167 protein-coding genes, 1 tRNA gene, 6 pseudogenes and 1 riboswitch (1 of these 175 cut by a window edge) are annotated in these 175905 nt (G+C 72.5%); of the genes and pseudogenes, 82 read left to right on the plus strand and 92 right to left on the minus strand.

The window, feature by feature from the left end; genetic code table 11:
• Together WIS52_RS25710 and WIS52_RS25715 are read right to left on the minus strand one after the other, a co-directional pair.
• On the minus strand, window positions 1–967 hold the 5' portion of the coding sequence (locus tag WIS52_RS25710; RefSeq protein WP_349300959.1) for an AAA family ATPase. The gene continues 188 nt to the left of window position 1, outside the view; the window shows 967 of its 1155 coding nt (coding positions 1–967); it begins with the start codon at window positions 965–967; its stop codon lies beyond the left edge, outside the window.
• Window positions 964–2304: a type IV secretory system conjugative DNA transfer family protein gene (locus WIS52_RS25715; protein WP_349300960.1), complete on the minus strand. Its 1341-nt coding sequence runs from the start codon at window positions 2302–2304 to the stop codon at window positions 964–966. The genes WIS52_RS25710 and WIS52_RS25715 overlap by 4 nt, the downstream gene beginning before the upstream one ends.
• Before the next feature lie 588 nt (window positions 2305–2892).
• On the opposite strand from WIS52_RS25715, the pseudogene WIS52_RS25720 reads away from it, so the two are divergent.
• From WIS52_RS25720 to WIS52_RS25730, 3 genes and pseudogenes are all read left to right on the plus strand, one after another.
• Window positions 2893–4092 (plus strand): annotated as a pseudogene (locus WIS52_RS25720) (IS701 family transposase).
• A gap of 5 nt (window positions 4093–4097) precedes the next feature.
• Window positions 4098–4256, plus strand: coding sequence for a hypothetical protein (locus tag WIS52_RS25725; RefSeq protein ID WP_349300961.1), 159 nt, complete (start codon window positions 4098–4100; stop codon window positions 4254–4256).
• A gap of 359 nt (window positions 4257–4615) precedes the next feature.
• Entirely contained in the window at window positions 4616–5467 is an 852-nt protein-coding gene (locus WIS52_RS25730; protein WP_349300962.1) for a DNA-3-methyladenine glycosylase family protein, read from the plus strand.
• 16 nt (window positions 5468–5483) lie between these two features.
• Here the strand turns inward: WIS52_RS25730 and WIS52_RS25735 are convergent, their stop codons facing one another.
• Window positions 5484–6434 carry an acyl-CoA desaturase gene (locus WIS52_RS25735; protein WP_349300963.1) on the minus strand — a complete coding sequence of 317 codons (951 nt, stop codon included), beginning with the start codon at window positions 6432–6434 and terminating at the stop codon, window positions 5484–5486.
• 18 nt (window positions 6435–6452) lie between these two features.
• Window positions 6453–7679 carry an AI-2E family transporter gene (locus WIS52_RS25740; RefSeq protein WP_349300964.1) on the minus strand — a complete coding sequence of 409 codons (1227 nt, stop codon included), beginning with the start codon at window positions 7677–7679 and terminating at the stop codon, window positions 6453–6455.
• A gap of 326 nt (window positions 7680–8005) precedes the next feature.
• On the opposite strand from WIS52_RS25740, the gene WIS52_RS25745 reads away from it, so the two are divergent.
• Window positions 8006–8206 (plus strand): cold-shock protein, encoded by a 201-nt coding sequence (locus WIS52_RS25745; protein ID WP_349300965.1) that lies wholly within the window; start codon window positions 8006–8008, stop codon window positions 8204–8206.
• A 69-nt stretch (window positions 8207–8275) separates the two neighbouring features.
• Here WIS52_RS25745 and WIS52_RS25750 read toward each other — a convergent pair whose 3' ends face one another.
• Entirely contained in the window at window positions 8276–9490 is a 1215-nt protein-coding gene (locus WIS52_RS25750) for a sensor histidine kinase (protein WP_349300966.1), read from the minus strand.
• A 145-nt stretch (window positions 9491–9635) separates the two neighbouring features.
• Here WIS52_RS25750 and WIS52_RS25755 point away from each other — a divergent pair, with 145 nt between their 5' ends.
• From WIS52_RS25755 to WIS52_RS25790, 8 genes are all read left to right on the plus strand, one after another.
• Window positions 9636–10277: a response regulator transcription factor gene (locus WIS52_RS25755; RefSeq protein WP_349300967.1), complete on the plus strand. Its 642-nt coding sequence runs from the start codon at window positions 9636–9638 to the stop codon at window positions 10275–10277.
• A gap of 35 nt (window positions 10278–10312) precedes the next feature.
• Window positions 10313–10427, plus strand: a riboswitch (SAM riboswitch).
• Between the two features lie 16 nt (window positions 10428–10443).
• Window positions 10444–11817, plus strand: a complete 1374-nt coding sequence (locus WIS52_RS25760; RefSeq protein ID WP_349300968.1) for an aminotransferase class V-fold PLP-dependent enzyme — start codon at window positions 10444–10446, stop codon at window positions 11815–11817.
• 279 nt (window positions 11818–12096) lie between these two features.
• A complete protein-coding gene (locus WIS52_RS25765) occupies window positions 12097–12810 on the plus strand; it encodes a 2OG-Fe(II) oxygenase (RefSeq protein WP_349300969.1) in 714 nt (237 codons plus the stop codon).
• Window positions 12776–13414 carry an RNA polymerase sigma factor gene (locus tag WIS52_RS25770; protein ID WP_349300970.1) on the plus strand — a complete coding sequence of 213 codons (639 nt, stop codon included), beginning with the start codon at window positions 12776–12778 and terminating at the stop codon, window positions 13412–13414. The genes WIS52_RS25765 and WIS52_RS25770 overlap by 35 nt, the downstream gene beginning before the upstream one ends.
• Window positions 13411–14163: a methylated-DNA--[protein]-cysteine S-methyltransferase gene (locus WIS52_RS25775; RefSeq protein ID WP_349300971.1), complete on the plus strand. Its 753-nt coding sequence runs from the start codon at window positions 13411–13413 to the stop codon at window positions 14161–14163. The genes WIS52_RS25770 and WIS52_RS25775 overlap by 4 nt, the downstream gene beginning before the upstream one ends.
• 10 nt (window positions 14164–14173) lie before the next feature.
• Entirely contained in the window at window positions 14174–14830 is a 657-nt protein-coding gene (locus WIS52_RS25780; protein WP_349300972.1) for an alpha-ketoglutarate-dependent dioxygenase AlkB, read from the plus strand.
• 37 nt (window positions 14831–14867) lie between these two features.
• Window positions 14868–15416 (plus strand): methylated-DNA--[protein]-cysteine S-methyltransferase, encoded by a 549-nt coding sequence (locus tag WIS52_RS25785; protein WP_349300973.1) that lies wholly within the window; start codon window positions 14868–14870, stop codon window positions 15414–15416.
• A complete protein-coding gene (locus tag WIS52_RS25790; protein WP_349300974.1) occupies window positions 15413–15700 on the plus strand; it encodes a hypothetical protein in 288 nt (95 codons plus the stop codon). Before WIS52_RS25785 ends, WIS52_RS25790 begins: the two co-directional genes overlap by 4 nt.
• A 25-nt stretch (window positions 15701–15725) precedes the next feature.
• Here the strand turns inward: WIS52_RS25790 and WIS52_RS25795 are convergent, their stop codons facing one another.
• The 7 genes from WIS52_RS25795 to WIS52_RS25825 form a co-directional block, all read right to left on the minus strand.
• Window positions 15726–16967, minus strand: a complete 1242-nt coding sequence (locus WIS52_RS25795) for a glutaminase (RefSeq protein ID WP_349300975.1) — start codon at window positions 16965–16967, stop codon at window positions 15726–15728.
• Window positions 16968–17025: 58 nt separating this feature from the next.
• Complete coding sequence (locus WIS52_RS25800) at window positions 17026–17526, minus strand: hypothetical protein (protein ID WP_349300976.1); 501 nt, start codon at window positions 17524–17526, stop codon at window positions 17026–17028.
• Entirely contained in the window at window positions 17527–18234 is a 708-nt protein-coding gene (locus WIS52_RS25805) for a hypothetical protein (RefSeq protein WP_349300977.1), read from the minus strand. It abuts the gene before it with no gap.
• Window positions 18235–18350: 116 nt separating this feature from the next.
• Window positions 18351–19460 (minus strand): hypothetical protein, encoded by a 1110-nt coding sequence (locus tag WIS52_RS25810; RefSeq protein ID WP_349300978.1) that lies wholly within the window; start codon window positions 19458–19460, stop codon window positions 18351–18353.
• A gap of 84 nt (window positions 19461–19544) precedes the next feature.
• The gene (locus tag WIS52_RS25815) at window positions 19545–21548 is read right to left on the minus strand and encodes an ATP-binding domain-containing protein (protein WP_349300979.1); all 2004 of its coding nucleotides are present in this window, start codon (window positions 21546–21548) and stop codon (window positions 19545–19547) included.
• A complete protein-coding gene (locus tag WIS52_RS25820; RefSeq protein ID WP_349300980.1) occupies window positions 21545–23653 on the minus strand; it encodes a helicase-related protein in 2109 nt (702 codons plus the stop codon). The genes WIS52_RS25815 and WIS52_RS25820 overlap by 4 nt, the downstream gene beginning before the upstream one ends.
• A gap of 1 nt (window position 23654) precedes the next feature.
• Window positions 23655–24899 carry a DEAD/DEAH box helicase gene (locus WIS52_RS25825; RefSeq protein ID WP_349300981.1) on the minus strand — a complete coding sequence of 415 codons (1245 nt, stop codon included), beginning with the start codon at window positions 24897–24899 and terminating at the stop codon, window positions 23655–23657.
• Between the two features lie 349 nt (window positions 24900–25248).
• Here WIS52_RS25825 and WIS52_RS25830 point away from each other — a divergent pair, with 349 nt between their 5' ends.
• The 4 genes from WIS52_RS25830 to WIS52_RS25845 are packed head-to-tail and all read left to right on the plus strand — an operon-like array spanning window position 25249 to window position 27815.
• Window positions 25249–26079 carry an 8-oxoguanine DNA glycosylase OGG fold protein gene (locus WIS52_RS25830; RefSeq protein WP_349300982.1) on the plus strand — a complete coding sequence of 277 codons (831 nt, stop codon included), beginning with the start codon at window positions 25249–25251 and terminating at the stop codon, window positions 26077–26079.
• Between the two features lie 11 nt (window positions 26080–26090).
• Window positions 26091–26624: a hypothetical protein gene (locus WIS52_RS25835; RefSeq protein ID WP_349300983.1), complete on the plus strand. Its 534-nt coding sequence runs from the start codon at window positions 26091–26093 to the stop codon at window positions 26622–26624.
• Between the two features lie 10 nt (window positions 26625–26634).
• The gene (locus WIS52_RS25840) at window positions 26635–27414 is read left to right on the plus strand and encodes an AraC family transcriptional regulator (RefSeq protein WP_349300984.1); all 780 of its coding nucleotides are present in this window, start codon (window positions 26635–26637) and stop codon (window positions 27412–27414) included.
• 53 nt (window positions 27415–27467) lie between these two features.
• A complete protein-coding gene (locus tag WIS52_RS25845; protein ID WP_349300985.1) occupies window positions 27468–27815 on the plus strand; it encodes a VOC family protein in 348 nt (115 codons plus the stop codon).
• Here WIS52_RS25845 and WIS52_RS25850 read toward each other — a convergent pair.
• The 5 genes from WIS52_RS25850 to WIS52_RS25870 form a co-directional block, all read right to left on the minus strand.
• Window positions 27799–28062 carry a PIN domain-containing protein gene (locus tag WIS52_RS25850; protein ID WP_349300986.1) on the minus strand — a complete coding sequence of 88 codons (264 nt, stop codon included), beginning with the start codon at window positions 28060–28062 and terminating at the stop codon, window positions 27799–27801. The two genes, WIS52_RS25845 and WIS52_RS25850, sit on opposite strands and share 17 nt — an antisense overlap.
• Entirely contained in the window at window positions 28059–28313 is a 255-nt protein-coding gene (locus WIS52_RS25855; RefSeq protein WP_349300987.1) for a FitA-like ribbon-helix-helix domain-containing protein, read from the minus strand. The genes WIS52_RS25850 and WIS52_RS25855 overlap by 4 nt, the downstream gene beginning before the upstream one ends.
• 46 nt (window positions 28314–28359) lie before the next feature.
• Entirely contained in the window at window positions 28360–29061 is a 702-nt protein-coding gene (locus WIS52_RS25860; protein ID WP_349300988.1) for a class I SAM-dependent methyltransferase, read from the minus strand.
• Complete coding sequence (locus WIS52_RS25865; protein WP_349300989.1) at window positions 29054–29728, minus strand: uracil-DNA glycosylase; 675 nt, start codon at window positions 29726–29728, stop codon at window positions 29054–29056. Before WIS52_RS25865 ends, WIS52_RS25860 begins: the two co-directional genes overlap by 8 nt.
• Before the next feature lie 62 nt (window positions 29729–29790).
• Window positions 29791–31029 (minus strand): hypothetical protein, encoded by a 1239-nt coding sequence (locus WIS52_RS25870; RefSeq protein WP_349300990.1) that lies wholly within the window; start codon window positions 31027–31029, stop codon window positions 29791–29793.
• 221 nt (window positions 31030–31250) lie between these two features.
• On the opposite strand from WIS52_RS25870, the gene WIS52_RS25875 reads away from it, so the two are divergent.
• Complete coding sequence (locus tag WIS52_RS25875; protein ID WP_349300991.1) at window positions 31251–31577, plus strand: aminotransferase class III-fold pyridoxal phosphate-dependent enzyme; 327 nt, start codon at window positions 31251–31253, stop codon at window positions 31575–31577.
• 14 nt (window positions 31578–31591) lie between these two features.
• Here the strand turns inward: WIS52_RS25875 and WIS52_RS25880 are convergent.
• Both WIS52_RS25880 and WIS52_RS25885 read right to left on the minus strand, forming a co-directional pair.
• A pseudogene (locus WIS52_RS25880) lies at window positions 31592–31723 on the minus strand (Lrp/AsnC family transcriptional regulator); the annotation flags it as partial.
• Window positions 31724–31742: 19 nt separating this feature from the next.
• Window positions 31743–32324: a TetR/AcrR family transcriptional regulator gene (locus tag WIS52_RS25885; RefSeq protein WP_349300992.1), complete on the minus strand. Its 582-nt coding sequence runs from the start codon at window positions 32322–32324 to the stop codon at window positions 31743–31745.
• Between the two features lie 95 nt (window positions 32325–32419).
• Here WIS52_RS25885 and WIS52_RS25890 point away from each other — a divergent pair, with 95 nt between their 5' ends.
• Together WIS52_RS25890 and WIS52_RS25895 are read left to right on the plus strand one after the other, a co-directional pair.
• The gene (locus tag WIS52_RS25890) at window positions 32420–32824 is read left to right on the plus strand and encodes a nuclear transport factor 2 family protein (protein ID WP_349300993.1); all 405 of its coding nucleotides are present in this window, start codon (window positions 32420–32422) and stop codon (window positions 32822–32824) included.
• On the plus strand, window positions 32821–33636 hold the full coding sequence (locus WIS52_RS25895; protein ID WP_349300994.1) for an NAD-dependent epimerase/dehydratase family protein: 816 nt from the start codon (window positions 32821–32823) through the stop codon (window positions 33634–33636). The genes WIS52_RS25890 and WIS52_RS25895 overlap by 4 nt, the downstream gene beginning before the upstream one ends.
• Window positions 33637–33760: 124 nt before the next feature.
• Here WIS52_RS25895 and WIS52_RS25900 read toward each other — a convergent pair whose 3' ends face one another.
• On the minus strand, window positions 33761–35149 hold the full coding sequence (locus tag WIS52_RS25900; protein ID WP_349300995.1) for an MmpS family transport accessory protein: 1389 nt from the start codon (window positions 35147–35149) through the stop codon (window positions 33761–33763).
• A gap of 316 nt (window positions 35150–35465) precedes the next feature.
• Here WIS52_RS25900 and WIS52_RS25910 point away from each other — a divergent pair, with 316 nt between their 5' ends.
• Window positions 35466–35591 carry a hypothetical protein gene (locus WIS52_RS25910; protein WP_349300996.1) on the plus strand — a complete coding sequence of 42 codons (126 nt, stop codon included), beginning with the start codon at window positions 35466–35468 and terminating at the stop codon, window positions 35589–35591.
• A 141-nt stretch (window positions 35592–35732) separates the two neighbouring features.
• The gene (locus WIS52_RS25915; RefSeq protein WP_349300997.1) at window positions 35733–36839 is read left to right on the plus strand and encodes an NAD(P)-dependent alcohol dehydrogenase; all 1107 of its coding nucleotides are present in this window, start codon (window positions 35733–35735) and stop codon (window positions 36837–36839) included.
• A gap of 128 nt (window positions 36840–36967) precedes the next feature.
• On the opposite strand, the gene WIS52_RS25920 is transcribed toward WIS52_RS25915, so the two are convergent.
• From WIS52_RS25920 to WIS52_RS25930, 3 genes are read right to left on the minus strand one after another with little or no spacing between them, the layout of a single operon-like run.
• The gene (locus tag WIS52_RS25920; protein WP_349300998.1) at window positions 36968–37723 is read right to left on the minus strand and encodes an SDR family oxidoreductase; all 756 of its coding nucleotides are present in this window, start codon (window positions 37721–37723) and stop codon (window positions 36968–36970) included.
• Between the two features lie 37 nt (window positions 37724–37760).
• A complete protein-coding gene (locus WIS52_RS25925) occupies window positions 37761–38582 on the minus strand; it encodes an SDR family oxidoreductase (RefSeq protein WP_349300999.1) in 822 nt (273 codons plus the stop codon).
• On the minus strand, window positions 38579–38923 hold the full coding sequence (locus WIS52_RS25930; protein WP_349301000.1) for a putative quinol monooxygenase: 345 nt from the start codon (window positions 38921–38923) through the stop codon (window positions 38579–38581). The genes WIS52_RS25925 and WIS52_RS25930 overlap by 4 nt, the downstream gene beginning before the upstream one ends.
• 361 nt (window positions 38924–39284) lie before the next feature.
• Here WIS52_RS25930 and WIS52_RS25935 point away from each other — a divergent pair, with 361 nt between their 5' ends.
• Window positions 39285–40259, plus strand: a complete 975-nt coding sequence (locus WIS52_RS25935) for an AraC family transcriptional regulator (protein ID WP_349301001.1) — start codon at window positions 39285–39287, stop codon at window positions 40257–40259.
• Window positions 40260–40315: 56 nt separating this feature from the next.
• On the opposite strand, the gene WIS52_RS25940 is transcribed toward WIS52_RS25935, so the two are convergent.
• Window positions 40316–41116 carry a transposase family protein gene (locus WIS52_RS25940; protein WP_349301002.1) on the minus strand — a complete coding sequence of 267 codons (801 nt, stop codon included), beginning with the start codon at window positions 41114–41116 and terminating at the stop codon, window positions 40316–40318.
• A gap of 482 nt (window positions 41117–41598) precedes the next feature.
• Here WIS52_RS25940 and WIS52_RS25945 point away from each other — a divergent pair, with 482 nt between their 5' ends.
• Genes WIS52_RS25945 through WIS52_RS25955 form a run of 3 tightly spaced genes read left to right on the plus strand, consistent with a single transcriptional unit; the run spans window position 41599 to window position 46000 of the window.
• On the plus strand, window positions 41599–43134 hold the full coding sequence (locus tag WIS52_RS25945; protein WP_349301003.1) for an AbgT family transporter: 1536 nt from the start codon (window positions 41599–41601) through the stop codon (window positions 43132–43134).
• 41 nt (window positions 43135–43175) lie between these two features.
• Window positions 43176–44588: a M20 family metallopeptidase gene (locus WIS52_RS25950; RefSeq protein WP_349301117.1), complete on the plus strand. Its 1413-nt coding sequence runs from the start codon at window positions 43176–43178 to the stop codon at window positions 44586–44588.
• Window positions 44585–46000 carry an amidase gene (locus WIS52_RS25955; RefSeq protein ID WP_349301004.1) on the plus strand — a complete coding sequence of 472 codons (1416 nt, stop codon included), beginning with the start codon at window positions 44585–44587 and terminating at the stop codon, window positions 45998–46000. The genes WIS52_RS25950 and WIS52_RS25955 overlap by 4 nt, the downstream gene beginning before the upstream one ends.
• Window positions 46001–46045: 45 nt before the next feature.
• On the opposite strand, the gene WIS52_RS25960 is transcribed toward WIS52_RS25955, so the two are convergent.
• Entirely contained in the window at window positions 46046–46981 is a 936-nt protein-coding gene (locus tag WIS52_RS25960) for a LysR family transcriptional regulator (RefSeq protein ID WP_349301118.1), read from the minus strand.
• Between the two features lie 83 nt (window positions 46982–47064).
• Entirely contained in the window at window positions 47065–50034 is a 2970-nt protein-coding gene (locus WIS52_RS25965; RefSeq protein WP_349301005.1) for a bifunctional cytochrome P450/NADPH--P450 reductase, read from the minus strand.
• Window positions 50035–50105: 71 nt separating this feature from the next.
• On the opposite strand from WIS52_RS25965, the gene WIS52_RS25970 reads away from it, so the two are divergent.
• The 5 genes from WIS52_RS25970 to WIS52_RS25990 all read left to right on the plus strand — a co-directional run bounded on the left by WIS52_RS25970 (window position 50106) and on the right by WIS52_RS25990 (window position 55166).
• On the plus strand, window positions 50106–51044 hold the full coding sequence (locus tag WIS52_RS25970; protein ID WP_349301006.1) for an AraC family transcriptional regulator: 939 nt from the start codon (window positions 50106–50108) through the stop codon (window positions 51042–51044).
• 236 nt (window positions 51045–51280) lie between these two features.
• Window positions 51281–52627 carry an MFS transporter gene (locus WIS52_RS25975; RefSeq protein ID WP_349301007.1) on the plus strand — a complete coding sequence of 449 codons (1347 nt, stop codon included), beginning with the start codon at window positions 51281–51283 and terminating at the stop codon, window positions 52625–52627.
• Between the two features lie 87 nt (window positions 52628–52714).
• Window positions 52715–54181 (plus strand): aldehyde dehydrogenase, encoded by a 1467-nt coding sequence (locus tag WIS52_RS25980; RefSeq protein ID WP_349301008.1) that lies wholly within the window; start codon window positions 52715–52717, stop codon window positions 54179–54181.
• Window positions 54178–54939 carry a 2-keto-4-pentenoate hydratase gene (locus tag WIS52_RS25985; protein WP_349301009.1) on the plus strand — a complete coding sequence of 254 codons (762 nt, stop codon included), beginning with the start codon at window positions 54178–54180 and terminating at the stop codon, window positions 54937–54939. Before WIS52_RS25980 ends, WIS52_RS25985 begins: the two co-directional genes overlap by 4 nt.
• 23 nt (window positions 54940–54962) lie before the next feature.
• Window positions 54963–55166, plus strand: a complete 204-nt coding sequence (locus WIS52_RS25990; RefSeq protein WP_349301010.1) for a tautomerase family protein — start codon at window positions 54963–54965, stop codon at window positions 55164–55166.
• 39 nt (window positions 55167–55205) lie between these two features.
• Here WIS52_RS25990 and WIS52_RS25995 read toward each other — a convergent pair whose 3' ends face one another.
• Window positions 55206–55940: a GntR family transcriptional regulator gene (locus WIS52_RS25995; protein WP_349301011.1), complete on the minus strand. Its 735-nt coding sequence runs from the start codon at window positions 55938–55940 to the stop codon at window positions 55206–55208.
• A gap of 245 nt (window positions 55941–56185) precedes the next feature.
• Between WIS52_RS25995 and WIS52_RS26000 the strand changes: the two genes are divergently transcribed.
• The 9 genes and pseudogenes from WIS52_RS26000 (at window position 56186) to WIS52_RS26040 (ending at window position 67064) form a co-directional block, all read left to right on the plus strand.
• Complete coding sequence (locus tag WIS52_RS26000; RefSeq protein ID WP_349301012.1) at window positions 56186–57325, plus strand: alcohol dehydrogenase catalytic domain-containing protein; 1140 nt, start codon at window positions 56186–56188, stop codon at window positions 57323–57325.
• Between the two features lie 11 nt (window positions 57326–57336).
• Window positions 57337–58266, plus strand: a complete 930-nt coding sequence (locus WIS52_RS26005; protein ID WP_349301013.1) for a fumarylacetoacetate hydrolase family protein — start codon at window positions 57337–57339, stop codon at window positions 58264–58266.
• Window positions 58267–58298: 32 nt separating this feature from the next.
• Window positions 58299–59216: a VOC family protein gene (locus tag WIS52_RS26010; protein ID WP_349301014.1), complete on the plus strand. Its 918-nt coding sequence runs from the start codon at window positions 58299–58301 to the stop codon at window positions 59214–59216.
• Window positions 59217–60392 carry an FAD-dependent oxidoreductase gene (locus WIS52_RS26015; RefSeq protein WP_349301015.1) on the plus strand — a complete coding sequence of 392 codons (1176 nt, stop codon included), beginning with the start codon at window positions 59217–59219 and terminating at the stop codon, window positions 60390–60392.
• Window positions 60389–61426: a VOC family protein gene (locus tag WIS52_RS26020; protein ID WP_349301016.1), complete on the plus strand. Its 1038-nt coding sequence runs from the start codon at window positions 60389–60391 to the stop codon at window positions 61424–61426. Before WIS52_RS26015 ends, WIS52_RS26020 begins: the two co-directional genes overlap by 4 nt.
• 52 nt (window positions 61427–61478) lie before the next feature.
• A complete protein-coding gene (locus WIS52_RS26025; RefSeq protein WP_349301017.1) occupies window positions 61479–62255 on the plus strand; it encodes an IclR family transcriptional regulator in 777 nt (258 codons plus the stop codon).
• Between the two features lie 106 nt (window positions 62256–62361).
• A complete protein-coding gene (locus tag WIS52_RS26030; protein ID WP_349301018.1) occupies window positions 62362–63714 on the plus strand; it encodes an MFS transporter in 1353 nt (450 codons plus the stop codon).
• 796 nt (window positions 63715–64510) lie between these two features.
• A pseudogene (locus WIS52_RS26035) lies at window positions 64511–65827 on the plus strand (DEAD/DEAH box helicase); the annotation flags it as partial.
• 940 nt (window positions 65828–66767) lie between these two features.
• A complete protein-coding gene (locus WIS52_RS26040) occupies window positions 66768–67064 on the plus strand; it encodes a DUF3427 domain-containing protein (RefSeq protein ID WP_349301019.1) in 297 nt (98 codons plus the stop codon).
• A 310-nt stretch (window positions 67065–67374) separates the two neighbouring features.
• Here WIS52_RS26040 and WIS52_RS26045 read toward each other — a convergent pair whose 3' ends face one another.
• The 5 genes from WIS52_RS26045 to WIS52_RS26065 all read right to left on the minus strand — a co-directional run bounded on the left by WIS52_RS26045 (window position 67375) and on the right by WIS52_RS26065 (window position 69983).
• Window positions 67375–67782, minus strand: a complete 408-nt coding sequence (locus tag WIS52_RS26045; RefSeq protein ID WP_349301020.1) for a type II toxin-antitoxin system VapC family toxin — start codon at window positions 67780–67782, stop codon at window positions 67375–67377.
• Window positions 67779–68033 (minus strand): FitA-like ribbon-helix-helix domain-containing protein, encoded by a 255-nt coding sequence (locus tag WIS52_RS26050; RefSeq protein WP_349301021.1) that lies wholly within the window; start codon window positions 68031–68033, stop codon window positions 67779–67781. Before WIS52_RS26050 ends, WIS52_RS26045 begins: the two co-directional genes overlap by 4 nt.
• A 955-nt stretch (window positions 68034–68988) precedes the next feature.
• Window positions 68989–69060: transfer RNA gene (locus WIS52_RS26055), tRNA-Val, on the minus strand.
• A gap of 39 nt (window positions 69061–69099) precedes the next feature.
• A complete protein-coding gene (locus tag WIS52_RS26060; protein ID WP_349301119.1) occupies window positions 69100–69561 on the minus strand; it encodes a peroxiredoxin in 462 nt (153 codons plus the stop codon).
• Window positions 69558–69983, minus strand: coding sequence for a DUF3052 domain-containing protein (locus tag WIS52_RS26065; protein WP_349301120.1), 426 nt, complete (start codon window positions 69981–69983; stop codon window positions 69558–69560). The genes WIS52_RS26060 and WIS52_RS26065 overlap by 4 nt, the downstream gene beginning before the upstream one ends.
• A gap of 409 nt (window positions 69984–70392) precedes the next feature.
• Here WIS52_RS26065 and aceE point away from each other — a divergent pair, with 409 nt between their 5' ends.
• Window positions 70393–73173, plus strand: a complete 2781-nt coding sequence (aceE, locus tag WIS52_RS26070; RefSeq protein WP_349301022.1) for a pyruvate dehydrogenase (acetyl-transferring), homodimeric type — start codon at window positions 70393–70395, stop codon at window positions 73171–73173.
• A 250-nt stretch (window positions 73174–73423) separates the two neighbouring features.
• Complete coding sequence (locus WIS52_RS26075; protein ID WP_349301023.1) at window positions 73424–73630, plus strand: cold-shock protein; 207 nt, start codon at window positions 73424–73426, stop codon at window positions 73628–73630.
• A 77-nt stretch (window positions 73631–73707) separates the two neighbouring features.
• Here the strand turns inward: WIS52_RS26075 and WIS52_RS26080 are convergent, their stop codons facing one another.
• On the minus strand, window positions 73708–74469 hold the full coding sequence (locus tag WIS52_RS26080; RefSeq protein ID WP_349301024.1) for a pirin family protein: 762 nt from the start codon (window positions 74467–74469) through the stop codon (window positions 73708–73710).
• A 9-nt stretch (window positions 74470–74478) separates the two neighbouring features.
• On the opposite strand from WIS52_RS26080, the gene WIS52_RS26085 reads away from it, so the two are divergent.
• The 5 genes from WIS52_RS26085 (at window position 74479) to WIS52_RS26105 (ending at window position 79496) form a co-directional block, all read left to right on the plus strand.
• A complete protein-coding gene (locus WIS52_RS26085; RefSeq protein WP_349301025.1) occupies window positions 74479–75843 on the plus strand; it encodes a PucR family transcriptional regulator in 1365 nt (454 codons plus the stop codon).
• Window positions 75844–76004: 161 nt separating this feature from the next.
• Window positions 76005–76928: an ACP S-malonyltransferase gene (locus WIS52_RS26090; protein ID WP_349301026.1), complete on the plus strand. Its 924-nt coding sequence runs from the start codon at window positions 76005–76007 to the stop codon at window positions 76926–76928.
• Window positions 76929–76933: 5 nt separating this feature from the next.
• On the plus strand, window positions 76934–77914 hold the full coding sequence (locus WIS52_RS26095) for a beta-ketoacyl-ACP synthase III (RefSeq protein WP_349301121.1): 981 nt from the start codon (window positions 76934–76936) through the stop codon (window positions 77912–77914).
• 48 nt (window positions 77915–77962) lie between these two features.
• Window positions 77963–78205, plus strand: a complete 243-nt coding sequence (locus WIS52_RS26100; RefSeq protein ID WP_068798712.1) for an acyl carrier protein — start codon at window positions 77963–77965, stop codon at window positions 78203–78205.
• 43 nt (window positions 78206–78248) lie between these two features.
• Window positions 78249–79496 (plus strand): beta-ketoacyl-[acyl-carrier-protein] synthase family protein, encoded by a 1248-nt coding sequence (locus WIS52_RS26105; RefSeq protein ID WP_349301027.1) that lies wholly within the window; start codon window positions 78249–78251, stop codon window positions 79494–79496.
• A 97-nt stretch (window positions 79497–79593) separates the two neighbouring features.
• Here WIS52_RS26105 and WIS52_RS26110 read toward each other — a convergent pair whose 3' ends face one another.
• Window positions 79594–80085, minus strand: a complete 492-nt coding sequence (locus tag WIS52_RS26110) for a DUF3145 domain-containing protein (protein ID WP_349301028.1) — start codon at window positions 80083–80085, stop codon at window positions 79594–79596.
• A 234-nt stretch (window positions 80086–80319) separates the two neighbouring features.
• Complete coding sequence (locus tag WIS52_RS26115) at window positions 80320–81378, minus strand: MBL fold metallo-hydrolase (RefSeq protein ID WP_349301029.1); 1059 nt, start codon at window positions 81376–81378, stop codon at window positions 80320–80322.
• A 292-nt stretch (window positions 81379–81670) separates the two neighbouring features.
• Between WIS52_RS26115 and WIS52_RS26120 the strand changes: the two genes are divergently transcribed.
• The 3 genes from WIS52_RS26120 to WIS52_RS26130 all read left to right on the plus strand — a co-directional run bounded on the left by WIS52_RS26120 (window position 81671) and on the right by WIS52_RS26130 (window position 82960).
• Window positions 81671–81883 (plus strand): helix-turn-helix domain-containing protein, encoded by a 213-nt coding sequence (locus WIS52_RS26120; RefSeq protein WP_349301030.1) that lies wholly within the window; start codon window positions 81671–81673, stop codon window positions 81881–81883.
• Between the two features lie 21 nt (window positions 81884–81904).
• Entirely contained in the window at window positions 81905–82654 is a 750-nt protein-coding gene (locus tag WIS52_RS26125; RefSeq protein WP_349301031.1) for a methyltransferase domain-containing protein, read from the plus strand.
• Between the two features lie 66 nt (window positions 82655–82720).
• A complete protein-coding gene (locus WIS52_RS26130) occupies window positions 82721–82960 on the plus strand; it encodes a hypothetical protein (protein WP_349301032.1) in 240 nt (79 codons plus the stop codon).
• Between the two features lie 78 nt (window positions 82961–83038).
• Here WIS52_RS26130 and WIS52_RS26135 read toward each other — a convergent pair whose 3' ends face one another.
• Window positions 83039–83509 (minus strand): NUDIX hydrolase, encoded by a 471-nt coding sequence (locus WIS52_RS26135; protein WP_349301033.1) that lies wholly within the window; start codon window positions 83507–83509, stop codon window positions 83039–83041.
• A gap of 93 nt (window positions 83510–83602) precedes the next feature.
• Here WIS52_RS26135 and WIS52_RS26140 point away from each other — a divergent pair, with 93 nt between their 5' ends.
• Complete coding sequence (locus WIS52_RS26140; protein ID WP_349301034.1) at window positions 83603–84598, plus strand: alpha/beta fold hydrolase; 996 nt, start codon at window positions 83603–83605, stop codon at window positions 84596–84598.
• A 208-nt stretch (window positions 84599–84806) separates the two neighbouring features.
• Here WIS52_RS26140 and WIS52_RS26145 read toward each other — a convergent pair whose 3' ends face one another.
• The 5 genes from WIS52_RS26145 to WIS52_RS26165 all read right to left on the minus strand — a co-directional run bounded on the left by WIS52_RS26145 (window position 84807) and on the right by WIS52_RS26165 (window position 90921).
• Window positions 84807–85484 (minus strand): hypothetical protein, encoded by a 678-nt coding sequence (locus WIS52_RS26145; RefSeq protein ID WP_349301035.1) that lies wholly within the window; start codon window positions 85482–85484, stop codon window positions 84807–84809.
• A gap of 393 nt (window positions 85485–85877) precedes the next feature.
• Window positions 85878–88766: a vitamin B12-dependent ribonucleotide reductase gene (locus WIS52_RS26150; RefSeq protein WP_349301036.1), complete on the minus strand. Its 2889-nt coding sequence runs from the start codon at window positions 88764–88766 to the stop codon at window positions 85878–85880.
• Between the two features lie 185 nt (window positions 88767–88951).
• Window positions 88952–89440, minus strand: a complete 489-nt coding sequence (nrdR, locus tag WIS52_RS26155) for a transcriptional regulator NrdR (RefSeq protein WP_349301122.1) — start codon at window positions 89438–89440, stop codon at window positions 88952–88954.
• 539 nt (window positions 89441–89979) lie between these two features.
• Window positions 89980–90186, minus strand: coding sequence for a hypothetical protein (locus WIS52_RS26160; RefSeq protein ID WP_349301037.1), 207 nt, complete (start codon window positions 90184–90186; stop codon window positions 89980–89982).
• 546 nt (window positions 90187–90732) lie between these two features.
• A complete protein-coding gene (locus WIS52_RS26165; protein WP_349301038.1) occupies window positions 90733–90921 on the minus strand; it encodes a hypothetical protein in 189 nt (62 codons plus the stop codon).
• A gap of 469 nt (window positions 90922–91390) precedes the next feature.
• Here WIS52_RS26165 and lexA point away from each other — a divergent pair, with 469 nt between their 5' ends.
• Entirely contained in the window at window positions 91391–92122 is a 732-nt protein-coding gene (lexA, locus tag WIS52_RS26170) for a transcriptional repressor LexA (protein WP_349301039.1), read from the plus strand.
• An 84-nt stretch (window positions 92123–92206) separates the two neighbouring features.
• Here lexA and WIS52_RS26175 read toward each other — a convergent pair whose 3' ends face one another.
• The 5 genes from WIS52_RS26175 to WIS52_RS26195 all read right to left on the minus strand — a co-directional run bounded on the left by WIS52_RS26175 (window position 92207) and on the right by WIS52_RS26195 (window position 97403).
• Window positions 92207–93271, minus strand: a complete 1065-nt coding sequence (locus WIS52_RS26175) for a hypothetical protein (protein ID WP_349301040.1) — start codon at window positions 93269–93271, stop codon at window positions 92207–92209.
• Between the two features lie 113 nt (window positions 93272–93384).
• Entirely contained in the window at window positions 93385–94848 is a 1464-nt protein-coding gene (gene hflX / locus WIS52_RS26180; RefSeq protein WP_349301041.1) for a GTPase HflX, read from the minus strand.
• A 55-nt stretch (window positions 94849–94903) separates the two neighbouring features.
• Window positions 94904–95764: a diaminopimelate epimerase gene (dapF, locus tag WIS52_RS26185; RefSeq protein WP_349301042.1), complete on the minus strand. Its 861-nt coding sequence runs from the start codon at window positions 95762–95764 to the stop codon at window positions 94904–94906.
• Window positions 95761–96699 carry a tRNA (adenosine(37)-N6)-dimethylallyltransferase MiaA gene (gene miaA / locus WIS52_RS26190; RefSeq protein WP_349301043.1) on the minus strand — a complete coding sequence of 313 codons (939 nt, stop codon included), beginning with the start codon at window positions 96697–96699 and terminating at the stop codon, window positions 95761–95763. Before miaA ends, dapF begins: the two co-directional genes overlap by 4 nt.
• Window positions 96696–97403, minus strand: a complete 708-nt coding sequence (locus WIS52_RS26195; RefSeq protein WP_349301044.1) for a class III extradiol ring-cleavage dioxygenase family protein — start codon at window positions 97401–97403, stop codon at window positions 96696–96698. The genes miaA and WIS52_RS26195 overlap by 4 nt, the downstream gene beginning before the upstream one ends.
• Before the next feature lie 212 nt (window positions 97404–97615).
• Between WIS52_RS26195 and WIS52_RS26200 the strand changes: the two genes are divergently transcribed.
• Window positions 97616–99043, plus strand: coding sequence for a DUF349 domain-containing protein (locus tag WIS52_RS26200; RefSeq protein WP_349301045.1), 1428 nt, complete (start codon window positions 97616–97618; stop codon window positions 99041–99043).
• A 47-nt stretch (window positions 99044–99090) separates the two neighbouring features.
• Here the strand turns inward: WIS52_RS26200 and WIS52_RS26205 are convergent, their stop codons facing one another.
• The 5 genes from WIS52_RS26205 to WIS52_RS26225 are packed head-to-tail and all read right to left on the minus strand — an operon-like array spanning window position 99091 to window position 105275.
• Window positions 99091–99987 carry an HpcH/HpaI aldolase/citrate lyase family protein gene (locus WIS52_RS26205; RefSeq protein ID WP_349301046.1) on the minus strand — a complete coding sequence of 299 codons (897 nt, stop codon included), beginning with the start codon at window positions 99985–99987 and terminating at the stop codon, window positions 99091–99093.
• Complete coding sequence (locus tag WIS52_RS26210; RefSeq protein WP_349301047.1) at window positions 99987–101219, minus strand: CaiB/BaiF CoA transferase family protein; 1233 nt, start codon at window positions 101217–101219, stop codon at window positions 99987–99989. Before WIS52_RS26210 ends, WIS52_RS26205 begins: the two co-directional genes overlap by 1 nt.
• Window positions 101216–102328: an ABC transporter substrate-binding protein gene (locus tag WIS52_RS26215; RefSeq protein WP_349301048.1), complete on the minus strand. Its 1113-nt coding sequence runs from the start codon at window positions 102326–102328 to the stop codon at window positions 101216–101218. Before WIS52_RS26215 ends, WIS52_RS26210 begins: the two co-directional genes overlap by 4 nt.
• 2 nt (window positions 102329–102330) lie before the next feature.
• Window positions 102331–104097, minus strand: coding sequence for an ABC transporter permease (locus tag WIS52_RS26220; RefSeq protein ID WP_349301049.1), 1767 nt, complete (start codon window positions 104095–104097; stop codon window positions 102331–102333).
• The gene (locus WIS52_RS26225; protein ID WP_349301050.1) at window positions 104094–105275 is read right to left on the minus strand and encodes an ABC transporter ATP-binding protein; all 1182 of its coding nucleotides are present in this window, start codon (window positions 105273–105275) and stop codon (window positions 104094–104096) included. Before WIS52_RS26225 ends, WIS52_RS26220 begins: the two co-directional genes overlap by 4 nt.
• A 175-nt stretch (window positions 105276–105450) precedes the next feature.
• On the opposite strand from WIS52_RS26225, the gene WIS52_RS26230 reads away from it, so the two are divergent.
• From WIS52_RS26230 to WIS52_RS26240, 3 genes are read left to right on the plus strand one after another with little or no spacing between them, the layout of a single operon-like run.
• Window positions 105451–106407, plus strand: a complete 957-nt coding sequence (locus WIS52_RS26230; RefSeq protein ID WP_349301051.1) for a beta/alpha barrel domain-containing protein — start codon at window positions 105451–105453, stop codon at window positions 106405–106407.
• Window positions 106404–107576, plus strand: coding sequence for a CaiB/BaiF CoA transferase family protein (locus tag WIS52_RS26235; RefSeq protein WP_349301052.1), 1173 nt, complete (start codon window positions 106404–106406; stop codon window positions 107574–107576). Before WIS52_RS26230 ends, WIS52_RS26235 begins: the two co-directional genes overlap by 4 nt.
• Before the next feature lie 6 nt (window positions 107577–107582).
• Window positions 107583–108518, plus strand: coding sequence for an LLM class flavin-dependent oxidoreductase (locus WIS52_RS26240; protein ID WP_349301053.1), 936 nt, complete (start codon window positions 107583–107585; stop codon window positions 108516–108518).
• Window positions 108519–108528: 10 nt separating this feature from the next.
• On the opposite strand, the gene WIS52_RS26245 is transcribed toward WIS52_RS26240, so the two are convergent.
• The 3 genes from WIS52_RS26245 to miaB form a co-directional block, all read right to left on the minus strand.
• Window positions 108529–109266 (minus strand): GntR family transcriptional regulator, encoded by a 738-nt coding sequence (locus tag WIS52_RS26245; protein ID WP_349301054.1) that lies wholly within the window; start codon window positions 109264–109266, stop codon window positions 108529–108531.
• Window positions 109267–109331: 65 nt separating this feature from the next.
• Window positions 109332–109787 carry an Rv2732c family membrane protein gene (locus tag WIS52_RS26250; RefSeq protein WP_349301055.1) on the minus strand — a complete coding sequence of 152 codons (456 nt, stop codon included), beginning with the start codon at window positions 109785–109787 and terminating at the stop codon, window positions 109332–109334.
• A 6-nt stretch (window positions 109788–109793) separates the two neighbouring features.
• Window positions 109794–111290 carry a tRNA (N6-isopentenyl adenosine(37)-C2)-methylthiotransferase MiaB gene (gene miaB / locus WIS52_RS26255; RefSeq protein ID WP_349301056.1) on the minus strand — a complete coding sequence of 499 codons (1497 nt, stop codon included), beginning with the start codon at window positions 111288–111290 and terminating at the stop codon, window positions 109794–109796.
• A gap of 93 nt (window positions 111291–111383) precedes the next feature.
• Between miaB and WIS52_RS26260 the strand changes: the two genes are divergently transcribed.
• Entirely contained in the window at window positions 111384–112355 is a 972-nt protein-coding gene (locus WIS52_RS26260) for a TAXI family TRAP transporter solute-binding subunit (RefSeq protein ID WP_349301057.1), read from the plus strand.
• Here the strand turns inward: WIS52_RS26260 and WIS52_RS26265 are convergent.
• Window positions 112349–113806: a sensor histidine kinase gene (locus WIS52_RS26265; RefSeq protein WP_349301058.1), complete on the minus strand. Its 1458-nt coding sequence runs from the start codon at window positions 113804–113806 to the stop codon at window positions 112349–112351. The genes WIS52_RS26260 and WIS52_RS26265 overlap by 7 nt on opposite strands.
• Before the next feature lie 11 nt (window positions 113807–113817).
• The gene (locus tag WIS52_RS26270; RefSeq protein ID WP_349301059.1) at window positions 113818–114501 is read right to left on the minus strand and encodes a response regulator transcription factor; all 684 of its coding nucleotides are present in this window, start codon (window positions 114499–114501) and stop codon (window positions 113818–113820) included.
• Between the two features lie 134 nt (window positions 114502–114635).
• Between WIS52_RS26270 and WIS52_RS26275 the strand changes: the two genes are divergently transcribed.
• From WIS52_RS26275 to WIS52_RS26290, 4 genes are all read left to right on the plus strand, one after another.
• Window positions 114636–115364 (plus strand): amino acid ABC transporter ATP-binding protein, encoded by a 729-nt coding sequence (locus tag WIS52_RS26275; protein ID WP_349301123.1) that lies wholly within the window; start codon window positions 114636–114638, stop codon window positions 115362–115364.
• Between the two features lie 109 nt (window positions 115365–115473).
• Complete coding sequence (locus tag WIS52_RS26280) at window positions 115474–116361, plus strand: glutamate ABC transporter substrate-binding protein (protein WP_349301060.1); 888 nt, start codon at window positions 115474–115476, stop codon at window positions 116359–116361.
• An 80-nt stretch (window positions 116362–116441) separates the two neighbouring features.
• A complete protein-coding gene (locus WIS52_RS26285) occupies window positions 116442–117089 on the plus strand; it encodes an amino acid ABC transporter permease (protein ID WP_349301061.1) in 648 nt (215 codons plus the stop codon).
• Between the two features lie 46 nt (window positions 117090–117135).
• Entirely contained in the window at window positions 117136–118002 is an 867-nt protein-coding gene (locus WIS52_RS26290) for an amino acid ABC transporter permease (RefSeq protein ID WP_349301062.1), read from the plus strand.
• 83 nt (window positions 118003–118085) lie between these two features.
• Here WIS52_RS26290 and WIS52_RS26295 read toward each other — a convergent pair whose 3' ends face one another.
• A complete protein-coding gene (locus tag WIS52_RS26295) occupies window positions 118086–118829 on the minus strand; it encodes an AAA family ATPase (protein WP_349301063.1) in 744 nt (247 codons plus the stop codon).
• A 100-nt stretch (window positions 118830–118929) separates the two neighbouring features.
• On the opposite strand from WIS52_RS26295, the gene WIS52_RS26300 reads away from it, so the two are divergent.
• The gene (locus WIS52_RS26300) at window positions 118930–119448 is read left to right on the plus strand and encodes a pyridoxamine 5'-phosphate oxidase family protein (protein ID WP_349301064.1); all 519 of its coding nucleotides are present in this window, start codon (window positions 118930–118932) and stop codon (window positions 119446–119448) included.
• Window position 119449: 1 nt separating this feature from the next.
• Here the strand turns inward: WIS52_RS26300 and WIS52_RS26305 are convergent, their stop codons facing one another.
• Window positions 119450–121456 (minus strand): S9 family peptidase, encoded by a 2007-nt coding sequence (locus tag WIS52_RS26305; RefSeq protein WP_349301065.1) that lies wholly within the window; start codon window positions 121454–121456, stop codon window positions 119450–119452.
• A gap of 95 nt (window positions 121457–121551) precedes the next feature.
• Entirely contained in the window at window positions 121552–122391 is an 840-nt protein-coding gene (locus WIS52_RS26310) for an HpcH/HpaI aldolase/citrate lyase family protein (RefSeq protein WP_349301066.1), read from the minus strand.
• A gap of 122 nt (window positions 122392–122513) precedes the next feature.
• Here WIS52_RS26310 and WIS52_RS26315 point away from each other — a divergent pair, with 122 nt between their 5' ends.
• The 3 genes from WIS52_RS26315 to WIS52_RS26325 all read left to right on the plus strand — a co-directional run bounded on the left by WIS52_RS26315 (window position 122514) and on the right by WIS52_RS26325 (window position 125880).
• Window positions 122514–123857, plus strand: a complete 1344-nt coding sequence (locus WIS52_RS26315) for a 2-hydroxycarboxylate transporter family protein (RefSeq protein ID WP_349301067.1) — start codon at window positions 122514–122516, stop codon at window positions 123855–123857.
• A 26-nt stretch (window positions 123858–123883) separates the two neighbouring features.
• Window positions 123884–125143, plus strand: a complete 1260-nt coding sequence (locus WIS52_RS26320; protein ID WP_349301068.1) for a CaiB/BaiF CoA transferase family protein — start codon at window positions 123884–123886, stop codon at window positions 125141–125143.
• A gap of 62 nt (window positions 125144–125205) precedes the next feature.
• Complete coding sequence (locus WIS52_RS26325) at window positions 125206–125880, plus strand: GntR family transcriptional regulator (protein WP_349301069.1); 675 nt, start codon at window positions 125206–125208, stop codon at window positions 125878–125880.
• 7 nt (window positions 125881–125887) lie between these two features.
• On the opposite strand, the gene WIS52_RS26330 is transcribed toward WIS52_RS26325, so the two are convergent.
• Together WIS52_RS26330 and WIS52_RS26335 are read right to left on the minus strand one after the other, a co-directional pair.
• Window positions 125888–126211 (minus strand): hypothetical protein, encoded by a 324-nt coding sequence (locus WIS52_RS26330; RefSeq protein WP_349301070.1) that lies wholly within the window; start codon window positions 126209–126211, stop codon window positions 125888–125890.
• A gap of 50 nt (window positions 126212–126261) precedes the next feature.
• Window positions 126262–126981 (minus strand): alpha/beta fold hydrolase, encoded by a 720-nt coding sequence (locus tag WIS52_RS26335; protein ID WP_349301071.1) that lies wholly within the window; start codon window positions 126979–126981, stop codon window positions 126262–126264.
• A gap of 99 nt (window positions 126982–127080) precedes the next feature.
• Between WIS52_RS26335 and WIS52_RS26340 the strand changes: the two genes are divergently transcribed.
• Window positions 127081–127407, plus strand: coding sequence for a PspA/IM30 family protein (locus WIS52_RS26340; RefSeq protein WP_349301072.1), 327 nt, complete (start codon window positions 127081–127083; stop codon window positions 127405–127407).
• A 30-nt stretch (window positions 127408–127437) separates the two neighbouring features.
• Here WIS52_RS26340 and WIS52_RS26345 read toward each other — a convergent pair whose 3' ends face one another.
• Genes WIS52_RS26345 through WIS52_RS26355 form a run of 3 tightly spaced genes read right to left on the minus strand, consistent with a single transcriptional unit; the run spans window position 127438 to window position 130942 of the window.
• Window positions 127438–128214, minus strand: a complete 777-nt coding sequence (locus WIS52_RS26345) for a succinate dehydrogenase/fumarate reductase iron-sulfur subunit (RefSeq protein WP_349301073.1) — start codon at window positions 128212–128214, stop codon at window positions 127438–127440.
• Window positions 128211–130124, minus strand: a complete 1914-nt coding sequence (locus WIS52_RS26350; RefSeq protein ID WP_349301074.1) for a fumarate reductase/succinate dehydrogenase flavoprotein subunit — start codon at window positions 130122–130124, stop codon at window positions 128211–128213. Before WIS52_RS26350 ends, WIS52_RS26345 begins: the two co-directional genes overlap by 4 nt.
• Window positions 130125–130132: 8 nt before the next feature.
• A complete protein-coding gene (locus WIS52_RS26355; RefSeq protein ID WP_349301075.1) occupies window positions 130133–130942 on the minus strand; it encodes a hypothetical protein in 810 nt (269 codons plus the stop codon).
• A gap of 522 nt (window positions 130943–131464) precedes the next feature.
• On the opposite strand from WIS52_RS26355, the gene WIS52_RS26360 reads away from it, so the two are divergent.
• The 3 genes and pseudogenes from WIS52_RS26360 (at window position 131465) to WIS52_RS26370 (ending at window position 132897) form a co-directional block, all read left to right on the plus strand.
• Window positions 131465–131860 carry a twin-arginine translocation signal domain-containing protein gene (locus tag WIS52_RS26360; RefSeq protein WP_349301076.1) on the plus strand — a complete coding sequence of 132 codons (396 nt, stop codon included), beginning with the start codon at window positions 131465–131467 and terminating at the stop codon, window positions 131858–131860.
• Window positions 131861–131872: 12 nt separating this feature from the next.
• Window positions 131873–132289, plus strand: a pseudogene (locus tag WIS52_RS26365) (carbonic anhydrase family protein); the annotation flags it as partial.
• Window positions 132290–132453: 164 nt separating this feature from the next.
• A complete protein-coding gene (locus WIS52_RS26370) occupies window positions 132454–132897 on the plus strand; it encodes a BLUF domain-containing protein (RefSeq protein ID WP_349301077.1) in 444 nt (147 codons plus the stop codon).
• A 99-nt stretch (window positions 132898–132996) separates the two neighbouring features.
• On the opposite strand, the gene WIS52_RS26375 is transcribed toward WIS52_RS26370, so the two are convergent.
• The 3 genes from WIS52_RS26375 to WIS52_RS26385 are packed head-to-tail and all read right to left on the minus strand — an operon-like array spanning window position 132997 to window position 136448.
• Window positions 132997–133749, minus strand: coding sequence for a succinate dehydrogenase/fumarate reductase iron-sulfur subunit (locus WIS52_RS26375; protein ID WP_349301078.1), 753 nt, complete (start codon window positions 133747–133749; stop codon window positions 132997–132999).
• Window positions 133750–133760: 11 nt separating this feature from the next.
• Window positions 133761–135731 (minus strand): fumarate reductase/succinate dehydrogenase flavoprotein subunit, encoded by a 1971-nt coding sequence (locus WIS52_RS26380; RefSeq protein ID WP_349301079.1) that lies wholly within the window; start codon window positions 135729–135731, stop codon window positions 133761–133763.
• 3 nt (window positions 135732–135734) lie between these two features.
• Window positions 135735–136448, minus strand: coding sequence for a succinate dehydrogenase cytochrome b subunit (locus tag WIS52_RS26385; protein ID WP_349301124.1), 714 nt, complete (start codon window positions 136446–136448; stop codon window positions 135735–135737).
• Between the two features lie 86 nt (window positions 136449–136534).
• Between WIS52_RS26385 and WIS52_RS26390 the strand changes: the two genes are divergently transcribed.
• A complete protein-coding gene (locus WIS52_RS26390; protein ID WP_349301080.1) occupies window positions 136535–137494 on the plus strand; it encodes a LysR family transcriptional regulator in 960 nt (319 codons plus the stop codon).
• Between the two features lie 6 nt (window positions 137495–137500).
• Here WIS52_RS26390 and WIS52_RS26395 read toward each other — a convergent pair whose 3' ends face one another.
• The 4 genes from WIS52_RS26395 to WIS52_RS26410 form a co-directional block, all read right to left on the minus strand.
• Window positions 137501–137710, minus strand: coding sequence for a hypothetical protein (locus WIS52_RS26395; protein ID WP_349301081.1), 210 nt, complete (start codon window positions 137708–137710; stop codon window positions 137501–137503).
• A gap of 105 nt (window positions 137711–137815) precedes the next feature.
• A complete protein-coding gene (locus tag WIS52_RS26400) occupies window positions 137816–139228 on the minus strand; it encodes a RecX family transcriptional regulator (RefSeq protein ID WP_349301082.1) in 1413 nt (470 codons plus the stop codon).
• A 2-nt stretch (window positions 139229–139230) separates the two neighbouring features.
• Window positions 139231–140283, minus strand: coding sequence for a recombinase RecA (gene recA / locus WIS52_RS26405; RefSeq protein WP_349301083.1), 1053 nt, complete (start codon window positions 140281–140283; stop codon window positions 139231–139233).
• A gap of 219 nt (window positions 140284–140502) precedes the next feature.
• Window positions 140503–140697, minus strand: a complete 195-nt coding sequence (locus WIS52_RS26410; protein WP_349301084.1) for a DUF3046 domain-containing protein — start codon at window positions 140695–140697, stop codon at window positions 140503–140505.
• Window positions 140698–140773: 76 nt separating this feature from the next.
• Between WIS52_RS26410 and WIS52_RS26415 the strand changes: the two genes are divergently transcribed.
• On the plus strand, window positions 140774–140935 hold the full coding sequence (locus WIS52_RS26415) for a hypothetical protein (protein ID WP_349301085.1): 162 nt from the start codon (window positions 140774–140776) through the stop codon (window positions 140933–140935).
• A 1-nt stretch (window position 140936) separates the two neighbouring features.
• On the opposite strand, the gene WIS52_RS26420 is transcribed toward WIS52_RS26415, so the two are convergent.
• Window positions 140937–142196 (minus strand): MFS transporter, encoded by a 1260-nt coding sequence (locus WIS52_RS26420; RefSeq protein ID WP_349301086.1) that lies wholly within the window; start codon window positions 142194–142196, stop codon window positions 140937–140939.
• A gap of 81 nt (window positions 142197–142277) precedes the next feature.
• Between WIS52_RS26420 and WIS52_RS26425 the strand changes: the two genes are divergently transcribed.
• From WIS52_RS26425 to WIS52_RS26445, 6 genes and pseudogenes are all read left to right on the plus strand, one after another.
• Window positions 142278–142787 carry a hypothetical protein gene (locus WIS52_RS26425; RefSeq protein ID WP_349301087.1) on the plus strand — a complete coding sequence of 170 codons (510 nt, stop codon included), beginning with the start codon at window positions 142278–142280 and terminating at the stop codon, window positions 142785–142787.
• Window positions 142788–142823: 36 nt separating this feature from the next.
• A pseudogene (locus tag WIS52_RS26430) lies at window positions 142824–147275 on the plus strand (ATP-dependent helicase); the annotation flags it as partial.
• Window positions 147276–147479: 204 nt separating this feature from the next.
• Window positions 147480–147662: pseudogene (locus WIS52_RS31795) on the plus strand (hypothetical protein); the annotation flags it as partial.
• Window positions 147663–147946: 284 nt separating this feature from the next.
• Window positions 147947–148330 (plus strand): DoxX family protein, encoded by a 384-nt coding sequence (locus WIS52_RS26435; protein WP_349301088.1) that lies wholly within the window; start codon window positions 147947–147949, stop codon window positions 148328–148330.
• Between the two features lie 277 nt (window positions 148331–148607).
• Window positions 148608–149792, plus strand: coding sequence for a glycosyltransferase family 39 protein (locus WIS52_RS26440; protein ID WP_349301089.1), 1185 nt, complete (start codon window positions 148608–148610; stop codon window positions 149790–149792).
• A 288-nt stretch (window positions 149793–150080) separates the two neighbouring features.
• Window positions 150081–150953 (plus strand): DNA-formamidopyrimidine glycosylase family protein, encoded by an 873-nt coding sequence (locus WIS52_RS26445; RefSeq protein ID WP_349301090.1) that lies wholly within the window; start codon window positions 150081–150083, stop codon window positions 150951–150953.
• A 292-nt stretch (window positions 150954–151245) separates the two neighbouring features.
• Here the strand turns inward: WIS52_RS26445 and WIS52_RS26450 are convergent, their stop codons facing one another.
• From WIS52_RS26450 to rimO, 4 genes are all read right to left on the minus strand, one after another.
• Window positions 151246–152100, minus strand: coding sequence for a PspA/IM30 family protein (locus WIS52_RS26450; RefSeq protein ID WP_349301091.1), 855 nt, complete (start codon window positions 152098–152100; stop codon window positions 151246–151248).
• 187 nt (window positions 152101–152287) lie between these two features.
• Window positions 152288–152659 carry a helix-turn-helix domain-containing protein gene (locus tag WIS52_RS26455; protein WP_349301092.1) on the minus strand — a complete coding sequence of 124 codons (372 nt, stop codon included), beginning with the start codon at window positions 152657–152659 and terminating at the stop codon, window positions 152288–152290.
• A 120-nt stretch (window positions 152660–152779) separates the two neighbouring features.
• Window positions 152780–153427: a CDP-diacylglycerol--glycerol-3-phosphate 3-phosphatidyltransferase gene (gene pgsA, locus WIS52_RS26460; RefSeq protein WP_349301093.1), complete on the minus strand. Its 648-nt coding sequence runs from the start codon at window positions 153425–153427 to the stop codon at window positions 152780–152782.
• Window positions 153424–154929: a 30S ribosomal protein S12 methylthiotransferase RimO gene (gene rimO / locus WIS52_RS26465; RefSeq protein WP_349301094.1), complete on the minus strand. Its 1506-nt coding sequence runs from the start codon at window positions 154927–154929 to the stop codon at window positions 153424–153426. Before rimO ends, pgsA begins: the two co-directional genes overlap by 4 nt.
• Window positions 154930–154988: 59 nt before the next feature.
• On the opposite strand from rimO, the gene WIS52_RS26470 reads away from it, so the two are divergent.
• Window positions 154989–155516, plus strand: a complete 528-nt coding sequence (locus WIS52_RS26470; protein WP_349301095.1) for an amino-acid N-acetyltransferase — start codon at window positions 154989–154991, stop codon at window positions 155514–155516.
• Between the two features lie 17 nt (window positions 155517–155533).
• Entirely contained in the window at window positions 155534–156340 is an 807-nt protein-coding gene (locus WIS52_RS26475) for an AraC family transcriptional regulator (RefSeq protein WP_349301096.1), read from the plus strand.
• 16 nt (window positions 156341–156356) lie between these two features.
• Here the strand turns inward: WIS52_RS26475 and WIS52_RS26480 are convergent, their stop codons facing one another.
• Window positions 156357–156881: a hypothetical protein gene (locus WIS52_RS26480; protein WP_349301097.1), complete on the minus strand. Its 525-nt coding sequence runs from the start codon at window positions 156879–156881 to the stop codon at window positions 156357–156359.
• Window positions 156882–157103: 222 nt separating this feature from the next.
• Here WIS52_RS26480 and WIS52_RS26485 point away from each other — a divergent pair, with 222 nt between their 5' ends.
• Window positions 157104–157487: a PadR family transcriptional regulator gene (locus WIS52_RS26485; RefSeq protein ID WP_349301098.1), complete on the plus strand. Its 384-nt coding sequence runs from the start codon at window positions 157104–157106 to the stop codon at window positions 157485–157487.
• Here WIS52_RS26485 and WIS52_RS26490 read toward each other — a convergent pair.
• The 10 genes from WIS52_RS26490 to WIS52_RS26535 form a co-directional block, all read right to left on the minus strand.
• Window positions 157402–157635: a gas vesicle protein K gene (locus WIS52_RS26490; protein ID WP_349301126.1), complete on the minus strand. Its 234-nt coding sequence runs from the start codon at window positions 157633–157635 to the stop codon at window positions 157402–157404. The two genes, WIS52_RS26485 and WIS52_RS26490, sit on opposite strands and share 86 nt — an antisense overlap.
• 98 nt (window positions 157636–157733) lie before the next feature.
• On the minus strand, window positions 157734–157985 hold the full coding sequence (locus WIS52_RS26495; RefSeq protein WP_349301099.1) for a gas vesicle protein: 252 nt from the start codon (window positions 157983–157985) through the stop codon (window positions 157734–157736).
• The gene (locus WIS52_RS26500) at window positions 157982–158761 is read right to left on the minus strand and encodes a GvpL/GvpF family gas vesicle protein (protein ID WP_349301100.1); all 780 of its coding nucleotides are present in this window, start codon (window positions 158759–158761) and stop codon (window positions 157982–157984) included. Before WIS52_RS26500 ends, WIS52_RS26495 begins: the two co-directional genes overlap by 4 nt.
• Window positions 158762–158765: 4 nt before the next feature.
• Window positions 158766–159539 carry a gas vesicle protein gene (locus WIS52_RS31800; protein WP_379610963.1) on the minus strand — a complete coding sequence of 258 codons (774 nt, stop codon included), beginning with the start codon at window positions 159537–159539 and terminating at the stop codon, window positions 158766–158768.
• A 70-nt stretch (window positions 159540–159609) separates the two neighbouring features.
• Complete coding sequence (gene gvpO, locus WIS52_RS26510) at window positions 159610–160653, minus strand: gas vesicle protein GvpO (protein WP_349301101.1); 1044 nt, start codon at window positions 160651–160653, stop codon at window positions 159610–159612.
• Between the two features lie 397 nt (window positions 160654–161050).
• A complete protein-coding gene (locus WIS52_RS26515) occupies window positions 161051–161296 on the minus strand; it encodes a gas vesicle protein GvpG (protein ID WP_349301102.1) in 246 nt (81 codons plus the stop codon).
• Between the two features lie 4 nt (window positions 161297–161300).
• Complete coding sequence (locus WIS52_RS26520) at window positions 161301–162086, minus strand: GvpL/GvpF family gas vesicle protein (RefSeq protein WP_349301103.1); 786 nt, start codon at window positions 162084–162086, stop codon at window positions 161301–161303.
• A complete protein-coding gene (gvpJ, locus tag WIS52_RS26525) occupies window positions 162083–162469 on the minus strand; it encodes a gas vesicle protein GvpJ (RefSeq protein WP_349301104.1) in 387 nt (128 codons plus the stop codon). The genes WIS52_RS26520 and gvpJ overlap by 4 nt, the downstream gene beginning before the upstream one ends.
• Before the next feature lie 36 nt (window positions 162470–162505).
• Window positions 162506–163807 carry an SRPBCC family protein gene (locus WIS52_RS26530; RefSeq protein ID WP_349301105.1) on the minus strand — a complete coding sequence of 434 codons (1302 nt, stop codon included), beginning with the start codon at window positions 163805–163807 and terminating at the stop codon, window positions 162506–162508.
• Entirely contained in the window at window positions 163800–164867 is a 1068-nt protein-coding gene (locus WIS52_RS26535) for a hypothetical protein (protein WP_349301106.1), read from the minus strand. The genes WIS52_RS26530 and WIS52_RS26535 overlap by 8 nt, the downstream gene beginning before the upstream one ends.
• 434 nt (window positions 164868–165301) lie before the next feature.
• Between WIS52_RS26535 and WIS52_RS26540 the strand changes: the two genes are divergently transcribed.
• The gene (locus WIS52_RS26540; protein WP_349301107.1) at window positions 165302–165775 is read left to right on the plus strand and encodes a tRNA (cytidine(34)-2'-O)-methyltransferase; all 474 of its coding nucleotides are present in this window, start codon (window positions 165302–165304) and stop codon (window positions 165773–165775) included.
• Window positions 165776–165789: 14 nt separating this feature from the next.
• On the opposite strand, the gene WIS52_RS26545 is transcribed toward WIS52_RS26540, so the two are convergent.
• From WIS52_RS26545 to WIS52_RS26565, 5 genes are all read right to left on the minus strand, one after another.
• Entirely contained in the window at window positions 165790–166662 is an 873-nt protein-coding gene (locus tag WIS52_RS26545; protein ID WP_349301108.1) for a YceI family protein, read from the minus strand.
• A 164-nt stretch (window positions 166663–166826) separates the two neighbouring features.
• Window positions 166827–169403 carry an FtsK/SpoIIIE family DNA translocase gene (locus WIS52_RS26550; protein WP_349301109.1) on the minus strand — a complete coding sequence of 859 codons (2577 nt, stop codon included), beginning with the start codon at window positions 169401–169403 and terminating at the stop codon, window positions 166827–166829.
• 409 nt (window positions 169404–169812) lie between these two features.
• Window positions 169813–171522, minus strand: a complete 1710-nt coding sequence (locus WIS52_RS26555) for a ribonuclease J (RefSeq protein WP_349301127.1) — start codon at window positions 171520–171522, stop codon at window positions 169813–169815.
• Between the two features lie 189 nt (window positions 171523–171711).
• The gene (gene dapA / locus WIS52_RS26560) at window positions 171712–172740 is read right to left on the minus strand and encodes a 4-hydroxy-tetrahydrodipicolinate synthase (protein ID WP_349301110.1); all 1029 of its coding nucleotides are present in this window, start codon (window positions 172738–172740) and stop codon (window positions 171712–171714) included.
• 46 nt (window positions 172741–172786) lie between these two features.
• On the minus strand, window positions 172787–173413 hold the full coding sequence (locus WIS52_RS26565) for a TIGR03085 family metal-binding protein (RefSeq protein WP_349301111.1): 627 nt from the start codon (window positions 173411–173413) through the stop codon (window positions 172787–172789).
• A gap of 171 nt (window positions 173414–173584) precedes the next feature.
• Here WIS52_RS26565 and WIS52_RS26570 point away from each other — a divergent pair, with 171 nt between their 5' ends.
• Window positions 173585–174901 carry an MFS transporter gene (locus WIS52_RS26570; RefSeq protein WP_349301112.1) on the plus strand — a complete coding sequence of 439 codons (1317 nt, stop codon included), beginning with the start codon at window positions 173585–173587 and terminating at the stop codon, window positions 174899–174901.
• 170 nt (window positions 174902–175071) lie between these two features.
• A complete protein-coding gene (locus WIS52_RS26575; RefSeq protein WP_349301113.1) occupies window positions 175072–175818 on the plus strand; it encodes a Crp/Fnr family transcriptional regulator in 747 nt (248 codons plus the stop codon).
• The last annotated feature ends 87 nt before the right edge of the window (window positions 175819–175905 follow it).

Here is a 175905-nt window from a genome sequence, read left to right on the forward strand (position 1 = left end):
GAAGGTCTTTGCCAATACTTCGAAAATAACTACTCCACAATTGAGTGGGATCAACACGAGGATTATCTAGAACGCCAACCAGGTCTCGGCTACTAAGTGAGTCGAATGCCACCAGAACTGGCAATCTTGCTATAAGCTCTGGGAGGAAGCCGTAGTTGACCAAATCAACAGAGACCACTTTCTCCTGCTCACGTAGGGTGCTATTTAGATGTGCCGGACGCTGGGAAACGACGATTGGATCTCGGACCCCCTCAAAGGTCCCACTAGCAAGAAAGCTGATCTTCGACGTATCGATCGTTTCGCCGCGTGCTTCAGGAATAGCGGTGAACGAGCCTTCCATCAGACGGAGGAGACGGCGCTGGAGTCGAAGATTCCAGTCACTCTCTCGGTCTACACGAAGCTTATCGAACTCATCCAAGAAGATGAGGCCTCTACTTGCAAGTTCGACGGCGGAGATTTCGGCGAACATATTTCGTTCGGCGAGAATCGTCTCTGCGGAGATGAGCAGCTCTACGAGCACTTTCTCAATCGTCATTCCGTCTTGTGCGCTAGATGGAACCAGAGCGGTGCTGTCCACATTCACGTAAGGAAGGCCAAGAAAATCAGCGGCCGTGTGCACAGTATGAGTCTTGCCAACTCCTGTCGGCCCGATAAGAAGTGCGTTAGGTGAACCAACGTTTCCCACCCTGTCATCAACACTGAGATGAGCCGATAACAGGACACTGATGGCGTTCTTAGCATCTGCCTGGCCGACGACCACTGCATCGAGCGCCTGCCGGATAGACCGGGCGTCTGTAGGGCTGTCAATCGCGGTCATGATTTCACTAAGCCGGCCAACGCCCCCTTCCGATCCTGCTTCTGCTCCTGCTTCACTGTCGCCTGAGCGTGATCGCTGGTCTACCAGATCGGCAACCGTCATTTTCTCAGCTTCCTTATGGCTATTCTCGAACCCTCGACGCCACTTCATGCCGACTCGTTACTCGTGACAGTTCGACTTGCGGCCGATAGACGGCGCAGATCATTATCATGCGACGAGGAGCGAAGGGTGAGGATCAGGGGACTGAGGTGTTCGTAAATGCACAGCGCGGTCCCGGGAGTGAGTCGACGAAACGGGCTACCTGTTGTTGGGCCAGGCCGTCCTGTCACTGGATCACGCCATCCCTGAGCGGCTTCTGTCCCAATCAGACTTGTCAGCATCTCGCTAGTTAACGTGTCGCGATTTCCTGGGAGCAGTAAGAGCGCGGAGTGATTATTGGCGATCGTTCGAGCTTTTGTCTCGCCATAGATAGTGGACATTTGGGATATATCGTGAAATACTGATACGAGCTGAATCCCCGTTCCTGCAGCTGTTGTGGCGAGTGTGTCGAGATTCGCGAGCGGTGCAATGTTGCCGGCCTCATCGAGCAGAACAAGAAGAGGACTTCTGGTATTCGTCAGACCCTGGGCGTCCCGCCGGTAGGCTTCGCGAAGAACCCTTCTCACCAGCGACGTGAATAATGGCGCGAACTCTTCCTGCTCATCAGGGGGAGCGCACATGTAGAGCGTGTTGTTTCGGCCATTAAAGAACCGCTCGATGTCGAAGTCTCCAGTGACCGTCTTCTTCATCACATTGGAGTAGTCGTAAACAGCTGTGATTTGATTCAGAACTGCGTATATGCTGTCCCGCACTCGGTACTCACTTTCAGCTACCGACCTTAGGCTGTCTACCGCTTGGGGAGCGTCCAAGCCTTCCAGGATGCTGTACACGTCCTCCGTATTCTGAGTGCGAATCCAAGATATGACCGACCGCATATCGCGGTTCCCAAGCGCAGCCGAGTACAATAGCGGCGCCAGTAGGCTTACTGCTTTACTGGCCCAGAAATCTCCACTCACTATGCCGTCGCCAGCGAATGACGCCTCCGTCAGCCACCGCGCCGTTCGGAGTGCGTCATCCCACGTGCGGCAATCGCCCAAAGGGTCCCAGCCGGTAGTGCGACGGTCGTGGATTAGACCGCCCGACGGCTCAAACACAGTAATATCGCCGAATCGACCGCGATGCTTAGCGCTCGCATCGATAACATCTGTCCGAACTGAGGTAACGATGGCTGGCCCTGGCCAGTCCAATAGCGTCGGGATCACCACGCCGGTCGTCTTTCGGCTTCTCTGTGGCCCCAAGACGAGTACAGGTCGTAGCGCCTGAGCCGCAAATCGTGTTTCACGGAGCCGCCCGAGAGTGACTCGCGGCTCGCCGTATCCAAGGTACCTGAGTGAATTCCACTCATCTAACGCCACGATGCCACCTAACCGGATACTCAACTGAGCCATATTCCTAGGGCAAGAACGAGAGCTACAGTTGCGTTCGATCAATTACCCAAGGGGATTAACGTTGTCTGCAAAAATGGGCTGTGAAGCAGCCTCACCTTCTCGCTTTAGATGCCAACGCGTATGCCTACACATGCCGCTCGAGCGCTAGTGTTCCGCGTCACGCAGGGTCGATTCATCCCACTCCTCCATCAAACTCATCAATCAGTCGTCAACGACTGTTAGCTCGTACTCGCTGCTGCGCGGGTAGTCGTTACATGACTCTGAGTTTCAGACACACGAATCCGCGACCGGATGGGTTCCCCCGAGACCGCCCCAGGCCCCCAGAGCTGCTCGGCCTGCGGCAATCGACAATGCACACATCGACAACTGACGATGCCCGCGTCGACAACTGTCAGGAGACGCCTGCACGATACGGAAGGTGCACGCGATGACGGTGCCGCTGTGAGTCGATAACCTGGAACTGCTCGCGATCGACATGACCGCGCCTCTGCTGGCAGAGGCTTGCAGCGCGGTTGCCTGCCTAGTACTGCAACGGCAGTTCGGCGTGTCGTGAGAGGCTGACGGGCGTTCGGCGGTGATGATCACCGCGTGGTTGATCTTGCCGGGTGGGTGGCCTCGTTGGACGCGGTGGTGGAGCTGATCGCTGGCCGTTTCCGCAGGGTCGAGCCGCGTCGGCGGGTCGGTACCTACCTGCGGGGCCTGCTCGCGGGCCTGGAGCGCAAGAACGGGTGGACGTTGGCCGAGCATGCCGGGGCGGTGTCGCCGGACGGGATGCAGCGGCTGCTGCGCACCGCGGACTGGGTTGTCGACGGCGTCCGTGACGATCTGCGTGGCTAGGTGATCGACAAGCTCGGCGACACCGCATCCGGGGTGTTCATCGTGGACGAGACCGGGTTCATCAAGAAGGGCGTGGGCTCGGCCGGGGTGCAACGCCAGTACACCGGCACCAGCGGGAAGATCGACAACTGTCAGCTCGGAGTGTTCCTCGCCTACGCCTCGACCAAGGGGCGAGCACTGATCGACAGGGAACTCTAACTGCCGACCTCGTAGACCGAGGACCGCGAACGCTGCACCCGTGCCGATGTCCCCGACGACATCGAGTTCGCGACGAAACCCCAGCTGGGGACGGCGATGCTGGCCCGCGCCCACACTGCCGGGGCGCTCACGCGCGACTCGTGGGTAACCGCGGACGAGGCCTACGGGCAGAATCCCGGTTTCCGTGACCAGCTGGCTGAGTGGGAGATCCCCTACGTGCTCGCCACCCGCAACGACGACATACTGACCAGCCTCGACCGCACCCGCCGCCCCGCGAAGATCCTCGCCACGATCGCCGGAGCACGCGACCCCGACACCGGGAACGACGGTGGGGAACGACGCGCGATCGGTCCCGGCGCGCACGGCGAACGGATCTATGACTGGACCGCCGTCACTGTCGACACCGCAGGACTGCCGGCCGGGTGGGGGCACTGGCTGCTGGTCCGCCGCCAGACCGAGCCCGCTGAGGGCAAGACCGTCCGTGATCTGGCGTTCTACCGCTGCGCCGCCCCCGCGAACACCCCGCTGCGGGAGCTGGTCCAGGTGGCCGGGGCGCGGTGGGCGATCGAGGAGTGCTTCCAGACCGCGAAGAACGAAGCCGGGCTCGACCAGTACCAGGTCCGCGCCTTTCGCGCCTGGCACGCCCACATCACCCTCGCGATGCTCGCCGCCGCCTACCTCGCCGTCACCCGCGCCACCGAACACCGCCGCGAGGCCGAAAAGGGGGATCCACAACCGGCCGCCGCACGCTGATCCGGTTGTCGACCAACGAGATCCGCCGCCTCCTCGCCGCGCTCGCCTTCACCCCGCTCGTCTGCATCGACCACGTCATGCACTGGTCGCACTGGCGCCGCGAACGCCAGCAACAGGCCCGCGACTGCCACTACCGCAGACGCGGCGAACGACCACCGGACTGATCAACTGCCGTTGCAGTACTAAGCGCCCCCTCCGCGAGCGTGATCGCCTCGGCCCGCCCGATGCCGCGGCCGCCGCCGGTCACGACGGCGCGCACGCCGCCCAGGGTCGTGGTCATCCCGCTTCTCCTCTCGTGGACCGTCGCGGGGTGCGACGACTCCGGACTTGACTCCGGCGGGCCGTCCGACACGGGCTGCGCGGGGAACTGCCCGGATGGAGGAACGCGCCGGTGCCGGGTCGAGAAGGTGGACGCGCCCTCACGTCCGGAGCACGCTGAGCCCGGGCCGGCCACCCGCGCCGGCAGGAACGCGGAGGCGGCCATGGTCGTGCGCTGTGCCGGTCCGGCCGCCCTGTGCGCGCGGTGACCCCCGAACACCGGGTCGAGCACCGCGTCGCCGGCCCGTGGTCGCTGGCCACCAGCCGTCATTTCTGGGAGGGGTTCTCGCCCGCCGCACTCCCGGCCGCGCCCGGGACCGACGAGCTGCGCACCGTGTTCCGGTCCGAGCACGACTGGACCGTCGCCGAGGCCCGGGTCGCCCAGGACGGCGACCGCGCCGCCGTCGAGGTGCGCGGCGACGGTGACCTGGACCGTGCCGTGGAGCAGGTCGCCCGGTTCCTCGCCCTCGACGTCGACGGGCGGGAGTGGCCCGGCGTCGCCCGGCGGGATCCGGTGATGGCCGACGCCCAGCGGCGGCTGCCCGGACTACGCCCCTGTGGCTTCCACTCCCCCTACGAGGCCGCCGCGTGGTCCGTCCTGTCCCAGCGGACCAGGATCACCCACGCCGCGGCGCTGCGCGCGTCGTTGGCCGAGCGGTACGGCGAGGACGGGGCGTTCCCGACCCCGGACGTCCTGCGGGGCGCCGACCTGAACCTCCCGGGGCGCAAGCCGGAGTACCTGCGCGCGGTCGCCGACGCCGCGCTGGACGGCGTCCTCGACGGGGCCGCGCTGCGCGCGATCGGTCCCGACGAGGCGATCGGGCGCGTCCGGGAGATCCTCGGACTCGGGCCGTTCGCCGCGGAGCTCGTCGTGCTGCGCGGGGCCAACGCCCCGGACGTCCTGCCCCGGCACGAGCGTCGGCTCACGGCCGAGATCGCCGAACGGTACGGGCCGGATGCCGACCCCGTCGACGTCGCCGAGGGGTGGCGGCCGTTGCGGACCTGGGCGGCAGTGCACCTGCGGGCCCTGGGTGAGGAGCGGACGCGCGAGACCTGACCGCCGCGGATCAGGGCTATCCGCGCGGCGCGGCCAGCTTCTCCAGGCGCCGGGTGGTGGGCCAGCGGACGTTCGTCGCCCAGCCCAGCTTCTCGAAGCCACGGATGACCACGGCCGAGATGTCGATCTGGCCCTTCTTCACACCGTGCCGGGCGCAGGTCGGGTCGGCGTGGTGCAGGTTGTGCCACGACTCGCCGCACGACAGCACCGCCAGCCACCACACGTTCGCGGACCGGTCCCGGGCGGCGAACGGGCGCTCGCCCCAGATGTGGCAGATCGAGTTGATCGACCAGGTGACGTGGTGCAGCACCGCGACCCGGACGAACCCGGCCCAGAAGAACGCGGTGAACGCGCCCCAGAGGGACATCGTGACCAGGCCGCCGATCAGCGCCGGACCGAGCAGGCTGACGACGACGATCAGCGGGAACGCCCGGTCGACCCGGCGGATGTCGGCGTCGTCGAGCAGGTCCGGGGCGAACCGGTTCATGTTGGTCATGTCGCGCCCGAACATCCAGCCGAGGTGGGCGTGCCAGAAGCCCTTGACCAGAGCCTTGGGCCCGGTGCCGTAGAGCCACGGCGAGTGCGGGTCACCCTCCTTGTCGGAGAAGGCGTGGTGCCGGCGGTGCTCCCCGACCCAGTTCACGACGCTGCCCTGCAGCGCCAGGCTGCCCGCGACCGCCAGCGCGATCCGCAGCGGGCGCGTGGCCTTGAACGAACCGTGGGTGAAGTAGCGGTGGAAGCCCACCGTGACACCGAGGCAGCTCACGTAGTAGAAGGCGACCGCCAGCGCGATGTCGAGCCAGCCCAGGCCCCATCCCCATGCCAGCGGTACCGCCGCGACCAGCGCGAGCGTCGGCAGGACCACGAACAACCCGAGCACGAAGGACGCGCCGGCGGGGCGCTTGCCGTCGGTGAGGGGAGCGGGCCCGCTCCGCGCAGGCGGCGGGACGGCGTCGAGCGTGGTCATGGGCCCCAGCACAGCGGGTCAGTGCGGCCGTGGCAGTCCGGCAGACCCCCCTGTCCGACGTGGGGTTGCACCGTTGCGCTCCTCGACGGCGGCGGGTTCGCCCTCGTCCGGAGCCTGCTCGTCGACGACGGCGGGATCCTCCTCCGGGTCCGCCACGGTGGCGTCGACGAACCCGGTCCTGCGGTCGATGTCCTCCCCGATGTAGCGCAGCACGTCGGCCACGACCGCCACCACCGGCACGGCGAGGAACGCGCCGGCCACGCCGAACAGGCTCGCTCCGGCGGTGACGGCGAGGATGACGATCGCCGAGTTCAGCCCCAGTCCCTTGCCCTGGATCATCGGGCTGAGCACGTTGCCCTCGAGCTGCTGCACGACGAGGATCAGCGCGAGCACGATGAGCGCCGTCGTGAGGTTCTGCGCGACCAGCGCGACGAGCACGGCGAGCGCACCGGTGACCAGCGCCCCCACGATGGGCACGAACGCGCCGAAGAAGATCAGCACCGCGAGCGGCAGGGCGAGCGGCACGCCGAGCACCGCGAGGCCGATGCCGATGAGGACCGCGTCCATGAACCCGATCAGGGCCTGGAAGCGGATGAACCCACCGAGCCGGGACCAGGCACGGCCACCGACGGCAATGAGGTGCTCCCCGGCCGACGGACCCGACGCCCGGGACAGCCACGGCAGGAACCGGGGACCGTCCTTGACGAACAGGAACGCGATGACGACCGCGACGACGAGCGTGACCATCCCCGAGGTCACCGCGGACAGGCCGGTGACCACGCCGTCGACGATCGAGGCCGCGTTCTGCTCCAACCGCTCGGTCGCCTGCTGCACCGCCTGACCGATCTGGGTCGCCCCGAGGTTGAACGGCGGGCCCGCCAGCCAGGCCTGGATCTGCTGGATGCCCCCGGTCGCGCCGCTCGCGAGTTGCGGACCCTGGGTCGCGACGGCCGGCACGATCCCGGCGATGACCCCGGCCAGGACGACCAGCGCGAGGAGGAACACCGCCGTCGTCGCCAGGATGCTCGGCCAGCGGTGGGCACGCAGCCACGTCACCAGCGGCTCGAACACGCTGGCGATCAGCAGCCCGAGCAGCACGGGCAGGATGATCGACCAGAGCTGCCCGACCACCAGCCCGATGACCGCGAGTGCCGCGGCGATCAGCAGGAAGCGGGCGCTCCACCGCGCGAGGCCGGACGCGCCCTGTTCGATGACCTGTTCACGGGTCGGTTTCGGGACCGGCATGGCTGCTCCTCCGTCGGTCCGTGCCGGGCCCGGTGCGAGCAGCGCCGGTCCCACGGTCCGATCGGTGCAGAGTTCCCCGACAGGCCCCGATCACACCGGGAAACAGGGGCGGTGTGCCAGGGTTGCCGGTCGACGTGTAGCGTGACTGTCGGTCACCGTAGTTCTGACTTTCGTGTGTGACACACGCTCGCCGGATGAACGATGCGGGCGGATTCGCTTTCCTTTGGTTCAGCCGGAGATGGCTGCCCGTCTGGGTCCCACACCGTGACCCGGGCCGCCACACCACGTGGCCATCCCGTTCAGTGCTCGACCATCAGGAGACATGCATGACGACTGGCACCGTGAAGTGGTTCAACTCCGAGAAGGGCTTCGGCTTCATCGCGCCCGACGACGGCAGCGCCGACGTCTTCGTCCACTACTCGGCCATCGAGAGCAGCGGCTACCGCGAGCTCACCGAGAACCAGAAGGTGTCGTTCGAGGTCACGCAGGGCCCGAAGGGCCCGCAGGCCTCGACCGTCCAGGTCTGATCACGCTTCACCGCTGATCCGCGACGGCTCCCCCGCAACTCTGCGGGGGAGCCGTCGTGTTTCCGGGACTCACGCCCTGCCGGTCGGGACGTACGCAGGCAGGGTCGCCTCGACCGCGAATCCACCCCCGTCGACGGACCGGTGCGCGATCGTCCCGCCGATCAGCGCCACCCGCTGCTCCAGCCCGCGCAGTCCGCGCCCCGACCCGCTCGCGACGAGCGCCGGCTCCGGCGGCCGCTGCCCGGCCGAGCTCCCGACGCCGACCCGGACCGCGCCGGTTCCGTAGTGGACGGTGACCGTGACGTCGGCACCCGGCGCGTGCTTGCCGACGTTGGTCAGCGACTCCTGGACGATCCGGTAGGCGGTCCGGGCGACCGTCGGGCTGATCCCGGCCGGGTCGCCGTCGACGTCGAGCCGTACCGCGCCGAGGCCGGTCGTGTCCCGGACCAGGTCGGCGATCTCGCCGGGCGGGCCGACGGAGTCCCGCGCCGCCGGGCGCGGGCTGCCGTCGGAGTGCAGCACCCCGATCAGGTCGCGGAGCTCCTGCAGCGCCCGCGTACCGGACTCCCGCACGCCCTCGGCGGCTCGTCGCACCGCCTCGTCGCGCGTGCTCGCGCTCAGCGCCGAGGCCTGCAGCACCATGCCGCTGATCCGGTGGGTGACGACGTCGTGCATCTCGGCCGCCAGCCGTCGTCGCTCCTCGGCGCGGACCTTGCCGGCGATCAGCACCTGCTCGCGCTCGGCGCGCTCCGCCCGGTCGCGCAACGACCGCTCCAGGCGGGCGCGCGAGTCGAGCCACAGGGCGGCGACCGCGGGCAGCAGCGTGCCGAGCAGTCCGAACGGGGTCACGTCCCAGGCCGGGGCCCAGAGCCGCGCGGCGAGCACGGTCAGCAGCGCGACGACGGGGTAGGCGATCCGTGGCCGCCACGCCAGCACCAGGTAGATGACCACCGCGGGAGCCGCCCGGGGGAACGACATCGGGCTGGCCGGATCGACCGGCACGAGCAGGCCGGGTGCGAAGGCCTCCGACCAGGCGATGGCCAGCGACGCGGCGACCGTGAGGGCGACGACCGCGGCCGGGACGACCCGCAGCAGCGGCAACGACAGGCTGACCAGCAGCGGCAGGACCAGTCCGGCCCAGGGGCCCAGCACCCCGTCGGTGGGCGGACCGGCCAGGTACACCCCGATGTCCGAGACGGCGAACACGACGCTCCCGGCCACGAGGACCCACAGCCGTGGCTCGCGCCGCGACGATACGGCGTCGTCGGTCGTTCCGGTCGTCACGAACACCAGCCTCCCCTCGGACCGATCGGACCGCTCCGGCCCGCGTCACCTGCACCCTCGCCGCCCGGCGGGCTCCGGGGGGATCACCGTAAGTCGACAGGGAACGTCGCCATCGGTCGCGGGCCTCGCTGCGATACTGCGTCACATGATCCGGCTGGTGCTGGTCGACGACGAGCCGATGGTCTGCGCCCACCTCACGACCATCCTCGAACAGGCCGACGACATCACCGTGGTCGGCAGCGCGCACGACGGCGCCGAGGCCGTCGAGGTGGTGCTGCGCGAGCGGCCCGATCTCGTCCTCACGGACCTGCGCATGCCCGGCGTCGACGGGCTCACCGCGATCGAACGGATCGCGGCGATGGTGAGCGCGCCCCCGGTCGTCGCCCTGACCACCTTCGACGCCGACGAGTACGTGCTGCGCGCGCTGCAGCTCGGCGCGGCCGGGTTCCTGGTCAAGACCACACCGCCGCAGGACCTGGTCGGGCTCGTCCGGGTGGCCGCCGACGGGCACACGGTGCTCTCCCCCGAGGCCGCCCGCCGCCTGGTGCACGCCTCCACCGGGCACCTCGACCGGTCGGCGAGGGCGCGGGAGCGGATCACCGGGCTCACCGATCGGGAGGTCGAGGTCCTGCGGTGCCTCGGCCGTGGCATGAGCAACGCCGACGTCGGCACGGCGCTGCACCTGTCCGAGGCGACGGTGAAGACCTACGTCTCCCGGATGCTGGTCAAGCTGGACTGCACCAACCGCACCCAGGCCGGCCTGCTCGCCGTCGAAGCGGGGTTGTGAGTCTCCGGCAGGTCCGTGCTAGCGTCCCGCCCGAAGGTCATGAGTGCCAGCGCGTAGCCCCGGCTTGCTGGCCGGCAACCCTCCACCACGGTGGGGTGCCCCGGGTGAGGACCTGACCGGCGCGACACCCGCGACCGGTAAGCGTGGACTCCCCGGAGGCCGGTTCATGACCGCTGCACTGCTGCCCGTTCCTTCCCTCGTCACCGCGACCGACACCCTGCCGCGCGTCGTCGGCGACGAGCTGCGCGTCCCGCTGGTCGACGGCCGGTCGGTCCGGTACTGCGACCTCGACTCGGCCGCCTCCACCCCCGCGCTCGACGCGGTCGCCGCGCACGTCGCCGAGGTGCTGCCCTATCTCGGCAGCGTGCACCGCGGCGCCGGCTACACCTCGCGGGTCTGCACGTCGTTGCTGGAGAACGCCCGCGCCGACGTCGGCCGGTTCGTCCGGGCCCGCGCGGACGACTGCGTGGTGTTCACCCGCAACACCACCGACGCGCTCGGCGTGCTGGCCCGCGCCGTGCCCGGCCCGGTCGTCACCCTCGACCTCGAGCACCACGCGACGCTGCTGGCCTGGCGGCACGGCGGGCACCGGGTCGTGCGGGCCGGACGGACCGTCGCCGACACCCTCGACGCGCTGCGCGCCGAACTCGCCGCCCGCCCCGACGCGGCGCTGGTCGCGGTCACCGGGGCGTCCAACGTGACTGGCGAGATCCTCCCCGTGGCCGAGATCGTCGCGATCTCGCACGCCGCCGGCGCCCGGGTCTGCGTGGACGCCGCCCAGCTCGCCCCGCACCGCCGCCTCGACCTGGCCGGCTGGGGCGCGGACTACCTGGTGCTGTCCGGGCACAAGATCTACGCGCCCTACGGCGCCGGCGTACTCGTCGGGCGCCGGGACTGGCTGGACGCGGCCACCCCGCACCAGGCCGGCGGCGGCGCCGTCCGGTCGGTCACCGTCGACGGCGACTCGACCTCGGCCGAGTGGCTGCCCGCACCGCAGCGGCACGAGGGCGGCACCCCGAACGTCCTGGGCGCGGCTGCGCTCGCCGCGGCCTGCCGCGCGTTGGAGCCGATCATCGATGACGCGGTGCCGGCGCACGAGCGGGACCTCGGCGACCGGCTGCGCGACGAGCTCGCCGGGGTGCCCGGTCTGCGGGTGCTGTCGCTGTTCGACTCCCCCGTCGACCGCACCGCGACCGTCAGCTTCACCCTCGGCGACCTGCCGCCCGGGCTGGTCGCGGCCGCGCTGTCGGCCGAGCACGGGATCGGCGTGCGCGACGGCCGGTTCTGCGCCCACCCGCTGCTGGAGCGGCTCAACGGCGGCGCCGACGCGGTCCGGGCCTCGCTCGGGCTGCGCACCCGCGAGTCCGACGTGGACCGGTTGGTGAGCGCGCTGCACGCGCTGGCACGGCGGGGTCCGCAGTGGACGTACGCGATCGTCGACGGGCGGTGGGCGCCGACGCCGGACCCGCGGCCGCTCGACCCGTTCGCGGGGACGCGGAGCGGCTCGGACGCACCGCTCCCGCCCGGCTGCGGGGGCTGAGCGGGCTCACTCCCCTTGCAGGCGCGGGATGCGGTGGACACGGCTACCGCGGACCCGCCCACACCGGACGAATCTCCGCCGAGATACGTCTCAGCGGGCCTCAGAGATCAACAAATCCCGCTGAGGCGTATCTCGTCGGGGATCTCCGCCCGGAACGCGTCGCCGGCGCGGCGCAGTTCTCGGGGCGCCTCGATGGTGCAGGGGCCGATCGAGCCGCAACCGGATCGTCGGACGTGGGGTTGGGGTGGGCACAGCACGTCGTGAGCTCGGAGGTACCCGATGACCACCACCACCGCCGCCCTTGATCTGGACACACTCGACTGGCCCCGGCTGTCCGACCGCCTGAACACCGACGGCGTCGCCCTCACCCCGCCGCTGCTCGAACCGCACAGGTGCGACGAGATCACCGCGATGTTCGACGAGCACGACCGCTTCCGCTCCACCGTCCAGATGGCCCGGCACTCGTTCGGCGAGGGCAGCTACCGGTACTTCACCGACCCGCTGCCCGAGCTGGTCCAGACCCTGCGCACCGAGCTGTACCCACCGCTCGCCCGGATCGCGAACGACTGGGCGACCCGTCTCGGCGAGGACACCTGGCCCGACACGCTCGACGGCCTGCTGGCCGCCTGCGCCGAGCAGGGACAGACGAAACCGACGCCGCTGGTGCTGCGCTACGGCGAGTCCGGCTACAACTGCCTGCACCAGGACGTCTACGGGGACCTGACGTTCCCGCTGCAGTTCCTGGTGATGCTGTCCCGCCCGGACGTCGACTTCACCGGCGGCGAGAGCGTGTTCGTCGAGCAGCGGCCGCGCCAGCAGTCCCGCCCGATCGTGCTGCGCCCCGGGCAGGGCCAGGCCGTGATCTTCCCGGTGCGCAACCGCCCGCGTCGCGGCACCCGGGGTGACCACCGCGTCCAGATGCGGCACGGGGTCAGCGCCGTACACAGCGGGAACCGGCATGTTCTCGGCATCATCTTCCACAACGCGCGCTGAATCCTCTCCGACGGCGCTGAGGAGGCCGGTCCCGCTGAGTACGAGCGACGACGAGCTCGCCGGCCTGCTCGCGGCGGACCTCGACGCCGGGTTCGCCGAGCTCGTCGGCACCCACCGGGACCTGCTGTTCTCGGTGGCACGTAGCTCCGTCCGCACCCCGGCCGACGCCGAGGACCTCGCCGCGGACGCCCTGCTGCGCGCCTACCGGGCGCTGTGCGGCTACCCGGTCACGCGGATCGAGGCGTTGCGGGTGCGGCCGTGGCTGCTCGCGATCCTGCGCAACACCGCGCGCAACCGGGCCCGCGACGCCGGCCGACGCCCCGCCCCGCCACCGGGTCTCGACCCCGCGGTGTCCGACGACCCGAGCGCCGACCCCGGTCCGGCGGAGCAGGCCGAGCGCTCCGAGCTGCGACGCGCGCTCGGCACCGCGCTCGCCGAGCTCTCGGAGGTGCAGCGGACCGCCGTCGTGCTGCGGCACGTCGAGGGACTGCCCACCTCCGAGGTCGCGCACGTCCTCGGCTGCCGGGAGGGCACCGCGAAGTCCCACATCTCCCGCGGCCTCGCCCGGCTGCGGTCCGTCGTCGACGAAGGGAGAACCCGATGACCACCACCTCGTCCGACCCGCTGCTGACCGCACTGGCCGGTCTCGGCACGACGGCCCCGGCCGGGCTCGACGACCGGGTGTTCACCCGGTGGACGACCGCGTCCAGCCGGCTCGGCGACGTCCGCGTCGCCGTCACCGCCGACGGCGTCCAGTTCGTCCGCGCGGACGTGGACGACGACGCGTTCACCGCCGAGTACCGGCGCCGGTTCGCCCGGCCGCTGCGCCACGCCGGACGGCTGCCCGCCGGCGTCGCGCCGTCGTTGCTGGGACGCGCCGGAGCCCGTCCCGACCTCGACCTCGGGGCCGGGTCCGCGTTCGCGCGCGACGTGCTGGCCGCGACCGGGCGGATCCCGGCCGGGCAGGTCCGCCCGTACGCCTGGGTCGCCCGCGAGGCCGGGCACCCGGCCGCGGTCCGCGCCGTCGGCACGGTGCTGGCGCGCAATCCGCTGCCGCTGCTCGTGCCCTGCCACCGGGTGATCCGCTCGGACGGGGCGCTCGGTGCCTACATGTACGGGCCCGACCGCAAGGCGGAGCTGCTCGCCGGCGAGGGCGCCGACCTCGCCGAGCTCGGCTCGCTCGCCCGGGCGGGGGTGCACTATCTCGCCAGCGACACCACCGGGATCGTCTGCTTCCCGACCTGCCGCGACGCCCGCCGCATCACGCGCGCGCACCGGCACGGCTTCACCACCCTCGACGACGCCCGTCGCGCCGGCTACCGGCCCTGCCGCACCTGCCGGCCCGCGGCCTGAGGAGGACGGCATGACCTTCGAGCTGATCCCGCGGGACCGCCGCGAGCTCGGTCCCGGCGCCGTGCACGTACCCGGCTGGCTCGACGTCGGGCGGCAGAAGTCTCTCGTGGAACGCTGCCGGGAGTGGGCGTCCGAGGGACCCGGGATCCGGGCCGCCGCGCTGCCGAACGGCGCACGGATGAGCGTGCGCACCGTGTGCCTGGGCTGGCACTGGATCCCCTACCGCTACTCCCGCACCCGCGACGACCAGGACGGCTCCCCCGTCGCGGAGTTCCCGGCCTGGCTGGGCGACCTCGGTAGGGACGCGGTCGCCGACGCCTACGGCCGCCCGGTCGACTACTCCCCCGACGTCGCGCTGATCAACCACTACGGCGACGACGCGCGAATGGGCCTGCACCGCGACGCCGACGAACGCGCGCCCGACCCCGTCGTCTCACTCTCCCTCGGCGCGCCGTGCGTGTTCCGGTTCGGCAACAGCGAGCACCGCGGCCGGCCGTGGACCGACGTCGAGCTGCGCTCGGGCGACCTGCTGGTGTTCGGCGGGGAGAGCCGGCTGGCCTACCACGGCGTGCCGCGGGTGCTCCCCGACACCGACGACGACGCCGCGGTCATCGGGCTGGGTTCCGGGCGGCTGAACATCACGCTTCGGGTCTCGGGACTCGCGTGACCGCAACCGGCCCGGCCGGCGCGGTGTTCTGCACCGCATGAGCACCAGTTCCCACGACCGCCCGACCGTCGTCCACGACACGACCCTGGGCCCGGTCACGCTCTCGGCCTCACCGTCCGGGCTCACCCGGCTGCGGTTCGGCCGGTCCACCCGGGCCGCGCAGAGCCCGTCGCCGGAGCCCGGCTCCGCCGAGGACGCGGTACTGACACAGGCCGTCGCGGAGCTCGACGAGTACCTGGACGGCCGGCGCACGACCTTCGAGGTTCCGGTCGACCTGTCCACGGTCGATCCCGAGCAGCGCCGGGTGCTCGACGAGCTCGGCAGGATCGGCTACGGGCGGACCCGCAGCTACGGCGAGGTGGCCCGGGCCGCGGGGCTGGCCGAGGACGGGCCGCGGCGGGCCGGGGGTGCGTGTGCGCGCAATCCGGTGGGGGTGGTCGTGCCGTGCCACCGCGTCGTGGCGGCCGACGGGGCACTCACCGGGTACGCGGGTGGGCTCGCGATCAAGAAGGCGTTGCTGGCCCTCGAGAGCGGCCAGCTCACGCTCGACGCAGGAGCCGACCGGCCGGTTACCCTCGCCCCATGAGCGCGAAGTCCGACTCTCGGCTCGCCGAGTTCCTGCGGCGGGTGCTGAACGGCGACAACGACGTCGCACCGGCGGACGTGGTCTTCGGACCGGGCGCCGTCACCGAGATGCAGGAGTCGATCGCCCTCCAGTTCGCGGCCTCGGTCCGCGAACTCGGATACATCGAGCCGGCGGGCGGAGCGGCCGGCGACCTGGGCCGGGTGCGGGTGACGTCGCAGGGACGGGAGTGGCTGGAGGGCTACGACGGTCGATCCCGGACGCTGCACCCACGGTTCTCGTCGTAGGCCGATTCCACGACGGCGGCGCCGGTCAGGTCCGTACGCGCGGCCGCGTCCCGTCCCCGAGCTCGGGGTCCGGGAGCACCCCGTCCGGATCGACGACGGCGACCGTGTGCCCGTCGTCGGCGAGCCGCCGGAGACCCTCCAGCAGCATCCGCCGTCCGACATCGGACAGCCGGTCGACCCGGGTCAGGTCGAGCACCACCTCCGTGGTGCCGATGGGCTCCACGGCCAGATGATCCAGCACTGCCTCGGCCCCGGAGAACTGCACCACTCCCTGCAGCGTGACGACGGTCGCGTCGCCATCCACAGTGGATCCGCGCAGCACGGTCGAGCCGTACGGTTCCGCATCCATCAGGTGCATGCCGGTGTCGCGGGAGAGCCGCTCGCAGACCTGAACGCCGCGCACGCTGTTGCCGTGCGCGTCCAGCCGCGGGGACACGACGGCGAGCCCGACTTGGCCCGGCAGCGCGCCGAGCAGCCCGCCCGCGACGCCGCTCTTCGCCGGGATCCCGACCCTGACCAGCCAGTCCCCGGCGCCGTCGTACATACCGCAGCCGGCCATCACCGACAGCGTCCGGCGGGCCACGGCGGCGGGCAGCATCCGCCGCCCGGTGACCGGGTGGACGCCCGCGTTGGCCAGCGTCGCACCCATCAGCGCCAGGTCCCGCACGGTCACCAGCACCGCGCACTGGCGGGTGTAGCCGTCGACGACCTCGGCCGCCGGGCGATCGAGCACGCGGTAGTTGCGCAGCATGTGCGCGATCGCCAGGTTCCGGTCGGCGGTGTCCAGTTCGGACCGGTAGACCGACTCGTCGATCGTGAGCCGCCGCCCGGCCAGCTCGGAGAGCAGCCCCACGATCCGCTCGACCCGGTCGGCGCCGGTCGCGTCCGGCCCCACCAGCAGGTGGTGCACGGCGATCGCCCCGGCGTTGATCATCGGGTTCTTCGGCCGGCGCGTCCCGGCCTCGAGGGACAGCTCGTCGAAGGCTTCGCCCGACGGTTCGACGCCCACTGTCGCGTCCACCGTCTCGACGCCGCGGTCGGCCAGCGCCGCGGCGTAGGCGAACGGCTTGGAGATCGACTGGATGGAGAACTCGACGTCGGCGTCCCCGGCGACGTGGGTGCGCCCGGCGACGGTCGTCACCGCGACGCCGAGCACCTCGGGGTCGGCGGCGGCGAGGTCCGGGATGTAGTCGGCGACGGCGCCGGAGCGGTCACCGGCGACGTCGTCGAGGACCTCGGCCAGGTAGTCGGGGACGGGGGTGCGCATCAGATGCCTCCGGAGCCGCCGGGCGTGCTGTCCTGTCCCCGCCGGCGCTGCGCCGGAGTCACGGGCGCCGCCGTGACTCGTCATCGGACGGCGCGGCCCGCCACCGGTCCGCCGTGGCCTGGACCGCACCACCGGCCCGGCTGACCCCGGCGAGGCCGGTGTCGAGCACAGTCCCACCGACACCGATCGCGACGGCCCTCGCGTGACGAAGCGCGTCGCGCACCGTCGGCGAGACGAGCGGCACCCACCCTTCGATCTGCACGCCACGGGCGGTGACGAAGTAGTCGAGATCGTGCCGGAGCGACTCGACCGACGAGCGGAGTCGTCGCCCGCTGCGTGAGCGGTGGAACTCCGTCGGCTTCAGGACACCGTAGGCGTCCAGTGCGGGACGCAGGTTGGCCACGAGTGCACCATCGGCCTCGAGGTGCTCGGCGAGAACGGCGTGGGCGTCGGCGACCGCGTCCTCGAGTACGTCCGGCTCCACGCTGCTGACGCGGGCGATGCGCAGCTGCTGCCACAGGTACAGCGACTGCTCGGCGACGACGAGGAGCCGGAGCACCTACCCCAGCCGCCCGTCCCGGACGACCTGTTCCAACCGGCGAGCTCGCTCCGGAGCGGCGAGTCCGGTGGGGAGCTCGCGAGCCAGCCGTGACGCGTGCTCCCGGAGTCTCTCGACGCTCGTTTCGAGCTCCGGGCCCAGATGGGCGACCGTCGACCAGTCCACATCGCCCAGCTGCCCGCCCTCGTCGACGCGGTCGACCCGTCGCCTGAGCAACCGATGATGGCCGACGACGTCACCCGTGCGCTCCGCGCCGGCGAGCCGGAGCAGCTCGTCGGTCTTGCCCTCGACCCTGTCGATAGCTTCGCCGATCCGCTCGGCCGCCGCCTTCACTGCCATCGCGAGCGCCATCGCACCGAGCGCGACCGGCGCAGGACCGACGGCCTTATTGGACACGATTCGTCCCGCTCCGTCGGTGACCCACAACCGCAGGGTCGCCGTTCCCCCCGCGGGAACCCTGCGGAGGGCCCACACGAACTGCGCCGTCGTCGCGCCGGTGGCACCGGCAGCCGCTGCATGAGCGATGGCCGATGCGCGGTCCGATCCGGACAGGCCAACGGTCCGCGCGGCTACTTCACTCTCGGACGCCCACCGTGCCACGAACTCGGCGACGGCAGAATCCTCGCCCACCAGCAGCGTCCCGGATGGGTGCTCGACCGCGAGCACCAGTGCATCGGTGCCACCGGTCTCATCCCCCGTGGCGGTCACGGCCGCTCCTCTCGTCGAACCATGGCTCTTCCCTGCCAACGTGTCTCGGTCGTTGTCAGGTACGACGCCAGCGTCGTGGACGCCGTCCGGCGTGCCCGCGGCACCGGCCAATACGGCTATACGGTCCCGTCGCGAACGGGCGACGGAAACCAGTCGGCGGCCCGCGACGAGCACTCCACCGCGAGGTCGACGATCTCGCCCACCGTGACTCGCTCAGGCAGAACGCGATAGCGGTAGAGGAAGTCCGGGTCGTACTTGTTGAACTCGCCGGCCCGGGCGCGGCTGGAACGCGGCAGCAACGCGGACTCCGGAACCCCCACGATCTCCGGCACCCGCGTGAAGTCGAAGAAGTCGTGATGTGCGAGAGCGAACTCGGCACGCGCCGGGTGCTTCCCGCGACCGAACAGATCCGGTGACGAGAGGATCATCGCCAGCCGCCACTGCCTGTCCTGGTACTGCCAGCCCACCCACACACCCGCGGCCGCCTCCCAGAACCCGGACAGCAACGGCCGGCCGCGGGTAAAACCCACCTCCAGCTCCCGCGCCGGTGCCCGGACGCCGCGCCGGAGCAGCGCGGCGTGGATGCGGCGCATGACCTGGTGCGCGCGCGCCTTCCCCACCGCGTCGGCCAGCCCTGCTCGGCGCAGCTCGTTGAGCAGGGATCCGCTGAGCGCGAACGGCTCGCTGTCGTCACGGATGGTCAACCGGGTCATGATGCGGTGCAGGAGCTGGAGGAACTCGGCCTCGTGGCGCGCGACCTGCTGGTCGAAGGCCTGATCGGCCTCGGCGAGCGCGGCGTCGAGCCGGGTTCCCAACTCCCCGTACGACACCCAGCGCCAGCTCCGCCCTCCGAGCTCCGCGCTTCCCGTTCCCCAGCCCGGGTCCTGCAAGCTGAGGAGGACGAGCGATGGGGCCGCTGCCCCCAGCCGGGCGACGGGCCCGCGCGCGTACGCGGCAAGCTGTGCCTCGTCCGGCAGCGCGAACGCCTTGTTCTCGATGACCAGGGGCGCGAATCCCGGTAGCTCGATCACGAGATCGAGGTTGAGGTGCTCGCGCCGGACCCGGACCTCGGAGCGACCGTCGCTCTCGACGAGCCACGGGCCGAAGACCTCGACGGCACACTGCGGCATCGTCCGGACGAACCACGCCAGGATGTCGGAGTGGAAGAGCTCCTTCGAACCGCGCGATGCGTGGTAGAGCGGCTCGGCGTCCAGCCTGGTCAACATCGATGTGAGATCGCCGGTTCCCGTCAGGTTTTTCAGAGCGGCATCCCTTCTCGCACCCGTGGTCCACTATGCACCACCCCCACCTCAGATAGCTGCGGCGGTCGCGCACGACCGTCGGGACAGCTCCGCTGGGAGAGCCTGCGAGTGCACGACCGCCAGCTCCCGGTTCGCCCGGGTGAGACTGGTGTAGAGCAGCCCGTGCCGGCCCATCCGGGTCGGGAACGACGCCGGCTCCACCACCACGACGGCGTCGAACTCGAGCCCGCGGGCCTGGTGCGGGTTCAGGACCCGGATCACCTTCCCTGCCCGCCGGACGACGTCCGGTCGCCGGCTGTCGACCACGAATCCCTTCGCCCGGAGCGCCGCGAGGATCTCGCCCGGCTTCATGGTGACCACTGCGACGGTCCACTCGGGATGGGTGTCCCGCAGGGCCACCGCCTCCCGCGCGGCGACGGGCCACAGCATCGGGCCCACGGCCCGGGTCCTCCGCGGCGGTGTACCTCCGGCCTGCAGCGACCGCACGGTGCGTTCGACCTGCGGGAGCAGCCGGGAGGCGTACTCCATGATCGCGCTGGAGGTGCGGTAGCCGTGCTCCACGGACTCGATCCGGGCGTCCGGCCGCTCGATCGCCTCGCGGACGTCGGCCCAGGTCCGGCAGCTGTAGTCCGACCGCCGCTGCGCCCGGTCACCGAGCACGGTCCAGCCACCGGAGTTGAGGTAGCGCAGCAGCGCCCACTCCAGCCCGGTCACGTCCTGTGCCTCGTCCACGACGACGTGGTCGTACCGCAGGCCGGCCGGGCCCCGTAGGGCAAGCGCGCACGCCGCGAGCAGTGGCAGGAAGCGCCGGGCCGTCACCGCGGTCCGGAACGCCGGCAACCTCCGGAGGTAGAGCGACCACTCCGGCTCCGCGATCACCGGCTCGCCGGCGGCCTCGTTGGCGCGCAGGGCGGTGTAGACGCGCTCGACCGCGACGTCGTGCGTGAGGCCGGACGGGAGCTCGTCGGCGGTCTGCAGCATCTCGACGGCTCGCAGGACCAGGTCCATGAAGTCGGCGTCGACGTCGCGGTCCTCCTCGGCGATACCGTCGTCGACGGCCGGTGCGAGCCCCCGCAGGTGCCGCAGGACGGCGTCGAGGGACGCGGGCTGAACCGTCGACGCATCGTCGACCAGTTCGTGCACCGCTCCCCTGATGTGGTCGACGTAGTGCTCGGTCGGCCCCACCACCAGCACCCGCCGGCATGGCGGGTGTCCCTTGCCCGCGTCGTCGTCGACGAGGAACGCGGCACGGTGCGCAGCGATGATCGTCTTCCCGGAGCCGGGGGGTCCGTGGACGATCAACGGCTGGCCGGGGTCGGTGGTGACGAGGTGGTACTGGTCGGGCTGCAGCGTCCGGAGCACGTTGCCGAGCCGTTCCCGGCGGGGCGCGGAGATCGCGGCGCGGACGGCGTCGGCCGCCCGCAACGTCGTCGGCTCCGGCTTCCGGACGGTCTTACGGGCAGGCTTGCCAGGCTTTCGCGACGGTCGGCGAGCAGAGGTGCGCGGTGCGGGGACCGCGGCCGTCGCCGGGGCCTCGTGGGGTACGGGGACCGGCGCCGGAGTGGGTGTCGGAGCGGGCCCCTGAGCCGGCTGCGGCAGCGCCCGCCGACGGCTCGGCGATGCCACGGAGAGCGAGCGGCCGCCGAAGCTCCCGGCCGCCGGCCGGTCGTGCTCGTCGACGTACCCGACGACCGCACCGCCGCGGTACTGCAGGGTGCGGCGGGTCGCGACGTGCGGGCAGTGCTCGTGGTGGTGGGCTCCCTGGAAGAAGGTGCAGGCGATCGGGTTCGTCCAGCTGAAGACCTGCAGGCCGTCCTCCTCGACGTAGCGGAGTCCGATGTAGAACTCCGCGGCGTCGAAGATGTCGCTGGTCCGGTCGAGGAGGACGCGGCCGATGAGGCCGTCGCTGTCCGGCCGCCGGCCGCCGGCGGGAGTACCGCGGCGTCCACCCTGGGCGACCTTCGGCCGGGGGTCCTGCCGCCGGACCGCATCGCGGTAGCGGCGCTGGGCGGCCTGCTCGTCGGCGAGGACGACACTGTCACCGCGGCTCATCGGACGATCTCCAGGTAGCAGGTGGCGAGCGGGTTGAGGCGGAGGTCCGGCGGCCCGGTCCGGTCGAGCACACGCAGTGCTTCCTCGTGGCGTTCGCGAGCCCGGCGAGCCTGACCCTCGAACAGGTGCCGCCCGCCGCGGCCGCGCTGCGCGGCGGTCTGCATCCGCCGGTCGATCACGCCGAGCTTGCGGTCGAGTTGCTCACGCAGGCTGACCTTGCGGGCGTCGGCGAGCGCGACGCTCTCCTGGATCCGGCGTTCCCGCTCGGTCCCGTGTCGCTGTTCAAGCAGCTCCAGGGCGATCTCGGCGGGTCCCTCCAGATCGTCCGCGTCGACCGGGCGATGGGCCGCCTGCAGATCACCGCGAGCCAGCCCCGCGAGCAGGACGTCGACCACCCCTGCCGGCGCCTCCCGTCCGGTGAGTCCGACCGCGGCGCCCCAGATCTCGCGCGAACCCCGGTCGCCGGTGGCATCGGCCTGGGCCAGGACGACGGTGTAGGCGCCCTCGGGTGCGCTGCCCTCGGTGTCGCTGACCCGGACGGCGGCGAAGCGGGCCTGCCGGTGCTCGGGCATGTGCACGGCCGCCAGCACCAGCGGGTGCGTCGCGGTGAGCAGCGTGCCGCCGCCGGTACGGGCCTCCTCCTGGTCGAGGAGCAGCTCGACGTCGCCCTCCTCGCGCAGGTCGTGGACGAGCTGGCGCACTTCGTTGTGGCTGCGCAACCCGCGCTGCACCACCTGGTTGACCTGCTCGGCGAGCGCCCCGTTGCCGCGGAGCCGGATCCGGTCACGTCCGGCGGGACGCGCACCGGGCGACCCGGCGGTCGTCGCCCAGTCGTGCACGAGGTGGGCCAGCTCGTGCTGACCGACGTAGCGGCCGGCGCGGACCAGGTCCTGCTCGAGTCCTGACACGTCGACGTCGTTGCTGACCAGCAGGTCCGGCGCCGCGCCGGCCAGCCGCTCGGCCTCCGCCGTCTGGGCCTCGATCGCGGTGAGGCTCCGGTCGGTCTCCGCCTCCTTCTCCTCGGGCGTCAGGGTGAAGGAGAAGGCGACCTTCTCCAGCGTCGCCAGCTCCGCGCGGATGATCGGCTCCAGCGCCCCGATGGCCCGCTCGAAGACCCCGATGCGGTCCAGCACGCGTCGCAGGATCTTCTCGTCGATCGTCTCGTCGTTGTAGAAGTTGACGATCCGGATCTTCTCCTCGGGCTGGCCGATCCGGTCGATGCGCCCGATCCGCTGCTCGATCTCCATGGGGTTCCACGGCAGGTCGTAGTTGATGACCGCCGAGCAGAACTCGAAGTCCAGGCCCTCGCTGGCGACGCGGTTGGCGAGCACCAGGTCGTAGTCGCCGGCGCGGAACGCGGCCATGATCCGGTTCCGCTCGTCGTGCGGGACCCCGCCGTGCAGCACCGCGATCCGCGCCTCGCCGGCGAGCCGCTCGCGCAGGTAGGCCAGGGTCGGGCGGGAGAAGGTGAACAGCAGGGTGCGCTTCCCCTGCCCGACCAGGTCCGCGACGATCGTCCGGAGCTGGTCGAACTTGGAGTCGACCTCGACGCCGAGCCGCTCCGCGGCCTCGAGCAGCTCGCGGTGGGGTGGCAGGGTGGAGACCGGGCGCTCGGTGTCCGGGTCGTCCTCGTCGCGTGGGGTCCAGTCCTCGGCCGAGCCGAGCACGGCGGCGCGGGCAGCCTGCAGGCAGGCACTCGCCAGGCGCAGTGGCATCTGCATGCAGAAGTGGACGGGCATCCCGATCGCGTCCGCGCGCCGGACGCACCACTGGACGTACTCGTCGTAGAACACGCTCTCGGCATCGCTCCAGGTGACGTCGAGTGTGTCGGCCTGGCGGACGGCCTTGCCGTCGTCGATCTCCGCCTTGCGGGTCCGGGTGATCACCGAGGACAGCGCGTTGAGATCCGCGAGGTACCGCCGCGCCGCGACGACCTCGGCCGGCATCAGCACGTCGCGGGCAAGCAGCTCGCGCAGGGCCGGTACGTCCGGACGGCTGAGCAGCGAGGCCCCGAAGCGCATCGCCTTCAGCTCGTCGAGGATCTCCATCCGCTGTGCGCCGGTCACCTCGCGGTCGAGCAGGGTGCGCTCCAGCCGGTGCAGCACGTCATTGGGCTCGAGGCGCAGCGCGAGGACGTGCGGGGTCGTCGAAGTCCTCCGGAGCGAGCAGCTCGAGCATGCTCGACAGGTCGTCCTCGCCGAGGTTGACCGGCGTCGCGGTGAGGAACACCCGCGCGTCGGCCCACTCCCCCAGCAGCTCACCGAGCGCGTGGCTCCGGGTACCGGGGTTGCGCATCTGGTGCGCCTCGTCGACGACGACCAGGTCCAGCTGCGGCGGCGACTCGGCCAGCTCGGTGAGCCCGTCCCACTTGCGCAGCCGCTCCAGGCTCGTCACGTACTGGAACCGCCGCGGCAGCCGGTCCTGGGAGTGCTGCTCGAGAAACCTGCGCAGGCCCGCGGTGTCGAGCTCGGTCAGCTCGAAGCCGAAGCGCTCGTCCATCTCCCGCTGCCACTTCCCGACCAGGGACGACGGGGCGACGACAAGGACCCGGGCCGCGGCGTTCCGAGCCTCGAACTCCGTCCAGATGAGACCGGCCTCGATCGTCTTGCCGAGACCGACCTCGTCGGCGATCAGGACCCGGGTCGCGCCGGTCTGCAGCAACCGGAGCACGGGCTTGAACTGGTAGGGCCGGAAGAGCGTGCGAGTCGCCCGGAAGGAGAAGACGGTGTCGGTCAGCGCCGAGTGGAGCTTGGCCCGAGTGAGCGTCGCCCCGAACCGCTCGACGGTCGCTGGCTCGGACCGCACCCAGTCGATCGGACCGCCAGCGGTCGGTGCGTGCTCCAGCGCCGCCTCGACCACGTGCGTCGTACGGGCGTCGAGGCGTACCTCGTAACGCCAGCTCCCACCGAGGTACTTGCGGCCGCTGACCCGGGTGTCCTTGCCGTCTGCGCGGGTGACGACGCCGTCCCCGACCCGGAACGCCGGGGCAGGTACCCCGTCCGCAGCCTCCCAGAGGTCCTCGGCCCAGTCCCAGGCGTTCCGGACGGGGTCGTCGTCGCCGAGGTCCGCGAGCGGGACGGCGACACCGGTGGCGGTCTCGCCGCCGACGTGGACGACCATCGCGATCGGCACCTCGAGACCACCGAACCAGTACAGCCCGCGTGGCAGGTCGACATCGGACGACAACACCCGCACGCCCTCGGCGAGGTCGACGACGTCGGGCACGCTCCCGCCCACCACGAGCAGCCGCGGAAAGCGGACCGTGCCGAGCAATGCCGCGAGGTCCTTCGGGTTCGGGTGATAACCGAACGAGTTGCGCACCACGTCCGCCTCGCGGGCGAAGCTGCTCACGATTCCTCCTGCAGGATCATCACGTCGACGGACCGAGTGGCAGATCGATCCCGACCGGCCGATCTTGTGAACCTGATCGATGGCGTCGCGGGCGGTGCAACACCACGCCGGTCGATCTCGTCAGAAGTGACGAGACGGACACGCTTACTCCAGACGACGGTAGCGACGACGCTCCGTTCGTTGCAGTTCACACACCCGGGTGACGATTAGCGACACGCTGACGACATCGCCGTGCGAACCGCTACGGTCCGCCGCGCCGGAGTGGCGATCCAACCCCGTTCGGTCGCGCTCTCCCCGCACCCCGTCAGCCATTCGGTAGTCCGGACATCGAATCGAGGAGTCGGAAACGATGTGCACCGTGCCTGAGGTCCCCGCCGCCCTGCGCCAGACACATGCGCGATGGGAGGAGAACGGTCGCCCCCCACAGGAGCCGATGAGGTGGAACCTCGCGACGTGGTCGAAGTGGATGGACACCGATCTCCTGCCGTCGCAGACCCTTTCCATCGACCGCGCGGGAGCCACCTCGGTCGCCGCATCGGCGGTCGACGGCGAGGACGCCGCCCTGCGGGCGTTCGTCACCGCGATGATCTGGGGCTACGGTCCGATCGGCTACGGAGGCTGGCGTACCCAGCGAGTGCTGAACCTCGCCGGCCACCGCGCCGGAGCACTCTTCCGGGAGGTCGCCGAGGTGGCTGCCGAGAAGGGGCCGCGCGACGCCTACGCCGCGATGGCACAGGCCCCGCTCACCTACCTCGGCGAGGCCTTCGGCACCAAGTACATCTACTTCTGCACGGCCGCCGTCCGCGACCGGCACCGCGACCGCACGGCGCCCGTCCTCGACAACGTGGTCCGTCACTGGTTCGCCCGCCACACCGGCATCCGCATGTCCGGCGCCTGGTCGACCAGGGAGTACTTCGGCTACCTCGACTGCCTGGAGAGCTGGGGCGACGAGCTGGGCGTCCCGAGTGACACCGTCGAGGAGCTGATCTTCCGATCCCAGGTCTCCGACGACGGCAACCGCCTCTGGGCGGAGCCCGCGATGATCACCTCGGATCCGCAGGGCGAGGCCGTCGTCGCCCTGGACGAGCTCCGGGCCGCGATCGACGTCCTCGGCGAGGACACCGCAGCCCGAGCGTCGTCGGCGCTGACCGAGCTCTCGGAGATCATCAACGATCGGTAGCTCCAGCCACTGTGGACGCTGACTCGCCGGCGCGCTGGGCACGTCGGGCGGCCTACTTGGTGTCGCTGTGCACCCCGCCGTCCGGACTCTGGCGGATCGCCATGGGCCTGGGCATCCCCGTCGGCTACAGCGCGGAGCGCATGAGCGCGGAGGGCTACCCGGGCTGGGGCACCGTCTACACGATCGGCCTCGCCGTCCTGGTGCAGCTCCTCGCGTTCCTCACCGTCGGGCTCGTCCGGCCGTGGGGGGAGGTCGCGCCGCGCTGGATCCCGTTCATGGGCGGGCGGCGGATGCGTCCCCGAGTCGTCGTGGCCGTCGCCGGCACCGGCGCCGTGCTGCTCATCCTGATCACGCTGAGCCAGTTCGTCGTCTGGCAGATGATCGACGAGAGCACCCTCGGCCCCGGCGACCTCACCGGCACGGCCCGGACCGTGCTGGGTCTGTGCTACCTGCCGCTGCTCGCCTGGGGCCCGCTGCTCGCCGCCGTCACCTACGACTACCACCGGCGCCACCGGCTCCCGGGATCCCGTCAACGGGCGGGCTGAGAATGGAAGCGTGGAGTACCGCCGGTACGAGCCCGCATCGAGTGTGAGCGGGCTCGTCGAGCACTACTGGTCGGTGAGGTCTCCCGCACCGCCGGCGCCCGTGCGCGCCGTGTTGGTCCCGAACGGGCGCGCGACCATGCAGTTCTGTCTGGGCGTCCCGGGGCGCCGCCTCGCCCCCGGCGCGGGTGCCCGGCGGAACGCCGACGTGTACCTTCCGGTCGGCGTCGAGCCGCTGGTCATCGAGCAGGAGGACGCGTCCCACTACGTCGGCATCCAGTTCACGCCCTGGGGCGCCCGCGCGCTGTTCCCCGCGGCGACGGAGTCACCGGCGCAGATCGAGGAGGTGGCGGGCCCCCTCCCCGACAGCACCGCGCTCGCCGCCGATCCCGCGCGCGAGCTGGATCGCTGGCTCGTGCCCTTCCTCCCGGCACGATCAGGCGTAGCGCCGCTGCTCGCGGCGGTGACCGAGCGGATCGACAGCGATCCGTCCGGCATCGACGTCGGCGACCTCCCCGGGGTGTACGCCTGCTCGGCATCCACCCTCTATCGCGCGTTCCGGCACGGCGTCGGCCTGACCCCGAAGCAGTACATCCAGGTCATGCGCCATCGCGGGTTCACGGACCGCCTGCTGTCCGGATCCGGCGGTGAGCCGATGGCGTTGCTGGCGGCCCTGTCCGGCTATGCCGACCAGTCGCACGCCTCGCACGACTTCACGCGCTTCACCGGGATGACGGTGACTGCCTTCCGCGACACCTACGACGGCGTCGCCCGGCTCATGGCACAGCGCTGACGACTGACCGATTCCTGCAAGCCCGCCGGGTCCGCCGTGCCTAGCCTCGTCGCATGGGAACGATCGTCCACGTCGAGCTGACCAGTCCCGACCCGCAGGCGAGCGCCGACTTCTACGCCCGCGCCTTCGGGTGGGACAGCACCGCCTCCCCCTTCCTGCCGGACTACCTCACCTCCCGCACGGGCGACGGCAGCGGTATCGACGCGGCCATCATGAGCAGCCGCTACCAGGAGCAGAAGACCATCCTCTGGATCGAGGTGCCGGACATCGCGGATGCGGTCACCGCTGTCGAGGCCGCGGGAGGCACCGCGGGAGAGTTCCACGACCTGCCCGGGCAGGGCAGGGTCGGATACGTCACCGACCCTGCCGGGGTCGTGATCGGGCTCAAGCAGCCCGCATAGCGGGCGCTCGTCCGCGACGTCCTGGCCTCGTCCGCCTGACCTGCAGGCTGGACGGCCCGGTCGGGCATCGTCCGGCGAGCCGATCCTTGCGATGACCATCGGGCAACCGGGCGATGCCGTACTCGACCTCGGCGACCGCGATGGCCGTGGTGTGCAGCCGCGCCGCGCCATCCACCCAGGCGAGCACGGCCGGTTCCGGTCGGGCACGCATCATCTCCGACACGACGTTCGTGTCGATGACGATCACCGGCGGTCCGGCAACTCGGCGGCCCGAGGCAGTTCCGAACGGCCGGGTATCACCGTGTCCACGTCCTCGACCGCGTCGAAGCGCTCGCGGATCGCCTGGGCGAAGTTCAGCTGGTCCTCGGCGCGGGGGATCACCGCGTCGGTCAGGATGGCTCGTGCTTCGGCCTCCATCGACCGTCCGTGCCGGGCCGCCCGCACCTTCAACAGGGCAGCGACGTGGTCGTCGAGGTCGCGCACGCTGATCGCCGCCACCGGACCACCTTCAGCTATCAATGCCAGCAGTGCAATCGCGTAGAGCTCACGATCTCGCCGTTGCTGGAGGTGGCTCGGTCGACGGTGCAGGCACGGGTGTGCGTCCGATCAGGAACGCCTGCGGGACCGGCGCGGTGGCACTGCCCGGCTCCGGGAGCCGCACGAGCCGGGCGAACACCTCGAAGCCGCACACTTCCAGCAGGGAAGCGACGTCGTCGGGATCCAGGCGGTGGAAGTCCAGCGCGATGTCGCGGCCGAAGGCCTCGTCGAGGTGCCGCGTGTCCGTGCCGACCTGGAAGGCGAGCAGGAGGTAGCCGCCGGGCCGCAGCACACGGCGGAACTCGGCGACGACGGCGGGGCGCTCCGCCGCCGGGACGTGAATCAGCGAGTACCAGGCCACCACCGCGGCCACGCCGGCGTCGGGAACCGGGAGACGCCCCATCTCGCCGACAGCGAAGTCGAGGTCCGGGTAGGTCCGGCTCGCGTACTCGACCATGCCGGCGGACAGATCGATCCCGCTCACGGCCAGCCCCTGCGCCGCCAGGAACGACGTCACCACGCCGTGCCCACTTCCCACGTCGACGGCCCGTGGGTCGGGATGGTCCCGGCGCACCGTCTCGGCGAAGCCGGCGAGCATCGCGCGGTCGAGCGGGGCGCCGTCGAACTCGGACCGGAACATCTCCGCGGAGCTCTCGGCGATGGCGTCGTAGCCGTTCCGGGTGTTCGTCAGGTACTCCGGCTCACTCACGCGTCATCGCCTGTATCCGCGGATTCGCGTCCTCAGCCACCGGGCGCTCACCGGCCGTCATCATCGTGCAGGCCCGGCGCAAGGTCGACCGGATGTGTTCCTCGCGCCGCTCGCGCTCGACCGGGTCCGGGTGCTGCAACGCCTGCCGGCTCGGGTGATACGTCGCCACCGCCTCGATGCCGCGCGACCGGATCCAGGAACCGTGCCGGGAGAGGAACAGGGTCCATCCGGCCTTCGCGTCGTTCCCCTCGAGGATCACGACGCACAGCTCGGGCATGAGCTCGATCAGGCGCCGGAGCGGCTCGGTCCCCTGTATCAGCTGATCCCGGCTGGGCTTCCTGTTGATGTACCAGGGATAGGCGTTCCAGGGCACGACGTCGACCGGGTCGATCCCCGCTCCGCGGAAGAACTCGTCCTGACGCTGCGCGGTCTGGTCATCGTTCTCGACCGACAGGAAGCCCGACCCCTTGTCCCCGCCCGCTTTCGGGCCCGGATCACGCAGGATGACCAGCCCGCGAGCGTGGACACCCCGATACATCGGGGCGACGTACGGCGGGTGCCCGGCCTCGTCACGGGTGCCGAGCTCGTCGACCAGCTGGTTGATCGGCGCGACATGGGGCGCGTACCGATCGCGCCACTGCCGCTCGCGGTATCGAGCATCGCTCATCCGCCGAACCACACCGCCTCCTCGTGTCACGATCAGCCTGACGCCGGTCCTCCGGGGTCGTCCTAGAGCAGGGTCATCCCGCCGTCGACCCACTCGTAGGTCATGTGCTTCTCCGGGGTGAGGTTGCTGTTCACGGCCTCGCTCACGGCGTCGCGCGAGAGCGGGTACCGGGCGCCCTCGTACCGCGACGCCCAGGTCAGCGCGAACACCTTCGCCACACCGAGCTCCTGACGCATCGCGGACGACAGGTTCCCGGCCTCGATGTCGACGAGCGCGACGAGCGCCGCGGACTCCGTCTCGCCTTCTGCGGAGTAGCCCAGATCGACGCCCGGCTCCACCTCTTCGATCCCGGCGAGCACGCCGAGATGGAACGACCTGATCCCGGGGTCGCGGACCCAGTAGCGCCACTCGTCGACGTCGTCGCCGTCGAGGCGGGCCAGCAGCGTGCGCCGCAGCACGGCCAGGGCGACCAGCCGGACCTGGGCCCGGGCGAGGTCGAGCTCGGTACCGACCGTCGTCAGACCGGAGCCCGCCAGCCGGGACCACACGTGACGGACCCAGCCCATCGACGAGCCGTCGTCGAACAGGGTCTCGGCGGTGTCGGCGAGCCAGTCGTCCCACTCCGCGCCGACCGCCGGCAGCTCCTCGCCCTCGCCACCGGCGACGAGCCGCCTCAGCCGCTCCCCGTCGTCGATCCAGTAGTCGTCGTCTTCGTCGTCCTCGTCGTCGAGATCCGGGTGCAGGACATCGAGGTGTCCACACTGCTCGAACTCGCGGTCGGCGCGGTGGTAGACCTCCACGGCCGCGTCCAGCGCGGCGAAGCGGGCGTCGCTCTCGGCTCGGTCGGAAGCCGGGTCCGCGCTCACCGCGGCCAGTGCCCGGCAGACGGCGACGGCCGCGTGGACGGCCTCCGCCTGCAGGACCCGGTCGGAGGCGACGACGAGGCCGGCGAACACCTCGTCGAGCATGCCTGCCGGATCCGGCCCCAGGTCCTTCAGCTGGTCGACCGCCTTCTCGAGCGGTCCGTTCAGGACCGTCGCCGCGATCGGAGCCAGTTGTTCGTGCCGGCGGTCGAGCTCGCGCGCGGCGATCTCGCGTTCGAACGGGTCCATCTCCTCGGCGACGACCGGTGGCCACCAGGGCGGGAGCGGCCCGTCGATCCACTCGTGACCACAACCCGCACAGTAGAAGTCCGGCTCGTCGCCCCGTCCCGCGCGGCGGCCGACGTCGTCGCCGGGAAGGCCGTTCGTGACCGGCGTCCCCTCCGGCCGTGCGCAGCGGGGACAGGGAGCTCGCCTCATGCGAGGACTATGTCAGGCCGTGTCACGAACCCGGCCGCTCACACACCCTCCGGCGACCCAGCCGCCCCGATCAGTCCGTCACGCGACAGAAGAATGCGCACACCAGCCGCCGATTCCGAGAACAGTGCGTGCCACACGCCTGCCGAGCCGATTCTCGCAATCGCTCGCCGGGCCGGCCGCCACAGCGTTGCCTCATCCGGCCGAGGACGAGAGGCACCACCATGACGATGGTTTCGGATGGGCGGCGAGCCGAGAGCCGGTCGCCCGAGCAGTTCTGGGACACCGCACGACGGCACGTGATCCGCTACGGCCCGGCCGGCCTCGTCCCGTCGATCATCGAACGTGCCGAGGGCTCGGTGCTCTACGACGAGACCGGGCGCGCCATCCTCGACTTCACGTCGGGCCGGATGAGCTCCCTGCTCGGGCACGCGCACCCGGCCGTCGTCGAGACCGTGTCCCGGTCGATCGCCACGCTGGACCACCTGTTCAGCGGGATGCTCAGCCACCCCGTCCGGTCGACGGCCGACGGGGCGACGCTCGCGTGGTAGCCGGTGATGACGCCGTCGCTCTCCAGCCGTTTCACGCGGCGCAGGCAGGGCGACGGCGTCAGTCCGACGGAGTCGGCGAGGTCCTGGTTGGACTGTCGGCAGTTGCGACGGAGCTGGTCGACGATCGCGCGGTCGATGCGGTCCACGCGGGCGAGGCTACGACGGTCACGACGACCGCAGTGCCCGCGTCAACGCGTCGGCCAGCTCGTCGAGCTCCCCCGTCTCGACGGCCGCGTGCCGCACGGACAGCCGCCAGTAGAGTGGCGCGCCGATGAGGTCGAGCGCGATCTCGGGCGAGATCCCCAGCTCACCGCGCTCGGCCGCCCGGTCGAGCACGGCTCGCGCGGCGTCCCGGCGCGGAGTGCCGACGGCCGTGCGCATCGCCTCGGCCAGCTCCGGCTCGCGGACCCCTTCGGCGCTGACGTCGGGCAGGATCCGCGCGATCTGCGGGTGGGTCAGCCAGGCCAGCATGCCGTCCAGCAACGCCCGGACGTCACCCCGCAGCGTCCCGGTGTCCGGGGCGGGTTCGGACGGCACACTGAGCTCGCCGAGCGCGGACGCGACCATCTCGCGTTTGCCCGGCCAGCGCCGGTAGAGCGCGCTCTTGCCCACGCCGGCCCGGCGCGCGACCGCCTCCATCGACAGCCGCCCGTACCCGGACGCGACGAGCTCGGCCAGCACCGCGCCGGTGATCGACGCGGTCTTGTCCGGCTGCAGCACGGCGGCGCCGGTGGGTTCGCGCTTCATCTGCCCTCCAGGATCGGTTGGACGGAACGGTACCGTTCCGTCTACCGTGACGACGGGACGGTACCGTCTCGTCCTATTGAGCAGAAGGAGTGCACATGACGCCTCACGAGGTGTTCGACCGGGCGATCGCCCTGTTGCTGGACCACGACATGGTCGGCTTCGCCGGGCTCTGGGCCGTCGACGGCACGATGGAGTTCCCGTTCGCCGCACCCGGCGGGGTGCGGCGTCTCGACGGTCGGGCGGCCGTCGCGAACTACCTGCGCGACTACACGTCCCTCGTCGACGTCCGGTCCGTCCCGGAGTCGGTCGTGCACACGACCGGCGACCCCGAGGTGATCATCGCGGAGTTCGCGGCCGAGGGTGTGGCCGTGGCGACCGGGCAGCCGTACCGGATGCCCTACGTCGCGGTGATCCGCGTCCGGGACGGCGAGATCGTCTCCTACCGCGACTACTGGAACCTCGCCGTGGCCGGCGACGCGTTCACCGGGTTCGCGGCATGAGCGTCCTGGTCGTGGGCGGCACCGGGACCGTCGGGTCGCGGGTGGTGGCGGCGCTGCGTGAGCGCGGTACTCCGGTACGCGTCGGGGCGCGCCGGGACCGCGGCGACCCGGACCACGTCCGGTTCGACTGGTCGGACCCGGCGACGTTCGACGCGGCGCTGGACGGCGCGGACCGGGCGTTCCTCGTCGCGCCGGTCGGTGACCCCGAGCCGTCAGCGCTGGTCCGGCCGTTGCTGGAGCGAGCCGGCCTGGAGCGGGCGGCGCTGCTCGGCTCGTCGTCGGTCGAGGAGTCGGCCGACGGGTTCGGCGCGCTCTACGGGCTGCTCCGCGCGCACGTCCGGGTGCCGACCGTGCTGCGCCCGTCGTGGTTCCTGCAGAACTTCACCGGCGACCACCTGGTGGCCGACGGCATCCGCGACCGCGGCGAGATCGTCTCGGCGACCGGGCGCGGCCGGGTCGGGTTCGTCGACGCGGGCGACATCGCGGCCGTCGCCGCGCACGTCCTCCTCGACGATGTCGAGCGCCCCGGCGAACTCGTGCTCACCGGCCCGGAAGCCCTGTCCTACGACGACGCCGCCGAGCTGCTCACCGCGGCCGGACGCCCGACCGTCCACCGCTCCGTGCCGCCGGCCGAGTTCGCCGCGCTCGTCGCTGCGTCGGGCATCGATCCGGCATTCGCCGAGTTCCTCGCGGGGCTGGACACGGCCATCGCCGACGGCGCCGAGGACCGGGTCACCGACACCGTCGAGCTGGTCACCGGCCGGCGGCCGCGGGGGTTCCGCGAGGTCGTGTCGGCGGGTCCTCTTGCGTAGAGACCCCGGGTCACCGCGCTCGGCATAGTGGCGTAGGTCCACGCTGTTCCCGCACATGACGATGGGGATCACGGCGCCCACGCACCCGTCGGACGTCCGGGCCCGAAGTCGGTGGCGGTCCCCGTCAGCTGCCGCAGGCGACCGCCGAGAAGTCGCCCTCGGCCGACTCCTCGGAGACGACGGCACCGTCGACGAGGATCCGGCAGGTGATCTCGCCGGTCCCACCGGCGGCGGTGAGCGAGTACTCGGTCGGCCCGGAGGCCGCCTCGGCGGTGCGCTGCCAGGGCAGCTCCGCGTCGGTCACCTGAGCGACCGACGTCCCCCCGCCGAAGGTGATCGTGCCCGCCGTCCCTGATCCGGTCAGCTCGTAGGTGACCTCGGTCGCCGGGGGTGGTGCGGCGGGGTCGGCGGGCGGGGCGGCACCGCCCCCGTCCCCGTCGGTCGGCTCCCCACCGGTAGGCTCGCTGCCGGGTTGGCCGCCGCCGTTCGACGGTGCGAACGCGACCGTCCCCTCGGGGACCCCGGTCCCGGCGCCCGCGCCGTCGAGAACGACGAAGGCGATCGGCACCGCGGCCGCGACGGCCGCCGCGGCACCGACCGCCCACGGCCACCGCTGGCGGACCGGACTCGGCTCGTCGACGTCGCGGCCCTCGCCGTCCTCGTCCTCGCCGTCGCCGTCGCCGTCGGGAAGGTCGGATCCCGTCGCCGGGGCGTGTACCGGCACGTCGTCGTCGACGAGGACCCGGGTCGGCGCCTCGTCCGAGCCGTACGGGAACTCGTCGAGCTTCTCCTCCGGACCGTGTGTGGCGTGTGCGGCGCCGGAGAAGTCCTGGTCAGGGCACCAGCGGTCGAGCCCCGGGACGGCCGTGCCGGGCCGATCTTCCGGCCGGGCCGGCGCACCGCGGCGGTCGAACTCGGCCCCGGCGGGCCGGACACGCCGCGTCGGCGGGTCGTCGACGTCGCGGGGCGGACGCCGGTCGCCGATATCGTTCCGGTCGCGGAGGTGGCCCCGCGACGGGGCTCCCCCGCCGGCGCGGCGACGCCCGCCGCGGCGGGTGGCACGCAGCGGAGCGGTGTCGGCGTCGGTGTCAGTGTCAGTGTCGGTGTCGGTCGCCCGACGCTCCCCCGGAAACGGGTCCGACAGGTCCACGTCCGGTCGCGGCCGCTCCGGCGCCCGGCGACGGCCGCGCCGTGCCCCGGGACCGGCCCGGTTCGCTCCCGGCCGGTCCACGCCGTGCCGGCCGGTGACCGCGTCCGACGACGGCCCGGCGTCATCTGCGTGACTCCGTCGGCGTCCGCCGGCCCCGGGCCAGCGGGACGGGCGCACCCGGTCCGGCGGGAAGAGGATGCCGGCGGCGAGATCCTCGGGTGACAGGCTGCGGGCCGGAGACCCGGCGTCGTCGTCCGGCCGGTCGATGACCTCGACCGACCGGCGCCGACGGCGCCGCGGCGGCGACGGTCCGTCGTCGAGCACCCAGCGCCCCTCGTCCGGGTCCCAGCTCGGTCCGGGCACGACGCCCCCCTTTGGTTGCCGTAACGGATCAACGAATCCGATGATCTCCCGTTACGAGCTACCACCTGTCGGAGTACGCATCTGGCCTCGGGCGGGGTCGCCGCGCTCGCACTCCGGCCGACCGAGGAGGTCACGGCGCTCTACTCGGGCGACGACTCGCCCGTGTCCGATCTCCCCGCCTTCGTGCGCATGCTCAGGAAGGTCCGCAGGCAGGGCTTTGCGATCAACAATCAGCGCACGGAGCACGGTCTGACCGCCATCGGGCGCGCGCGCTGAACCCGATGCGTGTCCGGACGCGGCCGTCGCCGCGATCTCCGTGGCGATGCCCAGTGCCCGCTACCGGCGGGAACGGGTCCCGATGTGGGTGCGAGCCCTGGGCGCGACCGTGGACCGCATCGACCGCGACCTCGCCGCGCTCCGGTCGCCCGGCTCGACGGACTGAGCGGCCCGTCTGTTCTGTCTTGCAGAATTGTGATCGCAGGCCTCCACACCCTCCTAGTGCGGTCGATGTCATTGAGTATTCAATTAACTCAGTGAGCGCCGGGTGGCGAACCCACCCGCCACCGACAGACAGGAGAGGACCATGACCACGGTCACCGCCGCCGTCGCTCGTGAGCACCGCGAGCCCCTGCGGATCGAGCAGCTGGAGCTCGACGAGCCGCGGGCCGACGAGGTACGCGTCCGCATGGTCGCGAGCGGCATCTGCCACACCGACGCGATCGTGCGCGACGGCGTCTACCCCACTCCGCTACCGGCCGTCCTCGGTCACGAGGGCGCCGGCGTCGTCGAGCGGGTCGGTTCGGGGATCGGCACCGTCGCCCCGGGGGATCACGTCGTGCTGTCCGCCGCCTACTGCACCCGCTGCGTACAGTGCCGGTCCGGGCGCATGGCCTACTGCGAGAACCTGTTCGCCGAGGACTTCGGCGGGCGTCGCCGCACGGGCGGCACGGCCCTGTCCACCGCAGGCGGCGAGATGGTGTCGTCGCACTTCTTCGGCCAGTCTGCCTTCTCGACCTCGGCGAACGTGGTCGAGAGCAGCGTCATCAAGGTCGACCGCAGTGCGCCTCTGAACATGCTCGCTCCGCTCGGCTGCGGCATGCAGACCGGCGCGGGGGCGGTGCTCAACGAGCTCCGGCCCCCGGCAGGCTCGACGATCGCGATCTCGGGTGCCGGCGCAGTCGGTCTGGCCGCGATCATGGCCGCGCGCATCGCGGGCTGCACGACCATCATCGCGATCGACCTGCACGACAACCGGCTGGAGCTGGCAACCGAGATCGGCGCGACCCACGGCGTGAACGGAGGTGACGGGTCGACTCATGAGCAGCTCATGAGCATCACCGGCGGGCGCGGCGTCGATTTCATCCTCGACACCACGGCGATCCCGCCCGTGCTGTCGTCGCTGGCCGACGCACTGGCCGTGCGCGGCACGCTCGCGCTCGCCGGCGCGGCGGCGCCGGGCACGGGCGCGACCTTCGAGATCGGTTCCTCCCTGGTCAAGGGGTGGACGTTCACGACGATCGTGCAGGGCAGCTCGGTGCCGCAGGAGTTCATCCCGCGCCTCGTCCGGCTCTGGGAGCAAGGTCGGTTCCCGTTCGAGAAGCTCATCTCGAGCTACGCCCTCAGCGACATCAACACCGCGTTCGACGACTCGGCCGCCGGCCGGACGGTCAAGCCGGTCGTCGTCTTCTGACGGGCTCCACGCGGCGCCGCCGTCCTGCCGGCGGCCACCGGTCGCCGCGGGACTCCACGCGCTGCGGGCTCGTCGTCGGTGCGGGAGCGGACGTCGAGTTCGAGCGCCGCGCAGGGACTCCTCGGTGGTCAGCCGGCGGTGACGCCGTTGACCGCAGCCAGCGCGTCGGCCGAGGAGCGGCGCAGCGCGTCGAAGATGTCCGAGACCACGCCGACGTGCAGCTCGTCCTGGTCTCCGGCCAAGCCGTCGATCAGGGCGGTGATGACGGAGGCGGGGCTGACCTTCTGTGCGGAGTGCACGTTGCTGGAGAACGGGGCGTCGACCAGAGGGGCCATGAGCTCCACGACGCGGACGTGCCCGGTCCCCTGGCGCTGCATCTGCAGGCGGATCGACTGCGTGTAGGAGTGCAGGGCGGCCTTCGTCGCGCTGTAGGTGGGGTTGACCAGGTCGGGAGCGAAGGCGACTCCCGAGGTGGTGATGATGATGGTCGCGGCTGGGCGGGCGACCAGCACCGGGAACAGCGCGTGGGTCAGACGGATCGTGGCGAAGTAGTTGGTCTCCATCTCCGCACGGGCCGCCTCGAGCGGGTCCTCGGCGGCGAAGAGCGGGTGCCCGGTGGTGATCCCGGCATTGAGGAAGATCATGCTCAGCTCGGGATGGTCGGCGCGGACCCGCTCGACCAGGTCGGTGACCGCGGCCTCGTCGCTGATGTCGCACGGAAGGGCGACGGCGCCGGGGAGTTTCTCGGCCTCGTTGCGCAACCGTTCGGCGTTGCGAGCCACCATCAGCACGCGGTTGCCCAGTTCGCTGAAACGGCGGGCGGCCTCCAGGCCCATACCGGTACCCGCTCCAGTGATCAGGATCGTACGGTCTGTGATCGTCATGGGTTGCCTCCTCGGCAGGTGCGGTAGGCCCGCGTATTCAGGCGGGGTACTCGGCATCCGCGGCAGCGGCGGACTCGCGCTGGGGCCGCAGATCGGCCAGGCGCTGCTCCAGGGCTTCGATCACGTTGGCGTAGCCGTCGGAGTTGAGCAGCAGACGCAGCGGCGGATCGGCCGAGACCGCCGTCTCGATGATGGCGTGGGCCAGGCCCGACGGGCTCCCGGGCATGGTCTCGACCGGGACCGGGGCCAGGTCGGCCGGACCGCCGCGGTAGGGCTCGCTGACCGCGACGCGCTCGGCGCTGTCGAAGAACGTCGAACGGACCATCCCCGGTTCCACCAGCACGGTGCGGATGCCGAAGGGGGCGATCTCGGTGGCAAGAGTCTGGAAGAAGCCTTCCACGCCCCACTTGGCGGCGTGGTAGAGGGAGAACGCGGGAAAGGTGATGTGCCCACCCATGCTCGACATCTGGACCAGGGTGCCGCCGCCCTGGGCGCGCAGGTGCGGGACGGCGCGGCGGGCGAACTGGATGGAGCCGGTGAGGTTGGTGGCCAGGGACTGCTCGATCTGGGCGTCGGTGAGGTCCTCGGCCACGGCGAAGATCCCCGACCCGGCGTTGGACACGAGGACGTCGATGCGGCCGAGGGCGGTGAACGCCTTGTCCAGAACGCTCTCGATCTGCGGCGTGTCGGTGACGTCCAGCATGTATGTGTGCAGCTGATCGGGGTAGCGCTCGCCGAGCTCGGCGAGCTGCTCGGGGCGGCGCAGGGTCGCAGCGACGGTGTCGCCGCGGGTCAGCAGCTGCTCGACGATCTCACGTCCGATGCCACGGGAGGCGCCGGTGACGAGCCAGGTGGTCATGGTGATGTCCTCGTTCTCGGGTTGGCGCTCGGGCGTCGGTCACCCGGCGGGTTCGGGGGCACGGACAGAACGACCGGTAGGTGTGCGGTCGTGAGCTCCGCACGCAGCAGCGGGCCGACCTTCTCGGCCGCTCCCCGCGCAGCGGTGGCCTCGACGTGCGCACGGGCGTGCTCTGCGCTCGCCCAGCGCTCGACCGCCCACACGACGCTCGCGTCCTCGACGTCCACGCAGACGTCGTAGTCCTCCAGTCCCGGCTCCGCCGCCACCTCGGCGGCGGCGTCGATCAACAGCCCGAGCAGCTGGGTCGCCGACTGCGCATCGTGGGTGGCGAATCGCGTCACCAGTCGTACCGGTGTCGGTGTGGGCGTGTCCTGCCTCGTCATGGTCGGGTCTCTTTCATCGGCGATCGCGCCCCGCATCGGCACGATCGTCGACCGACGATTCTCGGCGTTCCGAACAGGTTCGGGAGAAGTCTCACAACCCCCCGCGGGACCTCTCGGGGTTGCGTGTCGGCCGATCCGGGTCACGGCGTACATCTCGCTTCGGCCGGTCGTTTGCGGGAGCGTGCATCAGGGACGTTGCGGATACATGTGTCGGGGAGCCGGCACGCCGTTCTTCCATCCACCAGAAGATTCGTTCGGCTGATCTCATCGATGATGACAACGAACATATCGGTCGGCATGACGAGGAAGTGGTCGGGAGTTGCTGTCGTTGTCGTCAATACTTGTGATGGGTGGTCCGACCCGGGTAATTTTCCGGTATGGCGGTCGTCAATCTCACGTTGTCGACATGAGCGTCGTCGCGCTCGACCTCGGTCCGGATCACCGCCGGTACTCCAGCGTCCTGTTCGACAGCCGCAGCGTCGGCTGGTGGTCGGTGCGGCTGGAGATGCTCGAGATCTCCGCGCACGTCGAGCACGTCGCGCTTCCGGGGGTCGATGCCCAGATGATCGACCTGCAGGTGGACGGCGTTCGCGACGTGCAGAGCCGGCACGGCAGCCGGTGGAGCACCGGATCGATGCGACCGGGATCGCTCGCCCTGAAGTCACCACATGCGTCGAGTCTGCTGCACTGGGAGTCCCCTGCTGGTGACGCGGTGGTCAGGGAGCTGCGGCTGCTCATCCCCCGCAGCACGATGGCGCGGGCGGCCGACGAACTCTGGGGGCGGGAACCGTCCTCCCTGCCCGTGCCGAGCAGGATCGGCTTCGACGACGACGTGCTGCGGTCGATGCTGGTCCAGCTCGAGCGGGCGGCCCGGGCCGGCGTCAGCGATCTGTACGCCGCCTCGGCGGCCGAGTTCGCCGCCGTGCACCTGCTGACCAGGCACGGCACGGCACCGGCACCGCCGAAGGCGCTGTTCAGCGACGCCCGGATCTCCCAGGTCGTCGAGATACTCCATTCCCGCCTCGACGTCACACCAGATCTGGGAGAACTCGCCGCGGTCGCCGGCCTGAGCCGGTTCCACCTCCTGCGGTTGTTCCGGCAGAAGACGGGCGAGACACCGAGCGCCTATCACCGTCGGCTGCGCCTGGAGCAGGCGCAACGGCTCCTGCGAACGACCAGCCTGTCCGTCACGGAGATCGGACACCGTTGCGGCTACCCGGACCCGTCGCATTTCGGGAAGTCGTTCCGGCGACTGACCGGATCGTCTCCGGTCGCCTACAGGCGTCAGGTCTGACCCGAGGCACTCGCCTCGGCCGAAGGGAATGCGACACTGAGCCTTTGCCAACCTGATCAGTCGTTGGCGATCATCAGGGTCTGAACTGCAGCGATGAGTTGCCCGGCCCGGTTCGGGCTGGAGCGGATCCTGCGTAGGACCTTCCAGTTCTTCAGTTCGGCGTTGACCCGCTCGCCCGGCCCGCGACGGCGGGCGTGTGCGCGGTTGACCTCTTTCTGGTTGCGGGACAGGCGCCGGTAGCGACCGGTGTCAGGGTCCAGGCGCCGGCGGCGCTGTGGGACTGCGACCATTGGGCCGGCGCCCTGGTAGGCGGTGTCGGCCGCGGCCGGGATCTCATGGGCGGTGAGTGCGTCGATGATCCCGTGCTCACGGGCCGCGCCCATGTCGTGGCGCGCGCCGGGCAGCGGCGGGGAGATCCACACCAGCCTGCCGACCGGGTCCGCGATGACCTGCACGTTCACTCCGTGCGCCTTGTGCTTACCGGAGTAGAAGGCCCGGTCGTAGCCGCAGGCCATGCCGACCCGGTCGATCCGCAGCAGCGTGCCGTCGACGATCACGGACGCCTTGCCCTTGGCCACCTCGATCGCCTGCTCCAGCGTGGGCGCCATCGCGGCGAGCAGATCGAGTGCCTCCCGCAAGTAGCGGTACACGGTGGACGACGTGCCGACGCGGAAGCCGCAGGCCAGATCGGCGTAGGTCTCGCCCTTGCGCAGGTGGGCGACTACCAGCAGGGCCTGCCGGCCGGGCGAGAGCTTCCGCCACCGGGTACGGCGCTGGTTGCGGTGCGCTCGCAGCGCATCGGAGAGCACGCCGAGCGCGCGGCTGGACACGGTCATCCCGGACGGGTAGGACAACACCTTGAAGCTCCTGGTCAGGCGGTCAGATCTAGTCAATCGCCCGTCTACCAGGAGCTTCACCCATTCGAGGTCACGCCACGCCGCACACCCGCTGACCAGCTCGGACGCCAGGTTGGCAAAGGCTCACTGACTCGGAGACTCCACGCCGCGGCGATGAGCGGTGGACGTCGGACGCGGTGTCGATCAGGTGCGCGCCGTGGTCGCGCTCGGAGATCGGCGCGGCGAGCGCGGCTGGAGTGAGTTGCGGCGCACCGGGGTCGTCCGTTCACCGTGGGGACAGCCGTCGATCGGATCTATGACGAGTTCCGCGATGAGCCGATAGCACTCGTTGCATGTGTTCGTCCGACCTTTCGTTGCGAGAAACGCAACGCAGGTATGTCTGATCGGCTACTCCACACGTCACCTCTTCTGCCCGATCGCCGATAACGTCCCGGTGATCGTCGACGGCGGCTCACTCTCCCCTTGAGACACAAGGACGCCCCATGCCCCCACCAGCATCACAGAAGCAACGCCCGGCTCGGAGGCGTCCACCGTGGACGCTCGACGCGATCGAACGGCTGGGTAACAAGCTGCCGGAACCACTGATCATCTTCCTCTGGTTGATCGGCCTGATCCTGGTGCTCTCGGCGGTGCTGGCGCAGATCGGCGTCACGGTCACCCACCCCGATTCCGGCGAGGTCGTGCCGGTTCAGAGCCTCCTCAGCGCGGCCGGACTGCAGTTCATCCTCGAGGACACAGTCGGCAACTTCGTCGGCTTCTCGCCGGTGGGCGTCGTGCTGACCCTGATGATCGGCATCGGGCTGGCGGACCGGACCGGGCTGCTGAAAGCACTCGTCCGCGCGACCCTGCTCCGCACCCCGGCCTGGCTGCTGCCGTTCGCCGTGTTCCTCGTGGCCAACAACTCGATGATCGCGACGGACGCCGGTTACCTCCTCGTGCCGCCGCTCGCGGCGATCGTCTACCGGACGCTCGGGCGCAACCCGCTCGTCGGCATCGTCTCCGCCTTCGCCGGCTGCGCCAGCGGCTACGCCTCAGGGCTCATGATCACCGGAGCCGACCCCCTGCTCGCCGGCATCTCCACCGAGGCGGCCGCGATCCTCGGCCCGGGCCTGGAGGTCACACCCGCGGACAACTACTACTTCTACGTCGTCTCGATGGTGGGCTGCGTCCTCGTCGGCGGTGCCGTCACCCGGTGGATCGTCGAACCGCGGATGGGTCCGTACGACGGTGACCACGTGGCGTCGGCCGAGCCCCTCGCGACAGTCGAGAAGCGTGGTCTGCTCGTCGCGGGCCTGGTGGCGCTCGCCTATGCCGGCGTCATCGTCGTCGCGGCCGTGGTTCCCGGCTCACCGGTGCAGAACGACGACGGCGGACTGGTGCCGTCCCCGCTCCTGTCCGGGATCGTGCCGCTTCTCTTCGGCTTCTTCGCCCTCGTCGGGTTGGCCTATGGTCTGGTCACCCGGGAGATCCGTTCGGGCCGCGACATCACCACGAAGTTCACCGAGGCGGTCCGCAGCATGAGCGGATTCATCGTCGTCGTCTTCTTCATCGCCCAGTTCAGCGCCTACTTCAAGTGGACGAACATCGGGCTCTGGATCTCGGTCAACGGAGCAGAGCTCCTGCTGAGCATCGACGCCACCGGATTCGGTGTCCTGCTCGGCGTCGTCATCGTCTCCGCGGTGCTCACGCTGCTCATCACCAGCGGATCCGGGCTCTGGGCCATTCTCGCGCCGATCTTCGTTCCCATGCTGATGCAGGTCGGCTTGCACCCGGCCGCGGTGCAGATGGCCTACCGCATCGGCGACAGCGCGACCTCCATGGTGACCCCGTTGATGCCCTACATGATCGTCATTCTCGGATTCATGCGGGAATGGGACAAGGACAAGAAGCTGGGTCACCTGCTCTCCAACACGCTGCCCTACGCGATCGGCCTGCTCATCGTGCAGACCCTGCTGTTGGCCGTGTTCTACGCCTTCGACCTCCCGCTGGGACCCGGTGCGGGATTCCGCATCGACTGACCCCCCGGCGCACCCGGCCAGAAAACGATCAAGGAGACATCATTTCCGCACGTCACACAGCGATCGACGCTGCGTACGCCTACGTCGACTCGGGCCGGCTCCTCGACGACGTGACGGCCGCGGTCCGTTACCGGACGGTCAGCGTCCACCCGGCCGAGGCCGGAGAGATCAGACGCTATCTCGACGACCACCTCGTTCCGCGGCTCGAGCGGCTCGGTTTCCGCACCCGGGTGGAACCGAATCCGGTCTCTCCGGAGCACCCGTTCCTGCTGGCGGTGCGGGAGGAGGAGCACGCCGCATTCACCGCGCTCACCTACGGCCACGCCGACGTGCAGCCACCGCAGGAGGGCCAGTGGCGCGAGGGCCTGGACCCGTGGGAGCTGGTCGTCGACGGCGACCACTGGTACGGCCGGGGCACCGCCGACAACAAGGGCCAGCACACCATCAACCTCGCCGCGCTGGAACAGGTGATCGCGCAGCGAGGGGGCACCCTCGGATACACGGTCAAGGCCGTGTTCGAGACCGGGGAGGAAGCCGGCTCGCCCGGAATGATGGAGTTCTGCCGGCACCACGCGGCCGAGCTGTCCGCCGACGTGTTCCTCGCCTCGGACGGACCGAGGCTGTCCACCGGGACCCCCACTCTCTGGCTGGGGAACCGGGGCATGTTCATGTTCCGGCTCGAGGCGTCGTTGCGCGAGCGCTCCTACCACTCGGGGAACTGGGGCGGGGTACTGGCGAACGCCGGCACGGTCCTGGCAGGTGCGATCGCCGCCCTCGTCGACGCCCGCGGGCGGCTCCTCGTCGACGCGCTCACGCCCCGCGACGGGATCCCGGACTCCGTCCGCGAGCTCGTCCGTGATCTCCCGATCGGGGGCGGGGACGACGATCCGGTACTCAGCGAGGACTGGGGCGAGCCCGGCCTGTCCCCCGGCGAACGGCTCTTCGCCTGGAACACGCTCGAGGTGCTGGACGTCGTCACCGGCCAGCCGGAGCGCACCGTCGGGGCGATCCCCGGGTACGCCCGGGCCACGCTGCAACTGCGCTTCGTGGTGGGGACGGACGAGGACCGTCTCGTCGAGGGAGTCCGTGCACACCTGGACCGGTCGGGATTCGGGAACGTCACCGTGGCGCAGGTGGGCCCGGTCATGTCCGCGACCCGCCTCGACCCCGGCGATCCGTGGGCGCAGCTCGCGGCGCGCTCGGTCCGTCGCACGACGGGCCAGGACGTCACGATCCTGCCCAGCGTGGGGGCCAGCATCCAGAACCGCGCCTTCGCCGACGTCCTGGGGCTGCCCACGATCTGGATCCCCCACTCGTACCCGGCCTGCGCCCAGCACGCGCCGAACGAGCACCTGCTCGCCTCCCTGAGCCGCGAGGCCATCGGCATCATGGCCGGGCTCTTCTGGGACCTGGGCGACGTGCAGACCGACAACCCCGTCCGGAGGAACTCATGACCGCCCGAGCCGCCCACGACGTCGTCGCCTACGACCCGTCATCGTTCGAGGGGCTGCAGTTCCATCGGGCGGTCGACGCCTTCCGGAGCGGCACCGACACCCCCCGCGACTACCTGGAGCGGTGCCTGGCGACGATCGCCGAGCGGGAGCCGGTCGTGCGGGCGTGGGCGTTCCTCGACGAGGAGGGCGCCCGCCGGCAGGCGGACAGCAGCACCGGACGATGGCGCGACGGCCGGGCGCTGTCCCCCGTCGACGGCATGCCGATCGGCGTCAAGGACGTCGTGGAGACCAAGGACATGCCGACCGAGTACGGGTGTGCGGCGTTCTCGGGCAACTTCCCGCGACGGGACAACGCCGCGGTGGCCGCACTGCGCCAGGCCGGAGCCGTGATCGTCGGCAAGACGACGACGGCGGAGCTCGGTGGTCCCCAGCCCCCGGCCACGACCAACCCGTTCCACTCCGGACACACGCCCGGAGGCTCGTCGTCCGGATCGGGCGCCGCCGTCGGTGCGCAGATGGTCCCGGCGTGTTTCGCCACCCAGTCGGCCAGCTCCCTGCTGCGGCCGGCAAGCTTCAACGGCAACTGGGGCCTGAAGCCCTCCCAGGGAGCAGTCAACCGCGGCGAACGCCAGGCGGGCAGCACCGCCGCGCACGGCGCGGTGGCCGCGTGCCCCGAGGACATGTGGCACGTCGCGATCGCCATGGCCGGTCGTGCGGGCGGGGACCCCGGGTGGCCTGCGCTGCGCGGTCCGGGCGACCTCCCACCGGCGCATCGACCGTTCACCGTCGCCGTCATGGAGACCGAGGGATGGCCGGACCTCGATCCGGCGAGCCACGAGGCGTTCGAGCAGGTCGTCGAGCAGGTCCGGGCGCACGGGGTGACGGTGCTCCGCCGCGAGGACGCGCCGGTGGAGCGCTTCGAGCGCGCCCTCGTCGGCGCGACCGCGCTCACCACCTCCCTGCTGGCCTGGGAGTACTCGTGGGCGTTCCGACCCGTCTACGAGGCGAACCCCCAGGGGGTCAGCGAGCGGGGCCGGCAGTTCTTCCTGGACCGGGCCGACGAGATGGGACCGGCCGGGTACGAGGCGGCGCTGCAGGAACAGAACGTCGTCAAGCAGGCGTACGTCGCCGTGTCCGGCCGGGTCGACGCGGTCCTCTCCCCCGCGTCGGCCGGCCCGGCTCCGGCCTGGGATCCCGACGTGCCCGCCGCCGCCGGGGTCACGTGGCCGACCGGGAACCCCGCGTTCGGGACGGTGTCGTCGCTGCTCGGCGCACCTGCGGTCAACGCACCGCTGATGTCCGTGCGCGGTCTGCCCTACGGAGTCCAGGTGATGGGCCGACACGGGGACGACGCACGGGTGACCGCCATCGCGCACTGGCTGCGCGAGATCGTCACACCGGTCGTGCTCTGATCCCGACGGAACGCGGCCGTCTCCGCCGGTGCGGAGACGGCCGCATCACCCGTCCGACGCCTCCGTCGTCGCGGAGGCGCTCTCGTCCTCGGCGGACAGCACCGCACTCATGATCTCGAGGAAATCCAGCTGGGCGCGGCTGAGCTGCCGCCAGGGCGAGGTCTGGATCTGCATGCTGCGTTGCGACAGCTCCGGGACGTCCAGCCGCACGAGCGCGATCCCCTCGGCACGTGCGTCCGGCACGCCCAGGGCCAGCGCGAACGACACACCCGCGCCGAGCCGCACGAACTCGATCAGAGCCTCGTGCTGGTCGCACTCCAGCACGGGGCGCAGCTCCCGCCCGACCTTGCGCGCAGCGTTCTCGAGGAGCTCACGTGCGGATCCCTGGCCGCGCAGCAGCGCGTACGGCTCGTCGAGCATCTCGCCGATGGTGACCTGGTCCCGGCCGGCGAGGGGGTGGTCGGCACCGACCACGCCGTAAGTGGGCAGCACCGCCGAGAACTCGATGCGGACGTCCTCGGTCGGCCTCGTCACCGCCGTCACGGCGACATCGACCCGTTCCTCGGCGACGAGCCGCGTCGCCTCCTCGGCCTTGGCGGAGATGACGGTCAGCCGCAGCCGCGGGTGCCGCATGCGGAGCTCGCGGACCACGCCGGCCATCACCGTGGTGGCGAACACCGTCGGGCAGGCCACCCGCAGCTGCTCGTCCTCCCGGGCCCCACCGGCGAGGTCATCCCGGAGGGCGGCGCTCTCGACCTCCATCCGGCGGACGTGGGTCAGCAGGCGCTGCCCCTGGTCGGTGAGCTCCACCCCCCGGCCGTGCCGGACGAGAAGGACGGCGTCGAGCGACCGTTCCAGCTTGCGGATCTGGCGACTGACCGCCGAACCGGCGATCCTGAGCCGCGCCGCAGCGCCGTTGATCGAGCCGCAGAGGGCGGCTTCGCGGAAGTAGACGAGCTCGATCGGTAGCAGGTTCGCCATGTCGGGCACGTGCTCCCACCTCCGACGCCGTCCGGTCTCCGGCCAACATGATCCCCCGTGGATGTCGTGCGCTCGACCAGGAGTCAGGCGAACACGTCCGCGACGTAGCGGGCGTGGTCGTGCTGCATCGCGTCCAACCAGGACACGGCCTCCTCGGCCGTCGCCCCGGTGGCCCCCCGGTAGATCCGTGCACAGGTGTCGTACACGGCGGGCGCCATCCGCCGGCCGTCCCCGCAGACGTAGAACACCGCCCCGTCGCGGACGAGCTCGACCACCCGGGCCCGCTCCGCCCACAGCCGGTCCTGCACGTACCGGACGTCGTCGACGGGGTCGGCCGAGAAGGCCGGGTACACCTCGACGATCCCGGCGTCCGCCCAGGCGGCCTGCTCGTCGCGGTAGAGGAAGTCGGCCTCGGGGTCGTCGCAGCCTAAGAACAGCAGCGCCGGGGCCGGCGCGACGCCGTCGTCCTGCGCGCGCAGCGCCCGCTCCTGCAGGAACCCGCGGAACGGCGCGATCCCGGTGCCGGCACAGACCATCACCATCGGCGTCGACACCGAGCGCGGCGGATGGAAGTCCACGTTGGACGGTCGGACGCTGACGGCCACCTTCGTGCCCGGCCGGGCCTGCGCGAGGTAGGTCGACGCCACGCCCTCGTGCAGACCCTGGCCGGACAGCGCAGGACCGCTCACGATGGCGATGCTGAGCGTGACGTGGTCGGTGCTCCACCGCGGCGACGACGAGATCGAGTACTGACGCGGGGTGAGCGGTCCGAGCAGCTGCAGGAAGCTCGCGAACGCGAGCCGGCAGGCCGGGTGGCGCTCGAGGAGGTCCAGGACGCTGACGCGCGTGTCGAGCACGTCGGCGGTGTAGGCCTCACCGGCCAGGGCGTCGAGAGCCTTCTTGTCCGGCGGGCAGACCGTCGCGCCGGCGAGCTGTTCGATCTGCTTGCGGGTGGCCGGCGCGGTCAGCTCGACGTAGCCGGCGAGCAGCTCCCCCGCGGTGACCGGTGTGTCGGCGGGCAGAAAGCTGTCCCCGCCGCCGGTGCGGATCACGATGGTGCTGTCGTAGCCGAGGCCGAAACGACCCAGTGCGCGGTCGACGACGGCGGCGGGGTTGCGCGGCAGGACGACCAGATAGTCCCCGGCCCGGTACTCGGCGCCGTCGGGCAGCGCGATCTCGATGTGCCGCTTGGACCGTGCTCCGGGCGCCGACATGTCGACGAGCTCGCGGTTGGCGACGACGGTGCCGAGCTCGAGCTGGTTGCGGCGGATGATCGGGTCGCGTACGGCGCCGACGAACTCGACCTCGAGCTGCGGTGATGGTGCGGGCTCCCCCGTCGCCTGGCCGAACTCGGCGTCGACCGGCGCCCAGAAGCCGTCGTACCAGTCCTCGAAGTCGCCGAAGAAATCGCCACGAGCGTTGGCCTCGCCGCGGTCGACCAGGCGTCGTGCCCCGGCCCGGGAGAGCTGCTCGTCGACGGCCTTCGGGATCGCCTGGTAGGTGCGGGCCCAGTCCGTGCTGCCCTTGCCGAACACCGCGTACCGGACCCCGTCGAGGGCACCCTCGGGCAGGTCGCGCACCCACGGCACGAACGCGCGGGCGTTGTCCGGCGGCTGCCCCTCGTATGACGACGTCACGACGACGACGACGGCGCCCTCGGTCGGCAGGTGCCGCGCGGCGCTGTCGAGGGTGTCGACGGACGCGGTGTAGCCGCGCAGCCGGGCATCGTTCGCGATCCGCTGGGCGAACGCCTCGGACGTGCCGGCGTTGGAGCCGTAGAGCACGCGGATCGGGATCCCGTTCTCCGCCGCCGCGATCCGCGGGCTCTCCGCGCGGCTCGCAGCGGGTACGGCGGGGACGATCGTGGTCTCCCGGCGGCGGGTGTGCACGAGCAGCCCGTCGGGCTTGATCGTCAGGGTCTGAACGACGCTCAGCTCGTAGTCGGGATCGGCGGCGGTGATGTCGAAGCGCTGCAACAGCATGGCCAGGAACAGCGTCGCCTTCTGCAGGGCGAAGCCGCGTCCGATGCAGGAGCGCCGGCCGTTGCCGAACGGCTTCCACGCGTTCGGGGGCAGCGCCTCGGCGCGCTCGAAGGAGAAGCGGTCCGGGTCGAACGTCGTCGCCGTCTCGCCCCAGACCGCGGGGTCGCGGTGCAGCTGCGGGATGACGACCAGCAGCGTGTCGTCGGTCCGGACCGGGTAGCGCCCGCCGATGATCGTGTCCTCGTAGGGCCGCACGGCGAAGGCCGGCGCGGTCGGCCACAGCCGCAGGCTCTCCTTGAGGATCTGGTCGAGGTAGCCCAGCTTCGCCAGATCGTCGTAGCCGGGCGCGCGGTCGCCGAGCACCTCGTCGAAGTGCGCTCGGGCCCGCTCCATGATCTGCGGGTTCCGCAGCAGCTCGTGGATGGTGAAGGTCAGCAGGCCGCTGGTGGTCTCGTGACCGGCGATCAGGAACGTGACGAGCTGGTAGCGCACGTTCTCGTCGGAGAGCCGCTCACCGGTCTGCGGGTCGGTCGCGGTGATCATCGTGTCGAGGATGTCGCGCTGCCCGGCCGGCAGCGGGTGGCGCTTGCGGTCGGTGATGAGCTGGTCGGCGACCTCGTACATGAGCCGGCGGTCCTCGTCGTACTGGTGGCGGGCCCGCAGCATCAGCCGGTTCTGCAGCGGCAGCCGACGGCCCCGCTCCCCCGACTCGACCAGCGACCGCACCATGGCCCCGACGAACGGGTGCATCGCCGCCATCAGGATGCGGTGCGCCGCACCCCAGTTCGGCTCGTCGGTCTCGGCGGTGAACAGCCCGTCCCCGGCGAAGTCGCGCACGTGGCGCAGCGGGGTGTGCACCTTCTTGTCGAACCGCGACTCGTCGCACAGCTCGTCGACCAGCTCCTGGGAGCTGACCACCACCAGTCGCCCGCCCGGGACGTCCAGGCGGTAGATCGGCCCGTAGGTGTCGGCGAGCTCCATCAGGCCGAAGATGCCCTTCTCGGCGTCCAGGTCCGGCAGGTTGCCGACGACGGGACGCGGACGGGGCTGCGGGATCTGCTGCGTGGCCATGCACTCCAGTGTTCGTTCCGTCCCGCACTCCCGGCTTACCTTCGGGCGACGATGATTTACCTTCAGATGCCATGGGGTCCGTCCTCCGTGCCGCCGCGCTGCGCGGCCTTCCCGAGCTCGTCGCCGACCTGGGCGGGGATGCGGCGGAGCTCTTCGCGCGCGCGACCGTGCCTCTGGGGGCCCTCGACAACGACGAGGCGCTGATCGACGGCCGGGCCGCGGCCCGGCTGCTCTCGGCTGTCGCCGCCGACCTGGCCTGCCCGGACCTCGGGCTGCGCCTGTCCACCCGGCAGGACATCGGCGTGCTCGGTCCACTGTCGATCGCCGTCCAGAACTCGGCGACGTTCGGGGATGGCCTCGACATCGCCGTCCGGTTCCTGTTCGCGCACAGCTCCGGCTCAAGCGTCGCGCAGGTGCCCGACGCCGAAGCGGGTGTCACAGCTCTGCGCTACGCGAACCGGGAGATCGATCCGCTTCCTCCGCAGGTCGTCGACTATGCGCTGAGCCTGTTCCACCGTGTGCTCGTGCGGCTGAGCGGTGGCTCCTACGGTCTGCGGTCCGTGCATCTGCCGCATCCGCCGCTGACCTCTGTGGACGTCTACACCGACCACTTCGGTGCGCAGGTGCGCTTCGCGCAGCCCTCGGCACTACTCCGGGTTCCGACGCCGCTGCTCGGGACGTCCGTGCCGGGTGCCGATCCGGTGCTGAGGGAGGTCGCCATGGGGTACGTCGGTGACCGGTTCACCGAGCCCCGGAGGACGACCAGCGGGCAGGTGCGGACGGTGCTGGCGCGGTCCCTCGGGTCCGCTCCCCTGGATCTCGACGCGGTCGCCCGGCGGCTCACGGTCAATCCGCGCACGTTGCAGCGTCGGTTGGCGGCGGAGTCGACGACGTTCGATGCGCTGCTCGACGAGGCTCGGCGGGACGTCGCACAGCGGTTGCTGACCGAGACCGATCTGCCGTTGTCGCAGGTCAGTCAGATGGTGGGTTCACGGCGCAGTCGGCGCTGACGCGGGCGGCCCGGCGATGGTTCGGGCTCACGCCGACGGAGCTGCGCCGGGGACGGCACTGACGTAGCGGTCCCGAGGCGCGCCGACGTCCGGTCCCTCTCCCGGACGTTCCGGTCACCGGACCACGGTCCTCTCCGACACCCCGGACGGGATGACACGGTTCCTCGGCTCGTCGGAGGTCGCGGCGGCGCCTGATTCAGCGGCAGACGACGCGCTGACGGACCAGAGGGGTCGGAGTGAACACCATCGATCTTGATTCCACCATCGAGCGGAGCCGGTTCGGCCGCCTCCATCTGAAGGTCGTTCTCCTCTGCGGACTCGTGATCCTGTTCGACGGTTACGACCTGACGATCTACGGAGCGACGGTGCCCGCGATGATCGCGGAGTTCGGGTTCGGCCCGACGACGGCCGGTCTGATCGGGAGCAGCGCCCTGCTCGGGATGATGCTGGGCGCCATGATCTTCGGATCGATCGCCGAGCGGCTCGGCCGCCGGCGGTCGATCGTGGTGTGCGTCGCGCTCTACAGCCTGTTCACCGGCATCGTCGCCATCGCCACGAACCCCTGGGAGCTCGCCGCGTACCGGTTCGTCGCGGGTATCGGCCTGGGCGGAGTGATGCCCAACGCCGTCGCGCTGGTCGCCGAGTACGCGCCGGCCCGGCTCCGCAACACGCTGGTCAGCCTCATGTTCAGCGGGTACATGTTCGGCGGCATCGCCGCCGCGCTGATCGGCGTCGGCCTGATCCCCGCCTTCGGCTGGCGCTCGCTCTACCTCGTGGGCGCGCTACCGCTGCTCCTCGTCCCGATCCTCGCGGTGATGCTGCCCGAGGCCCCACGCACCCTGCTGCGCCGCGGGCGGGTGGACGAGCTACGCGCGACGCTGCGCCGGATCGACCCGGCCGTCCCGGCGGTCGGGGACATCGTCGCGGCGGTCCCGGATCGTGCGTCCTCCCCGGTCTCGGGCCTGTTCCAGGACGGTCGCGCCCGCACCACCCTGCTGTTGTGGACGGCCTTCTTCATGGTGCTGCTGATGATCTACGGGTTGCTCACCTGGCTCCCGCAGCTGATGATCCGGGCCGGGTACCCGCTGTCGTCGAGCCTGTCGTTCCTGATGACGCTGTTCGTGTCGGCGATCGCGATCACCTGGTGTGGCGGCTATCTCGCAGACCGCTTCGGGGCACGCCGGGTGCTGATCGTGAGCTACCTCGTCGCGGCGCTGTTCGTGGCGCTCCTCGGCGCGCTGAGCGAGAGCTCGATCCTCTGGGTCTACCTCGCCGTCGCCCTGGGCGGTGGGACCACGTTCGCAGCTCAGATCTTCGCCAACGCGCTCGCCGCGCAGTCCTATCCTCCGCATGCCCGCTCGACGGGCATCGGATGGGCGCTGGGCGTGGGCCGGGTCGGCGCCATCGTCGGGCCGTTGCTCGGCGGTGTGCTGCTGACCGCGGACGTCCCGCTCGAGGTCAACTTCGTGGCGTTCGCGGTCCCCGGGGTGATCGCCGCGATCGCCGTCGCCCTCCTGCGGAACCCGCAGGTCGTCGAGCCCGGCCGGGAGGTCTCTCCCGGCCGTCGTCCCACCGCGTCGTGAGCCGGGCGTGCACGTCGACGTCGACGCGTTCCGCTGACGGAGACGATCCGGTTCCGCCGGCGCCGGCCGCGGTGTGAGTGTCGGGCCATGCACCGAACAGGGGTGGTCGCGGGAACCGGCAACGGGTCGACGTTCGGACACGTCGTCGACGGTGAGGAACGGGGTTCGCTCGACGGCTCGACGTTCTCGACCGTCGACCCGTGGACGCGCTCGCCGTGGGCCGAGGTCGCGCTCGGCGGCAGCGCGGAGGCCGACCTGGCCGTGGCCGCCGCGCGCCGCGCATTCGACGACGGGCCGTGGCCCCGGATGGGCCACGGTGCCCGCGGCGCCCTGCTGCACCGCTTCGCCGACCTCGTCGAGGAGCACTCCGCCGAGCTCGCGCTGGCGGACTCGAGGGACATGGGCAAGCCGGTCGCGGCGGCGGCGGCGATGGACGTCCCGCGGACCGCGCTCAACATCCGCTTCTTCGCCGACCACGCGCGGCTCTCGACCGCCGAGGCCTACCCGATGGACTCGGGCCACCACGCGTACTCCCGCTTCGAGCCCGCCGGGGTGGTCGCGGCCATCGCGCCGTGGAACTTCCCGATGATGCTCGAGTCCTGGAAGTTCGCACCCGCCCTGGCCTGGGGGAACACCGTGGTGCTCAAGCCGGCAGAGGACACCCCGGCGTCGGCGACGATCCTGGCCCGGCTCGCGCTGGAGGCGGGGATCCCAGCGGGAGTCCTCAACGTCGTGCACGGCTACGGCCCGGGTTCCGCGGGCGAGGCGCTCACCACGGATCCGCGGGTGGACCGGATCACCTTCACCGGTGAGTCCGGGACCGGCCGGGCCATCGCTGCCGCCGCCGCGAGGAATCTGACCCCGGTGAGCCTGGAGATGGGCGGCAAGGGAGCCAATCTGGTCTTCGACGACGCCGACCTCGACAACGCGGTGGCCTGGTCGATCAAGGCGATCTTCAGCAACGCCGGCCAGGTCTGTCTGGCGGGATCTCGGCTCTACGTCCAGCGCGGCGCGCTCGAGGAGTTCACCGCCCGGTTCGTCGCCGCCGCCGAGGAGATGGTGATCGGCGACCCGACCGATCCCGCCACCGAGATCGGCCCGCTGGCGTCGGAGGAGCACTGGACGAAGGTCCGTGGCTTCCTGGAGCAGCCGGGCGGGAAGGTCCTGACCGGCGGGACGGGCGACGGCTGGGTGGTGCGCCCGACCGTGCTCGTCGACGTGGCGCCCGACGCCCGGATCCAGTGCGAGGAGGTCTTCGGCCCGGTCGTGACCATCACCCCGTTCGACACCGAGGACGAAGGCGTGCGGCTGGCCAACGACACACCCTTCGGACTCAACGCGATGGTCTTCACCGAGAACCTCTCGCGGGCCCATCGGGTCTCCGCCGCCCTGCGGGCGGGGACCGTGTGGACCAACTGCTTCTTCGTCCGCGACCTGCGTGCCCCGTTCGGCGGCGTCGGCGACTCGGGGTGGGGGCGCGAGGGCGGCACCTTCAGCCGCGAGTTCTTCACCGAACCCAAGGCGGTCGTCATGGCCATCGGGGACCGGACATGATCGACGTCCAGGAGCTGGCGACGCGGTTGGAGCGGGCCGCGGCCGGCCGCACCGCCATCGGCAAGCTGTCCGACGAGTTCCCCGATCTGGATCTGCCCACCGCCTACCGGGTGCAGGAGGAGCTGTGCGCCGCCGCGGGCGCACTCGCCGGCTGGAAGCTCGGCGTCACCTCGCGCGCGAAACAGGCCCAGGTCGGCGTCACCGAGCCCGTCTACGGGTTCCTGGCCGCGGCGCACGCCCTCGAACCGGGACGGCCGCTGGACACGTCCCGGCACATCCAGCCCCGGTGCGAACCCGAGATCGTCTTCCTGCTGGGCCGAGATCTCAGCGGACCACAGGTCACGGCGTCGGACGTGCTCACCGCCTCCTCCGGTGTCGCGGCGGGGATCGAGGTCCTCGACTCCCGGTACGTCGACTACGACTTCACGATGGCGGACGTGGTGGCGGACAACACCTCCGCCGCCCGCTACGTGGTCGGCGACCCCGTGTCCCCGGCGGGGGTCGACCTGCGGCTGGTCGGCGTAGTGCTGGAGAAGAACGGCGCGGTCGCGGCCACCGCGTCCGGTGCGGCCGTGCTCGGCCACCCGGCCGCCGCCGTCGCATGGCTGGTCCGGCGCCTCGCCGAACGGGACGCGGGACTGCGTGCCGGGGACGTCGTGCTCTCCGGCGGGCTGACGGCGGCGGTCCCCGTGGCACCCGGCGACGTGGTCACCGTCTCGATCGACCGGCTGGGCTCGATCGAGCTCGGCTGCACCTGACCCATCGTGCGGAAGGCGAACCCGTGCCCCTGATACAGGTCACCCTCGCAGCAGGCCGTTCCCCGGAGCAGCTCCGAGCGCTCGGCGCGGCCCTCACCGCGGCCGCCCAGGACGCCGTCGGGGCGAGCCGGGAGACGATCCGCGTCGTGATCTCCGAGTGCGACCCGGAGCTGTGGTTCGCCGGGGGTGAGTCGCTGGCGGACCTGCGGTCCCGTGGCGACAGATGACCCCGCGGGCCGCTCTCCGGGGTGCGGCCGCCGACGCGGTCAGCTCCCCGGCAGCAGCAGGTTGAGCGCCGCGCGTGTCGCGGTCGCGTCGCGGTGCGGCGCGATGTCGGCGATCGCGGTGGACGCCGTGCGCGCGAGGTGCTGGGCGATGGTCTGTACGGCGAGGTCGTGGTCCCGATCGCGGAACGCCTCGACGAGGGTCTCGTGATCGGCGTCCCAGCGTGACCAGGACCGGGGGTGGCCGAGCTGGGCCAGCCGCAGGAAGCGCTCGGATCGATCGCCCAGGCTGCAGATCGTGTCGTGCAGCGTGGGCGCCTGCTCGTAGGTCAGCTGGTGGAACGTGCGGTGGGTCCGCGTCCAGCGGTCGATGTCGTCGTTCTCGAGGCAGCGGCGCATCTCCGCCAGCGCCTCCCCCAGCTGCGCCACGAGATCCGGGGTGGCCACCCGCACCGAGATACTGACCGCCACCGCCTCGAGCATCACCCGCGACGCGTACACCGCGTCGATCTCGCCGGGATCGACCGAGCGGACGACCGCGCGCTGATCCGGCTTGTTCTCGATCAGGCCTTCCTCCTGCAGCAGGCGGAAGGCCTCCCGCATGGGAGTGCGGCTGACCTTGAGCCGGCGGGCGAGCTCGGCCTGCAGGATCGGCGAGCCGGGGGGCAGCTGCCCGTCGAGGATCATCGCCCGGACCGCGGCGTGGACATCGAGCGCCAGACGCCGGCCCGGGCGGGCGGGCGCGATCGCGGCGACATCTGCGAGCTCCTCCGACATGAGTGGAGTGTATCCAGATCTGCCGGCTCCCGCTCGAGGCCGCACCTACTTCCCGACCGGCAACGGGATGGCGACCAGGCCGGCGGCGCTCGATCGCCGGCAACCTCCGAGCACTCCCCTCTTCCTCCAGACACACAAAGTGGGTACAGTTTGCGCCAGCTCAGCCGGGAAAGCGTCCCGTTGGGTCGCGAAAGACCAGTACGGAGCCGGGTCGGCTGCTCGTCACACCGTCAAGGAGGACACAGATGTCCCAGTCGCTCGACCAGTGCACCCACTCCTGGCCCGTCACCACGGAGACGTCGAACGGCCTGCCCTCCCGGATGAAGGTGATGTCGTTCGACCGCTTCGGGGACCCGGATGTCCTACAGGTCGACGAGGTGGACACACCTGTCCCGGGCCCGGGCGAGGTCGCGGTCCGGGTGGCGGCGGTCAGCGTCGGCCGGCTGCTCGATCTCGCCGCGCGCGCCGGCACCCACCCCTACGCGAGGATCGCGCTGCCGCACGTTCCCGGTGCGGAGCACGCGGGCACCGTGGCCGCGGTCGGCCCGGACGTCGGCTCCGTGCGGCCCGGCGACCGGGTCGCGGTCTTCCCGCTGCTCACCTGCGGAATGTGCGCGGCGTGCACCAGCGGCCACCAGGAAGGCTGCCCGACGGCACGGATCATGGGGGTGCACACCTGGGGCGCCTACGCCGAGTACACCGTCGTTCCCGAGGCGAACGTCGCCGCCGTCCCCGCCGGGGTCGCCCCCGGGGACGCCGCGGCGCTCGCCCTGTCCGGCGCGGTCGCGCAGAACCAGTTCGACGAGGCCGGACTCGAGGTCGGCGAGTGGGTCCTGGTGCACGGGGCGTCGTCCGCGCTGGGGTCGCTGACCGCCGCGCTCGCGATCCATCGCGGGGCGCGTGTCATCGCCGCGTCACGGTCGCCGGAGAAGCGCCGGCGACTCGAGGAGCTGGCTCCCGAGGCGGTGCTGGACCCGGTCGACCCCGGCTTCGCGGACCGGGTGCGGGAGCTGACCGGCCCCGCGGGCGTGTCCCTGGCGGTCGACGACCTCGGCGACCCCGCGATCTGGGCGACGACGATGGACGTGCTCGGCTGGCGCGGCCGGGTGGTGACCTCCGGCGCGTTCCTCGGGGGCCGGGTCGAGCTGGATCTGTTGCGGCTCTACACCCACTCGCAGCGGATCATCGGGGTTCGCAGCGGCAACCCGCGCAGCGCGACCCGGCTGTGGGAGGCCGTCGCCGAGGGCTTCCGGCCGGTGATCGACCGCTCCTTCCCGGTCGCCCGGGCCGCCGAGGCCCACCGCTACCTCGAGAACTCCGCGAACACCGGCCGGGTCGTGCTCACGACCGGCGACGACGACTGGGCTGCGGCCCCCGACGCCTGATGGACTCCGACATGAGCTGGTCACTGGTGACCTACCGCACCGACGGGACCGATACCGCCGTCGGCGTGCGGGAGGTCGACGGAACCGTACGCGCACTGCCCTTCTGCGCCGGTCGCACCCTGCGAGAGGTCCTCGAGGACTGGCCGGCGGTCGCCGAGGACCTCCGCACCCTCGACGTCACGACGCTCGAGGTACTCGGCGACGTCCACCTCGAAGCCCCGATCCGTTTCCCGCACAAGGTCGTGTGCGCGGGCGCCAACTACTTCGCGCACCTCACCGAGATGAACGTCCCCCGTCCGGATCCGGTCGGCGCGCCGTACTTCTTCCTCAAGCCACCGACGACGACCGTGATCGGCCCGTCGGACACGATCGTGCTCCCGGACCGCCCGGACCGGAGGATCGACTGGGAGGCCGAGCTCGGCGTCGTCATCGGACGGCGGGCGCACGACGTCGACGAGGACGACGCCCCGGCCTGCATCGCCGGTTACCTCGTCCTGAACGACGTCTCGGCGCGGGACCGGCTCGGCCGCACGGACGCCGTCGCACCGCCCTTCGGGTTCGACTGGACCTCGGCCAAGGGCGAGGACACCTTCTGCCCGACGGGTCCCGGCGTCACCCCGGCGTGGTTCGTGCAGGACCCGCAGGACCTGCGCATCACGCTGAGCGTGAACGGCGTGCCCAAACAGGACTCCAGCACCTCGGACATGATGAACGGCGTCGCCGCGCTGGTCGCGGCGGCGAGCCGGATCATGACCCTGGAACCGGGCGACATCGTCGCCACGGGCAGCCCGGCGGGTGTCGGTGCGCCCCGCGGCGAATTCCTGCAGGACGGCGACGTGGTCGCGGTCGAGATCAGCGGGCTCGGACGGATCGTCAACCCGGTCGTCGACGCGGCGACACTCCTCGCCCCGGTCCTCGACGACGGCTACCGCGCGTCCTGATCCGTCGGCCCCACCCGAGAGGAACGGTGCACATGCCCAGCAACTCCACTCCGCCGCAGGCCGCGGCGGCCCCGGTCTCGAAGCTCGGCTACGTCGAGTTCTCGACCCCCGATCCGGACCGGTTGATCGAGTACTACCAGTCGGTCCTGGGCTTCCACGTCGAGGAGCGCTCGACGGCGGAGGCCTTCCTCACCACCGATTTCGACCATCACAGCGTGGTGGTCCGCAAAGGGTCCGGCGGGGCACGCACGACCGTCGGCTACCAGATCGCGGGCTCGCTCGACGACGCGGCGAAGGACCTGGGCGACGCCGGCGTCGAGGTCTCCCGGCGCAGCGACATCGCGCCCGGCACCCCGGACGTCCTCGTGCTCGCCGAACCGGGGACCGGGGTGCCGCTGCACCTCTACGCCGCGCAGTCGGCGAGCGGGACCGGCGCCGGCCCGGCCCACCGGCCGACCAAGCTCGGGCACGTCGCCGCGTTCACCCCGAGCCTCGACACGATCCAGGGCTTCTACGAGGGGCTCCTCGGGTTCCGCTGGTCGGACACCATCGGTGACTTCTTCGTGTTCCTGCGCTGCAACGCCGACCACCACGCGGCGAACTTCCTGCAGAGCACGACGCTGACCGGCATGCACCACGTCGCCTACGAGATGCGGGACCTGAACCACCTGCAGACGACGCTCGACCACCTCGCGAGCAACGACTACCGGCTGCACTGGGGCCCGGGGCGACACGGCCCCGGCCACAACATCTTCACTTACCACCGGGACCCCGACGGCAACACGATCGAGCTGTTCACCCAGCTCGACATGATGATCGACGAGGCGCACGGCTACTTCGAGCCCCGCCCCTGGCACCAGGACTCCCCCCAGGTCCCGAAGACCTGGGAGGTCGACGCCGTCACCGCCAACGCGTGGGGCCCCGTCCTGCCCGAGATGCTGGACCACTGAATGACCCACACCGACATCGCCGTGATCGGCGCCGGGATCGGCGGCCTGACCCTCGGACTGGCGCTGCGCCGACGCGGGACCGACGTGCAGATCTTCGAACAGGCCCCCGAGCTGGGTGAGGTGGGGGCCGCCGTGGCCCTCGCGGCGAACGGCACCCGGGTCCTGCTCGAGTTGGGGCTCGGGGATCTCGCCGCCGTCTCGGTCGTCCCCTCCGAGCTCGTGTACCGGGGCTGGAACAGCACGGACCGGGTCGTCAGCCATCCGATCGCCGACTGGTACACGCAGCAGTTCGGGGCACCGTTCTGGGGCATCCACCGGGCGAACCTGCAGCGCGCGCTCGTCGCGGCCTGGGGCGCCGACGACCTGCACCTGGGCCGGGAACTGGTCGGCCTGCGGACGCAGGGCGAGCGGACCGAGCTGACCTTCGCCGACGGCTCGACCGTCAGCGCCGGTCTCGTCGTGGGGGCCGACGGGATCCGCTCCCGGGTGCGGCGGTGGATCACCGGCGTCGGACCCGTGTACTCGGGCACCAGCGGGTTCCGCGGGCTGGTACCGCGGTCGGCGGTCCCGGACCTGCCCGATCCCGACGCCCTCCAGTTCTGGATGGGCCCGAACGCCCACGTCCTGCACTACGCGGTCGGGGACACCATCAACTTCCTGGCCGTGGTCGAGGGTCCGCCGTCGTGGGACTCCGCGGGATCGGTCCGGCCGGCCGCCGACGGGGAGCTCGCCGCCGTGCTCCGCGACTGGCACCCCGCCGTCCGGCAGCTGGTCGAGGCCGTCCCGCAGAGCCCCCGCTGGGGCCTGTTCGGGCTGCCCCCGCTGAACCGGTGGTCGGAGCGCGGCGTCGTGCTGCTCGGGGACGCCGCGCACGCGATGCTGCCGCACCACGGTCAGGGAGCGAACCAGACCCTGGAGGACGCCGCCGTCCTCGCCGGCTGCCTGGCCGAGAGCACCGACCGCACGGTCGCGATCACCCGGTACGAGCGGTTGCGCCGGGTCCGCACCCGCCAGGTCCAGCGCAGCTCCTGGGTGACGTCACCACTGCTGCACCTGCCCGACGGGGCGGACGCCCGCTCCCGCGACGTGCGCCTGCACGACCTCGTCGAGGACTTCAGCTGGATCCACGCCTACGACCACCGCGCCCTCACACCGACCGGAAAGGCCTCCGCATGAGTACCGCTCGCACGAGTACCGCACGGACCTCCGACGCCCGCTTCGAACTGGCCCACATGGCCTACGCCGAGCTCTACACCCCGGACCTCGAGGGCAGCCTCTGGTTCTTCACCCGGCTGCTGGGCATGCGCGAGACCGGTCGCCACCAGGGCTCGGTCTACCTGCGCTGCTACGAGGACCCCTACCGGCACTCCCTCAAGCTCACCCCACGCGACACCCCCGGCCTGGGCAACATCGGCTGGCGCACGACCTCCGCCGAGGCCCTCGAACGGCGGGCCACCGCTCTGGACCAGGCCGGCCTCGGCAAGGGCTGGACCACGGGAGACGTCGGCGTCGGGCGCACCTTTGCGTTCGAGTCCCCCGACGGCCACCCCATGGAGCTGGTCTGGGACATCGAGAAGTACACCGCGCCGGCCGATCTGCGCTCCCGCATCCTCACCCGGCGGTCCAAGCGCCCCCTCCAGGGCCTGCCGCCGCGCCGCCTGGACCACGTCAACCTGATGGCCTCCGACGTCACCGTCCAGAAGGACGTGTTCGAGCAGGCCCTCGGGTTCGGCACTCGGGAACGTGTCGTGGACGGCGCGAACGGTGGCACCGAGATCGGCGCCTGGATGAGCGTCAACGTCCTCGGCCACGAGATCGCCGTCATGAAGGACCAGACCGGCAGCAAGGGCCGCCTGCACCATCTCGCCTTCTGGTACGGCGTCCCCCAGCACAACACCGACGCCGCCGAGCTCTGCCGCGAGTACGGCATCCAGATCGAGGCCGGGCCCGACGTCCACGGGATCACCCAGGGCGCCTTCCTCTACGTCTTCGAGCCCGGGGGCAACCGCATCGAGCTGTTCGGGAACTCCGGGATCCTGCAGTTCGAGCCCGACTACGAGACCGTCACCTGGGACCTCTCCGACTTCGACACCGGCCTCGCCATCGGCGGCGGCACCCTGCCCGCCGAGACCTACTTCGTCTACGGCACCCCGGGCACCGACGGCCAGGACAAGCTGCTCACCGGCTGGACCGACCGGCACCACCTCTGATCGCCCAGCCGTCCGACGCCGGCGATGACGCCACGCAGGAGAGGAGCGGACCGTGCGTGTCGCGCCCACCCCCGTCCCGGACGAGGGCACCGTTCTCGGCCGCAGCGTCCGGCTGCTCGGTGCCTTCCGTGCCGGTGACGACTCCCTGACCCTCGCCGAGATCCACCGGCGTACCGGTGTGCCGAAACCGACCGCCCATCGGCTGCTCCTGCAGCTCGCCGGGTGGGGGGTCGTGGAACGCGGGCCGGCGGGATACCGGCTCGGCCTGCGGCTCTTCGAGCTCGGTCAGCTGGCCTCCGGGCCGCGGGACCTGCGAGACGCGGCGTCCCCGATCCTCACCCGTCTGCACGACGTCACCGGTATGACCGTGCACCTCGCGGTGCTCGACGCCATTGAGGTGATCTACCTCCACAAGATCGACGCATCGGGGGCGCCCCCGCTGGCGTCGTCGATCGGGGGCCGGATGCCCGCCCACTGCACCGCGGTCGGGAAGGCCCTGCTCGCGCACGCTCCCGTCGTCGCGACGCACGCGGTGCTGGACGCCGGGTTGCGCCGGGTGACACCCCGCACCATCGAGGCACCCTCGTTGTTCCTCGATCAGCTCCGCGCGGCACGACGCCGGGGTTACGCCACCGACCAGGAGGAGTCCGCCGTGGGCGTCGGCTGCCTCGCCGCCCCGGTGTTCGACCCCGACCGTCGCGTCGTCGCAGCGGTCTCGGTGACCGGGCGCGCCCACGCCATCAGGTCCGTCGGCGTCGGAGCCGTCCGTGCCGCCGCGGCGGAGGTCTCCCGGGTGCTCGACCGGCCGGCCCTGCCCGACACCGCCTGACCACGTCCCATCGAGCACGACCCGGCACGACGGGTGCGACCTCCGTCAGCCGGTCCCTCCGCATGCCGTCATCACGCCCCCGTGCCGAACTGTCCGAGGAGAGACGATGAAGTCCTCACGCAATGCATCCGCTCCGGCGGCTCGACCCAGGCGGGCGGGACTGCTCGTCCTGCTGGCGTGCTGGGCCGCGATCGTCGCCGACGGCTACGACGTCGTCGTGTACGGCGCCATCCTCCCGTCCCTGTTGCAGGAACCGTCCTGGGGCCTCACCCCCGGGCTCGCGGGACTGCTCGGGTCGGCGCCGCTGGTCGGCATGTTCTTCGGGTCGCTGATCGGTGGAACGATCGCCGACCGTGTCGGGCGCCGCCGGCTGCTCGTCGCCTGCGTCGTCTGGTTCTCGCTGCTCACGGCCGCCTGTGCCCTGGTCGACAGCCCCCTGACCTTCGCGCTGCTCCGGTTCCTGGCCGGTCTGGGGCTGGGTGGCGTGCTCCCCGTCGCGAGCGCGATCACGGCCGAGTTCCTCCCGGCCCGCTACCGCAACCTCGTCTACGCGGTCATGTTCAGCGGTTTCCCGATCGGCGGCATCGCGGCCGCGCTCCTCGGGATCGCCGTCATCCCGACGTTCGGCTGGCGGGCCATGTTCGTCCTGGCCCTCGTTCCGGCGCTCGTGGTCGTCCCGCTGGTGCTGCGCCACGTCCCCGAGTCGGTCGGCGTCCTGCGACGCCGGGGAGACGACGCCCAGGCCGACGCCGTGGCCCTGCGGTTCGGCCTGGCGGTGCAGCCGGTCGCGACGGCCTCTGCCGGGAGCGCCGCGGAACCGGCGAGCGCGCTGTCCCTGTTCACCGGGCGGCGGGCCGTGGCGACGGCGTGTTTCCTCGTCACCAGCTTCCTGTGCCTGTTCATGATCTACGGCGTCAACACCTGGCTCCCGCAGATCATGCGGCAGGCGGGATTCTCCCTCGGTGGCGCCCTCAGCTTCCTCTTCGCGTTCAACATCGGTGCCGTCGTGGGCACCATTCTCGTCGCGCTGATCGCGGACAGGCTCGGGTCGAGGGGTGTGCTCATCGGGACGTTCACCCTGGGGGCACTCTGCGTCCTGGGGATGAGCCTGAACCCGCCCTCGGCCGTGATGTATGTACTGATCGGCTTGACCGGGATCGGGACGATCGGCAGTCAGGCGTTCATCCTCGCCCTGGTCTCCAAGACCTATCCCGCCACCATCGCCGCGCCCGCCATGGGCTGGACCCTGGGGGTCGGCCGGCTGGGGTCGGTCGCGGCACCGATCGCCCTCGGGTTGCTCATCGGCGCCGGCGCCGGGATCGGGAACAGCTTCCTCGCGCTCGCCGGGGCGGGTCTGGCCGCGGCCGTGCTGACCCTGCTGATCCCGCGACGGATCACCGCCGACGACCGGCGTCCGGCCCTCGACCAGACCGGCCAGGCGAACAAGCCTGTCACGTAGCGCGCGTGCCCGGGCTCGTCCGCCCCGTCCTGACCCGCCCGCGCCGCCGACGGGTCAGGACAGGGAGGACGACGGGCGCCGGTCGTGGGCTCTGCTCCTCGAACGTCGCCTGCATCGCTCCGCACGAGCGGATCGAACAACGGCCCGTCATCACCCACACCCGATCACCGGAGGACGACACGCCGGTCGGCCGGCGGAGGTCCCGAGCGGCCCGAATCTGTCGGGCCTCCACGGCATGCTGCACCCGATCGTGATCGACAAAGGACGGGGACGCGTGTCCGAACCACTGCGCGCCGGGGCGCACGAACGCCTGCGCACCGCTCGACTCGACGCCGCTCTCGCCGAGGTCAGCGACATGACCCCGCGGTGGGACGCGGTCGAGAGCGCTGTCCAGCCGCGGGTGCTCTCCCGGCATGTCGCCACCGTCGTCGAGCAGGCGCTGTCCGATCGCTCCCCCGAGCAGCGCGTCGAGCTGGTCAACCGGCTGCTGGGTCTCGTCGAGCACGACGAGCGCCTGCACGACGACCTACAGCAGCTCATCGCGCTCACCCGCGAGGTCGCGATGGGCATGCACGAGGTCCGCGCACCGATTACCCCGCTATCCGACGCGGCGCTGTTCACCAACGCCGCCGGCGAGCCGAAGCTGCACACCGCCCTGCAGTCCGAGCTGGCCAGCGCCGACCGCGTCGACCTGCTGTGCGCCTTCATCCGCTGGCACGGCATCCGGCTGCTGGAACGCGAGCTCGACATCCTGCACGAGCGCGGCGTCCCGTTCCGGGTCATCACGACGACGTACATGGGCGCGACCGAGCAGCGCGCCATCGACGAGCTGGTGCGCCGGCACGGCGCCAGCCTCAAGATTAGCTACGCGAGTGCGACGACACGGTTGCACGCCAAGGCGTGGCTGTTCCGCCGCGACTCGGGATTCGACACCGCCTTCGTCGGCAGCTCGAACCTGTCCCGATCCGCGCTCGTCGACGGTCTGGAGTGGAACGTCCGGCTCTCCTCGGTCGCCACCCCCGACCTGATCCGCAAGTTCACGTCCACGTTCGACACCTACTGGGCCTCCCCCGACTTCGTGTCCTACGACCCGGCGCTCCCCGCGGACTCGCAGCGCCTCGCCGACGCGCTCGGCAGCAACCGTCGCGACGAGGTCACGCCGCTCACCGGGCTCGAGGTGCGCCCCTACCCGCACCAGGAGCAGATCCTCGAGGCGCTGGCCACCGAGCGGGAGGTGCACGACCGGCACCGCAACCTCGTCGTCGCTGCCACCGGTACCGGCAAGACCGTCGTCGCCGCGCTCGATTATCAGCGGCTGCGGGCCGAGCATCCGCGCCTGCTGTTCGTCGCGCACCGCAAGGAGATCCTGGACCAGACCCGGCGCACCTACCGTGCCGTGCTCGCGGATGGCGCGTTCGGTGAGACCTACGTCGGGGGCGAGCGCCCGCAGCGGTGGAACCACGTGTTCGCCTCGGTCCAGTCGCTGTCGTCGTACGGCGTGGAGAACATCCCGCCCGACCACTTCGACGTCGTCGTCATCGACGAGTTCCATCATGCCGAGGCCGCCACGTACCGGCGCATCCTCGACCACTTGCGCCCCTCCGAGCTGCTGGGGCTCACCGCGACACCCGAACGCTCCGACGGCGTGGACGTCCGCGACCGGTTCTTCGACGGTCGCACGGCCGCCGAGCTGCGGCTGTGGGACGCGCTGTCGGCCGACCTGCTCGTGCCGTTCCACTACTTCGGTGTCGCCGACGACGTCGACCTGACCGGGATCGAGTGGAAGCGCGGCAGCTACGACGTCGCCTCGCTCGACGGTCTCTACACCGGCAACGACGCCCGCGCCGCGAAGGTCATCCGCGAGACCCGGGCCAAGGTCACCGACGTGACCGCGATGCGAGCGCTCGGCTTCTGCGTGTCGGTCGCGCACGCCGAGTACATGGCGCGGGTGTTCACCACGGCCGGCATCCCCAGCGAAGCGGTCACCGGGCAGACCGCACGCGACGACCGCGACGGCGCGCTTCGGCGGCTGCGCGACCGCGACGTGAACTGCCTGTTCGCTGTCGACGTGTTCAACGAAGGCCTCGACATCCCGCAGGTCGACACCGTGCTCCTGCTCCGCCCCACCCAGAGCGCGACGGTCTTCCTGCAGCAACTCGGGCGCGGTCTGCGCCGGGCGCCGGACAAGGCCGTGCTGACGGTGCTCGACTTCATCGGCCAGCACCGTCGAGAATTCCGGTTCGACCTGCGCTTCCGCGCGCTGACCGGAAGCAGCCGGACTGGAGTCGTGCGCGACGTCGAGGAAGGCTTCCCGTTCCTGCCGTCGGGCTCGGCGATGGTGCTCGACCCAGTCGCCCGCGACATCGTGCTCGACAACGTGCGGAGCCGGCTGCGGCTGTCCCGCAAGGACCTGATCGCCGACGTCCGGTCGCACGGTGAGTCCGCGCTGGCGCGCTACCTGCGCGAGTCCGGCGGCGAGCTGTCCGATGTGTACCGAAGCAAGGGGTCCTGGACGGCGCTGCGACGAGACGCCGGGTTCCCGGTCCCGCCAGCGGGCCCCGACGAGACCGCCCTGCTGCGCCGGCTGGCGAACCTCAGTCACGTCGACGACCCCGAGCGGGCCGAGGTGTACGCCCGCGTCGCCGACCCCGGTGGGCCCGGCTACGACGAGCTCACCGAGCGCGACCGGCGGCTCGCACGGATGCTCCTGTTTCAGATCTGGCCGGACCGGGGCGGGTTCGACGGCTACCAGGCCGCGATCGACCACCTCCGGCACCATCCGGCGGTCTGCGCTGAGATCGCCGAGCTGACCGCGTACACCCTGGACCAGGCCCGGCACCTGCCGCGCTCTCTCGGTGAGGGACTGCAACACGTGCCGCTGCGCAGCCACGCCCACTACCGGCGCGAGGAAAATCCTCGCCGCGCTGGACTGGGCGTCGCTGTCGCGCAAGGCAGCCGGGCACGCAACCGGCGTCGTCTGGGCGGACGTCCCGCGGGTCGACGCGCTGCTGGTCAACCTGCACAAGACCGAGCGAGACTTCTCCCCCACCACGATGTACCGCGACTTCGCGCTGCAGCCGGATCTCTTCCACTGGGAGTCGCAGAACGCCGCGTCACCGGAGACCGGGATGGGTCGGCGTTACCTCACGCACCGGGAGCAGGGCAGCCACATCGTGCTGTTCGTGCGTGATGGACCGGCCGACGACACCGGGCCGGGCGCGCCGTTCCTGTGCCTCGGCGCTTGCGAGTACGTGAGCCATGAGGGCAGCAAGCCGATCGCGATCACGTGGAAGTTGCAGCGGGCGATGCCGGGTGAGACGTTCCGCGCGGCGAGCGTGGTCGCCTCATAGTGCCCGCTGTCGCTGACGAGGGCGGACGCCTCGCCCGCCGTCGAGGGCGGCGGTTCGTCCGGCTGGCGACAAAGCAGCCTGGCCGCGCTCGACGCGCCGGCTCAGGTCCGCTCGGCCGAGGGCCGCACCCGCACCCGCACGCTGGACGAGTTCTACCGACTCCCCGGTGACGAGCCGCAGCACGAGGTCACGGGTGCCGCCGGTGACCTGATCACCGCTGTCGACCTCCCCTCACTACCCCGGGGCGGATGCGGTACCGGACTCGACGGCGATCGGTCTCCTCAGCGATCTCGCCCGCGGTACCGGCGACTCAGCCCCACGGGTTGATCACCGTCACCCCGGTGCACTCGAAATCCGCGATGTTGCGCGTCGCGAGTGTCGCTTCCCTGGAGGCACAGATCGCAGCGATCTGGGCGTCAGCCGCCGCGATCGGACGGCCCGACTTTTCGCGCCGAGCGGCGATCGACGCGTAGCTGTGGGCAGCGGAGGCATCGAAGGAAAGGATCACGTCCCGGAAGTCGTCGAAGAGTCCCTCCGCAATCTCTGCGAGTCGATCCTTGCGGTGGCCGACCGGCAGCCGGGCAATGCCGTACTCGACCTCCGCCAGGGTGACCGCGGTGGTGTGGAGTCGCCCCGCAGTGTTCACCCAGGCCAGCACCCCCGGGTCCGGTCGGCCACGCATCATCTCCGAAACGACGTTCGTGTCGATGATGATCACTGTTGATCCGGCAGATCCGCTGGACGAGGCAGCTCCGCACGGTCCGGTATTGGCAGGTCGATCTCGTCGACTGCTGCGAAGCGCTCTCGGATCGCCTGGGCCAGATTGAGATTTTCGGCGGCACGAGGAGTGACCGCCTCGGTCAGGATCGCTCGCACCTCGGCCTCCATCGAGCGCCCGTGACGAGCCGCACGCACCTTCAACAGAGTCGCCACCTGCTCGTCCAGGTCTCGCACACTGATCGCCGCCATGGAACACCCCCTGCTAGCAATGCTAGCAGCGGAGCGCCTCGCCAGGCCACTTCGACGGTCGCGACCACTCCACCAGAAACGGAACCGCGGCCAGATCGCACGGCACCATCCGCCAGACGTAGAGGCCGGCCGAGCGCATGGCTGATCGTGCGATGACCGGCCGCGCCGACGCCGGCGTCCACCCAGCCTCGTGTCCGAGCGCGCACCGGATGTCGGACGGGCGGGTCAACGGGGTGCCCGGTCAGAGGGTGGCGTTCGGCGGACACCGATCTACCGCTGTTGCGGCATCAGGTCGCCGAGTCGGACGTGGAATCACAGACGGGATCGGCCAGAATCAATGTCCTGCTCCCACACCGGAGACGATTCGCGACACGCTGATGGCTTCTCGCCGCCACCCGCTACTGTCGGCTCGCATGGGTGACCGCACGACTCCGTTCGGTGTCGAGGCCTACCGCGCTCTCGTGGCGGCCGTCCAGGGGGCGCCAGCAAGTATGGATCGAACTTGGGGGCCGCCATCTGTTCGCCGGTCAACTCGCTCCGATCACCTGAAACCAAGAGGATGCGCACGACACCAGTGCGCTGGCCGTGAGTATGGCGGCGACCACCGACAACGAACCGACGGACGGTGCAGCTTCATCTACGGATGTACACCCGCTGCGTGGTCGCGCCGACGCCGAGGGTCTCCAGGCCCTGGTCGAGCAGTTGGTTCAAGGTCACGCCCGCCCTGGCCGGGACCGCCTCGCGCAGGCGGTGCCGTCGCCCGGGGATCGGGTCCTTCCCGACGTCGACGGAGCCCCGGAGAGCACTGCTCGGCGGCTCGATCGTCGGGCGTGTTCGTCCGCGCGATCTCCCGGCTGCCGCTACGTGAATCAGGATACGAGGGCTTCGCACCACGAAAAACTCCGCGAGCGACACCGTGCGACTACGAAGTCAGAGAATGTCCTGGTCAGAACGGTGGGCGCGGCAGGGTTCGAACCTGCGACCGCTCGGGTGTAAACCGAGTGCTCTCCCGCTGAGCTACGCGCCCGAAGGGTCCCGGGCGAGACGCCCGGGACCGGTCAGAGTTCTACACGGCCGCCAGAGCCCGCCGCCACCCGTCCTGGTCCCGCGGCTCCCCGGGTTCGTTCACCTCGGCGAACGAGACGATCCCGTCGGGCTGCACCAGGAACGTCCCCCGCAGCGCCATCCCCTTGTCGGGGTTGAACACCCCGTACGAGGACGCGACCGCACCATGCGGCCAGAAGTCCGACAGGAGCGGGAACCCGTACCCCGACGAGGAGGCCCACGCGGCCAACGAGAAGGTCGGGTCGCACGAGATCGCAACCACCTGCGTCCGGTCGTTCTGGAACGACGACAGCGACTCCTGCACCGCAGTGAGCTCGCCACTGCAGATCCCGGAGAACGCGAACGGGTAGAAGACGATCAACGCAGACCGGCCCGACCCGAGCACCGCGTCCAAGGAGACAGGCCGGCGATCGGAGTCGGGCAGCGAAAAACCAGGCGCTAGCGCGCCGACGACGACGCTCAGCGCTTGCCCTTCTTCGGCGGCACCAGCTTCGACCCCACCCAGTCGTCGCCGATCGTGGCGTTCGACGTCTGCGACAGCCCGGCGGTCGGAGCCGCCTCGGCGATCTCGGAGGGCTGGAGGTGGCCGTCACGTCCGGTCTTCGGCGTCAGCACCCAGACCACACCCTCGTCGGAGAGTGGGGTGCGGGCGTCGACGAGGGTGTCGACCAGATCGCCGTCGCCGTCACGGAACCACAGGATGACGAGGTCGATGACCTCCTGGGCGTCCTCGTCCAGCATCTCCTCACCGGTCGTGTCCTCGACGGCCTCTCTGACCTGGTCGTCGACGTCGGTGTCGTAGCCGAGCTCCTGGACGATCATGCCCGGCTCAATGCCGAGCTTCCCCGCGATGTCGGACGGACCGGCATCTGCCGCGGTCACCACTCGTTCCCCTTTCACGCTGCTCACGCAGACCATCGTCAACGGTTCCGCGCTCGGGCGCCACCCCGTACGCCGAATCGGATGCGGCATCCGAACACGGGCACGCGACCGTGCGCAACACCCGAGGTGGGTGCGCACCCCCATCATCAGGTGCCACACAGGTCACCTCACCCTCCGTTCAGTTACGTCCGGGTAATACCTATCCTCCCCGGGAGACCCCGGACCGTGATGAGGCGAGTGTCGGCGGGGCGCCGGACAAGGCACGATGGTGGGAGAACGCCCGCGTCGGACCAGCGGCGACACGCCGTCCACGGCCCTGCGGGGGCGGTCGCGCACGTGAACACGACGCGCGCGGGCGTGAGGAACGACAGGCCGGGACCCCGGCCACCGACGGAGTAGGCAGGGAGAACCCTTGACCGCGCAGAGCAACAAGGCCGGCGACGACAAGCGCCGGGTCAACGTCATCCGGGGCGGGCTGGCCTCGCACCTGCCGGATATCGACCCGGAGGAGACGAGCGAGTGGCTCGAGTCCTTCGACGCCGTCCTGGACAACGCCGGTCAGCAGCGCGCCCGCTACCTGATGCTGACGATGCTGCAGCGCGCCCGCGAGAAGCACGTCGGCGTCCCCTCGCTGACCACCACCGACTACGTCAACACGATCCCGACCGACCAGGAGCCCTGGTTCCCGGGTGACGAGGACGTGGAGCGCACCTACCGCCGCTGGATCCGGTGGAACGCGGCCATGACCGTGCACCGCGCGCAGCGGCCGGGCATCGGCGTCGGCGGGCACATCTCGTCCTACGCTTCGTCGGCGACGCTCTACGAGGTCGGCTTCAACCACTTCTTCCGCGGCAAGCAGCACCCCGGCGGCGGCGACCAGATCTACATCCAGGGGCACGCCTCCCCCGGTGTCTACGCCCGCGCGTTCCTCGAGGGCCGGCTCGACGAGTCCCGGCTCGACGGGTTCCGCCAGGAGCTCTCGCACGCCGGCCCGGGCGGCGGCCTGCCGTCGTACCCGCACCCGCGCCTGATGCCGGACTTCTGGGAGTTCCCCACGGTCTCGATGGGCATCGGCCCGATGAACGCGATCATGCAGGCGCGGTTCAACCGCTACCTGGGCGACCGCGGCTTCTCCGACACCTCCGACCAGCACGTGTGGGCGTTCCTCGGCGACGGCGAGATGGACGAGCCCGAGTCCCGCGGCATGATCCACGTCGCGGCGAACGAGGGCCTGGACAACCTGACTTTCGTCGTCAACTGCAACCTGCAGCGGCTCGACGGCCCGGTGCGCGGCAACGGCAAGATCGTCCAGGAGCTGGAGGCGTTCTTCCGGGGCGCCGGCTGGAACGTCATCAAGGTCGTGTGGGGCCGCGAGTGGGACTCGCTGCTGCACTCCGACCGGGACGGCGCGCTCATCAACCTGATGAACACCACCCCGGACGGCGACTACCAGACCTACAAGGCCAACGACGGCGCCTACGTCCGCGACCACTTCTTCGGCCGCGACCCGCGCACCAAGGCCATGGTCGACCCGATGTCGGACGCCGAGATCTGGAAGCTCAAGCGCGGCGGGCACGACTACCGCAAGGTGCACGCCGCCTACGCCGCGGCGACCGCGCAGCACGGCCAGCCGACCGTGATCCTGGCCAAGACCATCAAGGGCTACGGCCTCGGCTCGCACTTCGCCGGGCGCAACGCCACGCACCAGATGAAGAAGCTCTCGCTCGACGACCTCAAGCAGTTCCGCGACGAGCAGCGCATCCCGATCACCGACAAGCAGCTCGAGGCCGACCCGTACCTGCCGCCGTACTACCACCCCGGCGAGGACGACGAGGCGATCCAGTACCTGCGCGAGCGCCGCCGTCAGCTGGGTGGCCCGCTGCCGTCGCGCCGCACGAAGTCGAAGGCCCTCACCCTGCCCGGGGACAAGGTCTACGACTTCATCAAGAAGGGCTCGGGCAAGCAGGAGGTCGCCACGACGATGGCGTTCGTCCGGCTGCTCCGTGAGCTGATCAAGGACAAGGAGATCGGCGGCCGGTTCGTGCCGATCATCCCGGACGAGGCCCGTACCTTCGGTATGGACTCGATGTTCCCGACCCAGAAGATCTACAACCCGAACGGCCAGAACTACACCTCGGTCGACGCCGAGCTGATGCTGGCCTACAAGGAGTCCGAGCAGGGCCAGATCCTGCACGAGGGCATCAACGAGGCCGGGTCGGTCGGGTCGTTCACCGCGGCCGGCACGTCGTACGCCACGCACGGCGAGCCGATGATCCCGGTCTACGTCTTCTACTCGATGTTCGGCTTCCAGCGGACCGGCGACTCGATCTGGGCCGCCGCGGACCAGATGGCCCGCGGGTTCCTGGTCGGCGCCACCGCCGGCCGCACGACGCTGACCGGTGAGGGCCTGCAGCACAACGACGGCCACTCGCTGCTGCTCGCCGCGACCAACCCGGCCGTCGTCGCCTACGACCCGGCCTTCTCGTTCGAGGTCGCGCACATCGTCAAGGACGGGCTGCGCCGGATGGTCGGCGAGGAGCCCGAGAACGTCATCTACTACCTGACGGTCTACAACGAGCCCTACGTCCAGCCGGCCCAGCCGGAGAACCTGGACACCGACGGTGTGCTGCGCGGCATGTACCGCTACGCCGAGGCCCCGTCCGGGAACGGCCCGGTGGTGCGGCTGCTCGCGTCCGGCGTCTCGGTGCCGTGGGCGCTCAACGCCCAGAAGATGCTGGCCGACGAGTGGGACGTCCGGGCCGAGGTCTGGTCCGTCACCTCCTGGGGCGAGCTGCGCCGCGACGGCGTCGACGCCGAGCACACGAACCTGCTCTCCCCCGGCGACGAGCCGGTCTTGCCGTACGTGACCACCAAGCTGGGCGAGGGTGACCACGCCGACGCCCCGGTCGTCGCGGTCTCGGACTGGATGCGGGCGGTGCCCGACCAGATCCGTCAGTGGTCCCCGGCGCCGTTCCTGTCGCTGGGCACCGACGGGTTCGGCCTGTCCGACACCCGCCCGGCCGTGCGCCGGCACTTCGCGGTGGACGCCGAGTCCATCGTGGTCGGTGCGCTGTCCGCGCTGGCGAAGCAGGGTCTGGTCAAGGCCGAGACCGCGGCGGAGGCCGCGGCCGGCTACAAGATCGACGACCCGCAGGCGGCCGGTCCGCAGACGAGCGACTCCGGCGTCGCCTGACCCGCTGCGCTCCGACGGCCCGTCGCACCCTTTTCGAGGGGTGCGGCGGGCCGTCGCACGTCAGGGGGTGGTCCGGTTCGGTCCGATTCGGAGATTTCGCCCCTCCCCGGGCGGCGCAGATCACGATAGGCTCCGCCCGACGGTGAGTTGGTGATCACCACTCGCCGTCCGACCGGGGCGTGGACCGTGTGCGTCGCCGGCCGGTCGGTGCGGGGCGGGGTGCCGCGCACCGGAGAACGAGGGAGCAGGAATGGCAGAGGGCACCGTCAAGTGGTTCAACAGCGAGAAGGGCTACGGCTTCCTCGCCCCCGACGGTGGTGGTGCGGACGTGTTCGTGCACTACTCGGCGATCCAGTCGAACGGGTACAAGACGCTCGACGAGGGCCAGCGCGTGGCGTTCGACATCGAGCAGGGGCAGAAGGGACCGCAGGCCAGCGCGGTCACTCCGCTCGGCTGACGCACGGGGCGTGAGCACGCCCCTTCCGGTCCGGGCACGAGCGCACGGACCGCGATGCACGACGGCCGCGGGACTCCTCAGTCCCCGAGGACGCCGTGCATCTCCCACACCAGGATCTCGGTCCCGTCCGGGCCGGCGGTGACCTGCCGCCCGCCCCCGTCGTCGACGATCCTGGCCGCGTCGCCGGTGTCGAGAACCCCGGCGTCCTCCAGTTCTGCGCTGCCTCGTGCCGTGAACACGTGTGCGAACCGGGCCGCGGACAGTTCCGTGCTGCTTCCCGCGCTCAGCCGCACGACGGTGAGCGCGGCGTTCCGCTGCCGCAGCGGCAGAACGGTCAGTCCTGCATGCCGTCGCAGGCCCGACGCCAGCACCACCTGCTCCCCCGCGTCCAGACCCGCGGACACATCGCGCACCGCGTACTCCGGGACGCCGCCGGGATCGTCGGGCACCACCCACATCTGCACGAACCGCACGCCGTCGTCCGGGGTGGCGTGCTCGGAGTGCCGCACCCCGGAACCCGCGCCGAGCCGCTGCACCTCGCCCGGCCGCACCCGCGCGGTCCGCCCGCTACCGGTGTCGCGGTGCTCCAGCTCGCCGTCGAGCACCCAGGTGAGGATCTCGGTGTCGCGGTGCGGGTGCTCGTCGTACCCGGTGCCGGGCGCGACCCGGTCCTCGTTGTGCAGCAGCAACAACCCGAAGTGCGTGTTCGACGGGTCGTAGTGCGACCCGGCCGAGAAGCTGTGCCGGGAGTCCAGCCAGCCGGTCGCGGTCCGGAACCGGTCCCCCGCGCGGTACAGGGTGATGCCGGAGTGGGATTCGTCTTCTTCAGGGCGCCTCATCGTCGTGTCATGCTGCCTGACGTGCACCGACCACCGGTCGCGGCCGCGACGTTGCGCCGCCTCGAGCTCGCCTCCGGCGGGCTCGCCGCGGCCTGCCTGGCGGAGATGGAACGGCGCCGCCCGTGGTTCGCCCGGCTGCCCGCCGGCCAGCGGGCCGGCGTCGCACTGGTGACCCAGACCGGGGTGACCAACTTCGTGTCCTGGCTGCAGGAGCCGGAGCGCACCACCCCGCTGACGGCCGAGGCGTTCCGGATCGCCCCGCGCGACCTGGCCCGGCGGATCAGCCTGCGCCAGACCGTCGAGCTGGTCCGGATCGCCGCCGACGTCTTCGAGGAGCACCTGCCCCCGCTGGCCGCCGACGCCGCAGAACGCCACGAGCTGACGTCCGCGGTGCTGCGCTTCGGCCGGGAGATCGCGTTCGCCGCGGCGACCGTCTACGCCGGGGCCGCCGAGTCCCGGGGCGCCTGGGACGCCCGGCTGGAGGCCCTCGTCGTGGACGCCGTCCTGCGCGGCGACGACGACGGCGCGCTGCTGTCCCGGGCCGCGGCACTCGGGTGGGACCCGGGCGCGCCGGTGCGCTGCCTGGTCGGCAGCGTGCCCGACCCGGACCAGGGATCCCCGCAGCTGATCACCGAGCTGCGCCGGCAGGCCGCCGGGCTGAGCCACGAGGTGCTGGTCGGGGTCCAGGGACGGCGGCTGGTCGTGCTGCTGCACGCCACCCCCGGCGCGCCGTCCGTCCGCGGGGGTGAGGACCTCGTGCTCGCCGAGATCGCCGACCGGTTCGGCCCCGGCCCGGTCGTCGCGGGCCCGCCCAGTGCGGACCTCGCCGGGGCCGGGGCGGCCGTGGCCGAGGCGATCGCCGGTCTCGCGGCCGCACCCGGACACCCGGACGCGGACCGGCCGGTCGCCAGCGGCGACCTGCTCCCGGAGCGCGCGCTCACCGGTGACCCGGCCGCCCGGCGCCGGCTCGGCGAGGAGGTGCTCGCCCCGCTGCACGACGCCGGCGGCGAGCTGCTGCGCACGCTGGCCGCCTACCTGGAGGGCGGGTCCAGCCTGGAGGGGTGCGCCCGCGCGCTCTACGTGCACCCGAACACCGTCCGGTACCGGCTGCGCCGGGTCGGCGAGCTCGTCGGATGGGCGCCGACCACGCCGCGGGGGGCGTTCGTGCTGCGCACGGCGCTGGTGGCGGACCGGATCGCGCGGGCCGGGGACGGCCGGGGCGCCGACGGCCCGGCGGGTACCGCGACCGCCGTGCCCACGGCCCGAGCAGCGGGTCGGCGCGACACACGCCCCGAACGGGCACCGGGCGGGCGCGACGAGCCGCTCCCGCAGACCGTCCCCGACCCCGCCGTGTCCGCCGGACCCCGGCGGTGATGACGTGACGGATGTCGCGAACCCTACAAAGATCGTCCCGTACGGACCGGTAACGAGGGTTCGGTCACATCCCCGACTTGGAGGATTCCTCCAAACCCGACCGGCCGAGTTTCGTCGTAACCACCATCCCGTCGTCGACCCGTGAGGTGTGTGATTACCCGGTGATCGCCCTGCTCGCCCCCGGCCAGGGGGCCCAGACCCCCGGCATGCTCACTCCGTGGCTGACCGACCCGGCGGCCGAGAAGGTCGTCGCCGGCTGGTCCGACGCCGTCGGGCTGGACCTGGTCCGCCTGGGCACCACCGCCGACGCCGACGAGATCACCGACACCGCGGTCACCCAGCCGCTGATCGTCGCCCTCGGGCTGCTGGCCGCCCGGCAGTTGCGGGAGCGGGTGGAGCTGCCGGCCGGCACCGTCGTCGCCGGGCACTCGATCGGCGAGCTCACCGCCGCCGCCGTCGCCGGGGTGCTGTCCGACGACGCCGCCGTCGCGCTGGCCGGGGTCCGCGGCCGGGAGATGGCCGCCGCCTGCGCGGTCACCCCGACCTCGATGGCCGCGGTGCTCGGCGGTGACGAGGAGATCGTGCTCGCCCGGCTCGGCGAGCTGGGCCTCGACCCCGCGAACCGCAACGGCGCCGGCCAGATCGTCGCCGCCGGCACGCAGGACGCGATCGACGAGCTCGTCGCCGGCCCGCCGGAGGGTGCGCGGGTGCGGGCCCTCGCCGTCGCCGGCGCGTTCCACACCGCGCACATGGAGCCGGCCCGGGCGGCGATGGAGACGCACGCGTCGTCGGTCACCGTCGGCGAGCCGCAGCTGACCCTGCTGTCCAATGCCGACGGCGCGGCCGTCGGCTCCGGCGCGGAGGCGCTGACCCGGCTGGTCGCCCAGGTGACCCGGCCGGTCCGCTGGGACTCCTGCATGGCCGCGCTCGGCGAGCGCGGGGCGGCCGCCGCCGTCGAGCTGCCCCCGGGTGCGACGCTGACCGGCATGGTCAAGCGCGCCCTGAAGGGCACCCCGACGCTGGCGGTCAAGACCCCCGAGCAGCTCGACGCCGCCGTCGCACTGATCTCCGAGCACGGGGCGTGAGCGGCATGCGGCTCGCGACCTCCGTCCCCGGCGCGCGGATCCTGGGGCTGGGCAGCGCCCAGCCCGAGCACGTCGTCACCAACCACGACCTCGCCCAGCGGGTGGAGACCGACGACGCCTGGATCCGGTCCCGGGTCGGCATCGTCGAGCGCCGGGTCGCCGACGAGAAGACCTCGCTGCCGGACATGGCTGTCGAGGCGGGCAACGCCGCGCTGGCCGACGCCGGGCTCGCACCGTCCGAGCTCGACGCCGTGATCGTCGCCACCTGCACGATGCCCAACCCGATCCCGAACGCCGCCGCCCAGGTCGCCACCGCGCTCGGCGCGAACGGCGTCGCCGCGTTCGATCTCAACGCGGCGTGCGCCGGGTTCAGCTACGCCCTGGCCGTCGCCGCCGACATGGTCCGCGCGGGCAGCGCACGGCACGTCATGGTCATCGGCGCCGAGAAGCTCTCGGACTGGATCGACTGGGACGACCGCTCGACGAGCATCATCTTCGCCGACGGGGCCGGTGCGGCCGTCCTCGGTCCGGCGGCCGAGGCCGAGCAGGTCGGGGTCGGCCCGGTCAGCTGGGGCAGCGACGGCGAGGCCGCGCACGCCATCCGGATCCTCGGCGACACCACGAACAAGCTCCACCAGGAGGGCCAGACGGTCTTCCGCTGGGCGACCAGCGCGGTCGCCCCGGTCGCGCTCGACGCGATCGAGCGGGCCGGGCTCACCCCGGCCGACATCGACGTGCTGATCCCGCACCAGGCCAACCTGCGGATCGTCGAGGCGATCGCGAAGAGGCTGCGCGCCAAGGGCGCGCGGGAGGACATGGTCGTCGCGGACGACATCACGCACTCGGGCAACACCTCGTCGGCGTCGATCCCGCTGGCACTGGATCACATGCGCACGGCGGGCCGGGTACGGTCCGGCGACGTGTTGCTGCTCGTAGGCTTCGGCGCAGGGCTGTCCTACGCCGGGCAGGTCGTCGTCTGTCCGTGACGGCGCCTGTGACGCAACCACCACCGAACCGACATGAGGAGAACCATCGTGGCTGACAACGCCGAGATCCTGTCCGGGCTCGCCGAGATCGTCGAGGAGGTCGCCGGGATCGACACCGCCGAGGTGACCCCGGAGAAGTCCTTCGTGGACGACCTGGACATCGACTCGCTGTCCATGGTGGAGATCGCCGTGCAGGCCGAGGACAAGTTCGGCGCCAAGATCCCGGACGACCAGCTCGCCGAGCTGAAGACCGTCGGCGACGCCGTCGACTTCATTTCCAAGCACCAGTGATCCACACCGGCGGGAAGCGTCTCGCCGGGGAGAAGGAGACGTCATGACCGACGGAGTGGTCGTCACCGGTTTCGGGGCCACCACCCCGCTCGGCGGGGACGCCGCCTCGACCTGGGAGGCGCTGCTCGCCGGCCGGTCCGGTGTCGGCCCCGTCCAGGCGGAGTGGACCGAGCGGTTCGACCTGCCGGTGAAGATCGCGGCGCAGCTCGCGGTCGACCCGACCGAGGTCATCCCGCGGGTGCAGGCCCGCCGGATGGACCGGTGCGAGCAGGTCGCCGTCGTCGCGGCCCGCGAGGCCTGGGCGCACGCTGGGCTCGGCGCGGTCCCGGGTTCCGACGGCGCGGTCGTCGAGGGCGAGCGGCTCGGCGTCGTGCTGGGCGCGGGCATCGGCGGTGCGCCGACCCTGCTCGCCCAGGACGACCTGCTCGAGGAGCACGGGCTGCGCAAGGTCTCCCCGCTGACCGTCCCGATGCTGATGCCCAACGGGCCGGCCGCGATGGTCAGCCTGGAGTACAAGGCCAAGGGCGGGGTGCACTCCCCCGCGTCGGCCTGCGCCACCGGTGCCGAGTCGCTCGCCTGGGCCTACCGGCTGCTGCAGGCCGGTGAGGTCGACGTCGTGCTGGCCGGCGGCGCCGAGTCCTGCATCGTGCCGATCACCGTGGCCGGGTTCGTCCAGGCCCGCACGCTGTCCCAGCGCAACGACGACCCGGAGCGCGCCTCCCGGCCGTTCGACACCGGCCGGGACGGGTTCGTGCTCGGCGAGGGCGCCGGCGTGCTGGTGCTCGAGCGCGAGGAGTTCGCGAAGGCCCGCGGCGCGACCGTGCACGGCCGGCTGGCCGGCGTCGGCATGACCTCGGACGCCTACCACATCACCGGGCCCGACCCGGAGGGCGAGGGCCAGGTGCGGGCGATGGAGAAGGCCGTCCGGTCCGCCGGGCTGCAGGCCTCCGACATCACCCACGTCAACTGCCACGCCACCTCGACGGTGGTCGGCGACGTCGGCGAGACGGTGGCCGTGCGCAAGGCGCTCGGCGACCACCCGGTGCTCACCGCGCCCAAGTCGGCGCTGGGCCACCTGGTCGGCGGGGCCGGCGCGGTCGAGGGGATCATCTCGCTGCTGTCGGTGCGCGACGATGTCATCCCGGCCACGCTCAACCTGGAGAACCTCGACCCGAAGGTCGAGCTCGACGTGGTCGCGGGGGAGCCGCGCAAGGTCACCGTGGACGCCGCGCTGAACAACTCGTTCGGCTTCGGCGGGCACAACGCCTCGCTGCTGTTCACCAAGGCCTGACCGCCGACCCTGCGCCTGCGCCTGACCCGACTCATGACGCTTTAGTCCGGTGATACCGGACTAAAGCGTCATGAGTCACCGTGGGGTGCGGCCGCGCTCAGCCCACCCGGTGGGTGAGCAGGGTGACGGCGGCGCCGTCACCGGCGAAGCGGAAGGACTCGAGCTCGTCGTCCCACGCGGTGCCGAGGAGCTGGTCGAGCCGCCGGGACAGCGCGGAGCCGCCGCTGTCGGCCATCACCGCCCGCACCTGGTCCTCGGGCAGCACCACGTCGCCGTTGGCGCTGGTCCGCCCGGACCACATGCCGAGGCCGGGGACGTGCATGAACCGCTCGCCGTCGCACCCGGGGCTCGGGTCCTCGGTCACCTCGAACCGCAGCATCGACCACGCGCGCAATGCGCCCGCGAGGGCACCACCGCTGCCCACCGGACCGCTCCACGAGCACTCGGCCCGCATCTGGCCGGACGCCACCGGCTGCGCGGACCACTCGAGGGAGACCCGCGTACCGAGTACGCCGGAAAGCGCCCACTCGACGTGCGGACAGACCGCAGTCGGCGACGAGTGGACGAACACCACTCCGCGTGTGCTCACTGCCAACCTCCGCTGTCGTCGACGAGGATCGTCTTCCCCTACGTCCTCGACATCGACGCGGCGTCCGCTGGAGACCCGGGTGGTCATGATGGGCGTGATGGATGGGAGTGGTGTGACCTCCGTGAAGGGTGGGGAGCTCGGTTGTGTCCACTCTGCCGTATCCGGCCAGGGGCGGCCACCCCGACCCGTCCATCGGGCGACGGCCGTACGGCGTGTCGCGGACCGGCGCGCGGGTCAGGCGGTGTAGACCGCGACCGCCACCCCGGTGTCCGGATCGGCGTCCTCGGTCCGGTTCAGCTCCCCGCGGTCGACGAGGACGTCCAGGTGCGCGCCGGTCTCGAGCACCGCGAGCATGCGGTTGAACAGGTCCATCTCGTCGAGCCGGTGCAGCCGGCGGGTCCAGCGCAGCGCCTCCGCGACGTCCTGCGCGGTGTGTCCCCCGGCGACGACGGCGTCCCGGCACTGGGCCAGCCGGACGTCGTGGTGGCCGAGCAGCTCGTCCACCCGGGCGTGCACCCGTCCGCCGATCGCGCCATGCGCGGGCAGCAGGTCGGCGTCCGGCAGTCCACGCACCAGGCGTAGCGAATCCAGGAACTGGCCGAGCGGGCTGGCCACCGGTGCCGGCTGCAGGCCGATCGACGGGGTGATGCGCGGCAGGACGTGGTCGCCGGCGAAGAGCAGGCCGTGCGCGTCGTCGGCGAACACGAGATGCCCGCGGGTGTGCCCGGGCGTCTCGACGGCGGTCAGTGAGCGGGTCCCGGCGGGGTCGTCGATCCCGATGACGGCGCGGTCGACGACCCACTCGTCGGGCGCCTCCCACTCCTCGGGGACCGGCTTCGGCCACGGGTGCGCCCCGATCTCGGCGACCAGCCCGGCCGCGCCGCAGCGCAGCAGGCGGGAGCCCTCGGACCGCTGCCGGGCGAGGACGGCGTCGAGGTTGGCCTTCTCCCCGGCGCCCAGCAGCACCCGCGTGCCGTACTCGCGGCGCAGGATCGAGGCCAGGGTGTAGTGGTCCCGGTGGGCGTGGGTGACCAGGAACCGCCGGACGTCACCGAAGCCGGAGCCGAGAGCCGCGAGCGCCTTCTCCAGCAGCTCCCGGGCCTCCTCGATCGCCCAGCCGGAGTCGATCAGCGTCCAGCCGTCGCGGTCGGCGATCGCGTAGACGTTCACCGCGCGCAGGCCGTCGGACGGCAGCGGCAGCGGGATCCGGTGGACGCCGGGGGCGCAGCGGAACACCCCGGGCGCGGTCCAGTCACCGTCCGGGTCGTCGTCGGTCACCGTCGGGGCACTCACCTGCGGCACCCTAGTTCCCCCGCGGGGGTCCCGGTGTCGCCGGGTGACCGGGTCCATCCCTCCCCGCGGTGGCGACACCCGACGGCCCTCGACGACGACAGCACCTCCGACCATCCGGATGTCACCTACCGTGGCCGTCCGGCGACGCCCGGTAGATCGTCTTGATCGACTCCACCCGAGGGTGGGACATGATCGACCCGGGAGGGTGGCGCGATCCGCGCTACCGTCCTGCCGTCGGTGATCACGATGGTTTCCCCGCCGCGGCGGAGGGGCCCGAGGAGGGGCGCAGAGCATGGGGGCAGGGATCCCGGAACCACGGTCCGGGCAGGACGCGCCGTTCCTCACCGTCGCCGAGGTGGCCGAGCGGATGCGGGTGTCGCGGATGACGGTGTACCGCCTGGTGCACTCCGGTGAGCTGCCGGCGGTGCGGTTCGGCCGCTCGTTCCGGGTGCCACCGGAGTCGGTCGAGACACTCATCGAGTCGGCCCGCTACACGGGGAGCTGAGCCGGACTGGAATCGGTTCCGATGCTGCCGATCGACCGGGAGAGCGCGCGCCGGGTGGCCGACACCTACGCCACCGCGGAGGCGGCCGGCGAGCGGGCGCGGACCCTGGAGCTGCTGGCCGCACGGCCCCGCGAGCAGGTGCTCGTCGTCGGCTGCGGGCCGGGGCACCTGGTGGACGCGCTGGCCCACTCGGGTTCGCTCGTCGCCGCGATCGATCCGGACCCCTACATGGTGGCGCTCGCCCGGGAGCGGTGCGGCGACCGGGCGACGATCTCCCAGCGCGGGCTCGCCGGACCCGGCTCGGCGCCGGACGGGCCGTTCGACGCCGTCGCCTGCCTGCAGGTCCTGGAGTTCGTCGACGACGTCGGCGCATCGCTGCGCGAGCTGCACCGGGTGCTGCGCCCGGGCGGGCGGCTGCTGGTGCTCGACACCGACTGGGCCTCGCTGCACTGGCCGGGGTACGGGCAGGACCGGCACCGCCTCGTCCGCGACGCATGGTGCACCTGCATCCCGCGCCCGCGGCTGCCGCACGAGCTCGGTCCGCTGCTGCGCGCGGCCGGGTTCACCGGGGAGCGGGCGGAGCGGGTGCCGATGCGCGGGCCCGCGTCGACCGGCTACGGCGCGATGCTCCGGGAGATGGTCGCGCGGTCGGTCCCGGGCCGATGCGGACTGACCCGGGACGACGCCGACGCCTGGGCGTCCGGGGTCGCCGCCTGCGGGGACGAGCCGTTCTCGCTGGACCGCTGGTTCCTGACGGCCCAGCGGGGCTGAGTGGCCCCCGCCGCCGTCCGGACTCCTGCTGGCGGGGCCGGTCGCCGTCCGGCACGATCACCGCTCGTGAGCACGCCGCCGTCGTCCCGGCCGATCCCCGCGCGGGTCCGGATCGGACTGCAGCCCGACCACGTCCGGTGGTTCCACGTGCTCCCGCGGACCGGGGAGTGGGTCAACTTCGCGCCGCCGGGCGGGCGGCGCGACGACTACCAGGTCGAGTGGGTCCTGCACTGGGCGACCGACCCGGACCGCCCGGGCGACGACCCGGACGTCACCGTCGAGATCCAGCTGATCGACCCGGACTGACCGGCCGGCTGTTCCCGCCCAGTGGGTGCACCGGTGGGGAGGACGAAGCCCGGGGTCGGCCGGACCGCCGCCGAGGGACTATCCGAAGCCGTGGCTGCGGACCGCGTCCACCGTGCCGGTCCGCAGCGCGTCCAGCACCGCCCGCTCGTGCGGGACGGTGTGCTCGGGCAGGGACGCGAGCCCGAACCAGTCCACCCCGGCCGTGCGGCCCGGCTCGGCGCCACGCGGCTCGCCGGACCAGCGCCGGCAGGTGAAGAAGAAGTCGACCCGCTCGTCGATCTCCTCGCCGGTGCCACCGGTGCGGTGCACCGCGGTCAGCGGCCGCAGATCGGCCGGGTCGATCTCGATGCCGAGCTCCTCGCGGGCCTCCCGCACGGCGGCGGCGAGCACGTCCTCCCCCGCCTCGACGTGGCCGGCCGCCGCGGCCGCCCAGTGGTCGTCCATGTATCCGGTGTTCCTGCGCAGCTGCAGGAGCACCTCGGTGGTCTCGCCGGATCCGCGCAGCAGCAGGACGTAGGACGCGGGGACGACCCGGTACCGATCGGTCACCGGGACGACAGTAGGACACCGCCGCGGCACCCGACCGGCGGACGTGCGACCGGACGCAACACCGGGGTAACGGCGAGGGCCTACCGTCGGGCGATGGCGGTCCGCGACTCCCGACGCGCCCGCGTCGACGACCGGCTCGGCGTGGTTCCCCCGCGCGGCTCCGAGCTGCGCTACCGGACGGTGCACGGTTACCGGCGGGCGTTCCGGGTCGCCGGGTCCGGGTCCGCGGTGGTGCTGGTGCACGGGATCGGGGACAGCTCCGCGACGTGGGAGGGCGTGCTGCCCGCGCTCGCCCGGCGTCATCTGGTCATCGCTCCCGACCTGCTCGGGCACGGGCACTCGGACAAGCCGCGGGCCGACTACTCGGTCGCCGGTTACGCGAACGGCATCCGGGACCTGCTCGGCGTGCTGGGGGTGCAGCGGGCCACCCTCGTCGGGCACTCGCTCGGCGGTGGCGTGGCGATGCAGTTCGCCTACCAGTTCCCGGAACGCACCGAACGCCTCGTGCTCGTCGGCACCGGCGGCGCCGGGCCGGACGTCACCCCGCTGCTGCGCGCGGTCAGCCTGCCCGGCGCGCAGACGCTGCTCGCGGCGCTGCAGCTGCCGACGGTGCGCTGGCAGGCCGGGCTCGTCATCGACACCCTCCGGATGCTCGGCACCGACCTCGGCCGGGACGCGACCGACCTGGTGCGGCTGGTGGACGCGCTGCCGGACGCGACCGCACGCTCGGCCTTCATCCGGACCCTGCGCGCGGTCGTCGACTGGCGCGGCCAGGTCGTCACCATGCTCGACCGCTGCTACCTGACCCGCGGGATGCCGACGCTGCTGGTCTGGGGCGGGCGGGACGGCGTCGTCCCGGTCGAGCACGCGCACACCGTGCACCGGGCGATGCCGGGGAGCCGGCTGGAGATCTTCGACGACGCCGGGCACTTCCCGTTCCACACCGACCCGCCCCGCTTCGTGCGGCTGCTGGAGGAGTTCGTGGACTCCACCGAGCCGGCGCGCTGGAGCCCGGAGCAGTGGCGGCAGCTACTGCGGTGCCCGCCGCCCGCGCAGCTCGACCGCCCGGGTCCGGTCTCGGCGACCTGAGCCTCGGGCGACGATCACCGGTTGTGGAGCGCAGCGTGCGCCTCACGCGATCGTCGCGCTCCGGAACCGTCGATCATCACATCATCGGCGGATACGACACGGCCCCCAGCCCGCCGCCGAGCCGCATCATCGCCAGCACCGTGACCAGAGCGCCGCGGGACGGAGTCCTGGTCACGATTCCGCCGATCATGCGGCCGTCCGACAGGTCTCAGTAGACGATGCCGAGCCACCTGCCGGCGCACCCGTGACAGGCGCCGTGCGTGGTGTTCGAGCGGTGCACCTGTCGCAGGCAGACCGGACAGTGCACGAGGCGGCGCCGGGCCCGGCGGAGCAGCCCGTCCCGTAGTTCACGCACGGCCAGAGCGGCCGGCGCCTCCGGGTCGGTGCACCCGGCCAGTCCGGGCAGGTCCTCGACATCGACGGGCTCGACGCCCGGGATGTGCCCGTCCCACCGAGGCTCGGCACGGGCGAGCCTCGGGGCCCCGTGCGGGCGGAGCCCGAGCATGAGCTGGGCCGGCTCCCCCGCCACGAACCACTCGACCCCGTCCCGGCCGGTTCCCTCGGCGCCGGGCACGGGTATCCCGGCCGAGCGCAGATCGGCATCGGTCCAGCCGCCGGCCCGCAGGTCCGCGGGGGTCAGGCCGAAGTGCCGCAGCCCGTCGGCGGGGAGGTCCAGTTCGCGGAGCTCCGACGGCGACGGGACGCCGACGAACACCCGCCCGTGCACGGGCCGCTCCCCGGCCGGATCGACGGCGGCGGACCCTGCGGCCCCGGCGGGCTCGGAGTCGACCCCGGACGCCCGGCGCCAGGGTGCGCCGACGACCAGGGCGAGCACCCGAGGATCGACGTCCAGCCGCCGGGCGATCTCGTCGGTCCGGTCCTGCACGGTCGCGTCCTCCTCCCGGGCGGCTGGGTCGCCCGTGATCCGTTCTCGATGGGGCTCGGGTGCCGCGGGAACACGCGCTCCGCTCCGACGAGACGGAAGACGCGGCGGCGGCCCTCACTCGCTCCGAGTGAGTCAGCCGCCGGCCGCACCCGGTCCATGATCCGTCTCTGTGGAGTCCGGGTGCCGCTGGACCGCCCGCGCCGCTCCACAGCGAGGGATCATGCCCGGGGGCGGCGGCGTGCGGTCGCCGGCCGCGGCCAGTCTCGTCGCGGCCTGGAGGTGATCCCGGTGCACGGCCCGGCCGAACCCGACACCGCGGGCGGCGTCGTCCGGACACGCCGCGCGGGGCGGCACCGGTGACCCGGTACCGCCCCGCGGGTGGTGCGTGTGACGTCAGCTGCAGCCGCTGGTCGAGCCGCAGCCCTCGCAGAGGTAGCAGGAGCCGGCGGGCCGCATCTTCGTCCCGCAGGTCATGCACAGCGGGGCGTCGGCGGCCTTGCCCAGCCGCAGCTCGAGCAGCTCGGTGGAGCTGCCGACCTCGACCGGGGCCGGCTCGACCCCCGGGTCGTCCTTCCTCTCCGCCGTCGGCACCGAGGAGCGGATCTCGTCGAGGTCCAGCTTGTCGGAGCCCGAGCCGTAGTCGTTCTCGACCTGGGCCGACCGCTCGTCCGAGGAGAAGATGCCCAGCTGGACGCGCTTCTCGTAGGGCAGGTGATCGAGCGCGAGCCGGCGGAACAGGTAGTCCAGCACCGAGGTGGCGATCCGGACGTCCGGGTCGTCGGTCATGCCGGCCGGCTCGAACCGCAGGTTGGAGAACTTCGAGACGTAGAACTCCAGCGGGATGCCGTACTGCAGGCCGACCGAGATCGACATGGAGAAGGCGTCCATCACACCGGCCAGGGTCGAGCCCTGCTTGCCGAGCTTGACGAAGATCTCGCCGAGGCCGTCGTCCGGGTAGCTGCCGGCGGTGAGGTAGCCCTCGGCGCCGCCGACGGTGAACGACACCGTCTCGCTCGGGCGCTTCTTCGGCAGCCGCTTGCGGATCGGGCGCTGCTCGACGACCACCGTCGGCGCCTCGGCCTCGGCCTTCTTCTCGCCCGACCCGCCCTTACCGGCGGACAGCGGCTGACCGACCTTGCAGTTGTCCCGGTAGATCGCCAGGGCCTTGAGCCCGAGCCGCCAGCCCTCGAGGTAGATCCGCTCGACGTCGGAGACGGTGGCCCGCTCGGGCATGTTCACCGTCTTGGAGATCGCGCCGGACAGGAACGGCTGCGCGGCCGCCATCATCCGGACGTGCCCCATCGGGGCGATCGACCGGTCGCCCATGGCGCAGTCGAACACCTCGTAGTGCTCGGGCTTCATGCCGGGGGCGTCGATCACGTGGCCGTGCTCGGAGACGTACTCGACGATCGCCTCGGCCTGCTCGACCTGGTAGCCGAGGTTGTCCAGCGCGCGGCGCACCGACTGGTTGACGATCTGCATGGAGCCGCCGCCGACCAGCTTCTTGAACTTGACCAGCGCCAGGTCCGGCTCGATGCCGGTCGTGTCGCAGTCCATCATCAGGCCGATCGTGCCGGTCGGGGCGAGCACGGACGCCTGCGCGTTCCGCCAGCCGTTGACCTCGCCGATCTCCTGGCACTGCTTCCAGGTCTGCGTCGCGAGCGTCTGGATCGCGTTGCTGGCCGGGTAGCTGCGGATCTGGTCGTTCGCTGCGGCGTGCTTGCGGATGACCCGCTGGTGCGCCTCGGCGTTGCGGGCGTAGCCGTCGTAGGCCCCGACGACGCCGGCGAGCTCGGCGGAGCGCTTGTACGCGGCACCGGTCATCAGCGAGGTGATGGCCCCGGCCAGCGCCCGGCCGCCCTCGGAGTCGTAGGCGTGCCCGGTCGCCATCAGCAGCGCGCCCAGGTTCGCGTAGCCGATCCCGAGCTGGCGGAACCGCCGGGTGGTGTCGGCGATCGGCTCGGTCGGGAAGTCCGCGAAGCAGATGGAGATGTCCATCGCGGTGATGATCAGCTCGACGGCCTTGGCGAAGGTCTCGGCGTCGAACCGGTCGTCGGCGTCGAGGAACTTCAGCAGGTTCAGCGACGCCAGGTTGCAGCTGGAGTTGTCCAGGTGCATGTACTCCGAGCACGGGTTGGACGCGGTGATCCGGCCCGACTCGGGGGTGGTGTGCCAGTCGTTGATCGTGCTGTCGTACTGGATGCCGGGGTCGGCGCAGTTCCACGCGGCCTCGGCGATGCCGCGGAAGAGCTTCCGGGCGTCGGTCCGATCGATGATCTCGCCGGTCATCCGGGCACGGAGACCGAAGTCGGTGCCCTCCTCGACGGCGCGCATGAACTCGTCGTTGACGCGGACCGAGTTGTTCGCGTTCTGGTACTGCACCGAGGTGATGTCGGAGCCGCCGAGGTCCATGTCGAACCCGGCGTCGCGCAGCACGCGGACCTTGGCCTCCTCCTTGGCCTTGGTCTCGACGAACTCCTCGATGTCGGGGTGGTCGACGTCGAGGACGACCATCTTCGCGGCCCGGCGGGTGGCACCGCCGGACTTGATGGTGCCCGCGGAGGCGTCGGCGCCGCGCATGAAGGAGACCGGGCCCGACGCGGTGCCGCCGGAGGAGAGCAGCTCCTTCGACGACCGGATGCGGGAGAGGTTCAGGCCGGCGCCGGAGCCGCCCTTGAAGATCAGACCCTCCTCCCGGTACCAGTTCAGGATCGACTCCATGGTGTCGTCGACCGAGAGGATGAAGCAGGCGCTGACCTGCTGCGGGCTGGGCGTACCGACGTTGAACCAGACCGGCGAGTTGAAGCTGAACACCTGGTGCAGCAGCATCCAGGTCAGCTCGTGGTCGAAGATCTCGGCGTCCGCCTCGGTGGCGAAGTAGCCGTGCTCGACACCGGCCCGGCGGTAGGTGCCGACCACGCGGTCGATCAGCTGCCGCAGGCTGGACTCCCGGGTCGCGCTGCCCACGGCGCCGCGGAAGTACTTGCTGGTGACGATGTTGGTGGCGTTGACCGACCAGGACGAGGGGAACTCCACCCCGCGCTGCTCGAAGTTGACCGTGCCGTCCCGCCAGTTCGTCATGACGACGTCCCGGCGCTCCCACTCGACCTGCTCGTACGGGTGGACGCCCTCGGTCGTGAAGACGCGCTGGACGGCGAGCCCGGCGCGACGCCGCGCGCCGCCCTTGCCCCGTCCCCGCGCGGACTTGCCGGCCGCGTCCGCGCCGCCGTCCGTGCTGCTGCCCGCGGCGCCTGTCGTCGGGCCCCCGACGGTCTCGGTCATGTGAACTGCCTCCCGCATCCGACTTTTCTCGTCCGCGCGCTGGGGTGCGCGGACCCTCCCCCGGCTGGGCCGGCGGGGCCCGGCGGACCGCTCCACCTCGAGCCGATCCACCCACTCCGACCGGTAGCGGTGCGACGACGAGCCTCGTGAGCCCGCCGCCGCGCCGGTACCGGCGCGAGCCCCGCTCAGCCGTCCCGGTTGCCGGCCCCGTCGTCGGCTGCTTCCCCGGCAGCCGTCGACCGCAGGTCGGCGATCTCCTTCTCGAAGTCCTCGATGGAGGAGAAGGATCGATAGACGCTCGCGAACCGCAGGTACGCGACCTCGTCGAGCTCGCGCAGCGGACCGAGGATCGCCAGCCCCACCTCGTGGCTGGGGATCTCCGCCGCCCCGCGACCGCGCACCGTCTCCTCGACCCTGTGGGCGAGCTGCTGCAGGTCGTCCTCGTCGACCGGCCGCCCCTGACACGCCCTCCGCACCCCGCCGACGACCTTCTGCCGGCTGAAGGGTTCGGTCACCCCGCTGCGCTTCAGGACGGCGACGACGGCCTCCTCGACCGTCGTGAACCGCTTCCCGCACGAGGTGCAGGACCGGCGGCGGCGGGTACAGGTCCCGTCGTCGGCGGTCCGGGAGTCGATCACCCGCGAGTCCGGGTGACGACAGAAGGGGCAGCGCACGAGGACTTCCACCCTTCTCCCGTCACGAACCGGAGACTCTCGGCAACCAGTCGTTCCCCCAACCACTGGGAGAACGACACCAATGTAACCCCCACATCTAGGGGTTGGCCAACCCGGACCCGGCGCGTCGCAACAGTTCGCCCGATCGGGAACCGAAGCCTCGCACACCGCTCCGCGGGACCCTCGCGGAGCGCTCGATCACGGTCGCCGGGATCCCCCCTGCTCAGGCCGCACGGCCGGGCCGGACGCACCGTCCGCCGCGCGGCACGGACCGCGGCGGACGTCGTCGCGATGCGACAACACGCCACCCGGGCGCGCCGGACGGCGCGGCCGGGAACACCCCGCTACGTGACCGCGACACGCCCGGCGCCACACACGACGGACCGGCCGGTGCCGCCCCGTGGCGTCGGCCGGCGCCGTGTCGCCGACGCTCACGCCGATGCGCGGACACCGACCGGGCTCCGATCTCCCCACGGTGTCTCAGCACATCGGTGGCACCGCCAGGGAGACCCGGCGCGCCACCGCGGATCCGGGGAGCCCTACCGGACACCCGTGTCGCCGACCGCCGGGACCGCCGGGGGCGCCACCGCGTCCGGGCCCGCGTTCCAGCCGGCGGCGGCGTCACCGAGCAGGCCCAGCAGCACCACGACCGCGGCGCTGCAGAACACGGTCGCGACGCCGGCCAGCAGACGGTCCGCCCGGCCCCGCCCACCGCGGACCGACGACCGCGGCCGCGCCGGCGCCACGCAGCGCCGCCCGGCCGGACGAACACTCCGCGGCGGGACCGGCGCGGAACTCGGCGGCGCCACCCCCCGCCGCGCGAACCCCGGCAGCGCAGACCCCGGCAGCGCGCGTCGCGGCTGTGCAGACCCCGGCAGTGACAACCCCGGCGGGGTGCGCAACGCGGACCCGACACCACATCCGGCCGGCTCCGCGAGAACCGGGCCGGCGCCCCGGCGCGACGGCCCTCCGTCGAGGACGGCCCGTGGCAGGACCTCCGGTACCGCCCCGGACACGACGCCCGGCACCCGACGCCGCACGCGCCGACGCCCGGCCCTACCGGCGTGCACCTCCCGGCGCCGCCGGACCTGCTCCGTCTCCCGCACATCGAGCTCTGGCATTGACTCCTCCTGCCGTCGCCGGGTCCACGGCACCCGGCCACACCCGACCGCGTGCCCCGTGCGCCCGCTCCGGCCCTTCCCCGAGGCCGGTCGAACGCACGTGCGACCTGTGTAGCACCGTGCACCGACAAGAACGGCGTCCGCGCAGGTCACGGCGGCGCACCACGCCCCTCAGCGGACGGCGACCACCGGTACGCCGGCCCCGTCGGGAGTCGCGTTCGCCAGGGCGGCGTTCTCGGCGAGCAGCCCCAGGCCGACGACCGCGGCCGCGGAGGCCAGCACCACCCCGACGGCCCGGACGACCCGCTCCGCGCCACCGGACACCCCGTGACCACCCAGCGACCGACGCGCGCGCGGCATCCCGCCGCACCACGTGGCACCCGGCGCACGGGGCGCCACGAGCGGTCGCCGGGTGCCACGACCGGGACCCGGCCGCCGCGACGGGGTCGCACCGTCCGCGACATCACGCGGCCGCCCCGCACGCTGCGGCGGCGCGGGGACCACGCCGTCCACGGCACGCCGCGGCCGCCTCGGTCGGTCCGGCGACGCGGGGAGGGGTGCGCGCTCGCGGGCTCCGGTCGTACCGCCCGGCCGGGCCTGCACCGTCGTCGTCGCCATGACGCCACCTCCCTGAATCACGGAGCCGGCCCCGGTGGCCGGTCCACCGCGTTCGATCGAATTCATGTTCGATCGAACGCCTGTGCGATGTTGTACCACCACCGGCCGGGGGAATCCACGACACGCCAGGGGGCGACATCGAACGCATGTTTGGCGGACGGCGTCGCGGCGGCTAGGGTGCGTATCGGTAGACCCCGAGGAGGCGAATGCGATGGCAGCGGACGAGTCCGGAGGCGGCACGCCCGCCGGGCCGGGTTCCGCGAAGGTTCGGGAGTTCCCCGACCCCGCGGCCGACACGCGGGGCCTGACCCCGCGGCAGCGGAAGGTACTGGCGGTGATCCGGGAATGGGTGGACCGCTACGGGTACCCGCCGAGTGTGCGCGAGATCGGCGACGCCGTCGGTCTGACGTCCACCTCGTCGGTGCACCACCAGCTGCGGACCCTGGAGCGCAAGGGCCTGCTGCGGCGGGACCCGAACCGGACCCGCGCGGTGGACGTGCGCAGCCCGGAACAGGTCGCGGGCACCGACGGCGCCGACACCGACGCGACGGGCGGCCCGGACCGCCCGGCACCGGCGTTCGTGCCACTGATCGGCGACATCGCCGCCGGTGGACCGATTCTCGCCGAGCAGGCCGTGCAGGACGTGTTCCCGCTGCCGCGCGAGATCGTCGGCGAGGGCACGTTGTTCCTGCTCAACGTCAAGGGCGACTCGATGGTCGACGCCGCGATCACCGACGGGGACTGGGTCGTCGTCCGCCAGCAGCCGGTCGCGGAGCAGGGTGAGGTGGTCGCCGCGATGATCGACGGCGAGGCCACCGTGAAGACGTTCCGCCGCAAGGACGGGCACATCTGGCTGATGCCGGCCAACGACGCCTACGACCCGATCCCGGGCGACGAGGCGTCGATCCTCGGCCGGGTCGTGGCGGTCATGCGCCGGCTCTGAGCCGTTCCGGACCGGGCCCGCCGAGAACGATCCCGGCGGGCGCGGCCCGGAGCGTGGTCCGGCGACGGGGCGGCCGTCGCCGGCTCAGCTCCGCCGCCTCCCGTGCACGATCATCGCGCCGATCCCGGCCAGCAGTGCCACACCGAGGACACCGGCGCCGGCGACCGCCGGCAGCCACGACGGGTAGGCGCGTGGCACGTCCGGGACCTCGGCGGGTTGCGCGACGACCGGCGCCGCCGGTGCGGTCGCCGCGGTCACCGCACCGGGGACCGCGCGCACGCCGGCCGGAGACATCCCGCGGGCCTCGGTGCCCGAGTGCAGCGTTCCGGCGCCGTCGAGGGCGACCGCCTCCCCTTGCGGCTCGTCCGGCAACGGCACCGGCATCGGCGCCCCGCGCAGGGCCTCGACCAGCACGTCGCCGGTGAGCGGCCGGTCGGCGGGCAGCGGGAACAGCCAGGCATCGGTGTAGGTGCGCAACGCGGCGGCCCGCGCGGTCGCCCCGGGCGGTGCGACGGCGCCACCGGTGATCGTGCGCGCGCCGGCGGGACCCAGCGGCCCGCCGCGGGTCGCGGAGTACGGCAGCACGACCTCGGCGACCCGTTCGAGCGGGACCGGCCCGTCGGCCTCGAGCGGGCGGGCCGGCCGGTACACGCCGGCCGCACCGGCGGTCTTGTCCACCAGCAGCGGGGTCCCGTCGTCGGCGACCAGCAGGGCCTCGGCGTCCCGGGGCCCGTCCGGGTAGGTCAGGTCGTGCACCCGGGCCGGTCCGTCCGGGGGCAGCACCACCAGCCGGACCGCGTCGCGGCGGGCGGTGTTGTCGCCGACGTCGGCCAGCCACAGCGCGCCGTCCGGCGACATCCCGAGGTCCTCCACGTCGACGACGTCGACCGGCGCGCTCCGTTCCCCGGTGACGGCGCAGGTCGCCGGGTCCAGGGCGAAGGCGCGCGCGGTGTCCCCGCCGCCGTCGTCGATCGCGTGGTAGCGCGTCGGCGAGGCGCCGGGCGGGCCCTCGGTGACCAGGCCGGACAGTTCGGCGAGGCGCGGGTCGTCGACGGTGCACACCGGTTGCGGCTCGGCGAGGGTCTCGCCGCCGGCGGGGGTTGGGCCGGCCGACGCGGTCCGGGATGCGCCGGCCGTCGACAGGACCACCGCACCCACCACCGCGGCGATCACCGCGGCCCGCGCGAGCCGACGACCGGCAGGTCCGGGCGCACCCTCTGACCAGGCGTCGCGTCCTGACGGTCCGCCCGGACGTGCAGGACTCAGCGACCCGCCGCCGTCGCCGGGAGTTCCGGATCAGCCGCGGACCCCCCGGTCCGTGCCGCGTCCCCGGCGACGGCGTAGGACAGCACCGCGGATCCGAGGTCCGGCCCGACCCGGGCGCGCAGCCGGGTGCCCTCGGGCGTGTGCTCCTCGGCCAGGACGTCGCCCTCGTCGTGCAACCGCGCCACGAGCGCGCCCTCGGTGTAGGGCAGCAGCAGGTCGACCTCGTACTCGGGCCGCGGCAGCCGCTCGGCGATGCGCTCGCGGAGCTTCTCGATGCCGTCCCCGCGGTGCGCGGACACGAACACCGCCTCGGGTTGGGCGTGCCGCAGCCGGGCGAGCGCGAGGTCCCCGGCCGCATCCGTCTTGTTGATCACGAGCAGCTCGGGCGGCATGGTGTCGCCGCGCTCCTCGCCGATCTCGACGAGCACCTGCCGGACGGCGGCCACCTGGTCGGCGGGCAGCGGGTCGGACCCGTCCACGACGTGCACGAGCAGGTCCGCGTCCGCGGCCTCCTCCAGGGTCGACCGGAACGCCTCCACCAGCTGGTGCGGCAGGTGCCGCACGAAACCGACGGTGTCGGTGAGGGTGTAGGCCCGCCCGTCCGGGGTCTCCGCCTTGCGGGTCGTCGGGTCGAGGGTGGCGAACAGCGCGTCCTCGACCAGCACACCGGCGTCGGTCAGGGCGTTGAGCAGGCTGGACTTGCCCGCGTTGGTGTAGCCGACGATGGCGACCGAGGGCACCTCGTATCGCTTGCGGTTGCCGCGCTGGGTCTCCCGGACCTGGCGCATCGCGCCGATCTCGCGGCGCAGCTTCGACATCCGGGTCCGGATCCGGCGACGGTCCAGCTCGATCTTCGTCTCACCGGGACCACGACCACCGATACCGACGCCGCCGGCGGCCCGGCCGCCGACCTGCCGGGACAGCGCCTCGCCCCAGCCGCGCAGCCGCGGCAGCAGGTAGGACAGCTGGGCCAGCTCGACCTGGGCCTTGCCGTCCCGGGAGCGGGCGTGCTGGGCGAAGATGTCGAGGATCAGCGCGGTCCGGTCGATGACCTTGACCTTGAGCCGCTCCTCCAGCTGCCGGAGCTGGCCGGGCGAGAGCTCGCCGTCGCAGATCACGGTGTCCGCGCCGGTGCCCTGCACCACGCCCTTGAGCTCCTCGACCTTGCCGGAGCCGATGAAGGTCGCCGGGTCGGGGTTCTGGCGGCGCTGCACGAGCCCGTCCATCACCTCGGAGCCGGCGGTCTCGGCGAGCCGGGCGAGCTCGGTGAGCGAGGCGTCGGCCTGCTCGGCGGTGCCGGTGGTCCAGACCCCGACGAGCACGACCCGCTCCAGCTGGAGCTTCCGGTACTCGACCTCGGTGATGTCGGTGAGCTCGGTGGACAGGCCGTGGATGCGGCGGAGCGACGAGCGCTCCTCGAGTTCGAGTTCACCGGTGGACGGCGTGCGGGGTTCAGTCATCGTGGGACCGAGTGTCCCACGACGTCCGGTCGCGTGTCGCGGAGATTCGTGCCGGTCAGGACGGCGCGTCCCACCAGGCGCGGTCGATCTCCCCGGTGGCGAGCAGGACGGCGGGCCCGTGCAGCACGGTCGCGCCGGTCGCGGCGCCCTCCCCGGCCTCGACGGTCACCCGCAGCTCGCCACCCGGGGTGCTCACCCGCACGTCACCGGCGTCGTGACCGGCCGCGCGCAGCGCCGCGACGACCGCGGCGACCGTGCCGGTGCCGCAGGCCCGGGTCTCCCCCACGCCGCGCTCGTGCACCCGCATCCGCACACGGTCCCCGTCGAGCGGGGTCACGAACTCGACGTTCACGCCGTGCGGGAACAGCCCGGGGTCGACGGCCGGTGCGCGGGTCAGGTCGACGGCGTCCGGGTCGACGGCGATCACGCAGGCCAGGTGCGGGTTCCCGACGTCGAGCGCGATCCCGTCGAAGCGGGCGCCGCCGGTGGTGGCGACCGAGGCCGGTCCGATCCGGACCGGGCCCATGTCGACCGAGACGAGCCCGCCGTCGACCCGCGCCGCGCGGACCCCGGCCCGGGTGCCGACCGGGCCGCCGCCGGGGGCCCAGCCGCGCTCGTGCAGGTAGCGGGCGAACACCCGCACCCCGTTGCCGCACATCTCGGCGACCGAACCGTCGCCGTTGCGGTAGTCCATGAACCACTCGACGCCGGGCTCCGGGTCCCCCACGCCGTCGGCCCCGGCGAGCTTCTCCCAGCGGACGACGCGCAGCACGCCGTCGGCGCCGAGGCCGCGGTGCCGGTCGCACAGCGCCGCGACCCGCTCCGGGGTCAGGTCCAGGGCGGCGTCCGGGTCGGGCAGCACGACGAAGTCGTTCTGCGTCCCGTGCCCCTTGGTGAACTCCACGCCGCCGGTCATTCGACCAGCGTACGAGCGAGGACCTCGCGGGCGCGGGCGGGCAGCTCCGCCGCGCCCGGTCCGGTGGCGTCGAGCCAGTGGATCCGGGCGTCGCGGCGGAACCAGGACCGCTGCCGCCGGACGAACCGGCGGGTCGCGCGGACGGTCTCCTCCCGGATCGTGGCGAGGTCCGGGCGCTCCGGGTCCCGTTCGAGGGCCTCGAGGACCTGCCGGTAGCCCAGCGCCCGCGACGCGGTGCGGCCCTCGGCGAGGCCCTCGGGCAGCAGCGAGCGGGTCTCGGCGACCAGGCCGTCGTCGAGCATCCGGTCCACCCGCAGCGCCACCCGGGCGTCGAGCTCGTCGACGGCGCGGTCCACACCGAGCAGGACGGCGTCGTAGCGGGGGGTGCCGGTGGTCGGCATCGTCGCGCGGAACGGCTTCCCGGTCAGCGCGATCACCTCGAGCGCGCGGACGATCCGCCGCCCGTTCGACGGCAGCACCTCCGCCGCGGCGGCCGGGTCCCGTTCGGCGAGACGGCGGTGCAACGCTTCCGGGCCGAGGCGGGCCAGCTCGGCCTCCAGCTCGGCGCGCAGCTCGGGGTCGGTGCCGGGGAACTCCAGCTCGTCGAGCACGGCCTGGACGTAGAGGCCCGACCCGCCGACCAGGACGGGCGTCCGGCCGGCGGCCCGCAGCTGCTCGATCACCGCGCGGGTCTCGCGCTGGTAGGCCGCGACCGAGGCGGTCTCGCGGACCCCGAGCACGTCGAGCAGGTGGTGCGGCACGCCGCGGCGCTCGTCGGGACGGACCTTCGCGGTGCCGACGTCGAGCCCCCGGTAGAGCTGCATCGCGTCCGCGTTCACCACCTCGCCGCCGAGCGCGAGGGCGAGCTCGATGCCGAGGTCGGACTTGCCGGTGGCGGTGGGGCCGACGACCGCGACGAGCGGCGGCGCGGTCACGGGACCGGCTCCCACAGCGCGACGTGGTAGGCGACGCCGTAGGGCATCGAGCTGTGCCGGTGGGTCGCGGTCCAGCCGTGCCCGGCGGCGCGCGCCGCGCCGGCCAGTACCTGCCACGGGGCGCGGCCGGCGGCCCACAGCGCGGCCGCGCCCGCGGGGTCCAGCTCGGCGAACGCGGCGGGGTCGGCCTCGTCGAGCGCGGCGGCGACGACGGCGTCGAACGCCTCCGCGGCCTCGTCGAACCCGCCGGGTGCGGCCGGAGTGTGCATCGCGGCACCGTCGCCGACGACGAGCAGCCCGGCCTCCCCGGCGAGCTCGGCGCCCAGGGCGAGGCAGTCGGCGGGGGACGCGTCCGGGGCGACCAGCTCGCCGCGCGCCGACCGGGCACCGGAGCCCGTCGCGACCCAGGCGGCGATCAGCAGCGGGAGCGGGAGCTCCGGCCCCTCGTCGGCGGTGCCGTCCCCGGGCAGTGCCACGGGAACGTCCCGCCCGTACCCGGCGAACGTGCCGGCCGTCCCTGGGGCGACGGTGCGGCGCCCACCCGGGTCCGCGCCGACCACGACCCAGTCGCTCGCCAGCGCCGCGAGCCGGGACACCACCGTGCGGCACGACGCCCGCAGCGCCTCGGTCTCGACCGCGGCGCTACCGCACAGCTCGGGCACCAGCAGCGGGGGCTGCGGCAGGACGGCGATCGCGGCGGGCACGGCCGCCGAGCCTAGTGCCCGTCGCCGGCCGGTCGTCCGGCCCGGCCGGTCCCGCACGGGTGCTCGCGGTTCCCCCGGGCCCGGTCGACCTGCTTGAATCGCCTCTCCGGTCTCTCGCCCCGCGAGGGGGCCGGAGCGCGCACGGCCCCCTCCGGTCCCCCGGGCGGGGCGCCCGCCGGTGATCCGGTGGGCCGAACGAGGAGGACACACCGGTGCCCGAGACCAACGCCGCCCGCCCCGCACCGCCGCCCGGGTCCGGAGGCACACCCACGCCCGGCTCGATCCCCAAGCCCGGCCCGCCGCCCGGTGCGAAGCCCGGCCCGCCGCCCGGCCCCCGGCCCGCGCCGCCCTCGTCGGGGGCGCAGCCCACCCCCGCACCGCCGCCGGCACCACCGGCCGCGCACCCCTCGCCGGTCCCGAGCGCCGAGGCCGACCCGGGACGCTGGGGCCGCGCCGACGACGACGGCACCATCACCCTCGTCACCGACGAGGGCGAGCGGGTGGTCGGCTCCTACCAGGCCGGTCCCCCGGCCGAGGGGCTGGAGCACTACGCGCGCCGGTTCGACGCGCTGGTCACCGAGGCCGAGGTGCTCGCCGCGCGGATCGCCGGCGGCGGGGACGCGAAGGCGTCCCAGACCGCGGCCCTCGCGCTGCGCGACGGGCTCGACGAGGCCGCCGTCGTCGGCGACGTCCCGGCGCTGCGGTCCCGGCTCGACGAGCTCGTCGGGCTGGCCGAGCAGGGGGTGGCCGCCGCCCGCGAGGAGCGCGACCGGGCCCGCACCGACGCCGTCGCCCGCAAGGAGGCGCTCGCGGTCGAGGCGGAGAAGCTGGCCGAGGAGTCCACTCAGTGGAAGCAGGCCGGGGACCGGTTCAAGGCCGTCCTCGACGAGTGGCGCTCGATCAAGGGCGTGGACCGCAAGACCGACGAGGCGCTGTGGAAGCGCTACTCGAAGGCGCGTGAGGTGTTCAACCGGCGGCGCGGCTCGCACTTCGCCGATCTCGACCGCCAGCGGGTCACCGCCCGCGAGCGCAAGGAGGAGCTGGCCGCGCAGGCCGAGGCGATCGCGGACTCCGACGAGTGGGCGTCGACCGCGGCGGCCTACCGGGACCTGATGACCGAGTGGAAGGCCGCCGGACGCGCGCACCGGGACGCCGACGACGCGCTGTGGGCCCGGTTCCGCGGCGCCCAGGACCGGTTCTTCGCGCGCCGTAACGAGCACTTCGCCGCGCGGGACGCCGAGTTCGCCGACAACGCCGAGGCCAAGAAGGCGCTGCTCACCGAGGCCGAGCAGCGGATCGACCTGTCCGACCCGGACGCCGCCCGCGCCGCGTTGCGCGCGGTGCAGGAGCGCTGGGAGGACATCGGCAAGGTGCCGCGCGACGAGATCCGGACCCTGGAGGGCCGGCTGCGCGGGATCGAGGAGCGGGTCGCCGAGGCCGCCGACAAGCAGTGGCGCCGCACCGACCCGGAGGCCCAGGCCCGGGTCGAGCAGTTCCGGGCCAAGGTCGAGCAGTTCGAGGCGCAGGCGGAGAAGGCCGAGGCGTCCGGTGACCAGCGCCGCGCCGAGCAGGCGCACGCCCAGGCCGCGCAGTGGCGGACCTGGCTGGAGGCCGCCGAGCAGGCCGTCGACGACCGGTAGCCGCGTCGGGCGGGCGGTGCCCGGGCACGAGCACCGCCCGCCCGTCGTCAGCTCGCCCTCGCCACCTTCCGCCGCGCCTGCTCGTAGATCGGGTAGTCCACGAAGACGCCGTCGAACTGGATGGACGCCGAGCCCTCGCCGAGGGCCTTCTCGAACGCGTCCACCAGCCGGCGGGCGTGGTCGAGGTCGGCGTCGTCGGCGTACACGCCCTGCGCGACGGCCACCTGTGCCGGGTAGACGCACACCCGCCCGGTCAGGCCGTGCGCGAGGCTGTCCTCGCAGTCCCGGCGCAGCCCGTCGGCGTCGTGGATGTCCAGGTAGGGCCCGTCGAACGGCGGTGGCAGCCCGGCCGCGCGGGAGTGCAGCACGACCAGGTCCCGGGCGGTCACGGTCGCCGGGCTCATCGGCCGCCAGGTGACGCCCAGCTCGGCGGTGAAGTCACCGGAGCCGAACACCAGCCGTGCGACGCGGGCGGGCAGGTCCGCACAGATCCCCGGCAGCCCGGTGATGCCGCGTGCGGTCTCGACGAGGCAGATCAGCCCGACCGCGCCGGGCTCGAGTCCCGCCTCCCGCTCGGCGCCCGCCAGCGCCCGGTCGATCTCCACCAGCTCCGCGGCCGTCTCCACCTTCGGCACGACGACGGCGTCGAGCAGCGCGACCGGGAGCCCGCGCAGGTCCACCGGACCGAGGCCCGAGGACCAGGAGTTGATCCGGACGCACCGGACGGCGGCCGCGTCGCGGTACGCGGGCGTGGCCAGCGCGGAGGCCACCCCCGCCCGGGCCGCCTCGGCCTCGGAGTCCGCCACCGCGTCCTCGAGGTCGAGCACCACCGCGTCGGCCCCGAAGTCCGGGAGCCGGCGTACCTTGCGGGCCTCGTTGGCCGGCGCGAACAGCAGCGCGCGGGCCGCGCCGATCCGGGCCCGGCGCTCCGGGATCGTCGACATCAGATCACCCCCGCGGCGCGGGCGTCGTCGTAGGCGGCCCGGTCGAGCCCGACGTCGCCGAGCCAGACCTCCTCGTTGTGCTCGCCCTTCTCGGGGCCGAGGAACCGGATCGACCCCGGCGACTCGGAGAAGGTGGGGAACGCCCGCTGGACGGTCAGCGACCCCAGCTCCGGGTCGGGCACGTCGGTGAACACCCCGGTGGCGGTGAAGTGCGGGTCGGCCAGCGCCTCGGTGCTGTCGTAGATCGGCGCGACCGGCGCGTCGGCGTCCCGGAGCACCTTCAGCGCGTCGGCCTGGGTCTGCGAGCTCATCCAGGTCCCGATCGCGGCGTCGATGACGTCGGCGTGCGCGACCCGTCCCTGGTTGTCCTGCAGGTGCTCGGCGTTGGCCAGGTCGGCCCGGCCCACCGCGGTGAGGATCCGGCGGGCGGTGGCGGAGCTGGACCCGGACAGCGCGATCCACTTCCCGGGCTCGGCGGTGCGGTAGGCCCCGCGGGGCGCGGTGTCCTTGAGCCGGGTGCCGGTACGCATCCGGCTCACCCCGGTCTGCGCCGCCTCCACCGACGCGATCTCCATGAGCCGCATGAGCGGCTCGCACAGGTTGTTGTCGATCCACTGCCCGTGCCCGCCGTTGACCGAGCGGGCGTGCAGCGCCGAGACCACACCGAACGCCCCGTTCATCGCGGCGACGCCGTCGGCGAGCGGGAACTGCGGGAGCTGCGGCGGGCCGTCGGGCTCGCCGGTGATGTGCGCGAAGCCCGACATCGACTCGGCGAGCGTGCCGAACCCGGGCATATGGCTGTACGGGCCGGTCTGGCCGAACCCGCTGGTCCGCAGCAGGACCAGGCCCGGGTTGACCTCCCGCAGGACGTCCCAGCCCAGCCCCCACCGCTCGAAGGTGCCGCCGCGGAAGTTCTCGACCACCACGTCGGAGCGCTCCACGAGCCGCAGGAACAGCTCCCGTCCCTGCTCCTTCCCGAGATTCAGCGTGACGCACCGCTTGTTGCGCGACAGCGTCTTCCAGAACATCCCGACGCCGTCGACCTGCGGGCCGTAGGCACGGGCGGGGTCGTCCCGGACCGGGTGCTCCAGCTTGATGACGTCGGCGCCCATGTCGCCGAGCAGCGTCGCCGTGAACGGCCCGGCGGCGAGCGTCCCGGCGTCGATCACCCGGAGCCCGGCCAGCGGGCCGGCGGGTGCCGGTGCCGCGGTGTTCCCGTCCGGCGCGGTCATCCGGTGTACCCGTAGATGCGGTTCCACTCGGACACCCACTCGTCGCGCAGCCCCACCCAGTCCTGCTCGTCGGCGACGATCAGGTCCAGGTCGGTGATCGGCGGCTGCTGCTCGTCGAGCACCGTGGGCGGCACGGCGTCGACGTTCGGGTGGTACTCGCCGGAGGCCGTGTCGAGGGCGCGCGCACCGGCGGTGGACATCGTCCAGTTCTGCAGCACGTCGGCCGCGGCCGGGCTCGAGCTCCCCTCGGTCTGGACCGTGTAGAACGGGAACACGGTCACGCCGTCGTCGGGGTAGATGCTCGCGACCGGGGCGCCCTCCTCCTGACGCTGGTTGACCGTGCCGATGTGGTTGACCGCGATCGACACCTCGCCGCGCACGAGCTCCTCGGTGATCGCCGCGGTGGACGGGTACAGCGCCGGCCGCTGGGCGGCGAGCTGCTGCCAGTACTCCTCGCCGAAGGCCTGACGCTGGAAGAGCGCCCACGACCAGGACGAGCCGCCCGCGCCCGCGTGGTGCATCGCGATCTCGTTGGTCCACTTCGGATCCAGCAGGTCCGCCCAGGTGCGGGGGGCCTCCTCCGCCGGCACCAGCTCGGTGTTGTAGGCGAAGCCCATCATCCCGATGATCATCGCGTAGTAGTGGCCCTCGTCCTGCCGGTACTGCTCGGGGATCTTGTCCCAGGCGGCGACCTCGTAGGGCCGGCTGATCCCGGACTCCCGGAAGTCCTCGACGAAGCTGAGGTCGCTGACGTGCACGACGTCGGCCTCGAGGACGCCCGAGCCGTGCTCGGTCAGGATCCGCTCGTACAGCTGGCCCGAGGGCAGCCGGACGTTGACCACGTCGATGCCGGTGGCCGCGGTGAACTCCTCCTGCATCGTGGCCTCGATGCTCTCCGGGACCCCCGAGTAGACCGTCACCGAGCCCTCGGCGAGTGCCGCCTCCATCAGCGCGGCGTCGGCGACGAGCTCGCCGTCGATCACCAGCTCGCCGGCCTCGTTCACCGAGTCGCCCGCCCCGCCACCCGTCCCGCAGGCGAGCGGGACGAGCAGGACCGCGGCCGCCGTCAGCGACAGGGCGACGCGGCGCACTCCGTTGTGCCTGCCCATGGTCATCCTTCCGTCTTGAACCATTTACGACTGATCACGGTGAGCACCATCAGCAGGGAGCTGTAGATGATGCTGATGGCGGCGGCGCGGGGCCATCGCCCGCTCTCCCACTGCTCGAAGATGACCACCGAGAGGATCCGGGTCTCCGCGGAGAACAGGAAGATCGACGTGCTGAGCTCGCGCATCGAGAGGATGAACAGCAGCAACATCGTCGACACGACGCCGACCCGGATGAGCGGCAGCGTGATCCGCCAGACCGCCCGGATGCGGTTCGCCCCGGAGACGATCGCGCTGTCCTCCAGGTCCGGGTGCACCTGGGTGATGGACGACGCCACGCCGCGGAAGCCCTGCGGCATGAACCGCGCGATGTAGGCCAGCGCGAGGATGACCAGCGTCCCGTAGATGGGGAGCAGGTCCAGCGTCGTCCAGCCCCACAGGAAGCCCATCCCGATGACCAGCGCCGGGATGCCGACCGGGGCCATCGCGAGGTACTCGAGCAGGCCGCGCCCGGGCGAGCGGGTGCGCAGCACGGTGTAGGCGAGAACGAAGTGCAGCAGGCCGCCGATGACCGCGGTGAGCACGCCGAGGATCAGCGTGTTGCGCAGCCCGAGCTGGAACGGCCCGTAGGTCAGCATCGAGGTGAACGCGTCCGGCGACAGGTCGGACAGCACGAACAGGTCGGCGAACGAGCCGATGTACTGGTGGCTGCGCAGCGAGCTCTGCAGCAGCGCGAAGGCCGGCAGGACGACGGCGAGGAACAGGTAGGCCAGGCCGGCGCCCAGTCCCACCCACTTCCAGCGCCCGATGTCGTTGACCCGGGGCTTGAAGCCCTTGCCGCTGACCGTCGTGTACTCGCGGGCGGCCAGGACCCGGCGCTGGATGTAGACCAGCGTCACCATGATCGCCATGAGGATCATGCCGAGGGACGCGGCCCGGTTGGCGTCCGGCGGGGCACTCACGATCAGCCGGTAGATCTGCGACGGGATGGTGTCGACCCGTTCCCGGGCGCCGAGGATCGTCGGGATCGGGAAGTTCTCGAAGATCAGGACGAACACCAGGATCGCGGCGCCCATCACCGCCGGCTTGATCAGCGGGAAGCTGACCCGCCGGGCCACCCGCACCTTGGTCGCGCCGTGTGCCTCCCCGGCCTCCTCCAGCTCGGGGTTCATCAGCGACAGTGCGCTCTGGACGAACATGAAGGCGTACGGCGCGTAGTACAGGCCGAACACCAGGATCATCCCGGTCAGGCTGTAGACGTTGAAGGTGAACGGGATCCCCAGCGCCACCAGCGCCTGGTTGAGGTAGCCGGTCCGGGGCGAGCTCAGCAGCGCCCAGGCCAGCGCACCGATCATCGAGGAGATGAACAGCGGCGCGATCCCGGCGACCTGCAGCAGCCGCTTGCACGGCACGTTGGTGCGGGTGACCAGCCAGGCCAGCCCGCCGCCCATGACCAGCGCGGCGACGGTCCCGCCGAGCGACACCAGCACCGAGTTCAGCAGCGCGCTCCCGACGCCGGGGGTGAGCAGCCCCCGGTAGTTGTCCAGGGTGAACGACGGCTCGGCCCCCGGCCGCGGCGCGACGTCGGAGAACGAGGCGTAGACCAGCATGCCCACCGGCAGCACGACCAGGAACGACAGCAGCACGACCAGCACGGTGACCGGCAGCCACCGCACGAGGCGCGTGGTGCCGCCGCCCCGGTCGGGCCGGCGTCCCTGCTCCGGTTCGGGCTGGACCAGCGGTGGTTCCGGGGGCAGCGTCGGCGCGCTCACCGGGTGTCCCCGGCGGGCGCGGCATCCTCGGCGAGCACCTGGACCCGTGCCGGGTCGATCCGGATCCAGACCGCTTCCCGCTCGCGGAGCATGGCGTCGTCCTCGGCGGGGCAGGCCGCGTGCACCACGAGGTCGTCGCCCAGGTCGATCTCGTAACGCATCTGGCTGCCCAGGAAGCTCGCGACCCGCACCCGGCCTGCGGCGACGTTCTCGCCGCCCGGCGCGGCGGAGAAGACCCGCACGTGCTCGGGACGGATGCAGGCGTGCAGCCCGGAACCGGCGGGCACCTCCTGCCCGGTCCGCAGCACCAGCCCGTGGCCGGTGAGCCGGACGCCGGGCGCACCGTCGTCGTCGGTGACCCGCTCCACCGGGAACAGGTTGTCCACCCCGAGGAAGTCGGCGACGAAGGTGTTGCACGGGTTGCGGTACAGCTCCAGCGGGGGCGCGAGCTGGACGATCTCGCCGTCGCGCATGACCGCGACCCGGTCGGCCAGGGCCAGCGCCTCGGACTGGTCGTGCGTCACGTAGATCGCGGTGATCCCGACCCGCTGCTGCAGGTCGCGGAGCTCGAACCGCAGCCGGTCCCGCAGCTTCGCGTCCAGATTGGACAGCGGCTCGTCGAGCAGCAGGACTCCGGGGCGCATGGCGACGCTGCGGGCCAGCGCGACGCGCTGCATCTGGCCGCCGCTGAGCTTGCTCGCCGGCCGTTCGCCGAACGCCTCCATCCCGACGAGCTCCAGGGTCCGCTCGACCTCGGCGGCGATCTCGCGCCGGCCCAGGCCCTTCATCTGCAGCGGGAAGGCGACGTTCTCGGCGACGGTCATGTGCGGCCAGATCGCGTACGACTGGAAGACCATCCCGACGTTGCGCTTGTGCACCGGCACCGACATGTGGGTCCGGGCGTCGAACACCGCGTCGCCGCCGATCTCGATCCGGCCCTCGGTCGGCTCCTCGAGGCCGACGACGCAGCGCATCGTCGTGGTCTTCCCGCACCCCGACGGCCCGAGCAGGACCAGCATCTCGCCGGCCCCGATGTCGAGGTCCAGCGACTTGACCGCGACCGCGCTGCCGAAGGTCTTGCGCAGGCCGCGCATCCGGACGGAACGGCCGTGGCCGCCGTCGGCCGGGCCCGCCGCGGCCGGAGGCGCCGCGTGAGCGGGGGTGGTTCGAGTGGGCACCGAGGCCTCCAGTCGTCGTTGACTGCTGTATACACTTATGAGTAACGTCGATCACACGACCTAGTCAAGACTTCGCCGGAATTCACGGAAAATTCCAGCTCAGAGCGATATACGGTCGCGATGCCGCTGAGACGGTCAGAACGATCTTGAGATCATCCGACATACAGGAGATGGGATGAGACTGCCCGAACGCGTCTCGGTCACCGAGGTCGCGCCCCGCGACGGACTGCAGAGTCTCGGGACGTGGGTGTCCACCGAGGACAAGGTCCGGATCGTCGAGCGGATGCTCGACGCGGGCGTCACCTCGATCGAGGTGACCGCCTTCTCGCACCCGCGGATGGTTCCCGACCTCGCGGACGCGGACGCGCTGCTGCGGGCCCTGCCCCGCCGGCGCGGCGTCGACTACCGCGCGCTGGTGCCGAACCTGCGCGGCGCCGAGCGGGCCCTCGACGCGGGGGTCACCACAGCCGTCGCGCTGATGACGGCGACCTCGGTGTACAGCCTGAAGAACCAGGGGAAGACGCATCCGGAGCTGCTCGACCAGCTCGTCGACGTCGCGACGTGGTGCCGCGCGCGGGAGCTGCCCTGCGAGGCCGCGATCGGGCTGGCCTTCTTCGACCCGTACGAGGCCGAGACACCCCCGGAGCGGATCATGGCGATCCTGGAACGGCTGACCGACAACGGCGTCAGCTCGGTGTACCTGGCGTGCAGCACCGGGCTGGACAGTCCCCGGCGGGTGCACGACCTGTGCGCGCGCGTCCTGGACACCCATCCCGATCTCGACCTCGGCCTGCACATCCACACCACCAACGGCTTCTCCTCGGCGACCGTGCTGGCGGGCCTGCTGGCCGGGGTCCGGCGCTTCGAGAGCGCGGTCTGCGGGATCGGCGGCGGCATCGCCATGCCCCCGGGGATGGCCGACTTCGGCAACCTCGCGACGGAGGACCTCGTGCACCTGCTGACCCTGCTCGACATCGACTGCGGGCTCGACCTGCCCGCCGTGCTGCGCGCCTCCGACGACGTCGCCGGGATCCTGGGGGTCCGCAGCGTCAGCCCGGCGGCCCGGGGCGCGACCCAGGAGAGCGTCCTCGCGCTCTCGGCAGCCGGCTCGAACGGGGCGGCCGCCCGATGACCGCGCCCGACGGGTCGCTCGCCGGGATCCGGGTGCTGGAGGTCGCCAACTTCCTCGCCGCGCCGATCGCCGGCATGTTCCTCGCCGACCACGGCGCCGAGGTCATCAAGGTCGAACGCCCCGGCACCGGCGACGAGATCCGGAGCTGGGGCTACGCCAAGGACGGCGTCGGGCTGTTCCACAAGGTCGTCAACCGGAACAAGAAGTCGATCACACTCGACCTGCACGAGCCCACCGCCCAGCAGGCGGTCCGGGACCTGGCCCGGACCGCCGACGTCGTGCTGGAGAACTTCCGGCCGGGCACGCTGGAGGGCTGGGGGCTCGGCTACTCCGACCTGGCGGCGGTCAACGAGCGGATCGTCTACACCAGCATCTCCGGCTTCGGGCGCACCGGGCCGTACGCGCACCGCCGCGGTTTCGGCACGCTCGCCGAGGGATTCTCCGGCTTCGCGCAGGTGACCGGCGACGCCGACGGCGCCCCGCTGCTCCCCGGCTTCGGCCTGGCCGACTCCACGACCGGGCTGACCGCGGCCTACCTCACGATGGTCGCGCTCCGGTCCCGGGACGCCCACGGGCACGGCCAGCACGTCGACCTCGGCCTGTACGAGTCGCTGTTCACCCTGATCGGGTCGCACGTGATCGACCACGACCAGCTCGGCGTCGTCCAGCACCGGGACGGCAGCCGGCTGCCGTTCGCCTCCCCGCGCAACACGTTCCGGACCAGCGACGGCCAGTACCTGGTGCTGGCGGGCAGCAGCCAGGGGGCGTTCGAGCGGATCTGCCGGGCGCTCGGGTGCCCGGCGCTGATCGGGGATCCGCGGTTCGCCACCAACCGGGACCGGCTCGCGAACGTCGTCGCGCTGGAGTCCGCGCTGCAGGAGGCGGTCGGGCGGTTCACCCTCGACGAGGCCCTGCGGGTCTGCCACGAGGGGCACGCCACGGCCGAGGCCGTCTACGACGTCGAGCGGATCATGGACGATCCGCACTACCGCGAGCGGGGCAACGTCGTGACGGTCGCGGACCACGAGCTGGGACCGGTGCGCATGCAGAACGTCGTCGGTGTCCTCTCCCGGACGCCGGGGCGGATCACGCACAGCGCGCCACCGCTGGGCGCGCACAACGAGGAGATCCTCTCCGGCGAGCTCGGCCTCGACCCGGAAGGGCTGTGACCGCAGATGGACAGTACCCACCTGAAGATCGGCTTCCAGGTCGCCGGGCAGTTCCCGGACGGGATGCCCGCCGGCACCGAGCTGCTCGCCACGGCCCGCGCCGCCGAGGAGGCCGGCTTCGACTCGGTCTGGGCCGGTGAGCACCTGTCGTTCCACAACCCGATCCACGACGCGTTCGTCATGCTCGCCTACCTGGCGGCCGGTACCGAACACATCCGGCTGGGCACCGGGATCATCCTGCTGCCGCTGCGCCAGCCGGTCTGGATGGCCAAGACCGCGGCGAGCCTCGACCAGCTCAGCGGCGGGCGCCTCGAGCTCGGCATCGGGGTCGGCGGCGAGGGTATGAAGGACTTCGAGGGGGCGGGGGTACCGCCGGCGGCGCGGGGTGCGCGCACCGACGAGTACCTCGACGTCGCCCGGGCGCTGTGGAGCGGCACGGAGATCAGCCACCACGGCCGGTTCGTCTCGTTCGACGGCATCACGATCCAGCCGGGGCCGGTGCAGCCGGGCGGGCCGCCGCTGTGGGTCGGCGGGAAGTCGGAGCGGGCCGCCCTCCGGTCCGTCGACCAGGGAGCGGGGTGGCTGCCGGCGTACGTCTCCCCGCGGCAGTTCGAGGAGAAGGCGCGGCTCATGCGCGCGCGGGCGGCCGCGACCGGCCGGCCGATGCCGCCGCTGGGCGCCTACCTGCACACCCTGGTGGACGAGAACGACGACCGGGCCCGCGAGGCGGCCCGGGCTCACTTCGCGGAGCGCTACCAGCAGCCCGTCGGGGACCACGTGCTGGACAAGCTGTGCCTGGTCGGCAGTCCGGACCGGGTCCGCGAGCGGGTCGAGGAGTACCGGGCCCTCGGGCTGACCGACATGGTGTTCATCCCGCTGGCGCCCTGGGACCACCACCGCGACCAGGCGGCCCTGCTGGCCGAACGCGTGATGCGGTCCTGAGGCCGGACGGTCACGCCGGGCCGGCGGCCACCTCGACGTCCGCCGGCCCGGTGCCCGCCGGCTCCGTGCCCGCCGCGCCGGCCCGGCGCCCGTGCACCGAGTAGGAGCGGGAGCTCAGGATGTGCGCGCGCATGAGTGCGCCCGCCCAGGCGCCGTCGCCGTCCTCCAGCGCGGTGACGATGACGTCGTGCTGCTGGAAGCTGGTGCGCAGCCCGTCCGTGCCGTAGATCCGCATCACCCGCTGGTGCAGCGGGTAGTGCAGCATCCGGTGGAAGTGGTCGTGCAGGATCCGGCTGCCGGTGATGGTCACGATCAGCTCGTGGAACTCGATGTTGACGCGGACGAGCCCGCTGACGACCTCCGGGTCCTCCCGGCCGTCGGCGGCGGCCAGGTCGCGCAGCTGCTGGTTGAGCTCCCGGAGCCGGGCGACGTGCTCCGGCGTCGCGTGCTCGGCGGCCACCGACGCCGCGTAGCCCTCCAGCCGGGAGCGCAGGTGGGTGAGGTGGGTGACCTCCTCATCGCCCCACTCCGCGACGACCGCGACCGACCGCGGCCGGTAGTCGATCATCCCGTCCGCACTCAGCAGCCGCAGCGCCTCCCGGACCGGGGTCCGGGACACCCCGAAGGCCTCGGCCAGGTCGACCTCGCTCAACCGCTGGCCCGGCAGGTACTCGCCGTGCGTGATCCCGGCCCGCAGCCCGTCGTAGACCAGCCTGCTCGCCGTGCCCCGTGGTCCGGAGCCGCTCACGTGTCCTCCCCCTGTCCGCCGGTGCCGGGCGCAGTGCCGCTGCTTCGGCCCTCGACCGCCGGGCCTCAGTGCCGCTGGAAGGCCCCGCCGGCCCAGGTGAACGTCAGCACGACGGCGGCGATCACCGCGATCACCAGCCCCGGTCCCGGGGCGCCGACCCCACCGGTCTGCATCGACCAGATCGCCCAGACCCCGTTGACCGTGGCGATCCCGCAGCCCAGGGCCGCGAGCCAGGCCAGCACCCACAGCCGGGTGAGCAGCGTGGCGGCGGAGACGACGATCGCGAACACGGTCAGCGTCCAGGCGAACAGCGTCGGGAAGAACCCGGCGGTGACGGTGCCGGCCAGCACCTGCCAGCCCGGCGCGCCCTGCACCCAGGGCAGCAGCACGCCCGCGACGGCGGCGACCGCGCCCAGCGCGACCACCATCGCCCGGGCACCGGGATCGATCCGGCGCAGGACGGCGTGCTCGGCGCCGGTGATCTCGGCGCGGGTCTCGGGCGAGACGTCGTGGTCGTTCATCGGGTGCTACCTCTCGGACGGCACGGCGCAGGCCGGCTCGGGCTGCGGCGGAGCGGGCGGCGGGGTGCCGAAACCGGGCAACCCGAGTGTCGTCGGCGCACCGGCCGGGCGGGTACCGGCCTCGGCGGCGTCCCCGGCCCGCGTGCGGCGGTGGGTGCGCACGCCGCCGTCGGCGACGAGGTGGTGCGGCGCGGCGTGGTCGATCTCGACGGTGACGACGTCACCGGGCCGGATCCCGGCGGCCCCGTCCGGCGCGAAGTGCACCAGCCGGCCGTCGCGGGCGCGTCCGGTGAGCCGCCGGGTCGCGCCGTCCTTGCGGCCCTCCCCCGTCGAGACCAGCAGCTCGACCTCGCGGCCGATCTGGGCACGGTTCTCGGACCAGGAGATCTCCTCCTGCAGCGCGACGAGCCGCTCGTAGCGTTCCTGCACGACTTGCTTCGGCAGCTGGTCGGGCAGGTCCGCGGCGGGCGTCCCGGGGCGCTTCGAGTACTGGAAGGTGAAGGCCTGGGAGAACCGGGACTCGGCGACGACGTCGAGGGTGGCCCGGAAGTCCTCCTCGGTCTCCCCGGGGAACCCGACGATGATGTCGGTGGAGATCGCCGCGTGCGGGATCGACGCCCGCACGTCGGAGAGGATCTTCAGGAACCGCTCCGAGCGGTAGGAGCGCCGCATCCGGCGCAGCACGTCGTCGGAGCCGGACTGCAGCGGCATGTGCAGCTGCGGGCACACGTTCGGCGTCTCGGCCATCGCGGCGATGACGTCGGCGGTGAAGTCCCGGGGGTGCGGGCTGGTGAAGCGCACGCGTTCCAGGCCCTCGACGCCGCCGCAGGCCCGCAGCAGCTTCGAGAAAGCGGACTTGTCGGCGGTGTCGTCGCTGAAGTCGGAGCCGTAGGCGTTCACGTTCTGCCCGAGCAGGGTCACCTCGAGCACGCCGTCGGCGGCGAGGGCCTGGACCTCGGCGAGCACGTCGCCGGGGCGCCGGTCGCGCTCCTTGCCGCGCAGCGCCGGCACGATGCAGAACGTGCAGGTGTTGTTGCACCCCACCGAGATCGACACCCAGCCGGCGTAGGCGGACTCGCGGCGGGCGGGCAGCGTCGAGGGGAACACCTCGAGCGCCTCGGCGATCTCGACCTGCGCGGTCTCGTTGTGCCGGGCCCGTTCCAGCAGGGTCGGCAGCGCGTGCACGTTGTGGGTGCCGAACACGACGTCGACCCACGGCGCCCGGCGGGTGATCGTGTCGCGGTCCTTCTGCGCGAGACACCCGCCGACGGCGATCTGCATGTCCGGGTTCGCGTCCTTGCGCGGGCGCAGGTGACCGAGGTTGCCGTAGAGCTTGTTGTCGGCGTTCTCGCGGACCGCGCAGGTGTTGAACACGACGACGTCGGCGGTGTCCGGGTCCTGCGCGCGGGCGTACCCGGCGTCCTCCAGCAGGCCGGCCATCCGCTCCGAGTCGTGCACGTTCATCTGGCACCCGTAGGTGCGCACGGTGTAGCTGCGGGTCACGCCCCCGAGGGTAGGCGCCACCAGCGCCGACCTGCTGTGCGGGGCGGGCCCGCCGGTGCGGACGGCCGGGGGCCGGTCGGGGAGGATGAGCACGTGTCCGGTCCGCGAAGCACGCTGGGGCTGTCCCGGCGCGCACTGCTGCGCGCCGCGCTCGCCGGTGGCGCCGCGCTCGGTGCCACGGCGTGCACGCCGTCGGCCCCGGCGACCCCGCTGGTGATCGCCGGCGGGGTGCGGCCCGGTGTCTACATCTCGCTCGCCGGGACCCTGGCCGACATCTGGCGCGAACGGCTCGGCCTGGACGGGGCGCCGCAGGTGCTGACGACCGCCGGCAGCACCGAGAACATGCAGCTGCTCACCGGCGGGGCCGCCACGGTCGCGATCAGCCAGGTCGACGTCGCCGCCGACGTCGCCACCGGGATCACCGGGCCCGGCGAGCCGATGGCGCTGGCCCGGCTCTACGACGACGTCACGCACGTCGTCGTCCGGCGGGACTCCGACTTCCGCACCCTCGACGACCTGCGCGGCGCCCGGGTCTCGATCGGCCCGGCCGGCAGCGGCTACCAGCCGATCGCGCTGCGCCTGCTGGATGCGGCCGGGATCGGCGCCGACGGGCTCGGCGAGCGTGCCGAGCTGGGCCTGCCCGAGGCGGACGCGGCGTTGCGCGCGGACCGCATCGACGCCTTCTTCTGGTCCGGCGGGGTCCCGACCGGCGGCATCCGGGACCTGGCCGACGAGCTGCCGATCCGGCTGCTGGACCTCGGTGACGTGCTCGACCGGGTGCGCCAGCGGTTCCCGGTCTACTCGGTCGGCACGGTCCCGGCGAACACCTACGGCCTGCCCGGGCCGGTCGCGTGCCTGTCGGTGCGCAACGTCCTGCTGGTGACGGCGGCGATGGACGACGGCACCGCCCGCGCGCTGATCGACGCCGCGTTCCTCGACCAGCCACGGCTGGCACAGGCCAGCCCGGCGGCGGTGACGATCGACTCGCGCTCGGCGATCGGGACCCAGCCGGTGCCGCTGCACCCCGGCGCGTTGCAGTTCTACCGGTCGGCGAAGGACTACTGACCGTTCTCCGACGGGGCCGGCAGGTCGCCCGCCGGAGCCGGTGCCGGGTCGAGCCAGAGGGTGACCCGCAGTCCCCCGCCGGGCGCGTCGTCCAGTGCCAGGGTGCCGCCGGCGCCGGCCGCGGTCCGCGCGGCGATCGCCAGCCCGAGCCCGCTGCCCTCCACGTTGGTCTGACCGGGGGCCCGCCAGAACCGGTCGGTGGCCCGGGCCCGGTCGTGGGCGTCCATCCCCGGGCCGCCGTCGACCACGCTGACCCCGACCCGGTCGGCCAGCCGCAGCGTCGCCACCCGGACCCGGCCGCCGTCCGGGGTGTACTTCAGCGCGTTGTCCAGGACCGCGTCGAGCACCGTCTCCAGCCCGGCCGGGTCGATCCGGGCCCGCAACCCGCGGGGACCGCCGGCCCGCAGCTCGACCCCGGTGTGCTCGGCCAGCGGCCGCCAGTTCTCCACCCGGTCGGCGACGACGTCGTCGAGCTCGGTGGCGCCGGTGCCGTCCGGGCCCGACTCGGCCGCCCGCTCGGCCCGGGCGAGCGCCAGCAGCCCGTCCAGCACCCGGGACAGGCGCTCGGCCTCCTCCATCGCGGCCAGGTGGTCGTCGGTCGCGCCGACATCCAGCCGACCGTCCAGGTTGGACAGCCGCAGGCGCAGCGCGGTCAGCGGGTTGCGCAGCTGGTGCGAGGCGTCGGCGACGAACGCCCGTTGCGCGACCAGCACCTCGCGCACGGTGCCGGTCATCCGGTCGAACGACTCGGAGAGCCGGCGCAGCTCCGGCGGGCCGCTCCGGCGGGTCGCCGGGCCGGCCGGTCCGCCGGCGAGCACCGAGGTGCCGACCCGGTCCATCGCCTCGTCGAGCCGGCGTACCGGGCGCAGGATCCACGCGGTCAGCGGCAGCGCCACCAGCGTCCCGGCCAGCAGCGCGACGACCGCCGCCCCCGCGACCACCGACCAGGTCCGGATCTGGCCGGCCCGCAGCGCGTCGGTGGGTGACACGGTCATCGCGGCGCCGACCACCTCGCCGTCGACCAGCACCGGTTCGGCCAGCACGAGCGCGGTCGAGTCCCACGGCATGAGCAGCGGGTAGGTCTGCGAGCGGCGTCCGGCCAGCGCCACCTCGAGCCGGTCGGTGGCGTCGTCGGACAGTGCGGGGAGCCGGTCGGACGGCCGGGAGGCGACGATCAGCGAGCCGGTCCGGTCGAAGATCAGGACCGAGACGCCGTAGACCTCGTCGTAGCGGACGATCTCGTCCGCGAACACGGTCGTCGCCGCCCGGCCCGACGGCGCCTCGAGCAGCGGGCGCTGCGACGAGGCGGCGAAGGAGATCGTGTCGGTGAGCCGGTCGGTGAACAGCTCCTCCTGGCCGCGCTGGGAGTCGGTCAGCGCGAGCGGCACCCCGAGCCCGACGGCGAGCAGGCCGACGAGCACGAGGACGACCAGCAGCAACCGGCTGCGCACTCCGCGGAGTCCTAGTCCTCGGTCGCGGCGAAGCGGTAGCCGACCCCGCGGACGGTGCGGATCAGCTCGGAGCGGCCGAGCTTGGTGCGCAGCGTCGCGACGTGCACGTCCAGGGTCCGGTTCGCGCCCGCCCAGCCCCGGCCCCACACCTCGGCGACGATCTGGGCCCGGGTGCACACCGCGCCGTCGGCCCGGGCCAGCAGGGCGAGTACCTGGAACTCCTTGCGGGTGAGCACGACCTGCTCGCCGGCGACGGTGACCTCGTGCCGCTCCGGGTCGACCCGCACGTCGCCGACGGTCACCGGCGCCACCCCGGCCGGCACCGGGACGCCGTCCTCACCGACCTTCCGGCGGCGCTGCACCGCGTGCACCCGGGCGACCAGCTCGCCGATGTCGTAGGGCTTGACCAGGTAGTCGTCGGCACCGGTGTGCAGGCCGGCGATCCGGTCGGAGACCTCGCCGCGGGCGGTCACCATCAGGACCGGCACCTGGCTGACCTCGCGGATCTGCCGGCACACGTCGAGCCCGTCGGCGTCGGGCAGCCCCAGGTCGAGCAGGACGACGTCGACGCCGTCGAGGTGGTCGACCACCCCGCGGCCGTGGTCGAGCCGGGTGGTGGTCATCCCGTTGCGGTGCAGCGCCGGGCGCAGCGCGGCCGCGACCCGGTCGTCGTCCTCGATCAGCAGGATGTGCACCAGCTGCCGTCCCTTCCGTTACGTGGACGAGACCCTAAAGGTTCCTCAAGGTGGTGGACTGGCTTGTCCGTTCCGTCCAGGCTCTCGCCATGTCCGGAGGCCCCATGAGCAGCACGTCCTCGACCCGTACCCCGATGGTCCGGATGACCGGGGTGCAGAAGCACTTCGGGGATCTGCACGTGTTGCGTGACATCGAACTCGAGGTCGCGCGCGGTGAGGTCGTCGTCGTGCTCGGCCCGTCCGGGTCCGGCAAGTCGACACTCTGCCGGACGATCAACCGCCTCGAGCCGATCGACACCGGCGAGATCGCGGTCGACGGCACCCCGCTGCCCGCGGAGGGCAAGGCCCTGGCCGGGCTGCGCGCCGACGTCGGCATGGTGTTCCAGTCGTTCAACCTGTTCGCGCACAAGACCATCCTCGAGAACGTCATGCTGGCCCCGCTGAAGGTCCGCGGCCTCGCGAAGTCCGAGTGCCAGACCGAGGCGATGCGGCTGCTGGAGCGGGTCGGCATCGCGAACCAGAAGGACAAGTACCCGGCCCAGCTCTCCGGCGGCCAGCAGCAGCGCGCGGCCATCGCCCGCGCCCTGGCGATGAAGCCGAAGGTGATGCTCTTCGACGAGCCTACCTCCGCGCTGGACCCGGAGATGGTCAACGAGGTGCTGGACACGATGACCTCGCTGGCCAAGGAGGGCATGACGATGGTCGTGGTGACCCACGAGATGGGCTTCGCCCGCCGGGCGGCCCACCGGGTGGTGTTCATGAGCGACGGCGAGATCGTCGAGGACTCGAGCCCGGACGACTTCTTCTCGAATCCGCGCACCGATCGTGCCAAGGACTTCCTCGGCAAGATCCTCTCGCACTAGGTCCGACGACCACTCCCCCGGCGGCTGCTCCCCGGCCGCCGGTGGGGTGACCGACTTCCCCGCCGCGACGTGCGGCACCCCTCTCCCCCACCCGCCTCTGGAGGCGATCATGAAGAGAACCCGAGTCCTGGTGGCGGCCGCGCTGGCCTCCGCCCTGGTGCTGGCCGGCTGCGGTCAGGAGGGCGCGCCGGGCGGCGGCGAGGCCTCCGGCTACGAGCCGGTCGTCGCCGAGAACGTGACCGTCGAGGGTTCGCCGACCTTCCAGGCGATGCAGGACCGTGGCCGCGTGGTCATCGGTGTCCGCGACGACCAGCCGGGCCTGGGCTTCCAGGACGCGACCACCGGCGAGTTCACCGGCTTCGACGTCGACATGGCGCGGATGGTCGCCGGCGGTCTCGGCTTCGGGCCGGACCAGATCGACTACCGCGTCGTGCCGTCCGCGGCGCGCGAGGACGTCATCGAGCGTGGCGAGATCGACTACATGGTCGGCACCTACACGATCAACGACAACCGCAAGGAGCGCGTCGGGTTCGCCGGCCCGTACTACGTCGCCGGCCAGGGCCTGCTGGTCCGCGCGGACGACGAGGAGATCACCGGCCCGGACACCCTGCAGGGCAAGATCGTCTGCTCGGTGACCGGCTCCACCCCGATCCAGCGGGTGCGTGACGAGGGTCTGACCGACCAGATCGTCGAGTTCCAGACCTACTCGCAGTGCGTGGACCAGCTGCTGAACAACCAGGTCGACGCCGTCACCACCGACGACGCGATCCTGCTCGGCTACGCCTCGCAGAACTCCGAGCAGCTCAAGCTCGCCGGCGACACCTTCTCCGAGGAGCCCTACGGCATCGGCGTCCCGCGCGACGACACCGCGTTCCGCAACAAGGTCAACGACCTGCTGCAGGCCGCCGACGACGACGGCACCTGGCAGACGATCTACGACGGCACCCTCGGCGAGTCCGGCACGCCGGGCACCCCGCCGGCGATCGACCGCTACTGAGGCACCCCGTACGGCCCGGCCACGGCGCTCCCACGCGCCGGGCCGGGCCGTCGGCCGAGTGAAGGAAGGAGAACATCCCGGTGAACGTCCTGCTGGACAACCTGGGTGTGTTCGTCGACGGCTTCACGGGCACGCTCTCGCTGTTCGTGGTGGCCGCGATCGGGTCGCTGATCCTGGGCACGGTGATCGCCGGCATGCGGGTCAGCCCGGTCCCGGTGCTGCGCGTCTTCGGCTCCGCGTACGTCACGATCCTGCGGAACACGCCGCTCACCCTGGTGCTGTTCTTCTTCGCCTTCGCCTACCCGCGCCTCGAGCTGGTGGACCTGTCGTTCTTCACCCTCGCCAGCATCGGGCTGACGGTCTACACCGCGGCGTTCGTCTGCGAGGTCGTCCGGTCGGGCATCAACACGGTGCCGGTCGGGCAGGCCGAGGCCTCCCGCGCGCTGGGCTTCACCTTCACCCAGACCCTGGGCCAGGTCGTGCTCCCGCAGGCCATGCGGGCCACCGTCCCGCCGATGACGAACGTCCAGATCGCGCTGCTGAAGAACACCACGATCGCGTCCGGGTTCGCCGTGGTCAACGCCGGCGGCATCTACGCCACGCTGTCCGAGCTCGGCTACAACGTGCTGGTCGGGCTGCTCTGGGTGGCCCTGATCTTCGTGCTGCTGGTGATGCCGCTGACGTACCTGCAGCGCCGGCTCGACGCCCGCTGGAGCCCGTCGCGATGAGCAGCCGCCCCGCCCCGACCCTCGCCTCGTTCCCGGAGGTGGCCCGATGAGCTCGGTCCTCTACGACGTCCCCGGCCCGGCCGCGCGGGCACGCAACCGCACCTTCGGCATCGTCGGCGTCGCGGCACTCGTCGCGCTGCTGGGCTTCATCGTCTGGCGGTTCGCCGAGGCGGGTGCCTTCTCCGCGCGGATGTGGGAGTGGATCACCTACATCAACATCCAGTACCTGCTGCTGGACGCGTTGTGGAACACCGTGCGGGCCTTCCTGGTCGCCGCGGTGCTCTCGCTGCTGTTCGGCGCGGTGTTCGCCGCCGGGCGGCTCTCGGACCACAAGTGGATCAGCGGTCCGTCGACGGTGATCGTGGAGCTGTTCCGCGCCGTCCCGCTGCTGATCCTGATCTTCATCCTGTACTACGGCCTCTCCCAGGGCGCGGGCATCGACATCTCGGCGTTCTGGGCCGTGGTGCTGGGCCTGATGCTCTACAACGGCTCGGTGCTGGCCGAGGTGTTCCGGGCCGGGATCAACGCGGTGCCCCGCGGGCAACGTGAGGCCGCGTACGCGCTGGGCCTGCGCAAGACCGGCGTGATGACCAACGTTCTGCTGCCGCAGGCGGTGCGCTCGATGCTGCCGACGATCCTGTCCCAGCTGGTCGTGGTCCTGAAGGACACCGCGCTCGGGTTCATCATCCTGTACCCGGAGCTGCTCTACCAGGCGCGCTTCCTGGGCAGCCAGAACCAGCTCGGGGCGCCGATCCTGCAGGTCGCGATCGTCATCGCGATCATCTACATCGGACTGTGTCTGATCCTGACCGGGATCTCGAACCTGGTCGAGAAGCGGCTCACCCGTGGGCCGAAGGCGACGAAGCCGGCCGACCCCGCCGACGACCTCAAGGTCGACGTCCCGGTCCGCTGACGCGTCCTCCGCGGCGCCTCCGGAACGCCCCACTCATGGAGCTTCAGTTCGGTCATACCGAACTGAAGCTCCATGAGTCGGTCCTAGAGGTGGCGCAGGAACGCGGTGGGGTCGTTCAGGAAACCCCGGGTGAGGACGACGGGCCCGGCGTCGTCGTAGCCGGTCCGGCGGATGCCGCCGTCGTCGGTGATCTCGTAGATGGTGGCGCCGGGCAGCGCCAGCAGGATCGGCGAGTGGGTGGCGACGACGAACTGGCTCCCGCGCGCGGTCAGGTCGGCCATCCGCTGCAGCACGGCCAGCGCGCCGGTCACCGACATCGCCGCCTCCGGCTCGTCGAGCAGGTAGAGCCCGCGCGGGCCGAAGCGGTGGTTGAGCAGGGCGAGGAACGACTCGCCGTGTGAGCGTTCGTGGCCGGAGCCGCCGTACGCCCCGAGCAGTGGCTGGATCCTGTCCAGCCGCTCCACCTCGGAGGCCACGTTGTAGTACGACTCGGCGCGCAGGAAGAAGCTGTTCCGCTCCCGCCCCGGGCGCCGGGTGACCCGCAGGTGCGCCCCGAGGTCGGACTCGCTGGCCCTGGTCGCGAAGTTGAAGGACTTCGAGCCGCCCTCCGGGTTCAGGCCCAGCGCGACGGCGAGGCCCTCGACCAGCGTCGACTTGCCGGAGCCGTTCTCGCCGACCAGGAACGTCACGCCGGGGCGGAGCGTCAGGCCGCCGTGCTCGCGCAGCCACCGGACCGCCGGGAGCTCGAACGGGTAGCCCTCGACCGGAGCGTCCGGCACCAGGCCCACCCGGGCGACGAAATGACCGGCGGCGCTGGAGGAGGGCACCCGCCCACGCTAGGTGATCAGCCGCCGGCACGGCCGGCGTCCACCCTGCGTGCCCGTCGTGGGCTTGCCACATAAACGAACGATCATTTATAAACAAGCCATGCGCGAGACACCCACCGAGATCGACGACCTCCAGCAGCTCCTCGACCGCTCCCTGGGCCGGTCGGGCGCCCACCTCCGGAACATCGTCACCCCCGGGGAGCGGACGCTCACCGCGGAGCAGCTCGTGCGGGTCGCCACCGGCATGTGCACGCTCGCGCTGTCCACCACGACCAGGGCCGGTGAACCCCGGATCAGCGGCGTGGACGGCCACTTCCTGCACGGGCACTGGGTCGTCGGCACCGATCCCGGCGCGGTCAAGGCACGCCACCTCGCCGCCCGCCCGGCGGTGAGCGTCGCGCACCTGCGCGGCGACGACCTCGGCCTGTTCACCCACGGCCACGCCGTGCCGCTGAACCCGGCCGGCAGCCCCGAGGACCCGCGCTGGCCGGAGACCCGCGAGCACCTGGAGGGGCACTACGGAGCGGACGGCTTCGTCTGGACCGAGGTCATCTACTACCGGATCGAGCCGACCTGGATGGTCGCCTACAGCCCGGACCCGGCGAAGCTCGTCCCCTGAGTCAGAGGTTCTCGATCTCCACCGGCGCGATGCCCTCGTCGGCCGGGAGCTCGAAGCCGAACACCCGGCCGTAGAAGGCCAGCTCGGCATCCAGCGCCCGGCGGATGTTCTCCGCCTTCCGGAAGCCGTGCTGCTCCCCTTCGAACAGCAGGTAGGCGACCGGGACCCCGCGCGAGCGCAGCGCGTCGACGATCATCTCGGACTGGTTCGGCGGGACGATCGCGTCCTCGTCGCCCTGCAGCACGATCAGCGGGGTGGAGAACGTCCCGACGTGGGTGATCGGGGACCGCTCGACGTAGACGTCGCGCTCGGCCGGGTACGGGCCGACCAGCCCGTCGAGGTAGCGGGACTCGAACTTGTGCGTGTCGCGGGCCAGCGCCTCCAGGTCGGCGACGCCGAAGTGGTCGGCCCCCGCGGAGAACGGCGTGTCCTCCCGGGCCAGCGCGGCGAGGGTGGTGAACCCGCCGGCCGAGCCGCCGCGGATCGCGAGGCGGGCCGGGTCGACCCGGCCGGTGTCGGCCAGCGTGCGGGCCGCGGCCAGGCAGTCGGCGACGTCGACGATCCCCCACGCACCCTTCAGCTGGTCGCGGTAGGCGCGCCCGTAGCCGGTGGAGCCGCCGTAGTCGACGTCGACGACGCCGAACCCGCGGCTGGTCCAGTACTGCACGCCGACGCTGAGCACCGGCGTCGCGGACCCGGTCGGGCCGCCGTGGATGACCACCAGCAGCGGCGGGAGCTCGCCGGCGGGCGGGTCGTAGACACCCGTCGGCGGGTAGTAGAGCGCGTAGCCCGTGCGCGGGCTGCCCGCGGCGTCGGAGGAGAGGAACTGGATGGGCTCGGGCACCGCGATCGTCTCCGGGTGCAGGCCCAGGTCGCGCGGGGCGCGCAGGGTCTGCACCCCGGCCGCCCCCGGCTCCCCCGCGGTCGCCGGGGCGGGGACCACGCGGTGCACCCCGGGCTCGGCGGTGGGGCTGCCGGCGACGCAGACGACGGCGTGCGGCCCGTCGGCCCGCACCGAGCCGATCGTCGTGAACGGGGTGTCCAGCTTGGTGATCGACCCGTTCAGCTCCCGGACGGCCAGCGCGTCGAACCCGTGCGACGACCGCGCGAACACCACCCGGCCGTCGTCGAGGAGGGCGTAGCGGGAACCGCCGAGCGCCCAGCCGGGGACGCCGATCTCGGCGTCGAGCAGGACCAGCCCCTCGATGTCCGCACCGGGCATCCAGCGGTAGAGGTTCCACCAGCCGGTGCGGTCGGAGACGAAGGTGAGCGAGCCGTCGGGGTGCCACTGCGGCTCGGTGACCGACTCCCCCGGACCACCGGCGACATGGGTGTCCACACCGGACTCCAGGTCGCGGACGGTCAGCTCGACGTCGTCCCACGGCATCGACGGGTGGTTCCAGGACAGCCAGGCCAGGGTGGTCCCGTCCGGGGAGATCCGCGGCGCGGCGACGAAGTCCGGGCCGGTGACCAGCACCTCCGGCGTGGACGGCGCGCGCGCGTCCAGCCGGACGATCTCGTTGACGACGTCGGCGGCGGGGGTGTGCTCGCTCGCGTGGTGCTCGCGGACGGCGACCAGCCAGCTCCCGTCCGGGGCGACGTCGCCGTCGGCGTAGCGGTCGCCGCGCGGCGCCTCCGGTTCCGGGGTGAGCGCGACCGGATCCGCCCCCGACTCGAGGCGGTACAGCCGCTGGTCGGCCCACTCGACGTACCAGACGACGCCGGGGCTTCCCGGGTGCAGCCACCAGGCGCCGCCGCCGTACTCGTGCACCGCGGTCCGGGCGTTCGCGCCCTCGGGCAGCAGATCGGCACGGGTGCCGCCGGAGTCCGCGCGGCGGACCAGCTGGATCCGCCCGCCCTCGGCGGCGCGGCCCTCGGCCCAGATCACCCCGGTGCCCTCGGTACCGGGTGCCCCGTCCGGCCGGACGTCGCCGAGCCGCACCGCGGCCGTCACCACCAGCTCGGACGTGACCGGTGTCGGCCACGATCCGTACCCCGAGATCGTCACGGTTCCCCACGCTAGTCACCGGATGGGGCGGCGCGCGCGGCCCGTCCCGGCCGGGCGCACGCGCACCGTGGTCCGCGACCGCGGGGCCCGGCAGGTCAGCCCGTGACGCCGGCCCGGCGCAGGACCTCGCGGGCGTACGCCACCACCGGCGCGTCGATCATCTGCCCGCGCAGCCGGAACACCCCGGGCCGGGCGGCCGCCTCGTCGACGACCTCACGGGCCCAGGCGACCGCGCGGTCGTCCGGGCGGAACGCGTGGCGCACCGTCTCGGCCTGGGACGGATGGATGCACGCCTTCGCGACGTACCCGTCCGCCGCCGCGTCCGCGCTGTCTGCGGCGAGGGTGTCGAGGTCGTCGATGTCGACGAGCACGGTGTCGACCGGGGCCCGGCCGGCCGCGCGCGCGGCGTAGAGGATCCGGGTCCGTGCCTCCTGCAGGGCGGGCCGGTAGCCGCCGCCGGGCAGCCGGACCGGCCGGGCGCCGAGGTCGGCGAGCAGGTCCTCGCTGCCCCACATCAGGCCGGCGCAGTTCTCCGCGGTCGCGATCGAGGGCGCGGCCAGGACGCCACGAGCGGTCTCGCAGAGCGCGATCACCGGGCGGGGCGCCAGTGCGGCGACGTCCTCGGGGGCGGCGACCATCGGCAGCAGGACCGTGACCTCGGGGAACGGGGCGAGCGCCCGGACGTCCGCGTCGTGCCACGGGGTGCCGGGTGCGTTCACCCGCACCAGGACCCGCGCGAGGTCCAGGCCGGGGAGCGCGGCGACGACGGCGTCGCGCGCGGCGTCCTTCGCGTCCGGGCCGACCGCGTCCTCCAGGTCGAGGATCACCGAGTCGGCGGCGGCGAGCGCCTTGCCGAAGCGGTCCGGCCGGTCGCCCGGACAGAACAGCAGCGCCGGACCGTGCAGAACGGCTCCCCCGGTGTCGCGACCTCGCACACGTGCCTCCCCGTCGTCGTCGATCATGAAGCCGGTTGATTTTATCAAACTTGTGATACAAGTTTGCGCCTGATCGTCTCCCGGCTCCGGCCGGGTGGCGCGGCCCACGCGAGGAGTCGACGATGACGCACGAGGCACCGGCACGACACGGCACGACCGCACGGATCGAGGAACCCGACGACCGGTACCGGATCCTGGGGCTGCCGCTGCCCTGGTTCGCCGTGCTGCTGGTGATCGTGCTCGCGGCGACCGTCACCGGCGCCGCCGAGCCGGGCATGCTCGTCGGGTTCACCACCCTCGTCCTGATCGGCGGCCTCCTGCACTGGTGCGGCGAGCGCGTCCCCGTCCTGCGGGACTTCGGCCTGCCCACCCTGCTCTGCATCCTGCTGCCGCCGATCCTGCTGGTGGTCGGACTCGTCCCGGCCGGCATCGCCGAGATCACCACCACGTTCACCGTCGACAGCGGGTTCCTCGACTTCTACGTCGGCTCGCTGATCGCCGGCAGCATCCTGGGGATGCCCCGGGCCCTGCTGGTGAAGGCCGGCGTCCGGTACGCGTTCCCGCTCGTCGGCACGATCGTCATCGTGTTCACCCTGGTCGCGCTGCTCGGCGCCGCGCTGGGGTTCGGGCTCCGTGAGGCGCTGTTCTTCGTCGCCGCACCGGTGATCGGCGGGGGGCTCGGGGCCGGCGCGGTGCCGATGTCGGAGATGTACGCGGCGTCGATGGGCGGCACGGCGGGCGACTACATGACCCTGCTGGTGCCCGCGGTCGTCGTCGCCAACACGTTCGCGATCGTCCTGGCCGGGGTCCTCGGCGGACTCACCCGCGGCGGGCGCCAGCTGTTCCGCGGGTTCAACGGCAACGGCAACCTGGTCCGTGCCGGTGCCGCCGACATGACCCGGCTGCAGGTCCCGCCCCGTCCGACCGAGGCCGGGTTCCGCATCCTGGCCGTGGGCCTGGTCGTCGCCGGGACGCTGTTCGTCGCCGGCCAGCTGATCAACTCCTTCGTCCCTGCCGTGCACGGCTACGCCTGGACGATCCTGCTCGCGGCGCTGCTGAAGATCTTCGACGTGCTCCCCGAGCAGGTGACCGACGCGGTCGCCGGGTGGTACGGGTTCGTCGCCGCCTGCCTCACCCCGGCGCTGCTGGTCGGGGTCGGCGTGGCGCACGTCGACCTGGCTCAGCTCGGCACCCTGCTGACCGATCCGGTCTACCTCGGCCTCACCCTGATGACGGTGCTCGTCGCCGCGCTGGCCGCCGGTGCCATCGGCTGGCTGGCCCGGCTGCACTTCGCCGAGACGACGGTCTCGGTGGGGCTGGGCATGTCCGACATGGGTGGCACCGGGGACGTCGCCGTCGTCAGCGCGGCGAACCGGCTGGAGCTCATGCCGTTCCTGCAGATCTCCAGCCGGCTCGGTGGAGCACTGGTGCTCCTCGTGCTGTCGTTCCTGCTCCCGATCCTCTGATCCTGCTCCGTCACCGAGAGGCCCCGATGTCCGACACCTCCGCACCCACCGGCCCGCTCACCGGCGTCCGGGTGGTGGACGCCGCCACCATCTACGCCGCACCGGTGCTCGCCACCCTGCTCGCCGACTTCGGCGCCGACGTGCTCAAGGTCGAGCACCCGCGCGGCGACGGGCTGCGCAAGTGGGAGTGGAACCGCGACGGCGAGTCGCTGTGGTGGGCGTTCGCGAACCGCAACAAGGACGCGGTGTCGCTGTCGCTGTCCGACCCGCGCGGCGCCGACCTGGTCCGCCGGCTGCTCGCCGACGCGCACGTGTTCGTCGAGAACTTCCGCCCCGGCACCCTGGAGAAGTGGGGCCTGTCCCCCGAGGAACTGTGGGAGATCAACCCCGCGCTCGTCGTCGTGCGGGTGTCCGGGTTCGGGCAGACCGGCCCGTACCGGGACCGCCCCGGGTTCGGGACGCTCGCCGAGGCGTTCTCCGGGTTCGCCGACACCAACGGCACCCCGGACGGCGGACCGCTGCTCCCGCAGTGGCCGCTCGCCGACGGCGTCACCGCCCTGGCGGGCGCGTTCGCGACGACGGCGGCGCTGCGGCACGCCGAGCGGACCGGCGAGGGGCAGGTCGTCGACCTGTCGATCTACGAGCCGCTGTTCTGGGTCCTCGGGGCCCAGACCACCGCCTACGACCAGCTCGGCCTGGTCCCCGAGCGGCAGGGCAACCGGACGGCGTTCACCGTCCCGCGCGGCTGCTACCGCACCCGCGACGACCGCTGGGTGGTGCTGTCCGGCGCGACGACGGTGACCGGGCAGCGGATCATGCGGGTGGTCGGGCGCGACGACATCGCCGACGCCGACTGGTTCGACGACATCTCGGCCAAGCTGGCGCACCGCGAGGAGATCGACGCCGCCATCGCGGACTGGATCTCCGAGCGCGACCACGACGACGTGCTGGCCACGTTCGGTGCGGCGGGCGCGACGGTCGGGCCGGTCCACTCGATCGCCGACATCGTCGCCGACCCGCACGTGATCGAGCGGGGCAGCGTCACCACCGTCGAGCACCCGACTCTGGGGCCGGTGAAGATGCAGGGCCCGGTGGCCCGGCTGTCCCGCACGCCCGCCGGGGTGCACCGGCCCGGGCCCGCCCCGAACGCCGACGCCGCCCGGGTGCTGCGCGAGCAGCTCGGGCTCGACGAGGAGACGATCGCGGCGCTGGCCGCCGACGGCGTGCTCGTCGCGCCCGCGGAGTCGCCGGAGATCACCGCGGAGCCGGTCGACCCGCCGCGCTGAGCATCCCGGGCTGTAGCGTCGCCACCGATCACACGGCGAGTCACGAGGCGAGGGGGACCACGGTGGGCGGGAGGTCCGGCGCCGCGCACGTGACGAAGGCCGAGGAGGCGTTCACCGCGATCCGCCGGCAGATCGAGCGGGGCACGCTGCCGGGCGGGGCGAAGCTGACGCTGCAGAGCCTGTCCGACGAGCTGCAGATGAGCCTCACCCCGATCCGCGAGGCCCTGCGGATGCTGCAGGCGCACGGCCTGGTCGAGTACAAGGCGCACCACGGCCACGTCGTGACCCGGTACTCGCTGAACCGCGCCGAGGAGGTGTACCTGCTCCGCGAGACCCTGGAACCGATGGCGACCCGGCTCGCCGCCCAGCGGGCCCGGCCCGAGGAGCTCGACGAGATCCGGGGACTGCACGAGGAGTTCCGGCGCGTCTCGCACGACCCGGACGGCGCGCACGGCGACGTCGTGGACCTCAACGCCCGCTGGCACCGCGCGGTCTACGCCGCGGCGCACTCGGTGTACCTCGACGACTTCATCGACCGGCTCTGGACCGGGGTGCCCTACCAGGCGATCTGGTTCGTGCACCGCCGGCGCCGCTCGGTCTCCGACCACGGGGCCGTGCTGGCGGCGATCGCCGGGCACGACCCGGACACCGCGGGGCGGGTCATGCTCGACCACATCCGGCGGGGGCGGGCGGACACCGTCGAGCACCTGACGGCGATCGGCGCGCCCGCCGAGTGAGCCCGGTTCACCGGGCGCCGGCCTCGCGCAGCAGCCGCACCGCCGTGGGCAGGGCGCCCGGTCGCAGCACCGGGACGATCCCGATGACGCCCCGCATGCCGGTCCACCAGCGGACCTGCCCGTCGGTGCGCAGCACCCCGACCGCGGGCGTGCCGCACTCCGCGACGGTGGCGGGCAGGTTCGGGTAGATCTCGGCGAGCCGCGGTTCCCGGCAGGAACGCGACCGCACCCGGACCCGTACGCAGCCCGGCAGGTCCCGGGCGATCCGCGAGCAGGGGGCGCAGGCGGCGTCGTGCACCACCACGAGCTCCCGGATCCGCGTGCGCGCCACGGGGCTCAGCCTGACACGAACGCCGATGCGCTCAGCGCGGTCCGGTCCGTTCAGCGCGGCACCGCCGCGGTGTCCAGCAGCGCGCCGGCCATCCGGGCGGGGTGCGACAGCATCGGGTGGTGCCCGCCCGGGATCGCCTCCGGGACGACACCGCGCAACCGGCTCGCCAGCATCGGCCGGACGAACGACGGCGCGAACAGCCGGTCGTCGCGGCACATCAGGAACCGGGTCGGGACGTCCGGCCACCGCTGCCCCGGCCACGGCTGGGAGAACGCCGTCGCCGACTGCTCGCGCTCGTGGCGCAGCGCCTCGTTCGCGATCGACTCGGGTACGTCGTGGTAGAAGAGCGCGACGACGTCGTCGGGGTCCCGGCCGTCCCGGGCGTCCTGCGCGGCCAGCGCGTCGGCGTGTCCGGTCGCGGTGAACCAGTCCCCGCCGGACTCGCCCGGCACCGGGACCATCGCCGTCACCAGGACCAGGGCCCGGACCGCCATCCGGTCGCACACCAGCGGCGCGGTGAACCCGCCGAACGAGTGCGCGACGACGACCAGGCCGCCGTCCCCGTCGCCGTCCTGCCGGTCGCCGGCGCCGGCATCGGACTTCACCGCCTCGACGACGGCGTCGGCGTAGTCCTCGAGGCCCGCGCCGTCGTCGTCGCAGGGCAGGTCGACCGGCACCGCACGGTGCCCGCGGCCGGTCAGCTCCCACGCCAGCGGTCCCCAGTACCAGCTGTCGGTCCCGGCTCCGGGGACCAGCGCGAACGTCGCCATACGGGATGGACCGCCCACGCCGCGTGAACTCATCGGTGGTTCGGACGATGGTGTCGAGAGCTGTAGCGTCGGGATCTCCCGGACGAGGAGGTTCACCTGATGAGCGAGCAGCGCGACCAGCACGACCGGACGAGCCTGCCGGCGCCGGTCGAGCCGGCGACCGGCGCGCCGGCAGTGTCCGAGCCTGGGGTGCCCGAGCCTGGGGTGCCCGAGCCGGTGGTGCCCGCCACCGACTACACCGACGACGGCGTCCCGACCTTCGACTACGTGCGCGACAAGATCGAGAAGCGCAGCGCCACCGCGGCCGTCTCCGAGGAGCTCGCCGGCGGCGACACGACGGCGCAGCAGGCCGAGGACGCCTTCGCCGACCGCGAGCGCAAGGCCGCCGACAAGCTGGCGGAGATCCGCCGATCGATGGGCCGCTGACCCCGGCCCCGTCGCCGTGCGCCGCGGCCCTCAGGCCCCGTTCCGGCGGAAGATCTTGTCGCCCAGCCACACCAGCGGGTCGTACTTGCGGTCGACGGCGCGCTCCTTGAGCGGGATCAGCGCGTTGTCGGTGATCTTGATGTGCTCCGGGCAGACCTCGGTGCAGCACTTGGTGATGTTGCAGTAGCCCAGACCGTGGTCCTCCTGGGTCTCCGCGGCCCGGTTGCCGTGCTCGTCGAGCGGGTGCATGTCGAGCTCCGCGGACCGCATCAGGTAGCGCGGCCCGGCGAACGCCCGCTTGTTCTCCTCGTGGTCGCGGACCACGTGGCAGGTGTTCTGGCACAGGAAGCACTCGATGCACTTCCGGAACTCCTGGCTCCGCTCGACGTCGACCTGCTGCATCCGGTACTCCCCCGGCGCGACGCCCTCGGGCGGGACGAAGCTGGGGATCTCGCGGGCCTTGGTGTAGTTGAACGACACGTCGGTGACCAGGTCCCGGATCACCGGGAACGCCCGGACCGGGGTGACCGTGACGACCTCGTCGTCGTCGAAGGTGTTCATCCGGGTCATGCACATCAGCCGCGGCCGCCCGTTGATCTCGGCCGAGCACGAGCCGCACTTGCCGGCCTTGCAGTTCCAGCGGACCGCGAGGTCGTTCGCCTCGGTGGCCTGCAGCCGGTGGATGATGTCGAGGACGACCTCGCCCTCGTTCACCTCCACCTCGTAGTGGACGAGCTCGCCGGAGGCGTCGTCGCCGCGCCACACGCGGAAGTCGTGCGTGTGCGACTTCTTCTCGGTCGAGGTCATGCCCGTCCTCCCGCGGAGCCCGAGTCGGCGCGGTGCCCGCCGAGCTCGTCACCGGTGTAGTACTTCTTCAGCTCGTCCATCTCGAACAGGTCGAACAGGTCCGGCCGCATCGCGACCTGCTCCTGGCGGGTCAGCTCGACGTTGTCCTCACCGAGCGCCGTGCAGACCAGCAGCAGATGCCGCCAGTCCGAGTCCATCACCGGGAAGTCGTCGCGGGTGTGCCCGCCGCGGGACTCCTGCCGCTCGAGTGCGGCCTTCCCGGTGCAGAGCGCGACGAGCAGCATGTTCCGCAGGTCCAGGGCCAGGTGCCAGCCCGGGTTGAACCGGCGGTGCCCCTGCACGCTGACGGTCCGGGTGCGGGTGGCGATGTCGGAGAGCTTCTTGAGGGCCATCTCCATCTCGTCGCCCTTGCGGATGATGCCGACCAGCTCGTGCATCGTCTTCTGGAGCTCCTGCTGCACGACGAACGGGTTCTCACCGCCGTCGGTGGCCGTGGAGAACGGCAGCAGCGCCCGGTCCAGCGCGGCGTCCACATCGGATTCGACGACGGCCGGTCGGGTGCCCTCGGAGTGCTGCGCCGCGTGCAGGCCGGCCCGCCTGCCGAACACCAGCAGGTCCGACAGCGAGTTGCCGCCGAGCCGGTTCGACCCGTGCATGCCGCCGGCGACCTCGCCGGCCGCGAACAGCCCGGGCACCCGCGACATCGCGGTGTCCGGCGCCACCTCGACCCCGCCCATCACGTAGTGGCAGGTCGGGCCGACCTCCATCGGCTCCTTCGTGATGTCGACGTCGGCCAGCTCCTTGAACTGGTGGTGCATCGACGGCAGCCGCTTGAGGATCTCCTCGGGCTTCATCCGGGTGGAGACGTCGAGGTAGACGCCGCCGTGCTCGGTCCCGCGACCGGCCTTGACCTCGGAGTTGATCGCCCGGGCCACCTCGTCCCGGGGCAGCAGCTCCGGGGGACGACGGTTGTTGTCCGGGTCGGTGTACCAGCGGTCGCCCTCCTCCTCGGAGGTCGCGTACTGCTCCTTGAACACGTCCGGGACGTAGTCGAACATGAACCGCTCGCCGTCGGTGTTGCGCAGCACGCCGCCGTCGCCGCGTACCGACTCGGTGACCAGCAGGCCGCGGACCGACGGCGGCCAGACCATCCCGGTCGGGTGGAACTGCAGGAACTCCATGTTGATCAGGGAGGCGCCCGCGCGCAGGGCGAGCGCGTGGCCGTCGCCGGTGTACTCCCACGAGTTCGACGTGACCGAGTAGCTCTTCCCGACCCCGCCGGTGGCGAGCACGATCGCCGGGGCGTCGAACCGGACGAACCGGCCGTCGTCCCGGAAGTACCCGAAGCACCCGGAGATCGCGCCACCGGTGGTGAACAGCTCGGTGATCGTGCACTCGTGGAAGACCCGGATGCGGGACTCGTAGTCGCCGGTCTCGGCGAAGTCCTCCTGCTGCAGCGAGACGACCTTCTGCTGCAGGGTGCGGATCATCTCCAGCCCGGTGCGGTCGCCGACGTGCGCGAGCCGCGGGTAGGTGTGCCCGCCGAAGTTGCGCTGGCTGATCTTCCCGTCCGGGGTGCGGTCGAACAGCGCGCCGTAGGTCTCCAGCTCCCAGACCCGCTCGGGGGCCTCCACCGCGTGCAGCTCGGCCATCCGCCAGTTGTTGAGGAACTTCCCGCCGCGCATGGTGTCGCGGAAGTGCACCTGCCAGTTGTCGTTCGGGTTGGCGTTGCCCATCGACGCGGCGCAGCCGCCCTCGGCCATCACGGTGTGCGCCTTGCCGAACAGCGACTTCGAGATGATCGCCGTCCGCTTGCCCTGCAGGCGCGCCTCGATCGCCGCGCGGAGCCCCGCGCCACCCGCTCCGATCACGACGACGTCGTACTCGTGCTTCTCGATCTGCTCGTTCATCTTCCGATTCACCCCACGATCCGCAGGTCGGTGATCCAGCCGGCCGAGACGGCCATGACGTAGAAGTCGGTGACGGCGAGGCTGACCAGGGTCGCCCACGCGAACTGCGCGTGCCGCGCGTTGAGCTTCGAGACCGCGGTCCACATCCTGTAGCGGACCGGGTGCTTCGAGAAGTGGTTGAGCCGGCCACCGACCGAGCTGCGGCAGGAGTGGCAGGAGAGCGTGTAGCCCCAGAGCAGCACCACGTTCGCGACCAGGATCAGGTTGCCCAGCCCGAGCCCGAAGCCGCCGTCGGGCTTGCCGAACGCGATGATCGCGTCCCAGGTGTTGATCAGCGTGATGATCGCCGCGATGTAGAAGAAGTAGCGGTGCGCGTTCTGCAGGACCAGCGGGAAGCGCGTCTCGCCGGTGTAGCGGGCGTGCGGCTCGGCGACCCCGCAGGCCGGCGGCGACAGCCAGAACGACCGGTAGTAGGCCTTGCGGTAGTAGTAGCAGGTCAGCCGGAACAGCAGCAGGAACGGCAGCGAGATCGCCGCGTAGGGCAGCCACCAGACGTCCGGGGTGAACTGGCCGAAGTGCGACGCCTCCGGGACGCAGCCGACCGAGACGCACGGCGAGTAGAACGGCGTCAGGTAGCCGTAGTCCGCGACGTAGTACCACTGCTGCATGAAGGCCCGGACAGTCGCGTAGACGACCCAGGCCAGCAGGGCGACGAAGGTGGCCAGCGGCGGCAGCCACCATCGGTCGGTGCGCAACGTGCGCGCGGCGATCGTGGCCCGGCCGTTGGCCGCGCCGCTGGTGTCAGTGGTGGATGACACGCGCGGGAGCTCCTGTCGTCTCACCGGCGCCGGAGCCTCCTGCGGCCTCCAGGGACGGACACGGCGCCGTGTCCCGATCTCGGTTGCCGCGCACGAACACGCGGCGTTGGCCAGAGCCTACGACGGACATCACATGTGACCTACGCCGGGACGCGATTGCGAGCCCTGATCGAGACACGGCTCACAGGGGGCTCGTGTCACCGGACGCTGTCCTTGCGTGTGCAATCAGATCGTCGGCGTCCGGCGCAACCCCTGAATGGCGTGAATCACCCTTTCGATGACGATCGGGCACGAACAGGTGCACATGCCGCAGCAAGAGCTCACGAACAGCACGACAACGTGAACGACAGGCGAACGATCACCCGATAGGGGTTCGCAACACTGTGAGTCTCGTAGCGCAACCATTACGTTCTGCATCGCCGAAGGGCGCCACGGGCTGAGAGTCGGGGGGCCTCGGTCCCTTCCGGATCCTCCATCACCCGTCGTCGCGGGCGTGTTGACGCCTGCCCGAAAGGATTCGTCATGCCCTCTCGTCGTCAGTTCCTGGTGGGCACCTCCGGTGCCGTGGCCGGCGCGGCGGTGCTCCCGGCACTCGCCGGGACCGCGTTCGCGCAGGACCCGGTGCCGCCGGCACCGGCCCCGGCCGAGCGCCGGCAGTCCAGCACGGCCTATGCCGCCGAGCGCCTGGACCGGCAGAGCCCGATCAACATCGCGACCTCACAGGTCCCGTCGGCTCCGATCGCCACGGTGCTGCAGCTGGAGTACCCCACGTCGGTGTCCTGCCACGTGGAGTACATCAGCAAGGACACCGCTCCCGCGGGCTGCTCGGTCCGCCGCGACGACGAGACCGTCGAGGCGCTCGACTTCTCCCGTCCGGCGTTCGCACAGTTCGGGCCGGACCGCTACCGGTTGATCTAGTTCCACTTCCACACCCGGTCCGAGCACACCGTCAACGGGCGCTTCTACGAGATGGAGCAGCACTTCGTCCACCAGCACGTCGACGGCGACAGCCTGCTCGTCCTCGGCGTCTTCCTGTCCCGCGGCGGCTCCGCGGCGCAGGACCGGGTGCTGGCCACGCTGCCCCAGGAGTGCGGCCCGTCGCGCACGGTGACCGGCGTCAACCTCCGGGGCATGCTGCCCGCCGACCTGACCCACTTCAACTACGCCGGGTCGCTGACCACCCCCGGGTACGCCGAAGGCGTCGACTGGCACGTGTGCCGCAACGACGTGAAGGTCCAGGCCGCGACCGTGAACCGGTTCCAGGCACTGTTCCCGTCCGGCAACCGCCGGCCGGTGCAGCCGGTCAACGGCCGCCGGATCCGGCTGGCCCGGGGCCGCACCGCCTGAGCCACGTCCCTCGTGGGCTCCCGACCGTGGAGCCGTGGTCTCCGGTGCCCCGGACCGCGGCTCCACGGGTCGTCTCATATCGGGACGAGCGGGACCGGCGGACGCCGCTACGGTCCGGCTCACCCGGCAACTCCCCCGGGCCGACGCCGACCGAGGGGGCACCCATGCCCGACACGGACCGCACGATCCGGCTGATCTACCGCAGTCACAGCACGATCCCCGACGACCAGCGGGACCGTGCGCTCGCCGACATCTTCGCCGTCGCCCGCTCGCACAACGCCGATCTCGGGGTCACCGGGGCGCTGCTGATCACCGACAACTGGTTCGTCCAGACCCTCGAGGGCGAGGAGTCGGTGGTGACCGGGCTGTTCGAGAAGATCCGTGCCGACGGCCGGCACTCGGGCGTCACGGTGGTCGAGTCCACCCCGGTCGACGACCGGGTGTTCGGCCGGTGGGCGATGGCCAAGGTGTCCCGGGTCGGGCACTCGGACATCCCGCTGCACGACGTCGACGGGCACATCGCCCCGGCGGAGCGGGACGCCACCGACCGCGCCCAGGACGCCCTGCTGACCAGGATGCGCAACACCATCGGCGCCGACACCGTCTGACGCGCCCCGCCACCCCACCCCTGCCGTGAAGCGACTCATGACGCTGTAGTCCGGCCATGCCGGACTACAGCGCCATGAGTGGAGAGGGGTAAGGGGGGCTCAGCCCTTCTTCTTGCCGCCCACCGTGGCCGCGAGGTAGTCGCGGTTCAGCTGGGAGATCACGTCGAGCGGGATCTCCTTCGGGCAGGCCACCGCGCAGGCGCCGGTGTTGGTGCAGCCACCGAAACCGGCGTCGTCGTGGGTCTGCACCATGTTGACGACGCGGTCGTAGCGCTCCGGCTGACCCTGCGGCATCTCGCCGAGGTGGGTCAGCTTCGCGCCGAGGAACAGCGACGCCGAGCCGTTCGGGCAGGCCGCGACGCAGGCACCGCAGCCGATGCAGTTCGCCGCGGCGAACGAGCGGTCGGCGGCGGCCTTCGGCACGGGGGTCGAGTGCGCCTCGGGCGCCGAGCCGGTGTTCGCCGAGACGTAACCACCGGCCTGGATCATCTTGTCGAACGCGCCGCGGTCGACGACCAGGTCCTTGATCACCGGGAACGCACCGGAGCGGAACGGCTCGACGACGATGGTGTCGCCGTCGTTGTAGTGCCGCATGTGCAGCTGGCAGGTGGTCGTCGCCCGCTGCGGGCCGTGCGGCTGGCCGTCGATGACCATGCTGCAGGCACCGCAGATGCCCTCACGGCAGTCGTGGTCGAACGCCACCGGCTCCTCGCCCGAGAGGATCAGCTTCTCGTTGAGGACGTCGAGCATCTCGAGGAACGACATGTCCTCGTCGGCCTCGATGTCGTAGGTCGCGAGACGGCCGGAGTCGACCGCGTCGCGCTGCCGCCAGACCTTCAGGGTCAGCTTCATGTCCGCTCGCCTTACTTGTAGCTGCGCTGGGTCGGGTGCACGTGCTCGAAGACGAGCTCCTCCTTGTGCAGGACCGGAGCCTGCCCGCGGCCGGTGTACTCCCAGGCCGACACGAAGGAGAAGTTCTCGTCGTCGCGCTGCGCCTCACCGTCCTCGGTCTGGCTCTCGCCACGGAAGTGGCCACCGCAGGACTCGCGACGCACCAGCGCGTCCAGGCACATGAGCTCGCCGAGCTCGAGGAAGTCGGCCACCCGGCCGGCCTTCTCCAGGCTCTGGTTGAGCTCCGCGCCGGTGCCGGGCACCTTGACGTTGTTCCAGAACTCGCGGCGGAGCTCGGGGATCCGGTCGAGCGCCTTGCGCAGGCCCTCCTCGGTCCGCTCCATACCGCAGTAGTCCCACATGATCTGGCCGAGCTCCCGGTGGAACGAGTCCACCGTGCGCGAGCCGTTGATCGACAGCAGCTGGTCGATCCGGTCGGTGACCGACGTGCGGGCCTCGACGACCTCGGGCGCGTCCTCGGCGACGTCGTCGAGGTTGTGCTTGGCGATGTAGTCGCCGATGGTCACCGGCAGGACGAAGTAGCCGTCGGCCAGCCCCTGCATCAGCGCCGAGGCGCCGAGCCGGTTCGCGCCGTGGTCGGAGAAGTTCGCCTCGCCGGCCACGTAGAGACCCGGGACGGTCGACTGCAGGTCGTAGTCGACCCAGAGGCCACCCATCGTGTAGTGCACGGCGGGGTAGATCCGCATCGGCGTCTCGTACGGGTTCTCCCCCGTGATCCGCTCGTACATCTCGAACAGGTTGCCGTATTTGGCCTCGACGGCCTTGCGGCCGAGACGCTGGATCGCGTCGTCGAAGTCCAGGTAGACACCCAGGCCCGACGGGCCGACGCCGCGCTTCTCGTCGCAGACCTCCTTGGCGGCCCGGGACGCGATGTCGCGCGGCACCAGGTTGCCGAACGCCGGGTACTTGCGCTCCAGGAAGTAGTCCCGCTCCTCGTGCGGGATCTGCTTCGGCGCGCGGTCGTCGCCGAGCCGCTTCGGGACCCACACCCGGCCGTCGTTGCGCAGCGACTCCGACATCAGGGTCAGCTTCGACTGGTGGTCACCGGAGACCGGGATGCAGGTCGGGTGGATCTGGGTGAAGCACGGGTTCCCGAACAGCGCGCCCTTGCGGTGCGCCCGCCACCCGGCGGTGACGTTGCAGCCCTTGGCGTTGGTCGAGAGGTAGAAGACGTTGCCGTAGCCGCCGGTGGCGAGCACGACCGCGTCGGCGGTGTGCGTCTGGATCTCACCGGTGATCATGTCGCGGGCGACGATGCCGCGCGCCCGCCCGTCGACGATGATCAGCTCGAGCATCTCGTGCCGCGCGAACATCTCGACCGTGCCGGCCTGGATCTGACGCTCGAGGGCCTGGTAGGCGCCGAGCAGCAGCTGCTGACCGGTCTGGCCACGGGCGTAGAAGGTCCGCGAGACCTGCACACCGCCGAACGAGCGGGTGTCGAGCAGACCGCCGTACTCGCGGGCGAACGGGACGCCCTGCGCGACGCACTGGTCGATGATCTGGCGGCTGACCTCGGCGAGCCGGTGGACGTTCGACTCCCGGGCGCGGAAGTCGCCACCCTTCACGGTGTCGTAGAACAGCCGGTAGACGCTGTCGCCGTCGTTCCGGTAGTTCTTCGCGGCGTTGATCCCGCCCTGCGCGGCGATCGAGTGCGCGCGGCGCGGGCTGTCCTGGTAGCAGAAGTTCTTGACCTGGTACCCGGCTTCGCCCAGCGTCGCACTGGCCGCACCGCCGGCGAGGCCGGAGCCCACGACGATGATCTTCTTCGAGCGCTTGTTGGCCGGGTTGACCAGCTTCACGCCGAACTTGCGGCGCTCCCAGCGGGTCTCGATCGGGCCGGTCGGAACGGCCTTGTCGACCACCGGCTCGCCGGTGGTGAAGTCGGCGTAGGAGACGTGGTGGGAGGAGGCGTCAGTGCTCATGGGTCAGACCAATCCGAACGCGACTGCGAGGGGCACCGAGACGAAGCCCAGGGTCAGCACGACGGCGAACGCCGTGGACACCGCCTTGATGGTCTTCTCCCGGCTGTTGTTCGACCAGCCGAGGGTCTGGATGCCGGACCAGATGCCGTGGCGGACGTGGAAGCCCAGGGCGACGACGGCCACGACGTAGAAGATCGTGATGTACCAGCGGTCGGGGGCGAAACCGGCGGTGAGGTTGTCGTAGACGGCCAGGTGGACGCCGTTCGGGTTGGCGACGCCGACCGTCAGGTCCAGGATGTGGTACACGACGAACAGGGCGATGATGACGCCGCCCCACCGCATCGTCCGGGCCGCGTAGCTGCCCTTGACCTTGTGCGAGCCGCCCGCGTACTTGACCGGACGGGCCTTGCGCGCACGCAGGGTCAGCAGGGTCGCCGACCAGATGTGTGCGATCACCGAGACCAGCAGCACGACGCGGACGATCCACAGCATGCCGTCGTAGGGCAGCGCGGGCTCGAGCAGCGTGCGCAGCCAGGCGGCGTACTGGTCGATCGACTCCGGGCCGAAGAAGACCTTGAGATTGCCGATCATGTGCAGGACGACGTAGAGCAGCAGGAACACGCCGCTCACCGCCATCACGAACTTCAGGAACGCGCTCGGTGTGCGCGGACGCCGGGGTGCGGCAGCCGCGCCGCCGCCCCGGGACTTCTCGGACATGGTGACCACGTCCGTATTGCACATACCAACGCGCGGGGCCGTCCAATGCATCGGGCGACGCACTGTCATAGCCGTAGGCTATGCCAGTGACACTTGTGCAGCTCCTGTACTTCGTCGCCGTCGCGGACGTGCGCAGCTTCACTCGGGCGGCCGACCAGGTGGGTGTCGCCCAGCCCACACTCAGCCGGTCGCTGCGGGCACTGGAGGGCGAGCTGGGTGCGCCGCTGCTGAACCGCAGCTCGGTGGTGACCCTGACCCCGGCGGGCGAGGCGGTGCTCCCGCTGGCCCGCCGGATGCTGGCGGACTCGGACATGGTCCGGACGACGGTGGCCGAGCTCGTCGGGCTCCGCAGTGGCCGGGTGCGGGTCGGGGCGACGCCGTCGCTGTGCATCGGGGTGCTGTCCGACGTCCTGCGGGTGTTCCACGCCCGGCACCCGGAGATCCACGTCGAGCTGGCCGAGGACGGGTCGCAGCCGCTGGAGACCGGCCTGGTGCGCAACGAGCTGGACGTGGCACTGGTGATCGTCCCGCCGGACGGGGTGGATCCCTCCCTGCACTCGGCCCCGCTGCTGCGCGAACGGTTGTCGGTGGCCTCCCCCCGCGCCCGGCGGCCGCTGTCCACCCGGGGTGCGGTCACCGTCGGCGAGCTGGCGAAACACGATCTCGTCATGGTGCGCAGGGGCTACGACCTGCGCGACGTGACCCTGCGGGCCTACGCGGACGCCGGGGTGACCCCGCGGATCGCGGTCGAGGGCGGGCAGATGGACGCGGTCCTGCGGATGGTCGAGGCGGGGACCGGGGTGGCGGTGGTGCCGGACCTGGTGTTCCTCGGCCGGCCGCGGCTGCGCCGCACCGCGCTGACCCCGGCGCTGCACCGGACCGTGGCGCTCGCCCGGCGGGCCGACATCGCGCCGACGCCGGCGGTGATCGCATTCGCGGACACCCTGCTGGAGCACATGTCCGACACCTCGGCGTCGCTGCGGGAGGGGGCCACCGACGTGCAGGTGCTGCACCGCTACCGCAGCGGCCGGGAACTGCTCGGCTGAGCGCACTCACGCCACGTCGCGCGGCGGAATCTCCCGAGGCAACTTGTCCCTGTTGGCCGCGAACCGCCGGATGATCTCCAGCCAGCCCAGGAACTCGGCGACGACGTAGCGGGTCGAGGTCGCGAAGTAGTCGGAGTTGCGCGTTCCGCGGAACCCGCGCTCGATGATGTCGTAGATCCGGCGCTGCAGGTCGTACGCCGCGACGCGCCGCCCCATCATCGGATCCGCCCCCGAAGACGCTCACCCGTTTAGGCGACGCTCACGCAATTGCGTGAGCATGTACCGGTCTCGTGAGCAGCTGCGTGGTCGGCGGGTCGCGGTTCAGTCCTCCGGTGGGGCCTCGCCGAGCTCCTCGGCGTCCGCGCCGGCGGCGGCGATCTCCTCCTTGACCACGCCGTAGGCGACCCCGGGGCCGTAGCCCTTGCGGGCCAGCATCCCGACCAGCTTGCGCGCGGTGGACTGGCGTTCCTCGCGGGAACCGACCGGCAGGCTCCGCAGCCGGCGCGCCACCAGCTCGCGGGCGCGCTCGCGCTCGGAGTCGTCGTCGATCTCGGTGAGCGCCTCCTCGGCGGTCTCGGAGTCGACGCCCTTGCGGCGCAGCTCGACGGCGATCGCCCGCTTGCCGAGTCCGCGGAAGCGGTGCCGGGAGCGGACCCACTGGTCGGCGAAGGCCTTGTCGTCGACCAGGCCGACCTCGTCGAACCGTTCCAGCACGCGGTGCGCGATGTCGTCTGGGATCTCCTTGCGGCGCAGCGCGTCGCCGAGTTCCTTGACGGTGCGGGCGCGGTCGGTGAGCAGGCGCAGGCAGATCTCCTTGGCCCGCGACTCCTGCTCGGCCGGGGTGGCGGGCGGGGTGTCCGCGGCAGCGCCCCGGCGCGCGCCGTCCCGGCTGCGCCCACGTCCTCCCCGGGGTGCACGACGTCCGCCGCGAGGCTCGGAGGGGACGTCGTCCGGGTCGTGGACCTCGCCCGGGGCAACGACGGTCTCCGGCGCCCTGGCGTCCTGCGTCCGGGCGTCCTGCGGCCGGTCACGGCCGGTGCGGCGACGCGACCTCCCCGCGGTGTCGCGGGACCGGGTCCGGAGCGGTCCGTCGAACGAGGCGACTCGCGATGCGTCCTCCGTGCCGGGGGACCCGGCCGCACCGTCCGGCTCGGTCGGCTCGTCGGACCGGTCGACCGGCCGCGCGCCGGTCCCTGCGGGAGCGCCGATTCCGGTGTCCGCGAGCATGTCGAGGCCACCGGCTCCGGCACCCGGGCCACGTCCGTCGTCCCGCCGGGTGCCGCCACCCCGGGCCTGGTCACCGGCCGCGTCGGTGTCGGCGTCGGGGCCGGTGTCCTGGGTGGGGTCGGCGACCCGCACCTCGGGGAGACCACGCGGCCCGGCCTCCGGGGCCTGCTCGGCGTCGTCGGCGTCGGCGGTCAGGTCGGCGACGGTGGGACCGTCGATGCCGAGCACCCGCCGAGTCTTGTCCGTCCCGTCGAACGACCGGCCAGCCCGTCGGGAGCGCCGGACCTCCGGCCCGTCGTCACCCGCGACCGGGCCGCTCCCGTCGTCGGACCCGTCGGACGGACCGCCGTCGAAGAGATCGTCGAACGAGGCGACGCGGAGGGACGGGAGGGCCCCCGTGTCCCTCGCACCGTCCGGCCCGGTCTCGCCCGAGCCGGACGGCTCGGGGTCCGCCGGGCCGGCCGGTTCGGCCGGGTCGACGATCCGGAGGTGATCGCGGCCGGACACGCTCAGAAGTCGACCGGGGCCGGCAGCGGCTCGACCGGCGCGGTGTCCTCGGCGTCGACGACGGCGCCGACCCCGAGCTTCTCCTTGATCCGCTTCTCGACCTCGGCGGCGACGTCCGGGTTCTCCTTGAGGAACTTGCGGGCGTTCTCCTTGCCCTGCCCCATCTGGTCGCCCTCGTAGGTGTACCAGGCACCGGACTTGCGGATGATCCCCTGCTCGACGCCCACGTCGATCAGCGAACCCTCCTTGCTGATCCCGATGCCGTAGAGCACGTCGAACTCGGCCTGCTTGAAGGGCGGGGCCACCTTGTTCTTCACGACCTTGACCCGGGTCCGGCTGCCGACCATGTCGGTGCCGTCCTTCAGGGTCTCGATCCGGCGGATGTCCATCCGCACCGAGGCGTAGAACTTCAGCGCCTTGCCACCGGTCGTGGTCTCCGGCGACCCGAACATCACGCCGATCTTCTCGCGCAGCTGGTTGATGAAGATCGCCGTGGTGCCGGACGTGCTCAGCGCACCGGTGATCTTCCGCAGGGCCTGGCTCATCAGCCGGGCCTGCAGGCCGACGTGGCTGTCGCCCATCTCGCCCTCGATCTCGGCGCGCGGCACGAGCGCCGCCACCGAGTCGATGACGATGATGTCGATCGCGCCGGAGCGGATCAGCATGTCCGCGATCTCGAGCGCCTGCTCACCGGTGTCGGGCTGGGAGACCAGCAGCTCGTCGGTGTCGACCCCGAGCTTCTTGGCGTACTCCGGGTCGAGCGCGTGCTCGGCGTCGATGAACGCGGCCACGCCGCCGGAGGCCTGCGCGTTCGCCACGGCGTGCAGCGCGACGGTGGTCTTACCGCTGGACTCGGGGCCGTAGATCTCGATGACCCGGCCGCGCGGGATGCCACCGACGCCGAGCGCGACGTCGAGCGCGATCGAGCCGGTGGAGATGGCACTGACGGGTGCGCGCGTCTGGGCACCCAGCCGCATCACCGAGCCCTTGCCGTGGTTCTTCTCGATCTGGGCGAGGGCGAGTTCGAGCGCCTTGCCGCGGTCCGGAGCGGACATCTCTTGACTCCTCGCTGGTGTGCGATCGGATCCTGCTGCTGTCTTTCGGGGAGGCACACCGCAACGGTATGGGGTACCCCCGACAGTTTCGGCGGCCGGATCGGCACCTGTGGACAACTCGCCGGGGAAGACGGCCTGCGTCCCACTCCGAACGGTAGACGAACACGCGTTCGATCTCACACGCGACACGCCGACCGGGCGTCCCGGGGAGCCGAACGGTCAGCGACGCGCGGGAGGAACCTCGTAGGCCTCGCAGACCGCCCGCCACACCCGGCGCGGATCGAGCCCGGCCTCGATCGCCTGCTCGACCGTCCGCCCGCCCAGCTCGGCGAACACGTGGTCGCGGGACAGCGACGCGGCGCGCACCGGGCCGAACTCGCCCTCCATCAGCTCACGGAAGTGGCTCAATCGCATCAGGGCGAGGGTAGACGGCCGCCCGTGAGGCGCGGCGCACGCCCGTGATCGTCCGGTCCCCGGTACGCTGGGGCATATGTCCGAACTCCTCGCCGGCGCCCCCGTCGACGTCGCCGACGATGTCCTGGCGACGACCGGGATCGGGTCCCCGCTCGCCTGGCAGATCGTGTCGCTGCTGGCACTGCTGTCCGCGCTCGTCGTGCTCGTGCGCTGGTGGATCCAGCAGCGCAAGCGCTGACTCAGCCCGCCGCCGGCGAGGGCGCGCGTGCGCCGCGCGCCAGCACCGCGACCAGGAACGGCACGGTGACCACCACCGCGACCACGCCGAGCACGGCGTAGGACGCCAGCGTCACCAGCACCCCGGCGCCGATCCCGGCCCCCGCGCCCGCGAGGTTCATCGCGACGTCGACCGAGCCCTGCACCCGCGGCCGCTCGGGCACCGGGACCGACGAGGTGAGCAGGGCCGAACCGCCGATGAGCGCGGCCGACCAGCCCAGCCCCAGCAGCACCAGGCCCGCGGTGAGCAGACCGGTCTCGGTGGGGCCCGCGAGCGCACACAGCACCCCGGCGGCGATCAGCAGCATCGCGGCCCCGGCCAGGACGGCACCGGAACCCGTCCGGTCGACCAGCCAGCCGACGACCGGGCTCAGCGCGTACATACCCGCGATGTGCAGGCTGATGACCAGGCCGACCAGGGTCAGGGCGGCACCACCGTGGTCCATGTGCACCGGCGTCATCGACATCAGGCCGACCATCACGGCGTGCCCGAGCACCACGCCGGTCGCGCCGATCAGGGCCGGCCGGGACGCGGCCAGCAGCGACCGCACGGGAACGAGCGGCCCGGCGGCGCCCGCGGCCGCGCCCGTCTCCGCGGCGCGTTCCCGGGCCCGCACCAGCGGATCGGGACGCAGCCCGGCCCAGCTCACCAGCGCCGCGGTCGCGAACGCCGCCGTGCACAGCAGGTAGGGACCCGTCGCGGGATCCAGGCCGACGCCGGTCGCCACCCCCTGCAGCGGTCCCAGCAGGTTCGGTCCCGCGACCGCACCCACCGTCGTCGCCCAGACCACGAGCGCGAGGGCGCGTCCCGCCCGGTCCGGCGCGGCCAGGTCGGTCGCCGCGTAGCGGGCGGCCAGCCCGACGGCCGTCCCGGAGCCCATGAGCAGCAGCGACAGCAGCAGGAGCGGGGCGTTGCGCGCCTCGGTCGCGAGCACCGCGCCGAGCCCCCCGGCGGTCGCCACCACGTACCCGCCGGCCAGTGCCGGCCGACGCCCGCGGCGCCGGGCGATCCGGGCCACCAGCGCCGCGGCCCCGGCGGCGCCGAGCACGATCGCGGTCGACGCGCCGCCACCCACCGCGGGCGAGCCGGACAGCCGCGCGGCCACCAGCGAGCTGACCGCGATCGACACGGCCATCCCGGTCCCGCCGAGCACCTGGCCGGTGGCCAGGACGGCGAGCAGGCGGGGCTGGGCCGGGTCGGCGGAGATCGACGTCGGGGGCACGCCCGGATGCTGCCCCGCCCGGCGGCGGGACGCCAGCGCGTTAGGCTCGCCGCCGTTCACGACCGGGCAGGAGGACACAGCGTGGCGGACAGGTCCGAGGTGGAGAAGGCGTACCGGCTGGTGTCGGACGTCCTGGCGGGCGCGGTGCGCGAGACGCTCGCCGCACCCGGTCCGGAACCGGCCCGGTTCGCCCTCCGGCAGCTCACCGCGGGCGACCGCGACGTCCCGGACGAGGCGACCCCGCCCGGCTGGTCGATGTCCTTCCTGGTGCTCGCCGACTGGTTCGACGCCGCCCGGACCGCGCTGGAGGACACCGACGACCGGGCCGACCGGGCACTCGGCTGGGTCGGGCGGGAGCTCGGCCGCCGGTACGCCGCGCGCGCCCGCTACACCGTCGCGCCGCTGGTGGACCGCGCCGACGCGCGCGAGACGTCGCACTACGTCGACGCCCTCGGCGAGGACTTCCTCGCGAGCATGGTCTGGACGGTCGCCGGTCTGGTGGCCGAGTTCCCGGCCCCCTCCGGCGCCGGGGACGACGGCCCCGAGGTCTGGCCGCGCACCGCCGCCGACCGGGCCCGCACCGAGGGCTGAGAACCCGCCGACGGGAAACTGTCGGTGCCCGGCCGCATGATGGTCGGCGTGAGCGCACTCGAGGGCTTCTCCCCCGCCACCCGCCAGTGGTTCGAGGGGGCGTTCGCCGCGCCCACCGCGGCCCAGGAGGGCGCGTGGACCGCGGCCCAGCAGGGGCGCAACGCCCTGGTCGTCGCGCCCACCGGTTCCGGCAAGACCCTCGCGGCGTTCCTGTGGGCGCTGGACCGGCTGTCCGCCGAACCGGCCCCGGAGGAGCCGAAGCACCGCTGCCGGGTGCTCTACGTCTCGCCGCTCAAGGCCCTCGCGGTCGACGTGCAGCGCAACCTGCGCTCGCCGCTGACCGGGATCCGGCAGGCGGCGCAGCGGCTCGGCGCCCCGGTCCCGGACATCACCGTCGGCACCCGCACCGGGGACACGCCCGCCGACGAGCGGCGCCAGTTCGCCCGCACCCCTCCGGACGTGCTGGTGACCACGCCCGAGTCGCTGTTCCTGCTGCTCACCTCGGCCGCCCGGGAGTCGCTGCGCGGGGTCCGCACGATCATCCTCGACGAGGTGCACGCGGTCGCCGGCACCAAGCGCGGCGCCCACCTCGCGGTGTCCCTGGAACGGCTGGAGGAGATCACCGAGACCTCGCCGCAGCGGATCGGGCTGTCGGCGACGGTCCGGCCGGTCGACGAGGTGTCGACGTTCCTGTCCGGCACCCGGCCGGTCGAGGTCGTCCAGCCGGCGACGCCGAAGACGATCCGGGTCGAGGTCCAGGTCCCGGTCCCCGACCTGGCCGCGCTCGACGAGCGGCCGGCGCCGGGCGGCACCGACGAGGAGGTCGTCGGCTCGGCGGCGGGGACGGCGCAGAAGCCCTCGATCTGGCCGGCGGTCGAGGAGCGGCTGCTCGGGCTGGTCCGCGAGCACCGCTCGACCATCGTGTTCTCCAACTCGCGCCGCCTCGCCGAGCGGCTGACCTCGCGGCTCAACGAGCTGGCGGCCGAGCAGGAGGCGGCGGAATCCGAGACCGCCGACGACGACACCCACCCGGACACGGCGTTCCCGGCCGAGGCGGTGGGGCAGTCCGGTGTCGGCGGCGGCGCCGCGCCCACCGTGGCGAAGGCCCACCACGGTTCGATGTCCCGCGACCAGCGGACCCTGGTCGAGGAGGAGCTCAAGTCCGGCGTGCTGCCCTGCGTCGTCGCCACCTCCAGCCTGGAGCTGGGCATCGACATGGGGGCGGTCGACCTGGTGGTTCAGGTCGAGGCGCCGCCGTCGGTCGCCTCGGGGCTGCAGCGGGTGGGTCGCGCCGGCCACCAGGTGGGCGCGGTGTCCGAGGGCGTGGTCTTCCCGAAGTACCGCGGTGACCTGGTGTCCTGCGCGGTGGTCGCCGAGCGGATGGCGAGCGCGCAGATCGAGTCGACCCGCTACCCGCGCAACCCGCTCGACGTGCTGGCCCAGCAGATCGTCGCGATGGTCGCGATGGAGCCGTGGACGCTGTCCGACCTGGCGGCGACGCTGCGCCGCGCGGCCCCGTTCGCCGCGCTGCCGGACTCGGCGCTGCACTCGGTGCTCGACATGCTCGCCGGGCGCTACCCCTCGGAGGAGTTCGGCGAGCTGCGGGCCCGGATCACCTGGGACCGGGTCACCGACGAGCTGCGCGGCCGGCCCGGCGCGCAACGGCTGGCGGTCACCTCCGGCGGCACCATCCCGGACCGCGGGCTGTTCACCGTGATGACCCCGGGCGGCGCGGACGGCGCCGGGTCCCGGGTCGGGGAGCTCGACGAGGAGATGGTCTACGAGTCCCGGGTCGGGGACACGTTCCTGCTCGGGACGTCGTCGTGGCGGGTCGAGGACATCACCCACGACCGGGTCGTCGTCACCCCGGCGCCGGGGGTGCCGGCCCGGATGCCGTTCTGGAAGGGCGAGTCCATCGGGCGGCCGCTGGAGCTGGGCCGGGCCGTCGGGGCGTTCGTCCGCGAGATGTCCGGTCTGGCCGACGCCGCGGCGCACGAGCGGGCCGCCGCGGCCGGGCTCGACGAGTGGGCCCGCGACAACCTGCTGTCCTACCTGCGCGAGCAGCGCGAGTCGACCCGGCACGTGCCCAGCGACCGCACGATCCTGGTCGAGCGGTTCCGCGACGAGCTGGGCGACTGGCGGCTCGTGGTGCACTCGCCGTTCGGCGCGCAGGTCAACGGGCCGTGGGCGCTGGCGATCGCGGCCCGGATGCGGGAGCGGCGCGGGGTGGAGGTCAGCGCGTCCGGCGCGGACGACGGCATCGTGCTGCGGCTGCCCGACGCCGTCGACGACTCCGGCTCCGAGGTCGTCCCGAGCGCCGAGGACGTGCTGCTCGACCCCGGCGAGATCGAGCAGATCGTGGTCGCCGAGCTCGGCAACTCGGCGCTCTACGCCTCCCGGTTCCGGGAGTGCGCGGCGCGTGCCCTGCTGCTCCCCCGCCGGGACCCACGCCGGCGCAGCCCGCTCTGGCAGCAACGTCAGAAGTCCGCACAGCTGCTCTCGGTGGCCGGGAAGTTCGAGCAGTTCCCGATCACCCTCGAAGCGATGCGCGAGTGCGTGCAGGACGTCTACGACCTGCCCGGCCTGCGCGAGCTGATGAGCGACGTCGGCTCGCGCAAGGTCAAGGTCGTCGAGGTCGAGTCCGGCCAGCCCTCACCGTTCGCCCGCAGCCTGCTGTTCGGCTACGTCGGGATGTTCCTCTACGAAGCCGACGCCCCGCTGGCCGAACGGCGCGCGGCCGCGCTGTCGCTCGACTCGACCCTGCTCTCCGAGCTGCTCGGCTCGGAGGCCATCCGCGAGCTGCTCGACCCGGAGGTGCTCGCCGAGGTCGAGGGGGCGCTGCAGCGCACCGCGCCGGACCGGCACGCCCGGGACGCCGAGGGCGCCGCAGACCTGCTGCGGTTCGTCGGCGACCTGTCCGAGGCCGACGGCCGGGCCCGCGGGGTGGACCCGGCCTGGCTGGCCGGGCTGGAACGGGACCGGCGCGCGCTGCGGGTGCGGATCGCCGGCGAGGAACGGTTCGTCGCGATCGAGGACGCCGGCCGGATCCGGGACGCGCTCGGCGCCGCGCTGCCGGTCGGGGTACCCGAGGCGTTCACCGAGCCGGTGCCCGACCCGCTGGGCGACCTGGTGCTGCGCTACGCCCGCACGCACGGCCCGTTCACCGCGGCCGAGTGCGCGGCCCGGTTCGGGCTGGGCGTCGCGGTCGTCGCCGGGGTGCTGGAGCGGCTGACCGGCACCGGGCGGCTGGTCAAGGGCGAGCTGCGCCCGCAGGCCGCGGTACCGGCCGGCTCGCACAACGAGATCGAGTACTGCGACGCCGAGGTGCTGCGCCGGCTGCGGCGCGCGTCGCTGGCGAGGCTGCGTCAGGAGGTCGAGCCGGTCGAGCAGCGGGCGCTGGGCCGGTTCCTGCCCGCCTGGCAGGGGGTGCAGGTGCGCTCCGGCGGCGAGCGGCGCGGCCGGGTGCGGCGGGCGCCGGGCGCCGAGGACGTGCTCGGCGTGGTCGAGCAGCTCGCCGGGGCCCCGCTGCCCGCGAGCGCGGTCGAGTCGCTGGTCCTGCCCGCCCGGCTGCCCGGCTACACCCCGGCGCTGCTCGACGAGCTGACCGCGGCCGGGGAGGTGACCTGGGTCGGCTGCGGGGCGCTGGCCGGGCAGGACGGCTGGCTGGCGCTGGCGCCCACCGACGTCGCCGACCTGCTGCTGCCCGCGCCGGACCTCGACACCGCCGGCACGCCGCTGCACGGTGCCGTGCTGGCCGCGCTCGGGCTGAGCGATCCGGCCGCGCTGACCGACCCCGAGTCCGCCGACCCGGACGTGCTCTCCGGCAGCGGCGCGCTGTTCTTCCGCGAGCTCGCCACCCGGGCCGGGGTGCTGCTCAAGGAACGCGACGAGCCCGCCCCCGGCGACGACGACGTCGTGGCTGCGATGTGGGACCTGGTGTGGGCAGGCGCTCTGACCAACGACACCCTCGGCCCGCTGCGAGCCCGGCTCGGGGGTGGCGGGAACAGGCGCGGGGCCGCCGGGCGGCAGGCCGGCGCGCACCGGTCCGGGCGGCGGGCACCGCGCGGGCGCTACGCCCAGCTGCGCGCCGGGCGCCCGTCGATTCCGTCGCGGTCCGGGCCGCCGTCGGTGGGCGGGCGCTGGTCGGTGGCCGTGCCCCGCGAGCCGGATCCGACCCGGCGGGCGCACGCGACCGCCGAGGCGTTCCTGGAACGGCACGGCGTGCTGACCCGGGGCGCGCTCGGCACCGAGCGGGTGACCGGCGGGTTCGCCGCGGTCTACAAGGTGCTGCGGGCGATGGAGGAGTCCGGCCGGTGCCGGCGGGGGTACGTCGTCGAGGGGCTGGGGGCGGCGCAGTTCGCGGTGCCCGGGGCGATCGACCGGGTGCGGGCGATGGCCGGTCCGGACGGCCCCGGGCCGCGCGGCGCGACCGGCGGCGGCCCGCCGGAGAACGCCGCGCCCGGGAACACCGGAGCGGCCGGCGACACGGCACCGGACGCCGGCACCGCGGACAGCGGCCCGGCGGCCGGTGGGTACGGCGGCGACGGCTACGACCCCGATGACGTCCCCGAGGACCTGCGTCGGCCCGGGATGTTCCCCGGGGCCGGCGCCGGCCGGCACGACGAGTTCGACGGCGGCGCCGGGTACGGCCCCCGGACCGGGCACCAGGACGCGTGGCGGTCGCTGTCCCGCGTCGTGCTCGCCGCGGCCGACCCGGCACAGCCCTACGGTGCCGCACTGCCGTGGCCGGGCACCGTCGGCGAGACGAAGCACCGGCCCGGACGGAAGGCCGGCGCGCTCGTCACGCTCGTCGACGGCGCCCCGGCGCTCTACGTCGAGCGGGGCGGGAAGTCGCTGCTGTCGTTCACCACCGACCGCGACGAGCTCCGCGCGGGCGCCGAGGCCCTCGCCGGCGCGGTGCACGAGGGCTGGCTCGGGGCGCTGGCCGTCGAGCGCACGGACGGGCAGGACTCGCTGGCGGGCGAGCTGTCCGAGGTACTGACCGAGGCCGGATTCCGGGTGACCCCGAAGGGCCTGCGACTACGCGCCTGAGGGCAGTCCCGTTCGGCGGGCACACCAGGGCTGTCCGATCTTCGCGCCACCACCCTGCTGTGCCCCTCGACAGGTCGGACGCGGCGGTTGCTGCAACGATCACCGGCGTGAAGCGCCGAGCACCGGACCGCGCCGCGTACGCCCTCGCCGGGCTGCTCGGTACCGCCGCCGTCCTGCACGTCGTGCGGCCCGAGCCGTTCGACACGATCGTGCCGCGCAGCCTGCCCGGATCTCCGCGTACCTGGACCTACCTGTCCGGGGCGGCCGAGGGCGCGGTGGCTGCGGCGGTCGCGCACCCGCGCACCCGCCGGGCCGGCGGCTGGGCCGCGGCCGCGCTGTTCGCGGCGGTGTTCCCGGCGAACGTGTCGATGGCGCTGCGCTGGAACCGCAAGGCGACCGTGTACCGCGCGATCGCCTGGGGACGGCTCCCGCTGCAGGTCCCGCTGATCTGGTGGGCGCTGCGCGTCGCGCGCCCGGACCGCACGCGCTGACGCCCCGGTCGCGTAGCGCTCCCCCGGCGACGACGACGAGGACGACGGCGTCGTCGCGGTCGTCCGGGTCGCCGTGCGAGATGCCCGGCGCGTACCGCCACCGTCCGGACAGGACGTAGCCGCGACCGGGACGACGCCATGCACCGGACCGCGACCGGGAGTCGACGAAAGTCGACCCGTCGGACCTCTTCCGCGGACTGCGGTGCCGCAGCGGATCGGGGTGGAATGATCGCCGTCCGCGCCGCCCGGCGGGGCATCGACGACCCGAGGGGCTCCCATGATCCCGGTCCGTGCACCGGCCCACGACCGGACCGCCGTGCCCCCGCTCGCCCGGTGGCCGGTCGGCCTGGTCACGGCCGTCGTCGCGGTGGTGCACCTGGTGGCGGGGGCGCTGGCGCGTGGCTACTGGTTCGACGAGGCGCTGATGCTCGCCCTCGGGCGCAACCACCTCGACTGGGGCTCGGCCGACCAGCCTCCACTGGCCCCGGCGACGGCCTGGCTGGCCGACACGCTCGTCCCGGGCTCGCTCCCGGTGCTCCGGATCGTGCCGTCCCTGGCCACCGCCGCGGCGGTGCTGGTCGCCGCGCTGATCGCCCGCGAGCTGGCCGGCGACCGTCGCGCGCAGACGCTCACCGCGCTGGCGGCCGCCACCGGCATCTGGTCGACCCTCACCGGGCACTGGCTCACCCCCTACACCCTCGAACCGGTGGGCTGGCTGCTGATCGTCTGGCTGCTGGTGCGGTGGATCCGGCTGCGCGACGACCGGCTCCTGCTCGCGGTCGGGCCGGTGCTCGGCATCGCGGCCCTGACCAAGTTCCAGGTGATCGGGTTCGCGGCCGTCCTGCTGCTCGCGATCGCCGTCACGGGCCCGCGGGAGATCCTGCGCCGTCCGGCGTTCTGGTGGGCCACGCTGATCGGGGCCCTGATCGCCGCGCCGACGCTGGCCTGGCAGGCCACCCGCGACTGGCCGCAGCTGCAGATGGGTGCGATCGCCGCGTCCGAGGCGGACGCGCTCGCCGGCGGCCGCCCGGGCGTGGCGGTCGGGCTGGTCGTGCTGAGCGGCGTGCTGGGGACGGTGCTGCTCCTCGCCGGTCTGGTGTGGACGGTGACCGACCAGCGGCTGCGGCCCTACCGCTTCCTCGCGCTGACCTTCGTCGTGATGTGGGGGCTGGTGGTGGTGAGCGCCGGGCGCTTCTACTACCTCGACGGGATGCACGGCGCCCTGGCCGCGCTCGGCGCGGTCGGCTTCCAGCACCGGCGCGAGGCGGGCCGGCGGCGGCTGTCGTGGGCGGCCTGGCCCGGCGCCGTGCTGTCGGTCGTCGTCGCCGCCGCGTTCGTCCCGTTCTCCGCGACGATCTCGTCGCCGGAGGTGCAGGACCGGACGGCCGCTGCCGTCGCACGGGTGCTGCGGGAGCTGCCGCCCGAGGAGCGGGCCCGGGCCGTGGTCTATGGCCAGTCCTAGATCTGGGCCGCCTTCCTCGACACCGCCGATTCCGCGCTCGGGCTGCCCCCCGCGTACAGCGGCAACCGCAGCTACGGCTACCTCGACCCGCCGCCGGACGACCACGACGTCGTCGTCTTCGTCGGTGAGGACCCGTCGGCACTGGCGCCGGTGATCTCCGGGCTGCGCCCGGCCGGCCCGGACGACGCCCCCGTCTGGGTCGGCGAGGGCCTCGACCGGCCGTGGTCGCAGGCCTGGCCGGAGCTGCGCGGACTGTCGGTCGGCTGACCCGGGGGTAGGTTCGACGGCGTGCCCGAGGGAGACACCGTGTACCTGGCCGGCAAGCGGCTCGACGCCGCGCTGGCCGGGCACGCGCTCGTCCGCGGCGAGCTGCGCCACCCCCGGCTCGTCGAGCACGACCTGGCAGGGCTGACCGTCACCGGCGTCGCTCCGGTCGGCAAGCACCTGTTCACCCGCTTCGACGACGGCCGCAGCCTGCACAGCCACTTCCGGATGGACGGCGCCTGGCACCTCTACCGGCCGGGCATGCGGTGGCGCCGGGTCGCACACGAGGCTCGCGCGGTGCTGGAGACCGAGGACCGCGTCGCCGTCGGGTTCGCGCTGCACGACCTGGAGCTGCTGCCCACCGCCGACGAGCACACCCTTGTCGGGCACCTCGGGCCGGACCTGCTCGACCCGGCGTGGGGCGCGGACCACGACGCCGAGGCGTTGCGCCGGTTCACCGCGCGCCGCGAGCACGAGCTGGGCCTGGTGCTGCTCGAACAGCGGGTGATGGCCGGCCTGGGCAACCTGTACCGCAACGACATCTGCTTCCTGCTCGGCCTCACTCCGTGGGTGCCGGTGCGCGACCTCACCGACGTTCCGGGCGTGATCGCGCTGTCCCGGCGGTTGCTGTCGTCGAACAAGGACCGGCCCGAGCAGACGACGACCGGGTCGCTCGCCCCGGGCGAGGCGCACTGGGTGTTCGAGCGCGCCGGACGGCCCTGCCGGCGCTGCGGGACCCGGATCCGGACCGCCGAGCAGGGCGAGGCGCCACGGGCCCGGGTCACCTACTGGTGCCCGCGCTGCCAGCAGGGCCCCGCCCCGCGTCCGCAGCGTCGCAACACCGGTCCGCGCCGCGGCGCGCCCGGACGCCCGCCCGCCGGGACCGGCCGGGCCTGATCACCGGGCCGGGGGCGCCGTGTGTCCGCCGGCCCGCACCGCCCGGAGTGTCCTCACACCGACCGCAGCCGGGCCGCAGCCGGTGCGGGATCCTCGTCGGGGTGCGACTCGCCGGTCCCGCACCCCGGCGCCGTCCCCGCACCGGCTGTGGCCGGTGTGACCTCGGTAGTCAGGGTGCGGGAAACCCGCAGGGGTGCGACGTCGGCGCCGCGGGGCCGGGCCGGGCCCGGCCCGGACACACGAACGCCGCCGCACCCACGAGGGGTGCGACGGCGTCGGTGGCGGAAAGCGCTCAGGCGGTGCCGGGCTGCTGCTGGTTCTGCTGCGGCGCCTGCTGCTGGGCCGGGGCCGGGTTCGACGGCAGCTGCTGCGTGCTCGGCTCCCCCTGCCCGACCTGCGGCGCCTGCTGCCCCCCGGCGATCGGCGCGCCGGACATCGACGCCCGGATCTGGTCGAGCCGGGACGCGCCCGCCATGTCGGTGGTCGACTGCTGGACCTCCAGCATCCGGCCCTGCACCGAGTTCTGCGCCAGCTCGGCCGAACCCAGGGCGTTCGCGTACCGCTTCTCGATCTTGTCGCGGACCTCGTCCAGCGACGGCGCGTTGCGCGGCGCGGACAGCTCGCTCATCTGCTGCAGCGACTTCGCGGCCTGCTCCTGCATCTTGGCCTGCTCGAGCTGGCTGAGCAGCTTCGTCCGCTCGGCGATCTTCTGCTGGAGCACCATCGAGTTCCGCTCCACGGCCTTCTTGGCCTGCTCGGCGGCGCCGATCGACTGGTCGTGCAGCGTCTTGAGGTCCTCGACGCCCTGCTCGGCCGTCACGAGCTGGGTGGCGAACGACTGCGCCGACTGCTCGTACTGCTGGGCCTTCTGCTCGTCGCCCTGCGCGCGCGCCTGGTCCGCGAGGACCAGTGCCTGCTTCGCCGACGACTGCAGCTTCTCGATCTCGCCCAGCTGCCGGTTCAGCTTCATCTCCAGCTGACGCTGGTTGCCGATCACGGCCGCGGCCTGCTGGGACAGCTGCTGGTGCTGCCGCTGGGCGTCCTCGATGGCCTGCTGGATCTGTACCTTCGGGTCCGCGTACTCGTCGACCTTCGACGAGAACAGGGCCATCAGGTAGCTCCAGGCCTTGGTGAATCCGTTGGCCATCTTCTCCGCCTACCTCCGCCTGCGCTCGCTCACGATGGGGCCCGCGACCGCGGGCGCACCGGGTCCGGCCGACCCCGTGTACCCCCCGTGGTCAGCGCCCGGCGCCCACTCCATCGTGACACCGTCCCCGGTATGCGCGCACCCTACCGTGACGAACCTGGGCGGGCGGCGCGGATCACCGACATCGTCACGCAGCGGAGGCGACCGGCCCGCCGGACGTCGCGGGGGCGGCCAGCAGAGCGCCGGGGCGCCCGGCGAGCCGCAGCTCGGCGTGCCGCTGCCCCAGCGGGACGAGCACGTCGTCCCGGGTCCGCAGCGCACCCGCCGTCTCGCCCCCGGCCAGGTCGACGACGACGGCCGAGAGCAGGTCGGCGACGGTGATCCCGAGGGCCTCGCAGATCGCGGCCAGCAGCTCGCTGGAGGGCTCCTTGCGGCCGCGCTCGACCTCGGAGAGGTACCCCAGGCTGACCCGGGCACCGCGCGAGATGTCGCGCAGCGTGCGGCGGCGCGCGGTCCGCGCCCGTCGCAGCGCGCTGCCGATCGCTTCCCGCAGCAGCATGTGCCCTCCTCAGGTCGTCCCGGGCAGTGCCGGTCCGATCACCGTACCGACTCCCGGTGCGGATCGGCGCTTCCGATGGCGGTGTCGGTGTCCGCTGACGGCGAACACCACCCGCACGCGTCAACGCTCGACGGCCCCGGATCCATCCGGCGCCGGGTTCGCGCCCGCCCGGACCGCCTTGACCACGTAGTCGATGCCGGTGACGACGGTGAGGACCAGTGCGATCACCAGCGCGGTCCACTGCAGCACGACGACGGCGCCGAGCCAGCCGGGGAGCAGCAACGGGAGCGGGAACAGGATCAGCGCGATCGCCACGGTCTGCGCGACCGTCTTGGCCTTGCCGCCGCGGCTGGCCGCGATCACCCCGCGCCGGATCACCACGAAGCGCAGGACGGTGATGCCGAGCTCGCGGCCGAGGATCACCACGGTCACCCACCACGGCACCAGTCCGAGCATCGACAGCCCGACCAGCGCCGCGCCGGTCAGCGCCTTGTCCGCGATCGGGTCGGCGAGCGCGCCGAACCAGGTGACCAGGCCCCGGCTGCGGGCCAGCTGCCCGTCGAGGCGGTCGGTGAGGGCGGCGAGGACGAACACCAGGAACGCCGTCGTGCGCCAGAAGACGTCCTGCCCGTCCCCGGCGAACAGCGCGGCCACGAACACCGGCACCATGACCAGCCGCAGCACGGTCAGCACGTTCGCGATGTTCAGCAGCGGCACCTCGCCGCCGCCGACCGGCACGGTGCCGCCGGCCGGCTGGGACGAACTCATCCGACCGGCACCGACGCGACGTCGGCCGGCGACCCTGCCGGGAGTCGTTCGAGGGTCTCGACCAGCAGGTCGACACCCTCGGAGTCGAGCACCCGGGCGCGCACGAGGTCGCCCGGGACGAGCGATCCGGGCTCCGGCCCACCGTCGGCGGCGGCGGTGAGGTAGCACTCGCCGTCGGCGTCCGGGCCCTGGTGGGCGGCCCGGCCGACCACCTCGACGTCGCCGTCGGAGTCGTCGTTGCGTTCCACCAGCACGACGACCTCGGTGCCGATCCGTTCCTCGGCCCGCTGGGTCATGAGCTCGTCGGCCAGCTCGGAGATCCGGGCGACCCGGGCCGCGACCTCGGCCGGGTCGAGCTTGCCGTCGTAGCCCTCGGCCTCGGTGCCGTCCTCGTCGGAGTAGCCGAACACCCCGACGGCGTCGAGCCGGGCGCCGACCAGGAACGCCTCCAGCTCGGCGAGGTCGTCCTCGGTCTCGCCGGGGAACCCGACGATCACGTTCGACCGGATCCCGGCCTCCGGGGCCAGCGCCCGGATCCGCTCGCACAGGTCCAGGAAGTCGGTGCGCGAGCCGAAGCGGCGCATCCGGCGCAGCACGGATGCGCTGGCGTGCTGGAAGGACAGGTCGAAGTAGGGCGCGATGCCCGGCGTCGTCGCGATCGCGCGCAGCAGGTCCGGGCGCATCTCCGCCGGCTGCAGGTAGGACACCCGGACCCGGGAGACGCCGTCGATCGCGCCGAGCCGGGGCAGCAGGTCGACCAGCGCGCGGGTCCCACCGGGCAGGTCCTTGCCGTACGACGTCGAGTTCTCGCTGACCAGCACCAGCTCGCGCACCCCGTCGGTGACCAGCCAGGCGGCCTCACCGAGCACGTCGGCGGGCGGGCGGGACACGAAGCTGCCGCGGAACGACGGGATCGCGCAGAACGCGCAGCGCCGGTCGCAGCCCGAGGCCAGCTTCAGCGACGCGACCGGGCCCTTCGCGAGCCGGGTGCGGGCGATGCCCGCCAGGTCCGGCACCCAGTCGTGGCCGGGCACCGACACGTCCGCGGTGGCGGCGGGCCGCTCGACCGGGGAGATCGGCAGCAGCAGCCGCCGGTCGGTGGGGGTGTGCGGGGCGGGCGCGTGCCCGCCGAGGACGTCGCCGAGGCGTTCGGCGAGTTCGGGGTAGGCGTCGAAACCGAGCACCGCGTCGGCCTCGGGCAGGTCGGCGGCGAGCTCGGCGCCGTAGCGCTCGGCGAGGCAGCCGACCGCGACGACCTTCGCGCCGGCCGGGCGCGCGACGTCCGAGGCCGCCAGGACGGTGTCGATCGAGTCCTTCTTCGCCTGCTCGACGAACCCGCAGGTGTTGACGACGATCACGTCCGGCGCGCCGTCCTCGGCGTCGACGAGCTCCCAGCCCGACCCGGCCAGCCGGCCGGCGAGCTCCTCGGAGTCGACCTCGTTGCGCGCGCAACCCAGCGTGAGCAGCGCGGCCCGCCTGGGGGCTCCGTCGGGGGATGACACGCTCCCAGGGTAGACGGCGTGCACCGGCCGACCGGCGCGGCCGTCTAAGCTCGCCCGTCGTGGCCGATCTCGCCCATGACACGCAGGCGGCGTCCGAGGTGCGCGTCCGCCGGGCCCGCACCCCCGACGTCCGGGTGATCCGCGAGCTGGTCGACGAGTACGCGGGCCGGGTGCTGCTCGCCAAGGAGACGGTCACCCTCTACGAGGCGGTCCCCGAGTTCCTCGTCGCCGAGCTCGACGGGCGGGTCGTCGGCTGCGGTGCGCTGCACGTGCTCTGGGAGGACCTCGGCGAGATCCGCACGGTCGCGGTGTCCCCCTCCGTCCTCGGCCGGGGGGTGGGCCACCGGATCGTCGGCGCGCTGATCGACGGCGCCCGCGAGCTCGGGCTGTCCCGGCTGTTCGTGCTGACCTTCGAGAAGCAGTTCTTCGCCCGGCACGGGTTCGCCGAGATCGACGGCACCCCGGTCTCGTCCGAGGTGTTCGCGGCGATGCTGCGGTCCTACGACGCCGGGGTGGCCGAGTTCCTCGACCTCGCGCACGTCAAGCCGAACACCCTGGGCAACGTCCGGATGCTGCTCACGCTGTAGCTCCCTACCCTGGGCCGATGGCGGGATTCGGAGCCTGGCGGTGGCGACCGTCGGCCGCCCTGCGCCCGCTGGTCAGCGAGATCTGGTGCTGGCGGACGCCGGCGACCACCCCGGGCACGCACCAGGGCGTGTCGAGCGGACACCTGACCGTCGTGCTGTGCCTGGACGGCGACGTCGAGCTGGTCCGCAAGCCGGACCCGGCCCGCGGGTCCGGCAGGTTCGTGGCATCCGCGGCCGGCCTGCACGACGCCCCGGCCGTGCTCACCACCGGCGCGGCGCAGGCCGGGATGCAGCTGGCACTGACCTGGCGGGGCGCCCGGGCGCTGTTCGGTGCGCCTGCCGCCGAGCTTGCCGGCGACGTCGTCGACCTCGGTGAGCTGCTGCCCGGGGTCGGGACGCTGCTCGACCGGCTGCACGCCGCGCCGACCTGGCGGGAGCGGTGCGCGCTGCTCGACGCCGAGCTGTGCCGGGCCGCGGCCGCCCGGGAACCGGACGGCGCACCGCCGCCGGAGGTGGGCCGGGCGTGGGACGAGCTGGTGCGCACCGGCGGCACCGTGCGGGTCGCCGAGCTGGCCGGCGACGTCGGCTGGTCGGCCCGGCACCTGGGCGAGCGGATGCGCCGGGAGACCGGGCTGTCCACCAAGGGCGCGGCACGGGTGATCCGGTTCGAGCGGGCCTGTGCGGTGCTGCGCTCCCCGCGCCGGGCCTCGATCGCCGAGGTCGCTGCGCTGTGCGGCTACGCCGACCAGCAGCATCTGGCCCGGGACTTCCGCGACCTCGCCGGGACGACGGCCGGTGGCTGGCTGGCCGAGCGTCCGGGCTGACCGCCCGACAACCCGGTCAGTCGGTCGCCGCCCGGATCGCGGCGATGATCGCCCAGACCAGCAGCGCCACGACCAGCACCACCAGGGCCACGACCAGCAGCACCGGCGAGAGCGCCAGCACCACGACGACCAGGGCCTTCGCCAGGTCACCCAGGGCCGAGAAGCCGCCCTTGAGCGCCCCCCACAGCGGGCTCTTCCCGGCGGCCATCGCCTTGCCCGCGCCCAGGGCGGCGCTGAGCCCGACCCCGCCGTTGGCCGCGACCTCCTCCAGCGAGGAGGCGAGGTCGTCGACCTTCTCCAGCGCGAGCTCGGCCATCTTGTTCACCAGCGCGACCAGAACCCGCTCGCCCGCGGCCTTCAGCCGGTCGAGTGGCTCGCCTGCGTCGCCCTGCGTGGCCGGAGCACCCGCGGCGCCTCCCGAGGGCCGGTCGCCGGAGTTCCGCGGGGCCGGGGCCTCGGAGGCGTCACGCCGGGACCGGGCCGATGCGGTGGGACGGCTGCGGCGGTGGGCGTGGTCGTCGGGTGCGGTGGCTGTGGTCATCGTCGCTCCTCCCGGTCGTGGCGGATCCGGTGCCCGCCGCACGCCCTCGCGGCGCGTCCCGGCCGCGAATCCCCGCCGAGATACGTCTCAGCGGGCTGTGTCGATCTCTGTGGCCCGCTGGGACGTATCTCGGCGGGAGTCGTTCCGGCACGGCCCCGGTACGGGACACCCCGTCGCGGGTACTCCCGCCGGACGCCCCCGACGAGGGAGGAGGCGCCCGCCATGCGTGTACGCGACCGGTCGATGCTGGACCTGCTGTTGCTCGGGGCCGTGCGGGACGAGCCGGGGGACGGCGCCGCGGTGATGCACGCGGTCAACGACCGCGCCGGGCGGCAGGTCATCTCCACCGGCTCGCTGTACCCGGCCCTGCACCGGCTGGAGCGCAACCGGCTGGTGCGCCGGTCCGGACGGCGGGTGTACCAGCTCACCGACTCCGGCGAGCGGGTGCTGCGCTCGCGGGTACGGGAGTTCGCCGCGCAGGCCCGGCTGGTGCGCGCGGTGCTCGGCGACGACGTCCCGGTCATGGACGGTGCCGCGGGAGCAACGGGCCGAGCGGGCCGAGCTCGAGGTTCAGGTCGTCGGGGGTCAGGCCGAACTGCTCGGTGAGCTCGTCCATCGCCTCCTCCAGCTGCATCAGTGCCGTGCCGAGGTCCTCGACCTGGTCGTCGTCGAGGTCACCCTGGTCGACCCGGCGCAGCACCTGCCGTTCCATCAGCTGGCGGAGCAGCTCGACGATCGTGAGGACCAGCTTCATCAGGTCCCGCCGCACCGCGTCCTTGTCGATCTCGACGCGGCCCGCGTCCCTGTTCAGGCCGCCGAAGTCGGCGCCCGTCCCCCGATCGGCGTCCTCGATCACGACGCCCCCTCGTCCTGTCCGGGCAGCGTGACCCGGCCGCTCGCCGGCTCCACCGGCGAGATCGAGGTGATCAGCGCGCGCAGCGAGATCCGGATCAGGTCGACCCCGGCCAGCGACACGGTCACGTCGCCGACCAGCACGACGCCCCCGGCCAGCAACCGGTCGAGCAGGTCGACCAGCGCGATCTCCCGCTGGGCGAGCGCGGGCAACGGGTCCGCACCGCGGTCGGTCTCCCGCACCTCGCTCACGTGACCTCCCCGGCCGGTGGGTCGGGCGAGACGAACGAGTACGGCACCCACGGGCCGGTGATCTCGACCGAGAGCCGGTCGTCGCCGGACGCCTCGGCGAGCGCGGCCCGCCACCGGTCCCGGTCGGCGTCCTCGACCAGATAGGCGCCGTTCAGCACCATGCGTTCCGGACGCCCGGTGAGCGCCGGGGCGTGCAGCCGGTGCCGTCGGGCGGCGACCGCCACACCCGCGGCGGCGCGGTGCAGTTCCTCGGCACCGGCGTGGTCGGCGCTCTCGTCCCGGGACGTCCGGTCCAGCGCGGACCGTCGCCGGCGCAGGTACTCGGTGCCCGAGGCGGCCCGAGCGGGCGGCTTCTCCGGTGCGCGCTCCGCGGCCCAGACCTTCACCCCCCACTCGGCACGCCCCCGGAACCGCCCGAGCAGTTCCACGAAGTCGGCGGCCCGCTCGGCGAGGGTCTGCCGCACCCGCCCGTCGCCGCGGTAGACCGTCGCCAGCGCCAGGGGCGCGACGACGGCGCGGCGCCCCATCTCGTCGACGACGTGGTGGTGGGCACGCGCGGTGGCGGCCAGCCAGGACAGGTCCTCCAGCCGCGTGGCGATCGCGTCCTCGGCGAAGTCGTCCTCCGGCACGCCGCCGACGGCGGCCCAGAGCCCCGCCTCGCGGACGAGGCGGACCGACCCACCGGCGACGCCGGTGAGGTCGTCGGGCACGTCGGGCGGCGGGTCCTCGCCGACGGCATAGACGTAGGTGGTCGTGACGGTGGTCGTGTCGGGCATGTGATCAGCCCTCCTGACGGCGGGATCGGGGCCCGTTGCCGCCGGAGCGGCGGCGGGCCGGGGCGGCACGGGTCCGTTCCCCGGACCGCGGGGTGCCGCCCCCTTCCTGCCTGCCGCGAGCGGTGCGACGAGCGCGGGGGCGCGCGACGGTGTCCTCGTCACCCGGGCCGTCGGGCCCGGTGGCCTCGGGGTCGGGCTCGTCGGGTGGGGTTCCCTCCTCGGCGGCGTCGTCGGCTTCCTCGTCGATGACCTCGTCGACGTCGTCGGCCCCGTCGTCGATCTCCTCCTCGTCGGCGATCTCCTCGTCGAGGTCGTCGGAGTCGTCGGAGTCGTCGAGGTCATCGAGGTCGTCCGCCTGCGCGGCGGCGTCGTCGATCGAAGCCCCGACCGGGTCCGAGACCTGGTCGTCCGGTTCGTCCCCGGCTCCGGCGCCGTCCCCGTCGGCCGGCAGCGCGCCGCGCTCCAGCCGCTCCAGGCGTTCCCGCAGCCGGGCGTTCTCGTCCTCCAGGTCGCGATGACCGGCCGAGAGCGTCGGATCACGCTCCCACCAGTCGATGCCCATCTCCTTCGCCCGGTCGACCGACGCGACCACCAGACGGATCTTGATGGTCAGCAGCTCGATGTCGAGCAGGTTGATCTGGATGTCACCGGCGATGACGATCCCCTTGTCCAGCACCCGCTCGAGAATGTCGGCGAGGTCGGTGCCGGACTGCTGTTCCTGGCGGCCGGAGCGCTGCGGGGCCGACCCGGGGCTGCCCCAGCGGACGGTCTCGCTCATCGGTTCACTTCCGTCCTGCTCGTCGGTGCCGGCCGGTTCCCCGGCCGTCGTGCTCGTGCGTCGCGCGCGGTCAGTCGTCCCCCCGGCCGCGCGGGTAGCGGCGCACCCGGCGGTAGGAGAGGAGCTCGGCGTCGGTGTCCAGCTCCGCCTCGTAGACGGCGAGGACGTCGGAGGAGTCCGGGATCCGCTCGGTCTCGACGACCTCGACCCCGACCAGCCAGCCGTCGTCCTGACGGGTCACGAAGGTGACGCCCTCCGGCGACTTGCCGGTCATCTCCACGACCTGCTCGACCGCCGACCGTGCGACGACGCGGGCGCCCAGCCTGCGGCGGGGCGGCTCGTCGGCCTGCCCGTTCCGCTCCGGGCCGCCACGGTCGCCCGCCGCGGGGCGCTCGTCCTCCGGCTCGTCTGCGTCCGCGGGACCGTCGACGGGCTCGTCGTCGGGCGGGTCCTCGTCGTCGGCCCCTGCCTGATCGTCGGTCTCGCGGACGTCCTCGGATTCGCCGTCGGCCTCGGCCTCGGACTCGTCGATCCCGTCGTGCTCCTCGTCGTCCTCCGGCTCGTCGACATCGTCGATCTGATCGTCGTCCTCGGGCTCGTCCACGTTCTCGGGCTCGTCCAGGTCCTCGGGTTCGTCCAGGTCCTCGGGTTCATCGGTGTCGTCGACCTCGTCGACGTCCTCCGGCACGTCCGCGTCCTCGTCCGCCTCCGCTCCGTCATCCGTGTCCGCGAGCTCCTCGTCCACCTCGCCGTCCACGACGTCGTCCCGCTCCTCGACCTCCTCCGGCTCCTCGGCCGGTGCCGCGCGCTCGTCCGCCGCCGAGTCCTCCCGGCGCGGCCGCCGACGGCGTCCGGGACCGTCCTCCCGGCCCGGCCGCCGGGTCCCGCGCGAGGCGCCCTGGTCCGGCTCCTCGCGCCGGCGCCGCGACGGCGCCGACCCCGCCCGGCCCGCGTCCCGGCGCCGGCGGGCGGGCCCGTCGTCGGCGTCCCCCGCGGGCCGTGCCCGGCGGGCCGGCGCCTCGTCCTCGGCACCTCCCGCCGGTCGCGCCGGGCGCCGGCGGGCGGGCGCCCCGTCCTCGGACTCCCCCGCCGGCCGCGCCCGGCGACGGCGCACGGGTGCCCCGTCCTCGGACTCCCCCGTCCGTGCCCGGCGCCGGCGGACCGGTGCCTCGGCGTCGGCGTCACCGGTCGTCCGGCGCCGGCGGGTGGGTGCCTCGTCGTCGGTGTCCCCCGCCGGCCGGGCCCGGCGACGCGGCGCATCCGCGGAACGCGCCGGACGGCCCTCGCCCGCAGCGCGGGTCCGGCGCGGACGCTCGCCGGCCTGCTCCGGATCGCGCCGGCGCCGTCGCGGACTCTCCGCGCGGTCGTCTCCGTGGTCCGGGTCCGACGGGCGGGAGTCACGGTCCCGGCGACGCGGCGGATCGTCCGTACCGCGGTCACGCCGCTCTCCGGCCCGGCGGCGCCGTGGCCGGTCGCCGGACGACCGGCCGCTGTCCGACGGCTCGGCCGGTTCAGCCACCGCCGCCGGCCCCCGGACCCTCGACCAGCCGTTCCAGCAGGATCTCCTGCTGCTCGTCGCGCTCGGCCTCGGTGATCTCGCCGCGCGTGTAGGCGCGCTCCACCTCGTCGATCTGGCGTCGGACGGCCGCCGGGTCGTACAGGCGCGCGTGCGCCTGGTCCCTCAGCTGCTCGCCCACCCAGACGACGCCCCGCACGGGCGCCAGCGGCAGGCCCAGCAGCCCGGTGATCAGCCCCATCCGTTCAGCCCTCCGCTCCGGTCTCGACGGACTCGGGGTCGACGGGCTCGGGCAGGAAGTCGTACGGCGCGACCGGACCGATCAGGCGCAGGTTCACCCGGTCCGCCCACTCGTCCCCCAGCGCGTCCACGGCCTGCTCGAAGTCGCTCACCCGGTCCCGGTGCACGAGCACGGACACGTTGACCGCGCCGTCCTCCTCCACCACGTCCTTGGTCGCGACGGCCACCGCGAACGGTTCCAGCGCGCGGCGGGCGTGCACCGCGTCGTCGCCCCGGATCCGCTCCACCTGCCCCGAGATCGCCTCGCCCAGCCGGATCCGCTCGTAGTAGGTGGCGTCCGGATCGGCGCCACGGATCGACTCGCTCAGCTCGGACAACCGGGGATCGTCCGCCACGATCTGGCCGACCAGCTCGTCGGCGTCGTAACGGCCCTGCACCACGAACTGCCGGCACCCCTCGAGCTGCCGCAGCGCCCACGCGAAGTAGTCGTGGTTCTCGCCGAGCAGCTCGTCGACGACGGCCTGGTCGTCGGACACGACACCGCCGAACTGCATGGGCAGCACGGTGGTCTCGCGGGCGAGGGTGTTCACGACGCGCTCGTGGCGGAGCAGGTCGTCCCGCTTGCCGAGCGGCCGGTCCAGGCCGATGTCGCTGACGACCGCCCCGAGCTCGCCGTGGTCGATCACGACGAGCTCGGCACCGTCACCGACCGGGTCGAGCCCCTCCGGCAGATCGGTGTCGGCCGCGACGACGGCGTAGACGTAGACCGCACTGCCGTTCTGCCCGCTCACTTGTCCCGTCCCTGCTTCTGCCGGCGTTCGGACTTGAAGTCGTCGTACTTCTCCTTGCCGGCCTCGATCACTCCTTTGGTCGCCCCCTTCGACCCGCCGTGCGTGGCGCCCTCGGTCATGCCGCTGACCACCTGCCCGAGGTCCTTGCCGCCCTTCTGGTGCAGGTCGAGCCGGTTGGTGGCCTCGGCGAACCGCAGGTAGGTGTCGACGCTGGCGACGACGATGCGGGCGTCGATCGTCACGAGCTCGATCCCGACCAGCGAGACCTTCACGAAGACGTCGATGACGAGGCCTTTGTCCAGGATCAGATCGATCACCTGGGCGAGGTCGCCCAGCGGTGCCCGATCGACCCTGCTCCCGCCCTGGCGCTGGCTGACTGTCACCGGGTACCTCCCCCGTCGGCTTCGGTCGCGGTCCGGTCAGGCACTCGATCCCGCCCGGGCCCGTCGCCTCGATCCCCGTCGCGCGGGGCGCTCGTCCGGCTCCTCCTCGACGTCGTCGGCCTCGTCGTCGACGGACTCGTCGGCGGGCTCGTCGTCGTACTCGGCGTCCGGTTCGTCGTCGTAGTCCTCCTCCTCGGCGTCGACGTCGTAGTCCTCGTCCTCGGAGTCGTCGATCTCGTCGTCGGCCTCGTCATCGACGTCCTCGATGTCGTCGGCCTCGTCGTAGTCGTCGTACTCGTCGTCGATCTCGTCCTCGTCGGCCTCGTCGAGGTCGTCCTCGTCGGCGTCCTCGTCCTCGTCGGCGACGTCCTCGTCGTACTCCTCGTACTCGGCGTCGGAGTCGTAGTCGCCGTCCTCGCCCTCCGCGGCGCGACGCTCCTCCTCCATCGCCTCCTCGTGGGTCTTGACGACCTCGCTGTCGCGGATCTCCCCGCGCCAGCCCTCGAGCTCGTCCTGCTCCAGCAGCGTCTGGACCATCACGTGCCGGCGGTAGTGCTTGAACTCCAGCCGCGCCCGCCGGCCGACGGCACGCCAGAGGTTGCCGGTCTTCTCGAACAGCCCGATCGGGTAGTACTCGAGCACCAGCAGCACCCTGGTCAGATTCGGCGCGAGCTCGTGGAACGAGACGATCCCGTTGACGTACCCCTTCGCACCCGATGAGCGCCAGACGATGTGGGTGTCCGGAATCTGTTCCAGGATCGTCGCCGTCCAGGTGCGTTTCGACCAGAAGACCTGGGCGCGCCATTCCGTCTTCTCGTCCGATTCCTGCTCGACGGACGACACTTTCTTCATGAAGGTCGGAAAGTCCGCGAACTGCGTCCACTGGTCGTAGGCGACCCGGATCGGGACGCCGACGTCGACCTCCTCGACGATGTTCATGAACTTGAACTTGCCGCGGCCCCCGCCGCCCGCACCGCCGCCGGAACCGCCGCCGTCGCCGGAACCCTCCTCGGAGTCGCCGCCGCCGAGGCCGACAGCCCCCATCACCTTGTCCTTGACGGCCGACAGGCCACCCTTCAGCGCTCCCGTCACCGGACTGCCTCCTTCCGCCGCTTCGCGTCCCCCGTTGAGGGCGGCCTGTAGTCCGACGCCGCCGTTCTCGGCGACGCCGGTGAGTCGGTCGGCCAGCCCCTCCACCTGGGACAGTGCCGCCTCGACGGCCCGGTCGGCCGCCGTCTTCAGCAGACGCTGCCCGGCCTGCATCAGCTGGTCGGTGGGGAGCTGGTCGAGCAGCGACGATCCGCCTCCGGAACCGCTGTCCTGCTCCCCCTCAGCCATCGCTGCGCGCTCCCGACCCGCTGCTCGACGAGCGGCGTCCGGAACCGGTGGACCGGTTCGAGCGGGCGGTGCCCGAGGACCCGTTGGTCGACTTCGACGCGCTGCTGCGCGTGCTCGCACCCGAGCGGGTGCTCCGCCGGGCGGCGGCCGAGTCACCGGTGCCGTTCGACGACGAGCCCGACGACGACGAGCCCGAGGACTCCGAGGACTCCGAGGCCGCGCTGCGCCGCGAGGTGCCGGACGAGCGGGACGACGTCGTGGAGCTGCGCGATCCGCTGCCACTGCGCGACCCGCCCGAGCTGCGGGACCCGCTGCCCGAGCTCTTCGTCGCCCGGGAGGAGCGGCTCGAACCGGACCCGCCCGACGAGCTCGCGGCCGTACGACGACGACGCGGTGCCTGCTCCTCGGCCGACTCGGCGGTGGTCTCCTCCGTCTCCGCGGCCTCGTCCGCCTCGTACTCCGCCGCGTCCTTCGACCGCGACCGGCGTACCTTGCCGGTCGCTCCGGAGGTGGCCTTCCCGGCACCGCGGACGGCCGACCCGGCGCCGCGGGTCGCACCGCGCACCGCACCACCGGCCGGTCCGGCCGCGTCTCCCGCGGCCTCGCCCACCGCCTCGGTGGCACCGGCCGCGGTGTCGGTGGCCTTCCCGGCCGCTCCGCCGGCGCCCTCGACCACCGCGCCCGCGGTGTCCCCCGCCTTCTCCACCCCGGCACCGGCGGCGTCCCCGGCGGCGCCGGCGACCTGCTCGACCGGTTTGCCGATGTTCTCCACCCGGTGCACCAGTGAGTCGGTCAGCGACTCCAGCCGGTTGCTCGCCGCCGCGACCGCGGCCTGCCTGCCCGCGTCCAGCAGCCGCCCGCGTACCGCGTCCGACAGCCGGGACAGCTCGGGCGAGCCGGCCACGACCTTGGACCCCTGCGCGAGCAGCCCGCCGGGACTCAGATTGAGCTTCCGTCCCGCCAGTGCCCCCCCGAGCATGATCGCGAGTTTTGCTTTCTTGGTTCTCCCCAGGACATAGCCGCCCAGGACGGCCATTCCGATCTTGGAGGCGTTGCTCATCTCGTCGGGTCTCCTCCCCTGCGACCGCCGCGGAGTCCGCGCGAGCGAACGCCGTTGCCCACTGTCTGAAAAGCACTCTGTCACACGGTGAACCGATCCGTCCTGCGCTGCGAACACAGAAGAGGATCAGTGGCGACCGTCGATCTCATGAAGATCGGAACTATTCGGACCATGCCGCATAGGCCGTTCGAGAATTGGAATTCGGCCGTTCAGGGGAGCATAAACCTGAACTGGATCATGTGCCTCAGCGTTACTTCATCGAATGGCCCACCCGACCGGCCCGGGCGGCGGTCCACCTGACGCCGATGGGCGCCCGACGTGCCGGGCCGGACCGCCCGCCCGGACTATCGACACGCCCGTCGGCCGATCGCCGAACGGTCACCGGCCGGCGGGCCGGACGGGCCCCCGCCGTGCGCGCGGCGATACTCGCGGTCGTGTTCCGCCTCGTCCTGCACACCCCGGAGATCCCGCCGAACACCGGCAACGCGATCCGGCTGGCGGCCAACACCGGGGTGGAGCTGCACCTGGTGCGCCCGCTCGGGTTCTCGCTCGGCGAGCGCGCGGTGCGCCGGGCCGGGCTGGACTACCGGGACCTCGCCGAGGTCGTGGTGCACGAGTCGGGGGCGGCCTTCGCGTCCTGGGTGACGGAGCGGGATGCCCGGGTGTACGCCTTCACCCCGGACGGGACCGCGCGGCACACCGACGTCGCCTACCGGGCCGGCGACGTACTCCTGTTCGGCCGGGAGTCGACCGGGCTGCCCGCCGAGGTGGCGCACGCCCCCTGGGTGACCGGCCGGGTCCGGCTACCGATGCGCCCGTCGAACCGGTCGCTGAACCTCGCGAACGCCGCCGCGGTCGCGGTCTACGAGGCCTGGCGCCAGCACGACTTCGGCACTACGTGCTCGTGAGTGCCGGAGGCGCCCTACCCCTGCCGGATCGCCTGCACGTCGAGCTGGATCTCGATCGTCGAGCCGACGACGGGGAGTCCCTTGGCGATCGTCTGCTGCCAGTTCAGCGTGTAGTGCTCGCGGTGCAGCAGGGTGGTCGCGACGGCGCCGATCCGGTCGCCGTTCCACTCCGCGGCTCCGAGGAACGTGGTGTCCAGCGAGACGTCGCTGGTCAGGCCGTGCAGGGAGAGGTCCCCGTCGACGGTCCACCGGTTCCCGCCGTGCTGGACGAAGCGGACGCTGGAGAACCGCAGCTCCGGGTAGCGCTCGACGTCGAGGAAGTCGGCGGAACGCAGGTGGGTGTCCCGGGCCTCGACGTTGGTGTCGACGCTCGCGGCGTCGATCACGACGTCCACCGAGGACTCCTCGAAGGGCTCCGCGATCCGGATCCGGCCGTGGAACCGGTTGAACCGTCCATACACCTTGGACAGTCCGATGTGGCGTGCGACGAAGCGCACCGAGGAGTGGTCGGAGTCGATCACGAACAGGCCCGGCGCGGGCGGGTGGGAGGCCGGGTCCTCGCCGAGCACGAGCATGCCCATGTCGGAGTGGGAGCCCCAGGCGACCTCGACCGAGTCGGACACCTGCTGGTAGCCGCCGGCCTCGGCCCGCACCCGGTAGCGCCCCGGGCTCAGCGAGGCGGTGAACCGGCCGAAGGGGTCGGTCGCGAGATGCACGGCACGCCGGTCCCCGGAGTCGAACACCGAGACCTGGGCGTCCGGGAGCGCGTCGCCGCGGTCGTCGCGGACCTGCCCGGAGAGCACTCCGCCGGTCAGCGGAATCGGGACCAGGGCGTGCCGGTCCGCATGCCGGGCCGGACGACGACGGTCCTTCTTCCTCCAGAACACCGGGGGGTCCTCCTCGTGGGCGCGGCAGGCCACCGTGCGGTCGCCCGTGGATCACTGTGCCACGGCGATGACGATCGCGTTGAGCCCACGCAGACCGACGACGGTCACACTAGGCGTCAGTCACACGCTTTCGAGTGAGGACCGCCGGACCCCGCTACGGAGGGTCACCCGTCGCCGTCGTCGTCGACCTCGCGCCCGTCGGCGGTGCCCCCGCCGCGGATCAGGTGCAGCGCGCCCTCCAGCTCGTCCGGCTTCACCAGGACGTCGCGCGCCTTCGATCCCTCCGAGGGCCCGACGATGTGCCGGGTCTCCAGCAGGTCCATCAGCCGGCCCGCCTTCGCGAACCCGACGCGGAGCTTGCGCTGCAGCATCGACGTCGACCCGAACTGCGAGGTCACGATCAGCTCGGCGGCCTGCAGCAGCAGGTCGAGGTCGTCGCCGATGTCGGCGTCGATCTCCTTCGCCTCGCCGGCCTTCTGCGCGGTGACGCCCTCGGTGTAGCTGGGCTCGGCCTGCTCCTTGGTGAACGCGACGACCTTGGAGATCTCGTCGTCGTCGACGAACGCGCCCTGCATCCGGACCGGCTTGCCCGCGCCCATCGGCAGGTACAGCGAGTCGCCCATGCCGATCAGCTTCTCGGCGCCGGGCTGGTCGAGGATGACGCGGCTGTCGGTCAGCGACGACGTCGCGAACGCCAGTCTGGACGGGACGTTCGTCTTGATCAGACCGGTGACGACGTCCACCGACGGCCGCTGGGTCGCCAGGATCAGGTGGATCCCGGCCGCACGGGCCTTCTGGGTGATCCGGACGATCGCGTCCTCGACGTCACGCGGGGCGGTCATCATGAGGTCGGCGAGCTCGTCGACGATGCACATGATGTACGGGTAGGGCCGGTACACCCGCTCGGAGCCGGGCGGCGCGGTGATCTCGCCGGAGCGGACCTTGCGGTTGAAGTCGTCGACGTGCCGGACCCGGTTGGCCTGCATGTCCTGGTAGCGCTGCTCCATCTCCTCGACCAGCCAGGCCAGCGCCGCGGCGGCCTTCTTCGGCTGGGTGATGATGGGCGTGATCAGGTGCGGGATGCCCTCGTACGGGGTCAGCTCGACCATCTTCGGGTCGATCAGGATCATCCGGACCTCGTCCGGGGTGGCCCGGGTCAGCAGCGAGACCAGCATCGAGTTGACGAAGCTGGACTTACCGGAACCGGTGGAGCCCGCGACCAGCAGGTGCGGCATCTTCGCCAGGTTCGCCACCAGGTAGTGGCCCTCGATGTCCTTGCCCAGCCCGATGCCCATCGGGTGCTGTTCGGTGCGCGCGCTGTTGGACCGCAGCACGTCGCCGAGCCGGACCATCTCCCGGTCGGTGTTGGGCACCTCGATGCCGACCGCGGACTTGCCCGGGATCGGGGCGAGCAGCCGGACGTTGTCGTTGGCGACGGCGTAGGCCAGGTTGCGCTGCAGCTGGGTGATCTTCTCGACCTTCACCGCGGGGCCGAGCTCGATCTCGTAGCGGGTGACGGTGGGGCCGCGGGTGAAGCCGGTGACCTGGGCGTCGATGTTGAACTGGTCGAGGACGCCGGTGATCGCCTCGATCATCGCGTCGTTCGCGGAGCTGCGGGACTTCGGCGGTGGCCCGGACTCGAGGGTGTCGGCCGGGGGCAGGACGTACTCGGACTCGCCGACCGGCTCCCGGATCGCCATCGAGAGCTGCTCGCCCTCGCTCGGCGCGGGCGGCGCCTCCTCCGCGGGAGGGGTCTCGACGACCGGCTTGCGCGGCAACTTCTTCGGCGGCGCCGCGGCGGCCGCGGGCGGCGCGGCGGGGACCCCTTCGACGGACGGGTCCACCGGGGCGGGCGCGTGCTCGCCCTCCTCGACCCGGAACGCGTCGGCCTCGGACGACTGCTGACGACGACGGGAGGGCCGGCGGCGTTTCGGGGCCTCCTCGCCGTTCTCGGCGGCCTCCTTCTCGGCGACCGCGTCGGCGACCGTCCGGGGCTTGTCCTCCTCGGCGTCCTCGTCGTCCTCCGGTGGCAGCTGACCGGTGAGCCGGCGGAACCGGTCCGGCAGCTCGCGGACCGGGATGCCGGTGACCAGCAGCACCGAGTACAGCGTCAGCAGGACGAGGACCGGCACCGCGGTCCACACCGTCAGCCCGGCCTCGAGCGGGGTCCCGGCGAGGTAGCCGATCGCCCCGCCGGCGCCCTGCCAGGCCTCCGGCTCGGTGGGGCCGCCCCGGGCCAGGTGCACCAGGCCGAGCACGCCGAGCGCGAGCAGCAGCGCCCCGGCCACGATCCGCGGCCGGGCCTCCGGGTGCGCCGGCGTCGTGACGAGCACGACGCCGATCCCCAGCAGGATCACCGGCAGCAACAGCCCGGCGACGCCCATCACCGCCTGGATGGCGGAGGTGAAGTAGAAGCCGACCGAGCCGCCGGCCTGCCACCACAGCCCGGCCGCGGCGATCACGGCGAGCACCAGCATGCCGAAGCCGAGCCCGTCGCGGCGGTGCGCGGGGTCGATGTCGCGGGTCCGGCCGACGGCGCGCCCGGAGGCCCGGAACGTCTTCGCGACCCCGCGGCCGACGGCGTCGATCCCGCGGTCGATCAGGTCCGGGCCCTGGCGCTTCGAGGGCCGGCGGGCGGCGGGTCGCTTGCGGGACGACGACGCGCGCGACCCGGACCGCCCCGAGCCGCGGCCCGTGGCCGCTCTCGTGGTGGTCCTACCCGTGCCCGTGCGTCCCGCCATGTCACACACGGTAGCCCGAGATCAAGATCGAACCGGTCAGCGACGCGGCGCGGGCGACGCCACACGCGGCCACCGGCCGCTCCTGCCCGGGGAGCGGTACCCGCTCCCCCTGTGGCGGCCCGGCCCGCCCACCATGATCGCTACGTCGGTACCGATCGGTGCCGGCCCTGGCACCATTCGGCACCCGGAGGGTGATCACCGAGGTCCGTCGCCGGTCCTGGTCGCCGGCCCGCCCGTCATGATCGCCACATCGGTGCCGATCGGTGCCGGCCCTGGCACCGTTCGGCACCGGAAAGGTGATCACCGGCTCCGGTCCGGCCGGCGTCCCGGCCACTGCACCGGACGGTGCCGCTCGTGGCCGGCCGCGCCGGGCGCCGGGCGCCGCACCCGGGCGACCGGCGCCGTGGGATCAGACGGCGATGACCGTCGGGACGATCATCGGGCGGCGCCGGTAGGTCTCCGACACCCAGCGCCCGACGACCCGTCGCACACCCTGGGCGATGCGGTGCGGATCGGACACGCCCTCGTTCTCCAGCCGGGACAGCTCGTCCTCGACCAGCGACTGCGCCGCGTCGAGCGCCTTGGGGTCGTCGGAGAAGCCGCGCCCGGACAGCGTCGGCCGGGACAGCGCCCGCCCCGTCTTGTGGTCGATCGCCACGTTGATCGCGATGAAGCCGCCCTCGCCGAGCGCGATGCGGTCACCGAGGGTGGTCTCGCCGACGTCGCCGACCGACAGGCCGTCGACGTACACCTGACCGACCTCGACCCGCCCGGTGATCGCGGCCCGGCCGTCGACCAGGTCGACGACCACGCCGTTCTCGGCGATGACCACCGACTCCTCGGGCACGCCGGTCTTGCGCGCGAGCGCGGCGTTGGCGCGCAGGTGCCGCCACTCGCCGTGCACCGGCATGACGTTGGACGGCCGCACCGCGTTGTAGAGGAACAGCAGCTCACCGGCCGGGGCGTGCCCGGAGACGTGCACCTTGGCGTTGCCCTGGTGGACCACGGTGGCGCCGAGCCGGGTCAGGCCGTTGATCACCGCGAAGACCGCGGTCTCGTTGCCCGGGATCAGCGAGCTGGCCAGGATGATCGTGTCGTCCGGGCGGATGGTGATGCTGCGGTGGTCGCCGCGGGCCATCCGGGACAGCGCCGCCAGCGGCTCGCCCTGCGAGCCGGTGGAGACGAGCACGAGCTTCTCGTCGGGCAGCCGCATCGCCTCGTCGATGTCGACGAGCAGGCCGTCCGGGATCCTCAGCAGCGAGTGGTCGTCGGCCAGGCCCATGTTGCGGACCATCGACCTGCCGGTCAGGCAGACCTTGCGGCCGTGCGCGTGCGCGGCGTCGAGGACCTGCTGGACGCGGTGCACGTGGCTGGCGAAGCAGGCCAGGATGATCCGCGACGGCGACCGGCGGACCAGGTCGGAGATGACCGGCCCGATGTCGGCCTCCGGGGTGACGAAACCGGGGACCTCGGCGTTCGTGGAGTCGACCAGGAACAGGTCGACGCCCTCCTCGCCGAGCCGGGAGAACCCGGCCAGGTCGGTCAGCCGGCCGTCCAGCGGGAGCTGGTCGAGCTTGATGTCACCGGTGTGCAGCAGCAGCCCGGCCGGCGTGCGGATCGCGACCGCGACCGCGTCCGGGATGGAGTGGTTGACCGCGAAGTACTCGCAGTCCCAGCCACCGTGCGAGACGCGGTCGCCCTCGGAGACCTCCTGCAGGTGCGGGGTCAGGCGGTGCTCCTTGCACTTGGCCGCGACCAGGGCCAGCGTGAACCGGGAACCGACGACCGGCAGGTCGGGGCGCATCCGCAGCAGCCACGGCACGGCACCGATGTGGTCCTCGTGGCCGTGGGTGAGCACGATCGCGTCGATGTCGTCGAGCCGGTCCTCGATGGCCCGGAAGTCGGGCAGGATCAGGTCGACGCCGGGCGAGTCGTCGGACGGGAACAGCACGCCGCAGTCGACGACCAGCAACCGCCCGTCGTACTCGAACACGGTCATGTTCCGGCCGACCTCGCCGATGCCGCCGAGCGCGAAGGTCCGCAGGCCGCCCTTCGCGAGCGCGGGCGGTGGACCCTCGGGCAGCTCCGGGCGGTCGATCTTCTCGGGTGGGGCGCTCAGGGACCGGCCAGGACGGTTGCGGCGGTCGTTGCGCTGGGGGCTCACAGGGGTTCGTGCCTCACAGGGTTCGGAGTGGTTCTCGATCCCGGCTCTCCCGGGGACCGCGCGACGGTGCGCGGTGTATCGCTCACGTTCAGTATCGACCGCAGAGCTCGCTCAGGCGCGGTGTCGATGCGCCATTCGCTGCGCTCATGTGCGGTGGTAGGCCACTTCGGCACCGAAATCCGTGGCCGTGCGGCCGCCGAGGGCGCCGTGTCCGGTGCGCAGTTCGGGACGTCCGGGCCGGGCCTGCGGGTCCAGCGCCACCCCGGCGACGGCCAGGTCCCCGGCGATCGCGGCGACCTGCTGCTCGGTCGCGGGCGGCAGCGGGAGCCGGGTGTCGCCGACGTCGATCCCGCGCAGCCGCAGCGCGGTCTTGGCGAACACCGCCCCGCCGACCCGCCCCATCCCCCGGATCACCGGGAGCATCGCGTAGTGCAGCGCGCGGGCCCGCTGGTGCTCACCGGCGTGGTAGGCGTCGAGCATCGCGCGCAGCCGGTCGGCGACCACGTGCCCGATCACCGACACGAAGCCGACCGCCCCGACCGACAGCCAGGGCAGGTTCACCGGGTCGTCGCCGGAGTAGTACGCCAGCGTCGTCGTGGCCAGCACCTCGGTGCCGACGCGCAGGTCGTTGCGGGCGTCCTTGACCGCGACGATCCGGTTGTGCTGGGCCAGGCGCTGGAACGTCTCGACGTCGATCCCGATCACGCTGCGCGGCGGGATGTCGTAGAGCATCACCGGCAGGTCGGTGGCGTCGGCGACCGCGGTGAAGTGCGCGACCAGGCCCTCCTGCGGCGGCCGCGAGTAGTACGGCGTGACCACCAGCAGGCCGTGCGCGCCGGCCGTCTCGGCGGCGCGGGCCAGCTCGATCGAGTGCGCGGTGTCGTAGGTCCCGGCGCCGCTGACGACGGTCGCCCGGTCCCCGACCGCGGAGACCACCGCGCGGATCAGCTCCTGCTTCTCCCGGTCCGAGGTCGTCGGGCCCTCGCCGGTGGTGCCGTTGACGACGAGACCGTCGTTGCCCAGGTCCACCAGGTGCGTGGCGAGCTCCTCGGCCTTGCCGAGATCGAGCTCACCGTCGGCGTCGAACGGGGTCACCATCGCGGTGAGGACCTCGCCGAACGGGCGGCGCGGCGGGTGCTGCCCCGCCGGTGCGGTCAAGGCGCCGGGTTCCATGGGAGGACGGTACCGCTCCCCCACCTCGGTCCGGCCGCGGAGCGGGTCAGATCCCGAGCGTCGCGGAACGGTAGGACTCGACGTCGGCGGGCAGGCCCTCGATCTCCACCCGGGCGGCGTCCCGGCCGAACGCGTGCAGCACCAGCTCGGACGGCTCACCGACCACCGTGACCAGGCCGTACCCGGTGGCGACGACCTGGGTCGCGCCCTCCGGGCGGCGGAGCACCACACCGACCGGGCTCTTGCGCCACAGCAGGCGCGCCTGCGCCGAGAGCAGCGTCCAGAGCCGGCCGTCGCGCTCCGGGTCGGACGGGCGGGGTTCCCAGCCGGGCTCGCCGCGGCGCAGGTCCTCGTGGTGCACGAAGAACTCGGCGCCGTTGGCGATCTCGTCGACCTTCCCGACCCGGAACGGCGACCAGGCCGGCGGGCCCTTGCGCAGGTCGTCGATCATGTTCGGCCACGCCTCCGAGGCGTACGAGCTCATCGCCTTCTCGGTGACCGAGGACAGCGCCGGCACGACGGCCCCGGCCGCGCTCCACGGCTGGCGCTCCCGCACCAGCAGGTGGGTGAGCAGGTCACGGGCGTTCCAGCCCTCGCACAGGGTCGGGCGGTCCGGACCGGACCGCTCGAACTCGTCGCAGATGGCGGCACGTTCGTCGATGGCGAGGCTCACCGGGCCGAACGTACCCACCGCGGCCCCGGCGCGCTGTCCGACGCACCGCCACCCAGGACGGTCGACAGATCGACCGGCGCCCGACGCCGTCCTGTAGCCGGTGATACAGATCCCCCGGGTCCGGGTCCGCATACTCCGCTCGCCGGAGACGATCTCGACGAGGAGAGTCCTGTGACCCACGCCGCTGCGGAGAAACCACCGAGGTCGATGCGCCGGATCGCGCTCGCGAGCATGACCGGCACGGTGATCGAGTTCTACGACTTCTTCATCTACGGCACCGCCGCCGCGCTGGTGTTCAACGTCGTCTTCTTCCCCGAGCTCGGCGCCGCGGCGGGCACCGCACTGGCGCTGGCGACGTTCGGTGTCGCGTTCGTGGCACGCCCCTTCGGTTCGATCCTCTTCGGACACTTCGGGGACCGTCTCGGCCGCAAGGGGACGCTGGTCACCACGCTGCTGCTGATGGGCTTCTCGACGCTGGCGATCGGCCTGTTGCCGACCACCGGGACGATCGGCGTGCTGGCCCCGGTCCTGCTCGTGGTCCTGCGGATCCTGCAGGGGCTCGCGGTCGGCGGCGAGTGGGCGGGCGCGACCCTGCTCACCGCGGAGAACGCGCCGGTCAAGGCCCGCGGGAAGTACGCGCTCTACCCGCAGCTCGGTCCCTCGGTGGCGTTCGCGCTGGCGTCGGCGACGTTCCTGACCACGGCGCTGACCATGAGCAACGAGGCGTTCGTGGCCTGGGGCTGGCGGGTCCCGTTCATCGCCTCGGTGCTGCTGGTCGGCGTCGGGCTCTACGTGCGGCTCGCGCTGGAGGAGACCTCGTCCTTCACCAGGTCGAAGCCGGCGAAGGGGGCCGGAAAGCTGCCGATCGCCGAGGTGTTCGCGACCCGGTCGCGCGCGGTGCTGCTCGGCGCCGGTTCCACCACCGCGGTGTTCGCCTTCTTCTACATCGGCGTCACCTACCTGACCAGCTACGGGACCCAGCAGATGGGCCTGCCGCGGCCGACCGTGCTGGCGATGGGCATCCTCGGCGGCACCGTGTTCGCGTGTACGACGATCTTCGGCGCGATCTGGTCCGACCGGATCGGCCGTCGGCGGATGGTCGTCCTCGGCAACATCGCCTCGGTGGGCGCCGGGATCGTCGCGTTCCCGATCATCGACATCGGCACCGCCTGGTCGTTCGGCCTCGGGCTGTGCGTCGTGCTCGGCGTGGTCGGGTTCGCCTACGGCCCGATCGGCGCGCAGCTGCCCGAGCTCTTCCCGACCCGGTTCCGCTACACCGGCGCCGGCATCGCCTACAACCTCGCCGGGGTGCTCGGCGGCGGCGTCGTCCCGCTGATCTCGGCGGCCGTCGTCCCGATCTGGGGCAGCCTGGCGATCGGGTTGCTGCTCGCCGGGGTCTCGCTGCTCAGCCTGGTCTGCACGCTGGCCCTGCCGCACACCGACGCGAGCTCCCTGGCCGCCCAGGACGCCGAGCTCGCGACCACCTGATCCCCTCCCGCTCCCGGCGGGTCCGGGGGCCGGTTCCGGTCCGTCGACGACGCCCGGGGCGCGGCCCGGCGGGTCGCGCCCCCGAGCAGGTTCCGGTCCTCCGCCGACCCGGCTACCGTCGCGTCCGAACGGGCGACGACGGCGTCGCCCGCGGTGGAGGCGAGGAACGCGTGACGGCAGGGGCGGCGAGCGGGCCGGAGGCACGCGGGGCCGCCTCCGCCCCCGCCGCCACCTCTGTCCCCGACGCGGCACCCGTGTCGCCGTTCCTGACCGGCCCGGCCGACGACCGCACCGCGGCGCTCCTGGCCGGGCTCGGCACGTCGCGGCGCTACGCCCGCGGCGAGCACGTCTACCGGCAGGGTGAGCGGTCCACCCGCTTCCACCTCGTCGTCTCCGGCCGGGTCCGGATCTACCTGCACCGGCCCGACGGCACCGAGCGCTCGCTGGCCTACGCCGAGCCGGGCTCGAGCATCGGCGAGGCGGCCTGCCTGGACGGCCGGCCCCGGCACCTCGGCGCCGTGACCACCCAGCCCTCGGAGATCGTCGCGATCACCCGCGACGCACTGCTGGGTGCGGACCGCGAGCTGCTGCTGGAGATCACCCGCCGGATCGCCTACAAGCAGCGCGTCATGCAGCTGCACGTCCTCATCGAGGGCCTGCCCGCCCGGGAGCGGGTGATCCTGCTGCTCGGACAGCTCGTCGAGGCCTACGGGGAGGTCGCGCTCGACACGACCACCCGGCTCTCGATCCGGCCCGCCGTCGACGAGCTGGCGCTCCTGGTCGGGCTGACCCGGGTCACCATGAGCCGGGAGCTGTCCCGGCTGGTCGCCGAGGGCCTGGTGCAGAAGGAGGGCCGCAGCATCGTCGTGCGGGACCTGCCGGCGTTGCGGCGCCGGGTGCACGCCGTCCTGGCGTGAGGCCGCGCGGCGCCTCGTCACCGTCCGCAGCCGTGCCGCCACCCGCCCACCCGCCCACCCCCGACTCACAGCGTCATGAGTCGGGGG

The sequence above is a fragment of the Pseudonocardia nematodicida genome (assembly GCF_040105385.1).
Classification (GTDB): Bacteria; Actinomycetota; Actinomycetes; order Mycobacteriales; family Pseudonocardiaceae; genus Pseudonocardia; species Pseudonocardia nematodicida.

What these genes read in the sequence shown, in the direction of transcription:
- WIS52_RS26475 (WP_349301096.1), top strand. Translation starts at nt 155,534, where the DNA reads ATGGCGGGATTCGGAGCCTGGCGGTGGCGACCGTCGGCCGCCCTGCGC.
- WIS52_RS26485 (WP_349301098.1), top strand. Translation starts at nt 157,104, where the DNA reads ATGCGTGTACGCGACCGGTCGATGCTGGACCTGCTGTTGCTCGGGGCC.
- WIS52_RS25755 (WP_349300967.1), top strand. Translation starts at nt 9,636, where the DNA reads ATGATCCGGCTGGTGCTGGTCGACGACGAGCCGATGGTCTGCGCCCAC.
- recA (WP_349301083.1), bottom strand. Translation starts at nt 140,283, where the DNA reads ATGTCCGCTCCGGACCGCGGCAAGGCGCTCGAACTCGCCCTCGCCCAG.
- WIS52_RS26030 (WP_349301018.1), top strand. Translation starts at nt 62,362, where the DNA reads ATGAAGTCCTCACGCAATGCATCCGCTCCGGCGGCTCGACCCAGGCGG.
- WIS52_RS26335 (WP_349301071.1), bottom strand. Translation starts at nt 126,981, where the DNA reads ATGGCGACGTTCGCGCTGGTCCCCGGAGCCGGGACCGACAGCTGGTAC.
- dapF (WP_349301042.1), bottom strand. Translation starts at nt 95,764, where the DNA reads ATGACCGGCGGCGTGGAGTTCACCAAGGGGCACGGGACGCAGAACGAC.
- WIS52_RS25740 (WP_349300964.1), bottom strand. Translation starts at nt 7,679, where the DNA reads ATGCCGGTCCCGAAACCGACCCGTGAACAGGTCATCGAACAGGGCGCG.
- WIS52_RS25775 (WP_349300971.1), top strand. Translation starts at nt 13,411, where the DNA reads ATGACCACCACCTCGTCCGACCCGCTGCTGACCGCACTGGCCGGTCTC.
- WIS52_RS26530 (WP_349301105.1), bottom strand. Translation starts at nt 163,807, where the DNA reads ATGGCTGAGGGGGAGCAGGACAGCGGTTCCGGAGGCGGATCGTCGCTG.
- WIS52_RS25960 (WP_349301118.1), bottom strand. Translation starts at nt 46,981, where the DNA reads ATGGCGAACCTGCTACCGATCGAGCTCGTCTACTTCCGCGAAGCCGCC.
- WIS52_RS25795 (WP_349300975.1), bottom strand. Translation starts at nt 16,967, where the DNA reads ATGCGCACCCCCGTCCCCGACTACCTGGCCGAGGTCCTCGACGACGTC.
- WIS52_RS26120 (WP_349301030.1), top strand. Translation starts at nt 81,671, where the DNA reads ATGGGGGCAGGGATCCCGGAACCACGGTCCGGGCAGGACGCGCCGTTC.
- WIS52_RS25875 (WP_349300991.1), top strand. Translation starts at nt 31,251, where the DNA reads ATGACGATGGTTTCGGATGGGCGGCGAGCCGAGAGCCGGTCGCCCGAG.
- WIS52_RS26105 (WP_349301027.1), top strand. Translation starts at nt 78,249, where the DNA reads ATGACCGACGGAGTGGTCGTCACCGGTTTCGGGGCCACCACCCCGCTC.
- WIS52_RS25920 (WP_349300998.1), bottom strand. Translation starts at nt 37,723, where the DNA reads ATGACGATCACAGACCGTACGATCCTGATCACTGGAGCGGGTACCGGT.
- WIS52_RS25955 (WP_349301004.1), top strand. Translation starts at nt 44,585, where the DNA reads ATGACCGCCCGAGCCGCCCACGACGTCGTCGCCTACGACCCGTCATCG.
- WIS52_RS26415 (WP_349301085.1), top strand. Translation starts at nt 140,774, where the DNA reads ATGTCCGAACTCCTCGCCGGCGCCCCCGTCGACGTCGCCGACGATGTC.
- WIS52_RS26125 (WP_349301031.1), top strand. Translation starts at nt 81,905, where the DNA reads ATGCTGCCGATCGACCGGGAGAGCGCGCGCCGGGTGGCCGACACCTAC.
- WIS52_RS26385 (WP_349301124.1), bottom strand. Translation starts at nt 136,448, where the DNA reads ATGTCCGAGAAGTCCCGGGGCGGCGGCGCGGCTGCCGCACCCCGGCGT.
- WIS52_RS25965 (WP_349301005.1), bottom strand. Translation starts at nt 50,034, where the DNA reads ATGGCCACGCAGCAGATCCCGCAGCCCCGTCCGCGTCCCGTCGTCGGC.
- WIS52_RS31800 (WP_379610963.1), bottom strand. Translation starts at nt 159,539, where the DNA reads ATGAGCGAGACCGTCCGCTGGGGCAGCCCCGGGTCGGCCCCGCAGCGC.
- WIS52_RS25790 (WP_349300974.1), top strand. Translation starts at nt 15,413, where the DNA reads ATGAGCGCGAAGTCCGACTCTCGGCTCGCCGAGTTCCTGCGGCGGGTG.
- WIS52_RS26235 (WP_349301052.1), top strand. Translation starts at nt 106,404, where the DNA reads ATGACCGCGCCCGACGGGTCGCTCGCCGGGATCCGGGTGCTGGAGGTC.
- pgsA (WP_349301093.1), bottom strand. Translation starts at nt 153,427, where the DNA reads ATGAGTTCGTCCCAGCCGGCCGGCGGCACCGTGCCGGTCGGCGGCGGC.
- WIS52_RS25925 (WP_349300999.1), bottom strand. Translation starts at nt 38,582, where the DNA reads ATGACCACCTGGCTCGTCACCGGCGCCTCCCGTGGCATCGGACGTGAG.
- WIS52_RS26080 (WP_349301024.1), bottom strand. Translation starts at nt 74,469, where the DNA reads ATGAGGCGCCCTGAAGAAGACGAATCCCACTCCGGCATCACCCTGTAC.
- hflX (WP_349301041.1), bottom strand. Translation starts at nt 94,848, where the DNA reads ATGACTGAACCCCGCACGCCGTCCACCGGTGAACTCGAACTCGAGGAG.
- WIS52_RS25770 (WP_349300970.1), top strand. Translation starts at nt 12,776, where the DNA reads ATGTTCTCGGCATCATCTTCCACAACGCGCGCTGAATCCTCTCCGACG.
- WIS52_RS26150 (WP_349301036.1), bottom strand. Translation starts at nt 88,766, where the DNA reads ATGACCGAGACCGTCGGGGGCCCGACGACAGGCGCCGCGGGCAGCAGC.
- WIS52_RS26380 (WP_349301079.1), bottom strand. Translation starts at nt 135,731, where the DNA reads ATGAGCACTGACGCCTCCTCCCACCACGTCTCCTACGCCGACTTCACC.
- WIS52_RS25810 (WP_349300978.1), bottom strand. Translation starts at nt 19,460, where the DNA reads ATGTTGACCAGGCTGGACGCCGAGCCGCTCTACCACGCATCGCGCGGT.
- WIS52_RS26395 (WP_349301081.1), bottom strand. Translation starts at nt 137,710, where the DNA reads ATGGGGCGGCGCGTCGCGGCGTACGACCTGCAGCGCCGGATCTACGAC.
- WIS52_RS26275 (WP_349301123.1), top strand. Translation starts at nt 114,636, where the DNA reads ATGGTCCGGATGACCGGGGTGCAGAAGCACTTCGGGGATCTGCACGTG.
- WIS52_RS26315 (WP_349301067.1), top strand. Translation starts at nt 122,514, where the DNA reads ATGACGCACGAGGCACCGGCACGACACGGCACGACCGCACGGATCGAG.
- WIS52_RS26300 (WP_349301064.1), top strand. Translation starts at nt 118,930, where the DNA reads ATGCGCGAGACACCCACCGAGATCGACGACCTCCAGCAGCTCCTCGAC.
- WIS52_RS25760 (WP_349300968.1), top strand. Translation starts at nt 10,444, where the DNA reads ATGACCGCTGCACTGCTGCCCGTTCCTTCCCTCGTCACCGCGACCGAC.
- WIS52_RS26205 (WP_349301046.1), bottom strand. Translation starts at nt 99,987, where the DNA reads ATGTCGACGATCCCGGAGCGCCGGGCCCGGATCGGCGCGGCCCGCGCG.
- WIS52_RS26410 (WP_349301084.1), bottom strand. Translation starts at nt 140,697, where the DNA reads ATGCGATTGAGCCACTTCCGTGAGCTGATGGAGGGCGAGTTCGGCCCG.
- WIS52_RS26480 (WP_349301097.1), bottom strand. Translation starts at nt 156,881, where the DNA reads ATGACCACAGCCACCGCACCCGACGACCACGCCCACCGCCGCAGCCGT.
- WIS52_RS25780 (WP_349300972.1), top strand. Translation starts at nt 14,174, where the DNA reads ATGACCTTCGAGCTGATCCCGCGGGACCGCCGCGAGCTCGGTCCCGGC.
- WIS52_RS26015 (WP_349301015.1), top strand. Translation starts at nt 59,217, where the DNA reads ATGACCCACACCGACATCGCCGTGATCGGCGCCGGGATCGGCGGCCTG.
- WIS52_RS25870 (WP_349300990.1), bottom strand. Translation starts at nt 31,029, where the DNA reads ATGAGGCGAGCTCCCTGTCCCCGCTGCGCACGGCCGGAGGGGACGCCG.
- WIS52_RS25985 (WP_349301009.1), top strand. Translation starts at nt 54,178, where the DNA reads ATGATCGACGTCCAGGAGCTGGCGACGCGGTTGGAGCGGGCCGCGGCC.
- WIS52_RS26320 (WP_349301068.1), top strand. Translation starts at nt 123,884, where the DNA reads ATGTCCGACACCTCCGCACCCACCGGCCCGCTCACCGGCGTCCGGGTG.
- WIS52_RS25845 (WP_349300985.1), top strand. Translation starts at nt 27,468, where the DNA reads ATGGGAACGATCGTCCACGTCGAGCTGACCAGTCCCGACCCGCAGGCG.
- WIS52_RS26075 (WP_349301023.1), top strand. Translation starts at nt 73,424, where the DNA reads ATGGCAGAGGGCACCGTCAAGTGGTTCAACAGCGAGAAGGGCTACGGC.
- WIS52_RS26375 (WP_349301078.1), bottom strand. Translation starts at nt 133,749, where the DNA reads ATGAAGCTGACCCTGAAGGTCTGGCGGCAGCGCGACGCGGTCGACTCC.
- WIS52_RS26280 (WP_349301060.1), top strand. Translation starts at nt 115,474, where the DNA reads ATGAAGAGAACCCGAGTCCTGGTGGCGGCCGCGCTGGCCTCCGCCCTG.
- WIS52_RS25945 (WP_349301003.1), top strand. Translation starts at nt 41,599, where the DNA reads ATGCCCCCACCAGCATCACAGAAGCAACGCCCGGCTCGGAGGCGTCCA.
- WIS52_RS25815 (WP_349300979.1), bottom strand. Translation starts at nt 21,548, where the DNA reads ATGAGCCGCGGTGACAGTGTCGTCCTCGCCGACGAGCAGGCCGCCCAG.
- WIS52_RS26290 (WP_349301062.1), top strand. Translation starts at nt 117,136, where the DNA reads ATGAGCTCGGTCCTCTACGACGTCCCCGGCCCGGCCGCGCGGGCACGC.
- WIS52_RS26005 (WP_349301013.1), top strand. Translation starts at nt 57,337, where the DNA reads ATGAGCTGGTCACTGGTGACCTACCGCACCGACGGGACCGATACCGCC.
- WIS52_RS26360 (WP_349301076.1), top strand. Translation starts at nt 131,465, where the DNA reads ATGCCCTCTCGTCGTCAGTTCCTGGTGGGCACCTCCGGTGCCGTGGCC.
- WIS52_RS26020 (WP_349301016.1), top strand. Translation starts at nt 60,389, where the DNA reads ATGAGTACCGCTCGCACGAGTACCGCACGGACCTCCGACGCCCGCTTC.
- WIS52_RS25995 (WP_349301011.1), bottom strand. Translation starts at nt 55,940, where the DNA reads ATGTCGGAGGAGCTCGCAGATGTCGCCGCGATCGCGCCCGCCCGCCCG.
- WIS52_RS26250 (WP_349301055.1), bottom strand. Translation starts at nt 109,787, where the DNA reads ATGAACGACCACGACGTCTCGCCCGAGACCCGCGCCGAGATCACCGGC.
- WIS52_RS26350 (WP_349301074.1), bottom strand. Translation starts at nt 130,124, where the DNA reads ATGAACGAGCAGATCGAGAAGCACGAGTACGACGTCGTCGTGATCGGA.
- WIS52_RS25765 (WP_349300969.1), top strand. Translation starts at nt 12,097, where the DNA reads ATGACCACCACCACCGCCGCCCTTGATCTGGACACACTCGACTGGCCC.
- WIS52_RS25915 (WP_349300997.1), top strand. Translation starts at nt 35,733, where the DNA reads ATGACCACGGTCACCGCCGCCGTCGCTCGTGAGCACCGCGAGCCCCTG.
- WIS52_RS26340 (WP_349301072.1), top strand. Translation starts at nt 127,081, where the DNA reads ATGAGCGAGCAGCGCGACCAGCACGACCGGACGAGCCTGCCGGCGCCG.
- WIS52_RS25970 (WP_349301006.1), top strand. Translation starts at nt 50,106, where the DNA reads ATGGGGTCCGTCCTCCGTGCCGCCGCGCTGCGCGGCCTTCCCGAGCTC.
- WIS52_RS26140 (WP_349301034.1), top strand. Translation starts at nt 83,603, where the DNA reads ATGGCGGTCCGCGACTCCCGACGCGCCCGCGTCGACGACCGGCTCGGC.
- WIS52_RS25865 (WP_349300989.1), bottom strand. Translation starts at nt 29,728, where the DNA reads ATGAGCGATGCTCGATACCGCGAGCGGCAGTGGCGCGATCGGTACGCG.
- WIS52_RS26000 (WP_349301012.1), top strand. Translation starts at nt 56,186, where the DNA reads ATGTCCCAGTCGCTCGACCAGTGCACCCACTCCTGGCCCGTCACCACG.
- WIS52_RS25890 (WP_349300993.1), top strand. Translation starts at nt 32,420, where the DNA reads ATGACGCCTCACGAGGTGTTCGACCGGGCGATCGCCCTGTTGCTGGAC.
- WIS52_RS26165 (WP_349301038.1), bottom strand. Translation starts at nt 90,921, where the DNA reads ATGCCGCGCGCGCGTCGGTCGCTGGGTGGTCACGGGGTGTCCGGTGGC.
- WIS52_RS26440 (WP_349301089.1), top strand. Translation starts at nt 148,608, where the DNA reads ATGATCCCGGTCCGTGCACCGGCCCACGACCGGACCGCCGTGCCCCCG.
- WIS52_RS26550 (WP_349301109.1), bottom strand. Translation starts at nt 169,403, where the DNA reads ATGGCGGGACGCACGGGCACGGGTAGGACCACCACGAGAGCGGCCACG.
- WIS52_RS26215 (WP_349301048.1), bottom strand. Translation starts at nt 102,328, where the DNA reads ATGGGCAGGCACAACGGAGTGCGCCGCGTCGCCCTGTCGCTGACGGCG.
- WIS52_RS26230 (WP_349301051.1), top strand. Translation starts at nt 105,451, where the DNA reads ATGAGACTGCCCGAACGCGTCTCGGTCACCGAGGTCGCGCCCCGCGAC.
- WIS52_RS26010 (WP_349301014.1), top strand. Translation starts at nt 58,299, where the DNA reads ATGCCCAGCAACTCCACTCCGCCGCAGGCCGCGGCGGCCCCGGTCTCG.
- WIS52_RS26490 (WP_349301126.1), bottom strand. Translation starts at nt 157,635, where the DNA reads ATGAAGCTGGTCCTCACGATCGTCGAGCTGCTCCGCCAGCTGATGGAA.
- WIS52_RS25830 (WP_349300982.1), top strand. Translation starts at nt 25,249, where the DNA reads ATGTGCACCGTGCCTGAGGTCCCCGCCGCCCTGCGCCAGACACATGCG.
- WIS52_RS25895 (WP_349300994.1), top strand. Translation starts at nt 32,821, where the DNA reads ATGAGCGTCCTGGTCGTGGGCGGCACCGGGACCGTCGGGTCGCGGGTG.
- WIS52_RS25715 (WP_349300960.1), bottom strand. Translation starts at nt 2,304, where the DNA reads ATGGCTCAGTTGAGTATCCGGTTAGGTGGCATCGTGGCGTTAGATGAG.
- WIS52_RS26370 (WP_349301077.1), top strand. Translation starts at nt 132,454, where the DNA reads ATGCCCGACACGGACCGCACGATCCGGCTGATCTACCGCAGTCACAGC.
- WIS52_RS26535 (WP_349301106.1), bottom strand. Translation starts at nt 164,867, where the DNA reads ATGAGCAACGCCTCCAAGATCGGAATGGCCGTCCTGGGCGGCTATGTC.
- WIS52_RS25980 (WP_349301008.1), top strand. Translation starts at nt 52,715, where the DNA reads ATGCACCGAACAGGGGTGGTCGCGGGAACCGGCAACGGGTCGACGTTC.
- WIS52_RS25735 (WP_349300963.1), bottom strand. Translation starts at nt 6,434, where the DNA reads ATGACCACGCTCGACGCCGTCCCGCCGCCTGCGCGGAGCGGGCCCGCT.
- WIS52_RS25785 (WP_349300973.1), top strand. Translation starts at nt 14,868, where the DNA reads ATGAGCACCAGTTCCCACGACCGCCCGACCGTCGTCCACGACACGACC.
- WIS52_RS26450 (WP_349301091.1), bottom strand. Translation starts at nt 152,100, where the DNA reads ATGGCCAACGGATTCACCAAGGCCTGGAGCTACCTGATGGCCCTGTTC.
- dapA (WP_349301110.1), bottom strand. Translation starts at nt 172,740, where the DNA reads ATGGAACCCGGCGCCTTGACCGCACCGGCGGGGCAGCACCCGCCGCGC.
- WIS52_RS26095 (WP_349301121.1), top strand. Translation starts at nt 76,934, where the DNA reads ATGCGGCTCGCGACCTCCGTCCCCGGCGCGCGGATCCTGGGGCTGGGC.
- WIS52_RS26345 (WP_349301073.1), bottom strand. Translation starts at nt 128,214, where the DNA reads ATGACCTCGACCGAGAAGAAGTCGCACACGCACGACTTCCGCGTGTGG.
- WIS52_RS25885 (WP_349300992.1), bottom strand. Translation starts at nt 32,324, where the DNA reads ATGAAGCGCGAACCCACCGGCGCCGCCGTGCTGCAGCCGGACAAGACC.
- WIS52_RS26240 (WP_349301053.1), top strand. Translation starts at nt 107,583, where the DNA reads ATGGACAGTACCCACCTGAAGATCGGCTTCCAGGTCGCCGGGCAGTTC.
- WIS52_RS26455 (WP_349301092.1), bottom strand. Translation starts at nt 152,659, where the DNA reads ATGCTGCTGCGGGAAGCGATCGGCAGCGCGCTGCGACGGGCGCGGACC.
- lexA (WP_349301039.1), top strand. Translation starts at nt 91,391, where the DNA reads ATGGCAGCGGACGAGTCCGGAGGCGGCACGCCCGCCGGGCCGGGTTCC.
- WIS52_RS26085 (WP_349301025.1), top strand. Translation starts at nt 74,479, where the DNA reads ATGCTGCCTGACGTGCACCGACCACCGGTCGCGGCCGCGACGTTGCGC.
- WIS52_RS26050 (WP_349301021.1), bottom strand. Translation starts at nt 68,033, where the DNA reads ATGGCGGCGATCAGTGTGCGAGACCTGGACGAGCAGGTGGCGACTCTG.
- WIS52_RS26500 (WP_349301100.1), bottom strand. Translation starts at nt 158,761, where the DNA reads ATGCCCGACACGACCACCGTCACGACCACCTACGTCTATGCCGTCGGC.
- WIS52_RS26040 (WP_349301019.1), top strand. Translation starts at nt 66,768, where the DNA reads ATGTACCGCGACTTCGCGCTGCAGCCGGATCTCTTCCACTGGGAGTCG.
- WIS52_RS25745 (WP_349300965.1), top strand. Translation starts at nt 8,006, where the DNA reads ATGACGACTGGCACCGTGAAGTGGTTCAACTCCGAGAAGGGCTTCGGC.
- WIS52_RS26210 (WP_349301047.1), bottom strand. Translation starts at nt 101,219, where the DNA reads ATGACCGCGCCGGACGGGAACACCGCGGCACCGGCACCCGCCGGCCCG.
- WIS52_RS26515 (WP_349301102.1), bottom strand. Translation starts at nt 161,296, where the DNA reads ATGGGGCTGATCACCGGGCTGCTGGGCCTGCCGCTGGCGCCCGTGCGG.